The sequence below is a fragment of the Allobosea sp. P4_E12 genome, from assembly GCF_056401655.1.
In genome coordinates, this window is record NZ_JBFUIY010000008.1 from 7,501 (window position 1) to 234,453 (window position 226,953).

210 protein-coding genes, 1 tRNA gene and 1 riboswitch (2 of these 212 cut by a window edge) are annotated in these 226,953 nt (G+C 65.6%); of the genes, 122 read left to right on the top strand and 89 right to left on the bottom strand.

The features are described from left to right. A protein-coding gene (locus tag AC1DW9_RS11995; protein ID WP_476855097.1) for an MFS transporter crosses the window boundary here: on the top strand, positions 1-1,307 show its 3' portion. It extends 274 nt beyond the left edge of the window; 1,307 of the gene's 1,581 nt are visible here — the last part of the coding sequence; the start codon falls outside the window, past its left edge; it ends in the stop codon at positions 1,305-1,307. A gap of 355 nt (positions 1,308-1,662) precedes the next feature. On the opposite strand, the gene AC1DW9_RS12000 is transcribed toward AC1DW9_RS11995, so the two are convergent. Then, positions 1,663-1,752 (bottom strand) — tRNA-Ser (locus AC1DW9_RS12000). A 150-nt stretch (positions 1,753-1,902) separates the two neighbouring features. Here AC1DW9_RS12000 and AC1DW9_RS12005 point away from each other — a divergent pair. The 8 genes from AC1DW9_RS12005 to olsB all read left to right on the top strand — a co-directional run bounded on the left by AC1DW9_RS12005 (position 1,903) and on the right by olsB (position 11,985). Next, on the top strand, positions 1,903-2,226 hold the full coding sequence (locus tag AC1DW9_RS12005) for a hypothetical protein (RefSeq protein WP_441506292.1): 324 nt from the start codon (positions 1,903-1,905) through the stop codon (positions 2,224-2,226). An 81-nt stretch (positions 2,227-2,307) separates the two neighbouring features. Beyond that, positions 2,308-2,964, top strand: coding sequence for a peptide-methionine (S)-S-oxide reductase MsrA (gene msrA / locus AC1DW9_RS12010; protein ID WP_441506293.1), 657 nt, complete (start codon positions 2,308-2,310; stop codon positions 2,962-2,964). Positions 2,965-3,067: 103 nt separating this feature from the next. Beyond that, the gene (locus tag AC1DW9_RS12015; protein WP_476855098.1) at positions 3,068-3,643 is read left to right on the top strand and encodes a TIGR00645 family protein; all 576 of its coding nucleotides are present in this window, start codon (positions 3,068-3,070) and stop codon (positions 3,641-3,643) included. 163 nt (positions 3,644-3,806) lie between these two features. Continuing rightward, entirely contained in the window at positions 3,807-4,781 is a 975-nt protein-coding gene (locus AC1DW9_RS12020) for a TAXI family TRAP transporter solute-binding subunit (protein WP_441506421.1), read from the top strand. A 162-nt stretch (positions 4,782-4,943) separates the two neighbouring features. Further along, entirely contained in the window at positions 4,944-7,109 is a 2,166-nt protein-coding gene (locus tag AC1DW9_RS12025) for a TRAP transporter permease (RefSeq protein WP_441506294.1), read from the top strand. A gap of 69 nt (positions 7,110-7,178) precedes the next feature. Continuing rightward, positions 7,179-8,717 (top strand): YifB family Mg chelatase-like AAA ATPase, encoded by a 1,539-nt coding sequence (locus tag AC1DW9_RS12030; protein WP_441506295.1) that lies wholly within the window; start codon positions 7,179-7,181, stop codon positions 8,715-8,717. Positions 8,718-8,830: 113 nt separating this feature from the next. Further along, on the top strand, positions 8,831-10,933 hold the full coding sequence (locus AC1DW9_RS12035) for an ATP-binding protein (protein ID WP_441506296.1): 2,103 nt from the start codon (positions 8,831-8,833) through the stop codon (positions 10,931-10,933). Between the two features lie 188 nt (positions 10,934-11,121). Further along, positions 11,122-11,985: a l-ornithine N(alpha)-acyltransferase gene (gene olsB, locus AC1DW9_RS12040; protein WP_441506422.1), complete on the top strand. Its 864-nt coding sequence runs from the start codon at positions 11,122-11,124 to the stop codon at positions 11,983-11,985. 7 nt (positions 11,986-11,992) lie between these two features. Here the strand turns inward: olsB and AC1DW9_RS12045 are convergent, their stop codons facing one another. The 3 genes from AC1DW9_RS12045 to AC1DW9_RS12055 are packed head-to-tail and all read right to left on the bottom strand — an operon-like array spanning position 11,993 to position 14,684. Then, positions 11,993-12,859: an SDR family oxidoreductase gene (locus tag AC1DW9_RS12045; protein WP_476767918.1), complete on the bottom strand. Its 867-nt coding sequence runs from the start codon at positions 12,857-12,859 to the stop codon at positions 11,993-11,995. Then, positions 12,856-14,094 (bottom strand): tRNA epoxyqueuosine(34) reductase QueG, encoded by a 1,239-nt coding sequence (queG, locus tag AC1DW9_RS12050; RefSeq protein WP_441506298.1) that lies wholly within the window; start codon positions 14,092-14,094, stop codon positions 12,856-12,858. Before queG ends, AC1DW9_RS12045 begins: the two co-directional genes overlap by 4 nt. Then, positions 13,992-14,684, bottom strand: a complete 693-nt coding sequence (locus AC1DW9_RS12055) for a glutathione S-transferase family protein (protein WP_441506299.1) — start codon at positions 14,682-14,684, stop codon at positions 13,992-13,994. The genes queG and AC1DW9_RS12055 overlap by 103 nt, the downstream gene beginning before the upstream one ends. Before the next feature lie 245 nt (positions 14,685-14,929). Here AC1DW9_RS12055 and AC1DW9_RS12060 point away from each other — a divergent pair, with 245 nt between their 5' ends. Further along, the gene (locus AC1DW9_RS12060) at positions 14,930-15,727 is read left to right on the top strand and encodes an undecaprenyl-diphosphate phosphatase (protein WP_476855099.1); all 798 of its coding nucleotides are present in this window, start codon (positions 14,930-14,932) and stop codon (positions 15,725-15,727) included. 174 nt (positions 15,728-15,901) lie between these two features. Continuing rightward, a complete protein-coding gene (corA, locus tag AC1DW9_RS12065; RefSeq protein WP_441490426.1) occupies positions 15,902-16,870 on the top strand; it encodes a magnesium/cobalt transporter CorA in 969 nt (322 codons plus the stop codon). A gap of 20 nt (positions 16,871-16,890) precedes the next feature. Here corA and AC1DW9_RS12070 read toward each other — a convergent pair whose 3' ends face one another. Next, positions 16,891-18,621 (bottom strand): MFS transporter, encoded by a 1,731-nt coding sequence (locus AC1DW9_RS12070; RefSeq protein WP_441506300.1) that lies wholly within the window; start codon positions 18,619-18,621, stop codon positions 16,891-16,893. Positions 18,622-18,680: 59 nt separating this feature from the next. Next, on the bottom strand, positions 18,681-19,577 hold the full coding sequence (locus AC1DW9_RS12075; RefSeq protein WP_441506301.1) for a protein-methionine-sulfoxide reductase heme-binding subunit MsrQ: 897 nt from the start codon (positions 19,575-19,577) through the stop codon (positions 18,681-18,683). Between the two features lie 117 nt (positions 19,578-19,694). Between AC1DW9_RS12075 and AC1DW9_RS12080 the strand changes: the two genes are divergently transcribed. Both AC1DW9_RS12080 and AC1DW9_RS12085 read left to right on the top strand, forming a co-directional pair. Next, a complete protein-coding gene (locus AC1DW9_RS12080) occupies positions 19,695-20,309 on the top strand; it encodes an HAD family hydrolase (RefSeq protein ID WP_441506302.1) in 615 nt (204 codons plus the stop codon). 78 nt (positions 20,310-20,387) lie between these two features. Then, complete coding sequence (locus tag AC1DW9_RS12085; protein ID WP_476776738.1) at positions 20,388-21,698, top strand: MFS transporter; 1,311 nt, start codon at positions 20,388-20,390, stop codon at positions 21,696-21,698. Positions 21,699-21,785: 87 nt separating this feature from the next. On the opposite strand, the gene lepA is transcribed toward AC1DW9_RS12085, so the two are convergent. Next, on the bottom strand, positions 21,786-23,591 hold the full coding sequence (gene lepA, locus AC1DW9_RS12090) for a translation elongation factor 4 (protein ID WP_441506304.1): 1,806 nt from the start codon (positions 23,589-23,591) through the stop codon (positions 21,786-21,788). 114 nt (positions 23,592-23,705) lie between these two features. Here lepA and AC1DW9_RS12095 point away from each other — a divergent pair, with 114 nt between their 5' ends. Further along, entirely contained in the window at positions 23,706-24,305 is a 600-nt protein-coding gene (locus tag AC1DW9_RS12095) for a helix-turn-helix domain-containing protein (protein WP_441506305.1), read from the top strand. Further along, entirely contained in the window at positions 24,302-24,841 is a 540-nt protein-coding gene (locus AC1DW9_RS12100; protein ID WP_476776740.1) for an N-acetyltransferase family protein, read from the top strand. Before AC1DW9_RS12095 ends, AC1DW9_RS12100 begins: the two co-directional genes overlap by 4 nt. On the opposite strand, the gene AC1DW9_RS12105 is transcribed toward AC1DW9_RS12100, so the two are convergent. Beyond that, on the bottom strand, positions 24,838-25,311 hold the full coding sequence (locus AC1DW9_RS12105) for a MarR family winged helix-turn-helix transcriptional regulator (RefSeq protein ID WP_441506307.1): 474 nt from the start codon (positions 25,309-25,311) through the stop codon (positions 24,838-24,840). The two genes, AC1DW9_RS12100 and AC1DW9_RS12105, sit on opposite strands and share 4 nt — an antisense overlap. 89 nt (positions 25,312-25,400) lie before the next feature. Between AC1DW9_RS12105 and AC1DW9_RS12110 the strand changes: the two genes are divergently transcribed. Beyond that, positions 25,401-25,880, top strand: a complete 480-nt coding sequence (locus AC1DW9_RS12110; RefSeq protein WP_441506308.1) for an anthrone oxygenase family protein — start codon at positions 25,401-25,403, stop codon at positions 25,878-25,880. Between the two features lie 11 nt (positions 25,881-25,891). Here the strand turns inward: AC1DW9_RS12110 and AC1DW9_RS12115 are convergent, their stop codons facing one another. The 3 genes from AC1DW9_RS12115 to hrcA all read right to left on the bottom strand — a co-directional run bounded on the left by AC1DW9_RS12115 (position 25,892) and on the right by hrcA (position 28,125). Then, entirely contained in the window at positions 25,892-26,134 is a 243-nt protein-coding gene (locus AC1DW9_RS12115; protein WP_069877953.1) for a DUF3297 family protein, read from the bottom strand. A gap of 249 nt (positions 26,135-26,383) precedes the next feature. Then, positions 26,384-27,046, bottom strand: a complete 663-nt coding sequence (locus tag AC1DW9_RS12120) for an ankyrin repeat domain-containing protein (RefSeq protein WP_441506309.1) — start codon at positions 27,044-27,046, stop codon at positions 26,384-26,386. Continuing rightward, positions 27,043-28,125, bottom strand: coding sequence for a heat-inducible transcriptional repressor HrcA (hrcA, locus tag AC1DW9_RS12125; RefSeq protein WP_441490437.1), 1,083 nt, complete (start codon positions 28,123-28,125; stop codon positions 27,043-27,045). The genes AC1DW9_RS12120 and hrcA overlap by 4 nt, the downstream gene beginning before the upstream one ends. Positions 28,126-28,267: 142 nt before the next feature. Between hrcA and rph the strand changes: the two genes are divergently transcribed. From rph to hemW, 3 genes are read left to right on the top strand one after another with little or no spacing between them, the layout of a single operon-like run. After that, on the top strand, positions 28,268-28,984 hold the full coding sequence (gene rph / locus AC1DW9_RS12130; protein WP_069877955.1) for a ribonuclease PH: 717 nt from the start codon (positions 28,268-28,270) through the stop codon (positions 28,982-28,984). A 2-nt stretch (positions 28,985-28,986) separates the two neighbouring features. Next, a complete protein-coding gene (gene rdgB / locus AC1DW9_RS12135) occupies positions 28,987-29,634 on the top strand; it encodes an RdgB/HAM1 family non-canonical purine NTP pyrophosphatase (protein ID WP_476776741.1) in 648 nt (215 codons plus the stop codon). Then, a complete protein-coding gene (gene hemW, locus AC1DW9_RS12140) occupies positions 29,631-30,833 on the top strand; it encodes a radical SAM family heme chaperone HemW (protein WP_476776742.1) in 1,203 nt (400 codons plus the stop codon). Before rdgB ends, hemW begins: the two co-directional genes overlap by 4 nt. 101 nt (positions 30,834-30,934) lie before the next feature. Here hemW and AC1DW9_RS12145 read toward each other — a convergent pair whose 3' ends face one another. After that, positions 30,935-32,146 (bottom strand): penicillin-binding protein activator, encoded by a 1,212-nt coding sequence (locus AC1DW9_RS12145; protein ID WP_476776743.1) that lies wholly within the window; start codon positions 32,144-32,146, stop codon positions 30,935-30,937. A 194-nt stretch (positions 32,147-32,340) separates the two neighbouring features. Here AC1DW9_RS12145 and rsmI point away from each other — a divergent pair, with 194 nt between their 5' ends. From rsmI to gshB, 3 genes are all read left to right on the top strand, one after another. Beyond that, a complete protein-coding gene (rsmI, locus tag AC1DW9_RS12150; protein WP_441490441.1) occupies positions 32,341-33,276 on the top strand; it encodes a 16S rRNA (cytidine(1402)-2'-O)-methyltransferase in 936 nt (311 codons plus the stop codon). Beyond that, positions 33,273-33,653, top strand: coding sequence for a YraN family protein (locus AC1DW9_RS12155; protein WP_069877958.1), 381 nt, complete (start codon positions 33,273-33,275; stop codon positions 33,651-33,653). Before rsmI ends, AC1DW9_RS12155 begins: the two co-directional genes overlap by 4 nt. 70 nt (positions 33,654-33,723) lie before the next feature. Continuing rightward, positions 33,724-34,674, top strand: a complete 951-nt coding sequence (gene gshB / locus AC1DW9_RS12160; RefSeq protein WP_441506313.1) for a glutathione synthase — start codon at positions 33,724-33,726, stop codon at positions 34,672-34,674. A 67-nt stretch (positions 34,675-34,741) separates the two neighbouring features. On the opposite strand, the gene AC1DW9_RS12165 is transcribed toward gshB, so the two are convergent. Continuing rightward, complete coding sequence (locus tag AC1DW9_RS12165) at positions 34,742-35,530, bottom strand: HesA/MoeB/ThiF family protein (RefSeq protein WP_113518359.1); 789 nt, start codon at positions 35,528-35,530, stop codon at positions 34,742-34,744. Between the two features lie 160 nt (positions 35,531-35,690). Between AC1DW9_RS12165 and AC1DW9_RS12170 the strand changes: the two genes are divergently transcribed. The 12 genes from AC1DW9_RS12170 to AC1DW9_RS12225 all read left to right on the top strand — a co-directional run bounded on the left by AC1DW9_RS12170 (position 35,691) and on the right by AC1DW9_RS12225 (position 47,442). After that, complete coding sequence (locus tag AC1DW9_RS12170) at positions 35,691-36,692, top strand: BMP family lipoprotein (protein ID WP_476855100.1); 1,002 nt, start codon at positions 35,691-35,693, stop codon at positions 36,690-36,692. 61 nt (positions 36,693-36,753) lie between these two features. Continuing rightward, entirely contained in the window at positions 36,754-37,491 is a 738-nt protein-coding gene (locus AC1DW9_RS12175) for an MBL fold metallo-hydrolase (RefSeq protein ID WP_441506314.1), read from the top strand. Beyond that, on the top strand, positions 37,488-39,014 hold the full coding sequence (locus AC1DW9_RS12180; RefSeq protein WP_441506315.1) for an ABC transporter ATP-binding protein: 1,527 nt from the start codon (positions 37,488-37,490) through the stop codon (positions 39,012-39,014). The genes AC1DW9_RS12175 and AC1DW9_RS12180 overlap by 4 nt, the downstream gene beginning before the upstream one ends. Continuing rightward, positions 39,011-40,111, top strand: coding sequence for an ABC transporter permease (locus tag AC1DW9_RS12185; protein ID WP_441506316.1), 1,101 nt, complete (start codon positions 39,011-39,013; stop codon positions 40,109-40,111). The genes AC1DW9_RS12180 and AC1DW9_RS12185 overlap by 4 nt, the downstream gene beginning before the upstream one ends. Before the next feature lie 2 nt (positions 40,112-40,113). Further along, positions 40,114-41,088 carry an ABC transporter permease gene (locus AC1DW9_RS12190; RefSeq protein WP_441506317.1) on the top strand — a complete coding sequence of 325 codons (975 nt, stop codon included), beginning with the start codon at positions 40,114-40,116 and terminating at the stop codon, positions 41,086-41,088. After that, positions 41,088-41,501 (top strand): cytidine deaminase, encoded by a 414-nt coding sequence (locus AC1DW9_RS12195; RefSeq protein ID WP_441506318.1) that lies wholly within the window; start codon positions 41,088-41,090, stop codon positions 41,499-41,501. Before AC1DW9_RS12190 ends, AC1DW9_RS12195 begins: the two co-directional genes overlap by 1 nt. A 57-nt stretch (positions 41,502-41,558) precedes the next feature. Beyond that, positions 41,559-42,371 carry a purine-nucleoside phosphorylase gene (locus tag AC1DW9_RS12200; protein ID WP_476776745.1) on the top strand — a complete coding sequence of 271 codons (813 nt, stop codon included), beginning with the start codon at positions 41,559-41,561 and terminating at the stop codon, positions 42,369-42,371. Between the two features lie 2 nt (positions 42,372-42,373). Next, positions 42,374-43,135, top strand: coding sequence for a deoxyribose-phosphate aldolase (gene deoC / locus AC1DW9_RS12205; RefSeq protein ID WP_476776746.1), 762 nt, complete (start codon positions 42,374-42,376; stop codon positions 43,133-43,135). Beyond that, on the top strand, positions 43,135-44,463 hold the full coding sequence (gene deoA, locus AC1DW9_RS12210) for a thymidine phosphorylase (RefSeq protein WP_476776747.1): 1,329 nt from the start codon (positions 43,135-43,137) through the stop codon (positions 44,461-44,463). Before deoC ends, deoA begins: the two co-directional genes overlap by 1 nt. Beyond that, positions 44,460-45,404, top strand: coding sequence for a 2-hydroxyacid dehydrogenase (locus AC1DW9_RS12215; RefSeq protein WP_476776748.1), 945 nt, complete (start codon positions 44,460-44,462; stop codon positions 45,402-45,404). The genes deoA and AC1DW9_RS12215 overlap by 4 nt, the downstream gene beginning before the upstream one ends. 102 nt (positions 45,405-45,506) lie before the next feature. After that, the gene (locus AC1DW9_RS12220) at positions 45,507-46,865 is read left to right on the top strand and encodes an esterase-like activity of phytase family protein (RefSeq protein WP_476776749.1); all 1,359 of its coding nucleotides are present in this window, start codon (positions 45,507-45,509) and stop codon (positions 46,863-46,865) included. A gap of 214 nt (positions 46,866-47,079) precedes the next feature. After that, on the top strand, positions 47,080-47,442 hold the full coding sequence (locus AC1DW9_RS12225) for an SPW repeat protein (protein WP_441506323.1): 363 nt from the start codon (positions 47,080-47,082) through the stop codon (positions 47,440-47,442). Between the two features lie 66 nt (positions 47,443-47,508). Here the strand turns inward: AC1DW9_RS12225 and AC1DW9_RS12230 are convergent, their stop codons facing one another. The 4 genes from AC1DW9_RS12230 to nth all read right to left on the bottom strand — a co-directional run bounded on the left by AC1DW9_RS12230 (position 47,509) and on the right by nth (position 51,474). Continuing rightward, positions 47,509-48,297, bottom strand: coding sequence for an ATP-binding cassette domain-containing protein (locus tag AC1DW9_RS12230; RefSeq protein WP_476776750.1), 789 nt, complete (start codon positions 48,295-48,297; stop codon positions 47,509-47,511). A gap of 15 nt (positions 48,298-48,312) precedes the next feature. Then, positions 48,313-49,554, bottom strand: a complete 1,242-nt coding sequence (locus AC1DW9_RS12235) for a sugar ABC transporter permease (RefSeq protein ID WP_476776763.1) — start codon at positions 49,552-49,554, stop codon at positions 48,313-48,315. Between the two features lie 64 nt (positions 49,555-49,618). After that, positions 49,619-50,668 (bottom strand): D-xylose ABC transporter substrate-binding protein, encoded by a 1,050-nt coding sequence (gene xylF, locus AC1DW9_RS12240; protein ID WP_441490455.1) that lies wholly within the window; start codon positions 50,666-50,668, stop codon positions 49,619-49,621. A gap of 104 nt (positions 50,669-50,772) precedes the next feature. Next, the gene (gene nth, locus AC1DW9_RS12245) at positions 50,773-51,474 is read right to left on the bottom strand and encodes an endonuclease III (RefSeq protein WP_476767935.1); all 702 of its coding nucleotides are present in this window, start codon (positions 51,472-51,474) and stop codon (positions 50,773-50,775) included. 20 nt (positions 51,475-51,494) lie between these two features. On the opposite strand from nth, the gene AC1DW9_RS12250 reads away from it, so the two are divergent. After that, positions 51,495-52,034 (top strand): DUF2244 domain-containing protein, encoded by a 540-nt coding sequence (locus AC1DW9_RS12250; protein WP_476767936.1) that lies wholly within the window; start codon positions 51,495-51,497, stop codon positions 52,032-52,034. 68 nt (positions 52,035-52,102) lie between these two features. Further along, positions 52,103-52,489: a YybH family protein gene (locus tag AC1DW9_RS12255; protein ID WP_476767937.1), complete on the top strand. Its 387-nt coding sequence runs from the start codon at positions 52,103-52,105 to the stop codon at positions 52,487-52,489. 90 nt (positions 52,490-52,579) lie between these two features. Here AC1DW9_RS12255 and AC1DW9_RS12260 read toward each other — a convergent pair whose 3' ends face one another. Beyond that, positions 52,580-53,791 (bottom strand): HD-GYP domain-containing protein, encoded by a 1,212-nt coding sequence (locus tag AC1DW9_RS12260; protein ID WP_476767938.1) that lies wholly within the window; start codon positions 53,789-53,791, stop codon positions 52,580-52,582. 160 nt (positions 53,792-53,951) lie between these two features. Further along, positions 53,952-54,554: a class I SAM-dependent DNA methyltransferase gene (locus tag AC1DW9_RS12265; RefSeq protein WP_476767939.1), complete on the bottom strand. Its 603-nt coding sequence runs from the start codon at positions 54,552-54,554 to the stop codon at positions 53,952-53,954. A 199-nt stretch (positions 54,555-54,753) separates the two neighbouring features. Between AC1DW9_RS12265 and AC1DW9_RS12270 the strand changes: the two genes are divergently transcribed. After that, complete coding sequence (locus AC1DW9_RS12270) at positions 54,754-55,656, top strand: methylated-DNA--[protein]-cysteine S-methyltransferase (protein ID WP_476776764.1); 903 nt, start codon at positions 54,754-54,756, stop codon at positions 55,654-55,656. A gap of 12 nt (positions 55,657-55,668) precedes the next feature. On the opposite strand, the gene AC1DW9_RS12275 is transcribed toward AC1DW9_RS12270, so the two are convergent. The 4 genes from AC1DW9_RS12275 to AC1DW9_RS12290 all read right to left on the bottom strand — a co-directional run bounded on the left by AC1DW9_RS12275 (position 55,669) and on the right by AC1DW9_RS12290 (position 60,745). Next, positions 55,669-57,381: a hypothetical protein gene (locus AC1DW9_RS12275; RefSeq protein ID WP_476776751.1), complete on the bottom strand. Its 1,713-nt coding sequence runs from the start codon at positions 57,379-57,381 to the stop codon at positions 55,669-55,671. Positions 57,382-57,592: 211 nt separating this feature from the next. After that, on the bottom strand, positions 57,593-58,621 hold the full coding sequence (locus AC1DW9_RS12280; protein ID WP_476767941.1) for a proline racemase family protein: 1,029 nt from the start codon (positions 58,619-58,621) through the stop codon (positions 57,593-57,595). Positions 58,622-58,634: 13 nt separating this feature from the next. Beyond that, positions 58,635-59,570, bottom strand: coding sequence for a PfkB family carbohydrate kinase (locus AC1DW9_RS12285; RefSeq protein WP_476855101.1), 936 nt, complete (start codon positions 59,568-59,570; stop codon positions 58,635-58,637). After that, entirely contained in the window at positions 59,567-60,745 is a 1,179-nt protein-coding gene (locus AC1DW9_RS12290) for a fumarylacetoacetate hydrolase family protein (protein WP_476776753.1), read from the bottom strand. The genes AC1DW9_RS12285 and AC1DW9_RS12290 overlap by 4 nt, the downstream gene beginning before the upstream one ends. 228 nt (positions 60,746-60,973) lie before the next feature. On the opposite strand from AC1DW9_RS12290, the gene ugpB reads away from it, so the two are divergent. From ugpB to AC1DW9_RS12315, 5 genes are all read left to right on the top strand, one after another. Continuing rightward, complete coding sequence (gene ugpB / locus AC1DW9_RS12295; RefSeq protein ID WP_441490506.1) at positions 60,974-62,275, top strand: sn-glycerol-3-phosphate ABC transporter substrate-binding protein UgpB; 1,302 nt, start codon at positions 60,974-60,976, stop codon at positions 62,273-62,275. Positions 62,276-62,336: 61 nt separating this feature from the next. Beyond that, positions 62,337-63,218 (top strand): sn-glycerol-3-phosphate ABC transporter permease UgpA, encoded by an 882-nt coding sequence (gene ugpA / locus AC1DW9_RS12300; protein ID WP_441490465.1) that lies wholly within the window; start codon positions 62,337-62,339, stop codon positions 63,216-63,218. Next, complete coding sequence (locus AC1DW9_RS12305; protein WP_476855102.1) at positions 63,218-63,976, top strand: creatininase family protein; 759 nt, start codon at positions 63,218-63,220, stop codon at positions 63,974-63,976. The genes ugpA and AC1DW9_RS12305 overlap by 1 nt, the downstream gene beginning before the upstream one ends. After that, complete coding sequence (ugpE, locus tag AC1DW9_RS12310; RefSeq protein ID WP_441490466.1) at positions 63,976-64,824, top strand: sn-glycerol-3-phosphate ABC transporter permease UgpE; 849 nt, start codon at positions 63,976-63,978, stop codon at positions 64,822-64,824. The genes AC1DW9_RS12305 and ugpE overlap by 1 nt, the downstream gene beginning before the upstream one ends. A gap of 71 nt (positions 64,825-64,895) precedes the next feature. After that, complete coding sequence (locus tag AC1DW9_RS12315; RefSeq protein ID WP_441490467.1) at positions 64,896-65,975, top strand: sn-glycerol-3-phosphate import ATP-binding protein UgpC; 1,080 nt, start codon at positions 64,896-64,898, stop codon at positions 65,973-65,975. A 56-nt stretch (positions 65,976-66,031) separates the two neighbouring features. On the opposite strand, the gene AC1DW9_RS12320 is transcribed toward AC1DW9_RS12315, so the two are convergent. Both AC1DW9_RS12320 and AC1DW9_RS12325 read right to left on the bottom strand, forming a co-directional pair. Continuing rightward, the gene (locus tag AC1DW9_RS12320) at positions 66,032-67,297 is read right to left on the bottom strand and encodes an alkyl sulfatase dimerization domain-containing protein (RefSeq protein ID WP_476855103.1); all 1,266 of its coding nucleotides are present in this window, start codon (positions 67,295-67,297) and stop codon (positions 66,032-66,034) included. Positions 67,298-67,442: 145 nt separating this feature from the next. Then, on the bottom strand, positions 67,443-67,829 hold the full coding sequence (locus tag AC1DW9_RS12325; RefSeq protein WP_476776755.1) for a SpoIIAA family protein: 387 nt from the start codon (positions 67,827-67,829) through the stop codon (positions 67,443-67,445). Positions 67,830-67,941: 112 nt separating this feature from the next. Between AC1DW9_RS12325 and AC1DW9_RS12330 the strand changes: the two genes are divergently transcribed. Both AC1DW9_RS12330 and AC1DW9_RS12335 read left to right on the top strand, forming a co-directional pair. Next, positions 67,942-68,580, top strand: a complete 639-nt coding sequence (locus tag AC1DW9_RS12330) for a glutathione S-transferase family protein (protein ID WP_441490470.1) — start codon at positions 67,942-67,944, stop codon at positions 68,578-68,580. Positions 68,581-68,737: 157 nt separating this feature from the next. Continuing rightward, entirely contained in the window at positions 68,738-69,976 is a 1,239-nt protein-coding gene (locus AC1DW9_RS12335) for a multidrug effflux MFS transporter (RefSeq protein WP_476776756.1), read from the top strand. 68 nt (positions 69,977-70,044) lie between these two features. Here AC1DW9_RS12335 and AC1DW9_RS12340 read toward each other — a convergent pair whose 3' ends face one another. The 4 genes from AC1DW9_RS12340 to aspT form a co-directional block, all read right to left on the bottom strand. After that, positions 70,045-70,299 (bottom strand): hypothetical protein, encoded by a 255-nt coding sequence (locus AC1DW9_RS12340; protein WP_052513594.1) that lies wholly within the window; start codon positions 70,297-70,299, stop codon positions 70,045-70,047. 134 nt (positions 70,300-70,433) lie between these two features. Further along, positions 70,434-70,700 (bottom strand): 30S ribosomal protein S21, encoded by a 267-nt coding sequence (rpsU, locus tag AC1DW9_RS12345; protein WP_441490472.1) that lies wholly within the window; start codon positions 70,698-70,700, stop codon positions 70,434-70,436. Positions 70,701-70,845: 145 nt separating this feature from the next. Beyond that, positions 70,846-71,055, bottom strand: a complete 210-nt coding sequence (locus AC1DW9_RS12350; RefSeq protein ID WP_043234255.1) for a cold-shock protein — start codon at positions 71,053-71,055, stop codon at positions 70,846-70,848. Positions 71,056-71,356: 301 nt separating this feature from the next. Then, positions 71,357-73,024: an aspartate-alanine antiporter gene (aspT, locus tag AC1DW9_RS12355; protein ID WP_441490473.1), complete on the bottom strand. Its 1,668-nt coding sequence runs from the start codon at positions 73,022-73,024 to the stop codon at positions 71,357-71,359. A 222-nt stretch (positions 73,025-73,246) separates the two neighbouring features. On the opposite strand from aspT, the gene AC1DW9_RS12360 reads away from it, so the two are divergent. Genes AC1DW9_RS12360 through AC1DW9_RS12380 form a run of 5 tightly spaced genes read left to right on the top strand, consistent with a single transcriptional unit; the run spans position 73,247 to position 77,948 of the window. Next, positions 73,247-73,906, top strand: coding sequence for a GntR family transcriptional regulator (locus tag AC1DW9_RS12360; RefSeq protein ID WP_476855104.1), 660 nt, complete (start codon positions 73,247-73,249; stop codon positions 73,904-73,906). 54 nt (positions 73,907-73,960) lie between these two features. Continuing rightward, positions 73,961-74,959: a TRAP transporter substrate-binding protein gene (locus tag AC1DW9_RS12365; RefSeq protein WP_476776757.1), complete on the top strand. Its 999-nt coding sequence runs from the start codon at positions 73,961-73,963 to the stop codon at positions 74,957-74,959. 5 nt (positions 74,960-74,964) lie between these two features. After that, positions 74,965-75,477 (top strand): TRAP transporter small permease, encoded by a 513-nt coding sequence (locus AC1DW9_RS12370; protein ID WP_441490476.1) that lies wholly within the window; start codon positions 74,965-74,967, stop codon positions 75,475-75,477. Positions 75,478-75,481: 4 nt separating this feature from the next. Further along, complete coding sequence (locus AC1DW9_RS12375; protein WP_476855105.1) at positions 75,482-76,756, top strand: TRAP transporter large permease; 1,275 nt, start codon at positions 75,482-75,484, stop codon at positions 76,754-76,756. Between the two features lie 10 nt (positions 76,757-76,766). Further along, a complete protein-coding gene (locus tag AC1DW9_RS12380) occupies positions 76,767-77,948 on the top strand; it encodes an enolase C-terminal domain-like protein (protein ID WP_476767948.1) in 1,182 nt (393 codons plus the stop codon). Positions 77,949-78,115: 167 nt separating this feature from the next. Here AC1DW9_RS12380 and AC1DW9_RS12385 read toward each other — a convergent pair whose 3' ends face one another. The 6 genes from AC1DW9_RS12385 to AC1DW9_RS12410 all read right to left on the bottom strand — a co-directional run bounded on the left by AC1DW9_RS12385 (position 78,116) and on the right by AC1DW9_RS12410 (position 83,750). After that, positions 78,116-78,325: a cold-shock protein gene (locus AC1DW9_RS12385; RefSeq protein WP_043234173.1), complete on the bottom strand. Its 210-nt coding sequence runs from the start codon at positions 78,323-78,325 to the stop codon at positions 78,116-78,118. 127 nt (positions 78,326-78,452) lie between these two features. Then, positions 78,453-79,208, bottom strand: coding sequence for an SDR family NAD(P)-dependent oxidoreductase (locus tag AC1DW9_RS12390; protein WP_476776759.1), 756 nt, complete (start codon positions 79,206-79,208; stop codon positions 78,453-78,455). Continuing rightward, positions 79,181-80,224, bottom strand: coding sequence for a ketopantoate reductase family protein (locus AC1DW9_RS12395; RefSeq protein WP_476767950.1), 1,044 nt, complete (start codon positions 80,222-80,224; stop codon positions 79,181-79,183). Before AC1DW9_RS12395 ends, AC1DW9_RS12390 begins: the two co-directional genes overlap by 28 nt. Beyond that, positions 80,221-81,183 (bottom strand): isoaspartyl peptidase/L-asparaginase family protein, encoded by a 963-nt coding sequence (locus AC1DW9_RS12400; protein WP_441490507.1) that lies wholly within the window; start codon positions 81,181-81,183, stop codon positions 80,221-80,223. The genes AC1DW9_RS12395 and AC1DW9_RS12400 overlap by 4 nt, the downstream gene beginning before the upstream one ends. A gap of 209 nt (positions 81,184-81,392) precedes the next feature. After that, complete coding sequence (locus AC1DW9_RS12405; RefSeq protein ID WP_476767951.1) at positions 81,393-82,985, bottom strand: ABC transporter substrate-binding protein; 1,593 nt, start codon at positions 82,983-82,985, stop codon at positions 81,393-81,395. A gap of 222 nt (positions 82,986-83,207) precedes the next feature. Next, positions 83,208-83,750, bottom strand: a complete 543-nt coding sequence (locus AC1DW9_RS12410; RefSeq protein WP_441490482.1) for a MarR family winged helix-turn-helix transcriptional regulator — start codon at positions 83,748-83,750, stop codon at positions 83,208-83,210. 93 nt (positions 83,751-83,843) lie between these two features. Here AC1DW9_RS12410 and AC1DW9_RS12415 point away from each other — a divergent pair, with 93 nt between their 5' ends. The 12 genes from AC1DW9_RS12415 (at position 83,844) to AC1DW9_RS12470 (ending at position 97,031) form a co-directional block, all read left to right on the top strand. Beyond that, positions 83,844-84,545, top strand: coding sequence for a creatininase family protein (locus tag AC1DW9_RS12415; protein ID WP_476855106.1), 702 nt, complete (start codon positions 83,844-83,846; stop codon positions 84,543-84,545). A gap of 25 nt (positions 84,546-84,570) precedes the next feature. Beyond that, positions 84,571-85,542 (top strand): ABC transporter permease, encoded by a 972-nt coding sequence (locus AC1DW9_RS12420; protein ID WP_476776762.1) that lies wholly within the window; start codon positions 84,571-84,573, stop codon positions 85,540-85,542. Continuing rightward, a complete protein-coding gene (locus AC1DW9_RS12425; protein WP_441490484.1) occupies positions 85,542-86,420 on the top strand; it encodes an ABC transporter permease in 879 nt (292 codons plus the stop codon). Before AC1DW9_RS12420 ends, AC1DW9_RS12425 begins: the two co-directional genes overlap by 1 nt. Then, the gene (locus AC1DW9_RS12430) at positions 86,417-88,144 is read left to right on the top strand and encodes a dipeptide ABC transporter ATP-binding protein (RefSeq protein WP_476767953.1); all 1,728 of its coding nucleotides are present in this window, start codon (positions 86,417-86,419) and stop codon (positions 88,142-88,144) included. The genes AC1DW9_RS12425 and AC1DW9_RS12430 overlap by 4 nt, the downstream gene beginning before the upstream one ends. A gap of 12 nt (positions 88,145-88,156) precedes the next feature. Further along, positions 88,157-89,056, top strand: coding sequence for a polysaccharide deacetylase family protein (locus AC1DW9_RS12435; RefSeq protein WP_441490486.1), 900 nt, complete (start codon positions 88,157-88,159; stop codon positions 89,054-89,056). Between the two features lie 1,101 nt (positions 89,057-90,157). After that, positions 90,158-91,417, top strand: coding sequence for an OmpA family protein (locus AC1DW9_RS12440; protein WP_441506343.1), 1,260 nt, complete (start codon positions 90,158-90,160; stop codon positions 91,415-91,417). A 108-nt stretch (positions 91,418-91,525) separates the two neighbouring features. Beyond that, positions 91,526-91,726 carry a hypothetical protein gene (locus AC1DW9_RS12445; protein WP_441506344.1) on the top strand — a complete coding sequence of 67 codons (201 nt, stop codon included), beginning with the start codon at positions 91,526-91,528 and terminating at the stop codon, positions 91,724-91,726. An 82-nt stretch (positions 91,727-91,808) separates the two neighbouring features. Continuing rightward, a riboswitch (TPP riboswitch) is annotated at positions 91,809-91,913 on the top strand. 78 nt (positions 91,914-91,991) lie between these two features. After that, a complete protein-coding gene (thiC, locus tag AC1DW9_RS12450) occupies positions 91,992-93,854 on the top strand; it encodes a phosphomethylpyrimidine synthase ThiC (protein ID WP_476855107.1) in 1,863 nt (620 codons plus the stop codon). A gap of 8 nt (positions 93,855-93,862) precedes the next feature. Continuing rightward, the gene (locus AC1DW9_RS12455) at positions 93,863-94,612 is read left to right on the top strand and encodes a hydroxyethylthiazole kinase (RefSeq protein WP_476775012.1); all 750 of its coding nucleotides are present in this window, start codon (positions 93,863-93,865) and stop codon (positions 94,610-94,612) included. Further along, a complete protein-coding gene (gene thiE, locus AC1DW9_RS12460) occupies positions 94,609-95,283 on the top strand; it encodes a thiamine phosphate synthase (RefSeq protein WP_476775013.1) in 675 nt (224 codons plus the stop codon). The genes AC1DW9_RS12455 and thiE overlap by 4 nt, the downstream gene beginning before the upstream one ends. Before the next feature lie 109 nt (positions 95,284-95,392). Further along, positions 95,393-96,079, top strand: coding sequence for a fumarylacetoacetate hydrolase family protein (locus AC1DW9_RS12465; RefSeq protein ID WP_441506347.1), 687 nt, complete (start codon positions 95,393-95,395; stop codon positions 96,077-96,079). A 22-nt stretch (positions 96,080-96,101) separates the two neighbouring features. Further along, a complete protein-coding gene (locus AC1DW9_RS12470; protein ID WP_476775014.1) occupies positions 96,102-97,031 on the top strand; it encodes a dihydrodipicolinate synthase family protein in 930 nt (309 codons plus the stop codon). A gap of 61 nt (positions 97,032-97,092) precedes the next feature. Here the strand turns inward: AC1DW9_RS12470 and AC1DW9_RS12475 are convergent, their stop codons facing one another. Together AC1DW9_RS12475 and AC1DW9_RS12480 are read right to left on the bottom strand one after the other, a co-directional pair. After that, positions 97,093-97,572 carry a copper chaperone PCu(A)C gene (locus tag AC1DW9_RS12475; RefSeq protein WP_441506349.1) on the bottom strand — a complete coding sequence of 160 codons (480 nt, stop codon included), beginning with the start codon at positions 97,570-97,572 and terminating at the stop codon, positions 97,093-97,095. A gap of 108 nt (positions 97,573-97,680) precedes the next feature. Then, complete coding sequence (locus tag AC1DW9_RS12480; protein ID WP_441490804.1) at positions 97,681-98,085, bottom strand: hypothetical protein; 405 nt, start codon at positions 98,083-98,085, stop codon at positions 97,681-97,683. A gap of 441 nt (positions 98,086-98,526) precedes the next feature. On the opposite strand from AC1DW9_RS12480, the gene AC1DW9_RS12485 reads away from it, so the two are divergent. From AC1DW9_RS12485 to AC1DW9_RS12510, 6 genes are all read left to right on the top strand, one after another. Beyond that, a complete protein-coding gene (locus tag AC1DW9_RS12485; RefSeq protein WP_441506350.1) occupies positions 98,527-98,751 on the top strand; it encodes a hypothetical protein in 225 nt (74 codons plus the stop codon). Between the two features lie 13 nt (positions 98,752-98,764). Continuing rightward, positions 98,765-98,950, top strand: coding sequence for a hypothetical protein (locus AC1DW9_RS12490; RefSeq protein ID WP_441506351.1), 186 nt, complete (start codon positions 98,765-98,767; stop codon positions 98,948-98,950). A gap of 7 nt (positions 98,951-98,957) precedes the next feature. After that, a complete protein-coding gene (locus AC1DW9_RS12495) occupies positions 98,958-100,064 on the top strand; it encodes a methionine ABC transporter ATP-binding protein (protein WP_441506352.1) in 1,107 nt (368 codons plus the stop codon). Next, positions 100,054-100,719 carry a methionine ABC transporter permease gene (locus AC1DW9_RS12500; protein ID WP_441506353.1) on the top strand — a complete coding sequence of 222 codons (666 nt, stop codon included), beginning with the start codon at positions 100,054-100,056 and terminating at the stop codon, positions 100,717-100,719. Before AC1DW9_RS12495 ends, AC1DW9_RS12500 begins: the two co-directional genes overlap by 11 nt. A gap of 43 nt (positions 100,720-100,762) precedes the next feature. Further along, positions 100,763-101,563, top strand: a complete 801-nt coding sequence (locus AC1DW9_RS12505) for a MetQ/NlpA family ABC transporter substrate-binding protein (RefSeq protein ID WP_441490800.1) — start codon at positions 100,763-100,765, stop codon at positions 101,561-101,563. Positions 101,564-101,722: 159 nt separating this feature from the next. After that, the gene (locus AC1DW9_RS12510; protein WP_441490799.1) at positions 101,723-102,118 is read left to right on the top strand and encodes a cupin domain-containing protein; all 396 of its coding nucleotides are present in this window, start codon (positions 101,723-101,725) and stop codon (positions 102,116-102,118) included. Between the two features lie 141 nt (positions 102,119-102,259). On the opposite strand, the gene AC1DW9_RS12515 is transcribed toward AC1DW9_RS12510, so the two are convergent. Continuing rightward, positions 102,260-104,461: an esterase-like activity of phytase family protein gene (locus tag AC1DW9_RS12515; RefSeq protein ID WP_476775015.1), complete on the bottom strand. Its 2,202-nt coding sequence runs from the start codon at positions 104,459-104,461 to the stop codon at positions 102,260-102,262. 217 nt (positions 104,462-104,678) lie between these two features. Further along, entirely contained in the window at positions 104,679-105,086 is a 408-nt protein-coding gene (locus AC1DW9_RS12520; protein WP_476767579.1) for a hypothetical protein, read from the bottom strand. Between the two features lie 142 nt (positions 105,087-105,228). On the opposite strand from AC1DW9_RS12520, the gene AC1DW9_RS12525 reads away from it, so the two are divergent. Further along, positions 105,229-106,065 carry a helix-turn-helix domain-containing protein gene (locus AC1DW9_RS12525; protein ID WP_441506356.1) on the top strand — a complete coding sequence of 279 codons (837 nt, stop codon included), beginning with the start codon at positions 105,229-105,231 and terminating at the stop codon, positions 106,063-106,065. A gap of 89 nt (positions 106,066-106,154) precedes the next feature. Further along, the gene (locus AC1DW9_RS12530; protein ID WP_043234134.1) at positions 106,155-106,346 is read left to right on the top strand and encodes a CsbD family protein; all 192 of its coding nucleotides are present in this window, start codon (positions 106,155-106,157) and stop codon (positions 106,344-106,346) included. Positions 106,347-106,421: 75 nt separating this feature from the next. Here the strand turns inward: AC1DW9_RS12530 and dnaJ are convergent, their stop codons facing one another. After that, a complete protein-coding gene (gene dnaJ / locus AC1DW9_RS12535; protein WP_441506357.1) occupies positions 106,422-107,561 on the bottom strand; it encodes a molecular chaperone DnaJ in 1,140 nt (379 codons plus the stop codon). Positions 107,562-107,714: 153 nt separating this feature from the next. Further along, positions 107,715-109,640 carry a molecular chaperone DnaK gene (dnaK, locus tag AC1DW9_RS12540; protein ID WP_441490793.1) on the bottom strand — a complete coding sequence of 642 codons (1,926 nt, stop codon included), beginning with the start codon at positions 109,638-109,640 and terminating at the stop codon, positions 107,715-107,717. Between the two features lie 331 nt (positions 109,641-109,971). Between dnaK and AC1DW9_RS12545 the strand changes: the two genes are divergently transcribed. Beyond that, the gene (locus tag AC1DW9_RS12545; protein ID WP_476775016.1) at positions 109,972-110,862 is read left to right on the top strand and encodes a hypothetical protein; all 891 of its coding nucleotides are present in this window, start codon (positions 109,972-109,974) and stop codon (positions 110,860-110,862) included. Positions 110,863-110,871: 9 nt separating this feature from the next. Here AC1DW9_RS12545 and AC1DW9_RS12550 read toward each other — a convergent pair whose 3' ends face one another. Next, entirely contained in the window at positions 110,872-111,339 is a 468-nt protein-coding gene (locus AC1DW9_RS12550) for an Lrp/AsnC family transcriptional regulator (protein ID WP_441490791.1), read from the bottom strand. 160 nt (positions 111,340-111,499) lie between these two features. On the opposite strand from AC1DW9_RS12550, the gene AC1DW9_RS12555 reads away from it, so the two are divergent. From AC1DW9_RS12555 to AC1DW9_RS12575, 5 genes are all read left to right on the top strand, one after another. Continuing rightward, entirely contained in the window at positions 111,500-112,525 is a 1,026-nt protein-coding gene (locus tag AC1DW9_RS12555; protein WP_476775017.1) for an ABC transporter substrate-binding protein, read from the top strand. Positions 112,526-112,544: 19 nt separating this feature from the next. Further along, entirely contained in the window at positions 112,545-113,297 is a 753-nt protein-coding gene (locus tag AC1DW9_RS12560) for an ABC transporter permease (protein ID WP_476775018.1), read from the top strand. Then, positions 113,285-114,049: an ABC transporter ATP-binding protein gene (locus tag AC1DW9_RS12565; RefSeq protein ID WP_441490789.1), complete on the top strand. Its 765-nt coding sequence runs from the start codon at positions 113,285-113,287 to the stop codon at positions 114,047-114,049. Before AC1DW9_RS12560 ends, AC1DW9_RS12565 begins: the two co-directional genes overlap by 13 nt. A 273-nt stretch (positions 114,050-114,322) precedes the next feature. Continuing rightward, complete coding sequence (locus tag AC1DW9_RS12570) at positions 114,323-116,494, top strand: protein-disulfide reductase DsbD family protein (RefSeq protein ID WP_476775019.1); 2,172 nt, start codon at positions 114,323-114,325, stop codon at positions 116,492-116,494. Between the two features lie 22 nt (positions 116,495-116,516). Then, the gene (locus AC1DW9_RS12575; RefSeq protein ID WP_476775020.1) at positions 116,517-117,155 is read left to right on the top strand and encodes a redoxin domain-containing protein; all 639 of its coding nucleotides are present in this window, start codon (positions 116,517-116,519) and stop codon (positions 117,153-117,155) included. A 141-nt stretch (positions 117,156-117,296) separates the two neighbouring features. On the opposite strand, the gene AC1DW9_RS12580 is transcribed toward AC1DW9_RS12575, so the two are convergent. From AC1DW9_RS12580 to AC1DW9_RS12595, 4 genes are all read right to left on the bottom strand, one after another. Further along, the gene (locus AC1DW9_RS12580) at positions 117,297-118,178 is read right to left on the bottom strand and encodes a formylglycine-generating enzyme family protein (RefSeq protein ID WP_476775021.1); all 882 of its coding nucleotides are present in this window, start codon (positions 118,176-118,178) and stop codon (positions 117,297-117,299) included. Positions 118,179-118,228: 50 nt separating this feature from the next. Next, positions 118,229-119,359 (bottom strand): copper-containing nitrite reductase, encoded by a 1,131-nt coding sequence (nirK, locus tag AC1DW9_RS12585; protein WP_476775022.1) that lies wholly within the window; start codon positions 119,357-119,359, stop codon positions 118,229-118,231. Positions 119,360-119,537: 178 nt separating this feature from the next. Then, positions 119,538-122,195 (bottom strand): excinuclease ABC subunit UvrB, encoded by a 2,658-nt coding sequence (gene uvrB / locus AC1DW9_RS12590; RefSeq protein WP_441506365.1) that lies wholly within the window; start codon positions 122,193-122,195, stop codon positions 119,538-119,540. A gap of 185 nt (positions 122,196-122,380) precedes the next feature. Next, positions 122,381-122,797 carry a DUF1801 domain-containing protein gene (locus AC1DW9_RS12595; protein ID WP_441506366.1) on the bottom strand — a complete coding sequence of 139 codons (417 nt, stop codon included), beginning with the start codon at positions 122,795-122,797 and terminating at the stop codon, positions 122,381-122,383. 563 nt (positions 122,798-123,360) lie between these two features. Between AC1DW9_RS12595 and greA the strand changes: the two genes are divergently transcribed. Continuing rightward, on the top strand, positions 123,361-123,828 hold the full coding sequence (gene greA, locus AC1DW9_RS12600; RefSeq protein ID WP_441506367.1) for a transcription elongation factor GreA: 468 nt from the start codon (positions 123,361-123,363) through the stop codon (positions 123,826-123,828). A gap of 9 nt (positions 123,829-123,837) precedes the next feature. Here greA and AC1DW9_RS12605 read toward each other — a convergent pair whose 3' ends face one another. Next, positions 123,838-125,055 carry a TIGR03862 family flavoprotein gene (locus AC1DW9_RS12605; RefSeq protein ID WP_441506368.1) on the bottom strand — a complete coding sequence of 406 codons (1,218 nt, stop codon included), beginning with the start codon at positions 125,053-125,055 and terminating at the stop codon, positions 123,838-123,840. 74 nt (positions 125,056-125,129) lie between these two features. Here AC1DW9_RS12605 and AC1DW9_RS12610 point away from each other — a divergent pair, with 74 nt between their 5' ends. After that, entirely contained in the window at positions 125,130-125,450 is a 321-nt protein-coding gene (locus AC1DW9_RS12610) for a YnfA family protein (protein ID WP_441506369.1), read from the top strand. Between the two features lie 119 nt (positions 125,451-125,569). On the opposite strand, the gene phoB is transcribed toward AC1DW9_RS12610, so the two are convergent. The 7 genes from phoB to AC1DW9_RS12645 all read right to left on the bottom strand — a co-directional run bounded on the left by phoB (position 125,570) and on the right by AC1DW9_RS12645 (position 132,070). Then, entirely contained in the window at positions 125,570-126,268 is a 699-nt protein-coding gene (phoB, locus tag AC1DW9_RS12615; RefSeq protein WP_043235687.1) for a phosphate regulon transcriptional regulator PhoB, read from the bottom strand. Between the two features lie 33 nt (positions 126,269-126,301). Beyond that, positions 126,302-127,021, bottom strand: a complete 720-nt coding sequence (phoU, locus tag AC1DW9_RS12620; RefSeq protein ID WP_069878062.1) for a phosphate signaling complex protein PhoU — start codon at positions 127,019-127,021, stop codon at positions 126,302-126,304. 48 nt (positions 127,022-127,069) lie between these two features. Further along, positions 127,070-127,870, bottom strand: coding sequence for a phosphate ABC transporter ATP-binding protein PstB (gene pstB, locus AC1DW9_RS12625; RefSeq protein ID WP_069878064.1), 801 nt, complete (start codon positions 127,868-127,870; stop codon positions 127,070-127,072). Between the two features lie 44 nt (positions 127,871-127,914). After that, positions 127,915-128,802: a phosphate ABC transporter permease PstA gene (gene pstA, locus AC1DW9_RS12630; protein WP_441490779.1), complete on the bottom strand. Its 888-nt coding sequence runs from the start codon at positions 128,800-128,802 to the stop codon at positions 127,915-127,917. 13 nt (positions 128,803-128,815) lie between these two features. After that, a complete protein-coding gene (gene pstC / locus AC1DW9_RS12635) occupies positions 128,816-129,787 on the bottom strand; it encodes a phosphate ABC transporter permease subunit PstC (RefSeq protein WP_069878068.1) in 972 nt (323 codons plus the stop codon). A 95-nt stretch (positions 129,788-129,882) separates the two neighbouring features. Next, the gene (gene pstS / locus AC1DW9_RS12640) at positions 129,883-130,908 is read right to left on the bottom strand and encodes a phosphate ABC transporter substrate-binding protein PstS (protein ID WP_441506370.1); all 1,026 of its coding nucleotides are present in this window, start codon (positions 130,906-130,908) and stop codon (positions 129,883-129,885) included. Positions 130,909-131,008: 100 nt separating this feature from the next. Beyond that, a complete protein-coding gene (locus tag AC1DW9_RS12645; protein ID WP_441490777.1) occupies positions 131,009-132,070 on the bottom strand; it encodes an ATP-binding protein in 1,062 nt (353 codons plus the stop codon). A 614-nt stretch (positions 132,071-132,684) separates the two neighbouring features. Here AC1DW9_RS12645 and AC1DW9_RS12650 point away from each other — a divergent pair. Continuing rightward, the gene (locus AC1DW9_RS12650; RefSeq protein WP_441490776.1) at positions 132,685-132,975 is read left to right on the top strand and encodes a hypothetical protein; all 291 of its coding nucleotides are present in this window, start codon (positions 132,685-132,687) and stop codon (positions 132,973-132,975) included. 93 nt (positions 132,976-133,068) lie between these two features. Here AC1DW9_RS12650 and AC1DW9_RS12655 read toward each other — a convergent pair whose 3' ends face one another. The 4 genes from AC1DW9_RS12655 to AC1DW9_RS12670 form a co-directional block, all read right to left on the bottom strand. Beyond that, positions 133,069-134,016 (bottom strand): lysylphosphatidylglycerol synthase domain-containing protein, encoded by a 948-nt coding sequence (locus AC1DW9_RS12655; RefSeq protein ID WP_441490775.1) that lies wholly within the window; start codon positions 134,014-134,016, stop codon positions 133,069-133,071. Between the two features lie 249 nt (positions 134,017-134,265). Beyond that, positions 134,266-135,789, bottom strand: coding sequence for an ABC-F family ATP-binding cassette domain-containing protein (locus AC1DW9_RS12660; RefSeq protein ID WP_441506371.1), 1,524 nt, complete (start codon positions 135,787-135,789; stop codon positions 134,266-134,268). Between the two features lie 349 nt (positions 135,790-136,138). Beyond that, positions 136,139-136,702, bottom strand: a complete 564-nt coding sequence (locus tag AC1DW9_RS12665) for a hypothetical protein (RefSeq protein WP_441490773.1) — start codon at positions 136,700-136,702, stop codon at positions 136,139-136,141. 109 nt (positions 136,703-136,811) lie between these two features. Further along, positions 136,812-138,611, bottom strand: coding sequence for an ABC transporter ATP-binding protein/permease (locus AC1DW9_RS12670; RefSeq protein WP_441506372.1), 1,800 nt, complete (start codon positions 138,609-138,611; stop codon positions 136,812-136,814). A gap of 254 nt (positions 138,612-138,865) precedes the next feature. On the opposite strand from AC1DW9_RS12670, the gene AC1DW9_RS12675 reads away from it, so the two are divergent. From AC1DW9_RS12675 to AC1DW9_RS12685, 3 genes are all read left to right on the top strand, one after another. Beyond that, entirely contained in the window at positions 138,866-139,156 is a 291-nt protein-coding gene (locus AC1DW9_RS12675) for a hypothetical protein (RefSeq protein ID WP_441506373.1), read from the top strand. Next, on the top strand, positions 139,146-139,463 hold the full coding sequence (locus AC1DW9_RS12680) for a hypothetical protein (protein ID WP_476775023.1): 318 nt from the start codon (positions 139,146-139,148) through the stop codon (positions 139,461-139,463). The genes AC1DW9_RS12675 and AC1DW9_RS12680 overlap by 11 nt, the downstream gene beginning before the upstream one ends. A 122-nt stretch (positions 139,464-139,585) precedes the next feature. After that, on the top strand, positions 139,586-140,215 hold the full coding sequence (locus tag AC1DW9_RS12685) for a nitroreductase family protein (RefSeq protein ID WP_441506374.1): 630 nt from the start codon (positions 139,586-139,588) through the stop codon (positions 140,213-140,215). Positions 140,216-140,237: 22 nt separating this feature from the next. On the opposite strand, the gene AC1DW9_RS12690 is transcribed toward AC1DW9_RS12685, so the two are convergent. From AC1DW9_RS12690 to AC1DW9_RS12750, 13 genes are all read right to left on the bottom strand, one after another. Further along, positions 140,238-141,284, bottom strand: a complete 1,047-nt coding sequence (locus tag AC1DW9_RS12690) for a GSCFA domain-containing protein (RefSeq protein WP_441506375.1) — start codon at positions 141,282-141,284, stop codon at positions 140,238-140,240. A gap of 145 nt (positions 141,285-141,429) precedes the next feature. Next, positions 141,430-142,839: a polysaccharide pyruvyl transferase family protein gene (locus AC1DW9_RS12695; RefSeq protein WP_441506376.1), complete on the bottom strand. Its 1,410-nt coding sequence runs from the start codon at positions 142,837-142,839 to the stop codon at positions 141,430-141,432. Further along, positions 142,836-144,014: a glycoside hydrolase family protein gene (locus AC1DW9_RS12700; protein ID WP_441506377.1), complete on the bottom strand. Its 1,179-nt coding sequence runs from the start codon at positions 144,012-144,014 to the stop codon at positions 142,836-142,838. The genes AC1DW9_RS12695 and AC1DW9_RS12700 overlap by 4 nt, the downstream gene beginning before the upstream one ends. Further along, a complete protein-coding gene (locus AC1DW9_RS12705; protein WP_441506378.1) occupies positions 144,014-145,219 on the bottom strand; it encodes a polysaccharide pyruvyl transferase family protein in 1,206 nt (401 codons plus the stop codon). The genes AC1DW9_RS12700 and AC1DW9_RS12705 overlap by 1 nt, the downstream gene beginning before the upstream one ends. A 41-nt stretch (positions 145,220-145,260) precedes the next feature. Continuing rightward, entirely contained in the window at positions 145,261-146,565 is a 1,305-nt protein-coding gene (locus AC1DW9_RS12710) for a glycosyltransferase family 4 protein (protein ID WP_441506379.1), read from the bottom strand. A 2-nt stretch (positions 146,566-146,567) separates the two neighbouring features. Further along, positions 146,568-148,751 carry a glycosyltransferase family 2 protein gene (locus AC1DW9_RS12715; RefSeq protein ID WP_441506380.1) on the bottom strand — a complete coding sequence of 728 codons (2,184 nt, stop codon included), beginning with the start codon at positions 148,749-148,751 and terminating at the stop codon, positions 146,568-146,570. A 4-nt stretch (positions 148,752-148,755) separates the two neighbouring features. Continuing rightward, entirely contained in the window at positions 148,756-149,505 is a 750-nt protein-coding gene (locus AC1DW9_RS12720; RefSeq protein WP_113517023.1) for a hypothetical protein, read from the bottom strand. Further along, the gene (locus AC1DW9_RS12725; protein ID WP_476767593.1) at positions 149,502-150,755 is read right to left on the bottom strand and encodes a glycosyltransferase family 4 protein; all 1,254 of its coding nucleotides are present in this window, start codon (positions 150,753-150,755) and stop codon (positions 149,502-149,504) included. Before AC1DW9_RS12725 ends, AC1DW9_RS12720 begins: the two co-directional genes overlap by 4 nt. Further along, positions 150,752-151,585, bottom strand: coding sequence for a class I SAM-dependent methyltransferase (locus tag AC1DW9_RS12730; RefSeq protein ID WP_441506382.1), 834 nt, complete (start codon positions 151,583-151,585; stop codon positions 150,752-150,754). The genes AC1DW9_RS12725 and AC1DW9_RS12730 overlap by 4 nt, the downstream gene beginning before the upstream one ends. Continuing rightward, complete coding sequence (locus AC1DW9_RS12735) at positions 151,582-153,858, bottom strand: glycosyltransferase (RefSeq protein WP_476775025.1); 2,277 nt, start codon at positions 153,856-153,858, stop codon at positions 151,582-151,584. The genes AC1DW9_RS12730 and AC1DW9_RS12735 overlap by 4 nt, the downstream gene beginning before the upstream one ends. A 62-nt stretch (positions 153,859-153,920) precedes the next feature. Further along, a complete protein-coding gene (locus AC1DW9_RS12740) occupies positions 153,921-154,715 on the bottom strand; it encodes a calcium-binding protein (protein WP_113517019.1) in 795 nt (264 codons plus the stop codon). Between the two features lie 313 nt (positions 154,716-155,028). After that, the gene (locus tag AC1DW9_RS12745) at positions 155,029-156,384 is read right to left on the bottom strand and encodes an HlyD family type I secretion periplasmic adaptor subunit (protein WP_476775026.1); all 1,356 of its coding nucleotides are present in this window, start codon (positions 156,382-156,384) and stop codon (positions 155,029-155,031) included. Then, positions 156,381-158,129, bottom strand: a complete 1,749-nt coding sequence (locus AC1DW9_RS12750; RefSeq protein ID WP_476767598.1) for a type I secretion system permease/ATPase — start codon at positions 158,127-158,129, stop codon at positions 156,381-156,383. Before AC1DW9_RS12750 ends, AC1DW9_RS12745 begins: the two co-directional genes overlap by 4 nt. 338 nt (positions 158,130-158,467) lie before the next feature. Between AC1DW9_RS12750 and AC1DW9_RS12755 the strand changes: the two genes are divergently transcribed. Beyond that, positions 158,468-159,088: a MarR family winged helix-turn-helix transcriptional regulator gene (locus AC1DW9_RS12755; protein ID WP_441506386.1), complete on the top strand. Its 621-nt coding sequence runs from the start codon at positions 158,468-158,470 to the stop codon at positions 159,086-159,088. A gap of 29 nt (positions 159,089-159,117) precedes the next feature. Further along, positions 159,118-160,275 carry a glycosyltransferase gene (locus AC1DW9_RS12760; protein ID WP_441506387.1) on the top strand — a complete coding sequence of 386 codons (1,158 nt, stop codon included), beginning with the start codon at positions 159,118-159,120 and terminating at the stop codon, positions 160,273-160,275. 7 nt (positions 160,276-160,282) lie between these two features. Here the strand turns inward: AC1DW9_RS12760 and AC1DW9_RS12765 are convergent, their stop codons facing one another. Both AC1DW9_RS12765 and AC1DW9_RS12770 read right to left on the bottom strand, forming a co-directional pair. Then, positions 160,283-160,591: a hypothetical protein gene (locus tag AC1DW9_RS12765; protein WP_441506388.1), complete on the bottom strand. Its 309-nt coding sequence runs from the start codon at positions 160,589-160,591 to the stop codon at positions 160,283-160,285. A gap of 282 nt (positions 160,592-160,873) precedes the next feature. Beyond that, positions 160,874-162,025 (bottom strand): amidohydrolase/deacetylase family metallohydrolase, encoded by a 1,152-nt coding sequence (locus AC1DW9_RS12770; RefSeq protein ID WP_441506389.1) that lies wholly within the window; start codon positions 162,023-162,025, stop codon positions 160,874-160,876. Between the two features lie 180 nt (positions 162,026-162,205). On the opposite strand from AC1DW9_RS12770, the gene AC1DW9_RS12775 reads away from it, so the two are divergent. From AC1DW9_RS12775 to AC1DW9_RS12800, 6 genes are all read left to right on the top strand, one after another. Then, the gene (locus AC1DW9_RS12775; protein WP_441506390.1) at positions 162,206-163,771 is read left to right on the top strand and encodes an ABC transporter substrate-binding protein; all 1,566 of its coding nucleotides are present in this window, start codon (positions 162,206-162,208) and stop codon (positions 163,769-163,771) included. A 79-nt stretch (positions 163,772-163,850) separates the two neighbouring features. Then, positions 163,851-164,792, top strand: a complete 942-nt coding sequence (locus tag AC1DW9_RS12780; RefSeq protein WP_476855108.1) for an ABC transporter permease — start codon at positions 163,851-163,853, stop codon at positions 164,790-164,792. After that, on the top strand, positions 164,789-165,649 hold the full coding sequence (locus tag AC1DW9_RS12785) for an ABC transporter permease (RefSeq protein ID WP_441490751.1): 861 nt from the start codon (positions 164,789-164,791) through the stop codon (positions 165,647-165,649). The genes AC1DW9_RS12780 and AC1DW9_RS12785 overlap by 4 nt, the downstream gene beginning before the upstream one ends. A 1-nt stretch (position 165,650) precedes the next feature. Beyond that, on the top strand, positions 165,651-166,643 hold the full coding sequence (locus AC1DW9_RS12790; RefSeq protein WP_441506391.1) for an ABC transporter ATP-binding protein: 993 nt from the start codon (positions 165,651-165,653) through the stop codon (positions 166,641-166,643). Beyond that, positions 166,640-167,608 (top strand): ABC transporter ATP-binding protein, encoded by a 969-nt coding sequence (locus tag AC1DW9_RS12795; protein WP_441490749.1) that lies wholly within the window; start codon positions 166,640-166,642, stop codon positions 167,606-167,608. The genes AC1DW9_RS12790 and AC1DW9_RS12795 overlap by 4 nt, the downstream gene beginning before the upstream one ends. Before the next feature lie 71 nt (positions 167,609-167,679). Continuing rightward, positions 167,680-168,588: a MurR/RpiR family transcriptional regulator gene (locus AC1DW9_RS12800; RefSeq protein WP_441506393.1), complete on the top strand. Its 909-nt coding sequence runs from the start codon at positions 167,680-167,682 to the stop codon at positions 168,586-168,588. A gap of 130 nt (positions 168,589-168,718) precedes the next feature. Here AC1DW9_RS12800 and AC1DW9_RS12805 read toward each other — a convergent pair whose 3' ends face one another. Beyond that, the gene (locus tag AC1DW9_RS12805) at positions 168,719-169,003 is read right to left on the bottom strand and encodes an acylphosphatase (RefSeq protein WP_441506394.1); all 285 of its coding nucleotides are present in this window, start codon (positions 169,001-169,003) and stop codon (positions 168,719-168,721) included. A gap of 207 nt (positions 169,004-169,210) precedes the next feature. Between AC1DW9_RS12805 and AC1DW9_RS12810 the strand changes: the two genes are divergently transcribed. Genes AC1DW9_RS12810 through AC1DW9_RS12835 form a run of 6 tightly spaced genes read left to right on the top strand, consistent with a single transcriptional unit; the run spans position 169,211 to position 175,207 of the window. Continuing rightward, positions 169,211-169,999, top strand: coding sequence for a FadR/GntR family transcriptional regulator (locus AC1DW9_RS12810; RefSeq protein WP_441506395.1), 789 nt, complete (start codon positions 169,211-169,213; stop codon positions 169,997-169,999). Beyond that, complete coding sequence (locus AC1DW9_RS12815) at positions 169,959-170,504, top strand: TRAP transporter small permease (protein WP_441490745.1); 546 nt, start codon at positions 169,959-169,961, stop codon at positions 170,502-170,504. Before AC1DW9_RS12810 ends, AC1DW9_RS12815 begins: the two co-directional genes overlap by 41 nt. Further along, complete coding sequence (locus AC1DW9_RS12820) at positions 170,501-171,784, top strand: TRAP transporter large permease (protein ID WP_441490744.1); 1,284 nt, start codon at positions 170,501-170,503, stop codon at positions 171,782-171,784. The genes AC1DW9_RS12815 and AC1DW9_RS12820 overlap by 4 nt, the downstream gene beginning before the upstream one ends. Positions 171,785-171,816: 32 nt before the next feature. Then, complete coding sequence (locus AC1DW9_RS12825) at positions 171,817-172,830, top strand: TRAP transporter substrate-binding protein (protein WP_441490743.1); 1,014 nt, start codon at positions 171,817-171,819, stop codon at positions 172,828-172,830. A 44-nt stretch (positions 172,831-172,874) separates the two neighbouring features. After that, the gene (locus AC1DW9_RS12830; protein WP_441506396.1) at positions 172,875-173,993 is read left to right on the top strand and encodes a mandelate racemase/muconate lactonizing enzyme family protein; all 1,119 of its coding nucleotides are present in this window, start codon (positions 172,875-172,877) and stop codon (positions 173,991-173,993) included. An 8-nt stretch (positions 173,994-174,001) separates the two neighbouring features. Further along, positions 174,002-175,207: a mandelate racemase/muconate lactonizing enzyme family protein gene (locus AC1DW9_RS12835; RefSeq protein ID WP_441506397.1), complete on the top strand. Its 1,206-nt coding sequence runs from the start codon at positions 174,002-174,004 to the stop codon at positions 175,205-175,207. A gap of 94 nt (positions 175,208-175,301) precedes the next feature. Here the strand turns inward: AC1DW9_RS12835 and AC1DW9_RS12840 are convergent, their stop codons facing one another. Together AC1DW9_RS12840 and AC1DW9_RS12845 are read right to left on the bottom strand one after the other, a co-directional pair. Then, positions 175,302-176,078 (bottom strand): SDR family oxidoreductase, encoded by a 777-nt coding sequence (locus AC1DW9_RS12840; protein ID WP_441506398.1) that lies wholly within the window; start codon positions 176,076-176,078, stop codon positions 175,302-175,304. 57 nt (positions 176,079-176,135) lie between these two features. Next, on the bottom strand, positions 176,136-176,900 hold the full coding sequence (locus AC1DW9_RS12845) for a GntR family transcriptional regulator (protein WP_441490739.1): 765 nt from the start codon (positions 176,898-176,900) through the stop codon (positions 176,136-176,138). Between the two features lie 118 nt (positions 176,901-177,018). Between AC1DW9_RS12845 and AC1DW9_RS12850 the strand changes: the two genes are divergently transcribed. The 5 genes from AC1DW9_RS12850 to kce all read left to right on the top strand — a co-directional run bounded on the left by AC1DW9_RS12850 (position 177,019) and on the right by kce (position 183,853). Continuing rightward, entirely contained in the window at positions 177,019-178,284 is a 1,266-nt protein-coding gene (locus AC1DW9_RS12850; protein WP_476775027.1) for an ABC transporter substrate-binding protein, read from the top strand. 200 nt (positions 178,285-178,484) lie between these two features. Beyond that, entirely contained in the window at positions 178,485-179,360 is an 876-nt protein-coding gene (locus tag AC1DW9_RS12855; RefSeq protein ID WP_441506399.1) for a branched-chain amino acid ABC transporter permease, read from the top strand. A 7-nt stretch (positions 179,361-179,367) separates the two neighbouring features. Continuing rightward, positions 179,368-181,893: a branched-chain amino acid ABC transporter ATP-binding protein/permease gene (locus AC1DW9_RS12860; protein ID WP_441506400.1), complete on the top strand. Its 2,526-nt coding sequence runs from the start codon at positions 179,368-179,370 to the stop codon at positions 181,891-181,893. Positions 181,894-181,948: 55 nt separating this feature from the next. Next, positions 181,949-182,887, top strand: a complete 939-nt coding sequence (locus AC1DW9_RS12865; RefSeq protein WP_441506401.1) for a 3-hydroxyacyl-CoA dehydrogenase — start codon at positions 181,949-181,951, stop codon at positions 182,885-182,887. Between the two features lie 33 nt (positions 182,888-182,920). After that, positions 182,921-183,853, top strand: coding sequence for a 3,5-dioxohexanoate:acetyl-CoA acetone transferase (kce, locus tag AC1DW9_RS12870; RefSeq protein WP_441506402.1), 933 nt, complete (start codon positions 182,921-182,923; stop codon positions 183,851-183,853). Positions 183,854-183,966: 113 nt separating this feature from the next. Here the strand turns inward: kce and AC1DW9_RS12875 are convergent, their stop codons facing one another. From AC1DW9_RS12875 to AC1DW9_RS12890, 4 genes are all read right to left on the bottom strand, one after another. Further along, the gene (locus AC1DW9_RS12875) at positions 183,967-185,298 is read right to left on the bottom strand and encodes an MFS transporter (RefSeq protein ID WP_441506403.1); all 1,332 of its coding nucleotides are present in this window, start codon (positions 185,296-185,298) and stop codon (positions 183,967-183,969) included. Positions 185,299-186,239: 941 nt separating this feature from the next. Next, positions 186,240-188,075, bottom strand: coding sequence for an SLC13 family permease (locus tag AC1DW9_RS12880; RefSeq protein ID WP_441478691.1), 1,836 nt, complete (start codon positions 188,073-188,075; stop codon positions 186,240-186,242). Between the two features lie 100 nt (positions 188,076-188,175). After that, on the bottom strand, positions 188,176-189,381 hold the full coding sequence (locus AC1DW9_RS12885; protein WP_441506404.1) for a M20/M25/M40 family metallo-hydrolase: 1,206 nt from the start codon (positions 189,379-189,381) through the stop codon (positions 188,176-188,178). Positions 189,382-189,435: 54 nt separating this feature from the next. Beyond that, positions 189,436-190,986 (bottom strand): AbgT family transporter, encoded by a 1,551-nt coding sequence (locus AC1DW9_RS12890; protein WP_441506405.1) that lies wholly within the window; start codon positions 190,984-190,986, stop codon positions 189,436-189,438. Positions 190,987-191,341: 355 nt separating this feature from the next. On the opposite strand from AC1DW9_RS12890, the gene AC1DW9_RS12895 reads away from it, so the two are divergent. From AC1DW9_RS12895 to AC1DW9_RS12945, 11 genes are all read left to right on the top strand, one after another. Beyond that, a complete protein-coding gene (locus tag AC1DW9_RS12895) occupies positions 191,342-192,493 on the top strand; it encodes an alpha/beta hydrolase (protein ID WP_441506406.1) in 1,152 nt (383 codons plus the stop codon). A gap of 178 nt (positions 192,494-192,671) precedes the next feature. After that, entirely contained in the window at positions 192,672-193,754 is a 1,083-nt protein-coding gene (locus tag AC1DW9_RS12900; protein ID WP_441490728.1) for a helix-turn-helix transcriptional regulator, read from the top strand. 23 nt (positions 193,755-193,777) lie between these two features. Beyond that, positions 193,778-194,986 (top strand): MFS transporter, encoded by a 1,209-nt coding sequence (locus AC1DW9_RS12905; RefSeq protein WP_441490727.1) that lies wholly within the window; start codon positions 193,778-193,780, stop codon positions 194,984-194,986. Between the two features lie 251 nt (positions 194,987-195,237). Then, the gene (locus AC1DW9_RS12910; protein ID WP_441490726.1) at positions 195,238-196,344 is read left to right on the top strand and encodes an efflux RND transporter periplasmic adaptor subunit; all 1,107 of its coding nucleotides are present in this window, start codon (positions 195,238-195,240) and stop codon (positions 196,342-196,344) included. Beyond that, a complete protein-coding gene (locus tag AC1DW9_RS12915) occupies positions 196,341-199,430 on the top strand; it encodes an efflux RND transporter permease subunit (protein ID WP_476767641.1) in 3,090 nt (1,029 codons plus the stop codon). Before AC1DW9_RS12910 ends, AC1DW9_RS12915 begins: the two co-directional genes overlap by 4 nt. After that, positions 199,427-200,599 (top strand): efflux RND transporter periplasmic adaptor subunit, encoded by a 1,173-nt coding sequence (locus AC1DW9_RS12920; RefSeq protein ID WP_441506408.1) that lies wholly within the window; start codon positions 199,427-199,429, stop codon positions 200,597-200,599. Before AC1DW9_RS12915 ends, AC1DW9_RS12920 begins: the two co-directional genes overlap by 4 nt. A 113-nt stretch (positions 200,600-200,712) precedes the next feature. Then, the gene (locus tag AC1DW9_RS12925; RefSeq protein ID WP_476767618.1) at positions 200,713-202,266 is read left to right on the top strand and encodes a leucyl aminopeptidase; all 1,554 of its coding nucleotides are present in this window, start codon (positions 200,713-200,715) and stop codon (positions 202,264-202,266) included. Then, entirely contained in the window at positions 202,263-202,787 is a 525-nt protein-coding gene (locus tag AC1DW9_RS12930) for a DUF1269 domain-containing protein (protein WP_441490722.1), read from the top strand. Before AC1DW9_RS12925 ends, AC1DW9_RS12930 begins: the two co-directional genes overlap by 4 nt. Beyond that, positions 202,784-204,520: a hypothetical protein gene (locus AC1DW9_RS12935; RefSeq protein WP_476767619.1), complete on the top strand. Its 1,737-nt coding sequence runs from the start codon at positions 202,784-202,786 to the stop codon at positions 204,518-204,520. Before AC1DW9_RS12930 ends, AC1DW9_RS12935 begins: the two co-directional genes overlap by 4 nt. 37 nt (positions 204,521-204,557) lie before the next feature. After that, positions 204,558-205,628, top strand: a complete 1,071-nt coding sequence (locus tag AC1DW9_RS12940) for a patatin-like phospholipase family protein (RefSeq protein WP_476767620.1) — start codon at positions 204,558-204,560, stop codon at positions 205,626-205,628. Positions 205,629-205,691: 63 nt separating this feature from the next. Then, positions 205,692-206,759: an AI-2E family transporter gene (locus tag AC1DW9_RS12945; RefSeq protein ID WP_441490720.1), complete on the top strand. Its 1,068-nt coding sequence runs from the start codon at positions 205,692-205,694 to the stop codon at positions 206,757-206,759. On the opposite strand, the gene AC1DW9_RS12950 is transcribed toward AC1DW9_RS12945, so the two are convergent. Next, complete coding sequence (locus AC1DW9_RS12950) at positions 206,749-208,500, bottom strand: metallophosphoesterase family protein (RefSeq protein ID WP_476855109.1); 1,752 nt, start codon at positions 208,498-208,500, stop codon at positions 206,749-206,751. The genes AC1DW9_RS12945 and AC1DW9_RS12950 overlap by 11 nt on opposite strands. A 570-nt stretch (positions 208,501-209,070) precedes the next feature. Here AC1DW9_RS12950 and AC1DW9_RS12955 point away from each other — a divergent pair. The 8 genes from AC1DW9_RS12955 (at position 209,071) to AC1DW9_RS12990 (ending at position 216,580) form a co-directional block, all read left to right on the top strand. After that, positions 209,071-209,571, top strand: a complete 501-nt coding sequence (locus tag AC1DW9_RS12955; protein WP_441506413.1) for a Na+/H+ antiporter subunit E — start codon at positions 209,071-209,073, stop codon at positions 209,569-209,571. Next, positions 209,564-209,854 carry a monovalent cation/H+ antiporter complex subunit F gene (locus tag AC1DW9_RS12960; RefSeq protein ID WP_441506414.1) on the top strand — a complete coding sequence of 97 codons (291 nt, stop codon included), beginning with the start codon at positions 209,564-209,566 and terminating at the stop codon, positions 209,852-209,854. Before AC1DW9_RS12955 ends, AC1DW9_RS12960 begins: the two co-directional genes overlap by 8 nt. Further along, positions 209,851-210,144 carry a cation:proton antiporter gene (locus AC1DW9_RS12965; RefSeq protein ID WP_441506415.1) on the top strand — a complete coding sequence of 98 codons (294 nt, stop codon included), beginning with the start codon at positions 209,851-209,853 and terminating at the stop codon, positions 210,142-210,144. Before AC1DW9_RS12960 ends, AC1DW9_RS12965 begins: the two co-directional genes overlap by 4 nt. Beyond that, entirely contained in the window at positions 210,141-211,073 is a 933-nt protein-coding gene (locus AC1DW9_RS12970) for a hydrogenase subunit MbhD domain-containing protein (protein ID WP_441506416.1), read from the top strand. Before AC1DW9_RS12965 ends, AC1DW9_RS12970 begins: the two co-directional genes overlap by 4 nt. After that, positions 211,070-211,420, top strand: coding sequence for an NADH-quinone oxidoreductase subunit K (locus AC1DW9_RS12975; RefSeq protein WP_441490714.1), 351 nt, complete (start codon positions 211,070-211,072; stop codon positions 211,418-211,420). Before AC1DW9_RS12970 ends, AC1DW9_RS12975 begins: the two co-directional genes overlap by 4 nt. Further along, positions 211,417-212,952 (top strand): complex I subunit 5 family protein, encoded by a 1,536-nt coding sequence (locus tag AC1DW9_RS12980; RefSeq protein ID WP_441506417.1) that lies wholly within the window; start codon positions 211,417-211,419, stop codon positions 212,950-212,952. The genes AC1DW9_RS12975 and AC1DW9_RS12980 overlap by 4 nt, the downstream gene beginning before the upstream one ends. Then, positions 212,949-214,577, top strand: coding sequence for a complex I subunit 5 family protein (locus AC1DW9_RS12985; protein WP_476775030.1), 1,629 nt, complete (start codon positions 212,949-212,951; stop codon positions 214,575-214,577). The genes AC1DW9_RS12980 and AC1DW9_RS12985 overlap by 4 nt, the downstream gene beginning before the upstream one ends. A 191-nt stretch (positions 214,578-214,768) precedes the next feature. Further along, positions 214,769-216,580 (top strand): SLC13 family permease, encoded by a 1,812-nt coding sequence (locus AC1DW9_RS12990; protein WP_441506419.1) that lies wholly within the window; start codon positions 214,769-214,771, stop codon positions 216,578-216,580. A gap of 67 nt (positions 216,581-216,647) precedes the next feature. On the opposite strand, the gene AC1DW9_RS12995 is transcribed toward AC1DW9_RS12990, so the two are convergent. The 6 genes from AC1DW9_RS12995 to AC1DW9_RS13020 all read right to left on the bottom strand — a co-directional run bounded on the left by AC1DW9_RS12995 (position 216,648) and on the right by AC1DW9_RS13020 (position 222,963). Further along, positions 216,648-218,135, bottom strand: coding sequence for an alpha/beta hydrolase (locus tag AC1DW9_RS12995; RefSeq protein WP_476775031.1), 1,488 nt, complete (start codon positions 218,133-218,135; stop codon positions 216,648-216,650). 51 nt (positions 218,136-218,186) lie between these two features. Next, positions 218,187-218,744, bottom strand: a complete 558-nt coding sequence (locus AC1DW9_RS13000) for an HdeD family acid-resistance protein (RefSeq protein WP_441490709.1) — start codon at positions 218,742-218,744, stop codon at positions 218,187-218,189. A gap of 257 nt (positions 218,745-219,001) precedes the next feature. Then, positions 219,002-219,817 (bottom strand): ABC transporter permease, encoded by an 816-nt coding sequence (locus AC1DW9_RS13005; RefSeq protein WP_476775032.1) that lies wholly within the window; start codon positions 219,815-219,817, stop codon positions 219,002-219,004. Beyond that, the gene (locus AC1DW9_RS13010; RefSeq protein ID WP_441490707.1) at positions 219,814-220,644 is read right to left on the bottom strand and encodes an ABC transporter permease; all 831 of its coding nucleotides are present in this window, start codon (positions 220,642-220,644) and stop codon (positions 219,814-219,816) included. The genes AC1DW9_RS13005 and AC1DW9_RS13010 overlap by 4 nt, the downstream gene beginning before the upstream one ends. Positions 220,645-220,711: 67 nt before the next feature. Next, positions 220,712-221,842 carry an ABC transporter substrate-binding protein gene (locus AC1DW9_RS13015; protein ID WP_476767625.1) on the bottom strand — a complete coding sequence of 377 codons (1,131 nt, stop codon included), beginning with the start codon at positions 221,840-221,842 and terminating at the stop codon, positions 220,712-220,714. A 14-nt stretch (positions 221,843-221,856) separates the two neighbouring features. Next, on the bottom strand, positions 221,857-222,963 hold the full coding sequence (locus tag AC1DW9_RS13020) for an ABC transporter ATP-binding protein (RefSeq protein WP_441490818.1): 1,107 nt from the start codon (positions 222,961-222,963) through the stop codon (positions 221,857-221,859). A 129-nt stretch (positions 222,964-223,092) separates the two neighbouring features. On the opposite strand from AC1DW9_RS13020, the gene AC1DW9_RS13025 reads away from it, so the two are divergent. Further along, positions 223,093-223,614 carry a 2'-5' RNA ligase family protein gene (locus AC1DW9_RS13025; RefSeq protein WP_476775033.1) on the top strand — a complete coding sequence of 174 codons (522 nt, stop codon included), beginning with the start codon at positions 223,093-223,095 and terminating at the stop codon, positions 223,612-223,614. 14 nt (positions 223,615-223,628) lie between these two features. Here the strand turns inward: AC1DW9_RS13025 and AC1DW9_RS13030 are convergent, their stop codons facing one another. Both AC1DW9_RS13030 and AC1DW9_RS13035 read right to left on the bottom strand, forming a co-directional pair. Beyond that, positions 223,629-224,999 (bottom strand): sensor histidine kinase, encoded by a 1,371-nt coding sequence (locus AC1DW9_RS13030; RefSeq protein ID WP_441490704.1) that lies wholly within the window; start codon positions 224,997-224,999, stop codon positions 223,629-223,631. Next, positions 224,986-225,651 (bottom strand): response regulator transcription factor, encoded by a 666-nt coding sequence (locus tag AC1DW9_RS13035; RefSeq protein ID WP_441490817.1) that lies wholly within the window; start codon positions 225,649-225,651, stop codon positions 224,986-224,988. The genes AC1DW9_RS13030 and AC1DW9_RS13035 overlap by 14 nt, the downstream gene beginning before the upstream one ends. A 103-nt stretch (positions 225,652-225,754) precedes the next feature. Here AC1DW9_RS13035 and AC1DW9_RS13040 point away from each other — a divergent pair, with 103 nt between their 5' ends. Further along, positions 225,755-226,534, top strand: coding sequence for an ABC transporter ATP-binding protein (locus AC1DW9_RS13040; RefSeq protein ID WP_476775034.1), 780 nt, complete (start codon positions 225,755-225,757; stop codon positions 226,532-226,534). A 16-nt stretch (positions 226,535-226,550) separates the two neighbouring features. Next, positions 226,551-226,953 carry the beginning of an ABC transporter permease gene (locus AC1DW9_RS13045; protein WP_441504867.1) on the top strand. The gene runs 464 nt beyond the window's last position, so 403 of the gene's 867 nt are visible here — the first part of the coding sequence; its start codon is at positions 226,551-226,553; its stop codon lies off the right edge, out of view.

The window sequence follows — 226,953 nt, forward strand, 5'->3', positions numbered from 1 at the left end:
ATCGTATCGGCCGCCGCAAGCTTCTGATGATGGGGGCGGCTGCCTTCGCCGTCGCCTCGGCGCTCGCCGCCTTCTCCACGAGTGCCGTGATGCTGATCGCGGCCCGGGCAGTGCTCGGAGTAGCCGCCGCAACGCTGATGCCGTCGACGCTGGCGCTCATCACGAACATGTTCGCCGATCCAAGGCAGCGCGCTCTTGGCTTTGGAATTTGGGCGACCATGTTCGCGCTCGGCATGGCGCTTGGACCGGTCGTGGGCGGCGTACTGCTGGAGCATTTCTGGTGGGGTGCAGCCTTTCTCATAGCCGTGCCCGTTGTCGGCCTGCTGCTTTTGCTGGCGCCTGTCCTTCTGCCCGAGTATCGCGCATCACATGTCGGCAGGCTGGACCTTGCGAGCGTCGGCCTTTCGCTCGCCGCCATGCTGCCTTCGGTCTATGGCATCAAGCAGGTCGCCAAGGATGGCTTCGGACTTCATCCGGTCGGCGCCATTGCGATGGGACTTGCCTTCGCCACGCTGTTCGTGCGCCGGCAGCAGCGCCTCGCCGACCCGCTGCTCGACATGTCGCTGTTTGCCAACAGAGCTTTCAGCGTGGCGTTGATCGTGCTCCTCTTTGGCCTCGTCGCGGTCGGCGGCTCGATGCTGCTGGTCACGCAATATCTGCAGCTCGTGGCCGGATTTTCTCCACTGGTCGCGGGTCTCTGGATGGGGCCGCCCGCGCTTGCCATGGTCGCGGCCGGCGTCACGGCACCGCTGATTGCCCGGCGCGTTCGCCCCGGCTTCGTGGTGGCCGGAGCGCTGGGGTTGTCGGTTGCGGGCTATCTGATGCTGACCCAACTGGATAACAGCGCGTCCGGCGTGGCCATTGTCGTCGCCGGCTTCTCGTTGGCCTATCTCGGGCTTGGCACGATCGCTGCGCTGGGTACGGACCTCGTGGTTGGATCGGCCCCCGCCGACAAGGCAGGCTCGGCATCGGCGATGTCCGAGACGGTGCAGGACCTCGGCGTATCGCTCGGCATTGCAGTGCTTGGCAGCCTCGCCACCGCCATCTATCGCCGAGCCATGCTCGACCGCATGCCTGATCATCTCGGTCATCAAGCGCAAGAGGCCGTTGGAGACAGMTTGTGGGCGGCATCCTCGGTTGCGTCGCAGCTGCCTGTCGGCCTGATGGAAGAGGCGCAGGCTGCGTTCACAGCAGGGTTCAGCACCGCGGCCATGTTCAGTGCCGTGAGCGTTTCACTCCTCGCCATCCTCGCTGCCGTCTCGCTGCGGCATATTGGCGTCATTCACGGTAGCGAGCCGCCCCGGTGAAGCGGGTGGAGCCCTTTCGGGACGGTCCGGCGCTGAAGGGCCACATCACCGGCCCCGAGGCGATCCGGGATCAGGCGAGAGCCGGCGCCGACCGCGTGCGGACCCCGCTGGAACGTTCAGGGCAGAAGGTCGTCATGCCTCGCTGGTTCGCATATTCGCGAAAAGCGGCCAGAGCGCGAATGCAGCCCGCAGCGACGATTATCCCGCGGTCACCTCGGGGCGCCGCCCCAACGCGTCGAGGTTACGGGAAGCCAGATGCGCATCATGGCATCGAAAGGGGATCTGCTCAGGCCCCTTGCCGCAGGACCCGGCGCAAAAATCGACCACGCTCGACGTGGCCGGTTCTGTTTTGAAATGGCGGACAGGGCGGGATTCGAACCCGCGATACGGTTTCCCGTATACACACTTTCCAGGCGTGCGCCTTCAACCACTCGGCCACCTGTCCGGCGGGCTGCTTATGACCGCCGAGCCGGCTTCTTTCAAGGCCTGAAACGCGCTTTTCGTATTCTTGCGTGGAGAGCGCCGGACAAGGTTGCAAAGCCGTGCCCGAATGGGCACATCGGATGCGAAGGGCGCGTGCGGGGAATGGGGCGGGATGCTGCGTTTTTTCATCCGTTTGCTGGGTTATCTTGCTGTCGCCAGCGGATTCGTGGCGCTGGTCATCGACGGCGCGCGTTCGATCGCCAATTCCTCGCTTCAGTTCACGCCGCTCGGCGAAATCCTCCTCATTCTGCTGCCGACGCGCTATCCGCTGCTGCAGCCAGCCATCGAGCGCAATCTCCATCCGCTGCTCTGGGACCCGATGCTGCTCTCGCTGATGCGGTCGCCCGTCGCGCTGGTCGCGCTGGTGCTCGGTTTCCTCCTGCTCTGGCTCGGCGCGAGGCCCGAGCCGCAGGTCGGTATCGTCACGCGACGGTGAAGGGCCATGCAGGGCGAGCGCCTGTCGGAACGGCGGCGCCATGCTTATCTCGGGAGCAACTGTTGGAGGATGGAGCCGATCATGTTCTCCCTGCGCAAGAAGACGACCCTGCCCAGCCCGGCCGAGGCCCTGCCCGGCCGGTCCGAGCCGATCCCGACAGCCGAGCGCCATTTCCTGAACGATCGCCCGTTGCAGGGCCCGTATCCCGCCGGGACGCAGAAGGCCCTGTTCGGCCTCGGTTGTTTCTGGGGGGCTGAACGCAAGTTCTGGCAGATCGAGCACGGCATCTGGGTCACCGCGGTCGGCTATGCCGGAGGCATCACACCCAACCCGAGCTATGAGGAGGTGTGCAGCGGGCTGACCGGGCATAACGAAGTCGTGCTCGTGGTCTTCGATCCGGCCAGGCTCTCCTACGAGGCCCTGCTCAAGACCTTCTGGGAGAATCACGACCCGACGCAGGGCATGCGGCAGGGCAATGATGTCGGCACCCAGTACCGCTCCGGCATCTATGTCTTCGACGAGGCACAGAAGCTGGCTGCCGAACGCAGCAAGGCAGATTACCAGAGCGCCCTCGCCTCGCGCGGCTACGGACCGATCAGCACGGAAATCCTCGACGCGCCCGCCTTCTATTTCGCCGAGGACTACCACCAGCAATATCTCGCCAAGAATCCGGCAGGCTATTGCGGCCTCGGCGGCACCGGCGTCGCCTGCCAGATCGGCGTCGGCGTCGACGCCTGATCACGCCCAGCCCCAAACCGATAAGGAGGCCCCGCAGGCTCGCTTGCGGGGCTTCTTCGCATCATGGCAAGAAGCGTCGAGACGATCACGCAGGGGCAGGACGATGGGCGAGCGCGAGATGGAAGCCGGGAACGGGCCCGTTCACCGGCCCTCCGCAGCGACCCGAATTCTGGAATCCATCCTCTTCGCCAGCCGCTGGCTGCTTGCCCCGTTCTACATCCTGCTCGTGCTGGCCCTCGCCGGGCTGCTGATCAAGGCGTTGCAGGAGGCGTTCCACGTCCTGAGCCATGTCTTCACCGCCAGCGAAGCGGACGTGATCCTCGGCGTGCTGGCGCTGGTCGACCTGACCTTCACCGGCTCCCTGATCGTGATCGTGATCTTTTCGGGTTACGAGAATTTCGTCTCGAAGATCGATACCAATGCGCATCGCGACTGGCYGGACTGGATGTCGAAGATCGATTTCTCCGGGCTGAAGCTGAAGCTGATCTCCTCGATCGTCGCCATCTCCGCCATCCAGGTGCTGAAGGCCTTCATGAACGTGAAGGGCACCAGCGACCGCGACCTGATGTGGTATGTCGCGATCCATCTCGTCTTCGTCAGCTCGGGCCTGTTGATGGCTCTCAGCGACCGGATTTCCGGCGATGCGCAGGGCAAGGCCGGCGGCGCAAACGGACACTGAGACGGGCCGCGCTGCACCGGGGGCCGCCCCCCTGTGCCCCGAATTAGCCACACTATTGCGCGCCCTGCGTGCAAAACGCGCCGGCATTGCCAGTCGCGCACTTGATCAGCCGGCAAAAGCTGCGAACACTCCCGGGTTCATAGGGAGCTTCCGTGACATGACCATGACTTTCAGATCGAAACTTGCGGCCGCAGGTCTCGTGCTCGGCGGCGTTGCGTTTGCAGCGGGCCTCGCCTTTGCCCAGGCGCCAGCCTTCTTCCGCATCGGAACGGGCGGCACGGCCGGCACCTACTACCCGATCGGTGGCCTGATCGCGAATGCGATCTCGGCGCCCCCGCAACTGGTCGCAACGGCCGTCGCCAGCAACGGCTCGGTCGCCAATGTCAACGCGATCGTCGGCGGCGCGGCCGAATCCGGCTTCGTCCAGGCTGATGTCGCCTATTGGGCTTATTCCGGCACCGGCGTCTACGAGGGCAAGCCGAAGGTCGCCGATCTGCGCTCGATCGCCAACCTCTATCCCGAGTCGGTCCATCTCGTCGTCCGCAAGGCCTCGAATGTGAAGAGCGTCGCCGATCTCAAGGGCAAGAAGGTCTCGCTCGACGAGCCGGGCTCCGGCACGCTGCTCAACGCCAAGGCGATCCTCAACGCCTATGGCATTACCGAGAAGGACATCTCGGCCGAATTCCTCAAGCCGAACCAGGCAGCCGAGAAGATGAAGGACGGCTCGGTCGACGCCTTCTTCTTCACCGGCGGCTTCCCCGCTGCCGCGATTTCGGAGCTGGCCTCGACCGGCTCGGGCATCGACATCCTGCCGATCTCCGGACCGCAGGCCGAGAAGCTCTCCAAGGAGTTCCCCTTCTTCGCCGCCGACGAAATCCCGGCCGGCACGTACAAGGATGTCGGCGCGATCAAGACCGTCGCCGTCGGCGCGCATTGGGTGACTTCCGCCAAGGTTTCTGCCGACACCGTCTATGCCGTGACCAAGGCCCTGTGGAGCGACAAGGCCCGCGCCGCGCTCGATGCCGGCCATGCCAAGGGCAAGGCGATCCGCAAGGAGACCGCGCTGTCGGGCCTGCAGGGCGTGCCGCTGCATCCCGGCGCCGAGAAGTTCTACAAGGAAGCCGGGCTACTGAAGTAAGCCGCCGCGACCTCCCCTTTCCCGCATGGGAAAGGGGCCAAGGGAGACGGCGCGAGGCCTCACGCGAGAGGCCTCCGGCAAATCCTCCCCGTTCAGACCTCGCTTTCCCTCACCCCTGCCCCTCTCCCCATCCGGGAGAGGGGTTTGCCGTTGAGTTTTGACATGACAACCCAGCCCTCCGCCGCCGAACTCGCCAAGCTCGAGGAAGAACTCGATCCGGAAATGCAGTTCCGCAAGGTGCCGCATGGCACCTCGCTGATCATCGGCGGATTGCTGCTCGCACTCTCGGCTTTCCACTACTACACGGCCGGCTTCGGACTACTGCGCGAGACGACGCATCGCGGCATCCATCTCGCCTTCGTGCTCAGCCTGATCTTCCTGGTGTTCTCGGCCCGCAAGAGCGATGCCCAGACGGTGCACGCCTCGACGCTGCTGCGGCCGGGGGGCGTGCCGCTCTACGATTGGATCTGCGCCGTCGCGGTGGCGATCTCGAGCCTTTACGTGCCCTGGATCTTCGAGGACATGGTCTTCCGCGTCGGCAATCCCTCTACGCTCGACGTCGTCATGGGCACGATCACCATCGTGCTGATGATCGAGGCGACGCGGCGCGCGATCGGCTGGGGGCTGCCGATGATCGCGCTCTTCGCCATTGTCTACGCGATCTTCGGCAACTGGTTTCCCGGCATCTTCCTGCACCCGGGCGCGACCTGGTCGACCCTCGTCAACCATCTCTATCTGACCAGCCAGGGCGTCTATGGCGTCGCGCTTGGCGTGGTCGCAACCTATGTCTTCCATTTCGTGCTGTTTGGCGTGCTCGCCACGCGGATCGGGCTCGGCCGGCTCTTCCTCGGCGTAGCGGCTGCGCTCGCCGGGCGCTTCGCCGGCGGACCGGCAAAGATCTCGATCTTCGGCTCCGCCCTGTTCGGCATGATCTCGGGCTCCTCCGTCGCCAATACCGTGACGGTCGGCTCACTGACGATCCCGATGATGATCCGGCTCGGCTACCAGCGCCATTTTGCGGCAGCCGTCGAATCGACGGCCGCGACCGGGGGGCAGATCACCCCGCCGATCATGGGCGCCGCCGCTTTCCTGATGGTCGAATTCCTGAACCTGCCCTACGCGACGATCGTCATCGCCGCGATCATCCCCGCCTTCATGCATTTCTTCGGCGTGCTGATGCAGGTGCATTTCGAGGCGAAGCGCTCCGGCATGCGCGGCCTGACCGATGCCGAGATTCCGAATCTCCGTGAAGTCTTTGCCCGCGACTGGCCGACGATCGCGCCCCTCTTTGCGCTGATCCTGGTGCTGTTCACCGGCTATACGCCCTATCTCGCTGCGTTCTGGGGCATCACCGGCTGCATGCTGGTTGGCCTCGCGCAGTATCGCGCCGCCTCGGCCCTCGCCTTCGCGCTCGCCATCGGCCTTGCCGCGCCAACCGAGTTCCTGCGCGTGCCCGGCGTCAACGCGACCTTCACGCTGGCCTGTTTCGCGGTGATGGCGCATGGCGTGCTGATGCGCTCGGACGAGGGGCGCCGGCGCATGAACGACATGGTCGATGCCTTCATCCTCGGCGCCAAATACGCCATTGGCGTCGGCGCGGCGGCGGCGACCGTCGGCATCATCGTCGGCGTGGTGACGCTGACCGGCGTCGGCTTCAAGATCTCCTGGATCGTGACCTCGCTCGCCGATCAATGGGCCAAGGGCGTGCTCGATCTCGTGCCGTTCCTGCCCTTCGACATCAAGTCGGCGACGCTGTTCTTCACGCTGCTGCTCACCGGCATCGTCTGCATCCTGCTCGGCTGCGGCGTGCCCACCACGGCGAACTACATCATCATGGTGACGGTGGCCGCGCCGGCGCTCGGCCTGCTCGGCGTCAACCCGCTGGTGGCGCATTTCTTCGTGTTCTATTACGGGGTCCTCGCCGATGTGACCCCACCAGTCGCGATCGCAGCCTATGCCGGAGCGAGCATGGCCGGCGCCGATCCGTTCAAGACCGGCAACACCGCCTTCCGGCTGGCGCTCGGCAAGGTGCTGGTACCCTTCGTCTTCGTGTTTTCTCCCTCGATGCTGATCATGGCGCCGGGCTTCACCTGGACCGAGCTGATCGGCTCGACCGCGGCCTGCATCGCCAGCATCACCTTCCTCTCTGCCGCTTTCGCCGGCTGGTTCCTGGCCCCGCTGGCAATGTGGGAACGCGTTGTCGTCGGCATCGCCGCCCTGCCGATGATCCTGGCGACCCCGGCCAGTGTCCTGGCGGGGCTCGTCATCGCAGCCCCCGTCCTGCTGCGTCAGGTGGGGGCGCGGCGGGCCAGCGTGGCGCCGGCCTGAGTTCCCGATATGTTCTTGCCAGTGAGCTGAGCATTCGCTAGCCTCCCCCAAGGGAACAGGGAGGCGCGGATGGTCACGCGGGTCGCGACGGTTGCGTTCGAGGGCATCGAGGCGCGCGCCGTCGACGTGCAGGTCCAGGTCACAGCGGGCGGCGTCGCCTTCCTTCTGGTCGGCTTGCCGGACAAGGCGGTGGCGGAAAGCCGCGAGCGAGTGCGTGCCGCGCTGATCGCATCGGGACTGGCGCTGCCGGCCAAGCGCATCACGGTCAATCTGGCGCCGGCCGATCTGCCAAAGGAGGGCAGCCATTACGATCTCCCGATCGCACTAGCGGTCATGGCCGCCATCGGCGCGATCCCTGCCGATGCGCTCGCCGGCTATACAGTCCTCGGCGAACTTGCGCTCGACGGCTCCATCACCTCCGTCGCAGGCGTCCTGCCAGCAGCGATGGCCGCCTATGCCCGCGGACAAGGGCTTATCTGCCCCGCCGCCTGCGGCCCGGAGGCCGCCTGGGCTGCCGCCGATGTCGATATCCTTAATCCGCGCTCGCTGATCCAGCTCGCGAACCATTTCAAGGGTACGCAGGTGATGGCCCGGCCAGTGCCGTCCGTGGCCCGGCAATCCGGGCCCCTGCCCGATCTCGCCGATATTCGCGGCCAGGAAAGCGCGCGCCGCGTGCTGGAGATCGCCGCCGCCGGCGGCCATAATCTCCTGATGAACGGGCCTCCCGGTGCCGGCAAGTCGATGCTGGCGAGCCGCCTGCCCTCGATCCTGCCGCCGCTTTCGCCGCGCGAACTGCTCGAGGTCTCGATGGTGCATTCCGTCGCCGGGCATCTCGCCGAGGGAGCGCTGACCGATCGCCGCCCCTTTCGCGCGCCGCATCACTCGGCCTCGATGGCGGCACTCGTCGGTGGCGGCCTGCAGGCCAAGCCCGGCGAGGTTTCGCTCGCCCATCACGGCGTGCTTTTCCTCGATGAATTGCCGGAGTTCCAGGCTCAGGCCCTCGACGCGCTGCGCCAGCCGATGGAGACCGGCGAGGTGCTGATCTCGCGCGCCAACCACCGCGCCATCTACCCCGCGCGATTCCAGCTTGTCGCCGCAATGAACCCGTGCCGATGCGGCAAGGCAACCGAACCGGGCTATGCCTGCCGGCGGCAGCCGAACGAGCGTTGCATGGCCCAGTATCAGACCCGGATCTCAGGTCCGATGCTCGACCGCATCGACATCGTCATCGATGTGCCGGCCGTAACCGCAACGGACCTGTTTCTGCCGGCCGACAGCGAAGGCTCGGCGGAGGTCGCGGCCCGGGTCGCCGTGGCGCGCCAGGTGCAGACGGCGCGCTTCGAGGCGCTCGGCCTCTCCGAGATCGCGACCAACGCCGCGTGCCCGGCGCCCGTGCTCGACCAGATCGCCCGGCCGGACAATGCCGGCATTTCGCTCCTGCGCGACGCCGCCGAGGCCCTGAGGCTGACAGCGCGCGGCTACCATCGTGTTCTGAAAGTCGCGCGCACACTTGCCGATCTCGACGGCGAGATGAAGATCGGCCGGGTCCATCTCGCGGAGGCGCTATCCTACCGTTCACGCATCGATCAGGTGGCGCAGGCCGCCTGATGTCGGAGCGTGCGGCATCCGTGCCGCCAGGTTAACAAATTCATTCAAACGATCGCGAAAGCAGCGTTCGCGCGCGAACGCTTTCTCAAGGGGACGAATACTAGGCTGGCATCATGGAGCTTCCATCTTTCCCAGTGGTCTGGGCTGTTCTCGCCAGCCTGCTGACCGTTCTGGCCGGCGTCGCCGCCGTGATGCAGCTACGCGCACGCAACCGCGTCGTGGAGCAAGCGCTGGACATGACCCAGGATCTGGAGAAGCTGACCGATCGTCTCTGGGCGTTAGCAGATAGCGAAGAGCGCTATCGCAGCCTGATCGAGGCCCAGGGCGATCTGATCGTCCGCCGGAACGAAAGCAGCATCGTCTACGCCAATGCCGCCTATGCGGCGCTTCTCGGAGCGACCGAGGCCGAGATCATCGGCAGCCGCACGGCACCGCGCGTCATCGAGAGCCGACCTGCGCAGGCACTGACCGACGGCACGCGGATCTTCGACGAATGCATCGCTTCGCCCGAGGGAGGCGAGCGCTGGATCTCCTGGGTCGAGACCATCGTGCCGGTCGCCCTCGGCAAGACCGTGCTGCAGCGTGTCGGCCGCGATATCTCCGCCCGGATCGCCGGCGAGCAGGCGCTGGAAGAGGCGCGCAGCCGCGCCGAGAGCGCCAACGAGGCAAAGTCGCGGTTCCTTGCAACCGTCAGCCACGAGTTCCGGACGCCGCTCAACGGGATTCTCGGCATGGCCGACCTCCTGAACGACACCAGGCTCGACCCTGAGCAGACCACCTATGTCCGGGCACTCAGGACGTCGGGCGAAGCCCTGCTCGGCCTCGTCGACGACATTCTCGACTTCGCCAAGGTCGAAGCGGGCAGACTCGAACTCGCCGAAGAGCGCTTCGATCTCGGCCAGTTGGTCGAGACGGTCAGCGAATTGATGGCGCCACGAGCCCAGGCCAAGGGGCTCGAGATTGCGACCTTCCTCGCACCGGATCTCGCCTCGCACTGGATCGGAGACCGCGACCGGCTGCGCCAGATCCTGCTCAACCTCGTCGGCAATGCGATCAAGTTCACCGAGAGCGGCGGTGTCGGCATTCGCGTCGCCCGCGCGGGCGACGCCATCGCCATCAGCGTTTCCGATACCGGTCCAGGCGTTCCGCCAGGGCGATTGCAGGCGATCTTCGAGGAATTCGAACAGGCCGACAGCTCTGCGGCCCGTCGTCATGACGGCACCGGTCTCGGGCTCGCGATCGTGCGCCGGCTCGTGACCTTGATGGGTGGCTCGGTCACGGCAGAAAATGCGCCGGGATCGGGCGCGATCTTCCGCGTTACATTGCCGCTTCCGGAGGGCGGCGCGGGGGTGCGGGTTACGGTACTGCCGGAGTGGCGCGGCAAGCTGATCTTGATCGCATCTGCCGCGCCGTTCGGACCGGACTATCTCGCTGAGACCATGGAGATCGCCGGCGCATCGATCATGCGCGCCCGGAATGTGACAGAAGCGCTCGCGCTGCTCGCGGGCGCGCGGCGCTTCGATGCCGCCCTGATCGACCAGGCCATCGGGGTCGATGAAGCGCGCGCCGTCGCTGCTGCCGCCCGGCAGGCCGGTGTCGGCGAGTGCCTGATCCTGATGTCTCCCTTTGAGCGCCGCCAATTCGGTTCACCGCTCGCTGGCGGGTTCACCGGCTTTCTCGTCAAGCCGGTCCGCGCCCGCTCGCTCTATGAGCGGCTTGCACCGCCTGCCCGGCCGCGGCAGGAGACTCTGCCGCCCCGGGGGGTGACCCCGATCCAGGCCAAGGACCCCGGTCCGCCTCAACTGACGGTGTTGATCGCGGAGGATAACGATATCAACGGTCTGCTCGTGACACGGACCCTTGAACGCCTCGGCTGCACGGCCGTCTGGGCTCGGGACGGGCGTGAAGCGGTCGCTCTCATCGAGGCCGGGCTCACGGGCAAGCGCGCGCCCTTCGATCTCATTCTGCTCGACATCCGGATGCCTGAGCTTGACGGATTGGAAGCCGCTCGTCGGATTCGCGCCCTGGAGGCCTCGCTCGGGCGGCCAAATTTGCTACCCATTGTCGCGGTCACCGCCAATGTCGCCGAGGAGGATCGGCAAGCCGCGCTGGCCGCCGGAATGAATGATTGCCTGGCTAAACCACTGGCCCGAGAGGCGCTTCGCGCCTGGATCGCGCGTGTCACCGGAACGCCGCGCGTCACACTCCGCGCTTGACGGACAGTCACAACTCTGACGCAGTTCTGTCGCGATCCCGTAGGAACATCGGTACTAGCCTGGCGAACTGCAGATTCGACGGCACAGGGACGAGACGGACAATGGCCTTCGACATGTTGCGCGGCCTACGACAGCCGGCAAATCAGCTGCCAGCGGGCCACCCTCTCTTGTCGCGCTTCTCCCCACTCATGCTGATCACCGGCGACACCATGCGCCGCCTCAGTCGGAAGCAGGATCACCTGGGCGAAACGCTCGGCCGCTCCGGCTCTCTGGAAGTGCGGCTGGCGCGCGGCCCGCGCGAGATCTGGCGCGCGCAGCGACTGCGCTATCGGGTGTTCTACCAGGAGATGTCCGCAAAGCCGGATGTCGTCGCCCGCATGTTCCGCCGCGATGCGGATCGCTATGACGCGGCGTGCGACCATCTCCTCGTCATCGACCATGCGGCGCGCGGCCGGTTCGGCGGTCTGAAACCGAAGGTCGTCGGCACCTATCGCTTGATGCGCGAAGGGTCGGCTCTGCGGCTTGGCGGCTTCTACTCCCAATCGGAATTCGATCTTTCTGGAATGATCGAACGCCACCGCGGCCTGCGCTTCCTCGAACTCGGCCGCTCCTGCGTGCTCAAGCCCTATCGCACCAAGAAGACGGTGGAACTGCTCTGGCACGGCATCTGGGCCTATGTCCGGCACCATCGCATCGATGCGATGTTCGGCTGCGCGAGTTTTGACGGCACCGACCCGGATGCGCTGGCGCTGCCATTGAGCTTCCTGCATCACCATGCCCGCGCCGAGGGCGAGTGGTCCGCCACGGCGCGCCCGGAGCGTCATATTGCGATGGACCGGCTGCCGATCGAAGAGGTCGATGCCAAGGCGGCGCTGAAGCTGCTGCCGCCGCTGATCAAGGGCTACCTCCGGCTCGGCGCCCGCTTCGGCTCCGGTGCGGTCGTCGACAAGCAGTTCGGCACCACCGATGTGCTGGTCATCGTGCCGGTCTCGGCGATCGACAGGCGCTATCTCGACTATCTCGGCGACGAAGGGCAGCGCTACGCGGCTTGAGCAACGCTCACTCGCCTGCTGACGCCAGCGCCCGCAGCGCCTCCCTGTAAGTGGGGTAGCGCAGCTCATAGCGCAGTTCGCGCGTCACCAGGGCGTTCGAGACCCGCTTGTTCTCCCCGTAGAAGCTCGCAGCCATGGGCGAGAGCTTTGCCGGATCGAACGGCACTTCGGGGGGCGGAGTCAGACCCGTCAGTTCGGCGGCAAGCGTGATCACGTCCTGTGGCGGGGCCGGCTCGTTGTCGGTGACGTTGTAGACCGCGCCCGCTCGCGGCCTGGCCAGCGAAGCCAGCAGGATGCCGGCGATATCGTCGACATGGATGCGATTGAAGACCTGGCCAGGCTTGATCAGGCGGTTGGCGGTGCCGGCGCGGAGCTTGGTGATGGCATTGCGCCCGGGACCGTAAATGCCGGAGAGCCGGAATATCTGCACCGGCTTGCCACTGCGCTCGCCCAGGGCAAGCCAGGCTTCGTCGATTTCGAGGCGCTGCTTCGAGCGTCGGCTCGTCGGCCGGCATTCGGCCCCTTCATCGATCCAGGCACCGCCGTGGTCGCCGTAAACTCCAATGGTCGAGAGATAGCCGATCCAGCGCAGGTTCGGCGCAGCAGCCAGCGCCTCGCCGAGTCCGTTCAGAACCGGATCGCCCTCGTCATCGGGCTGGACCGAGACGAGGACCGCGTCAGCCTCGGCAACGGCCTGGGCCAAGGGGCGCGATACCGCAAAACCGTCATAGACCAGCGTATGCAAGCCCTCGCGACTAAGACGCCCCGCCTTCTCGGCCGATCGGACCGTACCGGTGACCTCCCAGCCCTCCGCTTGCGCTGCACGCGCGAAAAACCCGGCGGAGTAGCCGAGACCAAGAATGACAAGCTTCATGCGACGGGTTCCGGGGCGGAGAGAAAGGCAAGCCATTCCTGGCGGACGTCAGGATCTGCTTCGCCAGACAGCGCGGCTTCGGCAAGGCCGCGCGCGCGCTCGGGCGCGAGCCTGATCAAGGCCCAGGCGGCCATGGCGCGCACCAGCGGCGAAGCGTCCGCAATCAGCCGCTCGGCGCTCGCGGCAAGATCCGGCCGGCCGCTATTGCCGATGGCGATCAGCACATTGCGGATGAAGCGATCGCGGCCGGTGCGCTTGACCGGCGTGCCGGCAAAGAGCTGGCGGAAGGATGGGTCGTCGAGCGCCGCGAGATCGGCCAGGGGCAATGCCTCAAGCTCGTCCTTCAGCGCAAGCCGGGTCTCGTGCGCCGCCTCGGCGAACTTGTTCCAGGGACATACGGCCAGGCAATCATCGCAACCGAAGACGCGGTTGCCGATGCCGGGCCGCAAGGCGGCGTCGATATGGCCCTGATGCTCGATGGTGAGATAGGCGATGCAGCGGCGCGCATCGAGCTGATAGGGCGCGGGGAAGGCGTCGGTCGGACAGATATCGAGACAACGCCGGCAGGAACCGCAATGGTCGCGCTCCGGCCCATCGACCGGTAGTTCGGCCGTTGTGTAGATCGCGCCGAGAAAGAGCCAGGAGCCGTGTTCGCGCGAGACCAGTACGGTATGCTTGCCCTGCCAACCAAGCCCCGCGGCCTGCGCCAGCGGCTTCTCCATCACCGGCGCGGTATCGACGAAGACCTTCACATCTGCGCCGCCGCGAGCCGCCAGCAACCCGGCGACGCTCTTCAGCCGGCCCTTGATGACATCGTGATAGTCGCGCCTGCGGGCATAGAGCGAAATCGCAGCCTTGTCGGGTTGACCGAGGATGGCGAGCGGATCGCCCTCGCCCGCATAGCTCACACCGAGCATCACGACGCTGCGCACCTCGCTCCAGAGCCGGCGCGGATCAGCGCGTTCGTCCCTGCGCTCGGTCAGCCAATCCATATCGCCATGGTGTCCGGCCGCCAGCCAGGCGCTCAGCCGTTCGGGCGCCTCGGGGATCGCACTGGCGGAGGCGATGCGAGCGACCACGAAGCCTTCGGCGCTCGCGCGCTCCAGCACCGCGCGCTTGAGCTTCTCGCCGTTCAGAAGTCCAGATTGTCGTAATGGGCGCTCGGCGCCATGCCCGGCACCCGGTCGCTCAACAGCGGCCGGAAGCTCGGCCGGGATTTGATCCTCGCGTACCATGCGCGCGCGGCCTCGTCCTCTTCCCAGGGCACATCGCCGAGATAGTCGACGCAAGAGAGATGCGCGGCCGCGGCGAGATCGGCATAGCTCAGCGCACTGCCTGCGAGCCAGTTCCGTTTGGCCGTCAGCCAGGCGATATAGCGCAAATGATAGCGCACATTGGCGCGGGCGGCGCGGATGGCGCTCATTTCCGGCGGGCCACCGCCCTCATCCCGGCTCATGAAGCGCTTCATGACCTTCTCGAGCACCAGCGGGTTGGTGATCTCGCTATCGAATTTGAGGTTGAACCAGTCGAGCAGGCGACGAACCTCGACGCGCTCTGCCATCCCCTCCGGCAACAGGCGCCGGGGGCCCAGCGCCAGCCCGCGGGTCTCGTCGAGATACTCCGAGATCGGTCCGGCGCCCGGGACGGCAAAGCCGTTCTCCTCGCGAAAAACCGGTGTCGTGCCAGCTGTGTTGAGTTCCAGAAACTCGCGCCGGCGCTCCCAGACACGCTCCTCGATCAGCTCCGCCTCCTGCCCGAACTCGCCAAGGACGAGCCGGATGAAGCGCGAATGCGGGCATAACGGATAATGATGAAGGGACGCCATTGCACTCTTGAAACAGATGGATGCGGCCGAAGCAGGGCTGTCGAAGGGGGGAGGCATCGGGCTATGCGCCGCACATTTGCTATAGTCTCGGCTACGCCCCCTCACAACCCGCTGCCCATGGGAAGCCACGAATCCACGGCATTGGCTTGGCGAAGTGGTAACCAATTGGCAAAGAGCTTGGTTCCATAGAGGGGTACGGTTTACCTCTGCCGCGGCGGCGATCTGAGGCTTCCTGGGAAACAGCCATGCAAAACCTGTTCGAAGCGATCGTGCTCGGCATCGTCGAGGGTCTGACCGAGTTCCTGCCGGTCTCCTCCACTGGCCATCTCCTGCTGCTCGGTCACTTTCTCGGCTTTGAATCGAACGGCAAGACCTTCGAGGTCCTGATCCAGCTCGGCGCGATCCTTGCCATCCTGCTGGTCTATTTCCGGCGGCTACTCGACATCGCGCTGCGGCTGCGGACCGATCCGGCGGCACGGCGCTTCGTGATCGGCGTGCTCGTCGCCTTCCTGCCGGCAGCGGTGATCGGCGCCTTGCTGCATGGCTTCATCAAGGGCGTGCTGTTCAACCCGTTCCTGGTCTGCTGCGCCCTGATCGCGGGCGGGCTCGTGCTGCTCGTCGTCGACGAGCTCGAGCTCGAGGTGAAGCACACCGACGCCACCACCTTCCCGCTGCCGATGTATCTCAAGATCGGCTTCATCCAGTGCCTGGCGATGATTCCGGGCGTCTCCCGTTCGGGTTCGACGATTGTCGGCGCCATGCTGCTCGGCGCGAGCAAACGCGCGGCGGCGGAGTTCTCGTTCTTCCTCGCCATGCCGACCATGGCGGGCGCCTTCGCCTATGACCTCCTTAAGAATTACAAGACCCTGACCTTCGACGACATGATGCTGATCGTGGTCGGCTTCGTCGCGGCCTTCTTCGCGGCGCTCCTCGTGGTCAAGACCTTCCTCGACTACGTCTCGCGCCGTGGCTTCGCGCTCTTCGCCTGGTGGCGCATCATCGTCGGCGCAGCGGGTTTGGCGGGTCTGTGGGTGTTCGGCTGATCGGAAGGCCCGTCGAGAACTGGGATCCCAGCAGTTCCGACTGAAGGCGCTGTCCATCGCGGCCTGCCATGTGGCGCCGCGGCTTTTCCGGCGCTGCCGTGCTAGCCTGCAAGCGCCGCTATGGGGTGACCGGGTGTTTTCGACCGGCCCCGAGATGCCAGGAGCGTGCCTGCCGTGAGTGTCATTGCCGCCTGTCACTATGTCGATGGGAAGCGTGTCGGGACCGTTGCGCTCGACCAGCCTTCGACCTGTGCCCAGGACCAATCCGATTTCGTCTGGATCGGCCTGCTGGAACCCTCCGAAGAGGAGTTGCGCACGCTCCAGAGCAGCTACGGCCTGCATCCACTTGCGGTCGAGGATGCGCTCAAGGCGCATCAGATGCCCAAGGTCGACATCTATGGCGACCAACTCTTCATCGTGGCGCGCACGGCGCATCTCGAGGATGACCAGATCGCGTATGGCGAGACGGCGATCTTCGTCGGCAAGCACCACATCATCACGGTTCGCCACGGCTCCGCACGGGCCCATACGGAGCTGCGCAGCCAACTCGAGGCCGCGACCGCCCAGATGCGCTACGGCGTCGATTATGTCCTGCACGGCGTGCTGGACTTCATCGTCGACGGCTATTTCCCGATTGTGGAGACGATCGAGGAGGACGTCCTGGAGATGGAGCGGGAGATGCTCGCCAGCGAGTTCGGCCGCGTCGACGTGCCACGCATCTTCGGACTGCGCCGCCAGCTCATCCGCTTCCAGCGGGTGCTCGGACCGATGTCCGAGCTCTGCCGCAAGCTGGTGCATCTCGATCTGCCCTGCATCGATGCCGAGGCGAAGCCCTATTTCAATGACGTCTGGGACCATGCGCGGCGTGCCGAAGCCATGGTCGGGAGCCTCCGCGACATCCTGACCTCCGTCTTCGAGGCGAGTCATCTGCTGGAACAGCAGCGCCAGGGCGTCATCACCAGGCAGCTCGCGGCCTGGGCAGCCATCCTCGCGGTCCCGACCGCGGTTGCCGGGATCTATGGCATGAACTTCGAGCACATGCCGGAACTCAAGACCCAGTACGGCTATTTCGTCGTGCTCGGGCTCATCGCGGCGTTCTGCACCGCGCTCTACATGCGCTTCAAGCGTTTCGGCTGGCTGTAAGGACAGGCGAACCCCGTGCCCTAGCCGATCCTGGGATCGGTCGCAGGCGTCGCCGCATCCGGCACGGGCTGTGGCTGGGCGAAGGGCAGCGAGCCGGTCTGTCGTTCGATGACGCGGTGCACCACGGGCGGGTTGGGCCCCTGATGCAGGGCCCTTACCCTGTCACCGATCATGGCATCTGCCTGGGTGACGCGCTGGTTCTGGCGGATATATTCGACCCAGGTCGGGCTGTCATAGCGCTCGATCCAGAGCTGCGGATCGGTCAGGTCGCGCAGCAAGGCCCAGTGCCTGGCACCGTCGCGGCGGCGGATGCGGCGGCGCTCGGCCATCACATTCAGGAAGGGGACGATGTCCTCCTCGCGAATGATATACTCGATGGTGACGATGATCGGGCCGCTGCGTGGCTCGATGTCGACGGCCACTTTCGGAACCTGCCAGCGGCTGAGCGGGTCGAGATTGAGCTGCTCGAGCGGCGGCAGCGCATAGCGCAGGCCCAGTGCGGCTCCGACAAGCAGAACAGCACCCGCACAGTACAGGGCACGGTCGGTGCCGAAATGCAGGGCGATGTAACCCCAGACCCAGCTGCCGAGCGCCATCCCACCGAAGGTCGCCATCTGGTAGAGCGCAAGCGCCCGGCCGACGACCCAGCGCGGCGCCGAAAGCTGCACGGTCGCGTTGAAGGTCGAGAGTGCAAGGACCCAGCTCGCTCCGGCGATGAGCAGGGCCGCCATGGTCGTCACGGTATAGACGCTCAGCCCCGCCAGGATGACCGCAGCCGAGAAGGCGGCAAAGGAGGCGCGCACCAGCGTCTCTGTCGTGAGCGCGCGACGTACCCGCGCGCTCAGAAGGGCTCCCCCGACCGCTCCCGCACCGAAAGCACCGAGCAGCAGGCCGAAGGTCAAAGGCCCGCCCTTGACGAGATCGCGCGCCACCAGCGGCAGCAGCGCCTGAACCGCAATGGCGCCGAATCCGAAGGCCGCACCACGCAGCAGCACCGAGCGGATATTTGGCGACATCGCGACATAGCGGATGCCGGCGCTCATCGCGATGCCGAGCGTCTCGCGTGGCAGCACGCGCTCGATCTTTGGAGGGTTCCAGCGCGCGAGTACGGTGACGAGCCCGATATAGCTCAGTGCATTCACCGTGAAGGAGGCGACGACGCCCGCCGCCGCAACGATGAAGCCGCCCAGCGCCGGCCCGACGCTGCGGGCAATGTTGAAACCGACGCTGTTCAGTGTGATCGCGGCCGGCAGATCGCGACGCGGCACCATCTCGCCGACCGAGGATTGCCAGGCGGGCCCGTTCAAGGCCGTGCCGCAGCCAATCAGGAAAGTCAGGCCGAGCAGCAGCCACGGGGTGATTACGCCGAACCAGGCCGAGACGGCGAGAGCCACGGAGACCGTGAACATGAAGCCCTGCGCCGTCAGCATGATCTTGCGCCGGTCGAAATTGTCGGAGATCGCCCCCGCCGCCAGCGAGAACATCATGATCGGCAAGGTCGTCGAGGCCTGCACCAGCGCAACCATGTCGGCAGAACTGGCGATCGAAGTCATCAGCCAGGCTGCGCCGACCGACTGGATCATCCCGCCGAAATTGGAGGCAAGGCTCGCGAACCACACAGCCCGGAAGATCGGCTGGCGCAGAGGCACGAATGGCGAAGACAGCCCCTCATCGACCGCCCCATCCCCCGTCGCGGCAACATCGGCTGCGGCTACGTCGGCGGTGGGTTGGGCGTTCGGATCGTCAGGCATGCCATAGGGTTAGAGCCTCGCCCGCGGGCTGCCAACCATCAGTTTGGAATGATTTGCTCTTAGGCACCCGTTTGCGCGGAAAGCCCTTCCCTGCGACGCGCACGCCGCTCGACCTGCCGCGCCGCAGGCGCACGCCAGTAATGGGCGAAGGCGACGAGAAGCCCGGCCAGCGCGACCCAATGCCCGGGCCTGAGGGCCTCGAGATCACCATAGACGACGACATCGGCATTGGCCTGGAACACCAGCCAGGCCGAGGCACCGGTCGCCAACGCATACCAGGCCGTCTCGCAAAGCGCAGTCAGAAGGCCGGCCGCAAGCGCCGTCAGGACCAGCCGGGGCGTATCGAGCGTCACGCCGGATCGCGGCAGCAGCCGGTAAAGCATCAGAAGGCAGAAGAGCCCGGTCATCAGCGCCGGCTGGGTGACGTCGATCTTCGACTGCAGGGCAAAGTGCAGCAGCCCCAGGGCAGCGATGGCATAGACGAGGTTATGCAGCAGTTGCCAGCGGGCGGAACCCAGCCTGCGGATCATGCCGTCGGTCGAGGTTGCACCGAGTGCGACCAGACCGGTCAGCCCCGTGATGCCGACGACGAGATAGAACCGTTTGACGATTTCAGAAACGATCAGCCCGGCGTCGAAACCGAGATCGATGCAGTAAAGCGCGAGATGGGCGAGCGCATAAGCCAGCACGGAGAGGCCCAGCATGCGGCGGATGCCGATGAGCTTGCCCCAGTCGAGAAGCCGGCGCAGCGGCGAGACGGCAAGGGTAACCAGCAGCAGCCTGAGCGCCCAGGTGCCGGTATCATGCACCGCCCGCGTCCAGGGCTTCGAACCGAGCTGGCCGGTCCAGGCGTCGAAGGCGAGCCAGAGCGCCGGCACCAGTAAGAGCGCAAATGTCGCAGCGCGCAGCCCCGAGAAGCGCCCCTGCCGGTCCAGCCACGGCAACCATGCCTTCATGCCGATCTCCACCATCGCATGTCCCGAATACGCGAGAGGCCTTGCCTCTGTCTCGCACGTCTGCACACAAGGACGTGAGCCTTCTGCGATCTGCCCCGTATTCAGAATGGACCGGCCATGCCTTCGACTAGCCCCACCGTCGTTTTCGATGTCGGCAACGTCCTGATCCGCTGGGATCCGCGCCATCTTTACCGAGAGTTGATCCCTGACGAAGCGCGCATGGACTGGTTCATGCAGAACATCTGCACCTCGGCCTGGAACCTCGAGCAGGATCGCGGCCGATCCTGGGCCGACGCCGTCGCCGAACGCGTCTCCGCTCATCCCGAATGGGAGCGTGAGATCAGGGCCTTCGACGAGCGCTGGCACGAGACGGTAACCGGCGAGATCGCAGAAAGCGTCGAGGTCCTCACGGACCTGAAGGCCAGGGGCGAGAAGGTCTATGCGATCACCAATTTCTCGCGCGAGAAATGGGACGAGAGCGTTGTCCGCTTTCCTTTCCTCGGTTCGTTCGACGGCGTCGTGGTCTCGGCACATGAACGGCTGATCAAGCCGGATCCTGCGATCTATCACGTGCTGCTGGAGCGCTACGGCCTCACCGCAGGTTCCTGCGTCTTCATCGACGACAGCGCCAAGAATATCGAGAGCGCGCGTCATGTCGGCATGCAAGCCGTGCATTTCGTCGAGCCGATCGACCTGCGGGCGACACTGCGTGGTCTCGGCGTCCAGATCTAGCGCCGAGCCCGTCCCGAACGTACCACGCTACGAAGACCAGAACGGCCAGAAGGCGCCTCGGAGAAAGTTCGCCACGCCATGAGCATTCCTGTCGAGAGCGTTCTGTCCACCGTCGGCACCGGCCCGTTCCAGCGTCGGCTGCTCGGCATCTTCGGCCTCGTCTGGGCGGCTGATGCCATGCAGGTGCTGGCGGTCGGTTTCACCGCCGCCTCCATCGCTGCGACCTTCGGGCTCAGCGTGCCACAGGCCCTGCAGACCGGAACGCTGTTCTTCCTCGGCATGTTGATCGGCGCCGCGTTGTTTGGGCGCCTCGCCGATCGCTATGGCCGCCGTCGCGTGCTCCTGATCACGGTCGCCTGCGATGCGGTATTCGGGCTGCTCTCCGTCTTCGCCCCGTCCTTCGCAGCCCTTCTCGCGCTACGCTTCCTGACCGGCATCGCAGTCGGCGGCACGTTGCCCGTCGATTACGCGATGATGGCGGAATTCCTGCCGCCGAAGAACCGCGGGCGTTGGCTGGTCATGCTGGAGGGTTTCTGGGCGGTCGGCACGATCGCAGTCGCCCTGGCCGCCTGGGCAGCAAGCATCGCCGGGATCGCTGACGCGTGGCGCTGGATTTTTGCTGCGACGGCGCTGCCCGCGCTGATCGGCATCTGGCTGCGCTTCTGGGTGCCGGAATCACCCCTGTACCTGCTGAAGGAAGGGCGAGCGGACGATGCCAAGCGCGTGCTCAACCAGATGCTGCGCACCAACGGGAAAGCGGAACTCTCGTCCGATTCGGCGATCACCCTGCCCCCGGCCGCGACGTCTTCCGGATTGCTCGCGCCTGATCTGCGCCGGCGCACCCTGCTGATTCTCGGAATCTGGTTCCTTGTCTCGGTGTCCTATTACGGCGTCTTCACCTGGATGCCGGCCAAGCTCGCCGGCGAAGGGTTCGGCTTCGTCCGTGGCTATGGCTTCCTCGTCATCGTCGCGCTGGCCCAGCTGCCTGGCTATGCGCTGGCCGCCTATGGCGTCGAGACATGGGGCCGGCGTCCGACCCTGATCGGCTTCCTGCTGCTCAGCGCGGCAGGCTGCGCCCTGTTTGTCGGCGCTGGCAGCGCAACAGTGATCGGCGCGTCGATCCTGCTGATGAGCTTTGCGCTGCTCGGCACCTGGGGTGCACTCTACGCCTTTACGCCCGAGCTCTATCCGACGGAACTCCGCGGCACGGGCATGGGGGTTGCCGGCGCCATGGCGCGGCTCGGCGGCCTGCTCGCGCCATCGGCGGTGGCGCTCGTGATTGCGCAGAGTTTTGCCACTGCGATCGCCCTGTTCGCAGCCCTGCTGCTGGTTGCAGCGGTTGCAGCCTTCCTGATCGACGCCGAGACGCGTCAGGCCGTTCTGGCGTAGTCGGACCGGCTGGGCTCGCGTCATCCCGGGCGCACGAAGCCAGCCCCGGGATGACCTTAGCGAGGGAGAGCGGAACCTGAGCTCCGCTCAGGAATCCATCTTTAGCGCAGCGATGAAGGCTTCCTGCGGGATCTCGACCTTGCCGAACTGCCGCATCTTCTTCTTGCCTTCCTTCTGCTTCTCCAGAAGCTTGCGCTTGCGGGTGGCGTCGCCGCCATAGCACTTGGCGGTCACGTCCTTGCGCAGCGCCCGGATGGTCTCGCGAGCAATGATCTTGCCGCCGATCGCGGCCTGGACCGGAATCTGGAACATGTGCGGCGGGATCAGTTCCTTGAGCTTCTCGCACATGGCGCGACCGCGAGCCTCGGCGCGGGTCCGGTGGACCAGCATCGAGAGCGCGTCGACCGGCTCGGCATTGACCAGGATCGACATGCGCACGAGGTCACCCTCGCGATAGTCGGTGATGGCGTAGTCGAAGGAGGCGTAGCCCTTCGAGATCGACTTCAAACGGTCGTAGAAATCGAACACTACCTCGTTCAGCGGCAGGTCATAGACGACCTTGGCCCGCGAGCCGACATAGCTCAGGTCGATCTGCAGGCCGCGGCGATCCTGGCAGAGCTTCAGCACCGAGCCGAGATATTCGTCCGGCGTGAAGATAGTGGCGCGGATCCAGGGTTCCTCGATCGCCTCGATCTTCATCACATCCGGCATGTCCGCCGGATTGTGCAACTCGAGCGTCGTCCCGTCCCGCAGCCTGAGATGATAGACCACGGACGGCGCGGTCGAGATCAGGTTGAGGTTGAACTCGCGCTCGAGCCGCTCCTGGATGATCTCGAGATGCAGCAGTCCGAGGAAGCCGCAGCGGAAACCGAAGCCGAGCGCTGCCGAGGTCTCCATCTCGTAGGAGAACGAGGCGTCGTTCAGACGCAGCTTCGACATCGCCGAGCGGAGCACCTCGAAATCGGCCGCATCGACCGGGAAAATGCCGCAGAACACCACCGGCTGCACCGGCTTGAAGCCCGGCAGCGCCTCGGCGACCGGCTTGCGATCGTCGGTGATGGTGTCGCCGACGGCGGTATCGGCGACTTCCTTGATCGAGGCGGTGAAGAAGCCGACCTCGCCGGGGCCGAGTTCCTTCACTTCCAGCATCTTCGGCTTGAAAACGCCGACGCGGTCGACGCCATAGGCGGCGTTCGCCCGCATCATGCGGATGGTCATGCCCTTCTTGAGCACGCCGTCGATGATGCGCACGAGCACGACGACGCCGAGATAGGCGTCGTACCAGGAATCGACCAGCAGCGCCTTCAGCGGCGCTTCGAGATTGCCCTTAGGCGCCGGCAGTTTCTGGACGATCGCTTCCAGCACGCCTTCGATGTTGAGACCGGTCTTGGCCGAAATCGGCACGGCTTCCGAGGCATCAAGGCCGATCACGTCCTCGATCTGCTGCTTGATACGCTCGGGCTCGGCTGCCGGCAGGTCGATCTTGTTGAGGACCGTGACGATCTCGTGGCCCGCGTCGAGCGCCTGATAGACGTTGGCGAGTGTCTGCGCCTCGACCCCCTGAGAGGCGTCGACAACCAGCAGCGAGCCTTCGCAGGCAGCCAGCGAACGGGAGACCTCATAAGCGAAGTCGACGTGACCGGGCGTGTCCATCAGGTTGAGGATGTAATCCTTGCCGTCCTGGGCACGATAATCGAGCCGGACGGTCTGTGCCTTGATGGTGATGCCGCGCTCCTTCTCGATATCCATCGAGTCGAGGATCTGCTCGCTCATGTCGCGGGCCGCGACCGTGCCGGTCTGCTGGATCAGCCGGTCGGCAAGGGTCGACTTGCCGTGGTCGATATGGGCCACAATCGAGAAATTGCGGATGTTGTCGAAACTGCGCGTGCTCATGGGCGCGCAATAGCAGTGAAGCCGCACGGGGCCAAGGGTTTGTGGCAGGCGCCTTGCTTCTCTGAAGCATGGCAGGCGCTTGACATTCCATTATATTAGATTTCCTCTACTAAAATGGAGAATCCTCCCGAGAGAGACATCGACAGGCGCCTCGCGACGCGCCTGAAGTCAGCGCGCCAACGGCGCGATCTGACGCTCGACGTGCTTGCCGAGCGCACCGGCGTCAGCCGCGCGATGATCTCGCGAATCGAACGGGGCGAATCGAGCCCGACCGCGGCGTTGCTGGACCGGCTGACCGCCGGGCTCGGCGTGACCTTGTCATCGCTGTTCCATGAGGAGCGCCATGTCGGCCCGGTCGCGCGCCTGGCCGACCAGCCGGTCTGGCTCGACCCTGGCAGCGGCTATGTGCGGCGCAATGTCTCGCCGTCGGGCATCGGCTCACCTGTCGAAATCGTCGACGTGACGCTGCCCCCCGGAGCACGCGTCCTGCTCGACGGACCGCGCATGCTGCACCGCCTCGACCAGCAGGTCTGGCTGCTCGCCGGAGAGATCGAGCTCAGCTTTGGCGGCGCCAGCCATCGACTGCGGAGCGGCGACTGCATCCACATGCTGCTCGACGGGCCGATCACCTATCACAATCCCGGCTCGGAGCCGGCCCGCTATGCCGTCGTGCTGATGACGGCAGACGGCCTATCCCAGGAAAGACCCCGATGACGACGCAGCTCGTTGATACGGCCTCGATCACGCGTCTCGATGCCACTGGCGCGCGCAACGCCATCCCTGCGCTTACCGGTATCCTTCGGGATTCCGTCGCGAACGGCGCCTCTGTCGGCTTCATGGCGGAGAATACCGAGGCCGATTTCAAGGTCTATTGGACAGGTGTCGCGGCCGGCGTCGAAGCAGGACAGATCCTGCTTCTGGTCGCGCGGCAGGGCGACGAGATCGTCGGCACCGCGCAGGTCCACCCCGCCGGCAAGCCAAACCAGCCGCACCGCGCCGATATTGCCAAGGTCCTGGTGCATTCCTCCGCGCGCCGGCAGGGTATCGGTGAAGCGCTGATGCTGGCAGCGGAGGCCGAGGCGTCGGCGGCCGGACGGACGCTGCTCTGCCTCGACACGGACGAGGCCGGCCCGGCGCGGCGGCTCTATAACCGGCTCGGCTGGACCGAGATCGGCACCATCCCGCGCTATGCGCTGATGCCCGATGGCAGCGATTGCGGCTCGACCTTCTTCTTCAAGTCACTCGCCTAATCCAGCGGATTGGGGCTGACCGGCAGATCGGGCTTGGCCGGTTTGCCGGAGAGTGAGGAAATGATGCGGCGCATGCCGGCGAGCAGTTGCTCCGCCTCCTCCTCAGGGAAGCCGGCCAGCGCCCGCCGGTTGACCTGCCGCGCCTCCGCAAGCGCAGACTGCTCCAGTTCCCGGGCCCGCCCTGTCAGATGAATGATACGGGCGCGGGCATCGGCGGCGTCGGGCCTGCGCTCGATCAGACCGTCGCGCTCCATGCGCGCAAGCGTGCTGGCCATCGTCGCCTGCTCGACATCGAGCCGCTCGACCAGGTGCTTCTGGGTGACGCCATCTTCTCGCCAGAGCTCGAGCAGGACCATGAACTGCGCCGGCGCAAGCCCGAGCGGCCGGATGGATTCAGCCAGGGCCTTGGCGAAAAGCCGCGCCATGTGGTTGGCGAGATAGCCGGCCGAATGAGTCTTGAAGGTCGTCACGATCGCATCCCCCCGCCGGGTCGAGATACCAGTTGAACAGCATACTATGCAATGATATATAGCATGCTATTCAAAATCGGGAGGTGACGATGCCCCAAGGGACCGACCTCATTTTGCAATCCGCGATCGCCCGGCGCATGGGACCGATCACATTGGCACTGGCGGCGCTGTTCAGTGGCGCAGCGATCTACATCCTCGCGGCCGAGCAGCCGGCGCGGCTGTCGCTCGACGACGGGGCGCTTCTGCGGCAATGGCAAGCGGCCATCGGCCCGGCGACGCGGATGCAGGCGACGCTGGTCGTGATCACGACGCTCTGCGCCGGTCTCTCCTGGCGCTCCACCCGTAACCCCGCCTGGCTGGTCGGAATGTTCGCGATCCTGGCCAATCTGCCGTTCACGCTACTGGTCATCGCACCGATCAACACGGAACTGCAGGCCATGGCCGCGGCGCAAGCCAGCGCCGCGAGCCGCCATCTCATTCAGCGCTGGGGCGAGCTTCACGCCATCCGCGCCGGGCTCGGGCTATTCGCCGTCCTCAGCTTCAGCTGGGCGCTGTCGCGGCGTCCGTGAAGCCCTGAGCCTTACTCCGCCTTGCGATAGTAAGGCTCGACCGGCCCCTTGAGCGTGATCGTCATCGGCCGGCCGAAGCGGTCCTTGGCGGCGCCGGCCGCCACCTTGATCCAGCCTTCGCTGACGCAATACTCCTCGACATTGGTCTTCTCAGTGCCCTTGAAGCGGATGCCGATATCCTTCGCCAGCACCTCGGCGTCGTAAAAGGGGCTGTCCGGGTTGACGGAGAGACGATCGGGGAGCGTGTCGGTCATGTCTTTGGCCTTGTGGTCTGGAGCGCACCTGGGTCGCTTTGGCGGCAGAGGTAACGCCAGAATGCGTCGATGCCAAATCGGGATGCTTGAGCGGCCTCCCGGCCACTGCGAAATTCGGGGCCGGCGACGTCATGGAGCGCGGGCTGGCGGTCCACCTGATCGAGCGACAGAGCAGTCTCGGTCCGGGGCAACCCGAAGCGAACGACCTTCACGCCAGCGAGCAGGTCATGGCCCGCTGGCTGGAATCGTTCAGCGGCCGCCGGCCTTCTCGATCAAGGCCGCGACGGCCCGCTGCCCGCGCTGGCGGGCATGGGCCAGCGGCGAGACACCATCCTTGTCGGCCAGACTCGGATCGGCGCCTGCCTCGAGCACAAGCTTTGCAACCTCCTGATGCCGTGGCCCGCCATCGCCCAGGATGACGATCTCGAGCAGGCAGGTCCAACCGAGATCGTTGACGTGGTCCAGGTCGATGCCGCTGCCCAGGAGCAGCTTGACCGTCTCGACATGGGCGCGCTCGCAGGCCGGGATCAGGGCGTTGCCGCCATAGCGGTTGCGGATCGCCAGGTCGGGCTTCAGCGGGATCATCGCAGCGACGATCTCGGCGCGACCGGCGGCACCGGCGAGCAGCCAGGGCGTGTCGCGATTGGCGGCCTGCGCATTGATGTTGGCGCCCGCCGCGAGCAGCGCCTTGGCGATCGCTACATGATTGCCGGCCACAGCGAGCAACAACGGCGAGCGCCCCTGCGCATCGCGAGCCTCGAGATCGGCCCCGGCCGCGATCAGCCGGGAGACCTCGGCAGTCCTGCCGGCGGCGGCCGCGTCGAGGAGGCTCGCCTGTCCGTTCTGCCCCATCGCCGCCATCGCAAAAACTCCAAGCACCAGAATCAGTCCGGCTCGCAAGACGCGCTTCACCGCGCACCATCCAGAAGCCGCCCCACGACCTTGGCGGTATAGTCCACCATCGGCACGATGCGGGCATAGTTCAGCCGTGTCGGGCCGATGATGCCGACAACGCCGACAATGCGCTGCTCGGCATCATGGAAAGGTGCGGCGATCATCGAAGAGCCGGACATCGAGAACAGCTTGTTCTCTGAGCCGATGAAGATGCGCACGCCGTCGCCGGCCTCGGCGCGGGACAGCAAGTCGATCACGTCGGTCTGCGTCTCCAGATCCCCGAAGAGCAGGCGGATACGCTCGAGATCCTCCTGTGCCTTGAGATCCTCCAGCAGATTGGCCTGGCCACGCACGATCAGATGGCGATCGCTGCTCGGACCTGACGAGGTGGCGATGCCGCTCTCGACAAGCTTCGCCGTCAGCGCATCGAGTTCGCGCTCCATGGTGGCGCGATCGTCGGCGATCTCGCGCTGCAGTTCGCTCAGGGTCTTGCCGAGGACACGGGCATTGAGAAAATTCGCAGCCTCCGTCAGGGCCGAGGCGGGCAGACCCGGCGGAAGGGCGAGCAACCGATTCTCGACCGTACCGTCCTCCGCCACGAGCACCACAAGCGCGCGCACCGGCTCCAGCCGGACAAATTCGATATGCTTCAGCCGGGAATTGGCCTTGGTGGTGACCACAACGCCGGCACCACGCGACAGCCCAGACAGCAGTGCAGACGCCTCGGTCAGCGCGCCGTCCAGCGTCCGGGTCGAGGCCGCTGCCCGCATCTGAGCCTCGATGCGGGCGCGTTCGTCGGAGGTCAGGTTGCCGACTTCCATCATGGCGTCGACGAAGAAACGCAATCCGCGTTCGGTCGGCAACCGACCGGCCGAGGTATGCGGCGCGTAGATCAGCCCCGCCATTTCGAGGTCGGTCATGACATTGCGCACAGTTGCCGGCGACAGGGCCACCGGCAGCAGCCGCGCGATGTTGCGCGAGCCGACGGGCTCGCCCGTCGCGAGATAGCCATCGACGATCTGCCGGAAAATCTCACGGGAGCGTTGGTCGGTCTCGACCAGCCCGCCAGGGCTGTCCTGCCGCGTGGGCGCGCTCATGGCGAGGCGAGTATCTGGTTGCACATAGGCTATTGTCCCTTCGGCGCGGCAGCGGATCAAGAGGCAAGCGCTGGCTGCTTGCCTTGCCGCGCCCGGCCCAAACGCCTACAAGCCGCCGAACTCACGAAATCGGGATGTGAACATGCGACCCTCCAAACGCGCGGCCGACGAGATGCGCAAGGTCACGCTGGAACGCGGCGTGGTGCGCTATGCGGAAGGTTCCTGCATGGTCAGCTTCGGCGAGACCAAGGTGCTCTGCGCCGCGACGGTCGAGGAAAAGGGTCCACCATGGCTGCGTGGCACCGGCAAGGGCTGGGTCACGGCCGAGTACTCAATGCTGCCGCGTGCCACGCATGAACGCACACGCCGCGAGGTCACCTCCGGCAAGCCATCGGGCCGCACGCAGGAAATCCAGCGCCTGGTCGGGCGCTCGCTTCGCGCGGTCGTCGACCTGACCGCCATCGGCGAGCGCCAGATCGTGGTCGATTGCGACGTCCTCCAGGCTGATGGCGGCACGCGCACGGCCTCGATCACCGGCGCCTGGGTCGCGCTGCACGACGCGCTGAAATGGATGGAGGGGCGCGGCATGCTCAAGGCATCGAACCCGCTCAAGGATCATGTCGCCGCGATTTCCTGCGGTATCGTCGCCGGCAACCCGGTCATCGATCTCGACTATGTCGAGGATTCCGGCGCGCAGACCGACGCGAACTTCGTCATCACCGGAACAGGCGGCCTGGTCGAAGTGCAGGGCACTGCCGAAGGCGCTCCCTTCTCGGAGGATGAGCTGATGGCCCTGCTCCGGCTCGCCAAGGGCGGCGTCAGCAAGCTGGTCGCGCTGCAGAAGGCGGCGGTGGCCTGATCATGAGCGGACATCGGCTTCTCCAAGGCAAGGTCGTGATTGCGACCCATAACCAGGGCAAGCTGCGCGAAATGCGCGAGCTGATGGCGCCCTATGGCGTCGATCTGGTCTCGGCCGGGGAACTCGGCCTGCCCGAGCCCGAGGAGAATGGCCACATGTTCTCGGAGAATGCCGCGATCAAGGCGGTGGCCTCCGCGCAAGCGAGCGGCCTGCCGGCGATCGCCGATGATTCCGGCCTGTGCATCGATGCGCTCGACGGCGCCCCTGGCCTGTTCTCCGCCAACTGGGCCGGGCCGGGCAAGAACTTTGCCCCGGCGCTCGCCCGCGTCCAGGCCGAGCTCGCCAAGCGCGGCGCAACGACCTCCGACAAGCGTCGGGGTCATTTCGTCTCCGCGCTGGTCATCGCCTGGCCGGACGGACACCAGGAGCTCTTCGAAGGCCGCGTCTACGGCGAGATCATCCATGAGCCGCGCGGCCCTTCAGGCTTCGGTTACGATCCGATTTTCAAGCCGGACGGCCGCACCAAGACCTTTGGCGAAATGTCTTCCGATGAAAAGCACGGCGTGCCGGATGATGGTTCGGAGGCGCTGTCGCATCGCGCCCGCGCCTTCCAGCTCCTCGCCGCAGCCTGCCTGAGGCTGCCCCAGTGAACGCGCCAGCCGCCATCGCCGAGCGTCAGGCGGTCCCGCCGCATCCGACCGCGGATGCCGGTTTCGCGGCCTATGTGCATTGGCCATTCTGCCTGGCCAAGTGCCCCTATTGCGACTTCAACTCGCATGTGCGGCATACGCCGCCCGACCAGCAGCGCTTCATCGAAGCCTTCAGGCGCGAAATCGCGCACCGCGCCCAGCTAGCGCCCGGACGCACCGTCTCCTCGATCTTCTTCGGCGGCGGCACGCCCTCGCTGATGGAGGGCCGCACGGTCGGCGCAATCCTCGACGCGATCGGCGGCGCCTGGGCGGTCGACCCGAATTGCGAAGTCTCGCTCGAAGCAAACCCGACCAGCGTCGAGGCAGGACGCTTCCGGGATTTCCGCGCCGCCGGCGTCAACCGCGTCTCGCTCGGTGTGCAGGCGTTGAACGACGCCGACCTCAAGGCGCTGGGCCGGATGCACTCGACACAGGAAGCGCTCGATGCGGTGGCGATCGCGCGGCGCTATTTCGAGCGCTACTCCTTCGACCTGATCTACGCCCGCTCCGTCGAGCAGACTCCCGCGCTCTGGCGCGAGGAACTCGAACTCGCGATCAGCCATGCTGCCGAGCATCTCTCGCTCTACCAGCTCACCATCGAGCCCGACACCGCCTTCGCGGCCCTGTACAAGGCCGGCAAGTTGAAGGTGCCGGATTATGAGGTCGGCGCCGCACTCTACGAGACGACGCAGGAGATCACGGCAAAGCACGGCCTGCCGGTCTACGAGATCTCGAACCATGCCAGGCCGGGCGCTGAATGCCGGCACAATCTCGTTTACTGGCGCTATGGCGAATATGCCGGCATTGGCCCCGGTGCGCATGGAAGGCTGGTCACAGCAGAGGGCCGGATGGCGCAATCGACCGAGAAGCGACCGGAAGTCTGGCTCGAGCGCGTCGAGGCCGAAGGGCATGCGCTGGTCGAGAACGAGTGCCTGAACGCCGAGGCGCAAGGCGACGAATATCTGCTGATGGGCCTGCGACTGGTCGAGGGCATCGATCCGGTCACGTTCAGGGCGCTTTCAGGGCGCGAACTGAAGTCTTCCCGCGTCGACAGCCTGATGAAGGAGGGGCTGCTGACACGCAAGCCCGGCGGCAAGCTCGCCGCGACACCGGACGGGGCGCTGGTCCTGGACGCGTTGGTGGCGGATCTGGCGGCCTAGACCTGCCGCCCCCATGCCCGGCCTCGCGCCGGGCATCATTCTGTTTCTGGAACCGAGGATCTGCGCGTCGCAGCGCCCGGAAACCGCGCGCGGGGGCCCTGTTACGTCCTCGGCCCAAGGTCTCGCGGCGCGGCATTGACCGTCACGATCTGGCCGTTGCGCAGTTCGAGAACCGCAAGCCCGCGCTCGATCTGCCCATCCGGGCGGAAACGGAAGACGCCGTCCGCACCGGCAAAGCCCTGCGGGTTGGTCAGAACCGACTCGGAGAAACGCTGGCTTCCCTGCGTCCGCGCCAACGCCGCTGCCAGCGAGACCGCATCATAGGCCAGAGTCGCGGTGCGGGTCGGCGCGCCGTTGAAGCGCTGCTGATAACGGCCCGCAAAGGCATTGAAACCGGCTGTGTCGGGCGATGCGAACCAGCCTCCCTGGATCGCCGGAACGCGCGCGACGCTGGCATCGTTCCAGACACCGGTGCCGAGAGGCTTCACCTTGGCCGGATCGAACCCGGCTTGCTGAAGTGCCAGTCCCAGCGCCGGCATGGTGTCGGCTGTGGCCGGGACGAAGAGCGCGTCCGCCTGCTGCAAGGCCGGCACGAGGCGCTGGACAGCGGTGCGCATGCTGTTCTGGTCGGAGCCGAAACGCTCGATGATGACCGCCCGCGCCCCGCGATTGGCGACGGCCTGCTGGAACGCGGCCTCGACGACCCGGCCATAGGCGGTATCCGGAACCAGCGCGGCAAAGGACTTGCGCCCCTGCGAAGAGGCGTAGGCGATCACGCGATTGACGTCGTTCTCGGGCGGGAAGGAGAGCAGATAGACGCCGCGCGAAGCGACATTGCTATCGCTGGAGAAAGCCATGATCGGGCGGTTGGCGCCGCGCGCCACTTGAGCGGCAGCCTGCACCGAGGGTGCAAAGAGCGGCCCGATGATCAGTTCAGCACCTTCACGCAGCGCTTCCTGGGCCGCGGCCTGAGCGCCTTCCGGCGACCCGCGATCATCCTTGACCAGCAGCGTGAGGTCGGCGCCCGGGAATTCGGCAAGCGCCATCTCGGCAGCGTTCTTCAGGGAGTTGCCGACGACCGCGCCCTGCCCTTCCGCAGTCAGGGGAAGCACGAGGCCGACTTTGACCTTGCCGGTGCCGATGGTCTGGCCGGTGGGCGCCTGAGCCTCGCCGCCCGGGGCCGCGGAACCGCCGTCAAAACCTGGCAGACCGGACGTACCGCCGCTGCAGGCCGCGAGCCCAAGCGAAACACCGAGGGCCAGAGCCGCCAGACGCAACCTCGAGACCGGAAGGGGGAGCCGTTGGAGCAGCACGGGATCATCTCCAGTCGAGAACGGGGAACGCGGTCATTGCGACCGTATCCAGCTTGCAGTCCCCCGACCGTGGAGAACTCCTGCCAGTGCGACATGGTATTTTCAAGTTGTTAACTCTGTCTTGCCGCATTTGAAACGAGGCGCAGCTGCATGCGGCCGTGGCATAAGGACCGCGGCTGTGGCAGCTTGCGGACATGTCCGCTCCGTCCTCCGCCCCGCCTGCCTCTGCCCCGCGTGCATCGCAGCGCGCCCCCAGCTACACGGCCTTCGGGCTCCGCGCCGAAGCGGAGACGCTGGCGCCGGGCCTGCACATCGTCGCAACCCCGATCGGCAATCTGCGCGACATCTCGTTTCGCGCCCTGGCGACGCTTGCCGCCGCCGATGCCGTGCTCGCCGAGGACACGCGCACCAGCAAGACGCTGCTGGCACATTACGGAATCTCGACACCGCTCCTGCCCTATCACGAGCACAATGCCGCGCAGATGCGGCCGAAGATCCTGGCCAAGCTGCGGGAGGGCGGGCGGCTTGCCCTGATCTCCGACGCGGGCACGCCGCTGGTGTCGGACCCCGGCTACAAGCTGGTCGCCGATGTCGTCGCCGAAGGCCTGCCGGTCACCGGCATTCCCGGCCCCTCAGCCGTTCTGGCGGCGCTGGTGCTTGCCGGCCTGCCGACAGACCGGTTCTTCTTCGAAGGTTTCCTGCCGCCGAAATCGGCCGCGCGGCGCGGGCGACTGACCGAGCTGGCGGTCATTCCAGGCACCCTCGTCTTCTTCGAATCGCCGCGCCGCCTCGCCGAGATGCTCGCCGATGCCGGCGCAGTGCTGGGCGCAAGGCCGGCAGCGGTCGCCCGCGAACTGACCAAGTACCACGAAACCGTACAACGCGGGACGCTTGCTGAACTCGCCGCCCATTACGGCGAGGAGGAAGAAGCACGCGGCGAGATCGTCGTGATCATCGGTCCACCCGGAGCCGAGGCTCTGCTTCCAGCGGGAGATGTCATCGATGAGCGCCTGCGCGAGGCCATGGCGCGGCTCTCGCTCAAGGAGGCGGTCGCGCAGGTCGCCGCCGAGACGGGGCAGCCGCGCCGCAAGATTTATGCGCGCGCCCTCGAACTGACCCGCGAGCCTTGAGAGCCAGGGCTCGCAGCCAGAAGGCCAGACGAGCCGGAACGACCGGCCAGCGCGGCGAGCTGCTGGCGATCCTCTGGCTTGCCGCGAAGGGTTACCGGCCCCTCGCCCGGCGCTTCGGCGGCAAGGGCGGCGAGATCGACCTCATCGTGAAGCGCGGACGCACCATCGCCTTCGTCGAGGTCAAGGCCCGGGGCCTGCTCGACGATGCGCTGACCGCGATCACTCCGGAGAAACGCCGGCTGATCGAGGCCCGCATCCGGCAATGGCTCTCGCGCAATGCCTGGGCGATGGACCATCATTTGCGAGCCGATGCCGTCTTCGTCGCGCCCTGGCGTCGGCCGCGCCATGTGCCCGGCGCCTTCGAGCTGATCCTGTGACGCGCAGCCTGCCCCTTGCACAGGCATGGGGCCTGGGCCGATATGAGGCCGCGCAACAGGAACCTTGCCCATGACCCTTGCCGTCGCCATCCAGATGGACCCCATCGAACGCGTCAGGATCGCCGGCGATACCGGCTTCGCCTTGATGCTGGAGGCGCAGCGGCGCGGACACACGCTCCACACCTATACGCCGGACCAGCTTTCGATGCGGGACGGCAAGGTCACCGCGCCGATCAGGCCGGTCGAAGTGCGTGACGTCGACGGAGATCACTTCACCCTCGGAACCGAGGAACGCACCAATCTCTCGACGCTCGATGTCGTGCTGCTGCGGCAGGACCCGCCGTTCGACATGGCCTACATCACCTCCACGCATATGCTGGAGCGCATCCATCCGAAGACGCTGGTCGTCAACGATCCCGCGCAGGTACGCAACGCGCCCGAGAAGATCCTGGTCACGCATTTCCCCGAACTGATGCCGCCGACCCTGATCACCCGCGACAGGGCCGAGATCGAAGCATTTCGCGAAGAGTTCGGCGAGATCGTGATGAAGCCGCTTTACGGCCATGGCGGCGCGACCGTGTTCAAGACCGGGAAGGGCGACCCCAATTTCGGCTCGCTGTTCGATCTCTTCTCCGGGATCTTCAAGGAGGCCTGGGTGGTCCAGCGCTTCATGAAGGAGGTCAGCGCCGGCGACAAACGCATCCTGCTGGTGGACGGCAAGGCGGCAGGCGCGGTCAACCGGGTCCCGGCCGATGGTGACCTGCGCGCCAATATGGTGCGCGGCGGCGCCGCCGCTCCGACGGATCTCTCCAAGCGCGAGCTCGAGATCTGCGAGGCGATTGGTCCGACGCTGCGCGAGCGAGGCCTGATCCTGGTGGGAATCGACGTGATCGGCAACTACCTGACCGAGATCAACGTCACGGCGCCGACGGGCGTGCGCGCCGTCAAGAAGCTGGGCGGGCCCGATATCGCCGCCCAGGTCTGGGACGCGATCGAGGCGAAGGTGAGAAGCCGAGGCTAGGGCCCTCACCGCATCGGGTCAGGCTCCGGCCTGTCCCGGCCGACAGCGCAGCATCGGGGCTGAAGGCTCAGGCGCTCCTGGCGACCGCCGTCCCGTTCAACGGATTGGCGGCATCCCAGTCGTAGCGCATCGTATCGAAGCGCATCGTCATCGCGTCGACGAGCAGGAGCTTGCCGACCAGCGGCTCCCCGAAGCCGGTGATTGCGCGAATCACCTCCAGCGCCATCAGCGAGCCCATCACGCCGGCGAGCGCGCCAAGCACACCGGCTTCGGCACAGGGTGCGACCGTGCCAGGCGGCGGCGGATTGGGAAAGAGGCAGCGATAGGTCGGGTTCGGCCGCCCGTCCGGCCGCTTCTCATGCGGGCGCAGCGTGGTCAGCGACCCATCGAAGCGGCCAAGGGCCGCGGTGACCAGCGGCTTCTTCTCGTAGAAGCAGGCATCGGCGACGGCGTAACGCGTCTCGAAATTGTCGGTGCCGTCGGCGATCACGTCGTAGAAGGCAACCATGGCGCGGGCGTTGTGCGGGTCGATGCGGGTGACATGCTCCTCGACCGCGACATGCGGGTTGAGCCGCTTGATGAAGCCGGCAGCCGCAACCGCCTTGTTCGCGCCGAGGTCGGCAGTGCTGAAGATGGTCTGGCGCTGCAGGTTGGAAAGCGAGACATGATCGGCGTCGACGATACCGATCATGCCGACACCCGCGGCGGCAAGATACTGGATCAGCGGCGCGCCAAGCCCGCCCGCGCCGATCACGAGTACGCTGGTGGATTTGAGTTTGGCCTGCCCCGGACCGCCGATCTCCGGCAGCACCAGATGGCGCGCATAGCGTTCGATCTCGTCACCGTGCAGGCTCATGCATCAGAGTTAAGCCGAACCGCTGGATTGGGCAATCGTGGCGTTGGCGGGGCCAAGGGAAATGGCCTGCAGCCCGGCTTGGCCGGGCGAGGAAGCCGTGCCATCGTGCGCACAGGCAGGGGCGGAGAAACCGCGCCGCGCGTTCACAGGGGAAGCACATATGCGGGTCAGATCTCTTGCGCTGGCGCTAGCGGGCGTCGCCTTTTCGGCTCTCGCCGCCATGGCGCAAACCRCAATCAAGCCGGCGGTCGTTTATGACAAGGGCGGCAAATTCGACAAATCCTTCAACGAAGCCGCCTTCATCGGCGCCGAGAAATTCAAGAAGGAAACCGGTGTCGAGTTCCGCGATTTCGAGCCGACCAACGAGGCGCAGATCGAGCAGGCCCTGCGGCGCTTCGCACGCGACGGCCATTCCCCGATCATCGCGGTCGGCTTCAGCCAGGCGACCGCCCTGCAAAAGGTGGCAGCCGAATTCCCCGACCTGAAATTCACGATCATCGACATGGTTGTCGACCTGCCGAACGTACAGTCGGTCGTGTTCAAGGAGCATGAGGGCTCCTATCTCGTCGGCCTGCTCGCCGGGATGGCATCCAAGAGCGGCAAGGTCGGGTTCGTCGGCGGCATGGATATCCCGCTGATCCGGAAATTCGCCTGCGGCTATGTCCAGGGCGTCAAGGCGGCGAAGAAGGATGGCGAGGTCTTCCAGAACATGACGGGCTCGACGCCCTCCGCCTGGAACGACCCGGTGAAGGGCGGCGAGCTTGCCAAGTCGCAGATCGACCGCGGCGCCGACGTGATCTACCACGCAGCCGGCGGCACCGGCATCGGCGTGCTGCGCGCGGCGGCGGATGCCGGCAAGCTCGGCATCGGCGTCGATTCCAACCAGAACGCCCTGCAGCCGGGCAAGGTGCTGACCTCGATGCTGAAGCGCGTCGATGTCGCGACCTACGCCTCCTTCAAGGCAGCCCGCGAAGGCAGCTGGAAGCCGGGCATCTCCGTGCTCGGGCTGAAGGAGGACGGCGTCGCCTGGGCGCTCGACGATGCCAACCGGGCCTTGATCACGCCCGAGATGAAAGCCGCCGCCGACAAGGCGCGCGATGACATCATCGCCGGCACGGTGAAGGTGCACGACTACATGTCGGACTCTAAGTGCACGATGTGAGGAACGGGCGCATGCCGCCCTCTCCTTCTCGGGGAGGGCGGCGCTTCGGGGCCGCATCCGGATGAAGATCACCATTCTTGGCTCCGGCGACGCCTTCGGATCGGGCGGGCGTTTCAACACCTGCCTGCTCGTCGAGGCCGTCGGCGAGCGCATGTTGCTCGACTGCGGCTCGTCGAGCATGGTCGCGCTGAACAAGGCGAACATCGCGCGCAACCCGATCTCGAGCCTACTGTTCACGCATTTCCACGGCGACCATTTCGGCGCGCTGCCGGCCTTTCTGCTCGATGCGCAATTCGTCTCGCGCCGGAACGAGCCCCTGACCATCGCAGGACCGGCCGGCATCGAACACCGAGCGTGGCATGCGCTGGAGGCCGATTTCCCCGGCGCCTCGGCCAATCCCTGGCGCTTCCCGATCCGTTTCGTCGAGGTGACGCCGGATGCACCGGCAATGTTGGCCGGGCTCGCGATCACCGCCTTCCCGATGGTGCATGACGAGCGCGCCGGCCCTTGCCAGGGCTATCGACTGGCACGCGACGGCAAGGTCTTTGCCTTTTCCGGCGATACGGCCTGGAGCGATGAGCTGATCTCCTTGGCCGCCGGAGCCGATGTGCTGCTTGTCGAGTGCTACAATTACGACCGGCCGCTGGCCAACCATCTCGACTACCAGACACTCGCGGCACGGCGCGGCGATCTCGCGACCCCGCGCATCGTGCTGACCCATATGGGGCCGGGCATGCTGGCCCATGACGGCCCTTTGCCGGAAGAGCGGGCCCATGACGGCATGGTGATCGTGCCATGAGCGTTCCCGCCATCGAACTGATCGCGATCAGCAAGCGCTTCGGCCCGGTCCTGGCCAATAAGGACGTCTCGCTTTCCATCGCCGCCGGCTCGATCCACGGCATCGTCGGCGAAAACGGAGCCGGCAAATCGACGCTGATGTCGATCCTCTACGGTTTCTATGAGGCCGATTCCGGCGAGATCAGGGTCGCAGGCCAGCCCTTGCGTATTCGCAGACCGGCGGATGCGATCGCGGCCGGCATCGGCATGGTGCATCAGCATTTCATGCTGGTCGAACCACTCAGCGTCCTCGAGAACGTCGTGCTCGGSGCGGAGGGCGGCAAGCTGCTCAAGGGCGGCATCGCCAGGGCACGGGCCGAGCTTGCGCGCCTCTCTCGGGATTATGGCCTCGCCATCGACCCGGACGCCATCGTCGGCGATCTCTCCGTCGGCCTTCAGCAGCGCGTCGAAATCCTGAAGGCGCTCTATCGCGGCGCCGAGATCCTGATCCTCGACGAACCCACCGCCGTACTGACCCCGTCGGAAGCCGACCAGCTCTTTGCGCTGCTGCGATCACTGAAGGCGCAGGGCAAGACGGTGATCCTGATCACCCACAAGCTGCGCGAGGTCATGGATGTGACCGACACCGTCTCGGTGATGCGCCGGGGTGAGATGATCGCGCATGTCGAAACCGCCCGGACCTCGCCTCCCGAGCTTGCCGAGGCGATGGTCGGACGGCGCGTGCTGCTGCGGGTGGAGAAGACGGCGCATCCGCGCGGGGCCCCCGTTCTGGAGGCTGCCGGCCTCGGTTTCTGCGACGAGCGTGGTTGCGAGAAGCTCAGCGATGTCAGCCTGACGCTGCATGCCGGCGAGATCGTCGGTATCGCCGGCGTCGCCGGCAATGGCCAGAGCGAATTGCTCGAGGTGCTTGCCGGCCTGCTCCAGCCCTCGCGCGGCGTCATCCGGCTCGACGGCGAGATCCTCAACGCCGGCGACCGCACGCCCGCCAATCTGCGCGAACTCGGGGTGATGCATATTCCCGAGGATCGGCACAGGATGGGACTGGTCACCGCCTTTCCCGCGGCCGAGAACAGCATCCTCGGCTACCAGGACGACCCGGCCTTCGGACCAGGCCCCTTCCTCTCACCGACCAGGATTGCGGCGCACGCGTTCGCCGGCATGACGGCCTACGATGTGCGCCCGGCAGACCCCTCCCTGAAGGCCGCGAAATTCTCGGGCGGCAATCAGCAGAAGATCGTGCTGGCCCGCGAGATCGAGCGCGCACCAAAGGTCCTGCTCGTCGGCCAGCCGACACGCGGCGTCGATATCGGTGCGATCGAGTTCATCCATCGCCGCCTGATTGCGCTGCGCGATGCCGGAGTGGCGATCCTGCTTGTTTCGGTCGAGCTCGAGGAGGTGATGGCGTTGTCCGACAGGATCCTGGCCATGTGCGGCGGCCGGATCACCGGCGAGCGAGCGGCCGAGGCCACCAATGAGCGCGATCTCGGCCTGCTGATGGCCGGTGTGAACCAGGAAGCCGCATGAGCGCCACGCCGATCGACCTGCCCCGCTGGGCCGATGCCGGGCTGGTTCCGCTGGTCAGCGTCACCGCAGCGCTCCTTGTCGCCGGACTGGTGGTGCTCGGCATTGGCGAGAGCCCCCTGGAGGCCACGGCCCTGCTGCTGAAGGGAGCGCTGGGCAGCATCGAGGGATTGGGTTTCACGCTCTACTACACCACGAATTTCATCTTCACGGGCCTCGCCGTCGCCGTCGCCTTCCATGCCGGGCTGTTCAACATCGGCGGCGAGGGCCAGGCGACCATCGCCGGCATCTTCCTCGCGCTGGCTTGCCTCTGGCTCGCGCCGCTGCCCGGCATCCTGCTGGTGCCGCTCGCCATCCTGGCGGGAGCGGCAGGAGGCGCGCTCTATGGTTTCATCCCCGGCTGGCTGCAGGCGACGCGCGGCAGCCATGTCGTCATCACCACGATCATGTTCAATTTCCTGGCGGCGACGCTGAGCGTCTATCTGCTCGTCAACGTGATGGGGAAACCTGGTTCGATGCAGGCCGAAACCCCGGAATTCGCCGGGCACGCCGTGTTGACGCCGATGCACCAGTTGCTCGCGCCGCTCGGGATCAAGCTGCCGGCGACCCCGCTCAACACCGCTTTCCTGCTCGCGCTCGCCGCGCTCGTCGCAATCTGGGCACTGATCTATCGCTCGCGCCTCGGTTACGCGATCCGCACCGTCGGCGCCAATCCGCGCGCTGCCGCCTATGCCGGCATTTCGCCCGCCCGGATGACCATGGTCGCGATGGCGCTCTCCGGCGCCCTGGCTGGCGGGCTCGCGGTCAACGAGGCGATGGGCGTGCAGCACCGCCTCCTGATCGATTTCACGGCCGGCTACGGTTTCGTCGGCATCGCCGTCGGATTGATGGGGCGCGGCCACCCGATCGGCGTCGCGCTCTCAGCCTTCCTGTTCGGCGTGCTCTATCAGGGCGGAGCGGAACTCTCCTTCGACAAGCCGACCATTACGCGGGACATGGTCGTCGTGATCGGCGGCGTGGTCATCCTCTTTGCCGGGGCGCTCGACGGGCTCTTTCGCAAGCTCGTCGCCAACGCCCTCCGACTCGGCCGGGTGGCCTAGCCATGGACTGGCTCACGACCATCGCCGTCATCCTCGATTCCACGATCCGACTGTCGATTCCGCTGCTCTGCGCGGCACTCGCCGGACTATGGTCCGAACGCTCCGGCGTCGTCGATATCGGGCTGGAAGGGAAGATGCTGATCGCGGCCTTCGCCTCGGCCGTCGCAGCCTTCGTGACCGGCTCCGCCTGGGCGGGGCTCGGCGCCGGCATCCTGGCCTCGGTCCTGCTCTCGCTCGTCCACGGCTTCGCAGCGATCACCTGGCGCGGCAACCAGATCGTCTCCGGCGTCGCCATCAACATGCTGGCGGCGGGCGTCACCGTGGTGCTCGGCAATGCCTGGTATGGACAGGGAGGACGAACCCCGCCGCTCGAAGGGGCGGCGCGCTTCGGCGATCTCACCCTGCCCTTCGCCAGGGCCATGCGCGAACACGTCCCCGTCCTCGGCCTTCTCTACGACGAGGTCATCTCCGGCCATGGGGCGCCGGTCTATCTCGCCATCCTCGCGGTTCCGATCACTGCCTTCGTGCTGAAGCGCACACGCTTCGGCCTGCGGCTGCGCGCCGTCGGCGAGAACCCGGCAGCCGTCGATACCGCGGGCATCTCGGTCGCCGGGCTGCGCTATGGCGCGGTGGTGATCTGCGGCGTGCTTTGCGGGCTGGGCGGCACCTATCTCGCCGTTTCGCAATCGGCCGGTTTCCTGCCGCAAATGACGGCGGGAAAGGGCTTCATCGCGCTCGCCGCCGTGATCTTTGCGAATTGGCGTCCCTGGCCGGCGCTGGGGGCCTGCCTGCTCTTCGGGCTGCTCGATGCCATCGCGATCCGGCTGCAGGGCGTGCTGCTCCCGGGTATCGGGCAGGTTCCCGTCCAGGCGATCCAGGCCCTGCCCTATCTTCTCACCGTCATCCTGCTTGCTGGTTTCATCGGCAAGGCCGTGCCACCGAAGGCGTCGGGCCTGCCCTATGTGAAGGAGCGTTGATGAGCGAGTCTGCGCCCAATTTCGACGCCCTCTTCGCCACGGCCAGGCGCGCGCAGGTCCGGGCCTATGCGCCCTATTCCGCATTCCGGGTCGGCGCCGCCATCCTCGATGACAACGGCGCGATCCATTCCGGCTGCAATGTCGAGAACGCCTCCTATCCCGTCGGGCTCTGCGCCGAGGCCGGCGCCATCTCCGCGATGATCGCGGCGGGCGGACGGGCGATCCATGCCGTTCTGGTCCTTGGCGACGGCGAGGAACTGGTTACCCCGTGCGGTGCCTGCCGTCAGCGCATTCGCGAGTTCGCTGCCCCGGAAACACCCATCGCGATTGCGGGCCCCGATGGCGTGCGTGCCCGGTTTTCGCTCGCGGAGCTGTTGCCAGCCTCGTTCGGACCGGCCAATTTGCGCATCTGATTTGCGCAGGCCCGCGCGCATCCGCGCGCAGGCCGACCCCGATACCGAGGCATTGGAATGGCGGCTGACCCGAGTTTCGACAAGGCAGCGGGAACGCTGATCGACCGCGGCGTCGACGGTGGGATCGACTGCGCCTTCGTTCTCGGCACCGGGCTCGGCCGCATCGTCGACGATGTGGTCGACCCGGTCGTCATTCCGTTCGCGGAGATCCCGGGATTCCCGCAGGGCCATGTCTCGGGCCATGCCCGGGCCGTCTGCTATGGCACTCTGCACGGCAAGCGCGTCCTGATCTTCCAGGGGCGGGCGCATTTCTACGAAACCGGAGATCCTGCGGTGATGCGCGTGCCGATCGGCATGCTGACAGCCTTCGGCTCGCCGCCACTGGTCCTGACCAATGCATCGGGCTCGCTGAAGCCGGACCTGCGGCCCGGCGGTCTCGCCCTGATTACCGACCACATCAATCTCAACGCGCCGAACCCGCTGATCGGCGACACCGGCGATGGGCGTTTCGTGCCGATGGTCGATGCCTATGATCCGCATCTGCGGGCACGCCTGAAGAAGGCGGCGGCCGCTTCAGGGGTCAATATGGGCGAAGGCGTCTATATGTGGTTCTCGGGGCCGAGCTTCGAGACGCCGGCCGAGATCAGGATGGCGAAGATGCTCGGCGCCGATCTCGTCGGCATGTCGACCGTACCGGAGGTCATCATCGCGCGCCGGCATGGCATTCGCGTCGCCGGTATCTCGGTGATCACCAATATGGGCGCGGGTGTTCTTGGCGGCGCGCCGAGCCACGGGGAGACCCGTGACGTTGCGGCGGCCGCGTCGACGGGCCTGCGCCGCCTGTTCCGCTCTTTCCTGGCGGAGCTCTAGGGATGGCCGATCTTGAAGCCGCGGCCCGTGCACTGAGTCTCCTCGACCTGACCGATCTCTCGGACCAGGCGAGCGAGGCCGGCACCCTGCAACTTTGCGCGCGCGCCGTCGCTGCGCCTGGCCCCGTTGCCGCCGTCTGCATCTGGCCGCGCTTCGTCGAGATTGCGCGCAAGGCGCTGCGCCATTCGACCGTGAAGATCGCGACCGTGGTCAATTTCCCGGCCGGGGGCAGCAACTGCACGCTGGTTGCCGGAGATGTCGCGGAAGCACTGGGGGACGGCGCCGATGAGATCGACCTCGTCCTGCCCTGGCGCGCCTTCCTCGATGGCGACAGCGACATTGCCCGCGAGATGGTTGCGAGCGCCAAGGACCAGTGTGGCGACAGGCTGCTGAAGGTCATCCTTGAAACCGGCGAATACCCTGATCTCCACGCGGTGAAACGAGCCTCAATGCTCGCGATTTCGGCCGGGGCCGACTTCATCAAGACCTCGACCGGCAAGACCGCCCATTCCGCCAGCCTGCCGGCGGTCGAGACCATGCTGGCCGTCATCAGGGCAGCCGGACGACCGGTCGGCATCAAGCCCTCCGGCGGCATCAAGACGCTTCCCGACGCAAACGCCTATCTTGCGCTGGCCGACAAGGCGATGGGACCAGATTGGGCGAAGCCCTCCACCTTCCGCATCGGCGCCAGCGGCCTGCACCAGGTCCTCGTCGACATCATCGAGGGCAAGACCGCCGGCGAACGGATCGACGGGGCCTATTGATGCGACTGCCTCAGGAGATCATTGCCGCCAAGCGCGATGGCGGCACGCTTCCCAGCGAGGATATCCGCCAGATCGTCGCCGGGCTGACCGACGGTTCCGTCAGCGAGGGCCAGGCCGCCGCATTTGCCATGGCCGTATTCTTCCGCGACATGAACGCCGAGGAACGCGTTGCCCTGACGCTCGCCATGCGCGATTCCGGCACGGTCCTGAACTGGGACGACCTGCCCGGCCCCGCACTCGACAAACACTCGACCGGCGGCGTCGGCGACACGGTCAGCCTGCCTCTGGCTGCGGTCGTCGCGGCCTGCGGTGGCTATGTGCCGATGATTTCGGGACGTGGCCTCGGCCAYACCGGCGGCACGCTCGACAAGCTCGATGCCGTGCCGGGATATGTGACGCAACCGGATATCGCGCTGTTCCGCAAGGTGGTGCGCGAAACCGGCTGCGCCATCATCGGCCAGACCGCGGATCTCGCCCCTGCCGACAAGCGCCTCTATGCCATCCGCGACGTGACCGCGACGGTCGAGACGATCCCGCTGCTGGTGTCCTCGATCCTGTCGAAGAAGCTCGCCGCAGGCCTGCACGGCCTGGCCATGGACGTGAAATTCGGCTCCGGCGCCTTCCTGCCCGACTTCAACAAGGCGCATGACCTCGCAGAGGCACTCGTCGGCGTCGCCAATGGCGCCGGCCTGCCGACAACCGCGCTGATGACAGACATGGCCGAGCCGCTCGCGTCGGCTGCCGGCAACACGCTCGAAGTCGCCTATGCTCTCGACCACCTGACCGGACGCCGGCGCGAACCGCGCTTCCACGAAGTGACCGTGGCACTGGCCGCCGAGATGCTGCTGCTCGGCAAGCTTGCGCATAACCTCGACGAAGCCCGGGCGAAGATCGAGGCAGCTTTCAGCAGCGGCGCCGCCGCGGAGCGTTTCGCCGAAATGGTGGTCGCGCTTGGTGGCCCGGCCGACCTGCTGGAGAAGCCGACAAAGCATCTCGCGCCCGCCGCGGTCATCCGGGCGGCCTATCCGGCCTCGAGCGGAGTCGTGCGCACCGTCGACACGCGCGGCGTCGGGCTTGCCGTGGTGGCGCTCGGCGGTGGGAGGACGCGCCCGCAGGACGCGATCGACCATGCTGTCGGTCTCGTCGAACTGGCAGGGCTTGGCCAGGATGTCGGGCCGGAACGGCCGCTCGCAATCATCCATGCCCGCGACGAGGCCAGCTTCACCGCGGCCGAGGCCCGGCTGCGGCGGGCCTACACACTCGGCGAGGACGCGGCCGGACACGGTCCGCTGATCGCGCAACGCATCACGGAGACTTCAGGATCATGAGTCTGCTTCTGGCAATGACCGGTTGGCATATCGAGGATTGGCGGGGGCGTTTTGCCGCCCTGCTGCCGGAACTCCCGGTCGTCACGCTCGGCGAGCCCTTCGACCGCCGCGCCGTGCATTACGTCGCGAGCTGGAAGCATCCCGAGGGAAGCCTCGCGGGCCTGCCCAATCTCGCAGCGATCTTCTCGCTCGGCGCCGGCGTTGACCACATCTTCGCCGATAGCCGCCTGCCGCCGGTGCCGATCGCCCGCGTGGTCGATCCTGATCTGACGACGCGCATGAGCGAGTACATCGTACTGCACTGCCTGATGCATCTGCGCCAGCAGCGCCGCTACGACCGTCAGCAACTCGCCAAATCCTGGGAAGACGATCGCAACCAGCCGGCGGCCCGCTCCGTGCGTGTCGGCGTCATGGGGCTCGGCGAGCTTGGGCTCGACGCGGTGCGAAAACTGCAGGTCCTCGGCTTCGACGTCGCCGGCTGGAGCCGTTCGCCGAAGAGCGTCGACGGGCTTGTCACCTTCGCCGGGGAAGACGGCATGGCAGCGTTCCTCGCTCGCACCGACATCCTGGTCAGTCTGCTGCCGCTGACACCGGATACGCGCGAGGTCATCAATGCAAAGCTGCTCGGCGGTCTCGCGCAGGGCGGGCGGCTCGGCGGACCGTTCCTGATCAATGCCGGTCGCGGCGGCCTGCAGGTCGAGACCGATATCCTGTCCGCGCTCGAAACCGGCACGCTGAGGGGGGCGACACTGGACGTGTTCCAGACCGAGCCATTGCCGGCCGATTCCCCGCTCTGGAGCCATCCGGCCGTGACCGTGACACCGCATAATGCCGCGATGTCAGACCCGGAGGCGATCGCGACCCTGATCGCGGCGCAGATCCGGCGGCTGCAGGCCGGCGAAGCGCTGGAGCACGTCGTCGATCCCGCCCGAGGTTACTGAGCGGCCTGCCGCTCCGTCACGCAAGCGTCACGGCACCGTCGTTGTGCTGAGATGCTGCACGGCCAAGCCGGCGCGGTCTTCTTCCCCGCGCCGGAGTGACCCATGCGCCTTGCCCTCGCCGCAGCCCTGCTGCTGTCCTCGACCATGCTCGCCGGTGCGCAGGACGCGCCGAAGGAATTCCCCGCCAAGCTCGTCGGCCATGCCCTCCTGCCGGCCAACACCATCATCCCGGCCCCGGCCGATGCGCCGGCTGACCTCAAGGTCTCCGGCAAGTTCGTCCAGCCCGGCAAACGCGTCGGGGCCGTCGGCACCGTGATGGGTACGTCGGGCGGCCGCCCGACCGGGCTGTCCACGCCATTTGCCGGTCAGCCGGTGCAGGGCTTCTCCGGCATCCGCTCGCTCGGCAATGGCGAGTTCCTGGTGCTGACCGATAACGGCTTCGGCTCCAAGGTGAACTCGCCCGACGCGATGTTGTTCTTCCATCGCCTCAAGGCCGATTTCAACGGCGGCAAGATCGAACGTCTCGCGACCACCTTCCTGCATGATCCCGGCAAGAAGGTGCCGTTCCGCATCGTCCACGAGGGCACCGAGAAGCGCTATCTGACCGGCGCCGATTTCGATCCCGAATCCATCCAGCCAATCGGCGGCAAGTTCTGGATCGGTGAGGAATTCGGACCCTACCTGATCCGCGTCGACGCCGACGGCAAGGTCGAGGCGGTGTTCGAGACCACGGTCGACGGCAAGCCGGCGCGCTCGCCCGACCATTACGCCGTGACGACGCCCGGCGCCCCGAACCTGCCCGTCGAGTTCAATGTGCGCCGCTCCAAGGGCTATGAGGGCATGGCGGCCTCGCCGGACGGGCGCTTTCTTTACCCGCTGCTCGAAGGCCCGCTCTGGAACGCCGAGACCAAGGGCAATGAGGAAGTCGACGGCAAGGAAGTGCTGCGCATCCTCGAATTCGACGTGCAGAACGAGAAGTGGACCGGCCGCTCCTGGTTCTTCCCGCTCGAGCAGAAGGGGCTCGCCATCGGCGATTTCAACATGATCGACGCCACCACCGCCTTGATCATCGAGCGTGACAATGGCGAAGGCACTGCCGACAAGGGCTGCGCGGCCGGCCAGAAGGGCCCGGACTGCTTCCATGACCTCGCCAAGTTCAAGCGGATCGTGAAGATCGAGATGACCGACGCCAATGTCGGCAAGTCGGTGCGCAAGATCGGCTTCATCGACCTGATGAAGATCGCCGACCCGGACAAGAAGGCGAAGCAGGGTGCCATCGACGGCGTGCTGCCTTTCCCCTTCTTCACCATCGAGAACGTCGATGTCGTCGACCGCGCCAATGGCATCATCGTCGTCGGCAACGACAACAACCTGCCCTTCTCCTCGTCGCGCGACCCGAAGAAGGCCGATGACAACGAACTCGTGCTGCTCTCGGTCAAGGACCTGCTCGCCGCCAAGTGAGCGAGACGGCCCAGCTTGCAACGACTAAGTCGTAGCCAAGTAAGCCTGTCCCGGCGCGCAGCACTCGCAACATCATGGCCGGCCTCGCGCCGGCCATTCTCGTTTCGATCCGGCGAGCTTGAACAGCTGTTCTGGCAACACCACATTTTCCTTAGCAAGCGCCTTCGGGCGCTAGGCATGGTGGTTTGGATGATCGTCACTGATGGAGGTGATCATGTTGACCGCGAATACGGAAGGCAAACGGCCGCAGGACTTGTGCAATCTTCTCCTCGCCGCGTGCCTGTTCATCTCTCCCTGGATCATGCGTTTTACGGGCGACATGATGGCCGCCCGCAACGCCTGGATCATCGGCATCGTGCTCGCCCTTGTGGCGGTCGCGGCGCTCTCGATGTTCAAGGAATGGGAGGAATGGGTGAACCTGGTGCTCGGCGTCTGGCTGATGGCAGCTCCCTGGGTGCTCGGCTTTACCGGCAACTTCAACGCGTTCTGGACCCACACGATCCTCGGCGTGCTGACGGCTGCCGTCTCGGCCTGGGCTGTCTGGGACTACCGGCACGAGCCGCACGCGACGGCCTGAACGGGTCGCGACACCGCGCGATCTCCTGACCCGCCGCTGCGAGGCGGCGGGTTCTCGTGGCCTTCGCTACGCCTGGCCGCGCAGCGCGCCCGCGGGACATTTCCCTGAGATGATCATCGCCAGCACCTCGTCCTGCGTCACATCGCTGGTGCGGGCAGTACCGACAACCCGGCCGTTCTTCATCACGCTGAGCCGGTCGGCGAGATCGAAGACGTCATGCAGGTCATGACTGATCAGGAAGATGCCGATTCCCTGACGCTTCAGTTCAAGGATGAGATCGGCAACCTGTTTCGTCTCCGCAGGCCCGAGCGCTGCCGTCGGCTCGTCCATGATCAGAACCCGGGCGTTGAAGTAAATCGCGCGCGCGATCGCAACCGACTGACGCTGGCCGCCCGAGAGCGCTTTGACCGGCTCCTTGAAGCGCCGGAAATGCGGATTGAGCCGTCCCATCACCTTGCGCGTTTCGGATTCCATCGCGGAATCATCCAGCGTGTGCCAGGGCGTCAGCAGCTCCCGTCCGAGGAAGATATTGGCTGCGGCGTCGACATTGTCGGCCAAAGCCAGGGTCTGGTAGATCGTCTCGATGCCGTAGCGCTTGGCGTCACGCGGATTGGCAATCGCAGCCGGCTCACCGCTGATGCGGATCTCGCCGGCATCGGCCTGGTAGGCTCCCGACAGGATCTTGATCAACGTCGATTTGCCGGCACCGTTGTGACCGAGCAGGCCGACAACCTCGCCGGCCTTGAGGTCGACACTGACAGTGTCGACCGCCTTGATGCCACCGAAGGCGATCGAGATGTCGCGCATCTCGACGAGCGGTGGGGTCTCGATGTCCCGGGCCGTGGCGAGGCTCATGACGTCCCTCCTCCCTCAGCTCAGCTTGCGACGGTAGAGCCCGTCGAGCCAGACGGCCACGACCAGCACCACGCCGACGACGATGTTCTGCAGCGGCGTATCGACGCCGATCAGCACCATGCCCGATTGCAACGACTGCATCACCAGCGCGCCCAGCATCGCACCCGCGATGGTGCCGACGCCACCGGCAAGCGATGTGCCGCCGATCACCGCCGCCGCAATGACATAGAGCTCGTCGAGGGCTCCGGCCGAATTCGTCGCGGCATTGAGGCGGGCCGTGGAGATGCAGGCGGATATGCCGACAAGCACCCCCATCAACCCGAAGACCAGGGTCAGCACCTTGCGGGTGTTGACGCCGGAAAGCTGCGCTGCCTCGGGATTACCGCCGATCGCGAAGACATAGCGGCCGAACCGCAGCCGCTTGGTCAAGAAGCTCATCACGATGCCGACCGCCAGCGCCAACAGCACGGGAACCGCAAGGCCATGGCCGATGGTCAGCCCGCCCTCCGGCCAGACGAGGCCTCTGGCCTCGACCAGGCGGCGCGCAACGCCGGCCGGCAGAGGATAGGCATTGGCGACCATCACGGTGCCGAGCACGGCGCCGCAGCCAAGCGCGGCAATGGCGCCTTCAGCCCAGATCGGCCGCAGGCCGAAACCGAAGCGCCGCCGCCGGCGGCGGGCAAGCACGATCCCGGCAAGGATCAAGGCGCAGATCACCAGACCGATCGCCCAGGATGCACCCGTGCCGATCGCGCCTTCGATGCCGCCACCAAGGGGGCGGAAACGCGTGTCCATCGGCGCGATGGTCTGGCCCTGCGTCACCCACCAGGCTGCGCCACGCCAGACAAGAAGGCCACCGAGCGTGACGATGAAGGAGGGGATGGCGAGATAGGCTATCAACGCACCCTGGAACAGGCCGAGGACGCCGCCGAGCGCAACGGAAACCAGGATGCTGATGAACCATGTGGCGGGATGCTCGAAGCCAAGCAGCTCCGGCAGCAGTCGCGCCTGGACCAGCCCGACCACCATGCCGACGAAGCCGAGCATCGAACCGACCGAGAGGTCGATATTGCGCGTCACGATGACAAGCACCATGCCGCAGGCCATGACGGCGATCGATGCCGTCTGGACCAGCAGATTCCAAAGATTTCGCGGAGTCAGGAAGGCTCCGTCGGAAAGCCAGCTGAAGCCGAGCCAGATCACCCCAAGCGCGGCGACCATGCCGATCATGCGCGGATCGAACTCGATCTCGCGCATGTGGTCGGCCACGCTCCTTGCGCCTGGCCCCGGCACCTTCTCAGAAACCGGGGCTGGAGCGACCTCAGTCACAAGCCTTGACCTTGCCGGCTGCGACGCCCTGGCAGACAGCGGCCTTTGGAGCCCAGCCCGCCTCGATCACCACACCGAGATTGTCCTTCGTCACCGGTACGGGCTTGAGGAAGAGCGCCGTCATCGCCTGCTTGCTCGGGCCCTGGTTCCAGCTTGCCGCACCCGCGATCTCGGTCAGCTTGGCGCCGCCGGCAAGCTTGATCGCGATCTCGGCCGCATTACGCCCGAGCTCGCGTGCATCCTTCCAGATCGTCACCGTCTGCGTCCCGAGCGCGACGCGGTTCAATGCCGCGCGATCGGCGTCCTGGCCGGAAACCGGTACCGAGCCGGCGAGCCCCTGCGCGGCCATTGCCGCAATGGCGCCGCCCGCCGTGCCGTCATTGGCCGCGATCACCGCGTCGACCTTGTTGGCATTGCGGGTCAGGAACTGCTCCATGTTGCGTTGGGCGTTCGCAGGGAGCCAGCCGTCGGTAAAAGCCTCGCCGACATTCTTGATCTTGCCGGAATCGATTGCCGGCTTCAGAATCTCGACGGAGCCCTGATAGAGGAAGCCCGCATTCGGATCGGAGCTCGATCCCTTGATGAAGACGAAGTTTCCTTCCGGCTTCGCCTTCTGGACCTCGCGCGCCATCATGCGACCGACCTCGACATTGTCGAAGGTCAGGTAGAAGGCCTGCGGAATCTCGATCAGCCGGTCATAGCCGACGACTGCAATGCCTTCATTGACCGCCTTCTCGACGGCGGGCCGGATGGCCTGCGCATCCTGGGCCAGGACGATCAGGGCCTTGGCACCACGGGCGATCAGGCTTTCGACATCGGTGAGTTGCTTGGCGGGAGAGGATTGCGCATCGGCCGAGAGATAGGTGCCGCCGACCTTCTCGATCGCCGCCTTGATCGCGGCCTCGTCGGTCTTCCAGCGTTCTTCCTGAAAATTCGACCAGCTGACCCCGACGACCGGGCCCTTCGTCTGGGCAAAGGCAGGCGAGAATCCGCCCGCTGCCGCCAGGGTAACACCGGCGGCAAGCATCATATGTCTGAGCATGGCAATCTCCCGCGATTCCTCTGGCCGTGCGCTCTCTTGGGGGATCGCCTGGTCAGCGTCCGGAGCGCCTCACATTCAGAGGACAGCCTATCGCGAGAAAGGCGTCAAGCCACCCGCTTGTCGGGGGAGTCGCAGAGATCGTTGAGCAGGCAGCGGCCGCATTCGGGGCGCAGTGCCTTGCAGATGTAGCGACCATGCAGGATCAGCCAATGATGGGCATGGCGGCCGAATTCCGGCGGCACCGCCTTCTCCAATCCCATCTCGACTGCAAGCACGGTCTTGCCCGGCGCGATGCGCAGGCGATTGGCGATGCGGAAGACATGGGTGTCGACGGCGTGGGTGATCTCGCCGAAGGCGATGTTGAGCACGACATTGGCGGTCTTGCGCCCGACGCCAGGCAGGCTTTCGAGCGCGGCACGGTCGGCAGGGACCTCGCCACCGAACTCCGCAATCAGCTTCTCGCTGAGCAGGATGACATTCTTCGCCTTGGTGCGGAAGAGGCCGATCGTCCTGACCAGCTCGCGCACCTTGTCCTCGCCGAGCGCCACCATCTTCTGCGGCGTGTCGGCAAGCTCGAAGAGCTTGCGCGTCGCCTTGTTGACGCCCGCATCGGTCGCCTGCGCCGACAGCACGACGGCGACCAGCAAAGTGAAGGCGTTGGTCGCCTCGAGTTCGCCCTTGGGCTCGGGATTGGCGGCCTGGAAGCGCAGAAAGATCTCACGGATGCCCGCCGCGCGGCGCGGTCTCGGTGTCGTGATCTTTGCCAGGCCCTGGGCGCGGCCCGCGGGCCTGTTCCGTTCGCTCATGTGGGCGTTATAATTACGCGATGAGCATCGGCAAGCACGATCGCGATGGATATGCCGGAGAGCGGACGCAGGCCTCGGAGCGGCCGGTCTTCGACGCGACCATTACTCCGCATCGCTCGCTCGGCCGGAACGGCTTTCGCATCGTGATGACGCTCGTCTGCCTCGCCAGCATCGTCTCCTCGATTCCCTTCGTCGTGCTGGGCGCCTGGCCCGTCGCCGGCTTCTTCGGCCTCGACATCCTCGCACTCTTCATCGCCTTCAAGGTCAATTTCAACGCGGCGCGCGCCTTCGAGCGCATCGTGGTGACGCCGCTCGAGGTGCTGCTGCGCAAAGTTTCGCATCACGGCAAGGAGGCTGTCTGGCGCTCCAATCCAGCCTGGACCAAGCTCGAGAGGGAGCGAGACGAGGATTACGGGCTGATGGGGCTCTCGCTGGTCTCGCGTGGCCGCAGCGTATCGGTGGCTGCCGCGCTCTCTCCGCAGGAGCGGGAGGGGTTCGCGGATGCACTCGGCGCCGCGCTCGCCAGGGCAAGGCGGGGTACGGATTTCAGCGCGGCGTGAAGGCCGGCAACCTGCCGCACCCAGCAATCATGGCTCTGCGCCGGTCATCGACCCTTGAAGGAGGCGGCATGAGTGATGACGAGAGGGAGATTCGCACGCTCATCGAGAAATGGCTCACCGCGAGCAAGGCTGGCGATGTGGCATCGGTGCTGGAGCTGATGACGGAGGATGCCATTTTCATGGTTCCGGGGCAGGCCCCGTTCGGCAAGGCGACGTTCGCCGCTATGTCCGACACCATGAGCGACCTCAAGATCGAAGGGAACAGCACGATCCACGAGCTGAAGGTCCTCGGCGACTGGGCTTTCGTGCGCAGTCATCTCGACATGACCGCAACATCTCTCGCCACAGGCTCATCGCGGCACAGGACCGGCTACACGCTGACCCTGTTCAAGAAGGAGCCGGACGGGCGCTGGAAGCTCGCACGGGATGCCAATCTGCTGACCGAGATGGGCTGATCCGAATGTGGCGGAAGCGGCAGGCGATCCACTCCAGACTTGAAGGGCTGTGGCCGGGATACGAGCCGAACACGCCGTCTGAGTCGCGACCTAAGGGCCGTCCGAGAATGTCCGGTGGATCGTCTCGAAGCTGGCAGCGATCTCCACGAAGACATCTGTCAGCGCGGGATCGAAATGGCGCCCTCGGTCGCCAACGATGATCTCGACCGCCTGGGCGTGCGGGAGCGCCGACTTGTACGCCCGCTCGGTGACGAGGGCGTCATAGACATCGGCGATCGCCATCAACCGCCCCGAGAGAGGGATCTCCTCTCCCTTCAATCCTCGTGGATAGCCGCTGCCATCCCATTTCTCGTGATGGCTATGGGCGATCTCCATGGCCAGGCTGAGGAACGAGCTCACTCCGCCGAGATGCCGCTCGGCCTCGGCGATGGCCTGCCGGCCCAACTCGGCATGCGTCTTCATCACGGCGAACTCGTCCGCGTCGAGCTTACCTGGCTTGAGCAGGATGCTGTCGGGGATGCCGACCTTGCCGATATCGTGCAGTGGCGCGGATTTGTAGATAAGATCGACCATATCCGTGTCGAGCACCTGCATGTACAGGCCCCGGTCGCGCGAAGCCCTGGCGAGGGCACGAACATAATGCTGGGTGCGGCGGATGTGGTTTCCCGTCTCGCTGTCCCGGGTCTCCGCCAGCGATGCCATTGCCAGGATGACTGCCTCTTTCGCCCGCACAGCCTCTTCCTTGGCTGCCCGGAGCGAGTTGAGGAGGGCGACATTGGTCATCGCGACAGCAGCGCTGTTGGCGATGCGCTTGAGCACGATGACGCTGGCTTCGGACGGCGGCTGCTTGCTTGCCCAATAGGCTCCGATTGCAGCGACGGGGTCCTCCGGTCGAACCGGAACCATGACGAGGCTGCGTACGAATGTCGGACGATAGGCCGCGTGCGGGATACGGCTGTCGGCATAGATATCGTCGATGACGACGACTTCGCGATGCCCCATCGCCCAGCCGGAAATGCAGGATTCGAAGGGAAAGCGCTGGCCCTTCCAGAGCGGCGCGATCGCATCCTCGTCGGCATAGTAGCATTGGTCGCCTTCGCGCAGGACGAAGGTGATTCCGTCTGCCCCGACAAGCCTTCGCGCGCTGCCCCGCACGATCGCCATGATCTCGTCGAGGCCCCGCGCCATCGACAGGCTCAGGGATAGCTCCTCGAGGTCAGTCAGCGGGACGTCGTAAGGGACGTCCTTGGGCGGAGCCCGCATGTCGCTGCCGAGGTTAAGCAGATGAGGCGGCTCGCTCATGGAACAGCTCGATGATTCGCGACATGACGCTAGGGAACCAAGGCCTACCACAAGATGGAGTACACGCCTTCACGTCGTCTTCGACATATGCAGGAATGTCATTAACAAGCAGTACAATACTGCCCCGACAGGAGCGCAGGTTTCAATTGCGGACCGGTGGCTATCTCAATCTTGCGAGCCAGATCGTGTGCCCGCCGCAGTCCGGGTCCTCGGCGACATGGGACAGGACGTCGAAGCCGTTCTCGTCGAGCAGGGCCCCGTACTCCGCCGGGGCCAGGCTGCCGTGATAGAGCCGCTCACCCTCGAAGGAGCCGATTGCCTCGCCATGCCGGGGCCCGCTGGTGAACATCAGCGCCGCGCCCGGCGCAGCATGCTCTCTGAAGATCGGGAACATCGGTCGCTGGTCTTCGGGGGTGAGATGAAAGAAACTGTCCCAGGCGATCAGCCCGTCGAAGCGGCGCTTCAGTGAAAGCTTGCGCATGTCGCCGATCTGCCAGTCATTGGCCGGGAAGCGTTGCCTGCAGAGATCGATCAGAGGGGCCGAGGCATCGATGCCGGTCACGCGATAGTCACTCTCGATGAAATAGCGCGCAATCGGCTCCGCGGCGCCGCAGCCGATATCGAGAATCGATGCCCCGGCCGGAAGGAGCTGCAGGAAGCGATCAAGCCAGGCCTTTTCGACAAGCGTCCTCGATCGTAGCTCGTCGAAGGCCCGGGCATGGCGCTGGTAGAGGCCGATGATGTCCTGGTCGGGACGGGACATGGTGGCAGACGGCTCGAATCGCGTGGCAAGGCCGCAGAGCTTGCCAGCTTTCGGGTGGAGGCGGCATCCTCCCGGCCCTAGATTCCCGGTCATGATCCATGACACGAGGCTCACGACCATGAACGCTCAGGTCCCGATGAAAACGGCAATGACACCCACCCGATTCTCCAATGCCGTGCTCGCCCGCGCCGCGCAGGCCATGCCGGCAGAGGCGGATTTTCCCGCCGCTGCGCCCGGGTCCGACTACGATACCGTTCGGCGCATCCTGGCCTACATCACGGAGAACTGGCGCGAGCAGCCGACGATCGAGGCGATCGCGGACGCTGCCGGCGCGACCCCGACCGACGTGCACCATCTCTTCCGGCGCTGGTGCGGGCTGACCCCCAAGGCCTTTCTGCAAGCGATCACGCTCGACCATGCCAAGGGCCTGCTCGGGTCATCGGCCAGCGTGCTCGACACGGCGCTGGAGGTTGGGCTCTCGGGGCCCGGCCGACTGCATGACCTCTTCGTCACGCATGAGGCGATGTCGCCCGGCGAGTGGAAGAGCGGCGGCGAAGGCCTGCGCCTCTCCTACGGCTTCCATGAATCCCCCTTCGGCGAAGCACTGATCGTCGTGACGGAACGCGGGCTCGCGGGGCTCGGCTGGGTCTCGACCAGCGTCGATGGCGGCAAGGTCGTTGGCGGCCGGGCGGAGGCCCTGGCCGACATGATGCGGCGTTGGCCGCATGCCGATTATCGCTTCGACCCCGCCTCGACCGGGCCCTATGCAGGCCGGATCTTCGACCCGAAGGCCTGGGCCGCCGAGACGCCATTGCGGGTCGTGCTGATCGGCACGGATTTCGAGGTGCGCGTCTGGGAGACCCTGTTGAAGATCCCGGTCGGCAGGGCGACGACCTATGGCGATGTCGCCTGCCATCTCGGCCGGCCAACGGCGGCAAGGGCGGTCGGCATGGCAGTCGGCAAGAACCCGATCTCCTTCGTCGTGCCCTGCCATCGCGTCATCGGAAAGTCCGGGGCCTTGACCGGCTATCACTGGGGCCTGACGCGCAAGCGCGCCATCCTCGGCTGGGAGGCAGGGCAGACCGGCGGGGTGACGGCCTGAGAGGCAGTTCCCTTACGCCTTCAGATACATGTCCCAGCAGGGCGCCAGCGCGACCAGCCGGCGCCCTTTCAGGGCCTCCGAGAAATGCGCGGCGATGGTCTCGCGCGCCGTCGTCAGAGGGCATTTCGGAACCAGGATGGCGTCGACCTGTTTCAGGCTTTCCAGCGTTGGCGGATCGATCTCCGGCGTGGTCCGGCCGGGATCGACACCGATCGGCACGCCTCGCGGCGGCCTGCGGTCGAGCAGTTGGTTGAACGGATCGGTGAAATCGAGCGTGAAGAGACTGTCGAGCCGGCGCCCATTGGCCGCTTCCCAGGCGCGGATCGCCGTGATGCCCTGCTGCACTTCGAGCAGCCAGGTCGCCTGATAGTCGATCTCCGAATAGAGAATGTAGGAAGGCAGCTCGCCGCGCTCGGCAAGATCGCGATAGCCCGTCTGCTGCGCCGCGTAATGTGCGAGCATGATCACCGCACGTTCGGCGATGTCGGGCTTGACGCTGACCCGACCGAGCGGACCGAGATCGGGCACGGCAAGTGCCTTGTAGTTCACCGCACCGAGGACCGCGCGCGCGCTGCGCTCGACGAAGATCAAGGCCGACGGCAGGGCAACCACCAGGGCCAGGACCGTCACGATCCTGCCGAGCCGGTCGGTGCGACCGCTCCATTCCGCCAGGATCACCAGAAGGACGGGCCAGAGCCCGATGAATTCGAGCGAACCCGTGTTTTGGGTCTCGAACAGGGTCAGCGCCAGCAGAACCGCGGCGAACCATCCCAACGGCGAGGCCAGGAGCCCGTGCAATCGGGCCCGGGAAAGCCTGCCGCCCCCCAGCCAGGCAGCATAGGCAAGCGCGACAAGCAGCAGTAGGCTCGGCCCGACGACATTGAACTTCACCGAAGCGACGGTGAGAAAGCGCGGCAGCAAGGCGCCGGTGTTCAGGCCGAGCAGGGTCAGGATGTCATCGACATAGGCGCGCACGATGCCGGTCACGAAATCGAGCGGCGCGAGCACGGCAATGACCAGCGCCGCGGCGACGGACGCGTCGCGCAGGCGCATCCGTCCGGACAGAACCGCATAGCCGACGAGGAACGTCCCCGACACCGCTCCCGTGACCTTGACCAGGAAGAGGGTGAGCAGCAGCAGGACGACAAGCCCCACTTGCAGGCGGCGCGCCTCGACGAAGAGGAGTGTCGACACGAGCAGGTAAAGCAGGAGGCTGATATGGCGGTTATAGTGCCCGAAGCCATCGAAGCCTGGCATCGGATAGAGGCTGTGCAGGTTGATCGGCAGCGACGCGAACAACAGGAAAGGTAGCAACAGGGCCAGTGCCTGGCCACGCGAGCGCTTCCCGACATGGGCGGCAATCAGCGCCATCATTGGCAAGGCGACCGGCAAGATGCCCCAGTTCGCCAGCAGCATCGGCTGCGCCTGCGGAAACAGGGCGTGGAGCCAGGTCACAAGATAGTAGCCGAGAGGGCCGACAGGGGCGAAAAAGTCAATATTGGGCAGTTGCCCGACCTCGATGCGTTGCGCAGCATCGAGATAGATGTTCGTGTCCCAGTAGTTGGGGCCCAGCGGCAGGCGCAGGGGCAGCATCAGGCCAATGACAACCGCTGCTGCGAACGCGACCAGCCAGATCAGCGGTGCTCCAGCGAGCCGACTTAACATCTGCGCGACGCCAAGCGCGGAGCCGGGCCTTCTGCCCTCTCTCATGTCCCCAACCGTCATGCCCAGATCCTTGGCCTCACAGCCAACATGACAGAGAAACCTTACTCGTATCCTGCACAAGCCATGGCCAATGCACTCTGCGGTCGAGTGAAGGGGGCTCGCGCGCCGGGCGATAATGCGGCGGGTATGTTCACCGCCGAGCGGGATTCAGCGAACGATGACGGTCCGAAGCACAGTGCCGCGGACGACAGCGGCCGACCGCAGACCGCTATCACCCATCTCGGAGAGGACTGATCTCCGCGAAACGGGATGGCAAAGCGAAGCCCAGTCCGAGCGGATCGTCGGCCTCGATAATGAAGGCGCCCTCGCCTGCGAGGTAGCTGAGGCCGCCGACTTCGACGGTGACCGCTCCCTCGGCGGGATAGGCAGCAGGCCCGAGGACACGCCCCGAGAAACGCCCGCCTGTGATACTGCGGAAACTCCGTGTCCGCCCCAGCCCGAGCAGCCCCTTGGCGTGGTCGAGCGCCATGCGGGCGGTCACGCCCGAGCCGGTCGGTGAGCGGTCGATCTGCCGCTCGGCGAAGATGCAGAGGTTGAAACTGGTCTCGCCCGGTCCGGCCTCGTCGGTCACGATCGTCCCGTAGAGAAAGCCAAGATCGGGCTCGGTGGGATGCGTGATCGGCGCGCCGGCCCGCACAATGTCGGTGAGGGCAGCAGCAGCCTCGGTCAACTGCTCGACCGGGGTTTCGAAGAGATCGAGCCCGAAGCGTGAAGCCGGAAGGATGCAGTAGAAGGCTCCGCCATAGGCGATGTCCGTCGTGACGCTTCCGTAGCCGGGCACCTCGACCACACGGTCGCGGGCATGGACGAAGGCCGGCACACTCTCGAAGCGCACCTCCCCGACCTTCCCGTCGGCGACGTCGCAGGCGAGCCGCAGCAGGCCGCAGGGCGCCTCGATGGCAAAGTGCGTGACGGGCTCGACCGCCGGCACCAGGCCGCGCTCGATCGCATAGCGGCCGAGCGCGATGGTGGCGTGGCCACACATCGTCGAGTAGCCCTCGTTATGAGTGAAGAGCACGCCGAAGGCAGCCTCGGGATGACTCGCCTCGACCGGAATGACACCGTACATTCCGGCATGGCCGCGCGGTTCCAGCATCATCGCACGGCGCAGCTGATCGTGGCTGTCGCGCGCCTGTCGACGCTTGTCGAGAATCGTCGCGCCGGTCAGCTCGGGATAGCCGCCCGTAACGATGCGCACCGGCTCGCCGCAGGTGTGGTAGTCGAGATAGCTCAGGCGCATTGGCGCGTTCCCCTCACTCATAGGGTGGTTTGGGTGTGAGACGCGGCGGATCGCAGCCGCGCCGGCCGCAGGTCTCGGCTGCGACCTCTGCCGCGAAACCCATTGCGGATGYGGCAACGCTGTCTGACAATCCGCGCAGTCCTGCTCCGAGCTCGCCCGCCTGCGCGAGCGAAGCGAGAAATGCGCCGATGAAGCTGTCGCCGGCGCCGATCGTGTCGACCAGCTCTGCAACCGGAACGAAGCCGCGGACAGTCCTTTTCCCTGGCCGTTCGAGCGCCGCTCCGCGATCGCCCTCGGTCAGCAGGATCGCTGAAACGCCCCGGTCGAACCAACGGCGCAGCGGCGCAACGTAGCCGCCGGGATAGAGCCAGTCGGCATCGTCCGTACTGAGCCGGATGAGGTCTGACAGCGCCATGCGCTGCTCGATGGCGGCAAGCGCCGCCTCCCGATCCGGCAGCGCCGGCGGCCTGATATTGACGTCATAGCTGGTGCTCAGGCCGGCGGAGCGCGCCTGGCGCAGCAGCGTCAACGCCGCGTCCCCGGATGGGCCGATCGTCGCTCCGAACGAGGTGACATGCAGATGGCCAAAACCCGTGAGGTCGGGCGATGGCGGAGGCTCGGCCAGTGCCGTACCGGCGAGGTGGAAGTGATATCGGGCCCCGCCATCGACCCCAAGCGGGTCAACGACCGCCAACGGTGTGGGAGCATCGCTCTCAGCAACGAAGCGCCGATCGATCGCCTCTGCCACAAGCCGGGCCTGGAAGCGCCGCCCCGTGACGTCGCGCGAGAGCGTCGCGCAATAAGCCACGGAGGTGCCGCAGCGGGCGAGCGCCAGCGCTGTGTTGAAACCGGATCCGCCCAGCACGCACTGATAGCGCTCGCCGCACCCATCCTCCGGCACCAGATCGGYGAGCGCTTCGCCGAAGACGAGGACCGCCCCCTGGTTCACAGAAGCCCGCGCTTCGCCAGATTGCGCATCAGATGCGAGGCGCCGAAGGTCCAGGGTTCGCATTCATCGGTGCGGCGCATGCAATTGACGAGCGCTCCCAGTTCCGGCGCGGCAATCGTGACGATGTCCCCATATTTGTGGGTGAAGCCGCCGCCCGGCGTGTCGCGATCCTTGATCGGAGCAAACATGGTGCCGAGATAGAGCGCCGCGCCATCGGGATACTGRTGGTTGCGATTGAGCATCTGCGCAGCAAGATCAGCCGGGTCGCGGCTGATCTTTGCGATCGAGGACGAGCCTTCGAGCCTGAAGCCGTCCTCGCCCTCGACCGTCAGCGTCACGGTTGTCCTACGGACATGGTCGAGCGAGAAGCCGGCGTCGAAGAAGCGGATGAAGGGACCGACCGCTGCGGCTGCATTGTTGTCCTTGGCCTTGCCGAGCAGCAGCGCCGAACGGCCCTCGACGTCGCGCAGATTGACGTCATTGCCGAGCGTTGCTCCGACGATGGCGCCGGTCGAGGCGACGATCAGCACGATCTCCGGCTCGGGATTGTTCCAGGTCGAGGCCGGGTGCAGGCCGGCATCGACACCGGTGCCGACGGCCGACATCGGCGGCGCCTTGGTGAAGATCTCGGCATCCGGCCCGATGCCGACCTCGAGATACTGGCTCCAGGCTCCCTGCTTGATCAGCACGTCCTTGAGATGCATCGCCTCGGGCGAGCCGGGCTTCAACTTCGAGAGATCGTCACCGATGAGCTTGCCGATCTCCTCGCGGATCGTGGCGGCGGCGGCCGGGTTGCCCCGCGCCTTCTCCTCGATCACGCGCTCCAGCATGGAGACCGCGAAGGTCACTCCAGCGGCCTTGACCGCCTGCAGGTCGAGCGGCGCGAGCAGCCAGGGCTTCGTCGCATCGCGACGCGAAGGCGGCGTGTTTGCAAGGATGTCGGCGAGCGTCCCGATGGGCTGCCCCTTGGCGGCGCGCAGGGCTGCGGCGGGATCGGCCGTCTCGCAGAGATCGCGCATCGTGGCGCAGGCAGCGGTGATATCCACAAGTTCATCACCGCGCAGAACGACGACCGCGGGACCGGCGACGTCCGGGCGCCAGACCCGGCCAGCGAGCGCGGCGGCTGCGGCGTCCGCCGGCAAAGTGTTCCGTGGCGTCAGGGCAAGCTCGGGCATGATCGATCGTCCGTTGGTGGAATTGTCACGTTGAAAGTCGCAGGCGAGAACAGCCGCTTCGCAGCCAATGTGCAAGAGTGCAGGGACGCGGATCAGACATGGCGCACATGTCGTGCGATTGTCATTGAAACGTCACCTGTTCTTCATGCTAGCTTGCGCACCAACGACAAGAGCCGCCCGCACGAGCGGGGCATAAGGGAGAGATAGATGACATCCAGATCGCGCTTGATGATTTCGGCCGCGGTGTTGACGCTGGCCGGTGCGGCTCCGGCCGTCGCGCAGACAGAGATCCAGTGGTGGCATGCGCTGACCGGCGCCAATAACGACGTTGTCGTAAAGCTGGCCGAGGAATTCAACGCCTCCCAGAAGGAATACAAGGTCGTTCCGGCCTATAAGGGCTCCTATCCCGACACGCTGAATGCCGGCGTCGCCGCCTTCCGCGCCGGGACCGCGCCGCACATCCTGCAGGTCTTCGAAGTCGGCACCGGCACGATGATGTCGGCCAAGGGCGCGGTGAAGCCCGTGCACGAACTGATGAAGGAAGCCGGCGAGCCTTTCGATCCCAAGGCTTATTTGCCGGCGATCACCGGCTACTACTCGACCGCTAAGGGCGACATGCTCTCCATGCCGTTCAACTCGTCGAGCATGGTGATGTGGTACAACAAGGACGCCTTCAAGAAGGCGGGCCTGAACCCCGACGCCCCGCCGAAGACCTGGCCAGAAGTCTTCGAGGCCGGGAAGAAGCTGAAGGCTGCCGGATATGACAAGTGCGGCTTCACCAATGCCTGGGCGACCTGGGCGAATATCGAGCAGTTCGGTGCCTGGCACAACATCCCGATCGCGACCAAGGCGAATGGTCTCGATGGCTTCGACACGGTCCTGAACTTCAACAGCCCGCTCTTCCTGAAGCACTGGACCAACCTAGTCGAGCTGCAGAAGGACAAGACGTACGATTACTCCGGYCGCACCAATAACGGTGAAGGCCGCTTCACCTCGGGCGAATGCCCGATCATGCTGACCTCCTCGGGCTTCTTCGGCAACGTCAAGGCCAACGCCAAGTTCGACTGGGCCAACGCCGCGATGCCGTACTATCCGGAAGCGGCCGGGGCACCGCAGAACTCGATCATCGGCGGCGCTTCGCTGTGGGTGATGGGCGGCAAGAAGGCTGACGAATACAAGGGCGTCGCCAAGTTCTTCACCTTCCTGTCCGATGTCGACCGCCAGGTGAAGCTGCACACCGAGTCCGGTTATCTGCCGATCACCAAGGCCGCCTATGCCAAGGTCAAGGACTCGGGCTTCTACAAGGACAAGCCCTATCTCGAGACGCCGCTGCTGGAACTCAACAACAAGGAGCCGACCGAGAATTCGCGCGGCCTGCGCTTCGGCGGCCTGGTCCAGATCCGCGACATCTGGTCGGAAGAGCTCGAAGCGGCGCTGAACGGCCAGAAGACACCGAAGGCTGCGCTTGACGCCGCCGTCGAGCGTGGCAATCAGGCACTGCGTCAGTTCGAACGGACCGCCTCGCGCTGAACCGGCTACGATCCAGAGCCGGGGCATTCCGCCCCGGCTTTTCTCTTGCTTCACGGGCTGCATGCAGAAGAACGCCTATTTCCGGAGCCTGACGATCCCGCTCCTGCTGCTCCTGCCGCAGCTCGCGATCACGGTCGTGTTCTTCTATTGGCCCGCAAGCCAGGCGGTCTGGCAGTCCTTCCTGCTGGAAGACGCCTTCGGGACGTCGACCCAGTTCGTCTGGTTCGAAAACTACCAGAGCCTCTTTTCCGATCCGGGTTACTTCAAGGCGCTGCGCAACACCGCGATCTTCTCGACCTTTGTCTGCGTGTTCTCGCTCTCGATCGCGCTGCTCTTTGCCGTCATGGCCGACCGCCAGATCCGCGGCGCGGAGATCTACAAGACCCTGCTGATCTGGCCCTATGCCGTGGCTCCCGCCATTGCCGGCGTGCTCTGGATCTTCATGTTCGATCCCTCGCTCGGCATGCTCGCGCGTGGACTGCAGAACCTCGGCATCGCCTGGAATCCCCGGCTCAACGGCAATGACGCCATGACGCTGGTCATCCTCGCCGCGACCTGGAAGCAGATCAGCTATAATTTCCTGTTCTTCCTCGCCGGGCTGCAATCGATCCCCAAGAGCGTGATCGAGGCGGCGGTGATCGACGGCGCGCGGCCGATGCGCCGCTTCTGGACCATCATCTTCCCGCTGCTCTCGCCGACGACGTTCTTCCTGCTCGTCGTCAACATCGTCTATGTCTTCTTCGACACCTTCGGCATCATCGACACGGTCACTGGCGGCGGGCCTGCGGGCGCGACCGAGACGCTGGTCTACAAGGTCTATTCCGACGGCAAGGGCGGCTCCAATCTTGGTGGCTCGGCGGCACAATCGGTCATCCTGCTCGTGATGGTCATCGCCATGACGGCGGTGCAGTTCCGCTTCATCGAGCGCAAGGTGAATTACTGATGGCCTCGGTGCTCTGGAAGGAACTGACGGCCGAGGATCTGCGTCACAAGGCGGCGAAGGATGCGATCGTCGTCCTGCCCGTGGCCTCGATGGAACAGCACGGGCCGCACCTGCCGGTCGGCGTCGACACCATCCTGTGCGAGGGCGTCTRCAAGGCCGCGGCCGAGCGCCTGGACGAGGCCGATGTCGTGGTCGCCCCGACGCTCTGGTGCGGCATGGCCGAGCATCACATGGCCTTCGGCGGCACCTTCACCTTCGACATCCCGACCTATCGGTCCGTGCTGCTTTCGCTGCTCAGGAGCATCGAGCGGCATGGTTTCCGCCGGGTCGTGATCGTCAATGGCCATGGCGGCAATATCGCCGCGCTCGGTGCATTCCTGCCGGATTTCGCGCGCGAGACCGGCCTGCGCATCATCGCGACCACCTATTTCGAGCTGGCGCAGACTGCGATGCTGCCCTTCATGCAGGATCAGACCAGCGTGATGCATGCCTGCGAGATCGAGACCTCGATGATGATGGTGCTGGCGCCGGAAACGGTGAAGCAGGAGCGGCTGGGGCAGGCCTTCGGCATGCTCGGCGCCGATCCGCGTGGCCTGATGCGCCCGACCGTCGCGCGCTACCGCCCCTTCCGTGAGATGACAGAGACCGGCGTGATCGGCGATGCGCGGCGCGCGACGCCGAAGAAGGGCGAGGAATTCCTTAACGCCTGCGCCGAGGCGCTCGCGGCCTTGCTGCGCGACGGGGAGGCCTGGCACTGATGGTCGAGAACCGCCGCTTCGGCGACATCGTCGCCTATATCATCCTGACGATCGGCGTGCTGATCGTCGCCTTTCCGGTCTGGCTGACCTTCGTCGCCTCGACCTGGGATGCTGCGACCATCATCAACGGCCAGCTGCCGCTCTATCCTGGCCCGCATTTCTTCGAGAACTACTACCGCATCCTCTTCGTCGGGACCTCGGGCTCGACCCGCGAGCCGGTGGCCGTGATGATGTTCAACTCCTTCGTGATGGCGCTGGCCATCGCGTTCGGCAAGATCTTCATCTCCGTGCTCTCTGCCTACGCGGTCGTCTATTATCGCTTCCCGTTTCGGATGGCGGCATTCTGGATCATCTTCGTCACCCTGATGCTGCCGGTCGAAGTCCGCATCTTCCCGACCTTCAAGGTCGTCTCCGATCTCGGCATGCTCGATACCTACCAGGGCCTCGCCGTGCCGCTGATCGCCTCGGCGACCGGCACATTGCTGTTCCGGCAGTTCTTCATGACGATCCCCGACGAACTGCTCGAGGCCTCGAAGATCGATGGCGCCGGTCCGTTCAAGTTCTTCAAGGATACGGTGGTCCCGCTCTCGCTCACCACGATCGCGGCGCTCTTCGTCATCCAGTTCATCTATGGCTGGAACCAGTATCTCTGGCCGCTGCTGGTCACCACCAAGGATTCGATGCAGACCATCGTCATCGGCATCCGCAAGATGATCACCACGGCCGATGCGCTCACCGAATGGCAGCTCGCCATGGCAACCGCGATGCTGGCGATGCTGCCGCCCGTCTTCGTCGTCATCGCCATGCAGCGGCTCTTCGTGAAGGGCCTGGTGGAAACCGAGAAGTGACATTGCGTACCGGCAGCCCGGCCCGCTGAGCCGATCGCCGATTATCCGTTACCGACTGACCAAGGAACCCAATGGCCCAGGTTACTCTTTCCAGCGTCAAGAAGGTCTATGCCGGCGGCGTCGAGGCCGTGAAGGGCGTCTCTTTCGACATTCCCGATGGCGGCTTCTGCGTGCTGGTCGGCCCCTCCGGCTGCGGCAAGTCCACTTTGCTGCGGATGGTGGCAGGCCTGGAGACGATCTCGTCCGGCGAAGTCTCGATCAGCGGCAGGGTCGTCAACCAGATCGAACCGGCGGACCGGGACATCGCCATGGTGTTCCAGAATTACGCGCTCTATCCGCATATGAGCGTCTACGACAACATGGCCTATGGCCTGCGCAACCGCGGGACGCCGAAGGACGAGATCGAGAAGCGGGTCAAGGAAGCAGCCCGCATCCTCGCGATCGAAGGCCTGCTGGAGCGCCGGCCGCGCCAGCTCTCGGGCGGCCAGCGCCAGCGCGTCGCCATGGGCCGCGCCATCGTGCGCAAGCCCCAGGTCTTCCTGTTCGACGAGCCGCTCTCCAATCTCGACGCGAAACTGCGCGTGCAAATGCGCGTCGAGATCAAGAAGCTGCAGCGGGCGCTCGGCGTCACCGCGATCTATGTCACGCACGATCAGGTCGAGGCGATGACGCTCTCCGACAAGCTCGTTGTGATGAATGGCGGCCAGGTCGAGCAGATCGGCGTTCCGGCCGAGGTCTACCGCAAACCCGCAAGCCGCTTCGTCGCGACCTTCATCGGCTCGCCGCCGATGAACCTGCTGCCGGCAGCCATCGACGGACCCGGCATCGTTGCGCTCGGCGACGCGCTCCTCGAAGCGCGTGACCTCAAGCAGAACCTCGCATCGGGAACGAAGGTCGAGGTGGGCCTGAGGCCAGAGGATATCGAGATCGCGTCCGAGGGCCAGGCCGGGGCCCTGCCCTTCGATGTCGAGTTCATCGAGGAGCTGGGCGCGACCCAGCTCTTCCACGGCAAGCTTGCCGGACAGCCCTTCGTGATGCAGGCCGCAACCGGCGATGTCGCTGCCGAGGCCAAGCGCCTGTGGATTTCGGTCGACCCCGACCGCGTCCACGTCTTCGATGCGCAATCGGGCGTCCGACTCGGGCGCGAATAAAAGGGATCGACCGCGGAGGATCTCCAGCGGCCGGAAACAGCCGCTGGATGCGCTGCTCAGCCCGCCGACCGTTCTTTTGCATCGCGTTCGTAGACGGCGAGGAATGCCTTGCCCATCAACGAGCTTTCGCCATCGATGGCTTTCCGGAGCACGGCGCCCCGGATTGCCTGGATCCCTCGATCCTCGGGCGCTGCTGAACTCGCGAACTCGGCAAGATGAACGGCGAGGCGCGCCTGGCCGTCCTCGGCCAGCGCCGCGGCCCGCTCGGCCAGTTTCTCGGCACCGCCCGCAAGCCGAGCCAGTTCGGACGCAAGATCAGTGTTCTTCGCCGGCTTCAGGTTTGCGGGGTTTCCGTCAAACCAACCCGCATAGAAATGGTAGATCCCCCGGACCAGAAATTCGGGGTCATCATATTTCGGCACGAGATAGGGCTTCGCCAGATAGGCGGCCGGGACCTTGACCGCGCGCAGCACCTCGTCGAGCGTCGCACCCTGGTTCATCAGCGCCAGGGTATCGCGAACCAGATGCTCAAGCGCTTCGGCCCCGTCGCGCAACACCTGCGCTGCCCGGCCCTCCCCGACAATGACCGGGCCATGTCCGGGGATCAGGATGCCCGGCTTCAGGCGCTCCATCCGGCGCAGGGCGACAGCCCACTCGGCTGCATAGCGCTGAACCTTGCGCGGATTGCCTGCATTCGGGAAAACCCAGATTACGAAGTCCCCGCTCGCCAGCACGCGCCGCCGCGGCAGCCAGACGAATGTGGCATCGTCGGTCTCGCCGCGCCCGTGGATGAGTTCGAGCTGTTCGCCACCGATCGCAAGCGATAGCGTGTCGTCATAGACGTCATCGGGACGCCGCTGGCCTATCGGATAGACATAGTCCGGCTTGTTGAACTGCTGCCCCTGCACGATGCTGTTGAAGCCATGGGAGGCTTCATATCGCTCCATCCGGCGCGGGACGTTGCGATGAGCCACGATTCTCGGCCGCGGCCTCGCTCTCGCATCGGCCTCCTCGTCGATCACCTTGATGCCGCTGGTGTGGTCGATATGGCCGTGGGTATAGATCACGGTGTGGATGGGGCTGTCGTCCCAGCTGYGGATCGTCGCAAGCGTCTGGGCGGCGGTATCTGGCTTGGCCGTATCGATCAGGACAAGGCCCTCACTCGTCCGAATGGCGGTGACGCTGCCGCAGAAATAGGTGGTGTGGACGGTGATGATGTTCTCTGCCACTGCAGTGATAGCGCCGGCAGAGACCGCCTCAGTCCATTCCTCCATCTGCGCTGCGCCACTCCAAAGGCGCTCGAACAATGCGTCCTGCCGCATCTGAATTCCTCCGTCGACCAGAGCATGTCGATAGCACCGCTGGGGAGGAATGACAGGCCACACACGCGCAGTCCTGACGCGCGATGTCAGCTATGAGCAAGGCGCGCGGTTCGGTGTCGCGGCAACGCGCTCCGCCCCCTGCGACCTACCCCCCGAGCCCGCCCTCGATCTCGCTGGCCCAGGCCAGCGCCGCCTCGTACTCGATCGGTTTGAAGCAGCGGATCTCGACGAAGGGGATGACCGGATTGGCGATCGCCACCAGCGTCTCGATCCAGCCCTTGTCGCTGATCAGGGCCTCACGCGGAAAGCGCCTGAGTTCCGACAGCTTGCTGAACCCATAGCGCAGATCCCTGGCACCCGCCCGGAGCGTGATATCGTGAAAGCCGGTCAGATCGACCAGAACGCCGATCTTCTCGTGCCGGGTCAGCCGTGCGTCGATATCGGCGATCACACTGTCATAATCCTCCACGGTCAGCGTGCCGGAGAGGCGGTAGGCCGCGACATGATCGGGCCCAGCGAGGATTTCGAACATGGACGTCATCCTTTCGCTTCAGACAACGCAGCAGGCCCGCCGCGGTTTCGATTGCTGCCATTGCGCGGTCATGCGTCGTGGTTAGTCTCGCCCTCCACAGGAGGAACGCAGCATGAGCGATGAACTCGTCTTCTACACCCACCCGATGTCACGCGGCCGGATCGTGCGCTGGATGCTGGAGGAAGTCGGCCAGCCCTATCGCACCGAGCTGGTCGGCTTCGGCCCGCCGATGAAGGCGGCCGCGTACAAGGCGCTCAATCCGATGGGCAAGGTGCCGGCCCTGAAGCATGGCGACATGATCGTCACCGAATGCGCCGCGATCTGCGCCTATCTCGCGGACGCCTTTCCCCAGGCCGGGCTGGCGCCGGCACCGGGCAGCAAGGAGCGCGGCCCCTATTATCGCTGGCTCTTCTTTGGCGCCGGCCCGACCGAAGCTGCGGTGACCAACAAGATGCTTGGCGTCGAGGTGCCACCGGAGAAGACCGGCTCGGTCGGCTATGGCTGCTTCGCCGATGTCATGGACACATTGGAAAAAGCGGTATCGCAGGGCGAGTATCTGGTCGGCGACAGGTTCAGCGCGGCCGATGTCTATCTCGGCGCGCAGATCGGCTGGGGCCTGCAATTCGGCACGATGGAGCGGCGGCCGGCCTTCGAGGCCTATGCCAAACGACTGCAGGCCCGCCCGGCAGCGATCCGCGCCAATGAGATCGACAATGCGCTGATGCCGCAGCAGCAGCCGGCGGCGGAATAGGCGTCGTTCCACGCTGAGTGCATGCCAAACCCGGCCTCTGGCCGGGTTGTTGCGCAGCGGCGCATCGCCTAATCCTGCGAGAATCGGCCGGCTATCTTGCTGGCCTCTCCCATCTGCGAGACGGGACGTTCCGGGCTGTGCCCGGCAGCAGGCAGAAATGACCGACACATTCGACATTGCCCGGCCGCGCCACGGCATGGGTTTCTATCCCTTCGTGGCGATGATGGCCGCACTGATGGCGACGAACGCGCTTGCGATCGACGCCATGCTGCCGGCCCTGCCCCAAATGGGCGAGACACTCGGCATTGCCGAGCCGAACGACCGGCAGTGGATCGTCACCAGCTATCTGCTCGGCTTTGGTGTGGCCCAGATCATCTACGGCACGCTTTCCGACCGCTTCGGCCGACGGCCCGTGCTGCTGACCGGGCTCAGCATCTATGTCGTCGCCAGTGTGTTCGCTGCCTTCTCCGGCTCCTTCGAGATCATGATGGCGGCGCGCGTGCTGCAGGGCGTCGGAGCAGCCGCGACGCGGGTGCTCGCGGTCTCGATCGTACGGGACTGCTATTCCGGCCGCGACATGGCCCGCGTCATGTCGCTGGCCCTGATCGTCTTCCTGGCCGTACCGATTCTGGCGCCCTCGATCGGCCAGGCGATCCTCTGGGTCGCACCCTGGCGCTGGATATTCGGCGTACTGACCGCCTTCGGCGCCATCGTGATGCTCTGGACCGCAATGCGCCTGCCCGAGACGCTGCATGAGGAAGACCGTACGCCGATCAAGTTCGCCAGCATCGTCTCCGCCTTCCGCACGGTGCTGACCTCGCGCATCGGCGTCGGCTACATGCTGGCGATGACCTTCGTTCTCGGCGGCTTGTTCGGCTTCATCAACTCGGCACAGCAGGTCTTTGTCGATGTCTTCCGGGCGCCGGAATGGTTCACCACCATCTTCGCCCTGATCGCCGCATGCATGGCGGTCGCGTCACTGCTGAATTCGCGCATCGTCGGCCGACTCGGCATGCGCCGGGTCTCGCATGGCGCATTGCTCGGCTATATCACGCTGACCAGCCTGCACGCGGTGCTGGCCCTTGCCGGCAAGGAAACGCTCTGGCTCTTCGCCATCATGCAGGGTGGGACGATGTTCTGCTTTGGCCTGCTGGCGCCGAATTTTGGGGCGATGGCGATGGATCCGCTTGGCCATGTCGCGGGTACGGCCTCGTCCGTCCAGGGTTTCATCACCACGGTCGGCGGAGCACTGCTCGGCTTCTATGTCGGCCAGCATTTCAACGGCACCGTCGTGCCGCTGACACTCGGCTTCTCACTCTGCGGGCTCATGGCGCTCGCGGTGGTTCTGGCGGTCGAGAAGGGGCGGCTCTTTCACCCGGCGCCGGGGCGCAGCTAGCGGCCTGCCCTCTGGGCGCGGAACGTCGTTCCAGGCCGGGCACGCGCGGGTCGCAAGCCGCCGGTCCGTCAGGCCCGCTTCGTGCGCTTGGACGCTACGGTCTTGGGCCGTGCAGCCTCGGCGATCGCGGCGGCCTCTGCGTCTGCGGCTTCCTTCGCCAGCCGCAGCGCGCGCAAGCGCGCGGTCTTTTCCGTGACGGCAACCTGGGCGGCGCGCTGCGCATCCAGCCCACGCTGGGCTTCCTGCCGCTTTTGCTCGGCCTTCTCCAAATTCGCCTGGGCCCGGCGCTTGGCTTCGTCGGCCGAGAGTCCTTTGGTCGACATGGCAGTCCACTCCTTCACGATTGCCGCCCGGTTGGCGGCACTCACAGCGACGCGCCCTATCGGTAGCGCGCATCCAGGCGCACTGGACTGCGTCGAGCAGACCCTTGCGCCGGCATCGTCAGGCTGGCCTGAGCTCAGGCTGCCGCCGGTGCAAGACGCGGCGGACGAACAGGCTTGGCCTTGGGCTTCGGCGCTGCGATCAGTCCTTCGCGCTGAGCCTGCTTGCGCGCCAGCTTGCGTGCACGCCGAATGGCGTCAGCCTTCTCGCGAACCCGCTTCTCGGACGGCTTCTCATACGCCGCACGCCGCTTCATCTCGCGGAAGACGCCTTCGCGCTGCATCTTCTTCTTCAGGACGCGCAGCGCCTGGTCGACATTGTTGTCGCGAACGAGAACCTGCATCTCGGGCTCCTTTCAGAAAAGAAAAAAGGGCCGGGTAATCCCGACCCTTCGTCCAACCGTGCTGCGTATCGTCCTGAAAGGGGGGCGCCAGTACATCCGTGGTCGCCACTCGATTCGGAATGCTACGTTTGCACGGTCATGCAGATCACTCGGCGCGAAGATTGTCCGCGGACATCTTGCCAGAGCGCTTGTCCTGGACGAGCTCGAAGGTGATCTTCTGACCTTCGCGGAGCTCGCGCAGACCAGCACGCTCGACAGCGCTGATGTGGACGAAAGCATCCTGACCGCCATCATCGGGCTGAATGAAGCCGAAACCCTTAGTCGAATTGAACCATTTAACAGTGCCGGTGGCCATGACGAATTCCTTCTCGCAAGGCATTAGTTCGCATGAGACGACGCCTCACACGGTGTTCGATTTTGAGCGGGAAGTTCGTCAGCTAGCGCGCCATTAGCGCGGGGGCCAATTCATTCGGCCTAAGATCGATGCCCCTATATGGGTGATTGTGACCAATTTGTCAATGCAACCTGTCGTCGAAGCAGGACCGCAGCCTTGCGTGCCCCTGTGCGGCCATCGACCCCACCCAGACATAGCGCGAGCTCACGACGCCTCTTCGAGCCCTTCGGGCTGCCGCTGAAGCAGCCGCAGCGGACGCCCTTCACCCGATAAGCCCGACCATGCCAACCACGACCGGCCCCATCAGCGGCAGCAGGACGTTCGAGATCGCATAGGTCACGGTGTAGCCGATCACCGGCGTCGAATTGCCCGCAAGGGAGACCAATGCGCTGATCGATGGAGTGCTGCAGTGCTGGCCAGCGATGGCTCCGAGCAGGATCGGAGCCTCGATCTTCAGCAGGTAATGCCCGATATAGAGTGAAGCCAGGGCCGGCAGTGCGGAGACGAGAATCGCCAGGACGGGCAGCACCAGCCCGTACTGCTTGAGCAGCGCGAAGGCATCGGGCCCGACCGACAGACCGATTGCGGCGATGAAGGTCGCCAGGCCGAAGTCCTTCATGAACTCTGCAGCATGCAGCGGTATCGCGCCATAATGCGGGCGATGCATGTGGAGCCAGCCGAAGACCAGGCCGGAGACGAGCGCACCACCGCCGGTCCCCAGCGTCAGGTTCAGGGCGCCGACCCTGAAGCTCAGTTCTCCCAGCAGGAGACCCGCGACCACTCCCAGCCCGAGCATCACGAAGTCGGTACTCGAAGTCGCCGGGAGCAAGTGGCCGAGCTCCGGGGCCGCCCGCGTGATCGCGTCCTCGGAGCCGTAGAGCGTCAGGACGTCGCCCTGCTCGAGAACGGTGCCCGGCAAAGCGGGAACGATATGCCCGAGCCGCCTGATGCGCGAAATGAAGACACCGCGCCGCTGTTCCGCGCTCGCCAGCCGACGAAGATCCCGAATCCGGCGCCCCATCACCTCGCTACGGACGAGCACGACCTCGCGCTCGACGAGTGGCACGTTGTCGCCTGCCGGCATCGGCACCTCGGCGCCCAATCTCTCGCTGATCGCGATGACGGCGCGGCGGCGGCCGAGCACGAGGACAACATCGTCGGCCTCCAGCACCATGTCCGTGGTTGCCTTGGTAAAACCTTCGCCGCGGCCGACCTGTTCGATGGTCACAACGCCATTGACGCTGTTTTCGAAGGCGCCGACGCTGCTTCCCGCAATCGGCCCGGCATGGAAGCAGCGGGAGACGATCTCGGGCACGCCGTTCTCCTTGCCCGCGTCGTCCTCGGCTCCCAGTTGTTTTGCAAGCGCGGCGGATTCCTCGCGCACGTCGATCCGCAGCAGCAGGGGACCGATCTGCGTCGTGAAGACGACGATCGCCACGAGGCCGAAGAGGTAGGTGACGCTATAGGCCGTCGCCATGTTGGATTGCAGCCGCGCCACTTCGGCTGCCGGCAGGGCCAGCCGGGCGATCGCATCCGAAGCCGTCCCGAGCACAGCCGATTCCGTGGCCGAGCCGGCGAAGAGCCCCGACGTGGTGCCGGGATCCAGGCGGAACAAGATGATGGCCGCTGTAAGCAGCAGCAGGACCGTCCCGACCTCGACGAAGGACAGGATTCCGTAGCGCCAGCCACCACGGATATTGTTGAAGAACTGCGGTCCGGCCGTAAATCCGAGAGCGAAGATGAACAGCGCGAACGCCGTGTTCTTCAGGTCCGCGCTGATGGTGACACCAAGCTGCCCAAGGGCCAATGCGACGAAGAGCGTGCCGCAGACACCGCCGATCTGAACGGGGCCAATTCTGATCTTTCCGATCAAATGGCCAAGAGCCAGCGAAATGAACAGTGCAACAACCGGCTGTTCAACAAATGCCACGATGGACCCCAGTTCCAGAGCAGTGGTCGACGGCGACTATTCGCTGCCTGCCCCTGCTCTGCAAGAGCCGCGATCGCCGGTGCGGCACTCGTCTGCGGCACATCGAGGTCGTCCACTCATTGGCCAGTGCCAAGTGAAGTCGCGGCACGTCGACGATTTGGATTGACTCCAAGGAAAGCCATCCCTAAATCGTGCACGATCCAAGATGCGGGATAATAGGCATTGAACGGGGCGCGAAAGATCGAACGGGTCGTCCTTGGCGACCAGGTCTATGAGGCGATCAAGGAACGCATCCTCGATCAGGCCTATGCGCCGGGCGAAAAGCTCAATGTCGATGGGCTGGTGCGCGAACTGGCCGTCAGCTCGACGCCGATCCGCGAGGCGCTGACGCGGCTCGTCGCGGAAGGGCTCGTGTCGGCCGTCCCCTTCGTCGGCTTCGCGACCGCGGCGCTGCCCGATCGCAACTATTACGAGGACGTCTACAGCTTTCGGAGCGTGATCGAGCCCTGGGCCGCGGCAGAGGCCGCCAGGCGGCGCCCCGGCGCCGATGTCATCACGGCGCTGCGCGACGCCGTCGCGGTCATGATGGCCGATCCGCCGTCCCGCGAGTATCRCAGCCACCGCGCGTTCACCGAAGCCGATGACCGCTTCCACCGCCTCATCCTGACAGCGGCGGGCAATCAGGTCGCGCTGAAGAGCTATGACGACCTGCGCTTCCATCTGCACATTTCACGGCTCTACCTCAGCCGCGAGCAGGATGTCGGGATCACCCATGCCGAGCATTTCCGCATCATCGATGCGCTCGAGACCGGCGATCCTGAAGCTGCCGCCGAGGCGATGCGACGGCATCTCGAGGGCTCCCATGAGAGGCTGATCAAATAGGCCGCCCGTCAGAGGCAGCTGTGCAAGAACCACCATAACATCCGGGAGGATATGATGTTTCTACGACGCCTTGCCGCGGCGAGCCTGATCGCAGGCAGCTTCCTCGCGACAGCCGCCCAGGCACAGACCCTGCGCTTTGGCCATGCGAACACCACCACCGAGATCGCCGGCGAACTGTTCCAGGAATTCGCCGATCGCGTGAACAAATCGACCGGCGGCGCCGTCACCATCAAGGTCTTCCCGGCCGAGCAGCTCGGCAAGGAAATCGACCTGTTCAAGCAGGTCAAGGAAGGCGCCCTCGACATCTCAGCGCCCTCGATGGCGGCCGCCTCCGCGCTCGTACCCGCCCTCGAGATTCCGAGCGCGCCCTTCCTCTGGAAGGACTGGAGCGAGGCCGAGGCGATCATTCGCTCTGCTGCCTTCGACCCGATCTTCGACGAGCTCCGCGACAAGCATAGCATCGTCCCGGTCAGCCGCATCTGGTACTGGGGCTGGCGCAACATGACGACGCTCGACCGCGCGGTGAAGAAGCCGGAGGACCTGCAGGGCCTCAAGATCCGCGTGCCGGAAAGCCCGGTCTGGGTCGAGATGATCAAGGCCTATGGCGCCTCTCCGACGCCGGTTCCCTTTGGCGAGGTCTACACCGCGCTCCAGCAGAAGACGGTTGACGGCCAGGAAAACCCGATCCCGACGATCTTCTCGCGCAAGTTCTATGAGGTGCAGGGCTATGTCGCGATGACGAAGCACATGCTCCAGAACAACATGATCGTCATCAACAAGGACAGCCTCGCCCGGTTGAAGCCCGAGCATCGCGAGGTCCTGTTCGCCGAAGCCGCCCGCGCCTCGGCCCTGAACACCTATCTCCAGCAGAAGCGCGAGGCCTCGATGCTCGAGGACATCCGCAAGTCCGGCCGCTCCAAGATCGTCGAGGATGTCGATCGCGACGCCTTCGCCGCCAGGTCCAAGGTGGTGGCAACCGCGATGGAAGGCCGCTGGGGCAAGGCCCATCTCGACAGCGTGCTCGCCGCCATCGACGCTCAGCGCAAGCGCTGACCGGCATGACCGGGCTCGACCTGATCCGGCGGCTCGACGACTGGTCGAGCCGCCTGGAGAACGCCTTCCTTGCCGCGCTGCACGGCGCGATCGCGACGCTGGTCTGCGCCGCCGTCGTCTTCCGCTACGCGCTGAACGATCCGCTGACCTGGTCCGAGGAACTGATCCTGCTGCTGTTCGGCTGGATGATCTTCCTCGGCATCGCCAACGCCTTCCATGCCCGGACCCACATCATCATCGATGTCGTGGTGCTGTTCGCCCCGCGCTGGCTCTGCACCCTCTTCGGCGTCGTGGCGCTGCTCGCGACAGCGGCGGTTCTCGGCACGCTGACCTGGTTTTCCTGGCGCTATCTCCAGCGCGAACTGCCGAACCTGACGCCGATGCTCGGCATTTCGGCCGGCTGGACGGTGGCGCCGCTCTTCGTCGGGAGCCTGCTGTCGCTACTGCATCTCCTGCGCAACCTGATCGACGAAGGCGTCACCGGCGCACTCTGGTCCGACATCACGACGCGGGACTAGCGGCATGGTCTCCATCCTTCTCCTGACCTTCGCGGTCCTGCTCGTAGTCGGCACGCCGATCTGGGTCGCGATGGCGGGCTCGGCCCTGCTGACGATCTTCATCGAAGGCGTGCCGCTCACCGTCGCCGCCCAGCGCATCGTGGCCGGCGTGCAGTCCTTCCCCCTGCTGGCGATCCCGCTCTTCACGCTCGCCGGCTCCCTGATGAACGCGTCGGGCATCTCCGAGCGGCTCTTCAGCTTCACCAAGGCACTGGTTGGCCATATCCGCGGCGGGCCGGCCCATACGCTGGTCGTCGGCGAGGTCTTTCTCTCCRGCATCTCCGGATCATCCGTCGCCGATACGGCCGCAGCCGCACGGGTCTTCGTGCCGCAGCTCGAACGCATGGGTTATCCACGTGCGTTTGGAGCGGCGCTGTCAGCGGTTGCCGGCACGCTTGGCCCGATCATCCCGCCGTCGATCCTGATGGTGGTCTATGCCTGGCAGGCCAATGTCTCGCTCGGCAGCCTCTTCGTCGCCGGCATCATTCCTGGCCTGGTCATGGCCGGCTGCATCATGGCGACCATCGCCATCCTGGCGCTGCGGCGCGATTTCAAGCCGGCCGGCTCGTTCTCGTTCCCGAATCTCTGGAAGGAGTTCAAATACGCTTCGCTGGCGCTGCTGATGCCGGTGCTGATCATCGTCGGCTTCCGGGCGGGGTTATTCACCGCAACCGAGATCGCCGGCGTCGCCGCCGCCTATTCCCTGGTTGTCGGCATGTTCATCTACCGTTCGATCAAGCTTGCCGACCTCCCGGCGATCCTGATCGGCACGGCGCGCGAGACGGCGGTGGTCATCGCCATCGTCGCCGCGGCCTCGCCCTTCAGCTGGATTCTGGCCATCGAGCAGGCGCCGCAGCTGGTCACCAGCTTCATGACCTCGATCTCGACGGATCCGCTGGTCGTTCTGCTGATCCTGAACATCGCCCTGCTGATTGCCGGCATGTTCATGGAGACGATCGCCATCATGATCATCCTGGTGCCGATCCTGCTGCCGCTGCTGGCCGCGTTGCAGATCGACCTCGTGCATTTCGGGATCGTGCTGCTGGTCAACCTCGTCATCGGCCAGGTGACACCGCCCGTGGGCGTGCTCTGTTTCGTCGCCATGGCGATCACGCGCGTCAAGCTCGGGGCCCTGCTGCGGGAGCTCTGGCCCTTCCTGATCGCGCTCGTCGTGGCGCTCGCCATCATCACCTATGTGCCGGCCCTGAGCCTCTGGCTCCCCCGGATCGCCGGTTTCTGAGAGGATCATCATGACCAGGATTGCAGAGGTTGAGGTCGTCGAATTCTCGTTCAAGAGCAGAAATCTCGGCCGCTCGGCCGAGAATGCCCGGGCGGTCTACAATGTCGGATACAAGCCGAATTCAGAGCTCGAGCTGACCAAGTTTGCGATCGTCATTCGCAGCGATGACGGCGCCGAGGGACAGTATGTCATGCACTGGGGCGGAACCCGGGCCACGATGGCGCAGACGCTCTCGCTTGCGCCCAACCTGCTCGGCCGCAATCCGGACCACCGCGAGGAAATCTGGAACGACATGAAGCGGGAGCTCCGCCAGCATGACGGGATGGGGATCGGACCGATCGACATCGCGCTCTGGGACCTGGCGGGAAAGCGCTTCGGCGCTTCTGTGTCGCAATTGCTCGGCGGCTTCCGCACGCGGCTCAAGACCTATGCCTCGACCTATCACGGCGACCGCAATGGCGGGCTCGACAGCAAGGAGGCCTTCTCCGACTTCGCCGAGGCCTGTTACGCACTGGGCTACCGCGCCTTCAAGCTCCATGGCTGGCATGAGGGCGACGCGCGCGAGGAGGCGGCAAACGTCCTGCATGTCGCCAGGACGGTCGGTGATCGCATGACTTTGATGCTCGACCCGGCCAATGAGCTCAGAACCTTCGCCGACGCACTCTATGTCGGGCGGGCCTGCGACGAGGGGGGCTATTTCTGGTACGAGGACCCGATGCGTGACTGTGGCGTCTCCGCGTTCGCCCACAAGAAGCTGCGCGAGATGCTGAAAACGCCGATCCTGCAGACCGAGTATCTGCGCGGCTTCGAGCCCAAGGCCGATTTCCTGATCAATGGCGGCACCGACATGCTGCGCTCCGATCCGGAATACGATCTCGGCATCACCGGCGCGATGAAGATCGCCCATCTCGCCGAGGCCTTTGGCGTCGATGTCGAGATCCATGCCTGCGGGCCTGCGCATCGCCACTGCATGGCCGCGACTCGTAACACCAATTTCTATGAGCTTGCGCTGGTCGGCCCGGATTGCCCCAACGCCGTGCCACCGGTCTACACCTGCGGGTACAGCGACCAGCTCGACGGTGTCGACAAGGATGGCTGTTTTCCCGTGCCCACGGGGCCAGGCCTCGGCGTGAGCTATGACTGGGATTACATCCGTGCCCATCAGACGGGGCGGGAGCTGTTCAAGCTCTAGATGCGTATTGGGAGGGCCGGCCTTTTTCGGGCTGGCCCTGGTCCTTTCTACCGCCGCCTTGGGGCGACGGGCATGCCGGGAATCGTCTTCAGTCCGGATAGAGAGATAGAGATTCGCATTGGCTCGGGAGGTGACGCCGCCGATCGCCCTCCCGCAGAAGGCGGAGATCAAGCCGTCTTGAGGTTCACCGCCGAGGACTTGCCGGTCTTGCGATCGGCCTCGAGATCGTAGCTGATCTTCTGGCCTTCGTTCAGGCCGCGCAGGCCCGAGCGCTCGACAGCGCTGATATGGACGAAAATATCGCTTCCGCCCGCGTCAGGGGTGATGAAACCATAGCCCTTGGTCTCGTTGAACCATTTCACGGTACCCGTGCTCACGTGCTATCCCTTCAGTCACTATTCAGGTTGGCTCATGCCAGCCCGGGAACCACTGTAGGGTCGAAAATACGCATGTGGCAATGATGCCGTTAAAAACCGCGTCGGCGCCCGCAAAACGCCCCAATGCTCAGGAGCGTCCGCCGTCGACGGAAAGCACCTGGCCGCTGATCCAGCCGGCCTGTTCGCTCAAGAAAAACAGCGTGGCATTGGCGATGTCCTCGGGCGTACCGAGGCGTCGGGTGTGGATGCTCTCGACCAGTTTCTTCTGGCCGGCCTCGCCATAGCTTTGCCATTGCCGTTCCGTTGCCGGATTGGAGCGCACGAAGCCGGGCGCGACGGAGTTCACCGTAATGCCATGCGGGCCGAGCTCCCAGGCGAGCTGCTTCGTCAGCCCGACCAGCGCGTGCTTGGCACTGGCATAGGCCTGGATGCCGGTGAGGCTCGGGCGCAATCCCGCACCGGACGAGATGGTGACGATGCGGCCATAGCCGGCCTGCTTCATCACCGGTGCTGCGGCTTGCGTCAGGAAGAAGGCGGCATCGACATTGGCGGCGAAAATGCTGCGCCAGTCCGCCTCGGGAATCTCCTCGATCGGCCGCCCGACCTGGCCGCGCACCCCGCCCGCCGCATGGACGAGCAGGTCGAGCGAGTCGTTTTCGGCCGAGATCGTGCCAAGCAGATCGCGCGCTGCGTCCGGCGTCGCGAGATCGACGGCATGAAACCTGGCCCCGATCTCGGCTGCGGTCTTCGCGACCCCCTCGGCATCGATATCGGCGAGATGCACCCTAGCCCCGGACCGAGCCAGGGCGGTTGCGATGGCTCGGCCGATGCCCTGGGCAGCGCCTGTGACGAGGGCTACGCGATTGTCGAAGCGGAGTTGCATTGGTCGATCAGCACCTTCAGCGTATCGAACGAGAGTGGGCGCTCGCCGTCCTCGACCTCGTGGATCAGTCTCACCAGCGTCTCGATCGTCGGGGTCGGAATGCCGGCCTCGCGCCCGAGGCGCGCGATGATGCCGATCTGGGGATCGACCTCGGTCTTGCGCTTGCGCACGGCAAGGTCGCGCCAGATCCCGGAATGCGTCTTGGCCGTCTTCGAGGTGTAGTCGGCGAGCCAGGCGATCGCGGCGATCTGCGGATATTCCGGCCGGCCCGGCGCGAAGACCATCGGATCGAACTCGCCGAAGCCGAGCGAGGAGACGCCACGCGCCGCCGCGACCGCACCGACCTCCCGCCCGAGTTCGAGCCAGACGGCGAGCCGCTTCGGATCGGCGAAATTCGCCGACATCGAATCATCCGTCAGCGCCGTGGCAAACAGCATCGCCCCGTAGGCGAGCTTGCCCCACAGATAACCCCAGATATTGCTGGTCAAAATCGAGTCGGGCTCGAAGAGCAGCATCAGCTTGTGCATTTCGAGGGCGCGCGGCGTCATCGCGCCATCGATCTCGCCCACGACGACAGCACCGCGGTTGCCGTAGAGAATCTCGCCCGGCCCGTGCCAGTCCGCGCCGAAATTGACGAAGCAGCCCATGGTCCGGGCCTCGCCGACGTGCCTGGCAATGGCCAGTTCGTTGAGGCCGTTCTGGGCAGAGAGCACGAAACCGTCCTCGGCCAGATGCGGGGCGAGCGCGTCGAGTGCCGTTTGCGTGGCGCCCGCCTTCACCGCGAGCACGATGCGCTTGTAGGTTCCTGTCAGCTCCGCCGGCGTCACCGCGGGCACGACCTGGCGAAATTCCTCGATCGGCCCGCTGATCGCGAGGCCCGTCGTCCGGCAGGCTTCGACATGTTCGGGGACGACATCGACGAGCAGGACAGGAATGCCCGCGCGCGCCCAATAGGCTCCAAGCGTGCCGCCGATCGCGCCCGCACCCCAGATGACGATCGGCTCAGGCGTGCTCACGCAGCCGCCTCGAGCTGACCGGCGACTTCGACATCGCGATGGGTCGCGACATGGATGAAGCCATCGGGCGTCACCCAGCCACGATACATGCCCGCGGAATTATAGGGCGCGACGATGCTGCCATCGGCACCAATCGCGACCAGGCCAGCCCCGATCCTGTGCTCGGTGAGCTCGGCTATCGCCCGGGCGGTCGCCTCCTCGAGGCTCAGGCCGGCATAGGCCATCAGCGAGGCGATCTCGTGCCCGACGCAGTAGCGGATGAAATATTCGCCCTTGCCCGTACCCGAGACCGCGCAACGCCCGTCGCGCGCATAGGTACCGGCACCGATGATCGGCGAGTCGCCGACACGGCCGGCCGGCTTGTTGGTGTAGCCGCCCGTGGAGGTCGCAGCAGCGAGATGGCCCTGGGCATCCAGCGCGACCGCACCGACCGTGCCGTGCTTCTCGGCCTCGCTTGCTTCGGACATGGTGCCGACAAGCTCGCGGATCTTCATCGAGGACAGATTCTTGCGGCGCCGCTCGGTCGAGAAATACTCGTTTTCGACCATGTCGAGCCCCTCCGACTCGGCGAAGCTGTCCGCGGCCGTGCCGGCCAGGAAAAGCGGATCGCCGCGGCGCATCAGCACCTTGGCGGCGCCGATCGGGTTCCGGATGCGCTTGACGCCGCAAAGGGCGCCGGCGGCCAGCGTCTCGCCATCCATGATGGAGGCGTCGAGCTCATGCTCGCCATCCGCGTTGAACGCGGCCCCGTGGCCGGCATTGAAATGCGGCGAATTCTCCATCACCAGCACCGCGGCCTCGACCGCATCGACGGCCGAGCCGCCCTTGCTGAGAACGGCCCAGCCGGCGCGGAGCGAGGCGGCGAGATCCGCCTTGGCCTCGGTCCACTCCGTTTCGGTCATCTCGGCCTTGGGCAAGGTGCCACAACCGCCATGAATGGCCAGGGCAATAGGTGAGATTGTCATGGGTAATCCTGGTGCGTTTCCCTCTCTCCCGCAGTGGGAGAGGTCGAACCGTGTAGTCGGGAAAGGGGAGAGCAGGCGGCGGGGCACATACCCCACCTACTGGCCTTGCGGCTAGTCTCTCCACGCATGCCCGATACTCGTTCGGCGCGTTTTTATACCGGTTCCTGCATATTTGCAGGAACCGGGCGAGCGAGGCCGAAGCCTCATTTCTTGGCGGGCTTGATGTCCATGGCGAGCGTGTCTTCATCCACGCGCGGCTTGATCACGACCTTGTCCTTCTGCATGGCCCAGGCCGAGCCGACGGCGACGATCGGCAGACGTGGCCGGTCCTGTGCGACGATGGCGTTGGCATCGGAGAGGAACTTGTTGCGCTTGGCCTCATCCATCTCCACCGCCGCATCCTCGATCAGCTTGTCGAGCGCGGCGTTCTTGTAGCCCAGCACGTTGAAGGCGCCGAGCTTCTTGGCCGGATCGTTCGAGTGCACCACCGAGGAAAGCGTGTAGTTTGACTCACCGGTCAGCGTGCCCCAGCCGGACATCGACATCGAGAAATCACCGCGCAGGCGGGCCGGGAAGAAGACCGCGCCCGGCTGGGCATTGGCATTCACGTCGATGCCGATCCGCGCCAGCATCTGGGCGATGGACGTGCCGACCTGACGGTCGCCGGGAAGGCGGTCATTGGTGAACGAGAAGGCGACCTTGAAGCCGTTGGCGTAACCGGCCTCCTCCATCAGCTTCTTGGCCTTGGCGAGGTCAGGCTTCAGCGCCGGCAGCGACTTATTGTAACCCGCGATATCCGGCGTCACGAGCTGGTTCACCGGCGAGCCGAGACCTTCCATCGCAATCTCCGCCAGGGCCGGGCGATCGATGGCGAGATCGATCGCCTCGCGCACCTTGACGTCCTGGAGCGGGTTCTTCGGCAGCGGTGAGCCATCCTTGGCGCTGACCTGCGGGGACTTGTCCCGCATGTCGAGCTCCATGTTGAAGACATAGACCGTGTCGACCGTCGTGACCGCGAGCTTGGAGTCGCGTTTCAGGGTCGGCACGTCGGATGCCGGCGCCCGCACGATGATATCGACCTGCCCGGCCTTGAGCTGGGCGACGCGGGCGGCGTCGTTCGGCAGCTCCTTGCGCAGCACGCGGGCCCAAGGCTCCTTCTCGCCCCAATAGCCGTCGAAGCGCTCCAGCACGAGCTGGTCCTTCGGCGTCCAGGACACGAACTTGTAGGGGCCGGTACCGACCGCTGCCTTGCCGGTATTGAAGGCCTCGTTGGCGTTGTCCTTGGTCAGTCCGGCCGCCGCCTTGTGGGAGACGATGAAGAGGCGGATGAAGTCGTTCGGCAAGTTCGGGGCCGGCCCGTCGGTGACGATATGGACCGTCAGCGGATCGATGATCTTCACCTCCTTGACGCGGCGCACATAGATCGTGGTCGGGTTCGGCCCGGCGACCACGGGGATGCGCTCGATCGAGAATTTCACATCCTCGGCGGTGAAGTCGGAACCGTCATGGAACTTGACGCCCGGGCGCAGCTTGAACTCCCAGACCGAAGGCTCGATCGCCTTCCAGCTCGTCGCAAGCCGCGGCTCGATCTGCAGCTTGTCGCCCGACCAGGTCAGCGTGTCGAAGACATGCTTCAGCGCTTCGGCATGGGTGCCGGTCGCGGTGAAGTGCGGATCGATCGATTCCGGGCCGGCGCGAACGCCGATTGTAAGCGTCTGCGCTAGGGCGACCCCGGAGACGGAGGCGCTGAGTGCGGCCGCGAGTCCGAAGATGCGGACGGTGGTGGCAAGCTTCATGACGAATTCCCCTGTTTTGTTTCGGTAAAGGCCGACATGTCGGCCCTCCCGCTGGTTTATTATGTGGCCTCGGCGGTGGCAGTCGGCCCACGCAACGAGGCGCCGTGGTGTCACTTGATTAGGCGATCCTGACTCGACTGTTGTTCTCAATTGGCGCGGTACGGCAGTGAAGACCCACCACCATCCCGCAACTCTTTGGAAGAACGCTTCGCCCGACCCGGTCTATGACTGGGGCTCGAGATCCGCCGGCCACACCGGAGAGGCAATGACGAGCTTGTCCATCAATTCGCAAAGCTGGCGCTGCTCGGCCTCGGTCAAGGCCGAGAGCATGGCGCTCTGCTGCTTCACCATCAGCGGCATGGTCTCCTCGAAAATGGCGCGTCCTGCAGGCGTCAGGCGCAGCACGAAGCTGCGCAGGTCGTCCCGGTCCGTCTCGCGCTTGAGCAGGCGCCGGGTCAGCAGCTTCTGGATGGCGCGGCTGAGCGTGTTCTTCGGCAAACCGGACGAGGCCACGATGTTCTTTGCAGCCACACCCTCCTTCAGGCCGACCGCGTAGAGCGCGACGAATTCCGGGCGGACCAGGCCGTAGCGGGTCTCTATCCAGCGATAGACCGGATCGTTGAAGCGGAAGGCGACGAAGTTCAACCGGAACGACAGCCAGCAGGGATTGTCCCAGAGCTTGGTGACGGTGAGCGGGTCGAGATCGCGCAACGCCGCTTCGCGCTCATGGTCGAGACGCGAGAGTGATGTGGGGGCGCGGCGCATGATGAGCTCCCGTTTAGTTCCAAATGGAACTTGACGACGTTCTGACTGGGAGTCAAGGATGGCGCACTGCCAGAGAAAAGCAAGGAACGGGCCGTGCGTGTCGCCGAGATGAATTGGATGCAGATCGAAGCGCAGGCCCAGCGGGATGACCGCTGTGTGCTGCCGCTCGGCTGTGTCGAGCAGCACGCCTATCTGAGCCTCGCCACCGACGCGATCCTGGCAGAGAAAGTGGCAGGCGGTGCGGCCGAGCCGCTGAACGTACCCGTCTTCCCGGTGCTGGCCTATGGCATGACGCCAGGCTTCGTCGCCTTCCCCGGCACCGTCTCGCTGCGGATGAGCACCTATGTCGCGCTGATCGAGGATATGCTGGAGGGCTTCTACCGCTCCGGCTTCCGCCGCATCGTGCTGGTCAACGGCCATGGCGGCAATGCACCCGTGATGACCTTCTGCACGGAATGGATGGGCCGCCGCCCCGATGCCAGCGTCAAGCTGCATGATTGGTGGGCAGGGCCGCGCTTCCAGGCGGCGGTGAAGGCGGTCGATCCCGCTGCCTCGCATGCCTCCTGGATGGAGAACTTCCCCTGGACCCGGCTCGACGGCGTCGCCATGCCGGATGCAGTGAAGCCGCCCTTCGATCGCGCGCTCTACCAGGCCTCGAACCCGGCGAAGAAGCGCGAGATCCTGGGCGACGGAAATTTCCACGGGCGCTACCAGCGCTCCGACAACGAGATGCTCAGCCTCTGGCAGGTCGGCGTCGAGGAGACGCGGGCGGTGATCRCGGAGAACTGGCCGTGACCGCAGGCGCCAGGCGCTTCGTCAGATGCTAGGGCACATCCTCGGGCGCATCGTCCAGGCTCTGCTGGTGATGCTCGTCATGTCGGCGCTGGTTTTCGTCGGCGTCTACGCCATCGGCAACCCGATCGACGTGTTGATCGGGCCCGATGTCAGCCAGGAGATGAGACTCGAGACGATTGCCCGCTACGGGCTCGATCGACCGCTCTGGGAACAGTATTTCACCTTCCTTGGTCGTGTGCTCCACGGCGATTTCGGCCGTTCCTTCGTCTTCGGCATGCCGGTGCTGGAACTTATCCTGTCGCGCCTGCCCGCGACGCTGGAGCTGACGCTGGCTGCCGTATTCGGAGCGGCCCTCATCGGCGTGCCGGCCGGCATCTATGCCGGCTACAAGCCCGACAGCCTGCTCGCCAAGATCATCATGGCGATCTCGATCCTCGGCTTCTCCGTACCGACCTTCTGGATCGGCCTGGTTCTGATCATCACCTTCGCAGTCGAGCTGCAATGGCTGCCTGCCGGTGGCCGCGGCGAGACCGCTTCGCTTTTCGGCGTCGAGTGGAGTTTTCTGACGTTGAACGGGCTCAGCCATCTGGTGCTGCCGGCCCTTAACCTCGCCTTCTTCAAGCTCGCCCTGATGACGCGGCTGGCCCGGGCCGGGACGCGCGAGGTGATGCTGACCGATACGGTGAAATTTGCCCGAGCCGCCGGACTTTCGGAATGGACCGTCCTGCGCCGGCATGTGCTGCGCCTGATCGCGATCCCGATCGTCACCGTCTTCGGGCTCGAATTCGCCTCGACGCTGGCCTTCGCGGTCGTCACCGAGACGATCTTTTCCTGGCCCGGTATCGGCAAGCTGATCATCGACTCCATCACCTCGCTCGACCGGCCGGTCATGGTCGCCTATCTGATGCTCGTCGCCTTCGTCTTCATCACCATCAATTTCCTGGTCGATCTGACCTATGTCGCGCTCGATCCGCGCCTGAGAAAGGCGCGCGCGTAATGAAGCAGGCTTCGCCCCTCGCCCGATTCTGGAACGAGTTCCGCGAGAGCAAGGTGGCGCTCGCAGCCCTCGTCGTCGTCGTGCTGATGATCGGCGTGGCGCTCCTTGCGCCCTGGATCGCGCCGCAGGATCCCTATGATCTCGCCAATCTCACCCTGTCAGATGCGCGCCGCCCGCCGGGCTATGTCGGCTCCGGCGGCTTCACCCATCTGCTCGGCACCGATGCGCAGGGCCGCGACCTGTTCTCGGCCATCCTCTATGGCCTGCGCATCTCGCTGCAGATGGGGTTGATCGCCGGTTCGCTCGCCTTCACGGTCGGCGTCACGCTCGGCATCACGGCCGCCTATCTCGGCGGCCGCTGGGAAGCGTTCATCATGCGCATCATCGATCTCCAGCTCGCCTTCCCGGCGATCCTGCTCGCGCTGGTGATTTCGGCCGTGCTCGGCCAGGGCAAATTCCAGCTCATCGCGGCGCTGGCAGCCGCGCAATATGCCTATTTTGCCCGCACGGCCCATGGCGCAGCCGCGGCCGAGCGCGGCAAGGACTATGTCGAGGCCGCCTTCTCGACGCCGCTGCCGGCCCGCCGGGTGGTCTGGCGCCATATCCTGCCGAACTGCCTGCCGCCCCTGATCGTGGTCGCGACGGTGCAGGTGGCGAGCGCCATCGCGCTCGAAGCGACGCTTTCCTTTCTCGGTGTCGGCCTGCCGGTGACAGAGCCCTCGCTCGGCATGCTGATCTCCAACGGCTTCCAGTACATGATGTCGGGCCGCTACTGGATCTCGATCTATCCCGGCGTCGCGCTGATCATCCTGATCGTCGCAATCAACCTCGTCGGCGACCAGATCCGCGACCAGGTCAACCCGAGGCTCAGGCGATGAGTGGCTCGGCCGAGGCAGTGCCGCTGCTCGAGGTCCGTGACCTCGCGACGCATTTCCACACCCGTGCCGGCGTCGTGAAAGCCGTCGACGGCGTCTCCTTCTCACTGAAGCGCGGCGAGGTCATGGGCCTCGTCGGCGAATCCGGCTCCGGCAAGAGCATCACGGGTTTCTCGATCATCGGCCTGATCGACCCGCCAGGAAAAATCGAGAGCGGCTCGATCCGGCTCGAAGGGCGCGAATTGATCGGATTGCCGTCCCGCGACCTGCGCGCAATTCGCGGCAAGATCATCTCGATGGTCTTCCAGGACCCGCTGATGACGCTGAACCCGGTCCTGACGATCGGCGCCCAGATCCTGCTGGCGCTGGAGGCGCATGAGAAGGTTTCGGCAGAAGAAGGGCGCAGGCGCGCCATCGCGGCGCTTGCCCAGGTCCGGATTCCAGAACCCGAGGCGAAGGTCGATTTCTACCCGCATCAGTTCTCCGGCGGCATGCGCCAGCGCGTCGCCATCGCCATCGCTCTGCTGCACCGGCCAAAGCTGATCATCTGCGACGAACCGACCACGGCGCTCGATGTCTCGATCCAGGCCGAGATCCTGGCCGAAATGAAGGAGCTGGTGGCGGAGCTCGGCACGGCACTGATCTGGATCAGCCATGATCTGGCGACGGTCGCCTCGATCGCCAGCCGCGTCTGCGTGATGCGCTACGGCAGGATCGTCGAGACCGGGCCTGTGCTCGACGTGCTGACCAGGCCGCAGCATCCCTACACCCAGTCGCTGCTCGATTCGCTGCCGTCCCGCGCCAAGCCGGGCACTTTCCTCGCCCGGGGCGGCGGTGTCCCCGATGCATCGCCGCCGGCACGCACCTCCGGTGCCTCACCGTCGCGTGGATCGAAGGCGGACGCCTCCTATTTCGTCATTCAGGACGTCAGCAAGCTGTTCCAGACCCCGCCCGGCATCCTGCGCCTGCTCGGCCAGAAGCTTGGACTGTCGCAACCGGGCCGTGGGGTCCAGGCCGTCGATTCCGTCAGCCTGACCGTCCCGCGGGGGGAGGCACTCGGCCTCGTCGGCGAATCGGGCTCGGGCAAATCGACGCTCGGGCGTATTGCGGCCGGCATCTATGCGCCGAACTCCGGCACGGTGCGGCTGGAGGGCGAGCCGGTGATGGGCGGCGGCGCGCGGCCGCACAAGAACACCACCCGGATCCAGACCATCTTCCAGGACCCCTTCGCCTCGCTGAATCCGCGTATGAGCATCGGCGACAGTATTGCCGAGGGGCCGATCACGCATGGCATCGTCACCAGGGCGGGGGCGGCCGAATATGTCCGGCAATGGCTCGCCGCCGTCGGGCTCGATCCCGCCTTCGCCAGCCGCTATCCGCATCAATTCTCCGGCGGCCAGCGCCAGCGCGTCGCGATCGCGCGTGCGCTCGCCATGCAGCCTGATGTCGTGGTCTGCGACGAGCCGGTCGCCTCGCTCGACGTCTCGATCCAGGCACAGATCATCAACCTGCTGATGCGGTTGCAGACCGAGTTGAACCTGACCCTGATCTTCATCTCGCACGACCTCTCGGTAGTGCGCCATCTCTGCGACCGGGTCGCGATCATGTATCGCGGCAAGATCGTCGAGGAGGGGCCAGCGGGCCAGATCTACGACAATCCGCGCCACGACTACACACGCAGGCTCCTGGCCGCCGTGCCGGTCCTGCCGACCGCCCCGCCAGCCTGAAGGACATCCGCCATGACCGAACCTGCTCTCGAACCCTGGCAATGGCCCGAGGAGGTCTGGCGCGACAAGGTCGAGCGCGTGCGCGCAGGCCGCAACCTGAAGCCCACGAAATGGAAGAACGGCGCGCGCTGCGCCGTCGCCCTCTCCTTCGACGTCGATCATGAGACGAACGAATTGCGCGATGGCGGCAAATCGGTCGGCCGCCTCTCCTGGGGCCAGTATGGCAACCGCGTCGGCATGCCGCGCATCCTCAGCCTGATGGCGAAGGAACAGATCCAGGCGACCTTCTTCGTGCCGGCGGTAACCGCCCTGCTCTATCCCGACGAGCAACGCCGCGTCATAGCGGAAGGCCACGAGATCGGCCTGCATGGCTGGATCCATGAGGTCAACACCGCCGTGCCGCCCGCGGCCGAACGCGAACTGCATCTGCGCTCAGCCGATACGCTGGAGAAGATCACCGGCGTCAGGCCGGTCGGCATGCGCACGCCGTCCTGGGATTTTTCGGAAGTGACCCTGAGCATCGAGCGCGAACTCGGCCTGCTCTACGATTCCTCGCTCTTTGCCGATGACGACCCCTACGAGATCATCGAGAAGGGCGAGCCGACGGGCATGGTCGAGCTTCCGGTCGAATGGATCCGCGACGATGCGGTCTATTTCAACATGAACCGCTTCCAGGCGCTGCGGCCCTACACGGCGCCGGAAGCCGTATTCGACATCTTCCGCCGCGAATTCGACCGCGCCCATGAGGAAGGCGGGCTCTTCCTGCTGACCATGCATCCCCATGTCATCACCTACCGCTCGCGCATCTGGATCCTCGAGGAGCTGATCCGGCATGCCAAGGCGAAGGGCGATTGCTGGTTTGCCAGCCACGCCGAGATCGCGCGCTATGTAAAGGCCGAGGCCGGGCTTTAGCCCGCACAGCTCGGGTCGGGCGGGGAGGAACCCTGCCCGATTTCGGCCGTTTTCGGTTCATGACGGGTTCAGTGCGCACGCGCGCTGATAGCCCGAGCCACTGAAACGGAAACGGAACTCATGACGCGCACGAAAAACTGGCTTCTGATCGGTACTGTCCTTCCCGGCCTGACCCTGTCGCATGGCGGCTTCGCGGTCGAACCGGCGCAGGCACCGATGAGATTAGCGCAGGCTCCTGCGCCGTCGGACGAAGAGCCCGGACAGCCGCGCCGGCCTCGCCCCCCGGGAGCCTCAGCCGCGCCCGGCGAGGCGCGCCCGCCTGGGGCCGAACGCCCGCGGCCCGCTCCCGGAGCACCCGGGGCGCCGCCTGCGATCCAGCGGCCGGTCGCGCCTCCGGCGCCAAGCGCAGCGCCACCCGCGCAGCCACGCCCACCCGCCGCGCCGCCGCCTGAACCGCGCCGCGAGCCGCAGATGCCGCGCCCCGTGCCGCCGGGCGCCGGCGAACCCGGACGCCCACCAGCCATACGGCCGCAACCCGCGCCCCCGCCCTCCTCCGCGCCTCAGCCAATCCCGGCGGTGCCGCGCCCGGCTCCTCCAGCCCAGCCCAGCCAGCCTCAGGCCGTGCCGCCGCGCGCCCAGCCGCCCGTCCCGGCCCCCGTGCAGCCGCCGGCAGCCCGTCCGATTCCCGCCCCACAGGCGCAGCCGCCGGCAACCGCACCGTTGACGCCCCCAGCAGGGGGACGCGCTCCCGGAGCGGCTCCGCAAACCCAGCCGCCCGCTACCGCCCCGCTGGCGCCACCTCCTGCCGGCCGTGCGCCCGGCACGCCACCGGCCGGCCAGGCGCCAGCGGCAGCTCCGGGCCAGCCTCCGGCGGCTCGCCCGACGCCAGCACCGGTGCCAGGAACGGCTCCGCAAGCCCAGCCGCCCGCCACCCAGCCACTGGCGCCGCCTCCGGGTGGTCGTGCGCCCGGCGCGCCGCCAGCCGGCCAACCGCCTGTGACCGCTCCCGGCCAGGCGCCAGCGACGGCTCCGACCCAACCCCCGGCGGCTCGCCCGACACCAGCGCCGGTGCCAAGAACTGCCCCGCAAGCTCAGCCGCCCGTGACCCAGCCGCTGGTGCCGCCTCCGGGTGGTCGTGCGCCCGGCGCGCCGCCAGCCGGCCAACCGCCTTCTGCAACACCCGGTCAGGTTCCGGCGCCGCTACCCGCTCAGCCGCCGGCAGCAGCCCCGCTCGCCCCGCCCCCCGGCGGTCGCGCGCCCGGCGCAGTCCCGCCGCCCGTTGCACCGCCGCAGCCGGGCCAGACGCTCGCTCCGCCTCCGGCCGGCCAGCCTCCAGCCGCTGGACCCGGGCAACTGCCCCCGCCTGACCGGCAGGGCCGTCGCGGTGGCATCGGCCTCGGTGGCGCGGCTGCGATCGGCCTTGGCGTAGGCGTACTCGGCGGCATCATGGCGACGCAGGGCGCGACGCGCCTCGACGATGTCCGCGGGCGCCGCGAGGAGCGCCGCGAGGGCGACGTCACGATCATTCGCGAGCCCGGTCGCACGATCATCCGCGACGACGACCGTGCCATCATCCGCCGCGACGAGACCGAGCGCTTCCGCGACCTCGGCTGGCAGGGACGGACCGAACGGCGCGGAGACGAGAACGTCACCGTGTTCGAACGGCCGGACGGCAGCCGCATCATCACCGTGACCGACGAGGATGGCCGCCTGATCCGCCGGACCCGGCGCATGCGCGATGGCGATGAGATCGTGATGATCGACAACACCCGCCGCGATCGGCCGGATATGCGCTTCTCGGACGAGGTCGTCGTGCTGCCGCCGCCGCCGCTGCCGATCCCGCGCGAGCGCTATATCGTCGACGCCGAGCAGGCCGACCAGCGCCTGATCTATGAGACGATCACCGCCCCGCCGATCGCCGCGATCCCGCGCCGCTACACGCTCGACGAGGTCCGCTACTCGCCGGACCTGCGCGCCCGCATGCGCAGCGTCGATATCGACACGGTAACCTTCGAGACCGGGTCCTGGGAGGTCACCCCCAACCAGGCGCAGCGGCTCTCGGTGATTGCCGCCTCGATCAGCCAGGCACTGCAGCGCGCGCCGAACGAGGTTTTCCTGGTCGAGGGCCATACCGACGCCGTCGGCTCGGATGTCGACAACCTCTCGCTCTCGGATCGCCGGGCCCAATCGGTCGCCGAGATCCTGACGCGCGATTTCCAGGTGCCGCCGGAGAACCTGACGACGCAGGGCTATGGCGAGCAGTATCTCAAGGTGCAGACGCAGGAGGCCGCCCGCGAGAACCGCCGCGTCACGCTCCGACGCATCACCCCGCTGCTGGCCGGGCAGAATCAGCCGCAGTGAACCAATAGAACCGGCGCGGCGGGCGACCGTCGCGCCGGTCTCCCCGGATCAGGGGATTCAGGAATCAGCAAGCTCTCCGGCTTAAGACCTGTCGTAAGGAGAGTTGAGATGAGTGAGACAACCGTCGCGATCGCGCAGGGCTTTGCCGCAAGCCAGGCAGCCTCGACCCGCCAGACCTTGCAGACAGCGATGGTGAAGCAGCAGGCGACGTCCGACCAGGCGCTCGTGGATATGCTGCAGCAGAGTGCCGAGTCCCAGAAGGCTACTCTTGCCGCTGGCCAGGGCCAGAACGTCGACATTCTCGCCTGAGCCCGGCATTCCGGCGCCGCATGGCAGGGCCGCATCCCGCCCCTTGCCGGTTGCGTTCAAGAGCCGCCGGCCCTAACCTCCGCTTCGTTCCGAGGGGTGCTCGCAAGAGCTGAGATGGCGTCCAAAGCCGAACCCGTCGAACCTGATCCGGGTCATACCGGCGGAGGGACTGGAACGCGGCGTGCGCCACACGTGTACCCGCAGACAGCGACTGGACCGCTTCTAAACCCGGATCTCCTGAACCTTGGACCAAGGAGGAGATCCCATGAACGCCCACACCAAGCCCCAGAAGAATACCGTCAAGGCTGCCCCTCAAAGCGTGACGACCGGACCGATCATCGGCTCGCGCAAGATCTATGTCGCGCCGCCGGACCATCCCGAGATGCGGGTGCCCTTCCGCGAAGTTCAGCTCACCACCGATTCCGAGCCGCCGGTCCGGATCTACGACCCGTCCGGTCCGTTCACCGAGAGCGATGTCACGATCGACCTGAATGCCGGCCTGCCGCAGCCGCGCCGCGCCTGGCTCGATGCCTCCGGCTTCACGACCGTGCCCGGCCGCGCCGTCACTGCCGCCGATAACGGCCATATCTCGCCTGAACAGCTCGTTYCCGCCTGCCCGGCCCCACGCCCGATCCTCGAGGCGAAGCCCGGCCAGATGGCGACCCAGTACGAGTTCGCCAAGGCCGGCATCATCACGCCCGAGATGATCTATGTCGCGCATCGCGAGAATCTCGGCCGCGCCGCGATGCTCGAAGGCGCACGCGAGCGCCATGCCGATGGCGAGAGCTTTGGCGCCTCGGTTCCGGAATTCGTCACCCCTGAATTCGTGCGCGAGGAAATCGCCCGCGGCCGCGCCATCATCCCGGCCAATATCAACCACCCCGAACTGGAGCCGATGGCGATCGGCCGCAATTTCCTGGTCAAGATCAACGCCAATATCGGCAATTCGGCCGTGACGTCCGGCGCTGCCGAGGAGGTCGAGAAGCTGGTCTGGGCGATCCGCTGGGGCGCCGACACGGTGATGGACCTGTCGACCGGCCGCAACATCCACAACATCCGCTCCTGGATCCTGCGCAACTCGCCGGTTCCGATCGGCACGGTGCCGATCTACCAGGCGCTTGAGAAGGTCGGCGGCGACCCGATCAAGCTCGACTGGGAGGTCTTCAAGGACACGCTGATCGAGCAGGCCGAGCAGGGCGTCGACTATTTCACCATCCATGCCGGCGTGCGCCTGCCCTATGTCCCGCTCACTGCGAGCCGCGTCACGGGCATCGTCTCGCGCGGCGGCTCGATCATGGCGCGCTGGTGCCTCGCGCACCACAAGGAGAGCTTCCTCTACGAGCGCTTCGACGAGATYTGCGAGATCATGCGCAAATATGACGTCTCCTTCTCGCTCGGCGACGGCCWGCGTCCGGGCTCGATCGCCGACGCCAATGACCGCGCCCAGTTTGCCGAGCTGGAGACGCTGGGCGAGCTCACCAAGGTCGCCTGGGACAAGGGCTGCCAGGTGATGATCGAGGGCCCGGGCCACGTGCCGATGCACAAGATCAAGGAGAACATGGACAAGCAGCTGCGCGAATGCGGCGAGGCGCCGTTCTACACGCTGGGACCGCTGACCACCGACATCGCGCCGGGTTACGACCACATCACCTCGGGCATCGGCGCGGCGATGATCGGCTGGTTCGGCTGCGCCATGCTCTGCTATGTCACGCCCAAGGAGCATCTCGGCCTTCCCAACCGCGACGACGTCAAGACCGGCGTCATCACCTATCGGATCGCGGCCCATGCCGCCGATCTCGCCAAGGGCCATCCAGCGGCCAAGATCCGCGACGACGCGGTCTCGCGCGCCCGCTTCGACTTCCGCTGGGAGGACCAGTTCAACCTGGCGCTCGACCCCGATACGGCACGTTCCTTCCATGACGAGACCCTGCCGAAGGATGCCCACAAGGTCGCGCATTTCTGTTCGATGTGCGGGCCGAAATTCTGCTCGATGAAGATCACGCAGGATCTGCGCGCCGAAGTGCTGGCGATGGGCGAGAACGAACGCGCGGCGCTCGAGGGCATGGCGGAGAAATCGCAGGAATTCCTCGCCAAGGGCGGCAATCTCTACTTGCCGGCGGCGGAATGAGCGCGACGATGACCGCGGCCCGCTTCGACGCGACGGTCGTTGCAGGCGTGCTGGCGCGGGTGGCAGCGAGCCGCCCGCGGGTGCAATGCCTCACCAATACGGTGGCGCAGAACATTACGGCGAACATGCTGCTCGCCTTCGGCGCGATCCCGTCCATGGCGATCCATGTCGACGAGATCGCGGCAATGGCCGAGGGCGCCGGCGCGATCCTGATCAACATCGGCACGATCAATGCCGAGAGCGAACTCGCCATCCCGAAGCTGCTGGAGGTCGCGCGCGACCGACAGAAACCGCTGGTCTTCGATCCGGTCTTCGTCGAACTCTCGCCGCTGCGCCAGCGCGTGGCGCGCGAGGTCTTGCGCCTGCCGAACATCGTCGTGCGCGGCAACGCGACCGAGATGGCCGCGCTTGCTGCCGATCTCAAGACGGCGCGCGAGCGCAACCTCACGCTCGTCACCACCGGCAAGGTCGACCGGATCATGCGCGCAGGCGGCATGCTGTCCGTCTCCCATGGCCATCCGCTGATGACGAGGGTCACCGGGGTCGGCTGCGCAGCGGGCGCCCTGATCGCGGCATGCTGCGCGGTCGAGGGCGATCCGGCAGTCGCGGCCGCCGCCGCGCTGACCGCCTATGGCGTCGCCGGCGAGATTGCGGCAGAGACATCGCAAGGGCCCGGCAGCTTCGCCGTGCACCTGATCGACGCGCTGGCAGGGATGGACGAGGCCACGCTGCGCGAACGGATGGGAGAGCACGGGTGAGCGTTGATATCCGCCTTTACGGCATTGTCGATCCGCAGATCGCGGCCGGGCGCTCGCTGGCCGACCTGGCGCGTGCCGCGGTCGATGGCGGCGCCACCCTGATCCAGCTGCGCGCCAAGACCGAGACGACGCGCGAGATGGTGCGCGAGGCCCGGGCCATCCGCTCGGCCCTGCACGGCACAAGGGTGCCGCTGCTGATCAACGATCGCGTCGATGTCGCGCTCGCTTCCGGTGCCGACGGCGTCCATCTCGGCGCCGACGACATGAAGCCGAACGATGCCCGCCGCCTGCTCGGGCCCCGCGCCATCATCGGCGCGACGCTGAAGCATGAGGATGAACTCTCCGCATTGGCCTCGGCGAAGATCGACTATGCCTGCATCGGCGGTGTCTTCCAGACCTCGCACAAGGACAATGCCGGCTCCTCGCTCGGTCTCGACGGCTTCACGGCCCTGCGGCGCAAGGCTGCTGCCGCATTGGGGCCGCTCCCGGTCGGAGCCATCGCCGGCATCACGGCAATGAATGCGGCCTCGGTCATCGAGGCAGGGGCTGACGGCATTGCCGTGATCGGCGCGCTGTTCGTGCAGGACGATGTCGAGGCCGCCGCGCGCGCACTGCGCGCGGTGCTCAAGCGGCTGCTGCCGACGCCGCCAGAAGCTCCCGCATCCACCTGAACCGTCACGCGGCAATGCCGGGCGCGCAGCCCCGCCACGAGCGCCCGGCCCCTTGCTTCGCGCCCGTCGCTCGCCCATGAACGGCACGACATCGAGGGAGCGCTGCGTCATGACGAATTATGTGATCGAACCGCCCGCCATCAACGCGGTTCCGGTAGCGGGTGGCGGGCTCTTCCCCGTGCGCCGCATCTTCTGCGTCGGACGCAACTATGCCGAACATACCCGCGAAATGGGGGGCGATCCCGACCGCGAGGAGCCGTTCTTCTTCACCAAGCCCGCGGACGCAGTGGTGATCAACGGCACCGACATGCCCTATCCCAGCAAGACCAAGGACCTGCACCACGAGATGGAGCTGGTCGTCGCGATTGGCACCGGCGGGCGCGACATCCCGGTCTCCGAGGCGCTCTCGCATGTCTATGGCTATGCGGCCGGGCTCGATATGACCCGCCGCGACCTGCAGGGCGAAGCCAAGAAGACCGGCCGCCCCTGGGACATGGGCAAGGGCTTCGACCAGTCGGCCCCGATCGGGGAGATCGTGCCCGCGAGCCATAGCGGCCATCCCGCGGCCGGCAAGATCGAGCTCACGGTCAATGGCCGCGTGCGCCAGACCTCCGATCTCGCCAAGCTGATCTGGAGCGTGCCGGAGACGATCGCCTATCTTTCCGGCCTCGTCGCGCTGGCTCCCGGCGACCTGATCTTCACCGGCACGCCGGAAGGTGTCGCCGCCGTCGTCGAGGGCGACGTGCTGGAAGGCGCCATCGACGGCGTCGGCACCGTCCGCACCCGGATCGCCTGAAGAGACTTCGAGGAACCTGACCATGCAGCTGACCCCTGACGCCCGCGGCGTCTATCCCATTGCGCCGACCCCCTTCACGCCCGATGGCGCCATCGACTGGACGAGCACCGACCGGCTCTTCGATTTCTACGCCGGCATCGGTTCTGACGGCATCACCGTGCTCGGCATCATGGGCGAGGCGCCGAAGCTCGAACCGGAAGAGTCCGTCGGGCTCGTCAAGCGCGCCGTCGCGAAGATGGGTGGCAAGCCGATCATCGTCGGCGTTTCGGCGCCGGGCTTTGCGGCTATGCGCTCGCTGGCGCGGCAGGTGATGGATCTCGGCGCCGGCGGCGTAATGATCGCCCCGCCGCCGAGCCTGCGCACCGACGACCAGATCGTCGGCTATTACGCCCAGGCCGTCGAGGCGATCGGCAGCGACATTCCCTTCGTCATCCAGGACTACCCGCTGACGCTCTCGGTGGTGATGACGCCGGCCGTGATCCGCCGCATCGTCCAGGACAACCCGTCCTGCGTAATGCTGAAGCACGAGGACTGGCCGGGACTCGAGAAGATCTCGACGCTGCGCAAGTTCCAGGCGGAAGGCAGCCTGCGCAAGATCGCGATCCTCACAGGCAATGGCGGGCTCTTCCTCGATTTCGAGATGGAGCGTGGGGCTGACGGCGCCAATACCGGCTATGCCTTCCCGGAATTGCTGATCGACGTCGTCCGCCTTTCCAGCGAAGGCAAGCGCGACGCGGCTCATGACATCTTCGACGCGCACCTCCCCCTGCTGCGCTACGAGCAGCAGCAGGGTGTCGGCCTTGCCGTCCGCAAATATACGATGATGAAGCGCGGCATCCTGGCCAGCGACGCCCAGCGCAAGCCGGGCGCCGGTCTGACGGCCGCGGCCAAGGCGGAAGTGGACTATCTGCTGACGCGGCTGGCAAAGCACGACCCGCGCGCCAGGTTCTGAAGGCCGGAATCGCGATGGCCCCCTCTCAACGAGAGGGGGCCATCGCCTTGTCTTCAAGCGCTCAGTGCGTGTGCTCGGCGGCTGCGCCCTTGGCGCCGATCCCCTCGACCTTGAACTCGACCTCCACCACACCAGCCTTCTCGAAGGTCAGCGTGCCCTTGACGCGCTCATCCTGCTTCAACGGCTGCTTCAGCTCCTGGAACATGATGTGGAAACCGCCGGGCTTCAGCTCGACCTTGGCGCCGGCCGGGATTTCGATACCTTTTTCAAGCTCGCGCATGGTCATCACGCCATTGGTGACCGCCATTTCATGGATCTCGCCGCGACCGGCGAAGGGCGCAGAGACCGCAATCAGCCGGTCGGGCGTCGAACCGGTATTCTCGATCGAAAGGTAGCCGCCGCCGACCTTGGCGCCGGCCGGCGTGGCGCGCGACCAGGGATGGCCGATCTTCAGCGGGCCAGCCTTGTAGTCATGGGCGAAGGCGGCGGCGCTCGCGAGTGTGAGCGCGATCGCGGCGAGGTAGTGAACGGGCTTGTTCATCAGCATGGTCCTGAAAGAGGTCGCGGCCATTCGCGAATGGCCGGAAATCCCGGCTTGCGGCGGCCTGTCCGGCTGGCCGCGAGACGAGAGGGAGAGACGAAACCGTGTTCAGGATGCGATCGGCGGCGCTCGCGATTGCGGCAGCCCGAGGACCGCGCCATGGATGGCATCCGTCCGAATGGGAACGGAGCGCTCCAGCGGGGCCGCAAGGCGCGCGCCCACCGGCTGAGGCGGTACAGGAGGGATCGCAAGGGCAGGATTGATCGGGCAGCCAATGCAATGCTGGACGCCATTCGCCGGCTCCGGAACCTCGGACGTGTCCGAGACGGACTGCCCGGAACACAGAACCGCACCTGCGAGCGCTGGATGAGCCGCAAAGGCTGACGCCGGCGCCAGGCCTGCCGCCAGAACGGCCAGCGCATAGACGGCCGCAAGCCAGGCTCCGAGGACGGAGCGGCGCAACGTCTCAAGCGGGGGACCAAGGGCCGACATGGCGCGACTTGGCCTCGTCACCTGCTCTCCGTCAAGCCGCGCTCTGTCGCAGGGGGAGGTCCGCGGGATGGTCGAGGAGAGATTTCTGCCCCCTCGGCAACGGCGCGCGAAAGATTCATTCCCTTTCATTCGTTTCTTTAAAAGAACGATCGGGTTGACAAAGAGGACACTTTCACCCAAATTAGCACTGTCGCTGGACATGGTTCGGCGGCCGCGGAGATTTGAGCGAGCAGCTTGCGCCGCGTCACCAAACGCTAAAGCGCCACGACCGGGTCGTGGGCTCCAGTGACGAGGAGATGAACATGACCGTTTCGACCTTGCGCCGGTCCGCTGCCACGATGCTGATGGCTGCCTGCTGTTGTCGATGCTGATCCTGCATTGAAAGACCGCCCGGGCTGACGCCGGGGCCTCTCCCAATCCGATCCGCCCAATCGAACGCCGCCCATGCGGCGGAGGTAAGCCATGACCCAGTCGCAGACCCAGCAAGCATTCATCATCGAAATCGGCGAGACCCAGGCCGGTCTCGTCAATCGCCGCAACGACGAACGCTTCTTCACCTTCATTTCCGCCTCGTCCGCCTTTCGCGCACTCGAGGGCCTCCGTTTCGCAACGCCAAGCGCTGCCGAGATCGCGGCCCGGCAACTCGCCGCCTCCCAGCGCCGTCCCGCGCTGCGGCTGGCGTCATAGCGGGGGCAGGCCGATGCCGCTGATCACGACCCTGAGCGCATTGCTGCGGGACTGGCTCGACCGGGCCCTTTCCACCGCGCTCGCACCATCTTCGACCCAGGAGCGAGTGGACGAAGACGAGAACACACGCCGCTCCATCCACGACGTGACGCTGGAACAGCTCGGCATCTCGCACTGGTCCTGCCACACGCTCCTCTGAGGTTATGATGAACGCTCTCGTGAAGCCCGACGCCTTCAGCGTCGGTGCCAATCCCGTTTTCAGTCCCGAGCCGGCGATCCGGTTCGAGAATGTCGGCAAAATCTTCTCCGGCCGCTCCGGGCAAGGCGCCGTGACTGCGCTCTCGGGTATCGATCTCACCGTGCCGCGCGGCGCAATTCTCGGGGTGATCGGCCGCTCCGGCGCCGGCAAGTCCACGCTGATCCGGCTGGTCAACGGTCTGGAGCGGGCGAGTTCCGGCCGCATCCTGATCGAGGACGAGGATGTCACAGGGCTGACCGAAGCCGGTTGGCGGGCGCGGCGCCGGACGATCGGCATGATCTTCCAGCACTTCAACCTGCTCTCGTCGCGCACCGTCTTCGACAATGTCGCGCTGCCGCTTGAAATTGCAGGCGCGCCCAGGGCCGAGATCGAACGCCAGGTCACGCGGCTGCTCGATCTCGTCGGCCTGTCCGACAAGCGCGAACGCTATCCGGCCGAACTCTCCGGCGGCCAGAAGCAGCGCGTCGGTATCGCCCGCGCGCTTTCGACCGAGCCGAAGGTGCTGCTCTGCGACGAGGCGACCTCGGCGCTGGACCCCGAGACCACACAGTCGATCCTCGGCCTGCTGAAGCGGGTCAACCGCGAGCTCGGCATCACCATCCTGCTGATCACCCACGAAATTCCGGTGATCAAGGAGATCTGCGACCGCGTTGCAGTGATCGAGGGCGGGCGGATCGTCGAGGAAGGCGAGACCTTTACCGTCTTCACCCAGCCCAAGCACCCGACCACCGCGCGCTTCGTCGAGACGGTGACCGGTGTCGAACTTCCCGCCCATCTCGCCGGCCGGGTCAGGCCGGAGGCACGTCCAGGCGACAGCGCCCTGCTGCGCATCACCTTCATCGGCGAGAATGCGACGGCCCCGGTGATCAGCCGGCTGAGCTCGATCGTCGGCGTCGATGTCAACATCCTCGCCGGGCGGATCGATGCCATTGCGGGCCAGCCCTTTGGCAGCCTGCTCGTCTCGGTCACGGCCCATGAGCCGGAACTCGCTGCCGTGCTCGGCGCCCTGAAGAGCCTCGAACTCAAGGCGGAGGTTATCGGCCATGTCTCCTGAACTCATCCGCCTCATCGCCCAGGCGACCGCCGACACGCTGCTCATGGTTGCGGTCGCAGCCGGGATCGGTACGCTGATCGGCCTGCCCCTCGGCGTCTTCCTGGCGACCAGCAAACGTGGTGAGCTCTTCGCCGCGCCCGCCGTCAACGCCGTGCTCGGCGTGCTCGTCAACGCCACGCGCTCGACGCCCTTCATCATCCTGGTTGTCGCGATCATCCCTTTCACCCGGCTGCTCGCCGGCACCTCGATCGGCACCAATGCTGCCATGGTCCCGCTCACCGTCGCAGCCGCCCCCTTCATCGCGCGACTGATCGAAGGCGCCATCCGCGAAGTCGATCAGGGCCTGGTCGAGGCGGCGCGCGCCATGGGGGCGAGCCCGCTGCAGATCGTGCGCAAGGTTCTGGTGCCCGAAGCACTGCCGGCGATCACGCTCGGACTGACGCTGGCCATCGTCAGCCTGATCGGCTTCTCGGCCATGGTCGGCGCCGTCGGTGGCGGCGGCCTCGGCGATCTCGGCATCCGCTACGGCTACCAGCGCTTCATGCCGGACGTGATGGCCGTCGTCGTCGCCGTGCTGATCGTCCTCGTCCAGACCGTGCAGAGCATCGGCGACCGGCTTGCCCGGCGCCTCAACAAGCGCCTGCGCCACGTCTGAGCCAATCCGTCCTCAACCGTTCAAACACCCGCAAGGAAACATCATGTCGATCAATCTGACCCGCCGCGCCGCGCTTGCCGCCTCCGGCCTCGCCCTTCTCCTCTCGGTGCCGGCCCTGGCCCAGCAGAACCAGACGCTGCGCATCGGCGTCTCGCCCGGCCCGCATGCCGAGATCCTCGAGAAGGTGAAGCCGATCGCCGCCAAGAAGGGCCTCGACATCAAGATCGTCGAGTTCTCCGACTATGTCGTACCGAACCAGGCTCTGGATGCAGGCGAGCTGGAGGCCAACTCCTTCCAGCACCAGCCCTATCTCGACAACCAGGTGAAGGACCGCGGCTACAAGCTGGTCAGCGTCGGCCTGACCGTGAACTTCCCGCTCGGGATCTATTCGTCGAAGTACAAGAGCTGGGCCGAGATTCCCGATGGTGCGACCGTCGCCATCCAGAACGACCCGACCAATGGCGGCCGCTCGCTGCTGCTGCTGCAGGACAAGGGCGTGATCAAGCTGAAGGACGGCGTCGGCGTGAAGCCGAGCGTCGCCGACATCACCGCCAATCCGAAGAAGCTGAAGATCATCGAAATCGATGCGGCGCAGGCGCCGCGCTCGCTCGCCGATGTCGGGGCCGCCTCGATCAACACGAACTACGCCGTCGACGCCAAGATCGAGCCGACCTCGGCCATCCTGCGCGAAGACCCGAAGGGCCCCTATGTCAACGTCATCGCCGTGCGCGAGGCTGACAAGGACAAGCCCTGGGTCAAGACCCTGGTCGAAGCCTATCACTCACCCGAGATCAAGGCCTTCGTCACCGAGCGCTTCAAGGGCAACGTGCTCGCTGGCTGGTGATCTCAATCGTTCCTCCCACCTGGTCACGCGATACGGCCAGGCACCTGCCCCGGATGCGCAAGCATCCGGGGTTTTTCTTTGCAGGCAAGATGGGCCGGGCCTGCGGCGGCGCAGGCGGCTATGATGGCAGCAGGATTGTCGCGATCAGAGGAGGAGATCATGCGTTGCCTGCCGCTCGCCGCCTGCGCCCTCGCCTCACTGCCGGCCGCCGCCCAAACCGAACGGCTGGCGCGCCCTGAACTCGTGCTCAAGACAGTGGTTCCGGGAATGCCGACCGGTCCCCAGCAGGAAATCAGGGTGATGACCGCCATGATCAAGCCGGGAGACAGGACACCGTTCCATACGCACCGTTTCCCGGTGACGGTCCATGTCATCGAAGGCGCCTTCACCCTGGAAATGCAGGGGCGCACGGCCGTGACAGTGAAGGCCGGCGAATCGCTGGTCGAACCGCCGAACGTCAAGATGACCGGCTACAACCGCGGCAACGAGATGCTGAAAGTGGTGATCTTCTATGTCAGCGAGCCGGACACGCCGTTCCTGGATCCGGTTCGCTAGAAACCCGGCAACGTCAAATCGTCAGACCGGACCTTCCGGTCCGACGATCCAGCCATCTGTGTTTGCGTCGTCTTTCCCGAAAACCGCAATCCGCTTTTCGGGGCGGTGCCTGAGGCCCGCTGCCGGGCGATTGCGCGTGCCTTACCGCGAGATCTTGCCGAAGGCGAAGAACTGGGTCTCGCCGGAGGAATCGTCGATACCGTCATTGTCGGTGACAACGAAGAGATTGCCAGCCTTGTCGACAGCCATGCCCTCAACCTTGTCGAGCCCATAGCCGCCAGCCTTCATCAGATCCGGCGTGAGATCGCGCAGCGGCTTCTTCTCGACGGTCGGGATGGCGGCGGCGCCGATTGCGGCCGGCGTCAGACCCTTGACCGAGAAGGTGGCCAGCGTCTTCACCGCCTTGGCGCCGAAGAGATTGTCGCGCTCGATCACGGCAAAGGTCTCGTTGCCGAGATCGGTCAACTCGGAGAGGCCCATCCAGGCACCGGCGGCCGGAGCCGTCAGCGGGTAATGCAGCACGCCCCACTGCTTGCTGGCCGGCTTGTAGGACAGGATCTTGGTCTTGCCCTTGGGATCGTCCTTCCATTCGCGCTGCACGGCAAGCCAGACGGTCTCGTCCGCGCCCTCGCCGGTCACCGTCACGCCCTCGAAGCCGAAGCGCACGGCATGCTTGTCGAGCTCTTCGGGAAGGTGGATCTCCTCCTCGATCTCACCCTTTGCGGTCGCCCGCAGCAGGATATTGCGAGTCGGCTTGTCCTTGATCTCGGGATTGCCCTCCGAAGCCAGCCAGAAGCCGCCATTGGCGCGGGTCGCGATCCCTTCCAGGTCATAGGAGGCGGGCTTGCCACCCTTGGTCACCGTCAGGCCGGCGACGATCCTGGCCGGCTTCTGCGTGGCGTCGATCTCAAGGATGCGGGACGGCGTATAGGCGCTGTCGGTCACGGCAAAGAGGCGGCCAGCTGTGCTGCCATGGGCGGCAAGTCCGGACAGCGCGCCCCAGCCGATCGGCAGACCCTCATGATCCTGCGAGACGATCGTCGGATAGGCGGCCGGGCCTTCGTTGCGCTCATAGATGGTCACTGCGGAACGGGCGCCACCCTTCTCGCCGACATCGGTCTCGGAGGCCGACACAAGGAGATTGCGCTGCGGGATGGCAAGCAGGCCTTCCGGACCGATGCCACCCGGCAGGGCCTGGAGGTAACGCGGTGCTTTCCCGGCGCCCTCGTCCTTGAAGACCAATACGAGCGAGGCGCGCTCCAGGCCGACGAAGATCAGCTTGTCATTGCCGTAGGTGCCGACCTCGATCCCTTCCGGTTCGCTGCCCTTGGCGGCCGAGCGCTTTTCCGGATAATGGCCGTGACGCATGGCGATATGGTCGACCATCGCAGCCGAATCGAACTCGATCGTGCCGTCCTTGCGGAAGATGGTGAAGCCGCGCGAGCCACCCTTCCAATCGCCTTCATTGGCGGTGACGAAGCGCTCGGTGTCGATCCAGCGCACCGCGTCCGGCTCGCGGGCGACGCCCTTGAGTTCCTCGACCGGCTTGATTTCGCCGTCGCGGGTCTTGTCGATGTTCTTCAGATCGACGGTGCCGGCGGAGAAATGGGTGACGATCTTGCCGGTCTTGGTATCGATGGTGGCGAGGTGGTTGTTCTCCTGCAACGTCACCACGGCGAGGCCGTCCTGGTTGACGTCAACGAATTCCGGTTCGGGGTCGGTCGGCTCGATGGCGGCGATGCCCGTCAGGTCGATCACCTGGCGCGAGGCGCAATCGGCGCCGCCATCCTTGGTGCCGACCAGGGTCAGGTTGCCGGCGGGCAGCTGCGGCAGCGCACCCTTGTTCAGCTTCTCGTCGCGCTCGTTCTCGATTACGATGGCGAGCTTGCCCTTGTCCTTGGTCAGCGTAATCGAATCCGGCTGGCCGCCGAGCTCGCATTTCGCAACGACCTGCCGCGCCTTGAGATCGACCGTGGCAAGATGCCCGGCGGGCTCCTTGAAATTGTCGCCGGAGGTGACGACCACGACGAAGGCCTTATCGCCAAGGATCACGACCGAGGTCGGTTCGCCCTCGAGCGGAATGAAACCTGCCGGCTTCGGAGCGGAGGCCGTCGTGATGTCGATCAGGCCGAGGGCCTTCTGCTCGGCATCGGTATAGGCCAGGAGCGTTCCCGCTTCGTTGGCCGCGATGATCTCCGACACCGTCTTCTTGGACGCGTCGCGATCGGCCGGCAGGTTGAGCGGCACGGAGAAGGTCGCGACACGGTTGAACATCGGCTCGGCCAGAGCTGTGCCGCCAAGCAGGACCGAGGCGAGAGCCGCGAGAACGAGTGAGGTGCGCATGGGGCGGTCCTGTTCCGTTGGGGCAAGAAACTGTGCAGGCCGCATCAGCTATTGAGTGCGCACGACAGTTTCGTGACGCTTTCCCCGATCGGAGCCCGCGCTCCCCCATTGGGCCGCGAACAAGACGCCCCCACCACATGATGGCTTTGCGAAAACAGCTCGACGCCCTCCGGCGGCGGCCGGAAGGCGTCGAGTTGGAGATGCCTGCCGCTTGCATTCAGGCGGCGACGGCGGCGGCGGGCGAGCGCTTGAAGCCGATGATCTCGAGTTCGGTGACGATCGCGACCGCTGCAGCCTGCGCGAGCACGAAGGCGATGCCGAGCCCGGTCGGCGCAAACCATCCCGCAACCAGGATCAGGATGCTGTCGGCGATCCAGAGGAGGTTGATGCCAATCACCGCGTAGACGGCGAGCCGCGGCAGGGTCTCGCGACTGGAGAGGAGGGCCAGCAGCGCGGCGCAGGGGAGCAGCACCAGGCCGGCGCCGCGGAGGAAAGCCTCGGGGAAGCCGAGCAATCCGGTGAGCGGCGCAGCAGCGAAGGCGAGCAGCAGACCGGTGGCGGCGCAGGCAGCGGCATCGAGAGCAAGGGCATTGCGGAGGAAGCGCGAGGACTGGATCGAGGACATGGCGTGGTCTCCTGGGTGTGAGTCCGTTCCGGCGGCCGGCCCGGGCTGTTGATGTTGGAGCCATGCTGACGCTGTCGTGTCGGCCCGTCGATTAAGCGAGAGGTAATTGGAACGAACCGACAGCCCGGATAGGTTTCTCGCCATGAACAAGCATCATCAACCCACCGTCGGTCACCTCATCCGCGACTGGCGCCAGCTGCGCCGGCTGAGCCAACTCGACCTCGCGCTGGAAGCGGAGATCTCCCAGAAGCATCTCAGCTTCATCGAGAGCGGCCGCTCGGCGCCGAGTCGCGACATGGTTCTGCACCTGGCGGAGTATCTCGCCGTGCCGCTGCGCGAGCGTAACGCCCTGCTGCTGGCCGCGGGCTATGCCCCGGTCTATCTCGAACGGTCGCTGGAGGATCCGAGCTTGCAGGCAGCCAAGTCGGCGATCGATCTCGTGCTGAAGGGGCACGAGCCCTATCCGGCCGTCGCGGTCGACCGGCATTGGACGTTGCTTGCCGCGAATGCCGCGGTGACGCCTCTCCTCGGCCTTGTCGCGGATGCCGAGCTGCTGCGCCCACCCGTCAACGTGCTGAGGCTCAGCCTGCATCCGAGCGGGCTCGCACCCTTCATCGTCAATCTCGCGGAATGGCGAAGCCATCTGATCGCAAGGCTGAGGCAGCAGATCAGGGCGACGGCCGATCCGATCCTGGCCGATCTCCTCGTCGAGCTGCTGACCTATCCGGCGCCACTTCAGCCCGCTCGCAAGGGCCACGCGCCGGAACCCGAGGCGGAAGCTGCGATCGTCGTGCCGATGCAGCTGAAGGTCGGCGAGCAGGTGCTCTCCCTGATTTCGACGACAACCGTCTTCGGCACGCCGGTCGACATCACGCTGTCGGAACTGGCGCTGGAAACCTTCTTTCCGGCCGATGCGGCGACCGCCGAGGCGCTGCGGGCGATGGCAATCGCATCCGCGGACCGGTCCGGAGCAGCTTGAACTTTTCCGGGAACCTTTGCCCGTTCCAGCCGTTTCCTCAGCACAAGTCGCTGATACGACATGCGTTTTTTAACAGAGGAACAGGACCCATGGGCAGCACCGCGGACAAGATCAAGGGCATGGCCAACGAGGCCGCCGGCAACGTCAAGCAGGGCGTCGGCAAGGCGATGAACAAGCCGGGGCTTCAGGCCGAAGGGATTGCGCAGGAGCGCAAGGGCGAGGCCCAGCAGGCCGTTGGCAAAGCTAAGGATGCGGTCAAGAAAGTGATCGACAAGGCCTGATCTGCATCAGGCCGGCGATCTGAAAGGCGGGTGCCCCGGACGGGTCGCCCGCCTTTTCAATTGCGGGGCCCGCGCTCAGGCCGCGCCGCCGCTCATGCCGCCCAGGAACTCCTTGACGCGACCGAAGAAGCCGGCGGTTTCCGGGTGGGTTGCGCCTGAGCATTCGCGCTCGAATTCGAGCAGCAATTCGCGCTGACGCGCCGTCAGCTTCTGCGGCGTCTCGACCACGACCTCGATATAGAGATCCCCGACCTCGCGCGAGCGCAGCACGCTCATGCCCTTGCCCTTGAGCCGGAACTGCTTGCCGTTCTGCGTGCCCTCGGGAATCTTGACGCGTGCCTTCTCGCCCGTCAGCGTCGGGACTTCGATCTCGCCGCCGAGAGCAGCCGAGGTGAGGCCAAGCGGCACCCGGCAGAACAGATCGGCCCCGTCGCGCTGGAAGATCGCGTGCGGCTTGATCGACAGGAAGATGTAAAGGTCGCCCGCCGGCCCGCCGCGCAGGCCAGCCTCGCCCTCACCGGCAAGCCGGATGCGTGTGCCATCCTCGACGCCGGCCGGAATGTTGACCGACAGCGTGCGCTCGCGAGTGACGCGCCCGGCGCCCGAGCAGTTCTTGCAGGGGTCGTCGATGACTTCGCCGCGCCCGTTGCAGGTCGGGCAGGTGCGCTCCACCGAGAAGAAGCCCTGATTGGCGCGCACGCGGCCATGGCCGCCGCAGGTCGGGCACTGGCGCGACGTCGAGCCCGGCTTGGCGCCGGTCCCGGAGCAGGATTCGCAGGCAATCGAGGTCGGCACGCGGATCGAGGCGCTTTTGCCGGCGAAGGCGTCCTCCAGCCCGATTTCGAGATTGTAGCGGAGATCGGCACCGCGCTCGCGGCCATTGGCACCGCGCGGTCCACCGCGGCCCCGCGCATCGCCGAAGAAGGAATCGAAGATGTCCGACATGAAGTCGGAGAAATCGGCCCCGCCGCCGGCACCACCGCCGCCATTCTCGAAGGCCTGGTGGCCGTAGCGGTCATAGGCGCCGCGCTTCTGGCCGTCGGCCAGGACCTGATAGGCCTCGTTCAGCTCCTTGAACTTGGCCTCGGCCCCCTTGTCGCCGGGATGGCGATCGGGATGGCATTGCATCGCGAGCTTGCGGAAAGCACTCTTGAGCTCCGCCTCGTTAGCCGTCTTCGAGACGCCGAGGATCTCGTAGTAGTCGCGTTTGGACATCAAACAGCCACCCCTTCGTTCTTCTCGGCATCATGGCCGGGGGAACCCGGCCATGTTCGTCAGAAGAACGACATTTCCCTTGCAAGAGGCCCTTCCCGAACGAGATGGCCGGGGCGAGCCCGGCCAGGTCGTCGTGGAGAGGTCAGAGCGCGATCAGGCGCTCTTCTTCTTGTCGTTCTTGTCGTCGCTGACATCCTTGAAGTCGGCGTCGATGACGTCGTCCTTCTTGGCGTCGGCATGCTCTTCGCCGCCTTCAGCCGTGGCACCCTCGGCCTGGCTCGCCGCATACATGGCTTCACCGAGCTTCATCGAGGCCTGCATCAGGTCGGTCGTGCGCGAGGTGATCGCCTCGACATTCTCTTCGGCCAGCGCGGCCTTGAGCGCGTCCAGTGCGGTCTCGATCGCTGACTTGTCGGCGGCAGAAACCTTGTCGCCATAGTCCTTCAGCGACTTCTCGGTGGAGTGCACCAGGCTCTCGCCCTGGTTCTTGGCTTCCACCAGCTCGCGACGCTTCTTGTCCTCGGCGGCATTCGCCTCGGCGTCCTTCACCATCTTCTGGATGTCGGCCTCGGAGAGACCACCGGAAGCCTGGATGCGGATCTGCTGCTCCTTGTTGGTGGCCTTGTCCTTCGCCGTCACCGAGACGATGCCGTTGGCGTCGATGTCGAAGGTCACCTCGATCTGCGGCATGCCGCGCGGCGCCGGCGGGATGCCCATCAGGTCGAACTGGCCGAGCATCTTGTTGTCGGCAGCCATCTCGCGCTCGCCCTGGAAGACCCGGATCGTCACCGCGCCCTGGTTGTCCTCGGCGGTCGAGAAGACCTGGCTCTTCTTGGTCGGGATCGTGGTGTTGCGGTCGATCAGGCGGGTGAACACGCCGCCGAGCGTCTCGATGCCGAGCGAGAGCGGGGTCACGTCGAGCAGCAGCACGTCCTTGACGTCGCCCTGCAGCACGCCGGCCTGGATCGCGGCGCCAATGGCGACGACCTCGTCCGGATTGACGCCCTTATGCGGCTCCTTGCCGAAGAACTGCTTCACCACCTCCTGGACCTTCGGCATGCGGGTCATGCCGCCGACGAGAACGACCTCGTCGATCTGGCCCGCCGAAAGACCGGCATCCTTGAGCGCCTTGCGGCAGGGCTCGATGGTGCGCTGGATCAGATCGTCGACCAGGCTCTCGAACTTGGCGCGCGAGAGCTTGATGGCGAGGTGCTTCGGCCCGGAGGCGTCGGCGGTGATGTAGGGCAGGTTGATTTCGGTCTGCGCGGCGCTGGAAAGCTCGATCTTGGCCTTCTCGGCAGCTTCCTTCAGGCGCTGCAGGGCGAGCTTGTCCTTCTTCAGGTCGATGCCCTGCTCGCGCTTGAACTCGTCCGCAAGGTACTCGACCAGGCGCATGTCGAAGTCTTCGCCACCCAGGAAGGTGTCGCCATTGGTCGACTTCACCTCGAAGACGCCGTCGCCGATCTCGAGGATCGAGACGTCGAAGGTGCCGCCGCCGAGGTCATAGACCGCGATCGTGCCGGTGGTCTTCTTGTCCAGGCCATAGGCGAGCGCAGCCGCGGTCGGCTCGTTGATGATMCGCAGCACCTCGAGGCCSGCGATSCGMCCGGCATCCTTCGTGGCCTGACGCTGGGCGTCGTTGAAATAGGCGGGAACGGTGATGACCGCCTGCGTGACCGGCTGCCCGAGATAGGCCTCGGCGGTCTCCTTCATCTTGGTCAGGGTGAAGGCGGAAATCTGCGAGGGCGAATAGTCCTTGCCGTCAGCCTCGACCCAGGCATCGCCCGTCGGGGCCTTCTTGATCCGGTAAGGGACAAGATTCATGTCCTTCTTCGTCATCGGATCCTCAAAGGTCCGACCGATCAGGCGCTTGATGGCGAAGAAAGTGCGCTCCGGATTGGTGACGGCCTGACGCTTGGCCGGCTGGCCGACAAGCCGCTCGCCGTCATCGGTGATGGCGACGATGGAGGGCGTGGTGCGCGCGCCCTCGGAATTCTCGATAACCTTCGGTGTAGTGCCTTCCATCACGGCAACGCAGGAGTTCGTCGTGCCGAGGTCGATACCAATAACTTTACCCATGGACGGGATCCCTTTCGATTAGCAGATCGCCGACCGGCGACGCATTTCGCACCGCCTGCCGGCCCATGGACCGGCCCGCCCCCGCCTTACGCGGCAAACGGAACCGGCATTCCACGTTTCGCGGTCGTCAAACCGCCTCTTGGCGGCGTATATAGTGAGGGTGTTCCCGCCCTTGCAAGACACGGAGCCGGATTAAGAATCGGCAACCGCGCGCGTCATGCGGGGAGAGGTCGCGGCCGCATCATTGCCGAGCAGTGTTGCGCCAATGCTCTTGCACGCGTTCGCTCGCCAATTCATGCAGAAGATTGCGTTTACCATTTCACGGCACCCGATGCTGACCAGACCCGGCCGCATAGCCCTCAAGATCTTCGCGATGCTGGCTGCAGCCGGTTCGGGTGGGCTTGCCCAGGCTCAGCCGATGCAATTGCCGGGCGCGCAACCCTTCAATCCGCCGGGCGCACATCAGGCGGCGCCCCCCGGCACGGGCGGACCGGCCAAGCCGCACACCCCGTCGATGCCGGCCATCAAGCTGCCGACCGAGGAAGGGATCATCGGCCGCGTGCTCCGGCAGAATGGCGGCGCCGGCGAAGCGGTCTTCGAGAAGACACCGACCGGCTTTGGCCTCAAGCTCAACGCTGCCGGCTTCCAGCCCGGCAACCTGACGGAGCCCTGTGCCATTTCCTTCGGCGATACGCCGCTGCCGGTGACATCGCTCGGCAAGCCGGCCGGTTTGCCACGCTACAAGCTGGAGGCCTCGGCCTGCCCGATCGTGTTCGATGTCCTGGAGGGCGCCTTTCTGGTGGTCGAGCCGGAGCAACCCTGCGTGATCGAGGCAGCCGCCTGCCGGATCGATCCGCGAGGCCTCTGGGGCCCTGATGCACGCACCCTCTCGGCGCGGGCCAAGGAGATCGAATCCGAACGCGGCAGGGCGGAGCGCGCCGTGCGCGAGGGCTTTCGCGCGCTTGCAGCCAAGGGCGATCTCAGCACGCAACGCAGCATCGCGCGGGAACAGGCCGGGTTCACCTCCGAGCGTGAGCTGACCTGCCGTGATTTCCAGCGCGAAGGCTCGCTCGGTTTCTGCGCCGCGCGCATCACAGAGGCCAAGGCTGCCGCAATCCGTGCCCGCCTCGGCCTGCCCGAACCCAAGCCCGAACGGCCCAAGCCGGCGCGACCGGCTGTGGCCCGCCCGGTCGCGCCGGCGGTTGCCGTTCCGACCCAGTAAGCCCGGCCCTTACACTTTCGGCAGGTCCGGAACCTTGTAGGCCGTGGTCGCCTTGATCCGTTCCATCGCGAAGCGGGAGGTGACGTTCTTCAGCGGAATCGTCTCGATCAGCCGCTTATAGAACCCGTCATAGGCCGCCATGTCGGCAACCACCACGCGCAGCATGTAGTCGACATCGCCGGCCATCCGGTAGAACTCCATGACCTCCGGCATCGACGCGACCATCTGCGCGAATTTTTCCAGCCAGGGACCGGAATGGTCGGCGGTCTCGATCTGGACGAAGACCGTGAGCCCGAGTCCGATCTTCTCCGGCGCCACCAGCGCGACACGCTTGGTGATGACGCCCGTCGCCTCCAGCCGCTGAATCCGCTTCCAGCAGGGGGTCTGCGAGAGGCCGACGCGATCGGCCAGCTCGGCGATCGAGATGTTCGCATCACCTTGCAGGACAGTCAGGATTTTCCGGTCGATCGCATCCATTCTCTCAGCCCATCAATTGGAGAACTAATTTCCTATTGAATTGGGAATCTAGAGAAAAATCATCTTTTCGATGCCCGCATCTTGCTTTCAGATAGAAAATCCTTTTCTCAATCTGTCAACCGGCGTTCTCGCCGGACCGATTTTCACGAAGGATGGATCGATGGATCGCCGCCAGTTTCTGCTCGCCGGCTCTTCGCTTCTCGCGAGCACTCCCCTTGCCGGCGCTGCATGGGCCCAGAGCGGCGTGACAGCCCGTGTCGGCTACATCCCGGTCATCGGCACGGCGCCCGTCTTCGTTGCCAATGGCGAAGGCTGGCTCAAGGAGGCCGGCATCAATGCCGCCTTCACGGTTTTCGAATCCGGTCCGAACATGATCCAGGCCCTGGCCTCGGGCACGATCGACCTCTATGTCGCGGGTATCGCGCCGCTTGCCGTCGCCCGCTCGCGCGGCGTCGACATTCGCGTCGTGGCCGCAACTGCGATTGCCGAGAACGTCTTCGTGGCAGCTCCCGCGCTCGCCAAGTTCTTTACGTCCGGCACCGCACCGGCTGCGGCCTTCAAGGCCCATAGGGCCGCCACCGGAAAACCGGCCCGGCTTGCGACCCAGCCCGCCGGCTCGGTGCCCAACACCACCCTGCAATATTGGCTCTGGGAGGTCGCCAAGGCCGACAAGGCCGATGTCGAGGTCGTGCCCATGGGCATCGACGCGACACAGCAGGCCGTGCTCGCTGCAGCTGTCGAGGGCGCGATCGTGCGCGAGCCGGCGCTGTCGATCATCCAGACCCGCAATCCCGGCATCAAGCTGATTGCCGGCGGCGAGGAGCTGTTCCCCGGCCAGCCCGGGACCGTGGTCGCAGCATCAGGCGATTTCGTGACCAAGAATCCGGACGCCGTGCAGAAGCTGGTGACGAGCCTGGTGCGTGCCGCCGCTCTGATCGCCAAGGACCCCGACAAGGCTGCCCCGCATGTCGGCGCCGCGCTTGGCAAGGGCATCGTCGACCCGGCCCTGATCCGACAGGCGCTGACCTCGCCCGCCAGCAAGTTCCAGATCGATCCGCGCGTCATCATCGAGCCGTCGCGTGCCATGCAGGCCTATCAGGTCAAGCTCGGCTCGCTCGAGAAGGAACTGCCTTTCGACGGCCTGTTCGAGACCCAGTATTACGAGCGCGCCATCAAAACCCTCTGACAGAATCCGGCGGCTGATCTTGACCTCGCTCAGGGCTCCGGCCCTCGCCTTTGCAGGCCTCCTCGCCTTCCTGCTGCTCTGGGAGGCGATCCCTCATTTCGGGCTGGTGAACCCAGCCTTCCTGCCTGGCCCGTCTGCCTTGCCGAAGGCATTCTGGCGCGAAGTGAGCTCGGGTGCGTGGTTGTCGGCGATCGGCGGCTCGCTCGGCCATTATTTCACGGGCCTCATCGTCGGCGCCGGCCTCGGCATTGCCACTGGCGTGCTCGTCGGCATGTCGCGCACCGCGGAAGAGGCCACGGCCTGGGTCGTGCGCGTGCTTCGGCCGATTCCCGGCCTCGCCTGGGTGCCCTTCGCCATCATCTGGTTCGGGGTCAATCCGTCGGCGGCGGTCTTCATCATCGCCATCGGCGTGTTCTGGATCGTCTTCTTTGCGGCACAGGGCGCGATCCGCGGCGTCGATCGTGACCTGATCGAGGTCGCGGATGCGTTTGGTTTCCGATCGGCCTGGCAGCGTCTGAGCAAGATCCTGCTGCCGGCCGCAATGCCCGGCATTCTGGTCGGCGTCCGCACCGCGCTTGGCCAGGCCTGGATGGCGGTGGTCGCCGCCGAGATCTTTGGTGTCGCCGGCGTCGGGCAGCGCATGATGCAGGCCTCCAGCCTGCTCGCGACCGACATCGTGGTGATCTACATGCTGACCATGGCCGCGCTTTACGGCCTGCTCGACACCGCCTTCGTCGCTTTCCAGGGATGGGTGCTGCGATGGAAAGCGTGATCGACATCAAGGCCCTGTCGCTGACCTTCACCCGCGACGGGGAAGCGACCGAGGTGCTGCACAAGCTTGACCTCCAGGTCGCGCGCGGCGAATTCCTCGCCATTGTCGGCCCATCCGGCGTCGGCAAGTCGACCCTGCTGCGCGTCATCGCCGGGCTCGCCAAACCGAGCGGCGGCGAGGTCATCTTCCATGCCAGGGACCGGACCCGCCGGCCGGTCGCGCTGGTCTTCCAGGATTCGCGCCTGCTGCCCTGGCGCAAGGTGATCTCCAATGTCGGCTTTGGGCTCGAGGGGCGGGCCTCGCGCCCTGCGCGGCTCAAGCAGGCTCAGGAGATGCTCGATCTCGTGGGGCTCGGTCAGCTCGCACAGCGCTGGCCCCATCAGCTCTCGGGCGGCCAGCGCCAGCGCGTCTCGCTGGCGCGCGCGCTCGCGGTCGAGCCGGAAATCCTGCTGATGGACGAGCCCTTCTCGGCACTGGACGCACTGACGCGCGAAACCCTGCAGGACGAGCTGATCCGCGTCTGGCAAAGCACCGGCAAGACCGTGCTCTTCGTCACGCATGACATCGACGAGGCTGCCTATCTCGCCGACCGCGTCGTCGTGCTCTCGGGCGCACCCGGCCAGATCATCGCCGAGCATCGGATCACCGCTCCGCGTCCGCGCCGCCGCGGGGCCGCCGCCGAGACCGAGATCGTGCGGGCCGTGCGCCGCGGACTTGGCGCCGATATCGTCGCGGATGGCGCAGCGATCTGATCGCCGGTCACACCACGTCGTGATTCCGCGCAGCGTAGCCTCGGACGCCCTCACGGGCGCAGGGAGCGATGATCGCGTCCGCAACAGCGGCGCTGCGCGGCTCGTCCGGAATGGTGACGCTCCCGTGCGCGGGGCGACATCATGGCGCGGGGCATCCTTGCGCCTGACGCCCGAAGAAGGCCCTGCTCACGCGCTATCACCGGCTTGTCATTGGCGCGCAGCGCCAATCTGGGGCAGGTGAGCTGAGGCTTTTACGATTTGATGACGGAAAACATGGTCGAGCGCATTACAAACGGCTTGCTGCGGCGGGGCCTTCTCATCCTCGCACTGCTCCTGCCCGGCGCCGCCCTTGCCGCCGAATCTGCTGCGGTCACCAGCCCCCGCGTCACTGCGACCCTGCTCTCCAGCCGCGACGTCGTTGCGCCCGGCGAGCGCTTCCAGGTCGCGCTCAGCCAGAAGATCGCCAAGGGCTGGCACACATACTGGGCCAATCCCGGCGATTCCGGCGAGCCGACGCGGATCGAGTGGACATTGCCCGCAAGCTTCAGCGCCGGTGCGATCCAATGGCCGGCGCCGAAGGCGCTCCCGGTCGAGCCGCTCGTCAATTTCGGCTTCAGCGATGCCGTGCTGCTGCCGGTGGAGATCACCGTTCCCGAAGGCGCACAGCCGGGCGAGCGCCTTGCCCTCAAGGCGAGCGCGACCTGGCTGGTCTGCGAAAAAATCTGCATCCCCGAGGAAGGCTCCTTCACGCTCGACCTCAAGGTCGGCCCGGCCCCGGTCGCCGATGAGGCTGCACAGTCGCGGATCGACGCGGCCCGCGCCGCGCTGCCGCAACCTGCCGATTTCCGGGCGAAGCTGACCCAGGAGGGCGATGCGCTCGCCCTCGCGCTGCCGGGCCTCGGGCAGCCCGTCGAGGAGCTGCGCTACTTCCCGCTGCTCGAGACCTTGATCGAGCACGCAGCCCCGCAGACCGCGACGAACACTGCCGCCGGCACGGTCTTGCAACTTGCCCGCTCCAGCTCGTTCAAGGTCGGCGAGACCGAGCTCAGCGGGGTCATCACCTATCGCGAGGCCGGCGTGCCGCGTGCGCTCAGCCTGATGGCCGATGTCGAGCCTGCGCTGGTCAATTCCTCCGCGGCGCCGCAAGCTGCCCAGGCCCCGGCCGTGGTGCGCGTCGCCGCAGCGCCCGAAAGCAACCTGACGCTCTGGGCGGCACTGGCCTTCGCCTTCGCCGGCGGCCTGATCCTCAACCTGATGCCCTGCGTGCTGCCGGTGCTGTTCATCAAGGCGCTCGGCTTCGCGCAAGCCGCGCAGGCGAGCCGCGCCGAGGTGCGCGAGCAGGGTCTGCTCTTCCTTTGCGGCGTCCTTACCAGCTTCATCATCCTTGCCGGCGCGGTGATCGCGCTGGCAGCGCTTGGCACCAGCATCGGCTGGGGGTTCCAGCTGCAATCGCCGCCCGTCGTGATCGCGCTGGCGGTCATCATGGTGCTGATCGGCCTCAACCTGCTCGGCGCATTCGAAATCGGCGGCTCCGTCCAGGGCGCCGGACATGGGCTTGCCTCCAGCGGCGGACGCTTGGGCGCCTTCATGACCGGAGCGCTCGCCGTCATCGTCGCGACGCCGTGCACCGCCCCCTTCATGGGCGCGGCGATGGGGTATGCCGTGACGCAACCGCCGCAGATCGCGCTTGCGGTCTTCCTGGCGCTGGCGCTCGGCTTTGCCGCGCCGGTGGTCATCCTGTCCTTCGCTCCCGGCTGGCTGCGTCTGCTGCCCAAGCCCGGCCGCTGGATGGTCATCCTCAAGCAGGCCTTTGCCTTCCCGATGTTCGCGACTGCGACCTGGCTGGTCTGGGTCGCCTCCGTCCAGGCCGGACCCGGCGGCGTGCTTGCCGCTCTGGCTGCGATCCTCGCCGCCGGCTTCCTCGTCTGGCTGCTCGGCCTCGGCCGCAGTGCTGGCGGGCGGACCCGAGTCGCCCTGTCGGCTCTCGCCCTGTTCGTCGCCGTCAGCGCCGGGGCCTTCGTGCTGCAGAGTGCCGTTCCAAGCGCGACGGACGCAGCACGGGCCGGCGACATCGAGCCCTGGTCTCCCGAGCGCGTCGCCGCGCTGCAGGCGGAAGGGCGTCCCGTTTTCGTCAACTTCACCGCGGCCTGGTGCATCACCTGCCTTGCCAATGAGCGGGTCGCGCTGGTCCGGCAGGAGGTCAAGGACACCTTTGCCAAGCTGAACGTCGCCTATCTCAAGGCCGACTGGACCAACCGCAATGCCACCATCGCAGCCGCACTTGCCGAGCACGGCCGGGCCGGCGTGCCGCTCTACCTGTTCTATCCCGGCACGAAGGGCGCGCCGCCCGAAATCCTGCCGCAACTCCTGACGACCGACATGCTGGTCGAGGCCGCCGGCCGTGCCGCCGGCAAAGAGGCGAGGACCGCGCAGAACCGACCCTGATCCTGGGAAGACGGAGGCAGACATGACAGCTGTGACACGTCAGAGGTTCATCGCAGGCCTGGTCCTTGCGGGCCTCACCCTCGCAGCGGCCCCGGCGCTCGCGCAGAGCGGCCCGCGGATCGGTGCGCCGGCCCCCGCCTTCTCGGCGCTCGATGTCGACGGCCGGACCCGGTCGCTCCCGGAATTCGCGGGCAAGACCGTGATCCTGGAATGGACCAATCACGACTGCCCCTATGTCCGCAAACACTACAACAGCGGCACCATGCAGAGCCTGCAGCGTGATATGACGAAGGAAGGCATCGTCTGGCTGAGCGTCGTCTCCTCACCGCCGGGCGAGCAGGGCTATGTCACGGCCGCCCAGGCCAAGGGGCTGACCGCCTTGCGCAACGCCGCCCCCAGCGACCTGTTGCTCGACTCCAAGGGCACCATGGGCCGCGCCTATCGCGCGCAGACCACGCCGCATCTGTACATCATCGATGGAAAGGGCACGCTGGTCTATGCGGGCGCGATCGACGACAAGCCCTCGGCCAGCGCCGCCAGCCTGAACGGCGCCAAGAGCTATGTGCGCCAGGCAGTCGCCGAAATGAAGGCCGGCAAACCGATCTCAGAAGCCACAACCAAGGCCTATGGCTGCGCGATCAAGCTCGCCCCGCTAAGCTGACGGCGGCGAGCGCCGCCTCCGCACTTTCGCGGTGCCCCCGATCCACCTATGTCGAGGTCAGCGCGGCATGGTGCCTGATCGGCCACATCGACGATCGGATCCCTGGTCCGGCGGGGCCTGGGGCGTCTCCTTGAGCGTCGCCTATCTCGCGAGCAGCTGGACCAGCCCCAGGACAAAGCTCCATCCGGGCCGGGAAACGTCGTCACGTACGAGCCGGAAGCCGAGATTGCTCGGAGGCGTGCCGGATGCGCAGCCGCCGGCGCGCGCATCGCGAACGAAATCCGCCATGTAGGCCCGATGGCGGCCCTCAACGACGCGAACCCCGCAATTGGCCAGGACAGTCGTCCTGGCCCCCGTAGCATCGACGGCGATGCGCTGAGAACAGGTGTCGGTCCATTCCCAGACATTGCCGGCCAAATCGAGAAGGCCATTCTCGTTCGCGCCGAAACTTCCAATCGGTTGTGGTGCCTTTGCGACTGTCGTCACGCGGCTCGCGTCCCTGTCATAGATCGCAAGCGCTCGCTGGCCGGGGTCGCCGCCACTGAGGTTTTCCGGCAGGGCGTCGTCGTGGAATCGGCTCGCGGCTGCATAGGCCCACTCGCCGTCCGTCGGTAGCCGGAACGTCGCCCCCGTCTCGCGTGACAACCAGGACGCATAGGCCTGAGTATCCCGCCAGCTCACTCCGACGACGGGACGGTCAACGGCAGCAGCGTCGGTGCCCGCCATCGGGCACGCTCGGGCTTTGACGCAGCGCAGATAATCCGCGACCGTGACCTGATTTTTCATCACAGCCAGCGGCCTGTCGACAGCAACCGCCACAATCGGCGCGATGATCGGCTTCCCGTCCCGCAAGAACTCGCCGCTGGCACGGTAACGGAATGTACCGGACCGCAGTTCCACGAGCTCCGGGAACGGCGCACGTGCTGTCGCCGATCCGGTGCCATATCCCGGCGCAAGGGCCGAGATCGCGATGGGCGCCAGCGCCGCGCTGGCCAGGGCCATGAGTTTGAACGCGGACAGCATGATGCCTCCCGAGGCGGCCGTCCGACGGCCCTAGGCGGGTGATGGTCAGATCATTTATGCGCGACGTTGCTCACAATCGGTTCGGGCGCCTTTACCTGGGTCATCAGGTCATCATTCCATTGACCCTCGACCCTGAAATGGGCTGTCGCACCAAGTTCGAAGGCCTCGATCATGTTGTGGTTCACGTATCCGACAATGCCGGGCTGAAGGAATTTGGTGAGCGCCGCGCCCGCGGATCCGCCCCGAATGAACCAGGTTTCGAGATTGGTCTCGGGAGGATTCGAGAACTTGCCGGTCTCCCAGACATAGTCTCCGAACCCGCCGACCAGATGTGGACGTGTGTCGCGGCTTGCCTGGGAATGCACGATCAGCACGTTCTCACCGACCTTTGCGGGCATCGCGTTCTTGCCCGTCAGGGCTCCGATCGCGCCGTTGAACACGACGTGACTTGGCACCAGCTTTCGCATGACCTCCATCGTGTCCATGTAGGCGTCGCCATGCGTGTCGTAGTGCTTGAACTTGCCCTTCTCGTCGCGCGGAACGTAATAATCATGCTCGCCGATGTAGTAGACGCGATCGTAGTGAAGCGGCCGTCCGGCCGCATCCTTGAGGCCGTCCCGCGGCAGCACCATCACGGCGCCGCTCATGCCCGAGGTGATATGCCAGGGGGTCATGGCACCTGGGATGCAGTGATAAGCGAACACACCCGTCCGGGTGGCCTTCCAGCGCAGCACGGTCTGCTCCCCGGGGTTGATCAAGGTCAGATCGGCACCGCCTGATGCGCCCGCAGCAGCATGGAAGTCGATATTGTGCGCCATCGAGTTGGTGTCGGGATTGGCAAGCGTCACCTCGACATAATCACCCTCGTGCACGACAAAAAGCGGCCCAGGGATCGACCCGTTGAAGGTCATGGCCTGCAACGTGGTGCCCTCTTCGTCGATAACGATCTTCTTCTCCTCGACCCAGAGCCTGAACTCCATGATCCTCGGGCCCAGCTTGGTCGCCTGCTCGTGAGGATGAACGAAGGGCGGTGCGACGAACTCGACCTTCTGTCGCGGCAGATCGAGCACCTGAGCCGATGCTGGAGCGACCAGCGCCCCGGCCAGGAATGCGGCGCCCCTGAGGGCGGCACGTCGGGAGATGGTGGCCTTACCATCGGCAATCTCGAATGCCTGTCCCATGGCCATCCCCCCTTGAGCACCATTCATTCGAAAGGATACCGGCGGTGCAATCGTGGAACTACGGACCAAGGTCGAAGAGCATTCGGGCGGTAGGTCTTGCAGCCCTTTGGCCGTGGCGCTGGCGCGCCCGGAGCAGGGAACGGCAGATGCTGGACTCGGGCAGAGCCACTACGGGCAGCTATCGCCGGCCGCGTCGCTTGGCCTGTTCCCCCGCGCCCTTCGGCCGCGATTCCGGAACCGGACCCATCTCGTCCAAGTTCGGCTTGCGCGGACGCGAGACCGGTTTGGCTTCGCCGCCGCCCCAGTTATGCGGGCCCATGTCCTCATCGGTGGGTTTGCGCGCCCGTGTCGGCAGGTTCGCCGACGCGCCGTAGCTGCGCTCCCCCTTGTACTTGCCAGCCGAGGCCTCGACATCGCTCTGGCGGGCGAGCGGGTCATCGGAGATGGCGAGTTCGGTCGCCTGCAGGCGCTTGATCTCGTCGCGCAACCGGGCGGCCGTCTCGAATTCGAGATCGGCGGCAGCCTCGCGCATGCGCTTCTCGAGATCGGCCAAGGCGGCCTTGAGGTTGTGCCCGGCGATCGGCGCATCGACCAAACCCTTGTCGACCGTGACATGGTCGCGCTCGTAGACCGAGCCGAGGATGTCGCCGATGGCGCGCTTGATCGTCTGCGGCGTGATGCCATTCGCGAGGTTATAGGCCTCCTGCTTCTCGCGGCGGCGATTGGTCTCCGCCATCGCGCGCTCCATCGAGCCTGTGATGTGGTCGGCATAGAGGATGACCTTGCCGTCGACATTGCGGGCGGCGCGGCCGATGGTCTGGATCAAGGAAGTCTCGGAGCGCAGAAAGCCTTCCTTGTCGGCGTCGAGAATGGCGACGAAGCCGCATTCCGGGATGTCCAGGCCCTCGCGCAGCAGATTGATGCCGACCAGCACGTCGAAAGCGCCGAGGCGGAGATCGCGCAGAATCTCGATGCGCTCGATCGTGTCGATGTCGGAATGCATGTAGCGCACGCGCACGCCGTTCTCGTGGAGGTACTCGGTCAGGTCCTCGGCCATGCGCTTGGTCAGCACGGTGACGAGGCTGCGGTAGCCCTTCTCGGTGACCTCCTTGATCTCGTCGAGCAGGTCGGCAACCTGGTGCTTGGCGGGGCGGACCTCGACCGGAGGGTCGATCAGCCCGGTTGGACGGATGACCTGCTCGGTGAAGACACCGCCGGTGCGGTCCATCTCCCAGCCGCCGGGCGTCGCCGAGACATGCACCGATTGCGGGCGCATCGCGTCCCATTCCTCGAAGCGCAGCGGGCGGTTATCCATGCAGGACGGCAGGCGGAAGCCGTATTCGGCCAATGTCGCCTTGCGGCGGAAGTCGCCCCGGTACATGCCGCCGATCTGCGGCACGGTGACGTGGCTCTCATCGGTGAAGACCAGCGCATTGTCGGGCAGGTACTCGAACAGGGTCGGCGGCGGCTCGCCCGGCTTTCGGCCGGTGAGATAGCGCGAATAGTTCTCGATGCCGTTGCACGAACCGGTCGACTCGATCATCTCTATGTCGAAGGTGCAACGCTGGTCGAGCCGCTGCGCTTCGAGATAGCGCCCCATGCGATTGAGTTCCTCAAGGCGGGCCTTGAGCTCCTCCTTGATCGACTTGACAGCCTGGGTCAGCGTCGGGCGCGGCGTGGTGTAGTGCGAATTGCCGTAGACTTTCACGAATTCGAGGTCGGCCGTCTTTTGACCGGTGAGCGGATCGAATTCCGAGATGCTTTCGACCTCGTCGCCGAACAGGCCGATGCGCCAGGCGCGGTCCTCATAGTGGGCCGGGAACAGCTCGATGACATCGCCACGCACGCGAAAGGTGCCGCGGGCGAAATCGCCAAGCGTGCGCTTGTATTGCAGGGCGACGAGATCGGCGATGAGCTGACGCTGCTCGATGCGCTCGCCGAGTTTGATGGCGAAGGTCATCGCCGTATAGGTCTCGACCGAGCCGATGCCGTAGATGCAGGAGACGCTGGCGACGATGATGACGTCGTCGCGCTCCAGCAGCGAGCGCGTGGCCGAGTGGCGCATGCGGTCGATCTGCTCGTTGATCGAGGATTCCTTCTCGATAAACGTGTCCGAACGCGGGACGTAGGCCTCCGGCTGATAGTAGTCGTAGTAGGAGACGAAGTACTCCACCGCGTTGTCGGGGAAGAAACTCTTGAATTCACCGTAGAGCTGTGCGGCCAGCGTCTTGTTCGGGGCGAGGATCAGAGCCGGGCGCTGCGTCTCCTCGATCACCTTGGCCATCGTGAAGGTCTTGCCGGAGCCGGTAACGCCGAGCAGGACCTGGTCGCGCTCCTGCCGTGCGACGCCGTCGACGAGATCGGCGATCGCGGTCGGCTGGTCACCAGCCGGCTCGAAATCCGACTGCATGCGGAAGGCGATGCCGCCCTCGGACTTGTCCGGGCGGGCCGGGCGATGCGGCGTCCAGGGCTTGCCGGGATCGATGAAGGGGCTGCCGGACTCGAGCAGGTGCTGCAGCGAATGCGCGGTGACGGAGGCAGCGGTCTCGCCCTCGGCCTCGCCGAAGGCAGAGGCCGCGTCGCCTTTCTTCGGCTTTTTCTTCAGCTTGGTGTCGCCGGGGCGCGGCTCGCCATAACCGGCCTGCGGCTGGTCGCTGAAACCGGAGGCGCCGCCCGGGACCGCCCTGCCGCGGTTGATCGCGGGATTGAGCAGATCGGCGAGATAGCCCTCGAGCGGCTTCAACTCGGGCTTGGTGGCCTTGGAGTTCGGCGTGCGCGCGGAGGCGGGCTTTTTTGCAGGCTTAGCCTTGGCGGTCGTGTCGGAGCTTTTCGGCATGGCGGCAATATGGGGCGAAACCGGGCGGAGCGCGAGGGGTACGCCGTCGCAGCAGGCGGATAACTGACAGCAGGTGACAGGAGTACACCGTGGCAGGAGAAGCCGGATTGAAGCGGTCCCGGGGGTGGGCGCGATGCAAGTCCGGCTTTCATCGCGCGCCGGCGCATATCGAGACGGAGCGAGGCTTATCCGCGGGACTTGGTCTTGCCGCAGCCGCCGGACATGTTGAGGGTCACGGCTGCGCGAATGAGAGCCTTCAATGCCCCTTCGTCAATCGTCTCACCCTCGTGGATGTCGATGGCCCGCCTGGTGTTGCCATCCAGACTGGAATTGAAGAGGCCCGATGGGTCGTCGAGTGAGGCCCCCTTGGCAAAGGTCATTTTGACGACGCTCTTGTAGGTCTCCCCAGTGCAGATCAATCCGTCGTGGGACCACACCGGAACCCCTCGCCATTTCCACTCCTCTACCACCTCAGGATCGGCTTGCCTGATCCATACGCGGAGCTGGGAGAGCATCTTGCCTCGCCAGTCGCCCAGCTCGGTGATCCGCTCGTCGATCATCCGAGACGGGGAGTTTTCGTTCTGGGACTCGCTCTGGCTCATGATCTTCCCTTCTCTCCGGAACTCTCGCTTCTGGGATCGGGCCAACCGTCTGCTCGAGATCGCAGCGCAACCTCTCGAAGAGGCTGGGCCGGCCGGTAAACGTCTTGGAGAGCACGGTGTGTCTGCACGGATCACAACGCATAACTCTCTGGCTATTGATCTGCATTCATAATCATTGGGCTATACGTCAGTCAATCGAAGCCTGCGCGCGCAACGATCGCCGTCGGGTCTCGCAACTCAGGATCAAGGTGGCCGCGACGGACGGCCCGACGCAAGCGCGGCGCTCTTCCGGCATCGGCTGCCCCCTTGGGAACGGGACTGCGCTCGTGATCGGGGGCCAGGGGCAGCGCGCGATGGCTCTGCTCTTGATGGTGCGGCCGGACACGGGGGTGTAGACTGTTCGGGTCTTGTCTTCGGCAGTGCCTGATCCCCATCTCCAAGTGATCGCCGCTTCAGATTCCAGCATCGGGTTGGCGCTGCATCGCAAGCAGTCGTGAGGACGTAACACTGAAAGCTGTGGTCCGGTTCGCCGGATGTGCCGAGATCAATAGGAGGAGGCCAGAATGACTCGCGCCTTCGTCAAGGAAGCCGAGGAAAGAGGGACCCTGGACGAGCTGCCGGACCGGCCAGTCTCGCCTCACCCGAACCTCGTGACGCCTGAGGGGCTCGCACAGATCGAGGCCCAGCTGGCGCGCTGGCATGACGAACACGCGGCGGCGCTGGCCGGAGGCGACCGCACCGAGATCGCTCAGACGCGGCGCGAGTTCCGCTACTGGGCGGCGCGGCGCGCCAGCGCCAAGCTGGCCCCTGCGCAGGAAAGGCACGACATCGTCCGCTTCGGCTCGACAGTGACGATCCGCCGGGCCGATGGGCGCGAGCAGAACTGGCGGCTGGTCGGCGAGGACGAGGCCGATCCGGCACACGGAACGCTGCCCTATGTCGCGCCGTTGGCGAGCGCGCTGATGGGCAAGGGCATTGGCGAGAGCGTCAGCATCGGCACTGAGGCGGTCGAGATCATCGCGATCTCCTGAGGCGATCGTTCAGCTATCCGCGAGCCAGGCCTGAATCCCTGCTGCAGCTGCGACTCCGGTCGCGAAACAGGCCTGCAGCAGATAGCCGCCGGTCGGCGCCTCCCAATCCAGCATCTCGCCTGCGACAAAGGTACCGGGCAAGCGTTTCAGCATGAAGCCTTCCTCGACCTCGGCCGCGGCGACGCCACCGGCGGTGGAGATCGCCCGCTCGATCGGTCTGAGACCGGTGAGCACCAGAGGCGCGGCCTTGATCAGTGCGGCCAGCCTCTCCGCGTCTTCGGGGAGTGGCCCCTTCGCCGCTTCGCGCAGCAGCGCAATCGCGGATGGAGCAAGACCTGCAGCCTTGCGCAGATGATTGCTCAGCGTCACGCCCTTGCGACGATGCGCGAGGCGCTGGACCAGCAGTGCCGCCTCGTGATCGGGCCGCAGATCGATGGTGATGACCGCCCTGCCCTCGCGCAGGATCGTCTCGCGAATCGGGGCAGAGAGTGCATAGACCGCGCCGCCTTCCAGACCCGTCGCATCGATCATCGCCTCGCCGGGCACGGATTGGCCGCCGAAGCTCAGGACGATGCGCTTCAACGGTACTCCGGCAAAACGCTCTCGCATGGTCTGGGACCAATCGACCGTGAAACCGCCATTGGCCGGGCGCAGCGGCGCGATCGCAACGCCGCGCGCCGCCAACAAGGGTGCCCAGCCACCATCCGAACCCAGCCGTGGCCAGCTCGCACCGCCGAGCGCGAGCAGCGTCGCGTCGGGCCGCGCCTCGACATCGGCGCCATCGCGGCTCCGGAACGTCAGAGCTCCCGCTTCGCTCCAGCCGGTCCAGCGCTGCCCAGGCGCGAAGGCGACGCCGAGACCATCGAGCCGGCGCAGCCATGCCCGCAGCAGGGGCGAGGCCTTCATGGCGCGCGGGAAGACGCGGCCGCTGCTGCCGACGAACGTGTCCTGCCCGAGCGCATCGGCCCAGTCGCGCAGGGATTGTGGCGGGAAGGCGCGAATGGCCGGCTCCAGCCAGGCTTGCGCATCGCGATAGCGGGGCAGGAACCTGTCGAGCGGTTCGGAATGGGTAAGGTTCAATCCGCCGCGCCCGGCCAGCAGGAATTTGCGGGCCGGCGAGGGCATGCGATCGTAGATCGTGACGGTGTCCCCGGCTGCCGCAAGGCGCTCGGCCGCGATCAGCCCGGAGGGCCCTGCTCCAATAATGGCGACGTGATGTGTGGGCATCGGTCCGGCTTGCCGTCAGCGCGCCCTGCAGTCAAGGGTAATCCCGCCCCGAAGGCCATCGACAGGGAGGAACCATGCCGACCATCGCCGCCTATTTCGGCGCAGCCATTCTCGAAATCGCCGGCTGTTTCGCGTTCTGGGGCTGGCTCCGGCTCGACAAGCCCATCTGGTGGCTCGTACCCGGACTGTTTTCGCTCGCCCTGTTCGCCTGGCTGCTGACGCTGGCGGAGAGCGAAGCCGCCGGACGGGCCTATGCCGCCTATGGCGGCGTCTACATCGTCAGTTCGCTCGCCTGGCTCTGGGCCGTGGAAGGCTTTCGCCCCGACCGCTGGGACATTATCGGTGGGCTGATCTGCCTCGCCGGCGCGGCGATTATTATCGCAGGGCCGCGCTAGGGTATCGGCCCGAAAGGTGGATTGCGGTTTTCGGGAAGGCCGATGCAACCATAGACGGTTAGATCGTCGGGCGGATTCGATATCCGGCCCGATGATCCAAGTCCCCGATGATCCAAGTCTCAGCTCCGCGCAAAGGTCTCGTCGAAGGCATAGCCGGCACCGCGCACGGTCCGCAGCGGGTCCTTGGCGTTGTCAGGAGTGATCGCCTTGCGCAGCCGGCCGACATGGACGTCGACGGTGCGCTCGTCGATATAGACGTCGCGGCCCCAGACCGCGTCGAGCAGCTGGGCCCGGGAATAGACCCGCCCCGGCGCCTGCATCAGGAATTCGAGCAGGCGGAACTCGGTCGGGCCGAGATGCAGCTCGCTGCCTGAGCGGCGGACACGGCGGGTGGTGCGGTCGAGTTCGAGATCGCCGGCGGCCAACAGGCCGGCGACATGACCCGGCTTGGCGCGGCGTAGCAACGCCTGGATGCGGGCGATCAGCTCGGGCAGCGAGAACGGCTTGACGACATAGTCGTCGGCCCCGGTGGCGAGGCCGCGCACACGCTCGGTTTCCTCGCCGCGGGCGGTGAGCATGATGATCGGCACCCGCTCGGTATCGCGACGGGTCCGCAGCCTCCGGCAGAGCTCGATGCCGGAAAGGCCCGGCAGCATCCAGTCGAGCAGCACGAGGTCCGGCGTATGATCGCGCAGATGCAGCTCGGCATCGTCGCCACGCGCGACGCTGTCGACCTCGAAGCCCTCGGCTTCGAGATTGTAGCGCAGCAACAGGGTCAGCGGCTCTTCGTCCTCAACGATCAGGATGCGTGCAGGCATGTCTCACTCGGTCCCAAAGGTGTCGGGCGCCGGTCACTCACCGGTGGCGGCGTCCAGAAGGATATTGGTCGTGTCGAGCTTCGGGCGGGCTGCGTCCAAGGCTTCGCCCGTGACGAGATAGTGGATCGTCTCGGCGATGTTGGTGGTGTGGTCGCCGATGCGCTCGACATTCTTGGCGCAGAACAGGAGATGCGTGCAGAAGGTGATGTTGCGCGGGTCTTCCATCATATAGGTGAGCAGCTCGCGGAAGAGCGAGGTATAGAGCGCGTCGATCTCATCGTCGCGGCGCCAGACCTCCATGGCCTTCTGCTCGTTGCTGACGGCGTAAGCGTCGAGCACGTCCTTGAGCTGGGCCTGAACCAGGCGGCTCATATGCTCGAGGCCGACGACCGCGCGCGACGGCGGCTGGAACTGGCCGGAGATGGCGACCGCGCGCTTGGCGATATTCTTGGCGAGATCGCCGACACGCTCGATATCGGCGGCGATGCGGATGGCGGAGATCAGCTCGCGCAGGTCGTTGGCGAGCGGCTGGCGCCGGGCGATGGTGAGCACCGCCTTCTCCTCGACCTCGCGCTGCAGATTGTCGAGGCGCTGGTCGGCGCTGATGACCTTCTGCGCCAGACCGGTGTCGCGGCGCACCAGGGCGACCGTCGAATCGCCGAGCATGCGCTCCGACATGCCCCCCATCTCGGCCAGGCTGCGGCGGATCCCCTCGAGATCGGCATCATATGAGCGGACGATGTGATCAGTCATCGCGGCGTATCCTTTGTCGGCAAAGCAGTTGGAAGGCTGGGCGCCGGTTCAGCCGAAGCGGCCGGTGACGTAGTCCTGCGTCTGCTTCTTGTGCGGGTTCATGAAAATGGTGTTGGTGGCGTCGAATTCGATCACCTCACCGAGATACATGAAGGCGGTGTACTGCGAGATACGCGCCGCCTGCTGCATGTTGTGGGTGACGATGACGATGGTGAAGTCGGTCTTGAGCTGCTCGAGCAGGTCCTCGATCTTGCCGGTCGAGATCGGATCGAGCGCCGAGGTCGGCTCGTCGAACAGGATGACTTCCGGCTTCTGGGCAATGGTCCGCGCAATGCAGAGGCGCTGCTGCTGGCCGCCGGACAGGCCCATGCCGGAGGTCTTCAGCTTGTCCTTGACCTCGTCCCAGAGCGCGGAGCGGCGCAGCGCACCTTCGACGCGGTCATCGAGCTCGGATTTCGGCGGCTTCTCATAGAGGCGGATGCCGAATGCGACATTGTCGTAGATCGACATCGGGAAGGGCGTCGGCTTCTGGAACACCATGCCGACGCGCGAGCGCAGCTCGTTCACGTCGATATCGTTGCTGATGACATTGCGGCCGTCGAGCAGGATCTCGCCGGTGGCGCGCTGCTCCGGATAAAGCGAGTAGATCCGGTTGAAGATGCGCAGCAGGGTCGACTTGCCGCAGCCCGACGGTCCGATCAGGGCCGTGACATGGCGGTCCCGGAAGTCGAGATTGATGTTCTTCAGCGCCTTGTGCTCGCCGTAGTAGAAATCGAGGTTCTTGACCGCGATCCGGACGGGGGCCTCGGCATCAAGCGCTTGCGGGCTCAGTTCCAGCGTCGAAAGCATCGACTTGTTCCTTCAGATCGAACGCGACGAGGGTTTGGGGCCGTTCATTTGCCGCCCCGCACGATACGGCGGGCGATAAGCGAGAGGCACAGGATCGAGACGGTGATGATCAGCGAGCCGGCCCAGGCGAGCTGCTGCCAGTTCTCATAGGGGGCGGAGGCGAACTGGTAGATCGTCACCGGCAGGTTGGAGACGCCGCCGACGAGGCTGGGCGAGAACCAGAAATTGTTGTTCAGCGCGGTGAAGATCAGCGGCGCCGTCTCGCCGGCGATGCGCGCCAGGGCCAGCAGGATACCGGTGACCATGCCGGATTTCGCCGCCCTCCAGGTCACGCTGGTGATGACGACCGAAGGCGGGGCGCCGAGCGCAGCACCGGCTTCGCGCAACGAGCTCGGCACGAGGCGCAGCATGTCCTCGGTGGTGCGCACGATCACCGGGATCGCGATGATGCCCAGCGCCACGCCGCCGGCCCAGCCGGAATAGCCGCGAAACGGCTCGACCAGGATGACGTAGACGAAGAGGCCGATCAGGATCGACGGCGCGGAGAGCAGGATGTCGTTGATGAAACGGATCAGGTCCGCGAGCTTCGAGCCCTTGCCGTATTCGGCAAGATAGGTGCCGGCGAGCACGCCCACCGGCGTCGCCACGGCGATGCCGAGGAAGGTCAGCACGATCGAGCCGACAATGGCGTTGGCAAGGCCGCCCCCCTCGCTGCCGGGACCGGGCGTGACCTGGGTGAAGGTCGCGACGGAGAGCCCGCCGATCCCCTTCACGAGCAGCATGCCGAGAATCCAGAACAGCACGAAGATGGCGAGAAGAGTGAAGCTGGTGGCGATGATCTTCATCGCCCGATCCGCGGTGCGGCGCGCGGGGCGGACGCGGCCCCAGACCTGATGAGGCGTCGTTGCGGGCGGGGTGACGGCGCTGTTCATGGCCAGGCTCCGCTCAGAAGGACTTGACGCGCGCGACAAGGATACGCGCGATCACGAGGACGACGAAGGTGACGAAGAAGAGGATGCAGCCGAGCGCGATCAGCGCGTTGAGCTGCAGGCCCATCGCCTCGTTGAATTCGTTGGCGATGCGCGAGGCAATGGTCGAGCCGGGGTCCATGATCGAGGCCGAAAGCCGGTTGGCATTGCCGACGACGAAGGTCACCGCCATGGTCTCGCCAAGCGCGCGGCCAAGACCGAGCATGATCGCGCCGATGATCGAGACGCCGGCCTGCGGCACCAGCACATGGCGCACGACCTCCCAGGTCGTGGCGCCGATGCCATAGGCGCTCTCACGCAGCACGGACGGGATCTGCTCCAGCATGTCGCGGGTGATCGAGGCGATGAAGGGGATGATCATGAAGGCGAGGATGATGCCGGCCGTCAGGATGCCGAGCCCCGAGGGCGAGCGCGAATACAGCACGGTGCCGACCAGCGGAATGCCTTCGACGATGTTCGAGACCGGGATCTGCACATAGGCCGCGAAGAGCGGCACGAAAACGAAGAGACCCCACATGCCGTAAATGATCGAGGGCACGGCGGCGAGCAGCTCGATCGTCGTCGAGACCGGGCGCTTGAACCAGGGCGGCGCGAGCTGGGTGAGGTAGACGGCGATGCCGAGCGAGAGCGGCACGCCAAGGACCAGCGCGATCAGCGCGGTCGACAAGGTGCCGACGATGGCAGGCCAGGCGCCATACTGCTCGTTCTGAGTGTCCCAGACGCTGGACGTGATGAAACCAAGGCCGAATTCGCGGAAGGCGGGCCAGCCGCCGATGATCATCGAGGCGATGATGCCCGCGAGCAGCACCAGCACGAAGAGCGCGGCGGCCCGGCTGGCATTGCGGAAGACAATGTCGAAGGTGCCCTTTGGAGTGCGGCGAATGGCGGGCGCGCCGGGCGCGGCCATCTGGTCTGTCACGGCAGCCATCCGTGGTTACTCCGGTCGCATAAGAAGCACGAGGAAACGGGTCTCACAAAGTCGAACGCGAGGCGGGAACAACCCGCCTCGCGTCATAGCATGGATCAGAAGATCGGCTTGCCAGCCGGGTCGGTGGCGCCCTTCCAGGCGGCGCGGACCTGATCCTTGACGTTGGCCGGGAGCGGCACGTAGTCGAGATCGAGCGCGAGCTTGTCGCCGTTCTTGAAGGCCCAGTCGACGAATTTCAGCGCGGACTGCACCTCTTCGGGCTTCTCCGGCTTGGCATGGACGAGCAGGAAGGTGGCGGAGGTGATCGGCCAGGCCTGGGCGCCCTTCTGGTTGTTCAACGAGATGCCGAAGCCGGGAGCCTCGTTCCAGTTCGCATTGGCGGCAGCGGCCTGGAAGGACTTGTCGTCCGGAGCCGGGAACTGGCCGTCGGCGTTCTCGACCAGCGCATGGGCCAGTTTGTTCTGCTTGGCATAGGCGTACTCGACATAGCCGATCGAGTTCGCGACCTGCTTGACGGAGGCCGAGACGCCCTCATTGCCCTTGCCGCCGATGCCGACCGGCCACTGCACGGCCGTGTTGGTGCCGATCTTCGACTTCCAGTCCGGCGAAACGCGCGAGAGATAGTCGGTGAAGACGAAGGTCGTGCCCGAGCCGTCCGAACGATAGACCGGGTTGATGTTGGCGTCAGGCAGGGTCAGGCCGGCATTGATGGCGACGATCTTGGGATCGTTCCACTTCTTGATGGTGCCCTGATAGATGTCGGCGATGATCGCGCCGGTGAGCTTCAGCTTGCCCGGCTCGACGCCGGCAATGTTGACGGCCGGAACGACGCCACCCATGACGGTCGGGAACTGGATCAGGCCGTCCTTGGTCAGGTCCTCGCCCTTGAGCGGGGCATCGGTCGCGCCGAACGCAACCGTCTTGGCCTTGATCTGCCGGATACCGCCGCCTGAGCCGATCGACTGATAGTTGAGACCGATATTGGTCTCCTTCTTATAAGCTTCAGCCCATTTCGAGTAGATCGGGAAGGGGAAGGTCGCGCCCGCGCCGGTAATGTCGGCGGCCTGGGCAACGCCGGCCAAGCCGATCGTCGCAGCCGCGAGAATGAGAATTTTGCGCATTAGAGGAGTCCTCGTCTGGGTCGCAGTCTTTAGCAACCCCGCTAGAACACCTTCCATGTGACAGACAGATGACAGACCGTCACGTTCGCCGTCACATTGGTCAGGACGGGCTCCGCATCATCGCGCCGAGGCGCGGCAGGATCGCCTTGAAGAGGGCGCCCTTGCCGTACTCGCTCTCGATGGTGAGACGGCCGCGATGGCGTAACACGATGTGCTTGACGATGGCGAGACCAAGGCCCGTGCCACCGGCCTCGCGGCTCGCGGCCGTGTCGACACGATAGAAGCGTTCGGTGAGGCGGGGCAGATGCTCGGGCGGGATGCCTGGCCCGTCGTCACGAACGCTGACGCTGGCTTCGCTCGCGCCCTCGACCACATTGATTGCAACCACGCCGCCCTCACGGCCATATTTGATGGCGTTCTCGACGAGGTTCTCCATCAGCCGCAGCAACTCGTCGCGGTCCCCCGCGACCTGGACCGGCTGGGTCGGCGTCTCGAGCTTCAACGCCACCTTGCGCTCGCGTGCCATCAGGGTGAGCGAGTCGACGATCTCGCGCGAAATCGCGGAGAGATCGACAGGCGTGTCCGGCGCGAGATGGGCGCGCAGCTCGATGCGCGAGAGCGAAAGCAGATCGTCGACCAACCGCGCCATGCGCAGACCCTGTTCGCGCATGATGGCGAGAAAGCGGTCGCGCGCGCCGGTATCGTTGCGCGCCGGTCCCTGCAGGGTCTCGACGAAGCCGAGAAGGGAGGCGAGCGGCGTGCGCAGTTCGTGGCTGGCATTCGCCACGAAATCGACGCGCATGCGTTCCGTGACGCGCAGCTCACTCAGATCCTCGAAGGTCAGCACCACGGGATTACGCCAGACGCCGCCGGTCAAAGCTGCGATGTGGATGCGGAATGTGCGCTCGACCGGCACGCGCTCGACCAGCTCGATGACCCGGCGCCCTCCACGGCGCGAAACCTGCTCGATCGCGTCGATCAGGTCGGGGTCGCGCAGGACGAGCGTGAGCGACTGGCCGCGTTCGAGCGCCGGAATGAGCGCGCGCATCGCCGGGCTCAGTGCCTGCGCCACCCCTTGCGCATCGAGCAGCACCACGGCGGAACCCAACGCCTCGATCAGCGCTGCAGTGGCCGGCGCGTGGGGATCGACGACATCGACCATGTGAACATGCCTATCAGGAGGAAGCTGGCGCCCTCATAGGGGCTGGCACGCGCTCTGCCAATCGCTCCGGGCGAGATGCCCCCCGCACTTGCGAGGCCCCCCACAGCGCGCGGCGACACTGGGCGAAATCCACGCCATCCAGGATCTCAGCAGGAACGAAGCGCGCTTGGGTGGTCACTATCGGCGACGCGCCGGGCGCCGCGGAGGCCGAGGCTGTCTCGACCATGATCGGAATTGCGACCGGCCGCTCTCGCTCAGATCAAGAATGTATTTTCAGCCAATTATCATCGTTTTATTGAGACAACATCGGACTTGGAAAGGCTACTGATAATGATGCTCAATCGATGTAACGATGACCATCGGCATGGCCAGCCATCTTTTGGCCTTCTACGGACACTATTCGGACATGGAACTGGTCAGCCAGACCAAGAATTTGGTGGCTTGAGCCTTCCATTCTCCCTAGTCTTGTCGAGTCTTTTATGCGTCATTTTATCTTGGCTGCATGCGTTGCAGTATGCCTCCCTGCGACCGCCCAAGCCAATGTCCCCGCCGGCAAGGTTTCCTTCCAACCGCAAGTGAAGGGGTTGGGCTGCCTCAAACCGGAAACCCTGGCGATGATCAGCGAGTTGGTCGCCAAGATCGGCCCGATCAAGATCACCTCGACCTGCGGCGGTCGCCATGCCCGGAACTCGCAGCATTATAGCGGAAAGGCGATCGACTTCAGGCCACTAGCCGCCTCTACACGCAGCGCGGTCGCTGCCGCCAAGGCCCTCGCGAGCACCGGCGGCGTCGGTTCCTATTCGAACGGCATCGTCCATGCGGATGTCGGCGCGCGCGAGGCCTCCTGGTATGGGCACAAGCGCAGCAGCCGCCAGGTCGCCTACGCAGCGCGCAGCAGCCGCTAAAGCGTCGGCTTTCGAGAAAGACGCGGCAATCACAGCAGTCGGATCATCTGACCGGATACGAGATCAGGTCAGATGATCTGAAGGGGCGGCACCCTAGATATCGTGGCGCTTAATGCGGCGGATCATTTCGTGCAGCGCCAGCATCACCAGCGCCAGGATGAAGGGCAGCAGGTAGTAGATGATGCGGAAGAGCAGCAAGGCTCCAAGCACATGACCATAGGGCAGTCGGTTGAGCGCGACGAGCATCGTCGCCTCGAAGACTCCCAACCCGCCGGGCGTATGGGCGGCGATGCCGATCAGGCAAGCGAAGACATAGGCCGCCAGGAAAGCCGGATATTCCAGCCCATAGCCGCCGGGCAGCAGTACGAAGAGCACGGCGGCGGCGGCGCAGACCTCGCAGGCGCCAAGTGTCATCTGGCCTAGCGTGATGCCGAGCCCCGGCAGCGGCAGATTCCAGCCGCGGACCCGGAAAGTGCGTTCGTCGGTCGCGACCCAGACGAGATAGCCGAGGATGGCGAGCCCCGTGGCGCCACCGACGACCTGCACGACCCAGGGCGAGGTGCGCGCGAGCATCGCGACAGAATCGGTGGCATAGAACAGGCAGGCGCTGAGGATCGCGCCGAGGCCGAGCCAGAAGGTCAGGCCGGCGATAATCGTCAGGCGAGCGACCTCGGAGGCGCGCACCCCCTTGGCCGAGTAGATCCAGTAACGAACGGTGCCGCCCGTCACGATCGGGAATCCGAGCGTGAAGGACACGGAATAGCTGGTGAAGGAGGCGAGTGCGGTCGTTCGGTAGGGGATCGACATCCCCAGCCTTCTCAGCGCCAGCGCATCATAGCCGGTCAGCAGCAGATAGCTCAGCGCGGTGAAGCCGAGCGCCAGCCCGATCTGGCGGCGGCTGGCATCGGCGAAGGCACCGGCTACCTGGCCCGGCTCCATCTCGCGGATGATCAGCCAGAGGACGGCCAGTGAAGCGACGAAGATGACCGTGCTGGCAAGTGGGCCGAGCCAGCGCCAGCGACTGCGTTTGCGCAGCGGCATTCCGGGCTCGTGCGGGCCGTACGACATGCTCTCTCGTGGTCAATTGCGCGAGGTGGGAATGTGCTCGCGTCGATTGCGGACGGGAGGGCACCGCAGCGCCCCGGCCCCGACAGATAGCGCCTCGGCCGCGATCCACAAGACGGGACGACGCGGCGAATGCGCACCATGAGGCTGACGCAGGTCGCGTCGGGCCGGCATTGCGACGGCCCGACGACATCTGTCCGCTTCAGCCCAAGCTTTTGGCCAACCTCAAGTTTCTCCGGCTTGAGCCGCAGCGAAGAATGCCTCCGGCCCCTCGATCTCGACCAATTTGCGATTCTCGATCAGCCAGAAGCGATTGCCGACCGCCCTGACGAAGCTGCGGTCATGCGAAACCAGCAGGCAGCTCGCCTCATGCGCCATGAGTTCGCCCTCCAGCGCCTCCTGCCCTTCGATGTCGAGATGGTTCGTCGGTTCGTCGAGCAGGTAGAAATTCGGATTGGCCAAGCGCAAGACCAACATGGCGAGCCGCGACTTCTGCCCGCCCGAGAGCGCGCCGATCCGGCTGCTCTGCATGTCGATCGACACACCCGCCCCCGCTAGCAGGCTGCGCGCCGGCTGGTCGCCGACATCGAAGCGCCGGGTGATCACGCCGTGCGGCGTATCGCTATCGGCGAGTTCGGAAAGACTCTGACTGCTATAACCAAGAGCAAGCGACGGCGTGACCTTGATGCGCGCAGCGTCGGTTTCCGCGATCGCGTCCCTGATCAGGCCAATCAGTCGCGACTTGCCGGTCCCGTTGCGGCCCAGCAGCACGATCCGGTCACCCTGGGCGATCGACCGCTTGCCGGTCTTGAACAGCGGCGCCCCATCCGGCGTCTCGACGGAAAGATCGTCGAGGGTCACCAGGACTTTGGCATGCGTGCCGCGATTGGCCAGCCTGATCGCGCCCGATGAGCGCTCCTGATAGCCAGGCCTCGCCGCCTCTTCCAGGCGCTCGGCCCTTTGCCTGAGCTGCTTGGTCTTGACCACGAGGAGGTCGCTGCCGGAATTGATCCCGATATTGTTCAGCTTCGCCGCCTGCCGGCGCAACTGCTGCGCCGCCTTCATCTCGCGCTGGTAGCGACGCTCCTCCGAGGCGTCGACCTCATCCAGCGCGGCGCGCGCCCGCGTATAGGGCAGCGCGAAGACCGGTGAGCTCTCCAGCCTGAGGAACAGCGTGCGATTGGACACCGCGTCGAGGAAGGCGCGATCATGACTGGAGATCACCACGGGCACGTCGCGCGGCAGACCGTTCAGCCATTCCTCGAGTTGGCTGATCCGGGCGAGGTCGAGRTGGTTGGTCGGCTCGTCGAGCAGCAGCATGTCGGGATCGGTCACCCAGACGCTGGCCAGCATGGCGAAGCGTTGCCAGCCGCCGCTCAGCTGCGACAGGGGGCGCCGGCGAAGCGCCTCGGGAATTTCGAGCGCCTCCAGCGCAACGTCGACGCGCCAGGATTCCGTCTCGGCCTGCTCCATCGGGAGCGCGCGACGGACGAGGTCATAGAGGGGCAACGCCAGCAGCCCGGCGGGAATTTCCTGCTCGACATGGCCGACGCGAAGTCCGCGCGACCGCGTGATCTCGCCAGTCGTAGGCTCATGGGAACCAGCAAGGCAGCGCAGCAGGGTGGATTTACCCCGGCCATTGGCTGCGACGAGGCCGAGGCGATCTCCCGCCCCGATCGCAAGATTGAGATTGGAAAAGAGCGGCGCACCGAGCGTGACGCCAAGTTTGCGGGCGTTGATCAAAGCCATAATCGTTCTCTGGACTGCGCGAGCCGTTGTCCGGCATCCAGGAAAGGCGCGTTCCACGGCCTTGAGGATGCGGATGCCGGATGCCTGTGCGGCGTCAGCTCGTTGGGTTGGGAGAGGCGCAGTTCACCGGAGCCATGAGGCTCGACGCTGCGCCGCCACGAAGGGCAGACCGGAAGAGAACCGTTGAGCGATCGTCTTTGGGTCAGCCCTGCAAGACAGCTTGCAGGGCCTGAACGGGGCCACGCTGACGATGGTGACGAAAGAACGTAATCACGCAGCCCCCCTTTCTCGAGTGAACGATGGCAACAGCCCTAGCGCCGTTCCAAATCGTTCGCAACTGCGGCTTGCCTCAGGCAGTCTTGCGGAAAACGCGCAGCGTCTTGAACAGGCCGACCTCCTCGACCGGGCGCGACTTCGCCCAATCCGCAATGATCGGCTCGGCCGAGGCATAGGCGAAGGAGCCGGTATAGAACAGGATATAGCCGCCGGCGTCAGTCTGGTCGGTGAAGAGCTGCATCACCTCGAGATCGGTAAGCGCGCCATAGGCATCGTTCTTCTCGCTGCGGAACTCGCAGGAATGGAACAGGGTGACGATATCGAAGCGCGGCAGCAGCTTTGCGTTGCTGGTATAGATGTCACCGAAATAGGCGGAATAGGTCTTAGTGATCGAGGGGTTCTCGGTCGCCAGCTTGACGAAGGCATCATATTCCTTGGGCGAAGCGGTGATGCCCAGCACCGTGCAGTCGAGCTCCGGCTCGGCACAGCGGATGCCGATATAGTGATGCCCGCCGGTCCCGAAATGATAGATGCGCTTGCCGGTGAGGCTCTGCTCCTCGAGCCATTCGACGAAATGCACGTCACAAGGGCACTGCTCGACCCGCAGGCCCCAATAGACGTCCCAGATGTTCAGCATGCGATCAGCTCCGTTACAGGCAGGTCCGTCATACCTGCGGCATGAGGCAAGGCGGGCTTGGTCGGGCCCGAGGTACAGGGTTTCGCGGCAAGGCTGACCGAAACGACCGTCATGTCAGGCCCCGCTCCACCACACTGGCCCGCAGGGCGGGCGTGCCATCCGGATTGGCCATCCGCGCCACGCCGCCGGCCCGCTTCATCACGAGATGGTGGCTGGCGGCCTCCGCAAAGCCAGGGCTCTGGCCCATCAGCAGGATGATGGCGCCGGGCCGCACGGCTCGCAGCTCGGCGATGAGCTCGAGCGCAGTGTCGGTTTCGAGGGCGCTGGTGGATTCGTCGAGCAGGAGCACGTCAGGCGCTTCGAGTTCGGCGCGGGCCAGCGCCAGGCGCTGCCTGTCGCCCGTCGCCAGGAGCTTGTCCCAGTCGCGATGCTCGTCGAGGCTCGCGGCGAGCGCAGAGAGCCCGTAACGGCGCAAGGCATCGGCAAGCGCATCGCCTGGACGGGTCAACGCCGTATCAAGAATCGTGCGCAGGCTGCCTTCGCTCAGGTGCAGGCTGTGCGGCACGACGGTCACCCGCGCTCCTTCCGGCAGGGAAATCTCGCCTCTGCCCCAAGGCCAGAGACCGGCGAGCGCCTGGATCAGCGCCGATTTGCCGAGCCCGAGTTCGCCCGAAAGATGCAAGGTCGCGCCGGCCGGCAGGGAGAAGCTGAGATCGGCGGCCAGGTTGCGGCCATCGCGATCGGTCAAGGTGACATCCGCGAGACACAGCAGAGTGTCAGGGCTTTGCTTCACGGTCAGATGATCATCCGGCCGGCTCTGTTCGACACGGTCGAGCGCGTCGGCCAGTTCGTTGACGCGCCGCGCGGCGGCCAGCCACTCGGCGATGCGCATGAAATTGTCGAGCACCCAGTTGAAGGCGTTCTGCACGGCGACAAAGGCGGCAGCGACTTGAACGACCCCGCCGAGCGACATCTCGCCGGAGAGATATTTCGGCGCGGCCAGCAGCAACGGAACGACCGGAACGAGCGCGCCGCTGCCATTGGTGATCCAGGTCAGCCTGCCGCGCTGGCGGATCATGGCGAGCCAGCGCTGCGCCAGGCTGTCATAGGTGCGCGCAACGGCGCGACGCTCGCCTGCCTCGGCGCGAGCGAGCGCGATCGGCTCGCCATGATCGCGAATGCGCATCAGGGCGAAGCGCAACTTGGCTTCGCCCTCGTTTCGAGCCGCAACGAGGCGCGGCAGCCGGCGGCCGACAACGGTGATCAGAAGCGAAACCAGCACCGCATAGAGGATTGCCGCCAATACGAGATAGGCCGGGATGGTGATCGCCCCCGAGCCGGCCGGAATCGTCAGCGCGCCCCCGATCTCCCAGAGGATCTCGATAAACATCACGATGGTGATGAAAGCCGACAGCAGACCTATGGCAAAATCGACGAGCGGTTCGGTTGCCCAGCGCACATCGTCGGCGATGCGATATTCGGGATTGGCCGGCTCGTCATTCGAGAGGCTCAGACGGAAGAAGCGTCGCTCTCCAACCCAGCCGTCAGCGAGCTTCGCCGTTACCCATTGCCGCCAGTGCACCTGGAGCGTCTCGCGCGTGACCAGGATGGCGACGCCGATACCGGCGACGATGAGCGCGAGCACCGGAAAGACCGCCATGGCGGTCAGCGCGCTCTCCGTGTCTTTCTTCTCCAGCGCATCGAAGAACCAGCCGTTCCAGCGATTGACGGTGACATTGACGAAGACGCTGAAGATGATCGATGCCGCCAGCGACAGCGTCCAGAACCAGGCCTTGCCACGGGTCGTTCCACGCCAGAAACCGCCGGTCAAGCCGGCAAAGCGCCAGGCGACCTGCCGATCGGAGGGCAGGCTTTCGGCAATGCCAGGCGCTTCGACTGACTTCAGCAAGAACGATGATCCCCCCGGATCGGAACAACACACGTCCACGCCCGGGTTTTCCCGATTGCCGCACACGCCTGCCAGCATGGCGCCTATCCTGCGCTCGATGAACCAAGGCTGAATGATTCTGACCTTGCGGCACCGATGCCACCCCGCAGTTTCGAACTGTTCTATTTATTCAATGAAAACAATACGTTGCACTACAACCCCCTCGCGCCTACTGAATTTCGCCATGTAAGAATCGGTCACGGCGAGGCAACGAGATGGGCGAGATTTCTGCAGGGGACGTAGTTGCGGCAATCGGCCGGAGCGACGAACTCATCATCCAGGAAACGCTGCGGACCAAGGCGACCACGCTCGAACTGCGTCGGGCGCTCGCCTTCGCAAAGGGCCCCGCCAATGCAAGCCCGGCCGCCTATCAGGCGTTGCCGGCGCGGATGCAGCGTCTCGTCGACCTGCTGACTGCTGCGCTCGAGGGATCGGCGCAGCCGCTCGGTCCCGCCCAAGGTGAGAAACCCAACCATCGGCGGGAGGACGCCCACCGTGCCGCTTGAACTGATCCATGACGAGAACACCGAGGCCGCCCGCGCCGCGCTGCGGCAGGTGGTTATGACGGCATTCTGCAACGCCTTGCACGATTCCCAGCTCGCCCCGATGACCGTGATGCGGCTCGCCGCCGAGGCAATCGGCTCGATCTATCGCGAGGTCTCCGATGCCCATCGCCATGAGGACGCTTGTCCATGCGGCTGGCGGCCGAGCCCGGAGCAGGATATCGACGCCCTGCAGGTGGCCCTGGCGCGTCTGGCAAGACCGGCGCCGATCCCCGATCTGAGGCTGGTCGAGGTTGCCGGCCGGGCTTAGATCATCGGTGATCTGAGTCTTCGGGTTTGCATCGGCTTTCCCGAAGGCCGCAATCCACTTTTCGGAACGATGCTTCAAGCGCGGGCACGCGCGAAAGCGCCAACGATCGAGGACGTGAGGACATGAACCAGAGCCAGGCGGCCCTTGCCGCAGCGCCCGGGGATGGCGAGACGCTGCTGCGCCTGCTCGAAACGCGCCGCTCGGTCGGGATGACGATGCTCAGCGAGCCGGGCCCGGATGCTGCAGCGCTGGCCCGCATCCTGACGATCGCCGCCCGCGTGCCCGATCATGGCGTGCTCGAACCCTGGCGCTTCATCGTGCTTGCGGGAGAAGCGCGCAAACGGGCAAGCGAGCGTGTCTCGCGGCTCTATGCCACCGAGAACGCGGCGATGGATGCCGAGAAGCGTGAGAAATTCACCGGGATCATCGGCCGCTCGCTGACCTATGCGCCCCTGATCGTCTTGGTCGTCAGCAAAAGCGACCCCGAGGCGCGCGTCCCGGTCTGGGAGCAGGATCTCTCCGCCGGGGCGGTCTGCATGAACCTGCTCACCGCAGCCCACGCGCTTGGCTTCGGCGCGAACTGGCTCACCGGCTGGGCCGCCTACAGCCCCGGCGTGCACGCCCTGTTCGGGCTTTCGAGCGGCGAGAAGCTCGCGGGCCTCGTCCATATCGGCACGGCGAAGGAAGCGCCGACCGAGCGCCGGCGCCCCGATATCGACGCGATCACCACCGTGTGGACGGGGACGGACTGACCCTGTTCCCGGTGAGTCTGCGTCAGACCAGCGCCGGGCTGGCAGTCGCGCCGATCGTCTGACCGAGATAGCTGCGCTCGAAGGTCTCCATCACCGTCGCCACCATCTTGCGGGCGACATGGAGTTGGTCCTCCTCGAAAGCGATGGCACGCGGCGAGTTCAGGACGATCTCGTAGCTCGGGAAGTAATCGACGAAATCGAAGCGCCGGTAGAGCTCCTCGGCGACGGCGCGCAGCACCGATTTCGAGGCGCTGTTGGCCACGATGACGTCGGCATCCTTGAACGTCGCGCCTAGCGGCACTGGCGAAACGGTGACGATGAAACGCATCTCCGGATGGCAGTGCTCGCGGATCAGCGTGATCGCGCCGAGCATGTCGTTCAAGGTCGCCTCATAGCCGTAGTCGACGAAGCGGAAGCGCTCGGGCATGCGCGAGAGCCAGGTCGGGCCGGGGTGGATATTCATGGCGAGCCCGGTCTCGGAGTCGAGCCAAGTCTCGGTCAGCCCGAGCGTGAAGAAACAGATCCGCGCGTCCCTGATTCGCGAGGTCGCGGCCGTCAGGCGCTTGCGGTTGGCAAGCGCGGTCTGCTGGTCGAGCAATCTCAGGCCGCTGGCGTGCGGATCGAACCACTGGTCAGGGGCAAGCTCGATCAGCCCTTCATTCGGATAGGGTTCGTCGAGCAGGACGCGCTTGAGCTCATGCGTCATGGACCGCACCGAGTACTTGTTGAGCGCGCCGCGACTCAAACTTCCGCGCGCCGCACCACCGCCGCGGCCCGTCGCCTCGTTCCAGCTCTCGAAATGCTCAGCGGGAACGCCATGGCCTTCGAGCAGGAGCGACAGCCCACGCATCATCAGGACGTTCTCGACCTCGCGCGCGAAGCAGGAGCCCATCGTAAAAATCGGCCAGGCCGGATCGATCTGGAACTTCGGCTTATGCTCGACCGAGAGATAGTTGCCGGTCGTCAGTCGCTCCTTGGCCATGCGCTCGGGCTTGCCCGAGATCCAGCCGCGCACCGGATTGCCGCGCATGATCGTGAGCGCGGTGCCCGCGTCGTATTCGATCTTCATGGTCTGCTCCTGCCGCTCCTGGCCGTCGACACCATGCCGCCGACCTCTTTCAGGGTGTTCGGTTCAGGCGCCCCCACAGCTTACGCGCTGCGGGGAAGCTCGCCCTCCCCCTTCAACAATCAGGGTTCAGGACAACGGGTCAGCCTCACATCCGGTGGGGAACGCCGTTCCTGTCGAGGAAGTCACGCATGCGGTCGTAGGAGGCGGCATAGCTCTTCGCGAGCGTGTTGAGCTGCGCTTCCTGATAGACGGCTCGCCACCCGCCTTCGGCGAGGGCGGACTCCGGCACGACAGGGATCTTCAGGGTCTCGGCCAGCTCCTGGCTGCGCGTGTCATAGGCGACGAGAACGCCCGGCACGCCCTGCGCCACCGCCGGCAGCACGCCGTGGACGCGGTAGCCGACCGCAAGATCGAGCCCCTGCGCAAACGCGTCATAGCGCTCGACATCGAAGAAGGTGAAAAGCTGTTTCTCGTAGATCCGGCGCATCGCCGCATCATCGGCGCCGCTCCACCAGCCGGTGTGAACGAACTCGGCCACCGCCTTCTCCATCGCCTTCTCGTCGCGCAGGAAGAAGGCTTTCTCCTCCTGCTCGCCATGCGAGGACATCACCATCTCGCTCTGGCGATCGACCTTGAGAAGCGCGGCCTTCTGGTTGCGCAGATAGGCCTCCGGGTCGGCGGTATAGCTCTTGTCCGCCTCGCGCCTGAGGCTGAAGGCGACCTTGCGGATCTCGCGCTGGTCCGGAACCCGGATGGCGAGATCGCGCTTGCGGGTCCGAAAGATCGAGGGGCAGCCGACCACCTCGACATTGCGAATGCCGTTATGGCGCAGCGTCTCGGCGCTGAAGGCGCCGCGCACGCCAATGGCGGCGCAGCGGTCGGAAACGATCTGCCAGAACCGCTTCGAGGCGTCCGGCAGTTCAATGGCGCGGTTCTGGCTCGCCTGCGCGCCGACGCCGATGGCGTAGACCGGCAGCTTGACCTTCTCCAGCACCTCGACGGCACGGAACCACTCCATCTTTTCATGGATGAAATTCGAGCCGCGGACGAAGACGTAGTCGAACTCGCTGGCATAGCGCTCGATATCGGCCTCTGTCGGATTCATGATCTTCATCGGCTCGAGATGCGCATAGCGCAGCAGCTTGAGCGTCGAGTCGAAGACGATCATGTCGCCGATGTTGAAATAGTCGGAGAGTAGCTTCTCCATCGGTGCCCGGTACCAGCGCACCTTGTCGTGCTCGTAGACCTCTCCGGCCGGGTAGATCACCAGTGCGCGCAGCTTTTTCTCGGTCGCGATCGGGGCGAGGCCCGAGCCGGGCGCGATCTTGCCGCTCTCGGCATCGAGCACCGCAATCTCGCGCGGCCGACCGTCCGCGAGCCTGGGCAGCGGGATGGTGAGCTCGGCGACGACGGCATCGCCGGTTATCACCGCGCCCGGCTGGATCGTCGCATAATCCTGGCCGTCGAGCCGCAGGCGCAGCGCCGGCCAGGCCCCATCGGGACGCCTCGCGACGGAGACGACGATCTCGTTCGTTGTGGCACGCAGAATTTTCAAGGCTGGTCCTTCACGATGTGAATCTTGACGCGGACGAGGTCGCGCTCGGGACCGAGCTTGCAGTCCTTCACCCGCATCCGGGTCATGAACAGGAACGCCTCGTCCCCGGTCGTTTCGAAATTGCGCGAGGTGGAGTCGGGGTCGGCAACCGCGCCATAGGCGTAGCGGGTCGTGTCAGCGCAGTTCTTGCTCCACATCGTCGGATGCACGACGAGCGTCTGCAGCGGCGACCAGCGCAGCAGATCCGCGGACCAGCTATAGGCGACGCGGCCGCCCGCGATCCCCTGGCTGGGGTCGGGACCGAGATGGAGCACCGCCAGATAAAGTCCGCTCGGCTCGTGCTTCGTGACGGAGCCGACCGTGGTCGGCAGTCCCTTGAGCGGCTGGCAGGGCTTCGCCTGCGACAGGTCCTCGCGATAGGGATCGACCGCGCGCACCGTGTAGTCGGTGCCGTCAAAGGCCCGCCACGAGGCGGCATCCTTGATGTCGGTGCTGCGGAACAGGCAGACGCCACCCTTCTGGCCCTCGCCGCCGGTGGTCGCGATCAGCGCATACCAGGCGCCGTCCCGCTCGATGATGTTGGACGGGTTGAAGAAACCGCGATGGCGCCCCTGGCCGACATCCTGGCGGAACGCCGGCGCGGCGACGAGCTGGCGCGGCTCTGCGCTGAAATGGCGCCCGCCATCAGTCGAATGCGCTGCCGTTACGACATTGTACCAGCAGCTCATCCTGTCCTTGAAGCGGCAGGCATTGCCGTAGCGGTCGGCATGGTATTCCGCATGCATCAGCCCGAAGACGTCGCGACCGTCGCTGGTCCATGTCGCGGTCAGCCAGTTCTTGTCGCTGAACTCGCTCGGGTCCGGACTGCTCTTGGCCTCGAAGGAGACCGAACAGGAAATCCCGATCCGGTCGAGGCTGGGGCCGGCCATGGCGCGGTTGCGGTAATTGCTGGCGAAGGCGACCACCGCGCCGTTCTGATTGCGGAAGGCCCGCAATGGCGCGTCTGGAATATGCCATTCCTCGCAGCGCTGGCGCGACCAGGCGTAGACGGTCTCCTCCGTGGCGCCGGGAACGATCTCGACGCGATAGCCGGGAGCCTGCGCAAATGACAGGTGCGGAACGGCGAGCAGCGGCAAGGCCGCCAGCGTGGCCGCAAGGATGGTGCGTTCCACCATCAGGCCACCTTTCGTTCGGCCTCGGGAATGGCGGGGGCGACCGCCGCCCTGACCGCCGGGGCGCGCATCTTGGTGTCGACCTTGTTCTCGACCAGGAAGTCGCGCATCGCGGCGTAGACCTGGGCATAGGTCGTGTTGAAGCGGTCGAACCGCGCCTGATCCCAATGCTCCTCCAGCCTGAAATCCTGGCCGGAGAAAACGTCGAAGCTCGGGATCTGGAAGGTCTCGGCGAACTCGACCGTGCGGCTGTCATAGGTGAAGTAGATCGAGGGCGTGCCGTTGGCGAGCGCCATCAGGTTGCCGTGCAGCCGGTAGCCCAGCACGAGGTCGAGGCTGCGTACAAGATTCTCGTAATCGGCAACCACGTCCGAATAGAACATCCGGCCGCGATAGAGCGCCTCCATCGCCTCATCGAGGTACCAGGAGGTGGCCCACTCGTTTCCGCGCAGCGCCGCCATCGCCTCCTCCTTCTGCTCCGGCGTTCCCAGCGCGAGTTTCTTCTCCTCGATCTCGCCCTGCGCCATCAGCGTCGCCTCGAACCGGCCCGCCAGCGACTTCACGAGGTCGCGGTGGAAGGTGAGGTAGCGCTTGATGTCCTGCGCATAGGTCGGCGAGACCTCGCGCCGCAGCGTGATGCCGACCTTCTTCACGCTGTCGAGCGCAGGCAACTTGATCGCGAGATCCGGCCTGTTGGCGCGGAACGCCGTGGGGCAACCGATGATCCGGACATTCTTGATGCCGATCTCGTTGAGAATCTCGGCCGAATAGGTGCCGCGCACGCCGAGCGAGGCGGTCGAATCCGCCATCAGCCTGAGCACGGTCTTGGTGTCCTCGCTGAGCTCCAGCTTGCCGCTGACCGGCGCCTGCGCGCCAATGCCGAAGGCGATGACCGGTATCTTTAGCCGGCGCAGCACATCGGCCGTCTGGTTCCATTCCATCTCGGCATGGACATAGTTCGAACCGCGCAGGAAGACGTAGTCGTATTCCGCGTTCAACCGGTCGATCAGCGCCATGTCCGGATTGGCGATCGGAAGGACGTCGAGCTTCTCGAAATTCAGCAGCTTCAACGAGGAGTCGAAGACGAAGGCGTCGCCGATATTATGGTAGTGGTTGATATGGCTCGCGAGATCCGCGTGCTGGTACCAGCGCACATTGTCATGGTCGTAGACCTCTCCCGATGGGATCATGACGAGGATGCGGGCCATGGTTCTGTCTCCCCTGGTTTTCGTGTCGGCTTCTTCTGGCATCAGGCGATCATCGGCGTGGCCGCGCGGCTGGCCGGAACCGGCATGCCGCGCTGCTCGATCAGGCGCTGGTAGAGCGCGATATGCTGGGCGGCGCAGTCGATATGGGTGAGCGGACGGGTGATCCCGGCGCGCAGGCGCGACCAGAGATCGGGCTCGCTCAGGGCGCGCGTCATGCAGTCGACCAGATCCTCCGAGCTGCCCGAGCGGAAATGCAGGCCGTTGACCTCGTCGACGATCTTCTCGGCCATGCCACCGATATTGCTCGAAAGGATCGGGCGGCCGTGGAAATAGGCCTCCTGGATCACGATCGGCGAGTTCTCCCACCAGACCGAGGGCATCACCACCCAGTCGACCGAGCGCATCAGGTTCGGCATCTCGTGGTTCTGGAAGGCACCGCAGAAACGCACCCGCCGGCCGGCATTCTCGACGAGTTCGGCGAACTTCTTCTTGTAGGCCTCGGGCTGGCGCTCGAGATTGCCGCCATAGACGAGCAGGATGGAATCCTCACCCCAGACGGCTTCCGGGATGCGGGTGACCGCATCGATCAGCACATCCGCCCCCTTGTAGGGCGTGAGCTGGCCGAAATAGGCGAAGCGCGAACGCCGTGCCGTCTTGTCCGGCAAGGGCCGGGGCGGTGCGACCTCGGCAACGTCGATGCCGTTCTCGATCACCGAGAAGCGATCGGCCGAGAGGCCCCAATCCTGGTAGCGCTCGGCCAGGAAGCGGCTCGGCGAGATGAAATGATCGGCGAGATTGAGCATGCCCCGGATGAAGGTCTCGCGCGCCAGGAAGCGGCCGGGCGCGATATCCGGGAAGCAGGCATTGCAATCGGTCGGCGAGGCCCGGTAGCAGAGCTTGAAAGCGCCGGTCTTCACCATCTGGCCGTGATGATGGCAGATGCTGAGATATTCGTGGAAGGTCACCACGATGAGAGCGTCGGGCAGCGTGTCCCGCACCGCGAACAGGCATTCGAGCCCGAGCCCGATGAAATGGTGGAAATGCACCACATCCGGCTTCAGGTCGCGCAGCACGCGGACGAAATCGCGCTCAATCTCCTCGGTGTTCCGGTTCGAGAGCAGGAAGTGATCGTATTCCTCGGCGTAGTAGAGTAGCTCGCCGCCGCGCTGGCGCAGGCTCATCAGTGCCGTACCGGCGTGACGCGGCGTCGGCGAGCCGACACGGGCAAGGTAATGCGCGTCGAGGCCTTCGCTTGCCTGCAGGCCCTTGTGCAGATTGTAGGAGGCGATTTCGGCGCCGCCGAGAGACAGGGTCGGGTGTCCATGGGACACGACGAGTACGCGCATCATCATCCTCGCATGTTCGAAACGGCCAGCGCCCAGCGACGGTCGAAGCTGGAGCGGTCGGCGAGCTGGGCAAGCGAGACCAGATGCGGCCGCGCCATCTCGCCATCATCGACGACGTAAACCTCGACCTCCGGCACCCAGAGCGAGGGGAAGCCGTTCATCCTGAGCTTCAGGCAGAGATCGAGGCCCTTTTCGGCCGTCGTGAAGTAGTTGCGGGCGAAGCCCCCGGCTTCGATGAAGGCGGCGCGCGACATCACACAGCATTCGGTGGCGCCGGCCGCGACTTCCATCGGACCGAGATTGCCGATCGCCTCCAGGGGATAGCCGACGAAGCGATTGAAGACACGCCGGCTCGGCCCCTCCCCTTCCATCCAGGCGCCGGCCCAGCGGATCGAGTTGTCTTCGAAAAGCAGCGTGGGGCTCGCGACGCATTGTCCGCCACGCGCCTTGAAGGCGCTCTCGAGCCGGCCAAGCCAACCGGGCATGCGGATCTGCGCGGCCCCCGAGAGTAACGCGATGGTCTGGAAGCGGCAGGCGCGCGCGCCGGCCTCCATCGCGTCGCAGGCGTCCTCGACCCCATCGACGAGCGCAAGCCGCACGGCGAGGCCGTAGAAGCGAGCAAGCCGGCGTGCCTCGGCACCGACCCGGTCAAAGCTCTCGCCGGGGACCGCGAGCACGATAGGCACCGGGCGTATCTCGGGGTCGATCGCGAGCAGGGCGAAGAGCGAGGAGAGCTCGCGCTGGCGATGGTCGAGGCCGATCACCAGCCCCAGATTCGCATCAGCCTTGAAGGCGCCGATATCGATGGTCTCGATCACGCGCGGCGGGGCGATCTCGGCGGCCTGCAAGGCGGGAGCGATCTGGCGTTCGACCACCGAGGCTGCGGTCGAGGATTTCGGATCGAGCAGCGCGAAGACGCGTTCGAGCGTCCGCCGCGGCTGGCCGCGCCCGGCCTCCAGGGGCAGGAAGGCAGGGCCGGATCCCTCGATCTCGAACTCGAGATAGAGCGGCTGGCCGGGCTCAGGCGTGAGCTTCGGTGCGAAGACGATGAAGCCGTGGCTGTTGCGCCGGCCGCCGAGCATATGGGCAAAGCGCGGATCGCCTGCAAAGGCATCGGCGACGTCCGGACGCGACACGCGTGTCCAGACGCGGTCGAGCACGCAGGATTGGCTTCCGGAGCGCAGCGTCACCGCGCTGACATGACGGTCCGGATCGAACAGCCAGCCGATGATCAGGGTGCCGGTGCCCTCCACGATGGTCGCGTCGTCGATGCCGGCCCGCACCGGCGCCTCCAGCAATGCGACCGTGTCCCGGCCATCGAAGCGCTGCGAGGCACGCCGGAGCTTGTCGGACGTCGCCTGCGGCGCGCTGCCGCGCTGCAGCCCGTCGCGCAAATGGCCGGGAACCGTGATCGGTTCGAGCAGGACATGGCGCTCATAGACATCGAGCGCGCGCCAGCCATCCGTGGCGCGGAAGAACAGCCGCTCGATCTCGCTGGGATGGCGGATCTGGCATTCTTCCAGCAGGCCGAAGAAGCCTCGCGCGCCGTCGGCAAGATCGTCGCGCTCGAAGGTTCCTGCCTCCAGAACGGCGAAGGACAGCCCGCCATGGGCGATCAGCAGCTTGGTCCGGCCTGCCGTGAAATCGGAGGTCCAGCCCTGAATGAAAACGCCGTCGTCGATCGGCCCCATGACCTCGACGAAGCCGCCGGGCTTGGCGATCGACTGGAGCAGCATCGAGGCTGCGCGCAGGCGGCGTGGATTGGGTTTTCCGGCGAGCAGGATCTCCAGGAGCCCGTCGACAACCATCGGGAAAGCCTGCCCCGAATCCTCGGCAAGGCCGGCAAGGAAGGATTGCAGCGGCAGCGGCTTCGACGCCAGCACGAGGCGCAGCGGCCGGCCGGGGCGACCGAGCAGCAGGGCGCCGGAACCGGAGCGGTCGGTCGCGGGCGCGGGTGCGAGGCAAAGGAAGCCGATGGCTGCCGAGGCTTCGGCCTGCGGCCGGCGCCAGGTCAGCGCCATGGTCTCGGCCTTGTTGCGCGGATTGCCGTCGACGGCGACAGGCACCTTGCCCGGCATCGCGTCGCAGGTGCTCATGATCAGGATGGCGTTCTCGCCGAGCGGCGTCCAGGCGACGGTCGGCGCCGGGCTGATCCGGGTCTGATCGGGGACGATCACTTCACTCATCGCATCACCGGTCCAGCAGGATCAGGGTCAGGGTCACGAAAGACATCAGCGCGGCGAGCCCGGAGAGCGAGCCGAGCAGGATGGTCGCCTGCCGCATCGGGCGCTGCGCCTCCTTGCGGATCGTGACCAGGCGCTCGTCGAAGCTGCGTAGCGTCGCATCGAAACGGAGCTGGAAGACATCGAGCTCGGCCAGGCGCTGGGAAATATGGTCGGCGCGCGCGGCCTCCGCGGCCTCGTCGCGCTGTACACCGCTGCCTGCCATGCGCGTCGTCATCTCGTCGAGTTTCTCGACGAGTTCCTTCTGGGCGAGCTGCCCACGCCGGTTGAGCGCGATCAACGCCTCGACGCGATCGAAGAAGCGCGCAAGCGGCACCGCGATCGCAGCCTCGGCTGCGAGCTCGGCCGGCGGCGGCAATCTGAGCTCGAGCTCGACATCCGTGCTCGGAGAGACGCCGACGATGCTCAGTCGATCGCGGGCTGCGACCAGCGTGTCATCGAGTTCCATCGCAAAGGCATGGCGCCCGTCGCCAATGCCGTTGCGGCGAAGGTCGATGCGGCTCTGGTCGGCGACGGCTTCCATCGCAACCCGCCCATCAAGCTTGAGCCGGACCTTGAGCCGCTCCTCGGGACGGGTCTCATCCCAGATCCAGCCATGCAGGCGGTTGCCGTCGAGGGCATCGACACGGCCATTGAGGCGCGCCGGCACGACATTGGGCAGCCGCTCGGTTCCGTCGGGATCGCGCATGACCGTCATGCCGCCTCCGCGAGTGTGAGCCTGTCGAACAGCGCGAGATGCGCCGCGGTGCATTCAGCGATGGTCGGCTGGGGCCGGATGCCGTCGACGAGGCGATCCCACAGGCCCTTCTCCTCGACCGCGCGCCGCAAGGTGCGGGCAAGCTGGGCCGGATCGCCCGGGCGGACATGCAGCCCGTCGATGCCGTCCCGCACCATCTCGGCCATGCCACCGATACCGCTGGCGATGACGGGGCGGCGGTGCTGGAACGCCTCCTGGATGACGAGCGGGGCATTCTCCCACCAGATCGAGGGCATCACCACCCAATCGATCTCGGCCATCAGCTCCGGCATCTCCTCGCGATGATAGGGGCCGCAATGGGTCACCATGCCGTCCGAGGCCGCGAGCGCCGCCTCGAACTCCGCAATGAAGGCCTCGCTCTGGAACGGGGCCCCGCCATGGATGCGCACTTCGAAGCCGCGCAGGCCCGAGGCACTGAGCAGCGAGGCTGCCTTGACCAGCTCCAGCACCCCCTTCCAGGGATTGACGTTGCCGAAATAGCCGAAGCTGGCGCGGGGCCCGCGCTTGGCCCGGTGCGGTGCCGGTTCGCGAGCCGGGCGCGCGTTCTCGATGACGTCGATGCGGTCGCCCGCCAGCCCCCAGTCGACATAGCGCTGGCGCAGGAAGCGGCTCGGCGCGACGAACTGATCGACCGCTGCAAGATGGGTCTTCAGGAAGCGCTCGCGCAGCAGGAAGCGGTCGGAGCCGATTCCGGGAAAGCAGCCCCGGCAGCGTGTCGGAGAGGCCGCGGTGCAGCGCTCCTTGTCGGTCGGCCGCACCATCAGCCCGTCATTATGGCAGATCGGGTAATAGTCATGCAGCGTCATCACGATCTTCACCGCCGGCAGGAGGCGCCGCGCCAGCGTCAGGAACTCGGCCCCGATCAGCACGAGATGGTGGATGTGAATCACATCCGGCCGGTATTCCTGAAGCAGGCTGGCGAGATCCTGGAGTGTGCCGTAGTGATCGATCTGGCTGAGATAGAAGCGGTCGAAATGGCCACTCCACAGCAGGACATCGCCATCGGTTCCGGTAGCCTGCAAGGCCGTGCCGGGATGCGCCTCACGGTGGATCGCGTTGGTCGCGCCGAGGAAGAGCACGTCGCAGCCCTGCTCGCGATAACCACCGGCGAGGTCATGAGCCAGAATCTCGGTGCCACCGGGATGCAGATCGGGATGGTTATGCGCGACGACGAGGATGCGGCGGCTCATCGGCTGCGCTCCGGCTTGGTCGCGATCAGCACGTCCTGGTAATGTGGTGCGTTGATGCCGCGCCAATGGCCGCGTCCAAGGCTCTCGACGAGCAGCCCGGCAGCTTGCGTCTGCGCGATCAGGAACTCCTCCTCGATGCCGGCGGCAGCGAGCGGTGCCTCCTCGATCGCGTACCAGCCCGGCCCATCACGCCAGCGCTTGAATTTCAGGCGTTCCTGTCCCGTCGGCTGCCCGTCAATGGCGAAGGCGGTCAGGAACAGGCGTCCGCCCGGCGCAAGCAGGCGGCAGGCCTCCTTGAGGTAGACCGTCAGTTCCTCCGGCGGCAGATGCGTCGCCACAGAGACCATCGTGATGAAATCGAAGCTCTGGTTCGCGAAGCCGAAAGCGACTTCGGTGCCGGGCAGCGAACCCTGCGGATTGTAGAGGGGGTGAGCGATGTCGAGCCGCTGAAAGCGGAAGCGTGGGTAGACCGGCGTGATCGTCTGGGCACACCAGAGGATGCCGTCCATCACGGGGTCGACGCCGTCATAGCTCGCTTTCGACGGATCGAGATACTGCGTCAGCGGCACCGCCATGCGGCCGATGCCGCAGCCGATGTCGAAGACACGCTCCGTCGGCTTCAGGCGGCCGATCCGGACGTAATGGCCCAGGAATTCCGCGCCGATCTCGCGGTAGTCGCCGTCACCGACAAAAATGTTCTCGGCCGGCGGATGCGGCAGGAAGCGGTTGGTACGGATATGGTCGAGCAGCCAGTCGAATTCCTTGCCGGGGGGGCTGAGGATCGCGCCCGGGCTGGGCTCTATGGGACGCAGTGCCAGGGTCGCCGTCATGCAGCGCTTGCCCTCCTGAGGACGGTGCGGGGAAGAATGTCGGGATCGCGCGCGGGCGCGGCCTTGCGCGGCAGAGCCGATTCATCGGCCATCAGCGCTTCGATCTGGGCGTCCCAGCGGCCCGTCTGCAGCCAGGCATTGTGCTGCGAGGCAACGCCGCGGGTGTAATCCAGGCTCTTGGAGATCGACTGGCGCTCGAGATGGTAGAGCGCGACGGACGGCACATACTTGATACCGAAGCCGGCCTGCCGGATCTTCAGGCAGAGGTCGCTATCCTCGTAGTCGCCGATGACATAGCTGTCGTCGAAGCCACCGACCTCGTTGAAGAGCGCACGCGGCAGCACGATGCAGGCACCGGTGACGCCGGGTACGAGCCGCTCGACATTGGCGGGCCGATAGCTGCCCGGCATGCCCTTGAAGTAATGATGGTTGAGCCAGACGCCGTGACGGTCCCGCTTGAAAAGGAGGCCGGCATGCTGCAGCGAGCCGTCGTCATAGAGCAGTTTCGGCCCGACTGCGCCGACACGCCCGCGCCGGTCGAGCTTGCGCGCCAGCGCGGGCAGCCAGCCGGCCTCGCTCGGGATCACATCCGAATTGACCATGGCGAGCACATCGCCACGCGCCGCCTCGGCCCCGGCATTGCAGGCGGCCGAGAAACCGCCATTGCGGCCCATCACCACGAGCTGGATCGCCAGGCCATAGGCAAGGTGCAGGCCGCCGAGCAGATGCGCGACCTCAGCCTCATGCTCGGGGGAATCGAGCACATAGATCAGCTCGGCCTTCTCGACGAACCAGGGATCAGCCGCAAAGGCTGACACCTGGATCCGCAGAAAGTCATAGACCCGGTAGAGCGGGACCACGACCGAGACACTCGGCCGGTCCGGCAAGGAGCCGATCGTCCGCACACGTGGCTCCGGCAGGCTGTCGCGCAGCGCGGACTGGCACGCGGCAAGCACGGGAGCGAGGCTCTGCTGCAGGATTTCAGCCGTGAGATGCTGCGGCGGGATCGAGGCCAGGGCCCGGGCGCGGATGGTCGCAATGTCGGCGGGCTGCGGCGCCGGGCGCAGGAAAAGCGTGGTCCCCGATCGCAGCTTCAGCGCGCAGCGCGGCTGCAGGACAGGAGCGCCGCCGGCATAGTCGGGCACGAGACCCAGGAAGCCGGTCACGGCTCGGTTGTCGCCGCCGGGCTCTGCCATCACGGCCCGGAACCGCGCGATCCGGTCACCGATCGGGCTCGGCGCGCCGGTGCTGCGGTGTATGAGGATCTGATCGAGCAAGCCGTCCAGGTCGCGGTACCAACCACCGAGCAGCAGGCCGGCGGAGGTCGAGACGGCGAGATCGAGCTCGGCCGAGGGCAGGTCGTCGTGACGACGGACGCTCTGGACCGGCAAGGGCAGTCGCCTCTGCATCTCGATCGCGAGCAGGCGCCCCTGTTCGGACTGGCCGGCCAGTTGCTCGACGAGCCAGCTGCGCAGATCGTCGCGCTCACTGGCCTTCCCGGCCCACCAGCGGCCAAGCGTCGGCGCCGTGGCGCGCTCGGGAAGGGCCCGGACGATCAACCCGACATCGCTTTGCAGGACGAGCAGCCCCGCTCCGCGCGGCTGGGGCTCATCAAGGACCAGGTGCAGCGAGCGGCGGGCACTCCGGTCAGGTTTGCCGAGCCTCGGATTCGCAGCGATACGCGTCAGGCTTGCGGGGCCGAGCCAGTATGCCACCTTGATCGCGTCGAGGCGCCCGGGCACCGAGGATTCAAGAAGGATCTTGCCGTCGGGCAGCGCAGCGACCGGCAACACAGGCGTCGGTTTGCGGGAAAGTGCGAGCAGGAACTGGCGCAGGAAGGCGAGATAGGCGGTCGTCTCCCGCAGGTTGAACAGGGTTGGCCAGGTCGCGATCAGGGCGTTTGCCAGCGCAATCCTCGCGGCCGGCGTCAGCTCGCGCAGAATCTCGGGCGCCTCCGCCATTGCATGCACGAATTCGGGATCGAAGGAGACGGCCTGATCCGGACCGAGATTGCCACCGGACAAGGTCGCGACGATCTCGTCATGGCCGGAATGCCGGAAGACAGAGACGATCCGGGTGCGCCCGTCGCCCAGACCCAGCGTCAGCGAGGCGGAGGAAACGCGCCGCTCCCGGCTTGCCAGCGATACGACCTGCCGATCAGCGAGCGGTCCGTCGAGGCTCCAGCTCAGCAGGAACACGGAACCACAGAGCCGCAGCAACTCGGGATTGGAGTTTTGGTCTCCGACCAACTGGGTCGTCGTGATCGTCAACATGGCTCAACTTCCGACGTGTCAGGGTGCGACGCCGGCCGGGAGTAGCCGGCGTCGCGAGGTCGTTACGCGACGGTGAAGTAGGAGTTCGGATCGCTCTGGACGTCCTCGGCGGTGACGCCGACGAGAGTGAGCGAATCGCCGTTGCCGAGATCGACAACCGCATTGCCGTTGACCGTCGTCGTCCGCGCGGCGAGGTCGTCTGCCGAGGTAACGCCGGTGCCGTTGATGTCGGAGGCGATCTGCAACATGTCGTGACCGGCATCGAAATCGAGCACGAGATCGTTGCCGCCGCCCCCTTCGAAGACGAAGACGTCGTTGCCGGCACCGCCGGACAGGATGTCGTTGCCCTCCCCGCCGAAGAGCAGGTCGTCGCCCGAACCACCCTGGAGGATGTCGTTACCCTCGCCGCCCATCAGGACATCGTTGCCCGAGCCGCCCTGGAGCAGGTCGTTGCCGAGACCACCCTCGAGCACGTCATTGCCGGAGCCGCCCTGGAGGATATCGTTCCCTTCGCCACCGATGAGAACGTCGTTGCCGGAGTCGCCCTGCAGCAGATCGTTCCCCTCGCCACCCATGAGCACGTCATCCCCCTGGCCGCCGGAGAGCAGATCATTGCCCTCGTCGCCGGAAAGGACATCGTCGCCTTGACCGCCGAAGAGGATATCGCGCCCCTCGCCACCGAAGATGACGTCATCGCCTTGGTCGCCGAAGAGGACATCGTCGCCGTCTTCGCCGAACAGGACGTCTGCTCCATGGCCGCCCTTGACGACGTCGTCGCCGGCACCGGCATGAATCACATCGCTGAACCGTGTCCCGATCAAGAAGTCGTCGAACGCGCTGCCTTCTATCGTGGCCATAGTCACCTCCTGGAAATGAACTGAGGCGCCCCGAGGGTCTCGGCGCGCATTCGCCAAAACACCTCGCAAAACGGCGCCGCCCCAATGACGATCAGATGACTCGTCATTGCTCAACGGAGCTAAGCCTACCGAATATGTGCGATGCAGCAAGAGATTTGTTGTGACAATATTATGGCGCGAAAATATTTACTGGCGTTAATTCTCTAATTGCCAGACGTTATACATTGAATGAATTTCAAAATTCGAAATATAAATCGAAACGTATTCTTACTTTGCTGAATTCACTGCGAAAATTCGCACCGACCGCCCCTGTTCAGTCCTCCCGGAATGCCCGGTTGAAGCTCTCGGCGAAGGGGGCCAGCAGATAGTCCACGGCGCGCCGCGAGCCGTTCACGATCAGGACCTCTGCGGCCATGCCGGCATGAAGGGTGACCTTGTTCTGGGCGAGACTCTCTGGCGTGATCTCGGCCCGGACAATGAAATAGGCGACGCCGGACTTCTCATCGACAAGCTGGTCGGCAGCGACATAGGTCACCTTCGAGATCAGCGGCGGCATCAGCCGCGCATTGAAGGCGGTCAGCCGCACCCGCGTCTCGGCACCGAGCTTAACCGAGTCGATGTCGCGCGGATCGACCTTGGCCTCGACGATCAGGGGCTCGCGCTCGGGCACGATGTCGAGAATGGCCTCCCCGGCGGCAATCGCACTTCCGGCGGTCCGCGCCCGGATATTGGCGACGATACCCTCCTGCGGGGACATGACCACGAGGCGGCGCAGCACGTCCTCAGCCTGGACGATGCGCTCGACCACCTCGGACAAGGCGAGCTGGCTATCCTGCAGATCCTTGGCGATCTCGTTCTGCCGTTCGAGGCCGAGCGAGGTGATCTCGAGCTGCGCGCCTGCGACCGCCTGCTCCGCCTTGGCCTTGCGGGCCGCGGCCTCGCCACTGCGTCCGGCAAGCTCGCTCTGCTTGGTCTGGAGTTCGACAAGCTGGCTGCGCTTGGCATAGCGCTTCTCGTAGAGGTCCCCGACCACGCGGACCTCCTCGTCGATCAGGCTACGCTGAAAGCGCGTCGCCTCGATCTGGGCCTGAAGCGCCTCGGTCTCGGCCTGATGCTGCTCGATGACACGTTTCTGGATGCTGATGCGCCCGTCATAGACCTGGGTGCGCGCCTGGAAGAGCTTGCGTTCCGCTCTGATCACCTCCTGCGCAATCGGCGTTCCGGCCATCTTGAGATCATCGGGAAAGTCGATCTCCGTCGCGTTGTTCTGCTCGGCGCGCAGCCGGGCCAGCCTGGCCTCGAAGCCGACGCGCTTGCCGTGGAGCTGCTGCAGCTCGGCGCGGGCACGTGCATCCTCGAGCCTCAGCAGGGGCTCATCCTTGACGACGCGGTCCCCTTCAAGCTTGAGCAGCATCTTCAGGACGCCGCCTTCGAGATGGCTGACGGTCTTGCGCTTGCTGTCGACCACGACGGTACCGACCGCGACGGCGGCATTGTCGAGCCTTGCCGTCACCGCCCAGGCCCCGAAGCCGCCGAAGCCGATCGCGATCGCGCTGACACCGGCCAGCACGAGATTGCGCAGCGAGGGCATCCGCTCCTCCGGCTCCTCGACGGGGGTCACCGGAATGAGCGCGCGGCTCGTGCTCATGGGGGCTGGGAGCTTGCTCATGCCGTCACCTCGCGGGGCTTGCTCATGCCAGTCTGCGACTTGGGTTCGATCTCGACGAGGCCACCAGGCGTGATCATGCCGGCGATAGCTGAACGCGGTCCGAACTGAGCGATCCTGCCCTCGCGCAGCACCAGGATCTTGTCGACGATCTGCATCACCGAGGGGCGATGCGCGATCAGGATGACCATGGCACCGCCCTCGCGCGCGGCATTGATGGCGCGAATCAGGCTCTGTTCGCCTTCCGCATCAAGATTGGCATTGGGCTCGTCCAGCACCAGCAGGCGCGGCGCGCCGTATAGCGCCCGGGCAAGGCCGATACGCTGGCGCTGGCCGCCCGAGAGCTTGAAGTCGCCGTCATTGACGTTCGTGTCGTAGCCGAGCGGCATGCGCCCGATCAGCTCATGCACGCCGGCAGTCCGAGCGGCCTCGAGAATGGCCTGCGGCTCCGGAATCCGCATCCGGGCGATATTGTCGGCGATGGTACCGTTCAGCAGCGAGACCGATTGCGGCAGATAGCCCACCATGGCGCCGAAGGAGGCGCGCTCCCAGAGATAGACATTGTGACCGTCGAGATAGACGCCGCCGACATTCGGCTTCAGAACCCCGACGAGCAGCCGCGCCAGAGTCGATTTGCCGGCTCCGGACGGGCCGACGATGCCGAGCACTTCGCCCGGCGCCAATGAGAACGAGACACTCTTGATGACGGTCTGCTCTGCCCCGGTCGGAGCGTAGACGACGCGGTCGATCACCAGATCGCCCTGGGTCGGTGGATTGGCGGTGGTCTGGCGCCGTGACGAGCCGAGCAGCAGCAGATCGCGCACGCGCTTCCACGCGGCGGCCGCGAGCACCCATTGCCGCCAGTCGGATATCATCGAATCGAAAGGCGCCAGCAGGCGGCCGAGCAGGATGCTCGCCGCCATCAGCGTGCCCACCGAGACTTCGTTCCTGATGATCAGCGTGGCACCGGTCGCATAGATCGCGAGCTGCATCGTCATGCGCGAGGCGCGGGTCACCGCTGCAATCAGCTTGCCGCGGCGCGTGCCGAGATCGAGCAGCTCGATCATCGCCACCTGTTTGCCGCGCCAGCGCCTGGCCAAAGCCGGCAGCATACCCATGGCCTCGATCGTCTCGGCGTGGCGCAGGCTGGCGCCGACATCGTTGATGCTGGCGACGCCTTCTTCGTTGGCCTCCTTCAGCACACGGCGCGTCAGCACGTCGGAGAGCACGCCGAGCATCAGCAATATGATCAGCGAGATCGCGCCGACGAGCCCATAAACCGGGTGGAAGGCAAAGAGCACGGCAAGGAAGATCGGCGACCAGGCCGCCTCGAGCGGCGTCGCGATGGCCGAGCTCGCGATGAAATAGCGGATATCGTTCAGGTCGCGAATCGCCTGGGTGGCCTGGGCCGAGCCCTGTTCGAGCGAAGCACTGACCGCCGCTTCCAGCGCCGGCAGATTGAGGCGCCGGGCGAAGCCGCTTGCCATGGTCTGGAAGGTCAGGGAGCGAATGAACTCGATGGCACCATAGAGAACGAGACCAGCGATCGCGATCACCAGCAGCATGGTGAGCGTGTCGAAGCTGCGGCTGACGATGACGCGGTCCTGCACCTGCACCATGAACATCGGCACTGTCAGCAGCAGGATGTTGACGCAGAAACTCAGGAAGGCCGCATAGGCAAGGCCACCGGCAAAGGAGCGCTGCAGTTCACGGATCAAACCATCGGGCGCCGAAGCTGCGACCTTCATTCATATCTCCGTTGCAGAGGGTCCGGATCGGCCAGGGTGACGGCCAACCATCAACCATGAAATATCGCCAGCAGGGACACGATCGAATACTAGCTTGTTGCGCTAGGCGTGTCGTTATGATGACAGATAAAGAATCGAATATCTGCGATTATTAAAGAGGAATATGGCCAAAAAACGCAATACTTTGAATTTTGAAACAGTTTATACATATCAAAAAATTGCTACAATCTTAGTTTCCACATATCGTCGATGGCATGTGCTTTGCGTATAGGCTATTCCACTCCAGAAGGGGTTTTCTTCGGGCGGGGTGCCCATTTTCAAACCAGGCGGAGTAGAGAATGCATTCGAAACCGCAATACGGCGCCCAGTTCCTGGGTGCCGCAGTCAACGGCCAGCCCGGCCGACCAGAGCGGAGAACTGATTCGGACAATGGAATTTCGAGGAACACCGTCACCCAGCTCGACCTCGCCCGCCTGATCGACAGGGTCCACCGGCGTTTTCTCGACTATCTGCGCCTGGAGTTGACCCGGCTGGGCGTCGATGATGTTTCGCCCTCGCAGGTGATGGTTCTGCTGACGATCGGCACTGGGGAGATCGCGGTGCGCGACCTGCTCGACCGTGGCTATTATCTCGGCTCGAACGCCTCCTATAACCTCAAGCAGCTGGTCGAGAGCGGCTATCTCGAGCGCGGCGCCTCGCCGCGTGACCGGCGGCTAGCCCGAATCTCGCTGTCCCCCAAGGGCCAGCTTCTGGTCGAGCGCCTCAAGCAGCTCGATGAGAGCAATCAGTTCGGCCCGAGCCAGGATCTCGATGTCGAACCGGACATGCGGACGGCCTACGACACCTTGCGGCGTCTCGAGCAACTCTGGAGCGACGCCCTGCGCTATGGAGGGGTTCTGCTGGCGTCATGCGCGTCTTATTCGTTCATCGTTCAGGATCTGGTCAATTCGCTCACCTGATCGGGCGCCTCCTCGGCGACGGCGCCGAGGTGACGCTGGTCACGGAACATGCGGAAGCCGTCCGTCCCGGGCTGCGCCAGATTCTCTACACCGTCAGCGGACCCGTAACGGCGAGCCCCAGCCTCGCCGCGACGGAATATCACGTCAGGACAGGCGAAGCCGTGGCCTCCGTCCTGCGGCGACTGCCGCGCAATGAACGACCCGACGTCATCATCGGCCATACCGGCTGGGGTGGGCTGCTCTTCGCGAAGGACGCGCTGCCAGCCACGCCGGTGATCGGCTATTGCGAGTACTATTACAACGATCGGGACTCGGATTTCGATTTCGAACCCGCGGACGAAGCGACGGACGCAGAGCGCATGCGGCTGAGAATGCGCAATGCCGCGCAACTCCTGACCCTGCAGGCCATCGACGCCGCCTATACCCCAACGCGCTGGCAGCACCGGCAATACCCTGCCAGCATCCGCGACCGGATCGCGATCTGCCATGACGGCATCGATACGCAGCTATGCCGGCCGAATGCGGAGGCCAGTTTCACGCTGCCCGATGGCGAGGTGATTCGCGCCGGCGACGAGATCGTCACCTTCGCCGCCCGCGACCTTGATCCCTATCGCGGCTATCCGCAATTCATGCGCGCCGCCGCGCTGGTCGCGCAGGCAAGACCCGATGCCCGCTTCATTGTCGTCGGCGGGGATGGCGCAGGTTATGGCCGGCCGCGTCCGGATGGGCAGCTCTGGCGAGATGCGATGCTGCAGGAAACCCGGCTTGGCGAGCGCCTCGTTCACATTTCCTGGCTGGCACATCAGGAGCTGCGGCGACTGTTCCAGGTCTCCGCGGTTCATGTCTATCTGACTGTGCCCTTCGTGCTCTCCTGGTCCCTGCTGGAAGCGATGGCCTGCGGCTGTATGGTCGTCGGCTCACGCACACCGCCGGTCCAGGAGGTGATTACCGACCGCCGCAACGGGCTGCTCGCTCCGTTTCACGACGTGCCGGCCCTGGCAGCCACGATCGTGCAGGCACTCGAACGGCGGGGCGAGCTCGAGGGCCTGCGCTGCGCGGCACGGGCGACAGTGCAGGCGAGATTCGAACTGGAAAGCTGCCTCGACCGACATATGCGCCTGATCGAGAGAGTGGCGGCACAGGGCGATCCCACGGGGACGGAGATGCCCTGGGTCGAGGCCGGCTGAAGCCGCGCTATTGCACCATTTGATCAGGGCCGCGCTGGAAGGTCATGGCCTCGGTGATCAGGCGTCCGCGCCGCATCGGCTTCACGCCGGCCTCCTGCCAGCCATCGGCCATCATCAGCCGCGCCACCATCCTGTGAATGCGCTTGAGATGGGTAGCGGGATCGCAGGATAACCAAGTTCCGCAGGTTTCTTCGATGAGTGTGACCAAAGGCTCGAGAGGAGGATCCCCCTGCTCGGCTGCGTATTGCAGGGCCGCATAGCCGGTCGGGGAGGAAATGATCTCCCAGACTTCGAGCGGTTCAGTTCCCCTCATCATGGCTGCCGGCCTTTCCGTCTGCCCGGCAGAACCGGACCTATTACTACCGCGAGTAGAAAATCCTGCGTCCGGCCGCCATCGGATGCAGAATGCAGAACTATACTACCGTTTCATTGAGGAGGAAAGTGCCGGGCGTCGTTCCGCGAGCTCCTGGGCCGACGAATCCGGAGGGAATGGACCGCCGCGAGCGCGTCGTCCGCGGCATCAGGCCGCCGTCACAGCCGCGCAACAGCACCAAGCTCCCCGGGAGCGAGGCCGTGCCGCATCTCGAGGCGTGATGCGTCAGCCCACCTGCCTCGTCTCTTGGCAAGCCTCCCAGAGGCGGCCGCCGATCACGATCCCCGCCGCCGTCAGGCGCTCGGCGCCCCGCAGGATCGCGCCGGTCGAATCGCTATAGTCGAAGGCCCCGGCCTCAAGCGACAGGATCGAGATGTCTGCGATCGTCCCAGGGGCAAGCGTGCCCAGCTCCGGACGCTCGATCGCCTGCGCTGCATTGACCGTCGTGCGCCTGATGACCTCGTCCAGCGGCATGCCGAGGCAGAGGAACTTTGACATCGTCGTCGTCAGATCGAAGGCCGGCCCCTCGATGCACAGGGCATGGACGTCGCTGGAGATCGTGTCCGGAGCAAAGCCGTTGGCGAGCATGGTGCGGGCGACGTCGAAGGAGAACGAGCCCATGCCATGGCCGATATCGAAGATGATGCCGCGCTCGCGCGCCGCACTGACGGCCGGCAGCACGCCGCCATCGCGCGTCACGGGCGAGTTCGGGAACGGCCGGAAGCAATGGGTCAGCACATCGCCGGGGCGCATCAGGGCGAGCACCTGCCCGAGCGTCGGAGGCGGGTGATCGATATGCACCATCATGCGCATGTCGAGCCGCTCCGCCGTCTGGCGCGCGATTTCGAGCGGGACGAGACCGGCAGTACCTGACGCGTGATGGCCGACGCGCACCTTCAGACCGGCGAGCACATCGCGATTGGCCTCGGCGACCGCGAGGGTGTCGATCGGCGCCAGCAGGCGCTGGTCACCACTCTCGCCGACCATGATGGTCTTCGAGAACGCATAGATGCCGGCAAAGGAGATGTTGAGATAGGCAATGATTCGCACGGGGCAGGTGTCGATGACATGCCGGCGGAAGCCATCGAAATTTCCGGCACCGGCACTGCCGGTATCGACGAGCGTGGTGCAGCCGCGGCGCGCGAGGATCAGCGGGTCGACACCCAGCGACGTCCCGCCCCAATAGACATGAGTGTGCAGGTCGATCAGGCCGGGCGTGACGATCCTGCCGGAAACATCGTGGATCTGCGGAGCGTCCAGGCGCGGCGCCAGGGCTGCAATGCGTCCGTCCGCGACACCGACATCAAGAACCGCATCGATGCCCTGGCCGGGGTCGACAACCCGCCCGCCGCGCAGAACCAGATCGAGAGAGGACATTGGTTACCCCTGGGTCATATGGAATTTAATTACAGAGCCAGATAGAAGTATCAATCACTTCGGCGCAAACTCACTCTTATATTGCCATGCAGCATGAAATTTGGCGATTGACAGATGCCATTTGCGTAATAAATTTTCATCACCCTCACAATAGGCAACGCGAACGGCAGGGAGAGGCCAATGCGGAACCGCGATCACAATCAGAATTCTGTCACCCGGCGCGGACTGGGCGTCCTGGCAGCGGCCCTTGGCGCCTCGGCTGCGCTGATGCCGATGGCGGCCATGGCGCAGAGCGCATCCAGCGCCAATCTCGCCATGGTCGGCGAGCCGCAGTCGCTCGATCCGATGGCGTCGACCGCAGATCTGGTCGGAACGATCATGCAGCACGTCTACGAGCCGCTGTTCACCTTCGATGCGAACTGGGCGACGCAGCCGATGCTGGCGGCAGCACTGCCGACGGTGTCCGCGGACGGCAAGACCTACACGATCGAGCTGCGCAAGGGCGTGAAGCTGCATAACGGCCGGGACCTCGATTCCGAGGACGTCGTCGCCTCGCTGAAGCGCTGGCTCGAGATGACGCCGCGCGGCAAGGGTCTGGCTAAGAGCATCGCGAGTCTGACCGCCAAGGGCCCGTCGACCGTCGAGATCCAGCTCAGCAAGGTCGAGCCGGCGCTGCTCGCCCATCTGGCGCTGCCCTCCGGCTTCGCCGCGATCATGGCAAAGGAATCGATCGCCACCCCGCTGACCGAATTCGTCGGCACCGGCCCCTACAAGTTCCGCGAGCGCAAGCCGGACCAGTTCGTCGTGCTGGTGAAGCATGATGGCTACGCCTCGCGCAGCGAGCCCGCCTCGGGCTATGCCGGCAAGCGCGAAGCCAAGATCGACGAACTGCGCTTCATCCCGGTGCCGAGCGCCAATACCCGCGTCGAAGGCGCCATCGCCGGCCAGTATCAATTCGCCGACCAGCTGCCGGTCGAGAGCTACAAGAAGGTCTCAGCCGCGAGCGGCACGCGCCCCGTGCTGACCATGCCCTTCGGCTTCCCTTATTTCCCGACCAACACCAAGCAGGGGCCGATGGCCGACCTGAAGGTCCGTCAGGCCTTCCAGATGGCCCTCGACCTCGAAGAGGTGATGATGGCCGGCTTCGGCGAGCCGAAATTCTTCGCACTGGCGGCCGAGCATTTCCCGAAGGGCTCGCCGTTCTATTCGGAGGCCGGCAAGGACAAGTACAGCAAGCCGGACGTCGCCGGCGCCAAGAAGCTGCTGGCCGAGGCCAAATATGACGGAGCGCCGCTCCGTATCCTCAACTCGAAGCAGTATGATTTCCATCACCGCATGGCGCTGGTGATGGCCGAACAACTCAAAGCCGCCGGCTTCAAGGTCCAGCTCGATGTCGTCGACTGGGCCACCCTGGTCCAGCGTCGCGGCGACCCGGCGCTGTGGGACATCTACATCACCCACTCGGCCTTCCTCCCCGAACCGATGTTGTCTCCACCGCAACTCGGCGAAGGCGCTCCGGGCTGGTGGTCGAGCCCGGCCAAGGAGGCCGCGCTCAGCGCCTTCAACAACGAGCCCGACCCGGCGAAGCGCGGCGCGCTCTGGGGCAAGGTCCAGCAGGTCGTCTATGACGAGGTGCCTTATATCCGCGCCGGCAACTTCGCCGCACTGGCGGGAGCCTCGCCGAAGCTGTCCGGCTATGCGGCAATGCCGTGGCCGTCCTTCTGGAACGTCGCTCTCGCCAAGTAAGGCGCAAGCTTGATGTGGCGGGGTGCGTTCGCGCGCCCCGCCACAGTCGTATCCGCTTCCCGCGAAAGGAGCGCATCCGGTGCTCGCACATATCGGACGTCGCCTCGCCGGCCTGCTGCTGGTCCTCTTTCTCGTTGCCGCGCTGGTCTTCTTCCTGACGCGGCTGGCGCCCGGCGACCCCGCGGCCCTGATGCTCGGCGACCAGGCGACGCCGGAGGATGTGGCGCGCCTGCGCGAGGCTTACGGGCTCGACAAGCCGCTCCTGCTGCAATTCGTGCTCTGGCTGAAGGAATGCGCGACCGGCAATCTCGGCCAGTCGATCTTCCTGCAGCAGCCTGTGACCCAGGCGCTGCTGCAGCGCGCCGAGCCGACCTTCTTCCTCGCGATGTTCTCGCTCGCCATTGCCGCGGCGATCGGCATCCCGGCCGGCATCGCCTCCGCGGTCTGGCGCGGCCGCCCGATCGACCAGGCGGTGAGCGGGCTCGCCATGCTCGCGGCCAATATCCCGAGCTTCTGGCTCGGCCTGATCTTCATCCAGCTCTTTGCCGTGCGTTTCGGCTGGTTCCCCGTCGCTGGCTATGGCGCGCCCGACGCCTCCTTCTTCGAGCGGCTCCAGCACCTGTTTCTGCCATCCGCCGTGCTCGGCGTCRTCAACTCCGCCCTCATCACGCGCTTCACCCGCGCCAGCATGCTCGATGTGCTCGATGCCGATTTCGTGCGGACGGCACGGGCGAAGGGCATCTCGGAACTGCGCGTGGTGCTGCGCCACGCCTTCGGCAATGCGCTCGTCCCGATCATCACCGTGCTCGGCCTGACGCTCGCCCTGCTGATCGGCGGCGCGATCGTGACCGAGACCGTGTTCGGCCTGCCCGGCGTCGGCAATCTCGTCGTGTCGGCGGTGCTGCGCCGCGATTATCCCGTGATCCAGGGCGCGCTTCTGGCGGTCGCGGCGATCTACGCACTGATCAACCTGGCGATCGATGTGATCTACACCCTCGTCGACCCACGGGTGCGCCAATGAGTTCCGCCGTGACCTCAGCTCCGACACTTCTGTTCTTGCGCCGGCTCTTCCGCCGCAAGCTGGTGCTGCTCGCAGCCGTGATCCTCGTGATTGCCTTCGCACTCGCCCTGCTGGCGCCCTGGCTCTCGCCGTTCGATCCTGCCTCGATGCGCATGGCAAGGCGCTTGCGCCCGCCCGGCGAGGTGAACTGGTTCGGTACGGATGAGCTCGGCCGCGACGTCTTCTCCCGGGTGATCTGGGGAGCGCGCGCCTCACTGGGAATCGGGCTTGCCGTCGTCGTGATCTCGATCTCGATCGGGGCCGCGCTCGGCCTCGTCGCCGGCTATTTCAAGCGCGCCGACGCCGTGATCATGCGCCTGGTCGATGCGCTGATGTCGCTGCCCGACATCCTGCTCGCCATCTTCCTCGTCGCGGTGCTCGGCGCCTCCGCGGGCAATGTCGTGCTAGCGCTCGCCATCGTCTACACGCCGCGCGTCGTCCGCGTGATCCGCGCCTCGACGCTGGTGGTGCGGGAACTGCCCTTCGTCGAGGCGGCACGCGCACTCGGCGTCTCGATCTGGCGCATCCTCTTCGTGCATGTGCTGCTCAACGTCGCCTCGCCCCTCCTGGTGCAGGCGACCTTCATCTTCGCCTATGCGGTCCTTGCCGAAGCCGGGCTGTCCTTCCTCGGCGCGGGTGTGCCGCCGGAGACGCCGACCTGGGGCACGATGATCGCGTCGGGCCAGCAATATGCCGAGGACGCATTCTGGGTCGTCGGATTTCCCGGTGTCGCGATCGTTCTGGTCGCGCTCTCGCTGCAGATCGTCGGCGATGGCCTGCGCGACATGCTCGACCCCAAGCTCAGAAAGGCGCTGTGAGATGACCGCGCCCCTTCTCGCCATCGAAGATCTCGCCGTTTCCTTCCGCACCGAAGAGGGCGAGGTGACGCCGGTGCGCGGCGTTTCGCTACAGATCTCGGAGAACGAAACCGTCGCGGTGGTCGGCGAGTCCGGCTCCGGCAAGTCAGTGACGAGTTTCGCCACCATGGGCCTGCTGCCACGCCCGTCGGGGCGGGTCTCGCAGGGCCGCATCCTGTTCCGTCGCCGCTCCGGCGATACGATCGACCTCGCCACCGCGCCCCGGGCCACCATGCAGGCGCTGCGCGGCGCAGAGATCGCGATGATCTTCCAGGAGCCGATGACCAGCCTGAACCCCGTGCTGACCGTCGGCGAGCAGATCGCCGAGGCGGTGCGGCTGCATCTCGGCTATGACCGGCGCAAGGCCTGGGCTCACGCCGTCGAGATGCTTGGCCTCGTCGAAATCCCCGATGCGGCGCGCCGCGCCTCGGACTATCCGCATCACATGTCGGGCGGCATGCGTCAGCGCGTCATGATCGCGCTGGCGCTCTCCTGCCGGCCGGCCCTGCTGATCGCCGACGAGCCGACCACGGCACTGGACGTCACGATCCAGGCGCAGGTGCTGACACTGCTTGACCGGCTGCGGCGCGAGCTTGGAATGGGCGTGCTCTTCATCACGCATAATCTCGGCGTCGTCGCCGAGATCGCCGACCGCGTGACGGTGATGTATGCGGGCGAGGTGGTCGAAAGCGCGCCGGTTCGGGACCTCTTCAACGCACCGCGCCACCCCTATACGCGCGCCCTGCTGGAGTGCATGCCGTCGCGCGCAATCCAGGACGCAAGCGGTCGGCGCGTCGTGCGCTCGATCCCGGGGCAGGTTTCGCGCGTCGAGCGCGGCTGCGCCTTTGCGCCGCGCTGCGCTGATGCAACGCCTGCCTGCTCCATCGAGGCCCCCATGCTGGAGAATGATGCGGGGCGGCAGACACGCTGCCTGCGCTGGAGGGAACTTGCATGAGCACGGAACCGCTCCTCACGATTGCAGGCCTTTCCAAGAGCTTTGGCAAGGCACCCCACCTGGTGCGCGCCGTCAACGACGTCAGCTTCTCGCTGGCGCGCGGCGAAGCGCTCGGGCTGGTCGGCGAATCCGGATCGGGCAAGAGCACGATCGGCCGGCTTGCGCTGCGTCTGATCGATGCATCGGCAGGTCAGATCCGTTTCGAAGGACAGGACATCACGGCAGCGCCGGAACGCCGGTTGAGACTGTTCCGTCGCCAGGCGCAGATGGTGTTCCAGGACCCCTATGCCAGCCTCAATCCGCGGCTGCGCGTCAGCAGCATCGTCGGCGAGGCGCTCGATGCCCATGGCCTTGCGCGCGGCGCGGCACGCAAGGCGCGGATCGCCGAACTGCTCGAACTCGTCGGCCTTCCCGCCGCACATATGGAGCGCTACCCTCATGAGTTCTCCGGCGGCCAGCGGCAACGCATCGGCATCGCGCGGGCTCTCGCCGTCGAGCCGAGACTGATCATCGCCGACGAGCCGGTCTCGGCCCTCGATGTCTCGGTGCAGGCACAGGTGCTGAACCTGATGCAGGACCTGCGGCGGCGGCTCGGCCTGGCGATGCTGTTCATCTCGCACGACCTCGATGTCGTCGAGCTGATGTGTGACCGGATCGCCGTGCTCTATCTCGGCCGCATCATGGAAATCGGCTCGACGGAGCAGGTCGCCCGCCATCCGCGCCATCCCTATACGCGGGCGCTGATCGCCGCATCGCCGAGGCCTGACCCGGACGCGCCGCCGCGCGAGCGCATGCTGACCGGCGACATCCCGTCTCCGCTCGCTCCGCCCTCCGGCTGCGTTTTCCGCACCCGCTGCCTGCACGCGACGGAGCGTTGCGCCAAGGAGGCTCCGGTCCTGCGCGGGACGGGATCGGAACATCAGTTTGCCTGTCATTTCGATATCAGCCACAGTCCGAGCGCATGACAGACATCGTCCCTGCTGACGCAGCCGGCCGCCCCAGCGGCCCCGACGATTCGATTGGCGCCTCCGACATCATGAGCTCCATCAGGCAGGGGCTCGGCGCGATGTCCGAGAGCCAGCAGAGGGTGGCGCGCCTGTTCCTCGACGAAGTCGAATGGGTGGTGAAGGCGAATGTCGAGGATATCGCGGCGCGCGCCGGGGTCAGCGCGCCGACAATCGTACGCTTTGCCCGGCTGGTCGGTTGCCAGGGCCTGAGGGACCTCAAGCTGAAGCTCGCCGGCGCGGTGGCGCTCGGCGCGCCGTTCCTGCACCGTTCCGTGCGGATGGGGGAGACCGCGAGCGACGTGCTGCGCAACGTCACGGGCAGCATCACGACCGTGCTCGCCGAATGGCAACGCCGCATCGATCCGCTCGATCTCGATCGCGCCGCGGCTGCGATCAGCAAGGCAAGGCGGATCGATTGCCTCGGCACCGGCGCGACATCGCATTTCCTGGCGCAGGATCTGCAGGCGCGGCTGTTCCGCCTCGGCCTGAACGCCAATGCCTTTTCCGATGCGCATTTTCAGCTCGTCGCAGCGGCAACGCTGACCTCGGAGGATGTGCTGGTCGCGATCTCCTTCGTCGGCCGCATGCCGGCACTGCTGCGCGCCGTCGAGGTCGGCAAGGCCCGTGGTGCGACGATCATCGCGCTGGCCCAGGGCGGAACGCCGCTTGCGCAGCTTGCCGACGTCGCGCTGCCGCTGGATGTTCCGCACGACACCGCAATGCTGGTCGGGACGGATGCCTATGTGGTCCAGCTCATCGCCATCGAAGTGCTGATGATCCTTGTCGGCCTGCGTCAGGGCCCGCAGCTGATCGGCCGCATGAACGATGTTCAGCACGTCCTGCGCCATTACAGCGTCGACCGTGAAGACCCGTCGGTGCTGCATGCGGGCTGGCGCCAGATGCTGGACCCCGACCCGAACGCCGATCCAAAGGACTGATCGTGGGGGCCGGTGCGGCTCCGCACAGGCCAACCTCTTCGTGTCCGATCGCGCCACGATGGCGGGCAACGCGGGAGACCGGCCCGTCGCGGGACCTCGTTCTCTTCCTGTCGCCGTGCCCATCACCCGTTCAGACGCTGGGCGCGATGACGAAGCCCCGGCCCGGAGCCCCGACGAGCGAGCCATCAACCTCGCTCCGATCGATGTCCTGGACGCCGGCCCCAGGAGGCCCATCGAAGGCATCCGCGGCTAGCGTCTCGACGATGTCGGACGGCCCCGAGACCACGGCCTCCACCGTGCCATCGGCCCGGTTTCTCACCCAGCCCGCCACGCCCGCAGCGCGTGCGCGCGCACAGAACCACTGCCGATAGCCAACGCCCTGAACGCGGCCCGAGATGATCAGGTGAAGGTTCATGCCCTTCCCGTCCCTTGCGCACCCGCGATAACCGCACGCGCACCGCATCGCTCAACGGTCGCTCCCTCAGGCTGGCCCTCGCAGCCGGGCGAACGGACATCCCCATACTACCGGACACCCTTCGACGACGCATCCCCGGCAATGCCGATGCGGGCGCGTGACCGACGGCTTGCGCGCCAATCAATCATATGATGATATGATCATACGATGGCGCGCCCCTCCAATTTCCATTCGCATCTGGTCGACCGCCTTGGCCGCATGATCGTCGGAGGCCAGATCGGCAACGACGGCGCATTGCCGCGGGAAGACGAGCTCGCCACCCAATTCGCCGTCAGCCGCACGGTGATCCGCGAAGCGACGAAGACCCTTCAGGCGCTCGGGCTGATCACGACGGGGCCCCGCGTAGGCTCGCGCATCCAGCCGATATCATCGTGGCGGCTGCTCGACCCTCAGGTGATGGACTGGATCACCGATGCCGACATGGCGAGCGGGTTCGAGCGCGATCTTCTCGAGCTCCGCAGCATGATCGAACCTGCGGCAGCAGCCTTCGCCGCCGAGCGCGGCACTCCCGCTCAGATCGGGGCCGTCGCGGCGGCGCTGGAAGGGATGTCCGGCGCTCCGGGCAAAGCGGAACACGAGGCGGCCGATTTTCGCTTCCACGAGGCGATTCTGGAGGCGTCCGGGAACAGTCTGCTGCTTCAACTCAAGCCGATCCTGCACGCCGTGCTGAGGGCCTCGTTCCGGTTGTCGATGCACGACCACGAGCGGGCCCAGGCGTCCGTTGCGATCCACCGCCATGTCGCATCAGCGATCACTGCGCGCAGGCCCGAGCAGGCTCGCGAGAGCATGATCGCGCTTCTGAAAGTGGCCCAGGCCGATATCGACCTCGTCCCCGGACGGACGACCTCCGTCGCGGAAAGGAGCGAGGGAACAAGAAACTCACAGGAAACGCACCATGCTCGCAAAAGCCGAAAGATGGATCCTACGAGGGCTTGAGGCTGTCCTGGTCATCCTGCTTGCCGGGATGGTCGTGATGGTCTTCGGCAATGTCGTCCTGCGCTATGCCTTCAACTCCGGCCTCGACCTGTCCGAGGAGCTGTCGCGCTATTTCTTCGTCTGGCTGACCTATATCGGCGCCGTCGTGGTGATGCGCGAAAACGGTCATCTCGGCGTCGACACGCTGGTTGGTGCGCTTGGCCGCCAGGGCCGGCTGATCTGCATGATCATCAGCGACGCCTTCATCCTGGCCTGCTGCGTGATGCTGCTCGACGGAACCTGGAAGCAGCACGAGATCAACGCCACCGCGGTCGCGCCGGTCACCGGGCTGAGCATGGGCTATGTCTATGGTGTGCTGTACTTCGCCGGGATTGGCATCGGCTTCATCACGCTTGCCCGGCTCGTTCGCGCCCTGACGGGAAAACTCGGCGAATTCGAACTGGCCGAGTTTGCCGGCGACTACAGCGGCAACCCTTCACATGACCTGAAGGGCCACCTCGAATGACGATCACCATCTTCCTCCTCTCGCTCTGCGGGGCGATGGCGCTCGGCATGCCGATCGCGTTTGCGCTGATCGTCTGCGCGGTCGCGTTGATGCTCTGGCTCGGCGTCTTCGACACCCAGATCATCGCCCAGAACATGATCATCGGCGCGGATTCGTTCCAGCTCCTGGCGATCCCGTTCTTCCTGCTCGCCGGCGAGCTGATGAATGCCGGCGGCCTGTCCAAGCGCATCGTCAACTTCGCGCTCTCGCTGGTCGGCCATCTCCATGGCGGCCTGGGTTACGTCGCGATCTTCGCCTCCATCATCATGGCCTCGCTGTCAGGCTCTGCTGCGGCCGATACCGCTGCGCTCGCCTCGATCCTGCTGCCGATGATGCGCCAGGCCGGCTACGATACCGGTCGCTCGGCCGGCCTGATCGCATCCGGCGGCATCATCGCCCCGATCATCCCGCCTTCGATCGGCTTCATCGTCTTCGGCGTCGCCGCCAATCTCTCGATCACTAAGCTCTTTCTCGCGGGTGTCTTTCCCGGGCTGCTCATTGGACTGTCGCTGGTGATCGCCTGGTTCATCGTCTGCCGCCACGACAAGATCACGGTCCTGCCGCGGCGCAGCGGCGCCGAGCGCCTGAAGGCGACCTGGGATGGTTCGCTTGCCCTGCTGATGCCGCTCGCAATCCTCGGCGGCATCCGCTTCGGCATCGTCACGCCGACTGAGGCGGCCGTGGTCGCGACCGTCTACGCGCTCGTCGTCGGCATGTTCGTCTATCGCGAGCTCAAGCCGCGCGACCTCTACAAGGTGGCGTTGACCGCCGCCAAGACGACGAGCGCAGTCATGCTGCTGGTCGCCGCGGCCGTCGTCTCGGCCTGGCTCATCACCCAGGCGAATATCCCGGCCGAGCTGTCGAGCGTGCTCGAGCCCTTCATGGACAACAAGACGGTCCTGATGATCGTCATCATGCTGCTGGTCATGGTCGTCGGCACTGCGCTCGACTTCACGCCGACAGTGCTGATCCTGACACCGGTATTGATGCCGGTGATCAAGCAGGCGGGCATCGACCCGATCTATTTCGGCGTGCTCTTCATCATCAACAACGCCATCGGCCTGATCACGCCGCCGGTCGGCATCGTGCTCAACGTGGTCTGTGGCGTGGCCCGCATCCCGATGTCTCTGGTGATCCGCGGCGTCTGGCCATTCCTCGTCGCCCAGACCGTCGCGATGTTCCTGCTGATCCTGTTCCCGCAACTCGTGACCGTTCCGCTTGCCTGGCTGAGCGGCCGCTAATCCAAAAACCAAGGCAATCAGGGAGAAAGCCCATGCTGAGCTCACGTCTCGTCTCCATCCTCGCCGGCGTCGCGCTTGCGGCGCTTGCAGGGTCCGCCCAGGCGCAGATCAAGGAACGCAATATCCGCGTTTCCAACGGCATCAACGAGGACCACCCGGTCGGCAACGGCGTCGCCAAGATGCGCGCCTGCATGACTGAAAAGTCCGGCGGCAAGCTGAAGCTCCAGGGGTTCTGGGGCGGCGCGCTCGGCGGCGACCTGCAGGCGACGCAGGCGCTGCGTGCCGGCACGCAGGAGATGGTCATCACCTCCTCCTCGCCGCTGGTCGGCATCATGCCTGCGCTCGGCGTCTTCGACCTGCCCTTCCTCTTCACCAACGAGAAGGAAGCCGATGCAGTCCTCGACGGAGCCTTCGGCAAGTATATCTCCGACAAGCTGCCTGCCTTCGGCGTCGTCAATCTCTCCTACTGGGAAAACGGCTTCCGCAACTTGACCAACTCGAAGCGCGCCGTCTCCAAGGCTGAAGAGCTCACCGGCCTCAAGGTCCGCGTGATGCAGAACAACATCTTCCTCGACAGCTTCAAGAGCATGGGCGCCAATGCCACGCCGATGGCGTTCGGCGAGGTTTTCGCGGCGCTCGAGACGCACGCGATCGACGGCCAGGAGAACCCGCTCGTCACCATCGACACCTCGAAGCTCTACGAGGTGCAGAAGTACCTGACGATGACACGCCACGCCTATACCCCGTTCCTGGTGCTCTATTCCAAGAAGCTCTGGGACCAGCTCTCCAGCGAAGAACAGGCGATCCTGAACGAGTGCTCGACCGTCGGCCGCGATGAGGAGCGCCGCGTCTCGCGCACGCTCAACGACACGTCGATGGCGAACCTGAAGAAGCAGGGCATGCAGGTTTCGGACGTCTCGGCCGACGAATTGACCAAGATGCGCGAGGCCACCGCGGCCGTTTACCAGCGCCACGAGGCCTCGATCGGCAAGGAGACGATCGACCGCCTCAAGGCCGATCTCGCCAAGATCCGCGGCACCAACTGATCAGGAGAGCCCCGGAGCCGCACAACAGCTCCGGGGCTACCGCCATGCGCATCACCCGCATCGAACCCTTCATCCTGCATATCCCGGTGACGGGCGGCTCCATTGCCGACTCGACCCACCGCATCAGCCATTGGGGCGTCGTCGGCGCGAAGATCGTCACCGAGGACGGCCTCGAAGGCTACGGTTTCACCGGCACGCATGCCGACCTCGCCTCCGACCGGCTGATCACCTCCTGCATCCGCGACTGCTACGCCCCGTTGCTGATCGGCGAGAATGCTTCCGAGATCACCCGGCTCTGGCTGAAGCTCGCCCGCCACCCTGCCCTGCAATGGGTCGGACGCGCCGGTATCACGCAGCTCGCGCTTGCCGCGGTCGATGTCGCGCTCTGGGACCTCAAGGCGAAGGCGGCCGGGGTACCGCTCTGGCACCTGCTCGGCGGCGCGACCAAGCCGAAGCTCGAAGCCTACAACACCGATATCGGCTGGCTTTCGATCCCGCGGGACGAGCTCGTCGAGGGCTGCCGCATGGCGGTCGAACGCGACGGCTTCCGGCGTCTCAAGGTCAAGGTCGGCCATGCCGACCCCGGGATCGACATCGCCCGGCTGGAAGCCGTGCGCCATGCCATTGGTGACCATGTCTCCCTCGCCATTGACGGCAACGGCAAATGGGATCTGCCGACCTGCAAGCGCTTCTGCGCGCGGGCCGAGGCGCTCGACATTTTCTGGTTCGAGGAGCCGCTCTGGTATGACGATGTCGGCTCGCATGCCGCGCTGGCGAAGGCGACTTCGATACCGATTGCGCTCGGGGAACAGCTCTATTCGCTCGACGCCTTCCGCGCCTTCGTCGCGGCCGACGCCATCCACTACGTCCAGCCCGACGTGACCCGCCTCGGCGGCATCACCGAGTACATCCAGGTCGCGGAGCTTGCACTCGCCAGCCGCCTGCCGGTCGCGCCCCATGCTGGCGAGATGAGCCAGGTCCATGTCCATCTCGCCTATTGGCATCAGGCGACGCCGATCCTCGAATACATTCCCTGGATCAAGGATGCCTTCGTCGAGCCCGCCAATGTCGCCGATGGCTATTTCCTAAGACCCCAGCAGCCCGGCGCCGGCACGACGCCGACCGCTGAGGCGCTCACCCGCTACGCCAAGCCTCTCGCTTGAGAAACCTCATGAAAATCACTGCTGTTGAAACCATCCGCCTGACCGAGTTCGGCAACATCATCTGGGTGCGGCTCCACACCGATGCGGGCCTGGTCGGTCTCGGCGAGACCTTCATGGGCGCCGCCGCGGTCGAAGCCTATCTGCACGAGACCGTGGCGCCGAAGCTGCTCGGCAAGGACCCGCTCCAGATCGAGGCGCGCAATGCCAGCCTGAACAACTATCTCGGCTGGCGCGGCTCGGGCGTCGAAACGCGCGGCAACTCGGCCGTCGACATCGCGCTCTGGGACATCTACGGCAAGGCGATCGGCCAGCCGGTCAGCGTCGCGCTCGGCGGCAAGACGCGCGACACGATTCGCACCTACAACACCTGTGCCGGCTACAAATATATTCGCGATGCGCGCTCGCAGGCTGTCGCCAACTGGCATGTCGGCGAGCAAGGCGGCCCCTATGAGGATCTCGAAGGCTTCCTCTATCGCGCCGACGAACTCGCCCATTCCCTGCTCGAGCAGGGCATCACCGGCATGAAGATCTGGCCCTTCGATATCGCGGCAGAACGCGCGGCTGGCTGGGACATCACGCCTCAGGAACTGAACACCGCGCTGGAGCCGTTCCGCAAGATCCGCAAGGCGGTCGGCGACAAGATGGACATCATGGTCGAGTTCCACTCGCTCTGGAGCCTGCCCATGGCGAAGAAGCTGGCGGAGCGCCTGGCCGAATTCGACACCTACTGGCACGAGGACCCGTTCCGGCTCGACAATGTCCACGATCTCGGCGAGTACGCCCGCCACTCCAAGGCCTGGGTCTGCGCCTCGGAAACGCTGGCCTATACCCATTCCTTCCGAGATTATCTCGAGACCGGTGCCGCCGGGGTCGTCATGCTCGACCTGTCATGGTGTGGCGGCCTGTCGGAAGCCCGCAAGATCGCAGGCATGGCCGAGGCCTGGCACACGCCGGTCGCCCCGCATGACTGCACAGGCCCGGTCGTCTACGCGGCATCGTGCCATTTCTCGATGCATGCCCGGAACACGCTGATCCAGGAATCGGTCCGCGCCTTCTATACCGGCTGGTACACCGAGCTGGTCACCGACCTGCCCAAGGCCGAGAACGGGATGATCACCGTATCGGACGCGCCCGGCCTCGGCCTCGAGCTGCTCCCTGGGCTGGAGAAGCGCGCCGACGCTATCGTGCGCTTCAGCCGCCTCTCCGACCTCTGAACTTCGGTATCGGCGCCCGCCGTCGCATTTCCGACCCGGCCTCCGAGCGAAGCCGGGTCGCTGCAAGGATCTCGCGCCCTGCTCTGCTCCCCGCTCAGCTGAGCATGCGCGTGTCGCCGCAGACCGAGATTTCCTGACCGGAGATTGTCTTGGCGAAGGGGGACGCCAGGAAGACGATCTGCTTGGCGATGTCGTTCGGGTCGACGAACTGCTTGATCGAGACGCCCGCGAACAGGCGCTGGGTCATCTCCTCATGCGAGATGTTGAAGCTGCGCGCCTTGTTGGCGATCACGCTCTGGATACGGGCACCGTCGACCAGGCCGGGGCAGATCGCATTGGCCCTGATTCCGAACTCGCCGAGCTCCGCCGAGATCGCCTTGGTGAAGCCGATGACCCCCCATTTCGCCGCGCCATAGGGCGAGCGCAGCGGAAAGCCGTGCTTGCCGGCCTGGCTCGACAGATTGACGATGCTGGCATTGGCGGATTGCTTGAGATGCAGCACGGCGAGCCGGGTGCAGTTGTACTGACCGGTCAGATCGACTGCGACACAGGCATCCCAGTCCGCGGGATCGATTTCGTCGACGCGGCCGGTCGGCCCGGCGATACCGGCATTGTTGACGAGGCAGTCGAGCCCGCCGAGCGCCGCCAGCGCCTCATTGAACAGGTTGGCCACCGCGTCGCGGTCAGAGACGTCGCAGACCGATTGCGTGATCGCCGGATCGCTGGACGCCATCGCTGCCAGGGCCTCGCGATCGACGTCGCAGATATGGACCCTGGCGCCTTCCGCCGCAAAGGCGCGCGCCGTCGCCCGGCCAATGCCGTTGGCGCCCGCCGTAACCAGAACGCGCAATCCCTTGATCTGCAAATCCATTGTCGTCTCCCCCCGATGCCCGCGCCGTAGCGCCTCTCAGATTGCGGCGAACCCTGACTATGGCGCCAGGCCACCGGTGCTTTCGATATGGGCGGCGGCTGCAGCGATATCGGCTTCCAGCGCGGCCCTTGCAGCCTGCGGATCCCGGCGCCGCAGGGCATCGAGCAGGGCGGCATGGGAAACCACGGCGCTGCCACCGTCGAGGCGGCGCGGTTCGTGGCGCATATCGAGATTGAGGATGGGGCCGGCCTTGAGCCAGAGCCGCTCGATCATCTCGACCAAGGTCGGCATGCGCGCCGCCTCATAGAGCGTGAAATGCAGATTGCGGTTGGCTGCGACTGCGCCAGCGGCGTCTGGGGGATCGGCGCTCGCCGCCTGTCGGAACGCGGCCTCGTGCCGGGCAATCTCCTCGATCTCGGCTTCGTTTGCCGCCTTCGCCGCCTCTTCGGCCGCAAAGCCCTCGACGACCAGGCGCAGGCGCGTCAATTCGCGAAACTGTGCCAATCGCAGCAGCGGAACGCGTACGGCACGTCCGGGCAGAACCTCCAACGCGCCATCCGCGGCGAGCCGGCTGACCGCCTCGCGCACCGGCATCATCGAGACACCAAGAGCCTCCGCGACACGCCGCAGCGAGAGCTTCTCACCCGGAGCAAGCCGGCCGGCGACGAGCAGCGCCCGCAATTCCCCGGTGACCCTCTCCCCCAGGGTCTCGCGCGTCAGCGCCCCGACCTCGTCGAGCGCGGATGCATCGCGACCAGCCGAGACATCACCGATCCCATCGTCGGCAGCCGGATTCGCGAAGGACTGGACAGGGGCAACCATGTCTGCCAACCTAACTGTGATCACAGATCACGACAAGTGGATATCAAGCCGCCAGCAGAGCAGACAGCAGGTCGACAATCTCCAGCGCAAAGCGCGGAACCGTTCTGGGAGGAACGCAATGGCAGACCATCAGCAGTCGAAATTTCGTTTGTCACGACGTCAGGCCCTTGCCGGGCTTGGAGCCGGTGCCGCTACCGGATTGATTGCAAGTCCGTCGCTGATCCTGGCGCAGACGCCGGATGCCATCCGCTTCGGCCACCTGACGCCGCGCACCGGTTTCCTCGGTCCGCTCGGCGAGTACGGCGTCATGGCCGTCGACCTCGCCGTCGAGGAGATCAATGCTGCGGGCGGCATCAATGGCCGCAAGCTCGAGGCCCTGAAGGAGGATTCGGTCAATCCGCAGACCGCCTCGACCAAGGCCGAGCGCATGATCGAGCGCGACAAGGTCGCGTGCATTCTCGGCGAGATTTCCTCGGCCTCCTGCCTGACGATCTCGCAGGTCGCAGCGCGCAACAAGATCCTCTTCGTCAACACCGGCGGCAACTCCGATGCCCTGCGCGGCGAAAGCTGCAACCGCTACATGTTCCATGTCGAGCACCAGAACTCGATGTATGTGAAGAGCTGCGGCCGCTCGCTGATGGCGCAGGGGCTGGTCAAGGGCAAGAAGTGGTTCTCGCTGACCGCCGACTACGCCTTCGGCCATGACCTGCTCAAGGTCGCCAAGCGCTTCATGGAGGCCAATGGCGGCCAATTCGCCGCCGACAAGCTGGTGCCGACCGACGCAACCGACTTCTCGGCGCTCCTGATCGAAATCCGCGCCGCCAAGCCCGACATCGTGATCTCGAACCTTGCCGGCAACCAGATCACCAATTTCCTCAAGCAGTATTCCGAATTCGGCCTGACCTTCCCCGTCGCCGGATTCGGCTTCGACACGGCGCTCGCCTGGGCTGCCGGCAAGGACAATTTTGGCGGCGTCTGGCCCTGCGTGTGGCACCACCTGATCGATACGCCGGCGAGCAAGACCTTCGTCTCCGCCTTCACCAAGAAATACGGCAAGCCGCCCGAGAACCAGGCCTGGGGCGATTACATGGCCGTGAAGATCATGGCCCAGTCGATGAACGAGCTGAAGAGCACCGACACGGCCAAGATCCTCGAGCACTGGGAAAAGGGCGCGAAATTCGACGTGATGAAGACGCGGGAAGGCTATTTCCGCGCCTCGGACCATCAGTTGATGAGCGAGATGTACACGATCACGGCGCTGCCGGCAGCGCAGGTCAAGAACCAGTGGGATATCTTCACCTCCTCGCCGCCCGTGCCGGGACCGAACGAAAGCCTCGAAGTGATCGCGACGACGGGGGACGAGGCGGTCTGCAAGATGAGCTGAGGCGCTCCCCCTTGCCAGATCCGCGCCGCCATTCCGGATCGGCCGCGCCAGCGGCGCCGATCCGGAAGCCATCGTAGAGCCCAGCGCCCTGGGATGGCCCCGGCACTCCGCTTCGTTGCGGCCGGGATGAAGGCGCCTCCCGAACCTCTCGGGCGCGCCGCGCCCCTGCCCGGCCCTGTCGATCAAGCAAAGGCGTCCCCTTGCTCATTCTCTTCATCCAGCAGGTACTGAACGGACTGCTCGACGGCGTCTATTACCTTCTGATCGCGCTCGGCCTGTCGCTGATCTTCTCGCTCGGCGGCATCGTCAATCTCGCGCATGGCGCCTTCTATGCGATCGGCGCCTATCTCACGATCGTGCTCGCGCCCCATATCGGCTTCGGCGGCGCGATCATCGCGTCGCCGGTGCTGGTGGCGCTGATCGGCATCGTCGTCGAGCGCGGCCTGTTCCAGCGCTTCTACCGCTCGGACCCGATCCTCTCGCTGCTGCTGACCTTCGGGCTCGCGATGGTGGCGGAGCAATCCCTGCGCATGATCTTCGGCGCGCCACCGCTCTCGTTCTCGATCCCGCCTGCACTGCGCGGCCAGATCTTCCTCGGCGAGTTCATCTACTCGCGCTATCGCGCGCTTCTGCTCCTGATCGCAGCAGCTTGCGTACTCGGGCTCTGGTTCCTGCTCCAGCGCACGTCCTTTGGTCGCGTCGTCCGGGCCGGCGTGCAGAACCCCGACATGGTCGGTGCGCTCGGCATTTCGCTGCAGCCCTACATGATGGCTGTAGCCGGCATCGGCATTGGGCTTGCCGGCCTGGCCGGCGTCCTGCTCGCGCCGATCTACTCGATCCATCCCGCCATGGGGCAGGAGATCATCACCCCGGCCTTCGTGGTCGTCGTCATCGGTGGGCTCGGCTCCTTCTGGGGCGTGGTCGTGGCGGCGCTGATGGTCGGCGTGGTCAAGGGCATCACCATTGGCCTCGGCTTCACGCAATGGTCGACCGCGGTGATCTACCTGATGATGCTGCTCGTCCTGCTGTTCCGGCCGCGCGGCCTGTTCGGCGAACGCATCCAGCGCTTCGAGTGAGGGCGAAATGACAGCCGCTCAGCGCGACCGCGCGCCTCTCCTCATTGCCGCCATCGGCCTCGCCGCCCTGCCCTTCCTGATGCATTTCATTGGGCTCGGCACCACCTCGGCGACCGAGATCGTCGTCTTCGCCATTGCCTGCATGGCCCTGAACATTCTCGTCGGCACGACCGGACTCGTCTCCTTCGGCCATGGCGCCTGGTTCGGGCTCGCCGCCTATGCCGCGGGCTTGATCCAGCGCAACTGGCTGCCCGGCCAGTTCGCCCTTCCGATCCTGCTCGCGGTGCTCTTCGTGGGCGTGCTCGCCTTCGCCTTCGGCGCCCTGATCCTGCGCCGCAAGGGCGTGTATTTCTCGCTCCTGACCCTGGCGCTCGCCGCCATGACCTATTCGATCGCCTTCCGCTGGACCGCCGTGACCGGCGGGGAGGATGGCCTCGGCGGCATCAGGCGCCCGCTCTTCGCAGGCGTCGATTTCGATCAGGCGCTGCCGTTCTACATCCTCGTTGCACTGATCGGCATGGCAGTGGTCTACGGGCTCTGGCGCTTCCAGCGCTCGCCGGTCGGCACCGTTCTGGTCGCGATCCGCGAAAACGAACAGCGCGCCCGGTTTCTCGGCTACCAGACGAACCGCTACAAGCTCGTCGCCTTCACCATCTCGGCGGCCCTGACCGGGCTCGCCGGCACGCTGCTGCTGTTCAACAACCGCATGACCTCGGCCGAGCCTATCTCGGTCGCCTTCTCCGGCGAATTGCTGGCGATGGTCGTGATCGGCGGCATGCGCTCCTTCCTGGGCCCGGCTCTCGGCGCGCTCTTCTTCGTGATCTTCCGCGACTATCTCTCGAGCCTGACACCAAACTGGCTGTTCTGGTTCGGGCTGCTCTTCGTCGGCTTCATCGTCTTCTCGCCCATGGGGCTCGTTGGCGTCGGCGAGCGGCTGCTGCGGCCCTTCCGCAAGCAGGCTGCCGAAGATGCGGCAATGTCGGCGCGCAAGGTCGGCGCGGTCACGCTCCCGGATTTCATGAAGCCGCAGAACTGGGTCGAGGGCGCAATCCTTACTGCGACCGGCCTCGCCAAAAGCTTTGGCGGCATCCAGGCGGTAGAGGGTGTCACTCTCGCGATACGCGACCGGTCGCTGCATGCGCTGATCGGCCCGAACGGTGCCGGCAAGACGACCGCCTTCAACCTGATCTCAGGCCAGTTTCGGCCGGATCATGGCGAGGTTCGCCTGCGCGAGCGCGAGATCACCGGGCTCTCGCCCGAAGCGATCACCCGCGCCGGCATCGGCCGTGCCTTCCAGATCACCAATCTGTTCCCGTCGCTTTCCGTCGCCGAGAATGTCCGTCTCGCCGTGCAGGCGCGCGCTCCGGAGCGCTTCGGCTTCTGGCGGGCGGCGGAGTCGCTGGGACAGGTCTCGGACGAGACGCGGCAGGTCATCGAGACCATGGGCCTGCGCGGCATCGAGAGCGCCGAGGCCGGCTCGCTCAGCTATGGCGGCCAGCGCCTGCTCGACATGAGTCTCGCCCTTGCCACCAAGCCGCGTGTCCTGCTCCTGGACGAACCACTCGCCGGTCTCGCAGCAGCCGAGCGCGAACGCGTCGGCAACCTGATCAAGTCGATCTCGGCCGACCTGCCGGTGCTGCTGGTCGAGCACGATATCGACCGCGTCTTCCAGATCGCGGACCATGTCACGGTGATGAACGAGGGCAGCGTGCTGGTCGACGGCACGGTCGAGGACGCGCGCTCCTCCCCGCAGGTTCAGGCGGTCTATATCGGCTCGGGCGCGCATGCGCTGGCCGAGAAGCCACGTCCCAGTGCGGCAGGAGAGACGATTCTGCTCGGGCTTTCCGGCGTCGACACCTATTACGGCAAGAGCCACATTCTCCGCGACGTCAGCTTCGACGTCCACGTGAACGAGATCGTGGCGCTGCTCGGCCGCAACGGCGCCGGCAAATCGACCTTGCTGAAGACGATCACCGGCATCGCACCGCCCGCCACGGGAACGATCAATCTTGCCGGTGCCGACATCGCACGCTTGCCGCCGGCCGTGATCGCGCGCGCCGGCATCGCCTATGTGCCGCAGGGGCGCGGTCTCTTCGCCGGCATGAGCGTCAAGGACAATATGGAGCTCGGCCGCCTCAAGCGCCTGACCGGCAACGGCACGCGCTGGGAGGACGACAAGATCTTCGCCTTCTTCCCACGCATCAAGCAGCGCTGGCATTCCCCGGCCGACTACCTCTCCGGTGGCGAGCAGCAGATGGTGGCCGTGGCGCGGGCGCTCTCCGGTGACACACGTGTCTTGCTGCTGGACGAGCCCTTCGAGGGCCTCGCCCCGGCTGTGGTCGAGGAACTTTTCGAGGCCTTCGACAAGCTGAGACAGGAGATCGCGATCGTGATCGTGGACCACCATCTCGACCTTGCGCTGGCACTTTCGGACCGCACGGTCGTGCTTGAGCGCGGCCAGGTCACTCATGCCGGCCCGTCGAAGGCTCTCAGCCAGGACCTGGCGCTACGCCGGCAGGTGCTCTGGCTGTGAGCGCCCTGCCTCAACCCTATCCCGACCTTCGTCGCTTCCCGCAGGATCAACACGCATGACCAAGATCGCGATCATAGGCTCCGGACTGATCGGCCGTGCCTGGGCCACCATCTTCGCCAGCCATGGTTTCGACGTCGCACTGCATGATGTCGCGCCCGGAGTGGCCGAGGCCGCCCGCACCCATATCGGCAGCAATCTTGAGGAACTCGCCGGCCACGGCCTCGTCGAGGACCCAAGGGGCTCGCTCGCGCGTATCCGCGTCGCCTCGGGCCTGGCGGATGCCTTGAACGGCGCCGACCTCGTGCAGGAGAACGGGCCGGAGGCCGTGGAAACCAAGCGCGCCCTCTTCGCCGAGATGGACAGGCTTGCCGCGCCGGAGACGATTCTCGCCTCCTCGACCTCGTTCATCATGGCCTCGGTGTTCAGCGAGACGCTCCCGGGGCGGGCCCGCTGTCTCGTCGCCCATCCCGTCAATCCTCCGCATCTCGTACCCATCGTCGAACTTGCACCGGCGCCCTGGACGGATCCGGCCGTCCTCGCCCGGGCCAAGGCGATCTATGAACAGGCCGGGCAGGTTCCGATCGTGCTGCGCAAGGAGAAGCCGGGCTTCGTCCTCAACCGCCTGCAGGCCGTGCTGCTGGCGGAAGCCTTTCGCCTCGTCGGCGAGGGCGTCGCGAGTGCGGAAGACGTCGACAAGACGATCCGCGACGGGCTCGGCCTGCGCTGGTCCTTCATGGGGCCGTTCGAGACGATCGAGCTCAACGCGCCCGGCGGTATTCCCGATTACTGCGCCCGTTACGGCGCCTCCATCGCGACCATGGCGGCACAAGCCGTTGGCGGCGACCCGTTTGGCGCGGAAACCGTCGCCACGGTCATGAGCGAATGGCCCGGAACGCAATCGGCCGAGCGGGTGAAGCGCCTGAGCGACTGGCGCGACACGCGGCTGGCCGCACTGCAGGCCCATAAGCGCGCGGCCGCGCGCAAACCCGTCTGAAATCCTTCATCCTGACCGCTGATGGGAGCCGCCATGGCCAAGAACCGCAAAGTCATGATCACCTGCGCCGTGACCGGTGCGATCCACACCCCCTCGATGTCGCCTTACCTGCCGGTGACCGCCGATGAAATCATCGACGCTGCGGTCGGCGCCGCCGAAGCGGGAGCGGCGCTCGTGCATGTCCATGCTCGCGATCCCGTCACCGGCAAGCCGGACCAGTCCCCCGAGGCCTTCGAGCCCTTCCTGAAAGTGATCAAGCAGCGCAGCGATTGCGTCATCAACATCACCACGGGCGGTGCGCCGACCATGGGTATCGAGGAGCGTCTGCGACCCTGCGCCCATTTCAAGCCCGAAGTCGCCTCGCTCAACATGGGCTCGATGAATTTCGGTCTGTATCCGATGCTGAGCCGCTTCAAGGCGTTCAAGCATGATTGGGAGCAGCCCTATCTCGAAGGCTCGAAGGACCGCATCTTCAAGAACACGTTCCAGGACATCGAGAACATCCTGACGACCTGCGCCGAGAACGGCACGCGCTTCGAGATCGAGTGCTACGATATCGGACATCTCTACACGCTGGCGCATTTCGTCGATCGCGGGCTGGTGAAGCCGCCCTTCTTCGTCCAGTCGGTCTTCGGCCTGCTCGGCGGCATCGGGCCGCACCCGGAAGATGTCGCGCATATGAAGCGCACGGCCGATCGGCTCTTCGGCGACCAGTACCATTGGTCGGTGCTTGGCGCCGGGCGTCACCAGCTTCCGATCGCCGCAATGGCTGTCGCGATGGGTGGCAACCTGCGCGTCGGTCTGGAGGATTCGCTTTGGATCGGGCCGGGACAGCTGGCAAAATCCAATGCCGAACAGGTCCGGGCGGCGCGGAAGATCATCGAAGGTCTCGGACTGGAGCTGGCGACTCCGGACGATGCGCGCGAACTGCTGCAGCTCAAGGGGGCAGACAAGGTCGCCTTTTGAACGGCGCCGCTACTAAAGCATCGGCCCGAAAAGTGGATTGCGGTTTTCGGGAAAGCCGATGCAAGGACAAAGGGTTAGATCATCGGACTGGATACGATATCCGGTCCGTTGATCTAACTCCGCCTCGAAATCGCGGCCGACCTACTGCCGGTCATCATGACGGTGCGGAACGCCTCGATCTGCGCGGCGGAAGATGCATCGTCCCTCGCGCCCCCGACGATTCGGTTCAACGGCAGCGTTTGCTGGAATGCATGATTGAGGCGACCGCCGCGGCGCAGAGGCCGAGCAGACATGCCGAGACAAGCAGGGTCGGCATGATGCCGGCCCTGTCGAACCCTGCCGCATAGATCAGCGGCATGGCCGACTGCCCGAGCATGGCCGCCATCGAGTGCAACGCCATCATCGCGCCCTGCGTATGCGGGGTCAGCGTCGCCAGATAGGTCTGAAGTGGAATGGCTGCACTGCGATAGTGCGAAGCCGAATGCCAGCAATGCGCCGAACTGCAAAGGCCAGGGAAGATGGGCACTCAGACTTGCCATGGCGAGCGCCATGACCAGCCCGCCGGCCAGGGTGAAATGGACTGGCGTTATCCAGCGCAGGGTGCGGCGCAGGCTGACCCCATAGGCAATGCTGCCGATCATGAAGCCGGAGAGCACGATGCCGACGGTGGACGCACTGGCTCCGACGAGAAAGGCAATGTGCGGGAACAAGCCCTGTGTCAGTCCGGTCAGGGCAAGCTGCAGCCCAAGATCGCGGCGGGCGCTCGCCAGCCCGAGAATCCTGCGATAGGCAGAGAACGCCGAGCCGAACCCGGCGCGCGATGACGAGACTTCGCGGGTATCGCGCAGCGCCGCCGTGACGATAGCGAAACAGCTCAGGCCGATCAGGCCGGCCACGAGCAGGCTGCCGCGCCAGCCGAGCGCATCGGCAATGAAGCCGGACCCGACGGCCCCGGCCAGCGACCCTGTGACCGAGGCCGCACTGGCCTTGCCGAAAGCCTCCTGATGCCCCTCAGGCGCGATCCGCTCCGCGAGGATGGCAAAGCACAGCGGGAATGTGCCGGCCGTGAAGAAGCCGACGACGAGCCGGGTGGCGAGCAGCAGCTCGAAACTGGAGGCAAGGCTGCCGAGCAATGTGCCAAGCGCGCTCACCCCGAGGCAGACGCGCATCACCCGCAATTTGCCGAGTTGGTCGCCGAGAGCACCGGCAATCGGCTGTGCCAGGGCATAGGCGAGCGCAAACGCCGTCGCCATGGCCACAACCTGGCTGCGAGGCACCGCAAAATCCCGGCTGAGCATGGGCAGCACCGGGTCGAACAGGAACACACCAAGCGAAGAGCCGAAGCAGGCGAGGCCGAGAATACGCAGCAATGCATGCTGTTGGTCGGGCGGTGGCTTCTGGCATGGGGCCTGTCCCCCTGGCGTGCCGACGGGCAGATTGGTCATCGGCTTGCGCAGACCCCTTTCATCGTCATCGGCTGCCCAAGTTGGCGATAGACCGTCCCGGGCACCGCGAGTAGCAGCACGGGGGCTATGTGATTTGACCCCGCGCCGACCGAACAAGATGCTCGATATCGCCCAATTCCGAGCAGATCAGCCGTTCTGGCCGCTCTTTCGGCAGCATCATTCAGGGAGGGACGTGGCTTAGAAGAGCGGGGTGATGTCTGCTTGGGTTATCGGTGCATCCATCGCGACATCGCTCTCAATGCAAGAGAGCCGGCGACACTGTCATCACACGCGACCGTCTCGGAGGATCGAGCGACGCCCGAAGGCCGGAGGATCCTGGATCTGTGTGGTTCGGAGTTTGAGTCCGGGGTAGCGGCAGCTCCTGCCGATCAGATGTGGTGTGCCGAGAAGCGTGGGAGTTCTTGGCGCTTCTCGGCGTCTGCATCCTGGCCCCAAGGCCAGCTGGACATACGTCACTACGCGGCGTCATCCCTGCGCGGCGACCGCCCGCACTGGTCCGGGGCGCGCCCCGGATTGCCCGGTCAGCGGCGGCAGACTTGCACGCGGCGGACGACCCAGCGGCCACGATGGTCGCGCACGCGACGGTTTTCCCACCAGCAGCGGCCATGGCGTGGCGCGACATGCCGCGGGGGCGAACGGTGCCATTGTGCGAGTTCGACGCCGGGATTGGTGGCAACGCTACCAGCCGATGATACCGGGGCAGCAAAGGCAGTGCCCGAACACAGTGCTCCGATAACCATCCCAGCAGCGAGCGCTGCTCCGCGAATATCAACCAATTGATCCTCCTTGGCCTCAAGCCAAATGTTGACCCGGCGCATCACCACGCCAGGCAATCGATCGGCCGCTGTCACGGCCGATCGTTCCTGCTCCGCCCGCTTTGACCGCGAGCTCGGCGAAAACTCTCGGCAGTCGGACAGAATTCAGAAGCGCCAGATGAGCGGAACGATGAAGACGGCCACCACGAAGAACCAGATCAGCAGCGGCAGGCCGAGCTTCCAGTAATCGCTGAAGGCATAGCCGCCTGGCCCCATCACCATCAGATTGGTCGGCGTCGCGATCGGGGTGAGGAAAGCTCCGGCGGCGGCAACGGCCGTGCTCATCAAGACCGGCCGCGGCGAAATCCCCATGCTGGCGGCAGCGGCCACCCCGATCGGGATGACGATCAGCGCGGTCGCGGTATTGCTGATCAACTGCCCCATGACGGCAGTCAGCACGAACAGACCCGCAAGCAAGGCGACTGGGCCGGCATCGCCAACCATGTAGACGAGCCGCTCGGCCATCAGCTTCGCCGCACCGGTTTCCACCATCGCGGTCGAGAGCGGCATCATCGCGCCGACGAGGATCACGGTGGTCCAGCCGATCGCGCGGTAGGACTGCTCGACATTCATGATGCCCGACAGGATGATCGCGCCTGCAGCCAGCAAACCTGCGACGGCGGGCGGGACGACGCCTGTGGCAAGCAGCAGAACCATCGCGACGAGAATGATGACGGCCTGCTTCGCGCCGGGGCCCATCGGCACGGCTTGACGGCGCACCAGTTCGGGCGAGCTCACGACGAGGACATCGGGATCGTCGAGATGGACGTCGAGCGCCTTCCAGGTGCCCTGCAGCAGCATGGTATCGCCGGCTTGCAGCACGATGCCACCGGAATCCTTGGTTGCATTCGCGGCGGCGAGTTCCGCCCCCGCGCGCTGCACGGCCAGAACGATCAGATCGCCACTGTCGGTGACCATCCCCGGGAAAACGGTCTGGCCGATCAGGCCGGAGCGCGGCGGGATCACGACTTCGGCCAGACCGGAGCGCTGGTTGAACAGCGTCTCCGCGCCCTGCCCCTGCTTTGCCTCCTCACGGAAGGCGAGATGCATCTCCGCCGCCAGTGTCGCGGCCGCGTCAGCCTCACCGCGAACCAAAAGATGATCGCCATCGGCAATGACCGAGCGACGGATGGGGCTTGCGGTTTCGCCCTCCTGAATGGCGACCAGCTGCAGTCCCGGATAGGCCGACAGGTCGATGCTGGCGGGCGCAGCGCCGAGATAAGGCGAACTGGCACGCACGCGCATCTGATAGATGCCGCTGGCAAGGCCGTATTGCTCGACCAGCGTCTTGGCATGCCGGCTGAAATCGGCGGGCATGGTCGCGCCATTGCGCTCAGGCAGCAGGCGCTGGCCGAAGAGGATGATGATCGCCATCGTGCCCGCCAGCAGCGGCACGCCGACCAGCGCGAATTCGAAGAAACCGAAGCTACCCATCCCTGCATCGCTACTGGCCTCGGAGACCAGCACGTTCACGGGAGTTCCCGTCAGCGCCAGCATCGAACCCGCATGCGCGGCGAAGACCAGCGGCATCAGCAGTTGCGAAGAATTGCGCTTGAGCCGAACCGCGATGACGACAACAACCGGCAGCAATGCAGCGACGGCGCCGTTGAGGCTGATCACCGCGGTCAGCAGCGAAACGAGAATCATGGTGAGAATCAGAAGGCGGGTTCGACTTTCCTCGCCCGCTCCCTTGATCAGGAGTTGGCCTGCCCAGGCGGTGACGCCGGTGACCTCGAGCCCGGAGCTGACGACGAAGAGCGAGGCGATGAAGATGACGGCGGGGTCGCCGAAACCGCCCAGAGCCTGGGGCAGGGTCAGGACCCCGGTCGCCCAAAGGGCAAGCGCTACTCCCATCGCGACCAGAACGACGGGAATCTTGTTCCAGATGAACAAGACCACGGCAACGGCGATGATGGTGCCGGTATAGGCTATCGGGCTCAATCGCTCAGCTCCCTATTGGGCCCTGCCAGGCCGCAGAAATGCGTAGGGCGCAGCATGCCGGCGCAGTCTACGCCCCGGCACACCGCACCCAGCCAAGGCCTCAGTCTTCCAGGGTCGCCATCAGGATACCAATGCGGCAACCCTTTTCGTACTCGGTGAGATTCACATACTCCTTGATGGTATGGATCTCGGCCTGCCCGGCGCCGATGGTGATGGTCGGAACCCCGTGCTTGTCAAACCAGTTGGCGTCGAGACCACCATTGGAGAACAGATAGGTCGGCTCGATGCCCAGCAGCTTGAGCGCCTTGGTGGCACGCTTCACCACCGGAGCATCCTGGCCCAGTTCGAAGGGGGGGTAAGCCGGCTTCTGGCTGAACTTCACCTCCGCGGTGTTGCCCTCGTGATCCTTCACCTCGCCCTGCGCCTTGGCGAAGGCCTCCTTGTAGCCGTTCGCGATCTTGGTCGCGAAGGCAGCCTCCGGGCTGCGCGCCTCGCCGCGGATATAGACGTAGTCGGTGACGACATTGGTCGCATCGCCGGCCGCGACCGTGCCGCCCTTGCCGCCGAAAATGCCGACATTGCTGGTGCCGTGGCCGTCGGATTTGACGACCTTGCCGAACCAGCCGGCACGCTGTGCCTCGGCGATCGCGATGGCGCCGACCAGCGTCGCCGAAATGCCCTTTTCCGGCGCGACGCCGGCATGGGATGCCTTGCCCTTGATCTCGACTTCCCAGTTCTCCTGGCCGACTGCACCGACGAGCAGCTCCGAGGCGAGCTGGCCATCGACATTGATGCACATCGCAGCCCCGCCGAGATCGGCCGGGTTGAGTTCACGGGCACCATGCAGCCCGCTCTCCTCGCGGACGGTGAAGAGCAGGGTGATCGGCGGATGCGGCAGCTTGTGCTTGATCAGCGTCTCGGCGAGCACGACCAGGAGCGCGACGCCGGTGCGGGCATCGCCGCCGAGCGCGGTCGTCCCGTCGGAGACGATGCGGTCGCCCTCACGCCGAGGTTTGGCGCCGGCGCAAAGCGGCACGGTGTCGAGATGGGTGGAGAACAGCAGGCGTGGCCCCGGCCGCGTGCCCGGCAGATCGACGAAGAGATTGCCGGTCTCCGTCGGCACCGGGATGCGCTTGTTGGCATCGTCGAAGCGGATCGCGGATGCCGGCACCCCGACCTTCTTCAGCGCCTCGCTGACCGCAGCCCCGATCTTGGCTTCCTGACCGGTCACGCCTTCGACCGAGAGGAAATTCATCAGGTGGTCGATGGCACTTGCGACGTCGAGGGGGATTGAGGGGCTGCTCATGATGTCCATCCGATCAGGTCAGGGTTATTTCGTTTCGGGCTGCGCGACCGGCCGTCACAGGCCCCAGGGCAGGCCGAGCATCTTCCAGACCGCGAAGAGCGCCGTCCACAACACGAACATCCAGACGACATAGGGCAGCATCAGGGAGACGATCGTGCCGACACCTGCGGTCTTGTCGTATTTCTGGGCGAAGCCCACGACGAGGGCGAAATAGGCGTTGAGCGGTGTGATCGCGTTCATCGGGGAATCGCCGACGCGATAGGCGGCCAGCACCGCTTCCGGCTCGACGCCGAGCTTCATCAGCAGCGGCACGAAGACGGGCGCGAAGATCGCCCATTTTGCAATCGCGCCGGTCAGCAGCAGGTCGATGATCGCGACCACGACGATGAAGCCGAGCAGCAGCGGCAGCGCGCCGATATTGGCCGACTGCAGGACGCCCGACAGGCTGAGCGCCATGACGGTGCCCATGTTGGTATAGGTGAAATAGGCGACGAACTGGCTCAGCACGAAGAACAGGAAGATCGTGCCGCCGAGATTCTTGATCGACTTCTCGATCGCCGCGATCACCTCCGGCAACGTCCGCAAGGTCCCGGCTCCGATGCCATAGGCCCAGCCCGTGGTGAGGAACATCAGCATGATCAGTGCGATCAGCCCGTTCATGAAGGGCGAGTTGCCGATCAGCTCGCCGGTTGTCGGATTGCGCAGCGGCGCCCCCGGCGGCAGTGTCAACAGACAGAACACCGCAACCAGCGCGAGCAGGCCGAGCCCCGCGAAGCGCAGTCCACGCGTTTCCTGATCGGACAACGAAGCGCCCTGCTCCGTCGTGGTGCCTTCGGCCGCCAGCTTCGGATCGTAGACGCCAAGGCGCGGTGCGATCATCCGGTCGGTGATGAAGGCGATGACGACGGTGAGGAACAGCACCGAGGCGATCGAGAACCAGACATTGGAAGCCAGGCCGATCGAGCGGTTCGGATCAACGAGATGGGCGGCGTCATTGGTGAACTCGACGAGAACGGCGTCGAGCGGCTTGATCAGCATATTGACCGTGAAGGCTCCGGCCACGGCAGCAAAGCCGAGCGCGAGGCCGGCGAGCGGATGACGCCCAACGGCGAGATAGGCAATGCCGGCGAGCGGGATCAGGACCAGATAGCCCGCATCCGCGGCAATGCTGGCGAGGATGCCGACGAAGGCCAGGATATAGGTCAGCGCCCAACCCGGCGACACGATGACGAGCTTCCGGATCAGCGCCGTCACCAGGCCGGATTCCTCGGCCACGCCGGCCCCGATCATCGCGACGATCATCAGCCCCACGGCGGTGAAGCTCATGAAGTTCGGAATCAGCGACGAATAGATGAAGCGAATGCCTTCGACGTTGAGCAGGCTGCGTATCGCCGTGCTCGCCATCTCGACCTTATGGGTGTCGGGATTGATGCGCTCGAAGGTGACCGCCGCGCCGAACAGGCTGAGCACGGCCGACAGCACCATGACGATGGCGATGAGGATGAGGAAGATGACGACGGGATGGGGAACCATGTTCCCCACTTTCTCGACCGTATCGAGAAATCTCTGCATCGTTGTCTTTGACGCGACGTTCCCGGTAGACATGTCTTGCCCTCCCCTAAGCCTTGGACTTCGGCCCCACGGGGGGTCGCGATGAGCAGGTGTGCCGCCGGAATCGTTGCCGAGGCGGTCATACCGGCAACTTAATTCCCTGCGCGCCGAGGGCATCGGCACAGAATCCCAAAGCTTGGACCGCCTGTCCCAAAGTTGACGGCAAGCTTGCTGCCTCCGGATGGGTTCTTTATCCTGACACAGCCGCTCGAGATCCTCCGATCTCCTATTTGCAGATTGGGGACGTCGACGTGACACCGACGCACGGTAAGGCATGCAAGAGCAATTCGGTAAGCCCGTTACTGCGTGCAATGCTTGGCGCGCGCCCGAATCCTGGGGCTCTTTGACCATGGGCCGCCGCCTCGACACCTTGGGGATGAGCCTGGCGGGACTTGCCGTCGCGTTCGGCCTCAGTGCTTGCGCTTCGGCGCCACGCGGATTGCTTCAACCTGTCGAGCCCGTTGCCGGTACCGACCGTGTGAACATGCTTGCCGCGACGACGCGCGCTCCCTCGGCGGAAGCGGGTGTTCTGTTCAGCGGCGAGCGCGGAGATACGGTCTCGTTCAGCAATATCGTCGTCTCGATCCCCAAGGATCGGGAGGTCGGTACCATCCAGCTGCCGCGCACGGCTCCCGGCAATGCGGCAACGGATTTTGTCGTCACCTCGACCGCGCCGGTCGCCAAGACGGACCTCGTCAAATGGTTCAAGTCGACGGGCGGGCGCAAGCGCCGGGTCTTCGTCTTCGTCCACGGCTTCAACACGCCGTTCGACCGCGCCGTCTTTCGTTTCGCGCAGTTGACCCATGACGCCGATGCCGATGCGTCCCCGGTCCTGTTCTCGTGGCCGTCGCGCGGCCATCTGCTCGACTACAGCCGGGATTTCGACAATGCATCGTATTCCCGCTCGGATCTCGCTTATCTGCTGAAGGCGGCTGCAAGTAGCCCCTCTGTCGGCGAAATCGTCATCCTCGCCCATTCCATGGGGAGCTGGCCTGCCGTCGAGGCCGTCAGGCAGATCGCTCTCGAGCAGGGCGGCGTCCCCCGGAAGATCAACAATCTCATTCTGGCCTCGCCCGATCTCGATGTCGGCGTGTTTCGCCGGCAAGTCGAGGACATGGGCTCCCAGCGTCCGCAGATCACGCTTTTCGTCTCGCAGAACGACAGGGCGCTGCAGCTCTCCCGCTTCATTTCCCGCGGAGCGACGCGCCTCGGCGGCATCGACCTGACGCGCGACGAGTACCAGCAGCAGCTGGCGGGGTTGTCAGGCATCACGGTGCTGGATCTCAGCGCCATCAATGCCGGCGACCGCATCAATCACGACCTCTTTGCCGCCAGCCCCGATGCGGTCCGCCTCATTGGAGGCCGGCTGCTCCAAGGCCAGGTCATCACCGATTCCGACGTTTCCACTCCGCTGATGGCTGCGGATGCGCTCGGTTCGGCCGCCAGCCTGATCGTTACCGCGCCGATTCGCGTCTTCGACGCAGCGTCCCCGCGCCAGTAGCGAGCCAAGTGCCGCAAGAGGACCACCTGCTTCCTCCTGATAACGGCAATTCTCGGCGGTTTATTGCTTGCCATTGCTAGCTCCGAGCGTCACAGTTTCTTCACGGAACTGAGAAACATTGACCTCCCGTTGGTACGCGGGGCCAAGATTAACGTAACGCTATCGCGAGGAGAATGCCGTGTCGGCTCTCTCTAGTACCAATTCAGGGATCCCGGGCGGAGCGGTCTTCGTTCAGAACTTCTCGACCAAGGGACTGCCCGCGGAGGATCAGTTCGACGCGTGGCGTTCTCTGCTCTCCGAGACGATCGATCTCTTGCCTACGCCGAACGCGTCCGAGCCATTCGACGCCGAGTTCTCCTCGTGGAGCTTCGGCGACGTCGTTCTGACCAGGACGCTCTACGCCGACGCCCCCGCTCGCCATTGGCGGCACAGGCCGCGGTCCTTCATGGATCATTGGTGCGTCGTGCTCGCACATTCCTGTTCGCCTGAGTGCAACCTGCTTTCCCTGAGCCCCCCCGAGCGGCAAGGCAATCTCAGCTTCCGCTCGCTCGCCATGCCGTTCGAAGGCCAGGCCGAGGACACGGAAGTCCTGACGCTGTTCCTGCCTCGTAACTTTTGCCAGGAGGAACTCGTCGATTTCGAGCGGGCGCACGATCTGGAAATCAATCCCGAACTCGGGGCGCTGCTCACGGGCTATATGGAGAACCTCGCCCGACAACTGCCGCATATCTCGGTGGAGCATGCGCAGGGCCTCGCCACCGCGACGCGTTCGCTGGTCGCGGCCTGCATCGCGCCGCGGGTCGAACGTTCCGAGGCTGCGGAGGTGCCGCTGACCTCCCTTCTGATCGATCGTGCCCGGCGCGTCGTCCGGCAGAACATGGCCTCCCCCGAGTTTGGTCCCGAGCGGCTGGCGCGCCTCATGGCGATGTCCCGCTCCAAGCTCTACCGGCTGTTCGAGAGCACGGGTGGCGTGGCTCATTTCATCAATCGCGAAAGGCTTCGCGAGGCGCATCGCCGACTCGCATCGACTCGCGATGCCCTGTCGATCCACGTCATCGGCAATGAAGTGGGCTTTATCGATCATTCGACCTTCAGCCGGGCGTTCCGACGTGAGTTCGGCTACAGCCCCACCGAGGCGCGCGAACGGCACCTGACCAAATTCTCCTCGCTCCCATCTGGACTTGCCCAGCAGGATGCGGCGCTGGACGATGCAGCGGGAGGGAGCGGAGATGAACGCGCCGCACACAGCCTTGCCGACTAGCCGAAGAGCATGAGGTTCTCGGCATGAAGGGGGCGACGGGGCGCCTCTCCTTTCTCTACGCGGCCCTTTTCTTCGAGCTCGGCGTCAATCTGCCGTTCTTTCCGCTCTGGCTGCGCGCGCAATCGCTTGGTGACGATGCGATCGGCATCGTGCTTGCCGCACCGCTGCTGACCCGCATCATCGCAAATCCGGTCGTTGGCGTCCTCGCGGACCGGAGCGTGCGCATGACCATTGCGCTGGTTGCCTGCTCGGTGGCTGTCGTCATCGGCACAGGTTTTCTCGCCTTTGCCGCGGGCTTCCTGCCAATCCTGCTGCTGGTGATTGCGATCGCGCTCGCCCAGGGTCCACTGATCGCCCTCACCGATGCCGTAACCCTGCGCAGCCTCGAGGGCTTGCGCTCGGCAGAGCTGCGCTACGGGCGGATTCGCCTGTGGGGCTCGGCGGGCTTTGCGCTCGCCAACCTCTCGGCGGGCTGGATGCTCGACTGGCTGCCGATCTCGTCCATCATCGGAATGTTGCTGCTGTCGGCGCTTGCGACCGCGCTTGCCACGGTCGCCGTCGCAACCATTCGCCTGCCGGAGAGATCAGCCGCTCCCCACGAGAGGGCCGGGTTGGTGGAGAGGCCGCATCTGCTGATCCTGACGATTGCCGGGGCGGCACTCGTCCAGGCGAGCCACGCCGCCGTCTACGGGTTCAGCACGTTGCACTGGCAAAGCCTCGGCATTTCCGGGGGTACCATGGGAAGCCTCTGGGCGGCGGGCATCGCGTCGGAGATCACATTCTTCAGCCTGCTCGGATACGTCATCCGCGGCTCGGCCGGAGCAGGCGTCCTGCTCGCCGCCAGCGGCGCTGTCGCCACATTGCGCTGGGCCGGCATGGCTCTCGACCCGGATATAGCCTTCGTCGTCCTGCTGCAGCTGACGCATGGCCTGACCTTCGGCGCGACGCATCTGGGCAGCATCTTTCTGCTCGCGAAGTTCGCGCCGCGCAGCATGCTGGCCCAGGCTCAGGCCTGGCTTGCCGCCGGATGGGCCGGGGTGATGGCGGCTCTGACGACCCTTGCCGGCTATCTCTACGGCTCGTGGGGGGAGCATGTTTATGGCCTGATGGCGATCGCTTCCGGCATCGGCTTCCTCTTGCTGATCCCTGTCGCAGCCAGCCTGAGACGGGAGGATACGGCTCCGCAGCAAGGACCTCCGGACGCCGAGTACCCTGTCCCAAAATTGGGATGACCAGCGCAGAGTTGGGATTCTGAGCTAATCCGCGCTTCCCGGACTGTTGGTAGCGTCCGTCCCTGCCGCCCGAAGAGATTGGCGACGGACACTTGTCTTGCGCCCGAGGTTCCACGGCCTCTGCCTCGCGGTTGCCAGAGGAAGAACATGATGCTTTTGAACGGCTTGCGAGAGAACCCGTTCCCCGCGAATGGCAGGATCGTTGCAAGAACTCCGCCGTGTGCGAGGGCGGCGCTGCGAGGGCCGAAGGCATGAGCGTGCGTCGCGGCCCTGGTCCCTCCCGGTCTCTGCATGCAGCCGCGCTGACCGTCATTGCACTCGCCTCCGCAGCCTGCCAGCGCGAGGCCGACGAGGCCCCGCCGCCCGTGCGGATCGTCCGCACGATCACGGTCGACGAGCCCCGCCAGGCAGCGGACATCAATTTCACCGGCCATATCGAAGCGCAGGACCAGGCGTCGCTCTCCTTCCGCATCGGTGGCCGGCTGGCGGAGAGGCGCGTCGCGGTCGGCGCGACGGTACGCGAGGGAGAGGTCGTTGCCCGCCTCGACCCCGAGAACGAACTCAACGAACTGCGTTCGGCGCGGGCGGCACTCACGGCTGCTCAGGGCCTTCTGAGAAAGGCCGACAACCAGTTGCAGCGCCAGAGCCATCTGCTCCAGCGCAATGTCACGACGCAGGCTGATTTCGAGGCTGCCGAGCAGGGGCGCACGGCTGCCCGGGCTCAGGTCGACGCCGCACAAGCCCGCGTCAATTCCGCAGAAGATGTCGTCGGCTTCACCACCTTGAAGGCCGATGCACCAGGCGTCGTGACCAGGATCGGCGCAGAGCCGGGCGAGGTCGTCGCTGCCGGCCGGATGATCGTGCAACTCGCAAGGCGCGAGGGGCGCGATGCCGTATTCGAGGTGCCCGCCGCATTGATGCGCAGCCTGCCGGCCGATGCGCGCGTGTATGTCGCGCTCACCGGCGATCCCGGCACCACCGTCAGGGGCCGGGTACGCGAGGTCTCGCCCCAGGCCGACCCGGTGACGCGGACCTTCCGAGTCAGGGTCGGTCTCTCAGAGCCTCCGCAGTCCTACCGGCTCGGGACCGCGGTCCTCGGCACGATCCGCGGCAGCGAAGCCTCGGCCATTACCATACCGTCGACGGCGCTGGTGCGCCGCGAGCAGGATACCGGAGCCTGGGTCGTCGATCCCAAGACGCTCACCGTGTCGCTGCGCAAGCTCGACGTCCTCAGCGCCGACCCCGCGACGGCCCTGATCGGCAAGGGCCTGGCACTTGGCGATGTTATTGTCACGGCCGGCGCGAGCCTTTTGCAGGAAGGCCAGCATGTGCGGCTGACCGGGACGGAAACACGATGAGCTTCAACCTCTCGGAATGGGCCCTCAAGAACCGCTCGGTCGTGATCTATCTCATGATCGTCGCCGTCGCGGCCGGCGTGCTCGCCTTCGTGCGGCTTGGCCGCAATGAAGACCCCTCCTTCGTCATCAAGTCGATGGTCGTCTCGGCGGCCTGGCCGGGCGCGACCATGGAGGACACGCTGACGCAGATCACCGAGCGGCTCGAGCGCCAGCTCGAGGAAACGCCCGGCCTCGATTTCGTCCGCAGCTTCACGACGCCCGGCGTGACGACGATCTTCGTAAACCTGAAGCAGTCGGTCCCGGCGCGCCACGTGCAGGACACCTGGTACCGGGTCCGCAATCTCGTCGGGGACATCCGCCATACCCTGCCCCAGGGTGCGGTCGGGCCGTTCTTCAACGATCGCTTCGGCGACACTTTCGGCATCATCTACGGCTTCACCGCAGATGGCTTCACCAGCCGTGAGCTGCGCGACCATGTCGAAGCAGCCCGTTCGCGCCTGCTCCTCGTGCCAGACGTCTCGAAGATCGAGATCATCGGCGCCCAGGACGAGCGCATCTTCGTCGAATTCTCCGTCAGGGAACTCGCCAATCTCGGCATCGATCGCTCGGCCCTGCTCGGCGCCCTGCAGAGCCAGAACGTCGTGCGCCCCGCCGGCATCATCCAGACTGAGGACGAGAAGGTCTCGCTGCGCGTCTCGGGCGCCTTCCAGTCGGAAGCCGATCTGCTGAACGTCAATTTCCCCGTCGGCGATCGCATGGTTCGCCTCGCGGACATCGCCACCGTGCGCCGCGGTCATGCCGATCCGCCTCAGCCGATGTTCCGCGTCAACGGACGGGAAGCGATCGGACTGGGCATCGCGATGCGCGATGGCGGCGATATCCTGGCGCTTGGCAAGAATATCCAGCGTGCAATGGCGACCATCACCGCCAATCTGCCGCTCGGCATCGAGCCGCGCCTGGTCGCCGATCAGGCCGTGACGGTCGATCACGCGATCGACGATTTCATGACCTCGCTCTGGCAGTCGATCGCGATCATCATGGCGGTGAGCTTCATCAGCCTTGGCGTGCGCCCCGGCCTGGTCGTTGCGCTGTCCATTCCGCTGACGCTCGCGGTGGTCTTCGCCGTGATGCTCGTTGCCGGCATCGACATGCAGCGGATCTCGCTCGGTGCGCTGATCATCGCGCTCGCCCTGCTCGTCGACGACGCCATGACGACGACCGACGCGATGGTGACGCGTCTCGCCGCCGGCGAGGAGAAGGCAAAGGCGGCGACCTACGCCTTCAAGAAATATGCGATGGCGATGCTTGCCGGAACCCTGGTGACGATCGCCGGCTTCGTGCCGATCGGTTTTGCAGCAAGTTCGGCCGGCGAATACACATTCACCCTCTTTGCCGTGGTCAGCATCGCCCTGGTGGTGTCCTGGTTCGTGGCGGTGATCTTTGCACCGGTGCTTGGCGTCGCGATGCTGAAGGCGCCGGATCCGGCATCGAGCAATGCCGGCCCCGGCAGGGTCGAACGAACCTTCCGGCAGCTCCTGTCCGGGGCCATCAGGCTGCGCTGGGCGACCATCGCGGTGACGCTCGCATTGTTCGTCGCCTCCGTCCTCGCCCTGCCGCTGGTGCCCCGCCAGTTCTTCCCCGCCTCCGACCGGCCCGAGCTTCTGGTCGACCTGACACTGCCGCAGAACGCCTCGATCTATGCGAGCGAGCAGCTCGCGACCCGGTTCGACGCGGCACTCAAGGGCAACCCGGATGTCGATCGCTGGAGCACCTATGTCGGGCGCGGCGCAATCCGCTTCTATCTGCCGCTCAATGCGCAATTGCCCAACGACTTCTTCAGCCAGGCCGTCATCGTCGCCAAGGACGTGCCGGCTCGCGACCGCCTGCAGGCCAAGCTGGAAGAGCTCCTGGCCAAGGAGTTTCCGAATGTCGTCGCGCGCGTCTATCCGCTCGAACTCGGGCCGCCGGTCGGCTGGCCCGTGCAGTACCGCGTCAGCGGGCCCGACATCGCCGAGGTGCGCTCGATCGCGATGAAGCTGGCTCAGGTCGTCGCGACGAGCCCCAAGACCGAGCAGATCAATTTCGATTGGATCGAGCCTGCGCGCGAGCTGCGCCTGCGCGTCGATCAGGATGAGGCACGCCGCCTCGGCCTGAGTTCGCAAGCGCTTGCGGCGATCCTGAACACCGTCGTTTCCGGCACAGTCGTGACCCAGGTGCGCGACGATATCTATCTCGTCGATGTCGTCGTGCGGGCCCAGGACGCCGACCGCGTCTCGCTGGATACGCTGCGGACCATGCAGGTCGCGTTGCCCGGTGGACGCTCCGTGCCGGTGTCGCAGTTCGTGACGTTCAGCTACGGGCTGGACGCGCCGCTGATCTGGCGGCGCGACCGGGTTCCGAACCTGACAGTCGCCGCGGACGTCAAGCCCGGAACGCTGCCGGAGACCGTCGTCTCCGCCTTGCAGCCCTCGATCGACGCGCTGCGGAAGACGTTGTCGCCCGCCTACAGCATCGCCGTCGGAGGAACCGTCGAGGAAAGCGCCAAGTCGCAATCCTCGGTCATTGCCGTCGTGCCGGTCATGCTGCTGATCATGTTCACCGTGCTGATGGCCCAGCTGCGGAGCTTCAGACTGTTCGCCATCGTGCTCAGCATCGCGCCTCTCGGCCTCATCGGCGTGGTCAGCGCACTGCTCGTGTCGGGCAAGCCACTGGGTTTCGTCGCCCTGCTCGGCATCCTGGCGCTGATCGGCATCATCACCAAGAACGCGGTGATCCTGGTCGGCCAGATCGAGGCCGAGCGGGCCAGCGGCAAGAGTGTCGTCGAGGCGGCGCTCGACGCCAGCAGCACGCGCTTCCGGCCTATCATGCTGACGGCGGTCTCGACGGTGCTCGGCATGATCCCGATCGCCCCAACGGTGTTCTGGGGCCCGATGGCCTTCGCCATCATGGGCGGCCTCCTGGTCGCGACCGTCCTCACTCTCATCCTGCTGCCCGTGCTTTATGTCGCCGTCTTCGGCGCAGGCTCGCCCACACCGAGCAAGACGAAAGCCCGGGCGACGGCCGCTGCGGGAGTTTCTTCGCGATGAGACCGATCTCAGCCATCCGGTTCCAGCCCTCGGCCACGCGCATTCTCCGCGCCGCTGCCGCCTCGATGTTCGTCCTGGCGCTCGCTGCCTGCCAGAACCAGGAGGCCGCCCCTTCGGAGGGCCGCCCGGTCCGCGTGGTCAAGGTCGAGGCCGGCAAACTCGCCAACGACATCAAGCTGAGCGGCGAGATCCAGGCCGAGAAGAATGTCGGACTCGGCTTCCGCATCGGCGGCCGTGTCGCCGAGCGGCCGGTCAATGTCGGAGATCGCGTCGCAGCCGGACAGATCGTTGCCCGCCTTGACCCCTCGCTCGAACGCAACGCTCTGACGGCCGCCAAGGCAACGCTCGAAGCGGCCCGCGGCGAGGTGAACACGACGCGAAACACGTTCGAGCGTCAGGAACGGCTGATGGCGCAGGGCTTCACCACCCGGCCTCGTTTCGATCAGTCGCTCAAGGCGCAAGAGGCCGCGCAGGCCCAGCTCGAGGACGCCGAAGCGCAAGTCGAGCTGGCACAGGACCGGCTTGGCTTCACCGAATTGCGCGCAGGCGTCTCGGGCGTCGTAACCGCGCGCAGCATCGAGCCCGGCGAAGTCGTGCAGGCTGGGCAAGTCGTGCTTCAACTGGCGCGCGAAGACGGCCGTGACGCCGTCTTCAACGTGCCCGCCACGCTGCTGGAAACGCTGGAAGGCGACACTCCGATCCGGGTCGCTCTCGCCGAGGCTCCGACAGTGCGCGCATTTGGCCGTGTCCGAGAGGTGGCCCCGCAAGCCGACCCCGTGACCCGGACCTTTGCGGTCAGGATCGGCCTGATCGATCCGCCGGAGGAGATGCGGCTGGGATCGACCGTGGTCGGGACCATGGAGCTCACCTCGGCCTCCATCGTCTCCGTTCCGGCCAGCGCCCTGACCCAGCAGGACCTGTCGCCGGCAGTCTGGATCGTCGACCCCGTGAAGTCGACGGTCTCGCTGCGCAATGTCGACGTCCTGCGCTTCGACCCCGGCCTCGTCATCGTCTCGCAGGGGCTCGAGCCCGGCGACGTCATCGTCTCCGGAGGTATTCAGGCGTTGCACCCAGGCCAACGCGTGCAGCCGCTTCCCGCCGCGCGCGAGGCCGGCCGCACTGCGGCGGCGGCCCGGCCGCCGGGAAGCCCGGCGCTCCCGCCTTCGTGACGCATGAGGCCCCTTCTCCGCCGCGGGCGGACCCCTGCAACCAGAGGGTATCCTGGCAGGATCACACCATTCACCAGTCAAGCGATGCCATGATGTCCTCTCGGAGACATTCTATGGAGATCATCCCCGCGGTCGGCGAGGCTGAAAGACTCAGAACCGAACTCCTCGTCGTCGGCGTATTCAGCGGCGGCGCATTGGTCGGGTCGGCGCGGCGTCTCGACGAACGGGCAGCCGGCAAGCTGTCCGCGATTGTCGGGCGCGGCGAACTTGGCGAGGCCGCCGGCGCAACCTTGCTGCTCCATCATTTGCCGGGCTCCGTCGCGACCCGCATCCTGCTCGTCAGCCTCGGCAAGCCCGAAGCCTTCTCCGACCGCGCCTATCTGCGGGCTCTTTCGGCAACGGCGAAGATCATCGCGGAGAGCGTCGTCGCCGAAGCCGTCATCGCCCTGGCCGAACACGAGGTCCCCAAGCGCAGCTTGAACTGGCAGGTTCAACAGGCTGCGCAAATTCTGGCCGATGGCGGATACGTCTTCGTCCTGCCCGGAACCCATCCTCGCCGCCAGATCGCGCGGCCCCGCCCAGTGCGCAGCATCATGCTGCTCGTTCCGCAGACCCTCACCTCGGAACTCCTCGGCGCGCTGCGGCAGGGCATCGCGGTCGCCGAAGGCGTCGCCTTGGCGAAGGATCTTGGCAATCTGCCGGGCAATATCTGCACCCCCGCCTATCTCGCCAGCACCGCGAAGGAGATGGGGAGGGAGTTCGGCTTCAATGTCGAAGTCCTGGAGCGCGAGGATCTCGAAGCGCTCGGCATGGGCGCCTTTTTGGTCGTCGGCAGGGGCTCCGCCAATCCCTGCAAGCTCGTCGTGATGCAGTCCAATGGACGCAAGAGCCGGAGCCGGCCGATCGTCCTCGTCGGGAAGGGCATCACCTTCGATATCGGAGGCACGCCGCTGACCCCGGGAGGCGACCCCGACGAAATGAAGTTCAACATGAGCGGTGCCGGCTGCGTTCTGGGGGTGATGCGTACGGTCGCCCGACTGGAGCTGCCGATCAATGTCGTTGGACTGATCGCCGCGGCCGAGAACATGCCGGGCGGCAGCGCCAGCCGCCCCGGCGACATCGTCACCTCGATGTCGGGCCAGACCATCGAGATCCGGACCCACGAGGCCGAGGGGCGGCTGCTGCTGTGCGATGTCCTGACCTATGCCGAGCGCTTCTCGCCGGCCTGCGTCATCGATGTCGCGACCTTGACCGAGGCTTGCGTCGTGGCGCTGGGTTCGCATGCGAGCGGCCTCTTCGCCAATGACGATGCGCTCGCTGCGGAACTCCTGAGATGCGGGGGCGTGTCGGGCGATCGTGTCTGGCAGCTCCCGATCTGGGACGACTATTTCGGCCAGCTCGGCAGCAGCTTTGCCGATACCAGCAATCTCGGGGGGCCTGCGGCCGGCGCGATCACCGCCGCCTGCTTTCTCGCCCGCTTCGCCAGGGCCTATCCCTGGGCCCATCTGGATATTGCCGGCACCGCGTCGATCTCCGGCGCCACCAAGGCCTCGACCGGCCGGCCGGTACCACTGCTCGCCGAATTCCTCATCGGCCGCGCCGCGGAAGCAGCGTCGCCGAATGGCCTTTCCCTCCCCTCCCCCTCAGCAATGGAGCTGCACTCATGAGCGATCTGGTTTTCATCGGCTTCCCGACCGAACAAAAGGCCGAAGAGGTCCGTCAGAAGGTCCTTTCCCTCCAGCGCGAATATCTGATCGAGCTCGGCGACGCCGTTGTCGTCGTCAAGGACGAGAAGGGACAGGTCAAACTCAACCAGATGATGAACCTGACGGCGGCAGGCGCAGCGTCGGGCGCCCTCTGGGGCACCTTGATCGGCTTCATCTTCCTCGCCCCGCTGCTGGGCACGGCTCTCGGTGCGGCCTCAGGCGCGTTGGGCGGAAAGCTCAGCGATGTCGGCATCAACGACCAGTTCATGAAGGACGCGGCCAGCGCCTTGCAGCCCAACACCGCCGGGCTCTTCCTGCTGATCCGCAAGATGACCACCGACAAGGTCCTTGCCGACCTGAAGGGCGTCGGCGGCACGCTGATGAGCACCTCCTTCGACGAGACCAAGGAGGCTGCGCTGCGTGAGGCGCTGGCAGCCAGCGCCAGCGCCAGTGCCGAAGCGGCTCCTCCGGCCGCCACATGACGCTGGACTGGGGCGCCGGAGCGGGAGCAGAACAGGCCCAATGGGCCATCGCGACGGCGCGCCTCGACGATTTCCGCCCCCTGCTGCCAGCAGAGGAGGAGGTCGTCGCCAAGCTTCTCAGCGGGACTTTCGACCGCCTGGGAGATGGCTCGCGCCCGGAGAAACCTGGCCCGGCGCGGGTCATTCGCGCATCCTTCCTGCGCTTTCTCATGCTCGGAGGCGAGGAAGGCTGTCGGCCCCACGAAAAGGGCGTCAGGATCAGCGGCGCCTGGATCACGGATGTTCTCGATCTCGAAGCCTGTCGCGTCTTTCGCGACATCGGCCTGAACGATTGCCATTTCGAGGCCGCGCCGATCTTCAGGGCCGCGATCATCAACCGCCTGTTCCTGGACGGCTCCTCGCTTCCCGGGCTCCAGGCTGAGCGGCTCGAGGCACGCGGCGGCGTTTATCTGCGCGGCGCGGAGGTCACTGGCGAGGTTGATCTCGTTCAGTCGCGTCTGGGCGGCAATCTTGAATGCGATGGCGCCACCATTCGCGCACCAAGCGGCTACGCGCTGCTCGCCCCGAGCCTGGAGGCACGCAACGTCCTGCTGCGGGGGGCGACACTACGGGGCGGCATCAACCTGTCCGGTGCAGTGCTTGCCGCAGATCTCGACTGTGCCGGCGCCACCGTCACCCGCACTGACGGCATTGCAATCGATGCCAACGAAATCGAGAACCGCGGCAGCGTCGTGCTGCGCAGCGCGCGCATCGAAGGCGAGATCCGGCTGATCGCCTCGCAGATCGGCGGCGACATCGACTGCTCAGGCGCCGTTCTCGGCACCCCCGGCCAGACTGCGCTGGACATGAGCCGCAGTGCGATCAAGGGCGCGTTCTTCCTGCGCCGGGATGCCCAGGTGAACGGTGCGCTGGTGCTGACCGGCGCTTCGATCGGGACCATCCATGACGAGGCGGCCTGCTGGCCCAAGCAAGGTGATCTTCTCCTGAATCGCTGCCGCTATGGCGCCTTCATCGACGGGCCAGTCGATGCCGAGAGCCGGCTCGACTGGTTGGGGCGGCAGGCGCCCGAGCGCTGGGGCGAGGATTTCTGGCCCCAGCCCTATGAGCAACTGGCCTCCGTCTTCCGCGAGATGGGACATGGCGAGGATTCTCGCGCCGTGCTTGTCGTCAAGGAACGACTGCAACGCCAGGCCCGGCGCAAGCGGGCGGCCAATCCCGTGCTTCGCGGGCTTCTGACAGCCGCCGACGGTGTGCTTGGAATCACCCTTGCCTATGGTCGTCAGCCACTTCTGGCCTTCGTCTGGCTCCTGTTCTTCTGGTTTCTGGGCGTTGCCATCTTCGGTTATGCCGAGCATCGGGGAGCCGTGATGCCCAATAGCGCCGTGGTCCTGCGTTCGCCCGAATGGACCTTGTGCGGCATCGAACGGTCCGAGCAGCGCTCCCTGATCGCCACCCAGCAGACGAGCGGCCTGGCCGAGCCCGGCCAGACCCAGCTCGCCTGCTTCCGCCAGCGCTGGGAGGCCTCGAGCTACCCGGCCTTCAGCCCCTGGATGTACTCGCTCGATACGCTGCTGCCAGTGCTCGACATGGGGCAAAGAACCTTCTGGCGGCCCAATCCGTCCAAGCCTGGCGGTCGCATCGCCATCAACTATTTCTACTTCCAGTCGATCGTCGGCTGGGCTTTGAGCCTGCTGGCAGTTGCCGGTTTTTCGGGATTGGTGAAGTCGCCCTAACCCKGCCGACCCGCCTCGCATTCAGGATGGGAACGACGTGAGCAAAGCCCCGACATCTGCGCGCGCCCCCCGCAGCGGCGATGACAACGCCAAGCGCGAGCCCCTCTCAATCGACCTGGCGCTTCAGGGTGGCGGCGCTCATGGCGCCTTCACCTGGGGCGTGCTGTGCCGGATCCTCGAGGAGGACTGGCTCGAGATCGAGGCGATTTCGGGAACCTCGGCCGGCGCGATGAATGCGGCCGTGCTGGCCTCCGGCTATGCCAAGGGCGGCCGTGCTGGCGCACGCGAGGCACTCGAGCTCTTCTGGCGAAAAGTCTCGGAAGCGGCGCGCTTCAGCCCGTTCCAACGCAGCCCGCTGGACATTCTGCTCGGGCGCTGGACGCTCGACAACTCGCCGCTCTTCGTCGCCATGGACATGATGTCGAGGGTGGTCTCGCCCTACAGCCTGAATCCCACCGGCTCGAACCCGCTGGCCGATATCCTCGCCGAGGTGATCGATTTCGGTAGCCTGGCGACAAGCCCGATCAAGCTCTTCATCACCGCCACAAATGTGCGCACAGGCCGGGGGCGGGTGTTCCGCAACGCCGAGATCACGCCCGACGTGCTGCTGGCCTCTGCCTGCCTGCCGACCCTGTTCCAGGCGGTCGAGATCGATGGCGAGAGCTACTGGGACGGCGGCTATTCCGGCAATCCGACGATGACGCCGCTGATCAAGCACAGCGATGCGCTCGACACCATCCTGGTTCAGATCAACCCGGTCGAGCGACCCGAGACACCGCTTACTGCGCGCGACATCCTGAACCGACTGAACGAGGTGTCGTTCAACGCGGTTCTGCTGAAGGAATTGCGGATGATGGCCCTACTGCGGCAGAAGGCCAATCCCGAGAGCGGCGAGGGCGCGCGCTGGGCCCGCATGCGCCTCCATCGCATCACCAGCGACGCCATGACCGAGCTCGGCTACTCCTCCAAACTCAATGCCGAATGGGAGTTCCTGACCATGCTCCACAACGAGGGAAGGCGCTCGGCAGAGTCCTTCTATCGGGAGCATCGGGACGACATCGGCAAGACCTCGACGCTCGATCTCGACGAATTGACCGAGGGCATCTGAGGATAGCGAGCGGATCTGCCGCGCGCTTCAGCACCGACCTCCCGACACCAGGCCTGACCAGGAATGAAGATGACCTCCGGCAAGATCTATCAAGGCGCCCTGATTCTGATTGCGACGATCATGGCGGTCGCCGCGTTGTCGATCGCCAGCTCGGTCTTCGCGCCGGTCGCCTTCGCGCTCTTCATCATCGCGCTCGTCTGGCCGCTTCAGAAGAGCCTGCAGGCCTTCCTGCCCCGCCTGCTCGCGCTCGCGATCAGTGTCGTGGTCATGGTCGTCGCCTTCTTCGCCTTCGGGTCGCTGATCGTCTGGGCTTTCGGCCGTGTCGGCCGCTGGATCGTCAGCGACGCTGCGCGCTTCCAATCCTTCTACGACCAGATCACGGTCTGGCTGGAAGGGCATGGCGTGGCCGTGGCCGGCGTCTGGTCGGAGAACTTCAATGTCAGCTGGATGCTGCGCACCGCCCAGACCATCACCGGCCGCCTCAACAGCACGATGAGCTTCTGGCTCGTCGTCCTCGTCTACGTCATCCTCGGCCTGCTGGAAGTCGACGATTTCGGGCGCAAGGTGCGCACCATGCGCAACCGCGAGACCGGCCAGGTTCTGCTGCAGGGCAGCACGGCCACCGCCAGCAAGATCCGCCGCTACATGGTGGTCAGGACCCTGATGAGCCTCATCACCGGCCTGCTCGTCTGGGGCTTCGCCAAGGCTGTGGGCCTTCAGCTTGCGGAGGAATGGGGCTTCATCGCCTTTTCCTTGAATTACATTCCCTTCCTGGGTCCGCTCGTCGCCACGGTTTTCCCGACCCTGTTTGCGATGACGCAGTTCGGGTCCTGGCAGGCGGTGATCGCGGTCTTCGCCTGCCTCAACCTGATCCAGTTCATCGTCGGCAGCTATATCGAACCACGCGTCGCCGGCAGCGCGCTCTCGATCTCTCCGGCGACCGTACTGTTCTCCGTGTTCTTCTGGAGCTATCTCTGGGGCGTCTTCGGCGCCTTCATCGGCGTCCCGATCACGATCGCATTCCTGACCTTCTGCGCCCAGCATCCCTCGAGCCTATGGCTCGCGGAGCTCTTCGGCTCGCCGGAGAAGGATGCGCCTGCGATCCCGATCGACGCAGCCGTCAAGAGCTGAGGCCGGCGTCCGGCCTGGGCGCGACCTCGATCCGCTGCGGCGCGAGCAGGGCAAGCCCGCCATCCGTGGCGGCTGCGAGCGTGTGAATATAGAAGCCGGTTGCCTCGTCATCGGTCGCCTCCATCACGGGAGACGGCGCCGAGATGATCTTCAGCGGACCGCAGCGCCCGATCCAGTCGACATGGCGGTGGCCGTGCATCGCGACGAGCCGGTGCGACATCGGCTTGAGCTGGCGCACGAACCGGCTGCCATTGATCAACGCCGTGCCGATGCGCTCCGAGAAGGCCTTGGCTGGCTTCGGATATTCCACGGGATGGTGATGCAGCGCGATGACCCAGCGCGCCTTCGGGTATTGGCGCAGGATCGCGAGCATCGCTCGCATGTCCTCTTCCGAGACGAGGCCCAGCGCATTGGTGAAGGAGAAATGCGTTTCGGCGTTCGAGTTCAGCAGCACGAGCCCTAACCCGTCCGCTTCCGCCGGCGGCAGCAGCATCGGGAAGATATCGTCCCAGATATTGGCCAGCCCGGCCGACAGGCGCAGCGAGCCCGCATCGGCGAAGGCGGCGATCGTCTTTCGATGAGGCTCCAGCGCCGCCGACAAGGTGCTACCCAGCCCCGTCCGGTCCTGGTCGACGACCCGGACCCGGTCGCCCTGGATGGCGGCCATGGCCGACAGCGTCCGCATCTGTCTCAGGCGCTTCCCGGGACTCGTCGGCAATTCCAGTCGAGCCGGATTCGCGCGATCCACGATGTTCACGTCGTGGTTGCCGGGGAGGATGAAGCTCCTTTCGGCCAGCGCGGGATGCCGCGCCATCGCGTCCAGGAATTCCGCCCATTCCGCCGACCGGCCCGCATCCGTCATGTCACCGGTGATCAGAACGAAGTCGAGCGGTTCCTGGGCATGGATCTCGTCCAGTTTCTCGAGAACCTGGGCAAGCCGCTCGTTGCCACGCGGGCCGGCGCGCCCGCTTTCGATCCGAAAACCATAGCGCTCCCCGACGACATGGATGTCGGAGAGATGCACGACCCGCCATTTGCGGGCTGACGGCGGCGCCTCGTCATAGACCCCGAGATCGCGCGGCTGATCCATCAACCCATCGGCAAGGCCCCAGGCGAGCGAAGCAGCGGCGAGATATCCGCTCATGACGGTCACCGTATTGGCCAGCGCGGGAACGACCAGCCGCAAGGGATTGGCAAGATCGGCTATCTCGCCCGACCAGCGTGTCGCGGGCCAGGCTAGCGCGGCAATGCCCGCGGCCATGAGGAAGGCAGCAAGGCCGGCGCCAATGGCCGTCGCGGCCCGCAGGCCCGCGCGCTTGTCCTCGCTGGCCTCGGTCGTGAGAAAGCGCTCGGCCAGATGCCGCAGACCCTCGCGGCACAGGGCGTAGCCCGGTTGGACGGCGAGCGAATTCAACGACCAGAAGCTGCGTTCGGCGGCACGGAACAGGGGCCTGAAACCGAACCAGCCGAGGGCCGCGATCAGCGCCAGGAGAATGAGCGGCCCGATTCCTGCCAGCGCGTAGATCCGGCCCGACATCGAGGTGAACCAGGCCGTGGCGACAAGCGGGGCAAGTCCGAGCAGGACGCCCGGCAAGAGAGCGAGGATGATCCAAGCCAGCGCAAGCTTGGGCAGGTTGATTTCCCCCAGCATGCTTCCGGCGATGGCAATCAGGGAGCGCTTCTTGGTGCTGCTGGCGTCGTCCTCTGCATCTCCGGCCCGCGGTTCGATGATCATCGGCATGGTCGGTCACGATCCAGGAAAACTGCGCTCGCCAGGACAGATCGGTGTCGATTGGTCATGCCTTGCCCCGCAGCAACATCAGGATGCACACAACTCAGTTGCCTCGAAGGACATAACCTTGATGCCAGAGTCATGCACGCTTTCACGGCCAATCTTTCATACCCGAACCGAGAATGGGACGCCGAGCACAGAAGTGAGACACGGGGCTGATGACCGAGGAAAGGGCAGATGCTACTTTAAAATCAGATACTTACACAAGTTGTAACGTGATTTCAATAGAATTGAACGCGCCAATTCAATGCACGAAAGACAAAACTTCAGCGATATTTCGGGAATCATCCGCCAAAATCAGCGTTGGCGAGGCCTTGGTTGCTGTGACCTTATATTACATGAGCCACTGTCGCTCCGGAAAATGAAACCGCCATCTTCGATACTCGTCTTATCTAAGCTTCAAATCGGCCAAAATACTTGCGCACGAGCATCGTCTCGAGGCCGCGACCGGCATGCGATCATCGGGCTGCCGGCCCCGCCCACCCCTGGCTCGCGCCAGCCGGCCAAAGGGGCATGGTCATGACCACCGAAGCCAGGGCGCCGCCCCTTGCCATGCTCACGCGCAGTCTCGGCTTTCTCGCGCTATGGCTGATCCTGATGGGCCCCGCCCTGAAGGATCTGCCCATCGGCCTGATCGCCGCAGCCGCAGCGACCTGGACGAGCACGGCGCTTTGGCCGGAAAGCGGAAAACTGTCCACGCCCGGCCTCTTGCGCTTCCTGATCCGCTTCATACCGCAATCAGCCGTGGCCGGCGTCGATGTCGCGCGCCGCGCCTTTGCCCCACAGCCGGCCCTGTCGCCAGGCTTTGTCACTTATCGCACCGTGCTGCCGCCCGGCATGGCCCGCAGCGCCTCATGTGCGGTCATGAGCCTCCAGCCCGGCAAGCTGCCCGTCGCGGCGGATGCGGATGGCACGCTTCATATCCATTGCCTCGATCTGCGCGAACCGGTGGCGGAACAGATCGCCGCTGATGAAGCAGCCTTCTGCGGCACTCTGGAGAACGGGGGCGATCATGGCTGACCTCTTCACGGGAGCAGCGCTCTTCATCCTGACCGTCACGGCGCTTGGACTGTTTAAGGTGCTGCGCTCCGACATACCCGTCGAACGCATGATGGCAGTTCAGTTGCTGGGCACGGGGGGCGCTGCCGCCGTGCTGCTGCTTGGCGCCGCTTCGCGTTCCGCCGCCATGACGGATGTCGCCTTGCTGCTGATGCTCCTGGCCGCCGTCTCCTGTGCTGCCTTCACCTTCGGGCAGTCCGGCCTCGGCGCCGACGCATCCGAACAGACGGAGGACGAGGCGTGACGGCGCTCGTCAATACCTTCACGCTCATAGCCGTCGGCGGCGGCGCTCTTCTGTTTCTCGCCGGTACGCTCGGCCTGCTGCGCTTCCCCGACACGCTCAGCCGCCTTCACGCGTTGAGCAAAGCCGACAATCTGGGGCTCGGGTTGATCGTGCTTGGGCTCCTGCCGCAGGCCGAGAGCTTCGCGGGCGGCCTGAAGCTGGTCTGCGTCTGGCTGCTGGCCCAGATCTCGGCCGCAACGGCGAGCCAGTTGATCGCCGGGGTGCTCTATCGGCGCAAGCCCCGCCCATGACCATGCTTCTCGATCTCGCGCTCGTCGCGTGGCTTCTCGCGCTGGCCGTCCATGTCGCCAGGGCCAGGGATGATCAGGGTGCGATCATCGCCTTCATTGCCTTCGGTCTGCTGCTTGGACTGGGCTGGACGCGGCTCTCGGCGATCGACGTTGCCATGACCGAGGTGGCGATCGGCGGCGGGGTCACCGGCATGCTTCTGCTTCGGGCCGAAGCCCGGCTGCGCAAGCGCTCATCCCGCCCCCCAGCCCCCAACAGAACCGCCAAGGCAGGCGCCGCGATCGCCTGCACGCTCGCGGCGGCTGGCCTCGCACTCGCCGTGCTTTCCTTCCCCTCGCCCGCCCCGACACTCGCACCTGCCGCTGCCGCGGCGCTGGACGCGACCGGCCTCGGCAATCCCGTGACGGCCGTCCTGCTGGCTTACCGGGCGTTGGATACACTGCTTGAGAAGGTCGTTCTGCTGCTCGCCCTCCTGGGGGTGTGGTCGCTGGCGCCCGATCAGCTCTGGGGTGGTGCACCAGAGGTGAGGCAAGCGCTTGCGCCGCCGCCCTTTGTCTACCTCGCCCGCGTATTGCCCCCCTTTGGCGTGCTGATCGCCGTCTATATGTGCTGGGTGGGGGCCGACGCGCCGGGCGGGACGTTCCAGGCTGGCACCGTGCTTGCCGCGATGTGGCTGCTCGTCATGTTGGCCGGCCTGCGTCCCGCACCGGAAACGAGGCGGACGACGCTGCGACTTCTGCTTGTCGGGGGGCCGGCCCTGTTCTTCGCGATCGGCTTCCTCGGCTTTGCGATCGCAGGCGGCTTCCTCGCCTATCCGGAGGGTGCGGCCAAACCCATCATCGTCGGCATCGAGGCAGCGCTGACGATATCGATCGCCCTGACGCTCGGCCTGCTCGTGGCCGGCCCCTCCAGCAGGGCACCGGCCCCATGAGCCTCGCATCCCTCGGCCCTGCCACATTGTTTGGCCTGTGCGGCGCGGCGCTGGCCGGAATCGGCCTGTTCATCGTGATCACCCATGCCGGCCTCCTGCGCAGGATCGTCGGGTTCAACATTCTCGGCGCGGGCATCTTCCTGGTCTTTGGCGCGGCGGCACGGCGCGGAGCAGCCGCCGGATTTTCCGGCGACCCGGTTCCGCAGGCCATGGTGATCACTGGCATCGTCGTCGCATTCTCGGCGACCGCCCTTGCCGTCGCGCTGCTCCAGCGCCTGTTCGATCTCACCGGCCGCGAAAGCCTGGACGCGCCAGCCGCCGGCGACAAGCAGCGGGCCGAGCCATGACCCCTCTCGCGCCCGCCTCCGTTCACCTTGCCACTCCCGGCGGCTATCTGCTGGTCCTTGCCGTGACCTTGCCCGTCCTCGGCGTGCTGGCCATGCTGATCCTCGCCCCGCGCCATGCCAGGCAGGTCGCGCTTGTCACCGTCGCCGCCGGTCTCGTCACCGCGATCGCTATCGTGGCCGAGTTGATCCGGACCGGCAGCGCGCTCACCTATGTCGTTGGCGGCTGGCAACCGCCGCTTGGAATCGCACTGCGCGCCGACGGGCTTTCCGCGACGATGATCGCGATGACGGCGGTGGTGCTCACGGCAACATGCCTGTTTGCGCGGGACCTCTATGCGCTGGCCCCGAAGACGCAGGACGGGAGGGCGCCGACGACCTTCTGGGGCTTGCTGCTGGCAACCTGGAGCGCGCTGAACGCGGTCTTCGTCGGCGAGGACCTGTTCAACCTCTATGTCGCCCTCGAGTTGCTGACATTCGCCGCAGTCCCGCTGGTCTGCCTCGATGGCCGCGCCGAGACCGTCGCCGCAGCGTTGCGCTACCTGATGTTCGCGCTGCTCGGGTCCCTGCTCTACCTGCTCGGCACCGGGCTGCTCTATGGCAGTTACGGAACGCTCGATATCCAGATGCTGTCGCGCCTGAGTGAAGGCGGGCCGGCCCTCTCGGTGGCACTTGCCCTGATGATCGTAGGGCTTCTCGCCAAAGCTGCCCTGTTTCCGCTGCATCTCTGGTTGCCCCCAGCCCATGCCGGCGCACCCGCAGCCGCGAGCGCGGTGCTCTCGGCTCTCGTCATCAAGGCGCCGGTCTTCCTGATCCTGCGTCTCGTGCTCGACATCGCCCCCCCGCAGGCAGCGATCCTGGCCGGTCAGATCCTGGCGGTTCTCGGCGCGTCCTCGATCCTGTTCTGCAGCGTCATGGCGCTTCGGCAGGCGCGGCTGAAGCTGATGATCGCCTATTCGACCGTGGCGCAGATCGGCTATCTCTTCATCGTCTTCCCGCTCGCAGCCGGAAATGAGGCGCAAGCTCCCTGGGAAACCATCGCCTGGACCGGAGGTGTCCTCCAGCTGGTTTCTCACGCGTTCGCCAAGGCCGCGATGTTCCTTGCGGCCGGCGTCATCGCCGAGGCCTTTGGCCATGACCGGATCGCCGATCTCGGCGGGTTCGGCCGCGTACTCCCGATCAGCGCGGCGGCCTTCGGCCTCGCCGGCCTGTCCCTGATGGGGATTCCACCGAGCGGAGGCTTCATTGCGAAGTGCCTCTTGCTGACGGCCGCGGTGCTGAACGGCCACCCATGGCTTGCCGCCACCATTCTGGCCGGAGGCCTGCTTGCAGCGGGCTATGTCTTTCGCGTCGTCGACCGCGCCCTGGCAACACCGGCCATCGCGCTCGTCGCACAGAAACCGATACCGCGGCGCCTCGAGCTCGTGGCCCTTGTTCTGGCGGTGGCGGCCGTGCTGCTTGGTTTCGTACCGCTCGAGCCCTTCGGCTTCCTGCAGCTGGGGCGCTCCGGTGTCATCGCAACGGTGGCGCCATGAACGCTTCCGGCCTGCTCCTTGCCTCTTCGTTGCTCCTCCCGCTCGCAATGGCGGCCTGCTGCATCTTCGGGCGCTTCCGGACCCGTGCGCTGTCGCTGCTTGCTGTCGCGCCCCTGCCAGGCCTGCTCGCGGCGCTTCTGGTGCCGGACGGAACCTCGGTCTTCTTCCCGCCGCCATTCCGGATGTCGCTCCTCCTCGATCGGCCGGGTGCAATCCTGCTCGGCGGCGCCGCCCTGCTCTGGAGCGCAGCGGGCGCCTTCGCGTCCTCCTACATGGGCCGCGAGCCGGCCGCTGCCCGCTTCGCCGTCTGGTGGCTGCTGACGCTGACAGGCAGCCTCGGCCTCTTCATCGTGGGCGATATCGCGAATTTCTACCTGCTCTTCACGCTGGCGAGCCTCGCCGCCTATGGGCTGATCGTGCATGAGCAGACCGCACGCGCTCACAGAGCCGGCGTCGTCTATGTCGTGCTGGCACTGCTCGCAGAGGCGTTTCTGCTGCTGGCCTTCGTGATGCTCGCGGCCGGCCACCCCGACGCCAATCCTGCGATCCGGGACGTGGTCGCATCCCTGCCAACATCCCCGATGCGCGACAGCATCGTTGCCCTGCTCATCCTCGGCTTTGCCTTGAAGATGGGCCTCGTGCCGTTGCATGTCTGGCTGCCGCTCGCCCACCCCGCCGCGCCGATGCCCGCTTCCGCCGTGCTCAGCGGGGTGGTCGTCAAGGCGGGCGTGATCGGCTTGATCCGCTTTTTGCCCTTCGAGGCCGGCCTGCCATTCTGGGGCAACGTGCTGATCGCGGCCGGCATCGTCACCGCGTATTTCGGCGTCATCGTCGGTGTGACCCAGACCCGCGCCAAGACCATCCTGGCCTATTCCACGGTCAGCCAGATGGGTCTGCTCGCCGTCCTTCTCGGTGTCGGGCTCGAGAATGCCGATACCGGGGCGACGAGCCTCGTTGCCTACTACGCGGTGCATCATACGCTGGTGAAGGGGGCCCTCTTCCTGGCGGTCGGCATTCTGGCTGCGACCGGGCAGGCACGGTTGCGTCCCGTCCTGCTGCTCACCGCCCTCCTGGCGCTCAGCCTCGGCGGCATGCCCCTGACCAGTGGCGCCCTTGCCAAACTCGCGACCAAGCCGATGCTGGGCTATGGCTATGTCAGCCACGCGATGGCGCTGGCCGGCGCTTGCAGTACGCTGCTGATGCTGCATTTCCTGTCGATCGTGGCGCGCGACGCACGGGAGAACTCCCCGTCCTCCGTTCCTCCCGGACAGCTCCTCCCCTGGCTCATCGTCGCGGCCGCCTCGCTGGTGATCCCATGGTCGCTCTATCCCGCAATTGCGGGCGAAGGCATCGCCAGCCTGCTGCAGCCCGACGCGCTCTGGAAGGTGGCCTGGCCCATGCTGCTGGGCGCGCTTGCCATGCTGCTGGTTCGTCGCATCACGGCATTGCCTGGCTCCATCCCCGAGGGTGACATCGTCGTGCTGGCAAAGGCCGGTACCTCCGTCATTCAGCGCCTCGCTGCCGGCATCGAGCAGGTGGACGCCCTGCTGCGCCGCTGGTCGGTGGCCGGGCTGTCGCTCATCCTCGTTGCCGTTCTGCTGGGAGCGCTGATGTATCGAGCCTGAACGCGAGCGGGTCTGTGCTCCCTGGCTCCCTGGCTCTCTGGCTCTCTGGCGCCCCGGCCATGGTCGGATACAGTACCCGCATCCGCCCTTCTGCAGCGGAGCACATGACCCCGCTTCGGTGAACGACCAGGACAGCGGAGGCCTCGTGCCGTGGCCGCTTTGACACGCATCATCACAGGACTGGACCAGACTTGAGCCCGATCGAGAGTACCGCCGTCGTCACCGTGATCACGATTGCCCTGTTCGCCTGGAACAGGCTGCCGGTCATCGTCGTGGCCATTGGAGCAGCGCTTTCGCTCTGGGCGACCGGTGCCGTCACGCTCGAACAGGCTCTCGCCGGATTTGGCGATCGCGCGGTGCTGTTCATCGCCAGTCTCTTCATCGTCAGTGCCGCGCTCGAGAAGACGGGCGTGACCGCCTGGGCCGGACAGCTCCTGATCGCCAAGGCGGGCGAGAACAGGCGGACCCGCCTGCTGATCATCATCATGACGGCCGTCGGCTGCCTGAGCGCCCTGATCAGCGGCGGCGGCGCGGTGGCAGCCCTGATGCCGGTCGTGGTGATGGCCGCGATCCGGCTGCGGCAATCCCCGTCGCAGCTCCTGATGCCGCTGGCCTTTGCGGCCCATGCCGGCTCGAACCTGCTGCTCACCGGTGCCCCGAAGAACATCCTGGTCTCGGAAGCGCTGGAAGATGCCGGGTTGCAGGGCTTCGCCTTTGCCGAGTTCGCTCTCGTCGGCATTCCCCTGCTCGCCGGCACGATGGCGATCATCCTGCTGCTCGGGAAGCGCCTGTTGCCCGAGCAGAGCAGCGCGCGCTTGCCCGCCGACTTCAGCCGCCACGCCCAGACGCTGGTCGAGCACTACGGACTGAGCGACGGCGTCTTCCGGCTGCGCGTGCGCGCCACCTCGTCCTATATCGGGAGTGCGCCCGCAGCCCTGGACTTCGCCGGCGATCAGCGTCTCACCTTGATGGCCGTTCAGGCCGGAGATTCCGGCACGCCATTGCGCGCGCCGGCGATCTCGGAGGGCGACTACCTGCTGGTGAAGGGCGATGCGGCAGCCGTCGCCGATCTCGCAGCGGAGAAGCACCTCGCCTTGCGCGAGGACCGAGGGGACGACGAGGCCGGGCCGAGCCTGTTTAACCGCCGCTCCGGCCTCGCGGAAGTCGTTATCCCGCCGCGCTCGGCCCTGATCGGGCGCGCGATGTTCCCGGGCATGATCACCGATAGCGGCGATCTCGTGGTGCTCGCGGTGCAGCGGGCCGGCGTCGATCTCGAACCCGACGATGCTCTCCAGGCTGGCGATACGATCCTGCTGGAAGGCAGCTGGAAAGCACTCGACCTGCAGCTCACGGACCCCGACATCCTGGTCGTCAACTCGCCCGATCTCGTCAGGCGCCAGGCGGTGCCGATGGGCGCCGGAGCCGGCGTCGCCGTCGCAGTGCTGGCCTGCCTCGTCGTGCTGCTCGCCACGGGCATCGTCCCGCCGGCGGTGGCCGGGCTCGTCTCGGCCTGCCTGCTGATCCTCACAGGCATCGTCACGGTCGAGCAATCCTATCGCGCCATCAACTGGACGACGGTGATCCTCGTCGGTGCGATGATGCCGCTTTCCACCGCCATGGTGCAGTCGGGCGCGGCACAGCTCGTGGCCAATTACCTCGTTGCGCTCACCGGCGATGCCGGACCGATCGTCTTTCTCGCGGGCCTTTTCGTGCTGACCGCAAGCCTCGGCCAGATCATGAGCAATACGGCCACCACGATGCTGGTCATCCCCATTGCCATGGCGGCGGCCACCGGCATGGGGGTTTCGCCCCGCCCGATCCTGATGAGCCTGTGTATCGCGGGTGCAGCGTCCTTCATGACGCCGATCGCGACCTCGACGAACATGATGGTGATGGGCCCCGGCGGCTACAGCTTCAATAGCTACTGGAAGCTCGGGACGCCGCTGATGATCTGGTTCTTCATCATGGCGGTGTTCTACGTACCGCTAATCTGGCGGTTCTGAACTCCGGCGGTCCGGACTCGAACCGCCGCCCATGATCCAATCGGCGCGGAACCGGCTCCGCCGCCGCCTATCGCGTGGCGGGTACGGCAGGAGATGCGGACGCCGCGCCACGCAGCGGTTCGTCGATCCGGTCGATCAGATAGGGAAAGAAAGGGTTCGACGACATGCGCAGCAGCGAATCCAGATTCACGATCAGGGTGCCGCGCTCACCGCGGGCGGCGACCGCCCCGAGCTTGATGCCGAAATCCTCCGCCGGATCGGGCTTGAGGCCGTAGAGGCCATCGGTGACCGGGAATGGCAGGGCGACATGCGACAGTGAAAACACGTCGAAGGGATAGGACAGCCCGAGGTCTCGCACGGTCTCGGCCGATGCGCCGGCCTCGGTCACCCGTTCGACGACATCGCTGGAATCCTCGCTGGCATTGGTGATGATCGACACCCGGAAATTCCGCGGCGGTGCCGGCAGCATGCGGCTCAACAGCGTGTCGGAGGCCGAACTCAGCAGCGGCCCGAACTTGGTCGAACGGTTCAGGTCGAACAGGACGAGCTCGCTGCCATTCGCCGGCAGATGGGCATAGAGCGAGGTGATGATCGCCCGCGTGCTCACGGTGAAATCCATCACCGACTGGAAGCTGATGAGCGGCGCCAGGTCCTTCAACCGGTGTTCCCGCGCCAGCCGCAGGATCTTCTGCTGCAGGGCGCTGGTCAGCAGATGCGACTGGCGCGCGCCGTTGACCGGGAAGGAATTGTACTTGAACGGGTTGAACTCGGGCAGGACGCTGAGCCAGGCCGCCTTGGCGAAAGCCGGCAGGATGGCCGGCAGGCCGGCAAGCCCGGCGAAGCGTGCGAAGGCCGTGATCCCGATCATCGGCGAGATCAGGACAAGGCGGTCCGGCCGCGCCAGTTCCTTGTTCTCGAGCGCTTCGAGCGCATACATCAGCGCAAGTGCGCCGCCATTCGAGAACCCGACGAGATGCAGTGGCGCGGCGGGCTCGACCCGCTTTCTCGCCTCCCTGACCGCGAGGCGCGTCGCAGCCAACCAATCCTCCCATTCGATCTCGGTCAGCCCGGCCGGCACTGTGCCGTGTCCTGGCAGACGGATCGCGATGGCGACGAAACCACGGTCACGATATTGCCGTGCGACGTGGCGCAGGCTGTAGGGCGAATCCGTCAGCCCGTGCAGGAACACGGCCACGCCGACCGGCTTGCCCTCCGGCTCCATGACATAGGAGCGGTTCCAATCCTGCTTGAAATGCTCGGGATGAATCGCGCTGCCGTCGAAATAGCGATTGACCGGAACACGCTCCTCAGGGGCGAGCTTTTGCGTGACCTCCGCCCGCACGCCCGCGAAAGCTGCCGCCTCCGCCTTGAGATAGTCGTCCCAGCTGCCGCGATCGAGCTCCTTGATCGAGAGTTCATGCGGCACATAAGTGTGCCAGGGTTCAAGCGGCGCGCCGCGCTGGGTGTCGTAGATGCGCAGTCCGAGCAGGGACAGCGCGACGATCGCGAGGACGGCGCCCCCGCGTTTCAGCGTCTTGCCGATGAAACCGCGCATGCCTGGAACCTTCGAGAATCTGCTCTGCCGATGATACGCCGGACCGGGAGGTCAGGCAGCAGCCTTCCGGGCGGCGAGCGCGATCGCGATATAAGCCCAGCCGGCGAAGAGCAGCGAGACGCCCACCAGCGTGCCGGGCGCATAGATGCCGCCATAGGGGAGCCGCATCGCCAGCGCGACGCCAACGACGATCGTGATGATGCTGGACAGGAACATCCAGCCCACGCCGCTCTGCGCCCGCATCTTGATGGCAAGCCCGAGCTGGGCGAGGCCTTCCGCGATCAAGACAAGGGCAATCACCAAGGTGATGGCAATCGCCCCCTTCATCGGGTTGAAATACACCAGAATGCCGCCCAACAACTCGATCATCCCGACCAGCAACTGCCAGACGAAGCCACTCCACTCCTTGACCATGAAGGACTGGACCACCTTGAATGCGCCAGCGACAGCCAGGATCAGGCCAAGGAACAAGGTCACCGCCATGGTCGAGATGGCAGGGCTTGCAATCGCGATGATCCCGCAAATGACCAGGGCGATCCCGAGTGCGATGATCTTGCCTGACATCAGCCGAACGAGGCTGTGATCGGACCTGCTTGAATTCTGGGCCATGAGTTGCGCAATCCGTCGCTGTAGAAGCAAGCGATGGCCTTGCCGCCGAGGCCGCCCGCCGCACCGGCAGACAGTCGCAATCGGGCAATGCCGTCATGAGCAGTTATGCCGCGCCTGGTCTCGGGACGGATCAGCAGGGAATCCCAAAGCTAGTCAGGGAATCCCGTTTTCATGGATTTTGGCGGGCAGCGGCCCGGGTGTGCCGGCGCAATGACGCGACGGACGCCCGGACCGCGATCAGGCGCGGATCGGAGGCCTCACGCACCGACCTTCGCCAGGACGTCGGCGCGCAGGAAGCGCTCGATGAACAGCATGAACAGCACGGACGGGACGAGCAGGATCAAAGCCGTGATCGACGCGACCTGGTAGTTGCCGCCCATCGCCGCGTTGTAGAGCAGCAGCGGCAATGTCGTGACCTGCGGCACACCGACGAAGAAGGTGCCGGTGAATTCGTCGAGCGATTCCAGGAACACGAAGATGCCGCTGGCGATGATGCCAGGCGCAGCCAGCGGCAATGTCACGGTGGCGAAGGTACGCAGGGGTGACGCGCCAATATTGCGGGCGGCGAGCTCCAGGTCCTTGTCGACTGCGGCAAAGGCCGCCGCCGCGATCCAGACGGAATAGACGAGGCCGTGAGCGGCATGGACGAGGACCACGGCAAAGACCGTGCCGTTGATGCCGATCTGGTAGAAGACGCGCGCGACGTTGATGTAGATCGCGACGGACGGGAATGCCTGCGGCAGCAGGAACATCACCATGAACAGCGCGCGCACCGGCAGCTTCAGCCGCGCCAGCGCATAGCCGGCCGGGATCGAGAGCGCGAGCGCGACAATGACCGTCAGCACCGCGATCCATACGCTGGTACCGAGCGAGGCCATGGCGTCGCCGGTCGGGCGGAAGACCAGCTCCCAATAGCGGGTGCCATAGGTCACCGGCAGCTTGTAGGGCGTGTACCAGCGCTCGGCGACGGACCACAGCGCAAGGTTCGCAAGCGGACCGATGAGGACGAAGGCGAAAGCGGTGAGAAGGGCGGCAGCCAGCGCCGCCTTCGCCGTGGAGGCAAGCCGGATCATGGTGCGGCCTCCTTCGACATGCCGCGTTTCAGGTAGAGGATCGCGGCACCGGCACTGATCAGATAGGTGATTACGCCGAGCGCATTGGCAGTGGCGTAGTCGCCATAGGCGTTGATGCGGAAGGCCATGTCGACGGTCAGCATGGTCGGCTGCGAACCCGACACCATCATCGGCACCGAGAGCACAGAGAGCATCGTCACGAAGGACAGGACCAGCGCGACGAGGAGCGTCGGCATCACCTGCGGCAGCGCCAGCTCCACCAGCACCCGCAGGCGCGAAGCGCCGAGATTGCGGCCGGCTTCGAGCGTCGCCCGGTCGATCGACGCCAATGCGCCGGCCAGCAGCAGGGCCACGAACGGCGTCTGCTTCCACACGAAGGTCGCGATGATACCGCGCCAGTCGAGAAAGCTGGTCGCGCTCAATGGGTCCATCAGGCCAAGCGAGACGAAGGTGTTGTTCATCAGCCCGTTCTTGGCGAGGAAGGTCCGCATGCACTGCGCCGCGACGATGAAGGGGATGAAGAGCGGCCAGCGATAGAGCGCCTTCAGCGTACCCACGACCCATCTGTTTTCGCCGAGCGTCAGCGTTCCCGCGATAGCGATCGCAGCCAGTGCCGTCAGCAGGCAGGAGGACAGCACGATGATCACCGTGAAGACGATATCGCCGGAGTAAAGCTCAAACGCCTTGGCGAACCATTCCAGCGTCAGCGAGCCGTCCGGGCGCGTGAAGGCCGAGACCAGCGAAAAGCCGAGCGGATAGAGAAACAGAGCCGCGACGAGGAGCAGGCCCGGCGCGATCAGGATCAGCGCCAGCTGGCGTTGGGACATGGGCAGATATGCCGATCGAGAGGAGAGGTGGCCCGACTTGCGTCGGGCCAGGAGGTGGTGGAACGTCTCAGTTCGCGACCTTCTTCTCGTAACCTTCGAGAATGTCGTTGAAATAGGGCGCGATCGGGAACGCCTTGGCGTTCTTGGACAGGTCCGTCGGGGTGATGTCGGTGAAGAGCTTGTTCCAGGCAGCCTGGTCGAGCTTGCCTTCAAGGTTCTTGGCATCGATGCCCGGATACCAGTTGAACTTCTTCACGATGCCGTCCGCCTGCACCTGCGGGCTGGTCGCGAGCGCGATGAACTCCTCGGCGAGCTTCCGGTGCGCGGTCTTCTCCGGCACGGCGTAGTACATCGGCTGGCCCGGCATGCCGGGGGCCGCGAGCTTCAGCTTCATGTTCGGCGGCAGCTTGCCGTCAGCCTGCCAGGAATAGAACATGTCGACCCAGACCGGCCCGATGGCGATCTCGCCGCGGTTCAGCATGTCGAGTGTGCCGGCATTGCCGGGGGTGATCACGACGCTCTTGTTGAAGTCCTTCAGGTCGGCAAGCGCGCCATCCCAGGTTGCCTTCACCGCCGGATCGTACGGTCCCTTGATCAGCTTGTCGGCGTCGCCGCCGAAGGCGTAGACCCAGCCCGCCACGAAGGCGACGCCGGACATGCCGCCCTTGATGCCGTTATAGCCGAACTGCTTGGGGTTCTTCTTGGCCCAGTCCTTCAGCTCCGCATAGGTCGCCGGAGGCGATTTCAGCATGTCGGCATTATAGGCGAGCGCAGTCTGCGACTGGAACATCGGGATCACGAAGCCGGAAACATCGGCGCCGAGCGAGTTCTTCGCGGTCTCGCTGGAGACGAGCTTCGCGGTCTCGACCTTGTCGGTATATTTGGCGAGGAGACCTTCCTTCACCATCGTGCCGGCGGCCTTCTGGTGGATGACGACAACATCGAAATCCGAAGCGCCGGCGCTCTTCTGGGCGTCGAGCTTCTCGAAGATCTTCTGCGATCCGGAGTCGCCGGCGCCGGTTCCGACGGAGACGACCTTCACGCCGGGATGCGACTTCTCAAACATCGGCCCGAGATAGTCCTTGACGTAGTCGACCATGTTCTGGTCGCCGGCGGTGGCGACGTTCAGGGTCTGAGCGGACAGCGGCGTCGCCACCATCAGCGCTGCAATCGAGCAGGCAACTGTAAGAATGCGCATGAGCTGACTCCCTGTCAGGCGGCGATCCCGGCCTCGGATGCCGGGAAGATGTGGAGGCGCTGCAGCGGAATGCGCAGGCCGACTTTCGTTCCGAGTTCGTGACGGGCAGCGTCGTCGACCGTGATCTGGCGGCCGGCGGCTTCGACCCGGTAGCGGTAGACTCCGCCGGGATAGGCGCGAGCCGCAATGCGTCCGGGCACCAGCAGGTCGTCGGAGGCTGGGGCGTCGGCCGCATCGAGGCGCGCGACATCGTCGCGGAAATAGGCGACGGCATCTCCGACAGGCAAAGCATCGAACGCCTCGGCCGCGATCTGGGCCGTGGCGTCCCCTGCCCTCAGCGAGGCGCCGCGCTCGGAGCGCTCGACATGAAGGGGAAGGACATTCTCCGCCCCCATGAAATTGGCGACGAAGGCGGTCGCCGGGCGATCATAGACCTCTTCCGGCGTGCCGACCTGCGCAATCCGCCCCGCCTGCATGATGACGAGCCGGTCGGCCATGGTCATGGCCTCCTCGCGGTCATGCGTGACATGGACGGCGGTCAGGCCAAGACGCTGCTGGATCGCGCGGATCTCATGGCGCATCGTCATGCGGATCTTGGCGTCGAGATTGGAGAGCGGCTCGTCGAGCAGCAGGATGCCCGGATCGATCGCCAGCGCCCTGCCAAGCGCAACGCGCTGACGCTGCCCGCCCGAGAGCGCCGTGACCTTGCGGCCCTCATATCCGGTCAGGCCGAGGAACTCGAGCATGGACGCGACCTTGGCGGCGATCTCGGCCTTGGACGCACCACGCAGCTTCAGCCCGTAGCCGATATTCTGCAGCACCGTCATATGCGGCCAAAGCGCATAGGACTGGAAGACCATCGCCATCCCGCGCTTCTCCGGCGGGAGTGACGCGACATCATTGCCGCCGACGATGATCGAACCGGATTGCACCGGCACGAAGCCGCTGAGCGAACGCAGCAGGGTGGTCTTGCCGCAGCCGGACGAACCAAGAAGCGCCGTGAAGCTGCCGGGCGTGAAATCGAGGCTGACGCCGTGCAGCACCTGCGTGCCGCCATAGGCGACATGCAGGTCACGCACGCTGATGGCCGCGCCGCTGCGCGCCCTGTCCGGCACTCCCACTTGCAAACGCTTTCTCCCCTGTCGCGACCTTTTTTCCAGCTCTATGGAATATCTCTTCCATTTTCTGGACCGCTTGGAATAAACATAACGAACACTCGCGCCGATGTGCAACAGGTTTATGAAGGCTTGATGTCACCCCAAATTCATTCGATCTGGCTGATGCCGAGCGCCGAGGACGGCGCATTCCTCTCCAGCCTGGTTGCGGATCTCTCGGGCCGCTTTGGCACGCCGCTGGTCACGCCACATCTGACGGTCAAGGGTGACACGGATCTGCCCATGGCCGCGCTCGCAGGCGGGATCGCGGAGGCCGCAGCCGCAGTCCCGGCCTTCCGGGAGGCGGTCGCCGCGATCGAAACCAGCGACGCCTATTTCCGGTCATTCTACGCGCGTTTTCGCATCAGCGCGCCGCTGGCGCAGCTCAAGCAGCGACTGGACAGCGACATGGCAGACAGCTTCATGCCGCATGTCTCGTTGCTCTATGGCCCCGTCGCGCCCGCCCCGAAGGCCTCGGCCGCGGCCGAGTTTCAGCGCATGCTGGCCGGGAGAGCCATCGTCTTTGACCGGCTCTGCGTGGTTCGGTCAGGCCAGGACATCCCCATTTCCGAATGGGCGGTGATCGAGACGGTCGAGCTTGGCAAGAACGGAACCTAGACGAGCCCATCGGCTCAGTTCGGCCGGAAAAACGACATCCGGACAAGCGTCAGGCCGCTGCCTCTCGCGAAGGTGAGTTCGCCGTCATGGGCGCGTGCGACTTCCGCGGCGATCGATAGGCCGAGCCCGGAGCCTCTGGAGTGCCCGCCCTTCTCGAAGGGCCTGGTCATTGTTTCCGCCAGCTCGATCGGGAAGCCGTCGCCATCGTCACCAACCTCGATCCAGGCGCTTCCCGTGTCCGCCGAGACCGTCACGGACAGCCTCGTATGCGCTCCATGGACGAGTGCGTTGTCGATGAGGTTGGCAAGCGCCTCGCGCAGACTCACCGCGTCGCCGTCGATCACCGGAGCCGAAGGCGCCGGCGTGAAGGAAATATCGACCTCGCGCGGCAACGAGAGCGGCACGGCCTTGGCGAGAACCGATTTTGCCAATTCGTTGAGATCGACGGGCGCGGCGCGTGCCGCGTCGGCGCGGTGGATGACCATGGCGTGGTCGAGCAATTGACTGGTCAGACGCGCCAACTCGGTGGTGCGCTCACGAACGCGGGCGATATGTTCGGCGCGGCGTTTCAAGGGGCTCGCGCTCGACAGGATCTCGACCTGGGCGTCGAGTGCGGCGAGCGGCGTGCGAATCTGATGGGCCGCGTCGGCAATGAATCGTTGCATCACGGCCATGCGATCGGAAAGCCTGCGCATGAAATCGTCGATGGCGTGGACGAGGTTGCGGATCTCGACAGGCGGCTCTGTCTGGATCGGGCGCAGATCGTCGGGGCGCCGTCCTGCGATTTCCAGCTCGATCCGCGTCAACGGCTTCAGGGCGAGGCGCACCGCAAAGCCTGTCGCCAGCAAGGCGAGCACGCTCATCGCAGCGATGACACCCAGTGCCTTGAGAGTGAGATCGCGCGCAAGCGCCGTGCGAGCATCGGTCGTCTGGGCCACCACGATGGTTGCCCAGCCGCCGAGCATGGCATCGTCGATCTGGCGGGCGACCGTCGCAATGCGCACGCCCTGTCCCTGAAAGGAGCCGTCCTCGAGCACGACGCCGCTGCGCGCGGCTGCCGGTTCCGCCCCCGAGGCGAGATCCTCATAGCCTGCAACCACCACCCCGCGCGGATCGACCACCTTGTAGAAGACCAGATCATAGGCGGCGAGTGTCGCGATCGCGGCGACGGGGGGATCAAGCGCGACGACCCCGCCCTGGACATAGACATTCTCCGCGATCTGGATCGTGCCGCCGCTGAGCAGCCGATCATAGGCCTGCTGTGCCGCGATCGTCGCCGAGTGCCAGGCGGCGACGCCGAGCACGACCGCGCCGAGCCCCAGCACCGCCGACAGAACGACGATGATGCGGACCCGCAGCGAGAGGAGCAGGTCATGTCGTTGCAAGCTGATAGCCCAGGCCGCGCATGGTTCTGATCTCGATGGGGGCATCTGCGAGCTTGCGCCGCAAGCGCGCCACGAACTGCTCGACGGCGTTCGGACTCGGTTCCTGATCGAAGTTGAAGAGCTGCTCGATCAGTTCCTCCTTGGGCACGATCCTGTCCGGCCTGGCCGCCAGGATCTCGAGCACCGTCAGCTCGCGGCGCGTCAGGTTGAGCGTCCTGTCGCCGATGCTCGCGACCCGGCCCGCTCGATCGATCACGAGCGGGCCCACTCGCAGCATATTGTCCGAAAGCCCGGCGCTGCGCCGCAAGAGGGCGCGAGCACGTGCTTCAAGTTCGCGGTAGTCGAATGGCTTGGTCAGGTAATCGTCCGCGCCGAGATCGAGCGCGCTGATCCGCTCGTCGACAGCCGAACGCGCGGTGATGACCAGGACCGGTGTCTTCAGCCGTCTCGCGCGCAGGCTCTTGAGCAGCGTGAGCCCGTCCTCGCCCGGCAAGGTCAGATCAAGAATCACGAGATCATAGGCCTGGACCTGAAGCAGCTCGGCAGCTGTGCGCCCGTTCGATTCCCAATCGACGGCGTGACCGATCTTCTCGAACCGCATCACGACGGCCTCGGCGATATCGGCGGTGTCTTCGACGACGAGAACGCGCACGGCCAAAACATCCTTCGTCGGAGTCAGGTCGGAGTCAGGTTCGCAGGTTACTAGCATGGCAAGCGCCGCAAGTGCGCAGGGAAACGAAAGCAAGGGAGGGCCGATGCACGCCCCATTCACCACCAGCGCCGCCGCGCCGCTTCTCTCCGTCGAGGGCGTCACGCTGCAATACAAGACGCCGGATGTGGTCGTCACGGCGACGCGCCGCGTCTCCTTCGACGTCTATCCGTCCGATCGTTTCGTCCTGCTTGGCCCCTCCGGCTGTGGCAAGTCGACCCTGCTCAAGGCGATCGGCGGCTATCTGAGCCCGGTCGAGGGGCGCATCCGCCTCAAGGGACACGAGATCACCGGGCCAGGACCGGACCGGATGATGGTCTTTCAGGAATTCGACCAGCTTCTGCCCTGGAAGACGGTGCGCGAGAATGTCGTTTTCGCCCTGACCTCGAGCGGCCGCGCCGGAGCGCCGGAGGCCGAAGAGCGTGCGAAATCCTATATCGACAAGGTCGGCCTGACGAAATTCACCGACAGCTATCCGCACATGCTTTCCGGCGGCATGAAGCAGCGCGCCGCGATCGCGCGCGGCATGGCAATGGAGCCCGACGTCCTGCTGATGGATGAGCCCTTCGCCGCGCTGGACGCGCTGACGCGCCGCAAGATGCAGGACGAGTTGCTGCGGCTCTGGGACGACACCCATTTCACCGTGCTGTTTGTGACGCACTCGATCGAGGAGGCGATCCGTATCGGCACCCGCATCCTGCTGCTGTCGCCCCATCCGGGCGAGGTCAAGGCCGAGCTCAACAGCGTGCCCCCCGAGGAGATGGGCACCGGCACGCAGGCCGCGCTCGAAACCCGCATCAACGACATGCTCTTCGCGGCGCATTGAGACGGAGACGACAGACATGACCGACCTCCTGACCTTCCGCCCGGAAATCATCCGCGACGTCAATTCGAGCGATGCGCCGGTCGTGGCCAAGTCGCTGAGCCTCATCGAACGGACCTACCGCCTCGGCTTCGTGCGCAAGGGGCTGATCCTCGCGGTGCTCGCCATTGCCTGGGAGGCCTATGGCCGCTGGCTTGGTAACCCGCTGCTGTTCCCGACCTTCGGCGAGACGGTCGATGCCTTCGTCAGCAATATCGCGAGCGGCGTCATTCCGCAGCGCATGCTGGTCTCGCTGCAGACCCTGATCATCGGCTACGGCATCGGCATCGCGCTCGCCGCGCTCCTGACGACCTTGGCCATCGGCTCGCGCATCGGGGCGGACCTGCTCGAGACATTGACCTCGATGTTCAATCCCTTGCCGG

Excerpts from the sequence above, each read along its gene's own strand:
- AC1DW9_RS12005 (WP_441506292.1), top strand. The coding sequence starts at position 1,903 with ATGCTGCGTTTTTTCATCCGTTTGCTGGGTTATCTTGCTGTCGCCAGC.
- msrA (WP_441506293.1), top strand. The coding sequence starts at position 2,308 with ATGTTCTCCCTGCGCAAGAAGACGACCCTGCCCAGCCCGGCCGAGGCC.
- AC1DW9_RS12020 (WP_441506421.1), top strand. The coding sequence starts at position 3,807 with ATGACTTTCAGATCGAAACTTGCGGCCGCAGGTCTCGTGCTCGGCGGC.
- AC1DW9_RS12025 (WP_441506294.1), top strand. The coding sequence starts at position 4,944 with ATGACAACCCAGCCCTCCGCCGCCGAACTCGCCAAGCTCGAGGAAGAA.
- AC1DW9_RS12030 (WP_441506295.1), top strand. The coding sequence starts at position 7,179 with ATGGTCACGCGGGTCGCGACGGTTGCGTTCGAGGGCATCGAGGCGCGC.
- AC1DW9_RS12035 (WP_441506296.1), top strand. The coding sequence starts at position 8,831 with ATGGAGCTTCCATCTTTCCCAGTGGTCTGGGCTGTTCTCGCCAGCCTG.
- olsB (WP_441506422.1), top strand. The coding sequence starts at position 11,122 with ATGCTGATCACCGGCGACACCATGCGCCGCCTCAGTCGGAAGCAGGAT.
- AC1DW9_RS12045 (WP_476767918.1), bottom strand. The coding sequence starts at position 12,859 with ATGAAGCTTGTCATTCTTGGTCTCGGCTACTCCGCCGGGTTTTTCGCG.
- queG (WP_441506298.1), bottom strand. The coding sequence starts at position 14,094 with ATGGTACGCGAGGATCAAATCCCGGCCGAGCTTCCGGCCGCTGTTGAG.
- AC1DW9_RS12055 (WP_441506299.1), bottom strand. The coding sequence starts at position 14,684 with ATGGCGTCCCTTCATCATTATCCGTTATGCCCGCATTCGCGCTTCATC.
- AC1DW9_RS12060 (WP_476855099.1), top strand. The coding sequence starts at position 14,930 with ATGCAAAACCTGTTCGAAGCGATCGTGCTCGGCATCGTCGAGGGTCTG.
- AC1DW9_RS12070 (WP_441506300.1), bottom strand. The coding sequence starts at position 18,621 with ATGCCTGACGATCCGAACGCCCAACCCACCGCCGACGTAGCCGCAGCC.
- AC1DW9_RS12075 (WP_441506301.1), bottom strand. The coding sequence starts at position 19,577 with ATGAAGGCATGGTTGCCGTGGCTGGACCGGCAGGGGCGCTTCTCGGGG.
- AC1DW9_RS12080 (WP_441506302.1), top strand. The coding sequence starts at position 19,695 with ATGCCTTCGACTAGCCCCACCGTCGTTTTCGATGTCGGCAACGTCCTG.
- AC1DW9_RS12085 (WP_476776738.1), top strand. The coding sequence starts at position 20,388 with ATGAGCATTCCTGTCGAGAGCGTTCTGTCCACCGTCGGCACCGGCCCG.
- lepA (WP_441506304.1), bottom strand. The coding sequence starts at position 23,591 with ATGAGCACGCGCAGTTTCGACAACATCCGCAATTTCTCGATTGTGGCC.
- AC1DW9_RS12095 (WP_441506305.1), top strand. The coding sequence starts at position 23,706 with ATGGAGAATCCTCCCGAGAGAGACATCGACAGGCGCCTCGCGACGCGC.
- AC1DW9_RS12100 (WP_476776740.1), top strand. The coding sequence starts at position 24,302 with ATGACGACGCAGCTCGTTGATACGGCCTCGATCACGCGTCTCGATGCC.
- AC1DW9_RS12110 (WP_441506308.1), top strand. The coding sequence starts at position 25,401 with ATGCCCCAAGGGACCGACCTCATTTTGCAATCCGCGATCGCCCGGCGC.
- AC1DW9_RS12115 (WP_069877953.1), bottom strand. The coding sequence starts at position 26,134 with ATGACCGACACGCTCCCCGATCGTCTCTCCGTCAACCCGGACAGCCCC.
- hrcA (WP_441490437.1), bottom strand. The coding sequence starts at position 28,125 with ATGAGCGCGCCCACGCGGCAGGACAGCCCTGGCGGGCTGGTCGAGACC.
- rph (WP_069877955.1), top strand. The coding sequence starts at position 28,268 with ATGCGACCCTCCAAACGCGCGGCCGACGAGATGCGCAAGGTCACGCTG.
- rdgB (WP_476776741.1), top strand. The coding sequence starts at position 28,987 with ATGAGCGGACATCGGCTTCTCCAAGGCAAGGTCGTGATTGCGACCCAT.
- rsmI (WP_441490441.1), top strand. The coding sequence starts at position 32,341 with ATGTCCGCTCCGTCCTCCGCCCCGCCTGCCTCTGCCCCGCGTGCATCG.
- gshB (WP_441506313.1), top strand. The coding sequence starts at position 33,724 with ATGACCCTTGCCGTCGCCATCCAGATGGACCCCATCGAACGCGTCAGG.
- AC1DW9_RS12165 (WP_113518359.1), bottom strand. The coding sequence starts at position 35,530 with ATGAGCCTGCACGGTGACGAGATCGAACGCTATGCGCGCCATCTGGTG.
- AC1DW9_RS12175 (WP_441506314.1), top strand. The coding sequence starts at position 36,754 with ATGAAGATCACCATTCTTGGCTCCGGCGACGCCTTCGGATCGGGCGGG.
- AC1DW9_RS12185 (WP_441506316.1), top strand. The coding sequence starts at position 39,011 with ATGAGCGCCACGCCGATCGACCTGCCCCGCTGGGCCGATGCCGGGCTG.
- AC1DW9_RS12190 (WP_441506317.1), top strand. The coding sequence starts at position 40,114 with ATGGACTGGCTCACGACCATCGCCGTCATCCTCGATTCCACGATCCGA.
- AC1DW9_RS12195 (WP_441506318.1), top strand. The coding sequence starts at position 41,088 with ATGAGCGAGTCTGCGCCCAATTTCGACGCCCTCTTCGCCACGGCCAGG.
- AC1DW9_RS12200 (WP_476776745.1), top strand. The coding sequence starts at position 41,559 with ATGGCGGCTGACCCGAGTTTCGACAAGGCAGCGGGAACGCTGATCGAC.
- deoC (WP_476776746.1), top strand. The coding sequence starts at position 42,374 with ATGGCCGATCTTGAAGCCGCGGCCCGTGCACTGAGTCTCCTCGACCTG.
- AC1DW9_RS12215 (WP_476776748.1), top strand. The coding sequence starts at position 44,460 with ATGAGTCTGCTTCTGGCAATGACCGGTTGGCATATCGAGGATTGGCGG.
- AC1DW9_RS12220 (WP_476776749.1), top strand. The coding sequence starts at position 45,507 with ATGCGCCTTGCCCTCGCCGCAGCCCTGCTGCTGTCCTCGACCATGCTC.
- AC1DW9_RS12225 (WP_441506323.1), top strand. The coding sequence starts at position 47,080 with ATGTTGACCGCGAATACGGAAGGCAAACGGCCGCAGGACTTGTGCAAT.
- AC1DW9_RS12230 (WP_476776750.1), bottom strand. The coding sequence starts at position 48,297 with ATGAGCCTCGCCACGGCCCGGGACATCGAGACCCCACCGCTCGTCGAG.
- AC1DW9_RS12235 (WP_476776763.1), bottom strand. The coding sequence starts at position 49,554 with ATGCGCGAGATCGAGTTCGATCCGCGCATGATCGGCATGGTCGCCGCG.
- xylF (WP_441490455.1), bottom strand. The coding sequence starts at position 50,668 with ATGCTCAGACATATGATGCTTGCCGCCGGTGTTACCCTGGCGGCAGCG.
- nth (WP_476767935.1), bottom strand. The coding sequence starts at position 51,474 with ATGAGCGAACGGAACAGGCCCGCGGGCCGCGCCCAGGGCCTGGCAAAG.
- AC1DW9_RS12250 (WP_476767936.1), top strand. The coding sequence starts at position 51,495 with ATGAGCATCGGCAAGCACGATCGCGATGGATATGCCGGAGAGCGGACG.
- AC1DW9_RS12255 (WP_476767937.1), top strand. The coding sequence starts at position 52,103 with ATGAGTGATGACGAGAGGGAGATTCGCACGCTCATCGAGAAATGGCTC.
- AC1DW9_RS12260 (WP_476767938.1), bottom strand. The coding sequence starts at position 53,791 with ATGAGCGAGCCGCCTCATCTGCTTAACCTCGGCAGCGACATGCGGGCT.
- AC1DW9_RS12265 (WP_476767939.1), bottom strand. The coding sequence starts at position 54,554 with ATGTCCCGTCCCGACCAGGACATCATCGGCCTCTACCAGCGCCATGCC.
- AC1DW9_RS12270 (WP_476776764.1), top strand. The coding sequence starts at position 54,754 with ATGCCGGCAGAGGCGGATTTTCCCGCCGCTGCGCCCGGGTCCGACTAC.
- AC1DW9_RS12275 (WP_476776751.1), bottom strand. The coding sequence starts at position 57,381 with ATGACGGTTGGGGACATGAGAGAGGGCAGAAGGCCCGGCTCCGCGCTT.
- AC1DW9_RS12280 (WP_476767941.1), bottom strand. The coding sequence starts at position 58,621 with ATGCGCCTGAGCTATCTCGACTACCACACCTGCGGCGAGCCGGTGCGC.
- ugpA (WP_441490465.1), top strand. The coding sequence starts at position 62,337 with ATGCAGAAGAACGCCTATTTCCGGAGCCTGACGATCCCGCTCCTGCTG.
- ugpE (WP_441490466.1), top strand. The coding sequence starts at position 63,976 with ATGGTCGAGAACCGCCGCTTCGGCGACATCGTCGCCTATATCATCCTG.
- AC1DW9_RS12315 (WP_441490467.1), top strand. The coding sequence starts at position 64,896 with ATGGCCCAGGTTACTCTTTCCAGCGTCAAGAAGGTCTATGCCGGCGGC.
- AC1DW9_RS12325 (WP_476776755.1), bottom strand. The coding sequence starts at position 67,829 with ATGTTCGAAATCCTCGCTGGGCCCGATCATGTCGCGGCCTACCGCCTC.
- AC1DW9_RS12330 (WP_441490470.1), top strand. The coding sequence starts at position 67,942 with ATGAGCGATGAACTCGTCTTCTACACCCACCCGATGTCACGCGGCCGG.
- AC1DW9_RS12335 (WP_476776756.1), top strand. The coding sequence starts at position 68,738 with ATGACCGACACATTCGACATTGCCCGGCCGCGCCACGGCATGGGTTTC.
- AC1DW9_RS12340 (WP_052513594.1), bottom strand. The coding sequence starts at position 70,299 with ATGTCGACCAAAGGACTCTCGGCCGACGAAGCCAAGCGCCGGGCCCAG.
- rpsU (WP_441490472.1), bottom strand. The coding sequence starts at position 70,700 with ATGCAGGTTCTCGTTCGCGACAACAATGTCGACCAGGCGCTGCGCGTC.
- AC1DW9_RS12350 (WP_043234255.1), bottom strand. The coding sequence starts at position 71,055 with ATGGCCACCGGCACTGTTAAATGGTTCAATTCGACTAAGGGTTTCGGC.
- AC1DW9_RS12365 (WP_476776757.1), top strand. The coding sequence starts at position 73,961 with ATGTTTCTACGACGCCTTGCCGCGGCGAGCCTGATCGCAGGCAGCTTC.
- AC1DW9_RS12370 (WP_441490476.1), top strand. The coding sequence starts at position 74,965 with ATGACCGGGCTCGACCTGATCCGGCGGCTCGACGACTGGTCGAGCCGC.
- AC1DW9_RS12380 (WP_476767948.1), top strand. The coding sequence starts at position 76,767 with ATGACCAGGATTGCAGAGGTTGAGGTCGTCGAATTCTCGTTCAAGAGC.
- AC1DW9_RS12390 (WP_476776759.1), bottom strand. The coding sequence starts at position 79,208 with ATGCAACTCCGCTTCGACAATCGCGTAGCCCTCGTCACAGGCGCTGCC.
- AC1DW9_RS12405 (WP_476767951.1), bottom strand. The coding sequence starts at position 82,985 with ATGAAGCTTGCCACCACCGTCCGCATCTTCGGACTCGCGGCCGCACTC.
- AC1DW9_RS12410 (WP_441490482.1), bottom strand. The coding sequence starts at position 83,750 with ATGCGCCGCGCCCCCACATCACTCTCGCGTCTCGACCATGAGCGCGAA.
- AC1DW9_RS12420 (WP_476776762.1), top strand. The coding sequence starts at position 84,571 with ATGCTAGGGCACATCCTCGGGCGCATCGTCCAGGCTCTGCTGGTGATG.
- AC1DW9_RS12425 (WP_441490484.1), top strand. The coding sequence starts at position 85,542 with ATGAAGCAGGCTTCGCCCCTCGCCCGATTCTGGAACGAGTTCCGCGAG.
- AC1DW9_RS12430 (WP_476767953.1), top strand. The coding sequence starts at position 86,417 with ATGAGTGGCTCGGCCGAGGCAGTGCCGCTGCTCGAGGTCCGTGACCTC.
- AC1DW9_RS12435 (WP_441490486.1), top strand. The coding sequence starts at position 88,157 with ATGACCGAACCTGCTCTCGAACCCTGGCAATGGCCCGAGGAGGTCTGG.
- AC1DW9_RS12445 (WP_441506344.1), top strand. The coding sequence starts at position 91,526 with ATGAGTGAGACAACCGTCGCGATCGCGCAGGGCTTTGCCGCAAGCCAG.
- AC1DW9_RS12455 (WP_476775012.1), top strand. The coding sequence starts at position 93,863 with ATGACCGCGGCCCGCTTCGACGCGACGGTCGTTGCAGGCGTGCTGGCG.
- AC1DW9_RS12465 (WP_441506347.1), top strand. The coding sequence starts at position 95,393 with ATGACGAATTATGTGATCGAACCGCCCGCCATCAACGCGGTTCCGGTA.
- AC1DW9_RS12470 (WP_476775014.1), top strand. The coding sequence starts at position 96,102 with ATGCAGCTGACCCCTGACGCCCGCGGCGTCTATCCCATTGCGCCGACC.
- AC1DW9_RS12475 (WP_441506349.1), bottom strand. The coding sequence starts at position 97,572 with ATGAACAAGCCCGTTCACTACCTCGCCGCGATCGCGCTCACACTCGCG.
- AC1DW9_RS12485 (WP_441506350.1), top strand. The coding sequence starts at position 98,527 with ATGACCCAGTCGCAGACCCAGCAAGCATTCATCATCGAAATCGGCGAG.
- AC1DW9_RS12490 (WP_441506351.1), top strand. The coding sequence starts at position 98,765 with ATGCCGCTGATCACGACCCTGAGCGCATTGCTGCGGGACTGGCTCGAC.
- AC1DW9_RS12495 (WP_441506352.1), top strand. The coding sequence starts at position 98,958 with ATGAACGCTCTCGTGAAGCCCGACGCCTTCAGCGTCGGTGCCAATCCC.
- AC1DW9_RS12500 (WP_441506353.1), top strand. The coding sequence starts at position 100,054 with ATGTCTCCTGAACTCATCCGCCTCATCGCCCAGGCGACCGCCGACACG.
- AC1DW9_RS12505 (WP_441490800.1), top strand. The coding sequence starts at position 100,763 with ATGTCGATCAATCTGACCCGCCGCGCCGCGCTTGCCGCCTCCGGCCTC.
- AC1DW9_RS12510 (WP_441490799.1), top strand. The coding sequence starts at position 101,723 with ATGCGTTGCCTGCCGCTCGCCGCCTGCGCCCTCGCCTCACTGCCGGCC.
- AC1DW9_RS12515 (WP_476775015.1), bottom strand. The coding sequence starts at position 104,461 with ATGCGCACCTCACTCGTTCTCGCGGCTCTCGCCTCGGTCCTGCTTGGC.
- AC1DW9_RS12520 (WP_476767579.1), bottom strand. The coding sequence starts at position 105,086 with ATGTCCTCGATCCAGTCCTCGCGCTTCCTCCGCAATGCCCTTGCTCTC.
- AC1DW9_RS12525 (WP_441506356.1), top strand. The coding sequence starts at position 105,229 with ATGAACAAGCATCATCAACCCACCGTCGGTCACCTCATCCGCGACTGG.
- AC1DW9_RS12530 (WP_043234134.1), top strand. The coding sequence starts at position 106,155 with ATGGGCAGCACCGCGGACAAGATCAAGGGCATGGCCAACGAGGCCGCC.
- dnaJ (WP_441506357.1), bottom strand. The coding sequence starts at position 107,561 with ATGTCCAAACGCGACTACTACGAGATCCTCGGCGTCTCGAAGACGGCT.
- AC1DW9_RS12545 (WP_476775016.1), top strand. The coding sequence starts at position 109,972 with ATGCTGACCAGACCCGGCCGCATAGCCCTCAAGATCTTCGCGATGCTG.
- AC1DW9_RS12550 (WP_441490791.1), bottom strand. The coding sequence starts at position 111,339 with ATGGATGCGATCGACCGGAAAATCCTGACTGTCCTGCAAGGTGATGCG.
- AC1DW9_RS12555 (WP_476775017.1), top strand. The coding sequence starts at position 111,500 with ATGGATCGCCGCCAGTTTCTGCTCGCCGGCTCTTCGCTTCTCGCGAGC.
- AC1DW9_RS12565 (WP_441490789.1), top strand. The coding sequence starts at position 113,285 with ATGGAAAGCGTGATCGACATCAAGGCCCTGTCGCTGACCTTCACCCGC.
- AC1DW9_RS12570 (WP_476775019.1), top strand. The coding sequence starts at position 114,323 with ATGGTCGAGCGCATTACAAACGGCTTGCTGCGGCGGGGCCTTCTCATC.
- AC1DW9_RS12575 (WP_476775020.1), top strand. The coding sequence starts at position 116,517 with ATGACAGCTGTGACACGTCAGAGGTTCATCGCAGGCCTGGTCCTTGCG.
- AC1DW9_RS12580 (WP_476775021.1), bottom strand. The coding sequence starts at position 118,178 with ATGCTGTCCGCGTTCAAACTCATGGCCCTGGCCAGCGCGGCGCTGGCG.
- nirK (WP_476775022.1), bottom strand. The coding sequence starts at position 119,359 with ATGGGACAGGCATTCGAGATTGCCGATGGTAAGGCCACCATCTCCCGA.
- uvrB (WP_441506365.1), bottom strand. The coding sequence starts at position 122,195 with ATGCCGAAAAGCTCCGACACGACCGCCAAGGCTAAGCCTGCAAAAAAG.
- AC1DW9_RS12595 (WP_441506366.1), bottom strand. The coding sequence starts at position 122,797 with ATGAGCCAGAGCGAGTCCCAGAACGAAAACTCCCCGTCTCGGATGATC.
- greA (WP_441506367.1), top strand. The coding sequence starts at position 123,361 with ATGACTCGCGCCTTCGTCAAGGAAGCCGAGGAAAGAGGGACCCTGGAC.
- AC1DW9_RS12605 (WP_441506368.1), bottom strand. The coding sequence starts at position 125,055 with ATGCCCACACATCACGTCGCCATTATTGGAGCAGGGCCCTCCGGGCTG.
- AC1DW9_RS12610 (WP_441506369.1), top strand. The coding sequence starts at position 125,130 with ATGCCGACCATCGCCGCCTATTTCGGCGCAGCCATTCTCGAAATCGCC.
- phoB (WP_043235687.1), bottom strand. The coding sequence starts at position 126,268 with ATGCCTGCACGCATCCTGATCGTTGAGGACGAAGAGCCGCTGACCCTG.
- phoU (WP_069878062.1), bottom strand. The coding sequence starts at position 127,021 with ATGACTGATCACATCGTCCGCTCATATGATGCCGATCTCGAGGGGATC.
- pstB (WP_069878064.1), bottom strand. The coding sequence starts at position 127,870 with ATGCTTTCGACGCTGGAACTGAGCCCGCAAGCGCTTGATGCCGAGGCC.
- pstA (WP_441490779.1), bottom strand. The coding sequence starts at position 128,802 with ATGAACAGCGCCGTCACCCCGCCCGCAACGACGCCTCATCAGGTCTGG.
- pstC (WP_069878068.1), bottom strand. The coding sequence starts at position 129,787 with ATGGCTGCCGTGACAGACCAGATGGCCGCGCCCGGCGCGCCCGCCATT.
- pstS (WP_441506370.1), bottom strand. The coding sequence starts at position 130,908 with ATGCGCAAAATTCTCATTCTCGCGGCTGCGACGATCGGCTTGGCCGGC.
- AC1DW9_RS12645 (WP_441490777.1), bottom strand. The coding sequence starts at position 132,070 with ATGGTCGATGTCGTCGATCCCCACGCGCCGGCCACTGCAGCGCTGATC.
- AC1DW9_RS12650 (WP_441490776.1), top strand. The coding sequence starts at position 132,685 with ATGATCAGCGAGTTGGTCGCCAAGATCGGCCCGATCAAGATCACCTCG.
- AC1DW9_RS12655 (WP_441490775.1), bottom strand. The coding sequence starts at position 134,016 with ATGCCGCTGCGCAAACGCAGTCGCTGGCGCTGGCTCGGCCCACTTGCC.
- AC1DW9_RS12665 (WP_441490773.1), bottom strand. The coding sequence starts at position 136,702 with ATGCTGAACATCTGGGACGTCTATTGGGGCCTGCGGGTCGAGCAGTGC.
- AC1DW9_RS12675 (WP_441506373.1), top strand. The coding sequence starts at position 138,866 with ATGGGCGAGATTTCTGCAGGGGACGTAGTTGCGGCAATCGGCCGGAGC.
- AC1DW9_RS12685 (WP_441506374.1), top strand. The coding sequence starts at position 139,586 with ATGAACCAGAGCCAGGCGGCCCTTGCCGCAGCGCCCGGGGATGGCGAG.
- AC1DW9_RS12690 (WP_441506375.1), bottom strand. The coding sequence starts at position 141,284 with ATGAAGATCGAATACGACGCGGGCACCGCGCTCACGATCATGCGCGGC.
- AC1DW9_RS12700 (WP_441506377.1), bottom strand. The coding sequence starts at position 144,014 with ATGGTGGAACGCACCATCCTTGCGGCCACGCTGGCGGCCTTGCCGCTG.
- AC1DW9_RS12705 (WP_441506378.1), bottom strand. The coding sequence starts at position 145,219 with ATGGCCCGCATCCTCGTCATGATCCCATCGGGAGAGGTCTACGACCAT.
- AC1DW9_RS12710 (WP_441506379.1), bottom strand. The coding sequence starts at position 146,565 with ATGCGCGTACTCGTCGTGTCCCATGGACACCCGACCCTGTCTCTCGGC.
- AC1DW9_RS12715 (WP_441506380.1), bottom strand. The coding sequence starts at position 148,751 with ATGAGTGAAGTGATCGTCCCCGATCAGACCCGGATCAGCCCGGCGCCG.
- AC1DW9_RS12720 (WP_113517023.1), bottom strand. The coding sequence starts at position 149,505 with ATGACGGTCATGCGCGATCCCGACGGAACCGAGCGGCTGCCCAATGTC.
- AC1DW9_RS12725 (WP_476767593.1), bottom strand. The coding sequence starts at position 150,755 with ATGAGCCGCCGCATCCTCGTCGTCGCGCATAACCATCCCGATCTGCAT.
- AC1DW9_RS12730 (WP_441506382.1), bottom strand. The coding sequence starts at position 151,585 with ATGACGGCGACCCTGGCACTGCGTCCCATAGAGCCCAGCCCGGGCGCG.
- AC1DW9_RS12735 (WP_476775025.1), bottom strand. The coding sequence starts at position 153,858 with ATGTTGACGATCACGACGACCCAGTTGGTCGGAGACCAAAACTCCAAT.
- AC1DW9_RS12740 (WP_113517019.1), bottom strand. The coding sequence starts at position 154,715 with ATGGCCACGATAGAAGGCAGCGCGTTCGACGACTTCTTGATCGGGACA.
- AC1DW9_RS12745 (WP_476775026.1), bottom strand. The coding sequence starts at position 156,384 with ATGAGCAAGCTCCCAGCCCCCATGAGCACGAGCCGCGCGCTCATTCCG.
- AC1DW9_RS12750 (WP_476767598.1), bottom strand. The coding sequence starts at position 158,129 with ATGAAGGTCGCAGCTTCGGCGCCCGATGGTTTGATCCGTGAACTGCAG.
- AC1DW9_RS12755 (WP_441506386.1), top strand. The coding sequence starts at position 158,468 with ATGCATTCGAAACCGCAATACGGCGCCCAGTTCCTGGGTGCCGCAGTC.
- AC1DW9_RS12765 (WP_441506388.1), bottom strand. The coding sequence starts at position 160,591 with ATGATGAGGGGAACTGAACCGCTCGAAGTCTGGGAGATCATTTCCTCC.
- AC1DW9_RS12770 (WP_441506389.1), bottom strand. The coding sequence starts at position 162,025 with ATGTCCTCTCTCGATCTGGTTCTGCGCGGCGGGCGGGTTGTCGACCCC.
- AC1DW9_RS12775 (WP_441506390.1), top strand. The coding sequence starts at position 162,206 with ATGCGGAACCGCGATCACAATCAGAATTCTGTCACCCGGCGCGGACTG.
- AC1DW9_RS12785 (WP_441490751.1), top strand. The coding sequence starts at position 164,789 with ATGAGTTCCGCCGTGACCTCAGCTCCGACACTTCTGTTCTTGCGCCGG.
- AC1DW9_RS12790 (WP_441506391.1), top strand. The coding sequence starts at position 165,651 with ATGACCGCGCCCCTTCTCGCCATCGAAGATCTCGCCGTTTCCTTCCGC.
- AC1DW9_RS12795 (WP_441490749.1), top strand. The coding sequence starts at position 166,640 with ATGAGCACGGAACCGCTCCTCACGATTGCAGGCCTTTCCAAGAGCTTT.
- AC1DW9_RS12800 (WP_441506393.1), top strand. The coding sequence starts at position 167,680 with ATGAGCTCCATCAGGCAGGGGCTCGGCGCGATGTCCGAGAGCCAGCAG.
- AC1DW9_RS12805 (WP_441506394.1), bottom strand. The coding sequence starts at position 169,003 with ATGAACCTTCACCTGATCATCTCGGGCCGCGTTCAGGGCGTTGGCTAT.
- AC1DW9_RS12810 (WP_441506395.1), top strand. The coding sequence starts at position 169,211 with ATGGCGCGCCCCTCCAATTTCCATTCGCATCTGGTCGACCGCCTTGGC.
- AC1DW9_RS12815 (WP_441490745.1), top strand. The coding sequence starts at position 169,959 with ATGCTCGCAAAAGCCGAAAGATGGATCCTACGAGGGCTTGAGGCTGTC.
- AC1DW9_RS12820 (WP_441490744.1), top strand. The coding sequence starts at position 170,501 with ATGACGATCACCATCTTCCTCCTCTCGCTCTGCGGGGCGATGGCGCTC.
- AC1DW9_RS12825 (WP_441490743.1), top strand. The coding sequence starts at position 171,817 with ATGCTGAGCTCACGTCTCGTCTCCATCCTCGCCGGCGTCGCGCTTGCG.
- AC1DW9_RS12830 (WP_441506396.1), top strand. The coding sequence starts at position 172,875 with ATGCGCATCACCCGCATCGAACCCTTCATCCTGCATATCCCGGTGACG.
- AC1DW9_RS12835 (WP_441506397.1), top strand. The coding sequence starts at position 174,002 with ATGAAAATCACTGCTGTTGAAACCATCCGCCTGACCGAGTTCGGCAAC.
- AC1DW9_RS12840 (WP_441506398.1), bottom strand. The coding sequence starts at position 176,078 with ATGGATTTGCAGATCAAGGGATTGCGCGTTCTGGTTACGGCGGGCGCC.
- AC1DW9_RS12845 (WP_441490739.1), bottom strand. The coding sequence starts at position 176,900 with ATGGTTGCCCCTGTCCAGTCCTTCGCGAATCCGGCTGCCGACGATGGG.
- AC1DW9_RS12850 (WP_476775027.1), top strand. The coding sequence starts at position 177,019 with ATGGCAGACCATCAGCAGTCGAAATTTCGTTTGTCACGACGTCAGGCC.
- AC1DW9_RS12860 (WP_441506400.1), top strand. The coding sequence starts at position 179,368 with ATGACAGCCGCTCAGCGCGACCGCGCGCCTCTCCTCATTGCCGCCATC.
- AC1DW9_RS12865 (WP_441506401.1), top strand. The coding sequence starts at position 181,949 with ATGACCAAGATCGCGATCATAGGCTCCGGACTGATCGGCCGTGCCTGG.
- kce (WP_441506402.1), top strand. The coding sequence starts at position 182,921 with ATGGCCAAGAACCGCAAAGTCATGATCACCTGCGCCGTGACCGGTGCG.
- AC1DW9_RS12875 (WP_441506403.1), bottom strand. The coding sequence starts at position 185,298 with ATGACCAATCTGCCCGTCGGCACGCCAGGGGGACAGGCCCCATGCCAG.
- AC1DW9_RS12885 (WP_441506404.1), bottom strand. The coding sequence starts at position 189,381 with ATGAGCAGCCCCTCAATCCCCCTCGACGTCGCAAGTGCCATCGACCAC.
- AC1DW9_RS12890 (WP_441506405.1), bottom strand. The coding sequence starts at position 190,986 with ATGTCTACCGGGAACGTCGCGTCAAAGACAACGATGCAGAGATTTCTC.
- AC1DW9_RS12895 (WP_441506406.1), top strand. The coding sequence starts at position 191,342 with ATGGGCCGCCGCCTCGACACCTTGGGGATGAGCCTGGCGGGACTTGCC.
- AC1DW9_RS12905 (WP_441490727.1), top strand. The coding sequence starts at position 193,778 with ATGAAGGGGGCGACGGGGCGCCTCTCCTTTCTCTACGCGGCCCTTTTC.
- AC1DW9_RS12910 (WP_441490726.1), top strand. The coding sequence starts at position 195,238 with ATGAGCGTGCGTCGCGGCCCTGGTCCCTCCCGGTCTCTGCATGCAGCC.
- AC1DW9_RS12915 (WP_476767641.1), top strand. The coding sequence starts at position 196,341 with ATGAGCTTCAACCTCTCGGAATGGGCCCTCAAGAACCGCTCGGTCGTG.
- AC1DW9_RS12920 (WP_441506408.1), top strand. The coding sequence starts at position 199,427 with ATGAGACCGATCTCAGCCATCCGGTTCCAGCCCTCGGCCACGCGCATT.
- AC1DW9_RS12925 (WP_476767618.1), top strand. The coding sequence starts at position 200,713 with ATGGAGATCATCCCCGCGGTCGGCGAGGCTGAAAGACTCAGAACCGAA.
- AC1DW9_RS12930 (WP_441490722.1), top strand. The coding sequence starts at position 202,263 with ATGAGCGATCTGGTTTTCATCGGCTTCCCGACCGAACAAAAGGCCGAA.
- AC1DW9_RS12935 (WP_476767619.1), top strand. The coding sequence starts at position 202,784 with ATGACGCTGGACTGGGGCGCCGGAGCGGGAGCAGAACAGGCCCAATGG.
- AC1DW9_RS12945 (WP_441490720.1), top strand. The coding sequence starts at position 205,692 with ATGAAGATGACCTCCGGCAAGATCTATCAAGGCGCCCTGATTCTGATT.
- AC1DW9_RS12950 (WP_476855109.1), bottom strand. The coding sequence starts at position 208,500 with ATGCCGATGATCATCGAACCGCGGGCCGGAGATGCAGAGGACGACGCC.
- AC1DW9_RS12955 (WP_441506413.1), top strand. The coding sequence starts at position 209,071 with ATGACCACCGAAGCCAGGGCGCCGCCCCTTGCCATGCTCACGCGCAGT.
- AC1DW9_RS12960 (WP_441506414.1), top strand. The coding sequence starts at position 209,564 with ATGGCTGACCTCTTCACGGGAGCAGCGCTCTTCATCCTGACCGTCACG.
- AC1DW9_RS12970 (WP_441506416.1), top strand. The coding sequence starts at position 210,141 with ATGACCATGCTTCTCGATCTCGCGCTCGTCGCGTGGCTTCTCGCGCTG.
- AC1DW9_RS12975 (WP_441490714.1), top strand. The coding sequence starts at position 211,070 with ATGAGCCTCGCATCCCTCGGCCCTGCCACATTGTTTGGCCTGTGCGGC.
- AC1DW9_RS12980 (WP_441506417.1), top strand. The coding sequence starts at position 211,417 with ATGACCCCTCTCGCGCCCGCCTCCGTTCACCTTGCCACTCCCGGCGGC.
- AC1DW9_RS12985 (WP_476775030.1), top strand. The coding sequence starts at position 212,949 with ATGAACGCTTCCGGCCTGCTCCTTGCCTCTTCGTTGCTCCTCCCGCTC.
- AC1DW9_RS12995 (WP_476775031.1), bottom strand. The coding sequence starts at position 218,135 with ATGCGCGGTTTCATCGGCAAGACGCTGAAACGCGGGGGCGCCGTCCTC.
- AC1DW9_RS13000 (WP_441490709.1), bottom strand. The coding sequence starts at position 218,744 with ATGGCCCAGAATTCAAGCAGGTCCGATCACAGCCTCGTTCGGCTGATG.
- AC1DW9_RS13005 (WP_476775032.1), bottom strand. The coding sequence starts at position 219,817 with ATGATCCGGCTTGCCTCCACGGCGAAGGCGGCGCTGGCTGCCGCCCTT.
- AC1DW9_RS13010 (WP_441490707.1), bottom strand. The coding sequence starts at position 220,644 with ATGTCCCAACGCCAGCTGGCGCTGATCCTGATCGCGCCGGGCCTGCTC.
- AC1DW9_RS13015 (WP_476767625.1), bottom strand. The coding sequence starts at position 221,842 with ATGCGCATTCTTACAGTTGCCTGCTCGATTGCAGCGCTGATGGTGGCG.
- AC1DW9_RS13025 (WP_476775033.1), top strand. The coding sequence starts at position 223,093 with ATGTCACCCCAAATTCATTCGATCTGGCTGATGCCGAGCGCCGAGGAC.
- AC1DW9_RS13040 (WP_476775034.1), top strand. The coding sequence starts at position 225,755 with ATGCACGCCCCATTCACCACCAGCGCCGCCGCGCCGCTTCTCTCCGTC.